The following is a 184,949-nucleotide window of genomic DNA, read 5'->3' on the forward strand; positions in this document are numbered from 1 at the left end:
AGCTCGTGGAGCGTGATGTTGGAGAGCAGTGGCGAGAGCGGGCTTCCCTGCGGCACGCCCTTCCGGCGCTTGACCAGTCTCCCTTTGATAAGAATGGGAGCCCGGAGCCACTTGCGGATCAGGCGCAGGGTCAGCGGGCACTTTACCTTCCGGTAGAGCAGTTGCAGCAAGAGGCAGTGGTCCACCTCGTCAAAGAAGTTGGCAAGGTCGATGTCCACGATGTGCTGATAGCCTTCGTGGATGTAGCCGTGCGCCTGCTGCAGGGCCTGGTGGGCGCTGCGGTTAGGGCGGAAGCCGTAGCTGCGCTCTTTGAACTCCAGTTCAAAGAGCGGAGTGAGCACCTGATTCACGGCTTGTTGCAGTACCCGGTCGGTGACGGTGGGAACGCCCAGCAGGCGAATCTTACCGTTGCCCTTGGGTATTTCCACTCCTAGGATAGGAGAAGGCAGGTACCTGCCGTTGCAAATATCAGTGGCGATGGCGTCCCTGTTTTGTTTCAGGTGCGCAGCCAGCTGCTCCACGGGCATACCGTCCACGCCCGCCGAACCTTTGTTGGCCACAACGTGTGTGTATGCTTTAAGCATGTTGCCCCGGTGGAGTATCTTCTCTATCATCTCTGCTTGTACTACAGTACTTATAATCTCTTCTCCCGCTTAAGGCAGGGCTGGCTAAAACCTCCCTGCCGAATTTGGGAAAACCTAACGTTTGGTCCTTGAGTAGCCTGTGAGGCCTCCGGGTTCTTCCCGGCTCGTTGCCGCTACCTACTACGACCGCTGCTGACTTCTCCCTATGTTCACGACACCGGGAGACCTCCCCAGGTAAGAGCACCTTCCTTCCTCCGATTCCTGCTGCATCTACACAAAGTCGTTTGTTGGTCAGGGGCGTTGCAAAGAGGTGCTTGTTTACCCACGACTTCCTGCCTCTTATGCAGTTTCTGTCCGTCAGTACCGGATTTTGCAGTCCCGCTTTCTTCACTGCCGCCTCACGGCCAGCCAGCTTGCGGCTTGCTAACAGGCTTCACCAACTCGCCTGTAAGGGACTTGCACCCTCTGGAATAATATGATACCTTTAGTATCAGGTGCCCATACTGGGCGCACACCACACCCATAAGCCAGCTCCGCCGCCTTATGGCCAAGTCCGTTACAACAACCATAACCAAACAACTGCATATCCAATTACTCTACTAACATGACAGAATTCTGGGAATCGAGCTTTCGGGACAAACAGACTATGTGGGGATTTGAGCCTGCTGATGCTGCTGCTTCAACACTGGCACTATTTCAGAAGCATGGCTTAAAAGATATCTTAATTCCAGGATTCGGCTACGGTAGAAATGCGAAGCTTTTTACTGACCATGGTTTAAACGTAACCGGTATCGAAATATCAGAAACTGCAATAGCTATAGCCAAAAGCCATTTTGGAGAAAGCATGCAGGTATACCACGGCTCTGTCAGCGATATGCCGTTCGACCAGAAGTTCTATGATGGTATTTTCTGCTATGCTTTAATCCATCTGCTGGATGCAAAAGAAAGGGAGAAGCTGATCCGTGATTGTTATTGCCAGCTCAGACCAAACGGCTACATGGTTTTTGTGGCTATATCCAAAAATACCCCTACTTACGGGGAGGGCAGGAAATTGAGTAGGGACAGGTTTGAAACCAAGCATGGTGTCAACCTTTTCTATTACGATCAGACTTCAGTGGAGCAGGAATTTGGCCCATTTGGATTGATTGATGCCACGGAGGTAGAAGAACCGGCAAAGAATACGGAACACAAGCCTTCCCAGAAATTCTGGCTTATAACCTGCAGAAAACAAGCAGCATAAAAAACCAGAGACTACTTATACAACAAGCAATCAGGATACAAGATATGAAGCCTACACCAGAGCACGATGAGCGCATGGCAAAATTGACATTTGCATCAGTATATCCCCATTACATCACAAAAGTAGAGAAGAAGGGCAGAACGAAAGTGGAACTGCATCAAGTGATAAGCTGGCTAACGGGTTTTGGCGACCAGGAACTTCAAGAACTTATTGATGAGAAAGTAAGCTTTGAAATATTTTTCAATCGCGCTAACTTAAACCCGAATGCGCAGCTTATAACAGGCACCATCTGCGGCTATCGCATCGAAGAAATTGAAAATCCTGTTACCAGACAAGTGCGGTATTTAGACAAGCTGGTAGACGAACTGGCGAAAGGTAAAAAAATGGAGAAAATCCTGCGAACTGTCTGAAAGAGTGAATACCAAATAACCTAACTATAAATAAAACCGTGAAAAAAAACCAACTCCCCCGCATCCTTTACCTACTCCTCCCCTTCCTCACCCTAGCCTGTACTCAAAAGATGAACACCACCGCCAGTAAGCCCCAAACCGGTCAGCAAGTGATTGAAGCCATGTACCGCCACTGGGAAAACAAATGGTACCCGAACTTTGCCTTCGACCAGCGGGCCATTTTCTACAAAGATGACCAGGTGAGTCGTGAGGAAATCTGGCAGGAGATCTACAGTTATCCGGCAAATCTGCACATCCGCTTCGATGGCTTTGAGACTGGCAACGGCGTGGTCTACAACCAGGACACTGTTTATACCTTTAAGGAAGGACAGATGGTGAACAAGCAGTATTCGATTCACCCCCTCGTTTTACTGAGTTTCGATGTATATTTCTATGAGCCTGCCACCACCATCAGCAAGGCACAGGAACTCAACTTCGACCTGAGCCTGTTTACGGAAGCCAACTGGCAGGGACGTGCTGCTTACGTAGTGGGCACTACCGACCCGAATGACCAGAGCCGTAATCAGTTTTGGGTAGATAAAGAGAATCTTTACGTCGTGCGTATTCTAACGAACAGCAAGGGCGTCGCACGCGATGTGGAGATGAACAATTACCAGGAGATCGAGGGAAATATGGTCGCGACGGAGATCGTCTTTAAAAACAATGGTCAGCTGTTTCTGCGTGAAGAATATTTTAATATTTCCTTTCCTGAAAAAGTAGACCCGAGCTGGTTTGATCCGGCGCAATTCACGACGACGAATTGGAAGCAATAACATTCATGCAGCAATTCGAAGATATAGGACGTCCTCGTTCGTGATCAAGTAAATAGGGGCTTTAGGCCCCTATTTTATTTATACTTTAATGTCATTTAGACACTAGGGAGAAATCTGGAGTATGAGCATTAAAGTCCATCCAGATCTATCCTATCGTCGAGATGACAACGTGTGGTTGGCTGTCTTAATGAAGCGCACCGGGAATTAACGACAACTACCAATCAATCGGCTCTTTGCCTTGTGTCTTTAAGTACTCGTTGGCTTTGCTGAAGTGGCGGGTACCGAAGAAACCGCGGTCGGCGGCGAAAGGTGACGGATGGGCTGCTTTGAGTACCAGGTGTTTGCGTTCATCAATGAAAGCACCTTTCTTCTGGGCATAGGCCCCCCAAAGCATAAACACCACCCCTTCTTTCAGATCATTTACTTTGCGTACAACGGCATCGGTGAACTCTTCCCAGCCTTTTTTCTGGTGAGATCCCGCATCGCCGGCACGCACTGTGAGGGTGGCGTTTAGTAATAAAACGCCCTGCTCGGCCCAACGCTCCAGATTACCGGTAGCTGGCAGGTCCTTGCCGAGGTCGCTTCTGATTTCTTTGAAGATGTTGACGAGCGAGGGCGGGATACGAATACCATCTTTCACCGAAAAAGCCAATCCATTCGCCTGATTAGGACCATGATAGGGGTCCTGCCCTAAAATAACTACTTTTACCTGATCGAAGGGACATCGCTCGAAAGCATTGAAAATCTGGTTACCGGGCGGGTAAACTTTTTGAGAGGTGTACTCGTCTTTAACAAAAGACACGAGGTCTTTGAAATAGGGTTTTTCAAATTCTTCTTGCAAGATATTTTGCCAGCTTTCTTCTATCTTTACGTTCATGAGAGTCAGTAGGGGTATCGGGTTTGCTTGGTAACAGGTATCAGGGGCCCGGAAGGCAATACCTGAAACAGATTCTAATTATACAAAAAACTCTGTAACATGGATACAAAAACTACAGAAGGAGTAAAAGTAACGGTTACGACCAACTACCTGCCCGATTACTCCAGTCCGGTACAGCAGCACTTCGTATTTGCTTACAAGATCAGTATAGAAAATAACAGTGAGTTCACAGTCAAGCTTTTACGCCGCCACTGGTACATACATGACGCTACTGGCACTATGCGTGAAGTGGAAGGCGAGGGTGTAGTAGGGCAGCAGCCTGTGCTGGAGCCCGGCGAGTCGCATGAGTACGTGTCAGGCTGCAACCTGAAGACAGGTATGGGCAAAATGCGCGGCACTTACCTAATGGAGCGCATGGTCGACGGCAAACAGTTTCATGTGACCATACCTGAGTTTTCGCTTATCGTACCTTATAAGTTGAATTGATTGCTGATGGTTAAATTGCTGAATTGTTAAATTATTTATACCTATTAATCGTAAATTCGGCTATACCTTTAAATTTGTAGTTTCTGCAGGATACATCAGATTCACTATTAGAACATCTTCCAGAAAACAACAATTTAACCATCAACAATTTAACAATTAAGTTTTGCTTCCCTTCCACCTTGCGGCTAATTACCTGCTTTACCGCCTCAGGGCTTTTAAGCTGCACGGAGTCCACTCCCCTTTCGTATTTGATCTGTACCATCATGTGATCCGGCACGATGGGGACTACTATGCCTATCCGCTGATTGAAGATTTGCGTGCTTCGCTGCTGTTTGAGGATCGGACTATACCTGTCACCGATTTTGGAGCGGGGCCCAAGGCCGGACTGAAGAAAGACCGCAAAATCAGCTACATTGCCCGCACCTCAGCCAAACCAGCCAAATATGCCCAACTGCTTTTCCGGTTGGTAGCACATTTCAGGCCCGGTACCGTTTTCGACCTGGGCACCTCCCTCGGTCTCACTAGCTCATACCTGGCGATGGGGAACAAACAGGCCAGCGTCTATACTTTTGAAGGATGCCCGTCGATAGCGGCAGAGGCAAAAGTAAATTTTGAAAAGCTGGGTTTGCGCCATGTGCAGCAGGTTATTGGCAACCTGGATGACACATTGCCACAGCAACTGCAGGAAGTGAAGCAGCTGGATTTTGTGTTCTTCGACGGGAATCACCGCTACGAACCCACCATGCGTTATTTCGAAGCCTGCCTGAGCAAGCACCACGAACACAGTGTGTTTGTAGTGGATGACCTCTATTGGTCAGCGGAGATGAAGCAAGCCTGGCAGGAGATCAAGAAGCACCCGCAGGTATGCCAAACGGTTGACCTGTTCTACATCGGACTTGTCTTCTTCCGCAGGACCCAGCCGAAAGAGCATTTCACGCTGCTGTATTAATCGTTTTCCTTTACCACATGCGCCTGCCAGCCGCCGTATACGCCATTAAACTCCTCCGCCAGTTGCCAAAGCCCTAAGGTAGTGGTATGGATCTCTTCCTCGGTAACAGGCTGCACTCTCTCTATTACTATGCTATAGGGAACATCAGATTCATTTTGGTTTACCCCCTCCTGCACCAGGGTATAGCCGGCTTCTCCCACGGCACTTTTGAAAGCAGTTCTGTCTTCCTCCGTCGCGAAACTAACGAAGTGTGATACAGAACGGGGAATATGATGCTCGTCACCCTGCTCTTCCATCATGCGCAGAATACGGCTGTTTCGGATGCTTTGCATATCAGCAGGCTCCGGAAACAGGAAGTCCAGGTATAGGCCCCAGTCGCTATCAAGTAGGTTATTCGCTGCAAAGGTATAATTCGGAAACTGCTGCATGACGTTGGTAGCAATCACCTCCGGCAAAGCTTCCTGTCCGCTGTAGAAGTAAAAGCTGCGTTTGCCGTCGTGCAGCAGTTTGCCTACAAAGGCTGCTTGCAGGGAGTTCTGAAACGCCTCCACCAGTGCTTCTTCTATTGCCTCGAGCTGCTCCCACTCAGCTTCGTCAGCCGGAAAACCATCGGCATCGGGCTGCTGCAGCGCCACGACAAGTTCAAAAGCGCGGTGCTGTTCAGGTATAGGAGCCAGGTTTTCAAAAGCCAGATCGACGCTCACGCAAGCAGGGCGATCATTGATATCGCAGAAATAAACTTCCCACTCGGGGGTATAGGCAGGTACGGTCATAGGTATAATCTGAAAGAAATAAGGAGAGCATCAACCACGGTCAATGCTCTCCTTTGATACGTTAAAAGGCTGCTTAGCGAATAGCCTGGCGAATACGCACTAATTTCTGGAGCATGCCTTCGAGCTGGTCAAGTGGCAGCATATTGGCTCCGTCCGATTTCGCTATCGATGGCTGCGGGTGCGTTTCGATGAACAGACCGTCTGCTCCCACCGCAATAGCTGCTTTTGCAATCGTCTCAATCAGGGCTGGTTTGCCACCCGTCACACCGGAGCTTTGGTTCGGCTGCTGCAGCGAATGCGTCACGTCCATCACCACTGGCACACCATTCGTCTGCATTTCAGGCAGGTTGCGGAAGTCCACCACCATATCTGAGTAGCCAAAGCTGTTGCCACGGTCGGTTAGGATCACTTTGTCGTTTCCGAACTCGCGTACCTTATCCACGGCAAATCGCATGGCCTCGCCTGACAGGAACTGCCCTTTTTTGATGTTTACCACCTTGCTTGTTTTAGCGGCTGCCACGAGCAGGTCGGTCTGACGGCACAGGAAAGCCGGGATCTGGAGCACATCCACATACTCAGCAGCCATAGCCGCCTCGTTGCTCTCGTGAATATCCGTTACGGTTGGTATATCAAAAGTCTGGCTCACCTTCTGCAGGATACGCAGCGCCTTCTCGTCGCCTATACCTGTAAATGAGTCCAGGCGGGAACGGTTGGCTTTGCGGTAAGAGCCTTTAAAGATCAAGGGAATCTCCAGCTTGTCGGTAATGGTAACAAGTCGCTCGGCTATCTGTAGGGCCATTTCCTCACCTTCAATAGCGCATGGGCCAGCCATCAAAAAGAAGTTGCCAGAGTCTGTATGTTTTAATTTCGGTATTTCGAACATAGTCAATTGCTTGGTTTATACCTTTCGGTCTGCAAATTTAGTCAGATGCAGGGGAATTAGGAAATGAGTTATGGTTGATTGCTAATTGTTGATTGTTGATTGTCTGAATCTTTATATAGGGCCCCTACCCCAAGGATTTACAGGATTTAAGGATTCACAGGATTCTCACTGTCGATTGTACTTTAAATTAATCCTGAACATTACGAAATCAATTGTTCTACTAGTTCAATCCTGAAAATCCATTAATCCTGATTCAGACAAATTATACCTGGGCACGATTCGGACAGGTCACGACCTGTCCCTACGAAATCAAACAAATCCCCTTCTAACTCTCAAACTCCCAACCTCCTCAATTCCACAAACAGTTCCCTCCCCTGCCTTGGCGGAATGGAGTTATAAGAAGTTTCGAAGTGGAGAAACTCGAAATAGGGCTCGAAATAGGTGCGGTACTCTTCGCGACTGCCACCGAAGGGTGGACCTGAGTGTTCGAAGGTAGTGTCGAAAAGGAGGCCGACCAGTTTCCCGCCAGGCACAAGTAAATTAGCGCATTGGCGGGCATAGTCTGCACGGAGCTTTGGGTCGATGGCGCAGAAAAAGGTTTGCTCTACGATCAGGTCATATTTGCCCCCGAGCTCAAAGAAGTCCTGAAGCAGCAATTGATCCTTGGGGAAGTCCGGCACCCGTTCGGAGAAGTGATGAAGTGGCGCCTCGGCAACATCAACTATATAGGTATGTGTGAAACCTTTACGGAACAAATATTCCGCTTCGTATGCGTTGCCGCATCCCGGAACCAGTATGCGTTGACCTGTGTTAGGCATCTGATTGAAATAATCGCGGAGCGGAGGCGTTATAGCCCCAACATCCCAACCCGTCTGGCCCAGTTGGTAGCGGTTTTGCCAGTAGTCGGCATTAAATTCTTGTTTCATCTTGTATGATAATAGCTCAAAAGTCTTAAATTTGAAACTTGCATACGCACCATTCCAGGCAGCAAAAGCTTAAAATATGAGTACGCTGGAAAAAAAAGACACCCAAAAAGAACATCAGCCCATGAACCCTTCTGAAAAAAGAAGCAACCGCAAACTCCTGATTAGTGGCCTCCTTGTCATCCTGATCAGCATTAACGGTATCCTGCTTTACATGAATTATCAGAAAAAAGAGAAAAACGAGGAGCAGGCCGAGGTGATCCGTGTGAAAGATAAAGAACTGGAGAACCAGATAAAAGTTTACGAAGCCCTGAAGGCTGATTTTGAGCGCCAGAGCCAGGAACTGCAGGCGATGGGTCTCGAGAACGACTCGCTGGAGGCACAGATCGCGTCTATTTCTTCCGACCTGAATGAGCTGCGAGGCTTCCGCAAGAGCAGCTACAGCCTGGCTGACCAGCGCCGCTTCCGCGACCGTGCCCAGGCTTTTGAGCAGCAACTGAAACAGAAAGACCAGGAAATCGCTACGCTGAAGCAGGACAATGAAGTGCTCTTCACAGAAAACACATCGCTCAAAACGACTCAAAACCGACTGAGCGATAGCCTCACCACCATGAAGACCACCAACGAAACGCTGGTAGAGAAGGTAAAAGTGGCCTCGAGACTCGAAGCGCAGCGCATGAATGTTTTTGCGGTAAATAAGCGCGGCAAAGAGCTGGATGACAAGAACAATGAATTCAGAATGAGAAACGTGGAGAAGATCCGCGTGACCTTTAACCTGGGTAAGAACGATGTAGCACCACGTGAGCCAAAGACGATTTACATGCGTCTGATCGAGCCGGATGGCGCCGCCCTGTATAATCTTTCTACTGGTTCAGGTTCGTTTGAGATTGACGGCGAGGACATGTACTACACCGCTAAGCGCGACATTGTGTTTGATAACACGCAGCAGCAGGTGAGCTTTGTTTACAACAAGAACGCAGAGTATAAGAAAGGCCAGCATACCATTGAGCTGTATGCTGACGGCTTCCTGATCGGATCAACTAACTTTGTGCTGAAATAACACTTAAACCCTAAAGTCTGAAAGCCCCTGCCCTTAGGCCGGGGCTTTTTTGTTAGCAATGTCGTCGTTTTGGGAGTTGGTTTGTTTCATGCATGATAACTATCTCCTAGGACTTAACACAGCGAATCTCCAGGAAGTGATGTAGCGCGTATGACGGCTAAGTCATTCCTGTTTCAAAGTACAGCCATCGTGCGGACAGGTCGCGACCCGTCCCTACCATCAAGAATAGGTATAGCTGATATAACAATTCAGCCATCAACAATTTAACAATCAACATGTAAATCCATAAAAAAAACCCTATCCTGAGGAAAGGGTTTTAGTCCATCGTTCACATGAAATTCTCTAACGCAGGCGTTAGAATTTAATCAACAAGAAAATTTTTACTCCACCAGCATACTGCTGCGGTGCTGTATTACTTTAAAGCTCTCCACCATCTTCACCGATTCGTGGACGTCTTCCGTGAAAATCGCTACAAAGGACTCCGGCTCAGCGTTTTCCAGCGCATAGGCGATGGCACGCATCTCTTCCGGAATCACCTTCACTTGCTTATGTGGTGCCACGTCTTCTATACCTTGCATCATTGGCAAAGTGATCTCCTCAGGTGTCTTCCCGCGCAGGTCGTTGTCGAGGCGAATGATGATCTCGTCAAAGATCTCGCCTGCAACTCGCCCTATCTCGTAGAAATCTTCTGTCCTGCGGTCGCCAACGCCAGCGATGACACCAACCTTGCGCGTCACGTCCAGATCTTCCATAAAGCCACCGATGGCCTTCAGACCGCCCACGTTGTGTGCATAGTCCACGAGCACCTCGAAGTTCGGGAACTGGAACAGGTTCATGCGGCCCGGCGTTTTGTCCGGTGAAGGTATAAAGGTGCGCAGGCCACGCTTAATGTCTTCTATGTCAAAGTGCGATACATAGCCAGCCAACGCAGCAGCCAGTATGTTCTCTATATTAAATTTCGCTTTTCCTCCAAAAGTCAGCGGCACGTCAGCCACTCGATCTATCCGGATCTTGTAGCTGTTTTTGAAGATCGAGATATACCCGTTTTCAAAAACCGCCGCCAGTCCCCCTTTGGCAATGTGCTTGAGTATGCGCGGATTGTTTTCGTCCATACTAAAGAAAGCTACCTTACATTTCAGCTCCTCTGCCATCGCATACACCAGGTCATCATCAGCGTTCAGAATGGCGTAACCATCTTTGCTCACGCTCTTCGGGATAACCGATTTCACCTTCGCCAGGTCCTCCAGCGTATGGATGTCACGCAGACCCAGGTGGTCGGAGCTTACGTTCGTCACAATGCCAATATCGCACTGATCGAACCCAAGGCCTGAGCGCAGCAAGCCTCCCCGGGCGCACTCCAGCACTGCAAAGTTCACGGTCGGGTCCTTGAGCACAAACTGTGCACTGTAAGCCCCTGTCGTATCACCCTTCTCAAGCAGCTTGTCCTGTATGTAGATCCCCTCAGTAGTGGTATACCCAACCTGATAACCCTTGCTCTTAACCATGTGCGCAATCAGGCGTGTGGTAGTGGTCTTACCGTTGGTCCCCGTCACAGCCACAATCGGGATGCGGGCGGGCTTGCCATGCGGAAACAGCATATCGATCACCGGCTCGGCCACATTACGCGGCAAACCGTAGGTTGGCGAAATGTGCATCCTGAAGCCAGGGGCTGCATTTACCTCCAGTACAGCACCTCCTGCTTCGTTAAGCGGGATAGCAATGTCGGTTGTCATCACGTCGATGCCGCAGATATCCAGCCCCACTAGACCGGCAATTCGCTCGGCCATCAGGATGTTGTAAGGATCTACTAAGTCAGTAACGTCAGTTGCAGTGCCTCCAGTACTTATGTTCGCCGTACTTTTCAGGTATAGCACCTCCCCTTCGGGCAGAACAGACTGATTAGTAAGGTCTTTAGCCTTTAAAATATTTTTGGTGTGTTGATCAATTTTTATGCGGGTCAGAGCCTTTTCGTGCCCCACTCCCCTACGCGGGTCTTTGTTCTCCAGGTCGACCAGCTGCTTGATCGTGGAGACGCCGTCGCCGGTTATCATAGCCGGAGTGCGCTTGGCGGCTGCCACAAACTTTTTGTTTATGACCAGCAGGCGGAAGTCAAAGCCCTGAATGTAGCGCTCTACCAGCACGGCCTCCGAGTATTTCTGAGCGGCTGCCAATCCTTTGACCGCGTCTTTCCAGTTCGTGATGTTGATGGTAGCGCCTTTGCCGTGGTTGCCGTCCAGCGGCTTAAGCACCAGTGGGTACCCCAGCCTGTCCACGGCTCGCTTCAGCTCCTCCTGATCATACACAGTAGTGCCATTGGGAACAGGTATACCCGCTTCCTCGAGCAGTTCTTTGGTAGCGTTCTTGTCTCCGGCTATCTCCACGGCAAAGCAGGCAGTGCCGCAGGTCATGGTGGCCTGTATGCGCTTCTGGTTCACACCATACCCCAGCTGTATAAGCGAGTGACGGTTGAGGCGGATATGAGGTATACCGCGACTCTGCGCCTCTGATACAATAGAGTAAGTACTCGGTCCGAAATACTCGTCTTCCCGGATCTGGTGCAGCCGGTCGATGTCTTCGTCAAGTTTATACTTCTCACCTTTGATGAGCGCTTCAGTAATGCGCAAGGCAGCATGGGCCGCGTACTCACCGGCGCGCTCTTCCTGGTATGAGAAAATAACGAAATGCGTACCCTGCTCGTGGGCCATGTAACAGCGCCCGTAGCCGCTCTCCATACCGGCCTGAGTTTGTAGCTCCAGCGCGATGTGCTGCACGACGTGAGCGAAGGTAGTGCCTTCCTCCACCGATTTAAAGAAACCGCCTTCCACGCCCGCAGCAGCCCGGTGGGCATACATTTCGGGGAGCAGTCGATTGAGTCGGGTAGCGAAGCCGGGCACTTCGTGGGTAAGGGTATCAGCCAGTTCTTCCAGGTCCAGCTTGAGTACGATAATTTTGGGATGCTCAACAGACCAGAAATTTGGTCCGCGCATGATGCGCAAGTCTGTAATCTTCATGGGAATGGGTAAGCAGCTTGTTTTGCCTGTCAGCTATGTTGTAGGTGTTGAGAGATACAGCAATAGTAGAATTGCCTGCTTGCAATACGTTATACGTTGACAAAGGATATAGCCGCTTTTGAAAATTTAGTACGCTTGAAAGGAAGCTATTCGGAATTAGCTACTTAGGTACAGGAAAGCGTTCAGACAGGTTGGAAAGCTTAGTTGAGTGCTTTGGGAATGATTGTCATCCCCCTACCCCCTTCGAAGGGGGACTCTTGCTATATCTGCCACATTACAGGTATAAGCCTTGTAGCATCTGTCACGTAACACTGGCAGGTATAGCAAGACTAACTCGCACCCTAGCTATGAAACAAGCAGCGGCGCCGTGTGCGCTTTTCGGCGCTCCACTGTTCGAGCGTTCAGCGAGTTTGGAGCGTCTTGATTTTTTTGCTTACTTTTTTCATCAAGGAAAAAAGTAAGGCCCGCCCGGCCAGGGCATAAGGTGCCCGCCTGGCTAAGGCAATCTATGAAACAGGTCAGGTTGCTATACCTTCAGCCACCGCTTTGCAAAAAGCAAACTTCCTCAAGAAGGAGAGGACAAAAAAAATCGCCCGGTCATGTATACAGACCGGGCGATCAAGAAGAGGTAACGAGCGGATTCGAACCGCTGTAGCAGCTTTTGCAGAGCTGAGCCTAGCCACTCGGCCACGTTACCCTGATTGGAGTGCAAATATAAGCAGAGAAGTATGCTTGTCAAACAATCAGGTCATATTTTTTAAACGCCAATAGGTATAGCGTTCATAATAAGCCCCTTATTTTTCAATACAACTGTTGCGATTTCTATTTTGGTAGCGGTGCTCCTACAGGTATAGCGCAATCGTGACCTGGCTGACCGTGCGGCGGGTTGGTACCGGCAGCAACAGAACCAGACACTTGTGGCTGGAAGGCAGGCTGCGGTGCAGTCAATTTAGGCTGTGCCGGCAAATCAAGCGGAGCGCCCACTTCGATGTCGCAGCGGTGACCAGGCTGGCCGTGCGCAGGATTCAGGGCTACAGTACCCGCTGGAGTAGCTGTTGCAGCGTTCGTGTTAGCTGGCGCGGTAGTTGGCTGGGTTGTAGCTGTTTCAGCTTTTTTATTGTCTTCTGAGCAAGCGCTAAAACCGATCAGGGCAGCAGCCAGCAGTACGTTAACGGTGGTTTTCATGCAATGATTTAATAAGGTGTGCGGCCTTCTGCACCTGCCATCCATTTGGCAGACCAGGGCGCTTTTGTTACAACCGACAAGCTACCAAAAAGGTGCCGCAAAACCAAAATCCATCCGACATACGGTCAATTCTGCCTGTCTAAAAACTCCTTCTGCGTACCATAACTTTATCACTCCTTTCCGGGTATATTCAGGAAAACCTCTATGCGCTTCCGCCTTTGTCCGGAACACGCGCTGCCTGACTGCCGTACCCGGACTTGTTAAGGCTGCTCGCATAGCACTTATCCATTACAATAACACATTATAAATCCAGGCCGTATCAGCCAGGCAGCGGTGCAGAAGGAAACAGGTAACGTCCTTAAGACTTCAGAGCCGTATTTGATTATCGTTATGAACAGACTTCTATTCTTAGACGCTTTAAGGGGCATTGCCGCACTCTCAGTGGCCCTTTTCCACTATACTTCCGTTTACCGCAGCCTTTACGGCCACAGCTTCTCCCCTGCTTTCGACTTCGACTACGGTTTGTTTGGGGTGGAGCTCTTCTTTATGATCTCAGGCTTTGTGATCTTCTTCAGTTTCGACAGGATCAAGAGCGGAAGTGAGTTTCTCTTTAACCGCAGCATCCGGCTTTACCCGACTTACTGGTTCAGCATGATCACAACTTTCGTGGTGGTACAAACATTTGGCCTGCCCGGCTTAGAGACCACCTTCACCGACATGCTCGTTAACCTGACCATGTTCCAGAAGCTGGCCCGCGTACCAGATGTGGACGGAGTATACTGGTCGCTGTTTTCGGAGTGGATGTTCTACCTGATGATGCTTGGCCTGTTCATGACCAATAACCTGAAGCGTATTTTGTGGGTGGGTCCGGTATGGGTGCTGCTGAGCCTGGTGCACAAGTATGGCGTTAGCTTTGGTCCGGTCGGTGCCATCCTGAACCTATACCATGGCGTGTTCTTCTATGCGGGCATCCTCTTTTACCTGCTTATGAAGCAGCCCGAAAAACGGAACATTGTACTTGCTCACCTGCTCTTCTGTATCGCCGTGATTGTGGCGATATACCTGCCGGAAGGTCTTCCGCATACGCTCGTGGTTATTTCCTTCTTCGGGGTATTTTACCTGGGGTTGATTGGCAAGATGGACTTCCTGGTGAACAAGGTGCTGCTCTTCCTGGGCAGTATCTCCTATGCACTCTACCTGATCCACCAGTTTGTAGGTTATGTGATCATCAACGAGACGAAACACTTGTTCGGCGATAGCCTGCTGGTGATCGTGCCACCACTTGCCATCACACTTACAGCGGCCTGGCTGATTACAGCCTATGTTGAAAAGCCGGTCGTAAGCAGACTCAAAAGCTGGTACAAACAACGGTCAGGCCATACTTTGCCACAGGAGAAGAAAGTACCCGTCAGTGGATTTGCTAAGCCCGAAACTGCCCCTACTAAATAGGTATAGTCGGTCAGAGCTAAACTCCAGGCTGGCTATAAGCTACCGCTATTTCTGCACCTAACCGGGCATTGTGCCTGATCAGCGCGATATTGGCTTCGAGGCTTTCGCCCTGGCTATGCTCAGCAATATACTTTAATAGAAAAGGAGTAACGGCCTTGCCCTTGATATGCTGCTGTGCGGCGGCGTGCAAGGCCTGGGTGATATACCATTCCATTTCAGGCGCCGGCACTTCAAACTTTTCAGGTATGGGATTCGCTATCAGTGCAGCTCCATCCAGTCCCAACTCCCATTTGATGCGTAACAGGCTCGCAATTTCCCGGGCAGAGTCCAGTCGCAGTGGCGAGGCAAAACCGCTCTGGCGGGAGTAAAAGCTGGGGAAGGCATCCTGGCCGAAAGTAACAACCGGTATCCCTTTCGTCTCAAGATATTCCAGGGTCAGCCCTATATCCAAGATCGACTTCACGCCCGCTGATACCACCGCTACGGAGGTCTGCCCCATTTCGGTCAGGTCTGCCGAGATATCCATGGTGGTCTCTGCTCCCCTATGCACACCCCCGATCCCGCCTGTAACAAACACCCGTATACCTGCCATAGCGGCAATGCGCATAGTGGCAGCGACCGTTGTAGCGCCATCGGTTTTCTGACTGATGACGTAAGGCATATCCACCAGGCTCACCTTCCAGACATCCTTCGCCTGGCCCAGGTGCTCGATCTGCTGCTTCGTAAGGCCTATGCAGCACTTGCCGTCTAGTATAGCAATGGTAGCAGGTATAGCACCCGCTCCCCGAACCACCTCCTCAACCTCCAGGGCCGTCTGCACATTTTGCGGGTAAGGCATACCGTGGGCGATGATCGTAGACTCAAGGGCCACGACAGCTTTGCCTTGAGCCAGGGCCTGCTGCACTTCGGGGAGTATTTGGAGGTAAGGGTTCATGGGGTTGGTGATTCTTTCGCTACGGTTCTTAAAATTGACAGATTAACTCAGATCAGTCTTTTATGCTTATACCTGATCGGGTAATCAAGAAATTGGTAAAAACGGCACGTATAGCAATCTAGCGGTTCGTTGTATTGTCTTTGCCCTCGTAAATCAGCTGTACCACCCCGGATCTAAACCTGTTTACCTCTTTCAGATCAAGGTTTATTCTTTCTTTCAATTCTTGAAAAAGGGGTTTACCCGCCCCTAAAACGGTAGGGTGCACGGAAATCCGGTAAATATCGATTAACCCATGCTGTATAAAAGTTGTTATAAGTTTTGCGCCACCATACAGCCAGATGTCTTTGCCGTCCTGCTTTTTGATCTCGGCAATCTTTTCGGGTATACCTGAGGAAATAAAAGTGACATCTCCGTCCTGTTGCTCTTTGCTGGTGAAAACCACCTTCTTCTTAGAATGAACAGCCGTCCAGATGGCCTTCTCCGTTTCGCTTGCGTTGGGTTCTGGCTCAAAGTTGCCCCACATCTCATAGCTCACCCGGCCATAGAGTATGGTGTCTATACCTGCCAGAAAGCCTTGGAAGTCCATGTCCTCATCCATGACACACCAATCGACTTCGCCATTCGGTCCTTCAATGTATCCGTCGAGGGTTATAGCCAGGTCTAAAATTACTTTTCGCATAGGTTGGAGGTGTTGCACTATGTTGGGTAAGGCTATTTAAAGTGAACGTGCTTAGCTACTTTATAGGTGTTGTTGGCAGCTGTGTCTATTTTCTTTTGTTTCTTGACGAGATTTCAGGTACACTATTTCCAGGTCTTAGTTCTGTAACTATACTTGCTTGAGGGTAATATCTTTTAATCAAATGTCTAACAGGAGTCCCAGTCTCTTTACTTTCATTAAAAAGATTTTCGAGAGTTTCTTCAGACATTGTTTCACCTTCAGGCATTTGTATTAAGGTACTTGTGTGGAAAGGTGCATTATCCCAATCATCGGTTCTCTTCATTAAACTATCAACCTCTTCTAAGAATTCTTCATCTTCCAAAATAGACATTCCTGCTCCATAAGTATTTTTCCACAATACCTTGTCGGAAGCTTCTTCAACTAATCTAAACATAAAAACATCTTGGTCAGACAAAGGAATATGAAAGTCGTTGAATTTTAGAAAAACGTATCCATCAACTGTCATTTGGAGATGGAAATGTGGGAAGTCAGCATTTTTTGAGTTAGAGTGTCCTTGCCTGTCTGTTTTTCCAATATTTATTGACCATTCAATATTTTTATATCTCACAGTATATTCTGTGATTTTGGCGGGGTTCATTTCATCTTTTAAATCATTGATGTTTTTTAGTGGAACTTCAAGATTTGCAATCCACCTGATATAACTGTCAAATTGAAAAAAACCAATTGGTTGAACCAAGTATTTCTCAAAGTGCTTCTTCTTGATTCCTTTAGGTTTTAGAAACCAGTGGAAGCAAGGATTACTTTCCTCAAAAAAATCGAGAGGTTGGGTACAAAGTGAACAGATTCCCTTTTTATAAGCTGCCTTAAATTCTTCGTATACCTTCCGATTTTCTTCAAGCTGCCGCTTATTTCCTTCTTCAATTTGTTCAGGAGTTAAGCTGTCAATGAATTCTCTTATATTCATTTTTTATTACATTACTGCTAGCAGGAGTACCTACTCCTACTATCTGAACTATGTGTGGAATTAGAAAGCCGTTAACAGAAGACCTCCTTCCATCACAGGTATAGCATTAAGCTAATATAACATATATTTACCGAAAGTCTTATCGGCACACGCCATTTTTAAAGTATAGCTAACAGACTAACATAAAACAAAAAAGGCCCCGGATCTCTCCGAGGCCTTTCATTATAGGACAAACTTAGTACTAAGCGTTGTTCTCTTCTTCAGCAGACTCGTCATCAGAACCTTTTGCCTTTTTAGCAGCAGCAGCTTCCAACTTCTTCACGCCAGCTTCTTTCTCGTTCTCCAGCATCTGCTCTTTCAGGGCAGAAAGTGCGTCCAGGTCACCCAAGGTAGACTTGTTCTCAGCTTCTTTCTGAACTTTTGGAGCTTTCTCCTTCTTCTCACCACCGGCAGCAGGTGCAGCTTTCTTAGTGGCCTTCGCGATACGTGCGTTGTCAGCCTCAGAGTAAGTAGCAGTGTGCGACAGGATGATCTTACGGTCGTCCTTAGAGAATTCAGTTACACGGAAGTCAAGGCTCTCACCAGCTTCTACCTGTGAACCGTCTTCTTTCTGCAGACCTTTAGGGAATGAGAAACCTTCGATGCCGTATGGCAGCTCCAGTGTAGCGCCTCTGTCTGACTTCTCAAGTACAGTAGCTTTGTGTACTGAACCTACGTTGAATACAGACTCGAACGTATCCCAAGGGTTCTCCTCCAGCTGCTTGTGACCAAGAGCAAGTCTTCTGTTAGCTACGTCAAGCTCCAGAACAACTACGTCGAGGTTTTCACCAACTTTCACGAACTCAGATGGGTGCTTGATCTTCTTAGTCCAAGACAGGTCAGATACGTGTACCAGGCCATCAACACCTTCTTCCAGCTCCAGGAACAGACCGAAGTTTGTCAGGTTACGAACTACGCCAGTGTGCTTCGTGCCAACTGCATATTTCGTGATAACATCTTCCTTCGTCCATGGATCTTCAGTAAGCTGCTTGATACCAAGTGACATCTTACGCTCTTCGCGGTCAAGTGTCAATACAACTGCCTCAACCTCGTCGCCTTGCTTGATGAAGTCTTGTGGGTTGCGCAGGTGCTGTGACCATGACATTTCAGAAACGTGGATCAGACCTTCAACGCCTGGCATCAGCTCAAGGAATGCGCCGTAGTCAGCTACGTTAACGATCTTACCTTTTACTCTAGAACCAACTTCAATTTCAGCTGGAAGAGCATCCCATGGGTGCGGAGTAAGCTGCTTCATGCCAAGAGAGATACGCTTCTTGTCATCATCGAAGTCAAGCACTACCACGTTCACCTTCTGGTCAAGGTTCAATACTTCTTCTGGGTGATTAATACGTCCCCAAGAGATATCTGTGATGTGAAGCAGACCGTCTACGCCACCAAGGTCGATGAACACACCGAAGTTTGTCATGTTCTTGATAACACCTTCCAGAACCTGACCTTTTTCCAGGTTGTTCAGGATGGCTGCACGCTGCTGCTCCAGGTCTTTCTCGATAAGTACTTTGTGAGATACAACCACGTTGTCGAAAGCGGCGTTGATTTTCACAACTTTCACTTCCATTTTCTTACCAACGAACACGTCGAAGTCACGGATCGGCTTCACGTCGATCTGAGAACCTGGCAAGAAGGCTTCAACACCGTAGAGGTCCATGATCAGACCACCTTTGGTTCTTCTCTTCACTACACCCTCCAGAACGTTGTCGTTCTCAAGTGCGTCATAGATCTTAGCCCAGGCAGATACAATCTTCGCTTTCTTGCGAGAAAGGATCAGCTGACCGTTCGGGTCTTCCTGGTCTTCGATGAATACTTCAACCTCGTCACCAACTTTCAGTTCAGGAAGATCTCTGAATTCTGAAACTGGCACCAGGCCGTCAGATTTGAAACCGATGTTCAGGATCACGTCACGATCAGTGATGCCTACCACGATTCCTTTAACAACCTCCTGCTCCTGTACGGTAGTCAGGGTGTCGTCATACATTTTTTCCATTTCAGCGCGCTCTTCTTTGCTGTAGCCGCCACCGAAACCTTGAGACTCAAACTTGTCCCAATCGAAATTTTCTGGAGAATTACTCATAATGTTTTACTGCTCTGGAGAAGCCACCGACTTAGAGCAATAGGCCGGTTTGGTTTGGTTTTACATTTCCCCGAACGCAGTGCCGGGGCCATTCACTCGAATGAAGGGGCAAAAGTAAGGAATACTTAGAAATAATGCTAGTATATAGAAGAGATTTTGCAAAAGAAACGACAGGTGTAAGTGCTTGATACAGAAGGCACACGTCCCTGTATCTACTTCATCACTCACCTACCACAGCAGCAGGTATAGCTCTACCCTTAGTCAGCCAACAGCCATTCATCTATCCTATCAATTTAACAAAACCAAGACAGACGCTGACCGAGTTACAGGTAGAGATTATCTTAGTGCTTCCTCCTTATAGGTATACAGAATAGTTAAAACAGTCGGAAGCCCCCTTATTCTAGTGGAAAATCCATCCTGATCAAGCAGAAGCAAGCAGCACAATTTAGCATCTTCAACTTATCATACAGACACTAACACAGCACAACCTGATGATTAACATCTTATCAAAAACTAACTAAATATATTAGCAACCATATATTACTACTTCTTGGCTATCTTCAGGTAGATCTGCCAGTCCTCATTAGAGTCGTTCAGGTGCTGTTGCAGGAAGGTATAGAGGGAGGGTCTGGAGGGGTGGCGGTGCAGCTTGAGGCCGGCTTCTTCGGGGGTTCGGTCGCCTTTGCGAGAATTGCACCTGGAGCAGGCCGTGACGATATTCTGCCAACTGGTCTCCCCTCCCCTGGAGCGTGGTAAGAGGTGGTCCAGGGTCAGGTTACGGGAAGTACCGCAGTACTGGCAAAGGAAGTTGTCGCGACGCAGCACATTGTGCCTGCTGAGGGCTATACCGTAGTATGGCACCTTCACGTAGCGTTGCAGCCGGATGACAGAAGGAACAGGATAAGAAGTGCTGACCGTACGCAAAACAGCGCCATTGGCTTTAGAAATAAGCTCTGCCTTTTCGAGATAGACAAGCAAAAAGGCCTTGGTCACCGTGCAGACGGCGATTGCGCTGAAGTCTTGGTTCAATATCAGCACTTTGTCTCTCATGACCATTCTTTGAACTTTTGCTATAGCTTCTACGAGAATTAACCAACTCGTTATAGCCTAAGTTCAAAGAAAAATGCTGAGAATCAGGAAAAAATGCGCTTGATGATACGTAGTTTATGGGAGTAACGCTTGCGCTCGGCATTGTAAATACCATTGTGGTCGAGGGTGTCGATGCGGATCTCGCCATGGGCGTGCATGATCTGCTGCCCTTCCAGCATGATGCCTACGTGGGTAATACGACCTTCTTCGTTGGCGAAATAAGCCAGATCGCCTGGTTGAGTCTGCGTAGCAAAGTGCACTTCATCGCCCACCGCTACCTGCTGGCTCGCGTCACGTGGCAATTGATAGCCGCAAAGGCCGTATACCTGCTGCGTAAAGCCCGAACAGTCGATCCCGAACATAGACTTACCACCCCACAGATAGGGCGCTTTCAGGAAGCCCATGGCCAGTTTGGCAAGCTGAGCCGTTGTAACCAGTACAGCAGGGTTCGTGGCCCGGCCGCTGTACTGATAGCTTTGACCATCAATACGCAGGCTCATGCCGTCAAAAAAGGGCAGGTAAGCCCCTATCCCTACCGGAATACGCATATCGGAACTGCTCACCACCTGCACAATATCCAAAGCCCTAGGGTGCTGCGCCGCCTTCCACTCACTGTAGTAACTCGCGGAGACTGACACATACTGCTTATAGTCTATCCAGCCGATATATCCATCCGAAGCCAGTTTCACCTGCACCCAGTTTTCTTGCTTGCTGAGCACCTCCAGACACTCCCCAAAGAGCACCTGTGTCACCATTTCCGCCTTGTCAGAAGGCTCAGCGCGCATCGGCACCAGACTGAGCATGCATATTCCGTAGTCCATTTTTGATTGAGTGAGTTGGTGAATGCCTGAGTTAGTGATTTTTGAATGAGTAGTTGAGTGATCTGGCAATTATTGACTGAGCGGATGGGTGATTCATGCTGGTGATTGAATAAATTTCTTGATTGTAGACCTTGTAGGAGCTTCTTTTCCAACGAAAAATATCAAACACCCACCTAACCAATTGCAAATTCAAAATTAAAAATCACTCATTTACCAACTCACTCATTCACTCAATTCCCTAATATCCACTTCGGTCAAGTTCGCGTTTTATGTCCTTTGCCTTGATGTCTTCCCGCTTGTCGTGCAGCTTCTTACCGCGTGCCAGTGCAACCTCTACTTTAGCGAATCCGCGTTCGCTGATGAACATCCGCGTTGGTATCATTGTCACGCCTTGCTCCTGCACGCCCTTCTCCAGTTTCTTGAGTTCGCTCTTGTTTACGAGGAGTTTGCGCACGCGCATCGGCTCGTGGTTAAAGTGCGTACCTTCCGTGTAGGTGGAGATATGCACGTTGTGCAGGTATAGCTCGCCGTTGTGCAGCACGCAGTAGCCGTCCTGCAGGTTTACCTGGCCTTCCCGGATCGATTTGATCTCGGTGCCTTTGAGCATGATGCCTGCCGTATACTTGTCCAGAAACTGGTACTCAAAAGAAGCCCTGCGGTTCTGGATGTTGACGTGCTTCTTGATTCTGTCTTTATCTTTTGCTTTCGTCATGCTATTTCGTTGGAGCCAGTATACTGGCCAATTTTTCTTTCATTAAAATCTTCTGCCCGGTCTCACCATCTGCCACCAGCCTGTCCCCTACCCGGGCTTCAAAGCTACAAATCACATTGTTGGCATCCTGCGACTTCAGGTAAGCCGTTATTTCGATCACATCCCCCTCAAAAGCCGGGCTTTTATGATTGATAGTCAGAAATGTACCTACACCCTCTTCATCCTCATCTTTCATCTCCAATACAAACAAGCGCCCTGCCCACTCAGCCGCCTGAGCCAATGAAAAGGTACTGCAAACCGCATGCACCAGTCCATCATCAAAACGAGCAAAGTCCGCCTCTGTTACCGTTTTGCGGTATACCTTGCTGTCGCCGGTTTGGAAGGGGTTCTTCATTTTTGAATTAGTGATTGAGTGAGTTAGTGATTATGGGTATTGTTAAATGGATGATTGTTGATTAACAGGATTTGAAGATCCACAGGATTGAGATAGCTGAACAATCGATATTGAGAATCCTGTTAATCCTTATAATCCTGAAAATCCTTGGGGTAGGGGCCCTATATAAAGATTCAGACAAATTATACCTGTGCACGATTCGGACAGTTTGCGACCTGTCCCTACAGTATACCCTCTCAAACTCCTCAACTCCCAAAATATCAAACCCCCAAACCTCTAAAACTTCATCCTCGGCTCAGGGCTCACATACTGATCAGCAAAGTCACCTTTAAGATACTGGTAATGAGCCGTTATAGCAATCATACCTGCATTATCGGTACAATACTGAAAAGCCGGGATGTAGACGTTCCAATCGTACTTTTTGGCGTAGTCCTGCAGGGCCTCGCGAAGGCCGGAGTTGGCAGACACGCCACCAGCGATAGCCACTTCTTTTATACCCAGGTCCTTTGCCGCCAACACCACTTTCTTCAGCAGGGTCTTGATCAGGGTATACTGCACGCTGGCGCAGATATCAGCCAGGTTCTCCTGTACGAAGTTCGGGTTGTCTTTCGTTTTATCTTTAAGGAAGTAAAGCACGGAGGTTTTGATGCCGCTGAACGAAAAGTCGTAGCCGGGCATATTGCCTACCGGGAACTCGAAGGCCTTTGGGTTACCCTGTGCCGCCGTCTTGTCGAGCATGGGTCCACCCGGATAGGGCAAGCCGAGCATTTTAGCGGTCTTGTCAAAGGCCTCCCCTACAGCATCGTCTGTGGTCTGGCCAATAATCTCCATGTCCAGGTGGTCTTTTACGAGCACAACCTGGGTATGGCCGCCGCTCACAGTCAGGCACAGGAACGGAAAATTGGGTTTTGGATCATCGATGAAGTGCGCCAGGATGTGCGCCTGCATGTGGTTTACATCAATAAGGGGGATGTTGAGGCCCAGCGCAAACGACTTGGCAAATGAGCTGCCTACCAGCAAAGCACCCAGCAAGCCCGGGCCGCGGGTAAAAGCCACTGCATTTAAGTCAGTTTTGTTTACATTTGCTGTACTCAAGGCCTGCTGTACCACCGGAATAATGTTCTGTTGGTGTGCTCGCGACGCAAGCTCCGGCACAACACCGCCGTATTTTTCGTGAACGGCCTGAGTAGCAATAACATTTGACAAAACCTTGCCGCCACGTATAACCGCAGCAGAGGTTTCGTCGCACGAAGATTCAATTGCTAAAATTGTAGGTTCAATCATCTTTTGGAAAAAGAACAGTCCATAAATTACTTCAAAGTTATAGGAAAAGCCATTCTAAAAATAGTTTTGGCCTTAATCCTGTTGCTTTTGGTGGCATTTGCGGTTGTTTTTGTGGCCATTCGCTACCCAGGGGTGCAAACCAAGGTCGCCCAGAAAGCAGCCGAGTACATCTCCCGTACCATTGATCACGAAGTCACGATCGGGCGTGTGGATATCGAGTTTTTCAGCAACGTGATTCTGGAACAGGTGAAGGTGCTCGATTACCGGGGTGAGGAGCTCTTTTACGTAGGTCGGGCCGAGGCAGACATCAGCCTGTTCTCTATCTTCCGGCCAAACACCCTGGGTATAGCCACGCTGGAGCTGCAGGAGCCACGGGCTAACCTGGTGCAGTACGAGGGCACCGATTCCCTCAACCTATCCACCTTCATCACTTCACTCGGCAATCTGATCACTAAAGACACGACCAAGGCTTCCCAACCCTTCGAGTTCTCGATCGATGAACTGATCATCAAAAACGGCGCCTTTACCTACGACGACTTCAACCGTGCCCCCACCGACTACGGCATCGACTACTTTCACCTGGGTATAGACAGCATCTCGGCACGCTTTACGGAGTTTGAGCCCGGCGACACCCTTAAGGTCCGGGTAACAGACCTGACTGCTTTCGAACGTCCGTCCGGTATACGGCTGCACAATCTCGATGTGTTGATGACCTATGCTTCTACCTTCTGGGAATGGGACGAGCTCGACCTGCGAGTGAACGAAAGCAATGTGCAGGAGTACATCCGCTTTGATTATAACCGTTTTGGCAACTTCTCCGACTTTATCGATAGCGTGACGATGACGGCCCGTGTGAAGGACTCGCGGGTGTATTCCCGTGACATTGCCCTCTTTGCCCCACAGATCAAAGACTACAATGAGAATGCCTACATCGCATCGGGGGAATTTGAAGGTCGTGTAGCGGAGTTCGTGGCGACCAACCTGGATGTAAAGTATGGGCAGAACACCCACATTGTAGGCACCATGAACGTGGATGGCCTGCCTAACTGGGGTGAAACCTTTGCCAACATCCGCCTTCAGACCTCTACGCTTAATGCCGATGACATCAAGCAGTTTCTGCCTGCCGATGCCTATACCATCGCCTCCCGCTTAGGAACAGTGAAGATCGACGGGCGCTTCCTGGGTTTCTACAATGACTTTGTGGCCAATGGCAGTTTTGCTACGGCGCTGGGCAATGTGCAGTCCGACATCAACATGAAGATAAACCGGAGCAACAATGCCTCCTCTTACCGTGGTCGACTTAAAACACAGAATTTCAACATCGGTCGCCTGATAGGCAATGCGGACGTTATCAAAACGATCACCATGGATGGTCGTGTTGTGGGATCTAGCTTTACACTGGAAGATGCCCGCATGGAGATCAACGCAGATATTGCACAGCTTCACCTCCTTGATTATAACTACCGCAACATCCGCACGGACGGCACCCTGAGCCGCCAGCGTTACGAGGGTCGCTTTGCCATTGCTGACCCGAACCTCGTCTTTACGGCCAATGGCGAAGTGAACCTGGCAAATAACAACCAGGCTTTCAACCTGAGGGCTGATCTGGACAAAGCCGACCTGAAAGCGCTACGCATTTCGGATAAGTCGGTGATCGTACAGGCCAATGCTGACCTCAATTTCCGCGGCCTCCGACTTGATGACTTTGAGGGCACCGCCTTCTTTGACAGTGCCGCCGTCACTTACGAAGGCCAGCGTGTCGCCCTCGACACGATCCGGGTACAGTCACGTATCGGTGAGGGTATACGCAGTCTTACGCTCCGCTCTACCCCACTGGCCTTGCGCGTGAGCGGTGACTTTGATTACTCCGTCCTGATAGACGATCTGAAGCAACTGGTGCAGGAGTACCAACTGAACTTTGAGAGTAACGATGCCGCCACAGCTGCTTATTATAGCCGCAAGCGGCCCTCTAACCGTCCCGAATATAGCCTCGACTATGATCTATACCTGCGGCGGGTCAATCCGCTTATCCATTTATTTGTGCCAGAGCTTACTGTTTCTGACTTCTCAAAGTTGGAGGGCACTTTCCGGCATGGCAATACAGTTATCCTAACATCCTATGCGCAGATAGACACGATCCTGTATGATGATGTAACACTATACGAGAATGACATAGAGCTTAGTACCTCCAAGCTGCAAAACAGTCCGGATGTGCTGGCCAGTGCCCAGTTTACCTCCGAAAAGCAGGTACTTCCTTCCGTGGGTGAAACAGAGCGCCTCCTGCTGGAAGCGATCTGGAGTGAGCGCACGATCGGGTTTTATACCAACCTGCTGCAACCCGCTTTTAACAACCAAGCCACCGTGGTTGGCGACATTAATTTCCTCCAGGACCGCCTACAGGTGGTATTTGGCAGATCCAATATTACCCTTCGCGAAACTCCATGGGCTTTCCAACCGGGCAGTATGGTGTACATCAGCGAGAACGGAAAGCGCTTTGATTTTGAAGAACTGATTCTTTCCAACCAGGATCAGATCATCCGGGTAGACGGCGCCATCGGTCAGGACCCAGGTAGTACGCTGGTGGCCAGCATCAAGAACTTTGACCTCCGCAACCTCAACCCGCTCATGCCCGAGCAGATCAGAGGTACCCTGAATGCTGAACTGACGGCACAGGATGTTTATAATAATGCCCTTCTGAACGCAGGCATGCGCGTCGACTCGTTCTACCTCGACAATGTATTGATCGGCGACATCCGGGGCAAGGGCGACTGGAACAATGAACAGCAGCAGATGGTGGTCGATGTGGACGTAGAACGGAACAGCAAGAAAGTATTAACACTGACAGGCAACTACTATCCCCGTGCCGAAGAAGAGCAACTGGATATGCTGGCCGTGCTGGACGAGACCCAGCTCAAGATTGTGGAGCCGATCCTGAAACCGATCATGTCGCAGCTGGAGGGAACCATGGAGGGGCGCATCCGGGTGCTCGGCAAGTTGTCGGCACCGATCCTGACTGGCTCTGTCATGGTTACCGGCGGTCAGTTCCGCTTCGATTACCTTGGCACCACCTACCGATTCTCCGACCGGGTCTACTTCGGGGCCAATAGCATTAGCTTCCGCAATGCGCAGCTGCGTGACCTATATGGTAATGTAGGCACTGTGACAGGCGGCATCGCCCACGATGGCTTCCAGAACATGGTGCTCGACCTGAATGCCCGCTTCCGGAACCTCATGATCCTGAACACGACTTACGAACAAAACGAACTCTACTATGGTACCGCCTTTGGCACCGGTACAGCCAGCGTGCTGGGTCCTGTGGACAACCTGAAGATAGACGTGAACGCCCGAAGCGACGCCAACACCCGTATTGTTGTGCCGCTTGACAACCAGACCGACCTGGCCCGCAAAGACTTTATCCGTTTTGTAAACCGCAACATCAGCGACTCAACCGGTGTGGCCGTGGCAGTGGAAGAGCAGCGGGTTGACCTTTCTGGCATTAACATGAATTTTGACCTGGACGTGACTGATGACGCCTATTTCGAGATCATCATCGACCGGCAGACAGGTGACGTGATCCGGGGTTCAGGTAGCGGACAAATCCAAATGACGATTGACACCCGGGGCGAGTTTAATATGTATGGCAACTTTGAGATTGCCAATGGCGCCTATAACCTTAACCTACTGGAGGGGGTGGTATCACGTGAATTCCGGGTGACGCCTGGAGGTACTCTGTCCTGGAACGGCGACCCGCTGGAAGGCATCATGGACCTGCGTGCCACCTATACTCAAAGCGCATCCTTAGCCGATATTATGACCAACCGAGGCGAAAGCGATTTAACATCTGCTCCGCAAGGTCGCTACCCGGTAACGGCGATTGTTGATCTGAAAGGTCCTATACTGACACCCGAAATTCGGCTGGGCCTGGACTTTGAGAGTATGCCGGCCAATGCCCGCCTGCAGCTTGACCCTATCATTGCAGCTATCCGCAACGATGAAAATGAATTGAACAGACAAGTGTTCAGCTTACTTGTACTGCGCAGGCTGGCCCCTATTGGCATGTTTGCCTCTTTTGACAATGCTGGCGTTTCAGCAGTGGGCGGTAGTTTGGGAAGCTTGCTCACAGGGCAACTCAGCGGCCTGCTCAACTCCATAGACAGCAATCTGGAGGTCGATATCGGCCTGGGTGATGTGAGTCAGGATGCGCTCTCCACTTTGCAACTGCGCCTGAGCTATACCTTCTTTCAGGGGCGCCTGCGGGTAAGTAGCCAGACAGGTATAGGCGCAGCCGCACAGTCCGAGCAGGCTGGTGGCAACAACCGAAGCTCTTATCAGGGTAACTGGTCCATCGAGTACTACATCACACAGAGCGGCGAGTTGAGAGCCCGACTGGAGTATAACACCCTGCCTGAAAACTACCGCACCCGGGTTTCGAATACGCAGCGCCTTAGCTTACTGCACACAAAGCGCTTCGACAATCTGCGGGAGCTCTTTGGCCGGGATCGGGATGCACGCCGCGAGCGCCGACGCGAGCAGCGGGAAACACCCATCATCCTCGACTCCGACCCACGCATGAATCTGTAAAGCCCGGAACACTAGCCGGGCTTTTTGCATTAGCTGGCCGGAAGCACCTCATATTTAAATAATATTTCTATTTTTGCACGGAAGCGTATCGTATGGCAACAACTACCCCCAAGACAGTCAAGAAGAAGAAGCTCGGTAATTACCCGCATGCCATGGTGGTGTTCTCCATCTCCCTGGCTTTGTTTGTAATTGGCCTGTTTGGCATGCTGCTGATTCATGCTGGCAAGCTCTCCGACATTGTGAAAGAAAGCATTGAAATGCAGGTATACCTGGATCGTGATCTGACACAGGTACAGCTGGACCGCTTGCAGAAGACACTGGCTGCGAAAGAGTACGTGGCTTATAAGGGAGACACAGCTCAGGTTCGGTTCCTTTCAAAAGAAGAGGGTGCCAAGGCCTTTCTCGAAGAGACCGGTGAAGACTTCATGGCCTTTTTGGGAGATAACCCACTTCGTGACACCTATGTGCTCCGCATCAATGCCGAGAGCTCCAGTTCAGCCCAGCTTAAAGGTATAAAAAACGACATCGAAGGTATAGAGGGGGTGTATGAAGTACAGTATGTGGAGAGCCTGATCGAGTCTATTAACAGCAATATTCAGAAAATCAGCATCCTGCTGATCGCATTTGCAGGTATACTGGTACTGGTGGTGATTATCCTGATCAACAACACCATCAAACTTGCCTTGTACTCCCAGCGATTCCTGATCCGGAGTATGCAATTGGTGGGTGCTACCTCTTTCTTTATTCAGCGACCTTTTCTTAACCGCGCCGCATTTCAAGGCATCATAAGTGGCATTGTTGCATCTGTTTTGCTTTTTGCGTTGATGCAGTATGCTTACCGTGAGATTACAGAACTGAGTCTGCTTAAAGACGAAGAGCAGATGTACATGCTCATGATCGCCCTGATCGTATTGGGTGCCGTAATCGGTTTCCTGAGCTCTTACCGCGCCGTACGCAAGTACCTGCGCCTTTCACTTGACGAATTATATTAATATGGAAAATAAGAACAAGCTTGCCTTTGGCAGAAAGAACTACATCCTGATGCTGGTGGGCATTGCCGTGCTGGCAGTTGGTTTTATCATCATGACGCTCGATGACGAGCAGTATGGCCTCGGCTTTATGGGTATCACATTGGGCCCGATCGTGGTCATGGCCGGCTTTGTGATCGAGCTGTTTGCGATCATGGTGAAAGATAGAACACACGAAAACACAGAAGAGTAGTTAGATGAGTGAATGGCAGGCTATCATTTTAGCCATAGTTGAAGGACTTACCGAATTTTTGCCTGTATCCTCTACAGGTCACATGATCATTGCTTCGGCCCTGATGGGTATAAACGAGCTTCCGATCACCAAGATATTTGCCGTAAACATTCAGTTTGGTGCTATCCTGTCGGTGGTGGTGCTGTATTGGAAGCGCTTTCTCAACAGTTTTGAGTTTTATCAGAAACTGATCTTTGCCTTTATACCTGCGGCAGTCATTGGCTTCCTCCTCAACGACGTAATCGACGCGATGCTGGGCAGTGTGTTTATCACAGCTGTGATGCTGGTGGCTGGCGGTGTGGTACTGCTCTTCGTGGACAAGTGGTTCGCCCATGCCCAGGAAAACAAGATCACCTATAAGAATGCGCTTGTTATCGGTTTCTTTCAGTGCATTGCTATGATTCCGGGCGTTTCGCGCTCTGCAGCTTCTATTATCGGTGGCCTTACCCAAGGCATCAACCGCAAGGCGGCAGCTGAATTCTCCTTCTTTCTGGCGGTACCTACTATGCTGGCAGCAGCGGGTTATAAGCTGGTAAAAGACCTGCTCAAGCTTGAGATCTCAGACATCGTCACCTTCGACCTCGTAAAAATCAGAAACAGCTTCGACGTCATCACAGCCGATGATCTGCGCCTGTTGCTTATCGGCAATGTGGTTGCTTTTATAGTGGCTATGATTGCGATCAGGTTCTTCATCAACTTCCTGACCAAGTATGGCTTCAAGATGTTCGGGTATTACCGTATAGCACTAGGTATAGCCTTGCTGGCACTGCTGGCCATGGGTGTTGACTTAAGAGTATAACATGAACTACAACTTTGAAGCAGGCGAGATACTGCTCCTTGATAAACCGCTTACCTGGACGTCGTTTGACGTGGTGAAAAAAGTGCGCAATACCCTGCGTGTAAAGAAGATCGGCCATGCCGGCACCCTTGATCCTCTGGCATCGGGACTGCTGATCCTGTGCACCGGTAAGTTCACCAAGCGCATCGACGAGATACAGGCGCAGGAAAAAGAGTACACCGGCACCATCACACTGGGCCAGACCACTCCCTCTTACGACCTCGAAACGCCCGTAAGCGAAAGCAAGGACATCAGTCACCTGACACCAGAGGACATACAAGCTGCTGCCAATAGTTTCGTAGGCACCATTGAGCAGATACCTCCTATTTACTCGGCGGTGATGATAGACGGCAAACGTGCCTATGACCTGGCCCGCAAAGGCAAGGAGGCCGAGATGAAGCCGCGCACTGTGACCATCAAGGCGTTTGACATCACAAACATTGAGGGAGCTGTTATTTCTTTTAAAGTGATTTGCAGCAAAGGCACCTACATCCGCAGCCTGGCCCACGATCTGGGACAGAAGTTAGGAGTAGGCGCACACCTGTCTGCCCTGGTGCGCACCCGTATCGGGGAGTACAAGTTAGAGGATGCCCTCACGATCGAAGACATTCAGGAAATCAGAAGAGCCCAACTCGAAGCGAATGGAAGTAATTCGTGATATAGCTGAGTTTCCGAAGCTGAGTTTCCCGGTGGTCACCAGCGGCACCTTCGACGGGGTGCATGTAGGCCACCAGAAGATTCTGCAGCGCGTGAAAGAACGTGCCCGCCAGACTAATGGTCAGAGTGTGGTGATCACCTACTGGCCACACCCGCGCCTGGTGCTCTTTCCGGAGGACAATGACCTCAAGCTGCTCGCCACCATCGAGGAGCGCATTGAACAGCTGCGCAGCTTCGGGATTGACTTCCTGCTGATCATACCGTTTACCAAAGCATTCTCCCGCCTGAGTTCGCGCACCTTTATTGAAGATGTGCTCGTGAAGGCCATCCATACCAAAGTACTCGTCATTGGGTACGATCACCGCTTCGGGAAAAACCGCGAAGGCAGTTTTGAACATCTGAAAGCCCGCTCCGCTCAATACGGCTTCGAAGTAGAAGAAATTCCACGTCAGGATGTGGACGATATCGGTGTGAGCTCCACTAAAATCCGGAAGGCAATTGAGTCGGGTGATATACCTACAGCCAACCGCTACCTGGGCCATACTTACAGCCTTACCTCTACCGTGGTGGAAGGCAACAAATTGGGCCGCACCATTGGCTTCCCGACTGCCAACCTGGCCATGCCCGCCTCGCACAAGCTTATACCTGCCCATGGCGTGTATGCGGTTTGGGTAAAGCACAACGAACAGCGGCTACCCGGTATGATGAACATCGGCATACGCCCGACAGTTGACGGTTCTCACCTCACCCTGGAAGTACACCTGATCAATTTTGAGGGCAATCTCTATGGCCATACCCTGACCGTTGAGTTTGTGGAAATGCTGCGTCAGGAAAAGAAATTTGAAGGATTTGAAGCCCTTAAGGCCCAGTTAGCCAAGGATAAAGATGCCGCTATGCGTATACTTCAGGCGTAGTCAGGTATAGCAAATACCGTTTCGACTAAACAATCCATCCCTTAAAACAGTAATCTAAACGATTTCGGGCTCTACAGACTCAGGTATAGGTCCGGAATTCAGATAGCTTTTTTAGGCAGAATTTGGATGGAGCACATTACCCTTCTTTACGACCCGGCACAGGAACATGTAGTACAGGATCAAATCATACCTGTATTCGGGGACCAGATTTCCCAGGTACAGCCCTTTCAACATAATGAAGTAAGCCGTCTAGCCATTGCGCATGCCTGTTGTGTGGTCACTTACCTCAACGACGAACAGCTTTCCGAAGTAGTGCCAGCTGCCATACGAGAGAAGTGGACGCTAGGCTTTCTGCCCCACCCTGACATGAAAGAGGCGCGACAAGGGTATGGCATATCGGGTGACCTGCTGGAGGCAATCGTGGATATTCGCCAGAGAGACAAAGGTATAAACGCCGACCTCCTGATCTGCAACGACAAGCCCGTTTTCAATACCGTGGTGATCGGCAACAGCCTGAGCCTGATGTCGGCCAATGTGTCGCGCAACCCTATTTTGTCGCGCATGGACAAGGTAAAGAGCATCTTCCGCCACCCGGAACTACTCAAGCCCCGGCCTTTCACCATCACGACCGGTAACAAGCCGCCCATCAAAACAGCTGCTTTGGGTATTATATCTGTGCTGCACGGCAAAAGCTCGCTGGTGTCACGTATTCTGCTGAAAGACTCCTTCATCAATGACGGGCGATTGCATGTGCTTATACTGGCACCGCGCAGCATCATGGAGCTGGTCAGGTTCTCGGTTTCGTCTGCTTTTGGTCAGAACGGCAGCCAGCGGATGCCCTCGTTTATCGGACACATCAAAACGCGGTCTGTGTTGATCAGCAGCGAGATCCCGATGGACTTTTCGCAGGACAACAAGCTAATGAGTTCCAGGGAAATCGAGCTGCATGTGAGCGCTGATAAACTCACCATCATACCCGGGCGCTACCTGGTGGTTGATAATAAAAAAAGTGACGCTGAGGAGAAATTTAAAGTAGGCACGCTGCCCCAGGGGGAGTCTTTCCTAAAAGAGTTTGCGGCAGAATCATTGCCGTGGGTATTCCATGCCTCCACGCACGAGTTCAAGGGCTTGTTCACCGTGCTGCGGGAAAATGCGAGGCCATCCAGCGCCTACCTTACCTTGATGGTACTTTCCACGATGCTGGCCACTTTCGGTTTGTTTGCCAACTCTACCCCTGTTATCATTGGTGCCATGATCCTGGCTCCTCTGATGTCCCCGATCATATCGCTCTCCATGGGTGTGCTGCGTCAAGACCGCAAACTAACACTCCAAAGCATGAAGACAATCGGCTATGGCTTGCTGCTAGGCTATATTGCTGCCATACTGCTGACTTGGCTCAGTCCTCTGCAAGCCATGAACGATGAAATAACCGCCCGCATACGTCCTAACCTCCTGGACCTGGGTGTGGCTATCGTGTCAGGTATAGCAGGCGCTTATGCACACGCCCGTGAAGAAGTAGCCAAGACACTGGCAGGTGTCGCTATTGCGGTCGCGCTTGTCCCTCCGCTGGCTGTGTCTGGTATCGGCATCGGCTGGGCTGACTGGGATGCTTTCATCGGTGCGCTGCTCCTGCTGATGACCAACCTGGCAGGCATTGTGCTGGCTGGTTCCTTCACGTTCATGCTGTTAGGCTTCAGCCCCCTGCATCTGGCCAAGAAGGGACTATTGGTATCGTTGCTGGTGGTAGTGATCGTGAGTATGCCGCTGGGCTACGGCTCCTTTACCATGATCCGGGACCATAAGGTGATCCGTTCTCTCAGCAACTTTACTGTAGACGACATTACCGTCAAGCAGGTATCCGTTGTCCGCGGCAATCCCATGACCCTGAGCGTGACGCTTGTATCAGAGGAGCCGATTGACAACGAGGATCTGGATCGCGTGAAAGCTGCTATCTCCCGGGAAGTAGGAACAGAAGTAATGTTGGAAGCCCTGATCGTGGTGAAAAAATAACTCCTCACCTGAGCTGGGACGGATTTCACCTAAAAACGAAAGGGCTTCAATTGTATATGGCCTTTTTTCTATCTAACTTTCTATCGGATAAAATCTAAGTTCAATGGCTGTCGGTGCTGGCTATACCTGCCGGACTGGCACATAAGCATACCTTCTAACAATGATAAATAAAACTGTAAAGAACGCACAGGAGGCCCTGCAGGGTGTGCAGGACGGCATGACCCTGATGCTGGGCGGCTTTGGCTTGTGCGGTATCCCCGAGAACGCCATTCAGGAGCTCCTGCGCCTAGGCGTGAAAGACCTGACCTGTATTTCGAATAACGCCGGTGTGGACGACTTTGGCATTGGCCTGCTCCTGCAGCAACGCCAGGTAAAGAAGATGATCTCCAGCTATGTGGGCGAGAATGCGGAGTTTGAGCGCCAGTTGCTGAGCGGTGAACTGGAAGTAGAGTTGATTCCGCAAGGTACGCTGGCAGAGCGCATCCGTGCTGGTGGTGCTGGTATACCTGCCTTCTTTACGCCTGCCGGTTATGGCACTGAAGTAGGCGAGGGTAAGGAAAGTCGTGAGTTCAACGGCAAAATGTACCTGATGGAAGAGTGGCTGAAAGCAGACTTCTCATTTGTGAAAGCATGGAAAGGCGACACAGCCGGTAATCTGATCTTTAAAGGCACTGCCCGCAACTTCAACCCGATGATGGCCGCAGCCGGTAAGATCACAGTGGCGGAGGTAGAGGAGCTGGTGCCGGCCGGTGAACTGGACCCGAACATGATCCATACGCCGGGCATTTATGTGCAGCGCATTTTCCAGGGCGAGAAGTACGAGAAGCGTATTGAACAGCGCACAGTTAGAACCGCTTAACCGACAAACAAATGGCTTTAGACAAAAATCAGATAGCGAAACGAATCGCAAAAGAAGTAAAGAACGGCATGTATGTGAACCTGGGCATCGGTATACCTACGCTGGTGGCCAATTACATTCCGGAGGGCGTGGAAGTGGTGCTGCAGTCGGAGAACGGGTTGCTGGGTATGGGCCCCTTCCCTACCGAAGACAAGGTGGACGCCGACCTGATCAATGCCGGCAAGCAGACGATCACAACACTGCCTGGCTCCTCCATTTTCAGTTCTGCCGAGAGCTTTGGTATGATCCGGGGTGAGCATGTGGACCTGACCATTCTGGGTGCCATGGAGGTATCAGAGCAGGGCGACATTGCCAACTGGAAGATTCCAGGCAAAATGGTGAAAGGTATGGGCGGCGCCATGGACCTCGTGGCCTCCGCCAAAAACATCATTGTGGCGATGCAGCACACCGCACGTGACGGATCCTCAAAGCTGCTCAAAGAATGTACCCTGCCGATCACAGGTCTTAAATGCATCAAGAAGATCGTGACCGACCTGGCTGTGCTCGAAGTGACTGATGATGGTTTCAGACTACTGGAGCGCGCGCCTGGCGTGAGTGTGGAAGAGATACAGAAAGCGACGGAAGGACGCCTGATTGTAGAGGGGGATATTCCAGAAGTGCAGCTTTAAGGAGCTATACCTGTTACACCGAAAGCGCAGTGCAAAACTGCGCTTTTTCTTTTTAAATTTGCATGAAGGCGCTTTTTAACGCTTTCGAACAAAATATCATATCAAAACGATACTTGCTTCACGTATACCTGAGGCAAGCAACCACTAATATATATGAGTGAAAAGATAGAAGCGAATTCTGAGCACAGACTGTTACTGCGCCAGCTGGAACTCAAAGACTACAAGGAAGTGAAAGAGATCATGGATCTGGTGTACTCTAACATTGACGGCGCCTGGACCAGAAAAGAATTCTCCAATCTCCTCAAAAAATTCCCGGATGGCCAGATCTGTATAGAAGACAAAGGTCAGGTAGTGGCCGTAGCGCTCAGCCTGATCGTAGACTACGCCGTGTATGGCGACAAACATACCTATGAGCAGATCGTGGACAGAGGCACTTTCAAATCACACGATCCGGAGGGTGACACGCTCTATGGAATTGACGTATTTGTGCACCCGGAGTACCGCAACCTGCGTCTGGGCCGTCGTCTGTATGACGCCCGCAAGGAAATATGCGAGAACCTGAACCTGCGCGGCATCATAGCCGGTGGCCGTATACCTGGCTATAAAGACTATGCAGACAAGCTGACGCCTGCCAAGTACATTGAGATGGTGCGGAACAAGGAGCTGGCAGACCCGGTGCTGTCGTTCCAGCTGAGCAACGACTTCCACGTCCGTAAGATCCTGAAAGGTTACCTCCCCGATGATACAGATTCCCGCGCCTACGCGACCCTGCTCGAGTGGGTAAACGTGTATTACGAAGAGAAGGAAAAGCTGATCGGTGGCAAAAAGACCGTTGTGCGTATCGGCATTGTGCAGTGGCAGATGCGTGCCGTAAAGTCCCTCGAGGACATGATGCAGCAGATCGAGTTCTTTGTGGACACCGTGAGTTCATACAAATCAGACATCGTGGTATTCCCTGAGTTCTTCAATGCTCCCCTCATGGCCCTCTCCAAAGAAGACTCTCCTTCAGAGGCTATCCGAAATATGGCGGAGTACACCGACGAGATAAGAGAGCAAATGATTCACATGGCGCTCTCCTACAATATCAACATCATTGCAGGCAGCATGCCGGAGTACTACGACAACAAGCTCTATAACGTGAGCTACCTCTGCCGCCGCGACGGTACTTATGACAAGCAGTACAAGCTGCACGTGACACCAGACGAATCTCATTACTGGGGTATGCGCGGTGGTCATAAGCTAAAGATCTTCGATACCGACATCGGTAAGATCGGCATCCTGATCTGCTACGACGTGGAGTTCCCGGAACTGGCCCGTATGCTGTCTGACATGGATATGAAGATTCTATTTGTACCGTACTGGACCGATACCAAGAACGCCTACCTGCGCGTGCGCCTCTGCGCCCAGGCCCGAGCCATCGAGAATGAGTGCTATGTGGCCATCACAGGTAGCGTGGGTAACCTCCCGAAAGTAGAGAACATGGACATCCAGTACTCTCAGTCCGCCGTCTTCTCCCCTTCCGACTTCGCCTTTCCACACGATGCTGTGGTAGCCGAAGCTACGCCGAACACAGAAATGACCCTGATCGCTGACCTGGACCTGGACCTGCTCAAGGACCTGAACACAGCTGGCAGCGTGCGTAATCTCAAAGATCGCCGTAAGGATCTGTATAATTTGAGTTGGGTACTGAGGCAGGAGGAGTAGGAATTTAACTAAAACTAAAAGAGGGCTGTCATTAACTGACAGCCCTCTTTTAGTTTTAGTTAAGTTAGAGCAAAAGCTAAGCTAATGCTGCTCTCCTCCTCTTTTTGTTTTCAAGAATAACAGCCACCATTATTCCGAAAAGTAAACCAACCAATCCGCTGATAGCCAAGTATTTTTTTAAACTCGGCCCAGTAGGTCGCAACCTCGGCGTAAATCCAGTCACGATCTCTACGTTTGCAAGTTTCTCCAAGTCTGCTTCCAAATTAACCTGTTCTTTGTACATGGAGATACTTTCACGGTACAAATTGGTAGGATCTATGGGCTGACCGTATACGAACCCATTAACAGGCCCTCTTGGCTCGCTTACATTCGTTTTCATACTATCAATAGAAGATATTTCTCCTCTAAGCTTAGCAATCATATTTTCAACCTGCTTTTGCTTAATTCTCTTTTGACGTGCAAAATATCTATTGTTTTCCAGGTAGTTCATGATAGCCGGTTCCAGATTATCAAAAAGCTGAGGGTCATAAATAGTTAGCTCAATTCGAAAAGGAGAACCCGTAAGCACACTGTCTTCATCGATCCTATTCTGATCAAGATTATAAAAATTCATTTCTTTGATTTCTTTTGCAGTGGCTGCTGTTATATCTAACCTTTCTGCCACCGCTTCGAAGTTGTCATCTTCTATCATCTCCGAAAGTTTATTTAACTGATCCTCAATAAACTCATTTCGGATATTAGCTAAAACTAAAGTCATAGAAGAGGTATAGAAAGGTTTTATGAGTGAGTACAAACCATATCCAATACCTATACTAAGCGAAGTAAAGATAAATAAAAATGCAGCCCTCCTTATAATAAGCTGAATAAGGTTGCTAATCCCCCTCTCAATGTTGATTCCAAATTCTCCCAGTTTTTTAAAAACTATGTTCAAATCAATTTCATCCTGAGTGTATTCTCTTTTAGCTTTATCTTTATCGTCTAAATTATACATTGTTAACCCAATTTTTAGGCAAATATAGTTGATAATGTAAATAGTATATTACTTACTAATTAAAATCATTGAATATCAACCGAGGGATATTCTAGTAATGAAAAATCGCACTGATTCAATATATTTTTGCCTGTTAATATTCCTGAAATTTTGATACACCTTCTTAAAGCGCTAACTTGCCGCCCATTTGAAATAACACGTTTAATTGATAGTAGGTGAGTCTCGCTTCACGTGTCCTCGACAGGATATCTAAAAAACAACTTTATAAGAATTTTCTTGCACTACTTGTATTACAAGGAAGTAACTATATAATCCCGTTAATAACTCTTCCTTATATTATTCGCACATTAGGACCTGACAAGTTTGGTCTGATAGCATTTGCACAAGCATTTATACAATATTTTATTATCATAACGGACTTTGGCTTTGATCTGTCGGCTACAAGACAAATCTCTATTAATAGGCATGACAAGCAAAAGGTTTCTAAGATATTTACATCTGTCCTTATTATAAAAATTTCGCTGTTTGCGCTTGGCCTTCTAATATTTCTACCGCTCATTCATTATATGCCCGATTTTAGTGCAGAAAAAGAACTTTTAATGTGGTTCTATCTATCTGTACTGGCACAGGCGCTTTTCCCTATCTGGTTATTTCAAGGTTTAGAAACCATGAAATACATAACCTACCTAAACATCATTTCAAAAGTAATTTTTAATAGCCTCATTTTGCTCTTCATAAAAAGTGAAGCTGAGTACATACTTTATCCTGTTCTCCAATCCACAACATCACTCGCAGCAAGTGTTTTAGGAATAATAATTGTTATTGGTAGTCTGCAAGTAAGGTTCAGTAAAGTATCAAAAGCAGATCTTATAATTCAGATTAAGGAAGGATGGTATATATTCATTTCTAATGTTACTATAAGTTTATATACAGTATCAAGTGCCTTTGTACTGGGATTATTCTTCAATAATAGGATTGTGGGTTATTACTCTTCTGCGGAGAGGGTTGTAAAAGCTTTCCAAGGTTTATTAAGCCCTGTTACACAAGCTATATACCCACATGTAAGTAATCTGTTTAATACGTCACGTAAAGACGCGATTATTTTCTTGAGAAAGGCTACTTTATTAGTTGGAGTATTTACTTTTACGCTCTCTGCGGGTCTATTTTTCGCTTCAGATCTTATTGTAGATTATCTCTTTAAGGATGCCTATGAAGAATCTAAGTTAGTTTTGCGCATACTGGCGTGGGTACCATTTATTGTTGCAATGAGTAACATTTTTGGTATTCAAACTATGCTTAATTTAAAATACAGGAAACAATTCTTTCGCATTTTGCTAATTTGCAGTGCTATTCACCTGGCCATAGTGGTAGTCCTAGGATACAATTTTATGCATATCGGTGTAGCAACTTCTGTACTTTTCACAGAAGCTCTCATAGCAATTATGATGTATAGATTTCTGGTAACAAAACGGATATATCTTATAAAATTATAAAATGTACGATTATTTAATAGTAGGTGCTGGCATGTACGGGGCTACATTTGCCCGTGAAATGACTGACAAAGGCAAGAAGTGTCTTGTAATTGACAGAAGAAGCCATATTGCTGGAAACTGTTATACAGAAAATAAAGAGGGAATAAACATACATAAATATGGTGCGCATATTTTCCATACAGATGATGAGAATATCTGGAATTATGTGCAGCGTTTTGCTGAATTCAATAATTTCAAAAATAGTCCTCGCGTCAGGTATAAAGACAAAATATATTCTTTCCCGATAAACCTGTTCACATTATACCAAATATATGGGGTACAAACACCTGAAGAAGCAAGGCAGAAGTTGGAAGAGGTAAGAGTTAAGAATGATAATCCACAAAACTTAGAAGAGTGGATACTGTCGCAGGTTGGTGAGGAAATTTATGATATCTTCATAAAAGGCTACACTACAAAGCAGTGGATGAAAGATCCAAAGGAACTACCTTCATTTATCATCAAGCGGTTGCCTATTAGGCTGAACTTTAATGATAACTATTTCTTTGACAGATTTCAAGGTATACCTATCGGAGGCTATACAAAACTATTTGAGAATTTGCTTTCAGGTATAGAGGTGCAACTTGACACGGACTATTTTGCTGATCGCGATTATTTCGATGGTCTGGCCGACAAAGTTGTATTTACTGGCAGGATTGATGAATTCTATAATTACCGTTTTGGCGAGTTGGAATATAGGACACTCCGATTTGAGCATTCCTATCATGCTATAGAAGATTATCAAGGGAATGCTGTGGTAAATTACACAGAACTGGATATACCTTATACCCGGATAATAGAACACAAGCACTTTGAGTTTGGTAAACAACCTTATACTTATGTCACCAAAGAGTACCCGGAAGTGTGGCAAAAAGACAGCATTCCGTATTATCCAATTAATGACGATACGAATACCAAAATATTTAACCAGTATAAAACTCTCAGTAAAGAGGAAACGAAATACATATTTGGTGGTCGTTTAGCAGACTACCGATACTATGACATGCACCAGGTAATCGGTTCGGCACTGGCAAAGGTTCGCAGAATTGAGGAAACCATTTCAGCTTAAAATACATGCGAATTTTATTTTACTGCCTCACATTCTATCCTGAAAACTCTGGTTACTCTAATGCTTTTCAGAATCTTGTCAAAGCTATTACAAACTATTACCCTGAAGTACAGATCGATTTAGTAACACCGAATAACTTAGGAGATAAAGCTGAGTTTTCAGCCCCTAACGTGAATGTGATCAGGTTAAACTATAAGCTTACAAAAAATAAGCTTGGTTTCTTTTTAAACAGCTACCTGTTTGCAAAGCAATTCAATCAGCTGTTCTTAAAACAGAATTATGATCTAGCCTTTGTTGAAACCTTTGAAGATTATGTATTTCTGAGTAACCTACATCGAAATGTTTACAAGAAACTATTGGTAAGGGTTCACTCTACATTCGAGACAGAATACATGGTTTACTTCCCTAATTTTAAATATAAGTTAGGAAAATATATTTTAAAGAATTTTGTATTCAACAAAGTAAAGTACGTTGCATCTACAAATAACTTCCACATAGACTTTATCAAAACTCACTACTTAGATAACAACTTATACCATATAGCCCATAAAGGCTATTTTACACTTCCGAATACGATGCCAATGGTAGCGGGTGATACTCAAGGTGATAGTATCCCAGTTGGAAAGCTGAAGTTTTTTACACTAGGTAGAATGGACGAAGGCGGTTATCTGCAGAAGGGATTTGACGATTTGCTCAATGCATTAATCCTTATAAAGGATAAAGTGAGAGATAAAATAGAAGTAAAAATAGTTGGTAAAGGAGATTACCAGGCGAAACTTAAATCAAAGGCTAAAGAAAACAATCTAAGTTTTATACAATTTATTGACGGTTTTACGCATCATGAAACATTGGAACAGCTGATAGCTTCTGATGTAGTCATACTACCGTCGCGGTATGAAGGCCTGTCGATGTTTGCCTTAGAAGCTATTGCAACATCTAATGCCGTACTGTTTTCTAATACAGGTGGATTGATCGATCTGGTCGAAAACAATGGGTTTCTGTTTGAGCCACAGAACGTAGAAGACATGGCTTGCAAAATTGAAAAATTGGTTTTCTCATCCCCGGTAGCTTTAGCAGAGATGAAAAGAAATTCTGTTAATGTATTCACAGCAAAGTTTTCGGAGAAAGCAACCGCAGACAAATTCTATAATATTCTTAAGATAGTTAAAGCTGATAATTAATGTGTGGAATTACGGGGTTTTGTGATTTTACCTCCAGGTCAGGTATAGAACATTTAAAACTAATGACCAATGCTTTGGAACATCGGGGACCAGATGACTCCGGCATCAAAGTATGGGGTAATGATAACAGCAGTGTTGGATTTGGCCATAGGAGATTGTCTATTCTGGACTTGTCCATGAATGGCCATCAGCCGATGCTCAGCCTAAATAGTCAGTTTGCTATTGTCTACAACGGTGAAGTTTACAATTTCGCGGATATAAGAAAGGAACTTCAGCAACTAGGTTATCAATTTAATTCTAATTCTGATACAGAAGTTATTTTAAATGCATTTATAGCCTGGGGAATAGATTCAGTTCATAAGTTCATAGGCATGTTCGCCTATGCTATTTATGATATCCAGAACCAGCTTATTCACATCGTACGTGATAGAGCTGGTGTCAAGCCGCTTTATTATTATTTTCATGAAGGGCTTTTTCTCTTTTCGTCTGAATTAAAGGCTTTCTATAAACACACAGCTTTCCAGAAACAAATAGATTATGATAGTGTAGGCAATTTCCTTCAATATGGATACATCCCTACCCCTTATACGATTTTCCAAAATACGCATAAGCTAAAGCCAGGTCATTCCCTTACCATTGATTTAAGAACTCAGCAAATTAATGACAAGCCTTATTGGGACCTATCCCAATTCTACGGTGCAAATACTGGAATTTCGATAGAGCAGGCTATTGAAGAAATAGAACCCTTACTTATTTCCGCCTGCAATTACAGAATGGTATCGGATGTCCCGGTAGGTGTTTTCCTGAGCGGTGGATATGACAGCACATTAGTTACGGCACTTATTCAGGCTAACCAGTCTCAAAAGCTGAAGACTTTTTGTATTGGATTCGATGACAAGCAATTTAACGAAGCAAAGTATGCAAGGGAGGTAGCCAATCATTTGGGGACAGACCACACAGAATATAATTGCACTCCAGACGATTTGCTGAACATTGTGCCTGATTTGCCCTACATATATGATGAGCCATTTGGAGATAGCTCAGCGGTGCCAACTATTTTGGTTAGCAGAATTGCTCAGAAACATGTATCTGTCGTGTTATCTGCCGATGCAGGCGACGAGGTTTTTGCTGGATATGGAAAGTACTCAACCTTCCTTTCAATCTACCAGAAGTATAATAATATTCCAAGCTATGCAAAAAAGGCACTATCCAGGATATTAGAAACTAATATCCACAGAGGACTGGACTTTTTGAATATCTATAACCTCGAAACGCGTGTCGCAAAAACGAAAGAACTTTTCTCAAATCAGGATATTAATGCTTACTTCAATGTCCTAAGCCAGTTCTTCTCCACAGAAGAAATCACTTTACTTTTAAAGGGCTCTTACAATTCCGGAAGGAGTACATTCTTCAATTCGGGCAGAAATAGTATAGGAGGTGATGATATGAACTCACTCCTATTGACAGATTTCAGAACCTTTTTGCTAGACGACATTTTAACTAAAGTTGACAGGGCAACTATGTCGGTTAGCATTGAAGGTCGTGAACCATTGTTAGATCATCGCATAGCTGAGTATGTGGCAAAGCTACCTTCTTCCTATAAAATTAAGGATGGAGTTTCAAAATACATGCTTAAAGAAATAGTGCACAAGTATGTGCCATCAACGATAATGAATCGTCCTAAGATGGGATTCAGTATACCATTATCTAAATGGCTGAATGCTGATCTGAAGCCAATGGTGATGGACTACTTTAGCCCGGACTATATCAAATCTCAAGGTATTTTTGACCCTATGAGATTTAACAGCATAAGAGATCAGTATGTTAAAGAGAAAAAATATAACCCACAGAAAATGTGGTTTATATTGATGTTTCAGATGTGGCATGAGAAATGGATGAATTAGAGCTACATGAGAATCAATATTTTTTTCATTATCCCCTCCTTGCATGGTGGTGGATCTGAGCGATTTGTTACGCATCTGGTAAAGAATCTGAATGCAGTTAAATTTAATATAACACTGGTATTAGTTAGAAAAGAAGGTGTATTCTTAAGTGAGATTCCATCTCATGTCCGAATTTTGGATTTGAATCTTAGCAGGACAAGGTATGCTCCATTTAAAGTAATAAAACTGATCTGGCGGCATAAACCGGATATTGTATTCTCTACTCTCGGTCATTTAAATCTAGTCATTGCAGGAATAAGGCATGTTCTCCCAAAATCAACTAAATTTATTGCCAGAGAATCAAGCACAGTAAGTGTACACAACAAAAATGAGGTATATCCAGCCTTATTTGATTTTCTGTTCAGAACAGTCTATAGATCATTTGATAAAATTGTGTGTCAATCCCGATACATGCAGCATGATCTACTAAAGAATTATAATATACCTGTTGAGAAAACGATAGTTATCAATAACCCAATAGATGAGGACTATATCCGTTTCAAGGCAGGCATGGCTAGCACACCGTTTCCGGCGGACAAAATAAATTTTGTGGCGGTTGGAAGGCTGTCCAAAGAAAAGGGGTTTGATAGACTAATAGAATCATTCAAGATTATTCGGGATAAAAGCATACACTTAAACATTATTGGGGACGGTGTGGATAAAGTAAAGCTGCAACAATATGTGGCAGCAGCAGGGCTCGGTGAGAGCATTTCGTTTTTAGGTTTTCAGAGTAATCCATACCCGTATATGGAATCTGCCAAGGCTCTTATTCAAACATCATACTATGAAGGCTTTCCGAATGTAATAATAGAAGCAAATGCTTGCGGCACACCGGTAATTGGATTCAAAAGCCCAGGGGGTATTGCCGAAATTGTTGACAATATCAAAAGCGGATGGCTGATTGAGGACGGCAATTTGGCTGAATTAGCTAATAAGATACAGGAAGTAGCCTATATTAAATTTGATCCGGAATCTGCAAAGAGTTATACATCAGCCAGATTCTCTTTAAAGAAAATAATCGGCGAATACGAACAGTTGTTCATCAGCATTCTTAACAGGAAAGCATAAGGATATATAGATGAGAGTATCGTTAAATAATATACTATTTTATTCATTACTTACGCTCCCTATTTCTTTCAAAATCCAGTTTTATGAAGGGGTGTTTTTATACCCGCAGGAGATAATTATGGCTTTAGTTATTCTACTAATTGTCATTGTTGATTCAAAAAGATATTTGCATTTACCTAAATATATAAGTCCTTTCTTTTATTATTTAATTTCGATTGGCATCATTGTACTATGCACTCTCATTTCATTCGCCAACTATATTGATATTTCTGGTCTGTTTAAATCTATTAAGTATGGGCTTTATATTGTAGCGATATGCCTTATTGCTAAAAATAACTTTTACTCGTTTGTCGATACATTTAATAAAATAGCATTCTTAAGTATTCTGTTCACTATATCCCTTTATGCTATCCAGTGGTACAACTATCCAGGTAGCACTGGCGATTATTTCTCACTTACTACATGGGATGTAAACTACGTACCTTCTGGGTTATCAAATCTGAACTTAAGCCTTTCTGATTTCACTTTTTCCCGGTCGGCTGGTAATCATGGTATTTATGGGTCTTACTTAGTCCTTGTATACATCCTCAATATTCACATTTTAGTTTCTGAAAATATAAAGGAGAATAAGTTTAGTTTGATTTTAGTAATATTAGCGGTTTTCAATTTACTCCTATTAACCTCAAGGGAGTCTATATTGATTTTTGTGCTGGTTAATGCAGCCTTTTTTCTAAAAGATTTGCTTCGTCTCAGGATAAAAAAAATATACTTCTACTTTTTTATAGCGCTTTCGGTATTCCTGATCGTAATCATCTCAAAAGGCGTCAATTTGGGTCTTATTAATAAGATACAGTATACAATTGAATCATTTTCAACCTCTGGAGGGGAGCAGAATCTGAACCTTAGGTTCAATGTATGGGTATTAATTCTGCTTTCTTATCTGTTGTTCCCATTACACCTTTTAATAGGCTATGGTTATAATGAACCTAATTTTATAGATTACCTGGAACAGACAAATGCGGAATTAGCTCACTTTCAGCATTTTGCCACCGTTCCTGAAAGTTTGTTCTTTGTAATGCTAGCATATGGAGGCATTCTTGCGCTAATATCCATTTGCCTTTTTTTCTTAACCATTTTGCTTAAAACCTTTAATCTGCGTAAATTTTCTCCCCTTCATACACTTTTCTTTTATTTTGTGATAGGACTGCTTATAACTAATAATACTGGAGCATCTCTTATGTCGGATTTACTTCTGGCACAGTTTTCTCTTTTTTATATTTTCATCAACAAGACTTATGAGCAAGATAAAGCTGTTGCTTATAACCGTTAGGGCAGATTACGGTGGAGGGCCGCGCCACGTAGATTTACTTATAAATAATATTTCTGCTGACTTTAAAGTACATGTGGCCTGTCCCGATGATAAGCCCTATTACGGCTTATGGCAGCGAAATCAGCATGTTAATGGTATTTTCAATCTACCCCATCGTAAGTTTAAAACGAGCGCGCTTTTAGCTCTATCTAAATTTATAAAAGAAAATAGTATCTCCGTTGTCCACTCACATGGGAAAGGAGCAGGCGTTTACTCTCGATTTCTGAAAATACTAAACCCTGCACTAAAAGTAGTTCATACCTTCCACGGCGTGCATACACAGGAGTATGGCAAAGTAGCCAAGATGCTTTACTACGGCTATGAAAATGCAGCCAAACACCTGACAGACAAGTTCATCAATGTGTCTTATGGAGAAGGGGATATTTGCGTTACAGGTGGGTTTTGCCAAAAGGAGAAGCAGACAACGATTTACAACGGCGTTCCTGATCTTTCTACACTCACAAAAGCGAATGGAAAGAGCTCAGCAGAGACATTTGAAGTAGTCTCTATCTCCAGGTTTGACTTTTCAAAGCATATGCAGCTAGCTTTGAAAATTGCTGCCCTACTTCACGATCATAAGCACATTAAGTTTATCTGGGTTGGCGATGGTCCGGACAAGCTAAGCTTGGAGAAACAGGCGGAATCGGATGGGTTAACTAATATTGTATTTACCGGTTTTACTGATAATCCCGAGAAATATTTACAATCAGCTAAACTATACCTGTCTACCTCTAGATGGGAAGGTCTACCACTCTCTTTGGTGGAAGCAGCATCATTGAGTATTCCGATCGTGGCTACTAATGTGACAGGCAATAATGAAGTGGTTCAACATGGTGTAAACGGTTTTTTGTACCAATCAGATTCTCCTCAGGATGCAGCAGATGCTATTATAAAGCTGATTCAGAATCAAGCGCTACTTGATGAATTTTCGAATAATTCCCGAAGAATATATGAAGATAAGTTCACGGTTGATTTGATGGTGAATAAAACTGAACTGGTGTATAAAACCTAATTAGTTTCAATTTACTGCCGATGTAGTTATATTGCCAAACTTATCAAAATGATTACTATGATAGACAGAGACTTAAATTATGGCAGGCACATCATCAAAAGCTATCTGTCTTCAGAAGGTGTTGGTCCTAAGACTGTATTAGATTTAGGCGCTGGTCAGGGAGCTGATTTGCTGATTGCACGACATGCAAACCCTGAAGCGACATTACACGCTGTCGAGTGCTATGGCCCCTACATAGAAAGTTTAAAATCGAAAAATATAGAGGTTCATTCATTGAACATTGAATGTGATTCACTACCGTTTGAAGACCAGTCTATCGATATAGTGATTGCAAACCAGATATTGGAACATACGAAGGAAATCTTCTGGATATTCCATGAAGTAACAAGAGTCCTAAAACCTGGTGGCAAATTTATAGTGGGGGTTCCTAACTTGGCATCATTTCACAATAGACTTATGCTATTATTTGGCTCCCAACCGACTAGTTTAAAGAACAATAGCGCTCATGTGAGAGGTTATACTTTACCTGATCTAAAAAGATTTGTACATTCTTGTTTCCCGAATGGGTATAAGATTTCTAAATTTGCCGGGAGCAATTTTTATCCTTTTCCTCCAATGCTGGCTCGGCCATTAGCGAGTCTCCTACCTAGTATGGCATGGGCGATTTTTCTAATGCTGGAAAAAAAGAATACTTACACCAATGAGTTTCTGAATTATCCGATAACGGAGAGGCTGGAAACTAACTTCTATTTAGGCAAATAGTGAAAACAGCTATAGTACATGATTGGATTCCATTAATGGGGGGAGCCGAAAAAGTATTGGAAGAAATTCACCGTTCTTATCCGGGGAACATCTATACTTTAATGAAAAACGAGGACGCTATTAAAGGCACTTATTTCAGCAATTGTACTATCAATACCTCTTTCATCCAAAGATTACCTTTCTCCAAGAATAAATATAGAAGCTATTTGCCATTATTTCCAATGGCGGTAGAGCAGTTCAACCTTACTGGGTATGACTTGGTCATATCCTCTTCTTATGCAGTTGCGAAGGGCGCTCTGACGAATTCAAATCAGCTCCACATTTGCTACTGCCACTCCCCTATTCGTTATGCCTGGGATCTTTATCATCAATACCTGGAGGAAGCAAACTTAAAGAAAGGTATCAAGGGGATAATTGCAAAATCTGTTCTCCATTATATAAGGTTATGGGATGCGTCAACTATTAACCGAGTAGACCATTTCATTGCTAACTCGAACTACATTGCAAGGCGGATTAAGAAAGTTTATAATAGGGAGGCTACTGTCATTTACCCTCCAGTTGACGTGGATAATTTCAGTCTTTGTGTAAACAAGGAAGATTTCTATATGACCGCTTCACGTATGGTATCATACAAGAGAATAGATCTGATAGTAGAAGCCTTCTCAAAAATGCCAGACAAGAAGCTGATTGTAATAGGTGAAGGTCCTGATTTTAATAAGATTAAAGCGAAAGCAGGCAATAATATTATAATGTTAGGTTACCAGCCTTACGATGTGCTTAAAGACCACATGCAACGTGCTAAAGCATTTGTCTTTGCAGCCGAAGAGGATTTTGGTATTACACCTGTCGAGGCACAAGCCTGTGGTACTCCGGTGATAGCCTTCGGAAAAGGTGGCACCTTGGAAACAGTTAAACTTGAGACAGGTGTGTTTTTCTATTCCCAAGAATGCGATAGTATCATAAAGGCTGTAGACGAGTTTGAATCCCGAGCTCACATTTTTGATAGTTATGTAATAAGGGCAAATGCGGAGAGGTTCAGCAGGCAAAACTTTGTTGCTAATTTCAAGTCCTTTATCAAGAGCAAGTACGATGAGTTTATACAACAGGATTAGTGGCGTAACACAAGGAGTGCGAGAAGACTACTTAGCACTACTAACTTATATTTACGCTCTCCTGTTACCACTACCAAATAATTTAAAATCTCCTGCTCTTATCTTATTAGCCATCATATGGCTTATACAAGGTATAAAAACGGGATTTAACTTAAAGGATATTTTGAGAAACAGAGTTTTCCAATTATTCCTGCTTTTATACTTCCTCTACTTTATCTCATTTTTACTTAGTCCTAACAAAGAGTCATTGGATCTTCTTATACTCCAAACCTCTATTCCACTACTACCACTCATCTTTTATCAAAAATTAGAGCGAAAGGAGATTCGATATGCAGTACTCTGCTTTGCGGTTAGTACCTTCTTTGTTTCAATTTGGGCATTGTATAAAACTTATACTGTCTACTTCAACTCATTTGATATCACTTATGAGAACCTGAAAACATTAAATTGGGCCTATTTCTCATTCACCTTACCTATTTCCATAAACTTTCATGCCCCCTATTTTGGCCTATATGTTGGTACCGCTTTTGTTGTAACCCTTCATACCGTGTATCAAAGTGAATTAGCACGACTGCGGTGGCCTCTTAAAGTATTAATGATAATTGGAATCATATATTTTCTGATTTTTCTGGCAGTACTTTCATCACGGACAGCATTATTTGCTACAATAGGTGTATCTTCTATAGTACTTACTGTTCACCTCATTCTCAAAAAAAAGATTTACCTAACTGTTGCTCTCGTTGTAATAGCTACACTCTTTTCTTTAACAGCATACAATACAATTCCTTATTTATTTGCCAAAATGAGTAGTTCTGCTGGCCATAGTGAAAGGCAGATTTTATGGACTACAGCACTCTCAGTGATAAAGGAAAACCCTGTATGGGGAGTGACAACAGGCGAAAGAACTAAAATACTGCAGAACAAATACGAAGAAATTAATTTTGAATCAGGTATAGAAAATAACCTGAATGCCCATAATCAGTATCTGGATATCGCAGTTTCATTGGGTATACCTGGCTTGGTCGTTCTTATTTTGTGCTATTCGGCTATCATACAATATGCTTCTTCACATCACAATGGGCTGCTACTGATGTTCATCTTAATCTTTTCGCTTTGCTCAGTTACAGAATCACTTCTTCATAGGCAATTCGGTGTAGTATTATTTTCGTTCTTCTGCGCTATATTTGTCTTTGCTGAAAAACCAAAGCCAAATTAATTTAAATGCCCGGCCTGTACTCCCGATATATCAAACCTATACATGCATTAGGCGATGCAGTAGCTATCTCTATTTCAGCTGCAGGTGCTTACTGGCTGGCGGAGGGGACTTTAGCTGGTTTTTTCACACAACCTTATGCTAATTTTCTGGCTTATGGTCTGATAGCCTGGTTTGTGTGTACGAGTTTACTCGGTATTTATAAGTTTTACCGGGTTACCCGTCTCCTCAAGATAGTGGTGAACGTACTGAAAGTGACGCTGCTCTATTTGATTCTGATAGAGGCAATCCTCAATATACTGGATACTTCAGAATTCTCCCGAAGCTTCTTACTACACCATTATTTAATGCTGGCCAGTCTGGTGATCCTTTGGCGTATTATCGTCATCACATCATTGAGAGTGTACAGAAAGAAGGGGTACAATTACCGAAAAGTAATCATTATCGGGTACACGGCACCAGGGAAAGAACTGCGTCGCTTCTTCAAAAACCACCCGGAGCATGGCTACCGTTTTATGGGCTTCTTTGATGACAAGCAAGTGCAGGAATCCGATGTGGTCGGTAAAATTGATGAAATCGAGGAGTTTGTGACGCAAAACGATGTCGATGAGATCTACTGTAGTCCCTTTGAGCTGCAGAAGCATCAAATCGTGCGACTGCTTAATTTTGTAGATAACAACCTGATCCGCCTGAAATTTCTGCCTGAGCCAGGCGGACTGCCCTACCAGAAGCTACAGGTAGATTTCTATGACATGCTGCCTGTGCTTATTTTCCGCTCGATTCCGCTTGACGATTCGATCAATAAGTTTCTGAAGCGTAGTTTCGATATCGTGTTCTCATCACTTGTCATTTTGTTCATCCTTTCGTGGCTGCTTCCTATTCTGGCTATCCTTATCAGGCTCGACTCTAAAGGTCCTATCTTTTTTAAACAGGAGCGCTCCGGGTTGGACAACCAGAAGTTTAAGTGCTGGAAGCTCCGTACCATGTACGTGAACAACGAGGCCAACTCCAAACAGGCGCAGCGTGGGGATTCCCGCATCACACCGATCGGGGCCTTCCTTCGCAAAACCAGTTTGGATGAATTACCGCAGTTCTTCAATGTACTGATGGGACAGATGTCGATTGTAGGTCCAAGACCGCACATGCTGAGCCATACCATGTACTACTCCACGCTGGTGGATAAGTTCATGGTGCGGCATTTTATCAAACCAGGTATAACGGGCTTGTCACAGGTGCGTGGCTTCCGAGGCGACACGAGTGAGATACACCAGATGCGCGGCCGTGTGAAACTCGATATTTTTTATCTCGAAAACTGGTCTTTCATCCTCGATCTCAAAATTGTCTTCTACACGGTGTACAACATGCTGCGGGGCGAGGACAACGCATTTTAAAAATCAGCCCACGCATTTGCTCCTGTTTTAGTAACTTCGCCTGCAAAGTTGAAAACATGAGCAAGGAAAAACCATCTATACCGAAAGGAACACGTGACTTTGGCCCCGCTGTGGTGGTCAAGCGCAATTATATATTTGGCGTGATCAAGCGCACCTTCGAGAAATTCGGCTACCTGCCGCTCGAAACCCCCGCCATGGAGCAGCTGTCTGTGCTGACTGGCAAGTACGGCGATGAAGGCGACCAGCTGATCTTCAAAATCCTCAATTCGGGTGACTTCCTGAGCAAGACCACAGCTGCTGATATCGAGCAGGGTTCCAAGCACCTGACCCGCAAGATATCCGAGAAAGCACTTCGCTACGACCTGACGGTACCATTCGCCCGCTTTGTAGTGATGAACCGCAACGAAATCAGCTTCCCTTTTAAGCGTTACCAGATTCAGCCGGTATGGCGTGCCGATCGTCCGCAGCGTGGCCGCTATCGCGAGTTTTACCAGTGCGATGCTGATGTGGTGGGTACCAACTCCCTGCTTTGTGAAGCCGAGATCGTGCAGATGATCGACGAGGTGCTGGTTAGCTTGGGTATGACAGACTTCACGATCAAGATCAACCACCGAGGTATACTGGCAGGTATAGCAGAGGCCATCAGAGAGAAAGGTCGTGAGGGCGACATTTGCGTGGCCATTGACAAACTCGACAAGATCGGAGCGGAAGGTGTGCGCAAAGAGTTGTTGGAGCGAGGTATAGCCGAGGGTGCCGTGGATAGACTGGAGCCGCTTTACGACCTGAAAGGGTCTAACCAGGAAATATTAGACCAACTTCAAACACTGCTCGGTAATACAGAAGAAGGGCAGCGTGGCCTGAAAGACCTTCGGGAGGTATGGGAGTACCTGGATAACCTGGGAAGTGATGCTCTTGTAACGCAGAACCCATCCGGTCAGCCGCGTCTGCAGCTGGATGTGACACTGGCCCGTGGCCTCTCCTATTATACCGGCTGTATCTTTGAAGTAAAGGTGAATAACGCCAATATGGGCAGCATCAGCGGCGGTGGCCGTTACGACAACCTGACAGGCATGTTTGGTATGCCAGGCGTTTCGGGTGTCGGCTTCTCATTTGGTGTAGACCGTATTTATGATGTGCTGGAAGAGCTGCAGCTGTTCCCGGCAAGCAGTGAGGTGGGTACTAAGGTGCTCATCGTGCAGTTTGACAAGGAGTCGGAGCGCTACGCCCTGCCCCTGCTGCAGAAACTGCGCAACGCAGGTATAGCTTCGGAGCTATATCCAGAAAGTGCCAAGTTGAAAAAGCAGATGAGCTATGCTGACCAGAAGAAAATACCGTTTGTGCTGCTGGTAGGTTCCGAGGAAATGACATCCGGCAAGCTGAAGCTGCGTGATATGCAGTCCGGCGAGCAGGACGAGCTGTACATCGACGACATCATCGCCCAGTTAAAATCTGAATCACTATAAACAAACAGCATGAGTGAAGTTCACCATATCTCCAGTCAGCACCTGAGCCTGGAGCGCATCGAGGAAATCATCAGCCGCAGGTATAGTCTGGCCCTGTCGCAGGAGGCGGAAGAGCGTATTTTGCACTGCTACGACTACCTGCACCTCAAGATCGCCAGCTCCGACAAGAGCATTTACGGCATCAATACCGGCTTCGGGTCGCTTTATAAAAAGCAGATCTCGCACGACAACTTGGAGCAGCTGCAGCGCAACCTGATGATGTCGCATGCCTGCGGCATGGGCGACGAGGTGCCGGCTGAGGTAGTGAAACTGATGCTTTTGCTGAAGATACAGTCGCTGGCCTATGGTAACAGTGGTGTGCAACTGCAGACCGTAAAGCGCCTGATCGACTTTTATAACCGCGACATCTATCCGATCGTGTACCAGCAGGGTTCACTTGGGGCCAGTGGTGACCTGGCTCCGCTGGCGCACCTCTGCCTGCCGCTGATCGGTTTGGGAGAGGTATACTACCAGGGCTACCGCCTGGAGAGCCGCCACGTGCTGGAGATGTTCAGCTGGGAACCGATTGCCCTGCAGGCAAAAGAAGGACTTGCTTTGCTCAACGGTACCCAGTTTATGAGTGCCTATGGAGTGCATTGTTTGTTGCAGGGCCGCCGGTTGTCTCGCACGGCTGATGTGGTAGGAGCTCTGTCCCTGGATGCTTTCGACGGACGCATTGAGCCGTTTAACCACCTGATTCACCAGGCGCGTCCGCATCCCGGGCAGATTGAGACGGCTGCGAATTTCCGACAGCTGCTACAGGGCAGTGAACTGATCAGCCAGTTCAAGCAACATGTGCAGGACCCCTACTCCTTCCGCTGCATTCCGCAGGTACATGGCGCATCGAAAGACGCCATCCGCTATGCTGAGGGGGTGATCCTGACTGAGATCAATTCCGTAACCGACAATCCGAACATCTTCCCGGATGAAGACGAAATTATTTCGGGTGGTAACTTCCATGGCCAGCCACTTGCCCTGGCGCTGGACTTTCTGGCGATTGCACTGGCTGAGCTGGGCAGTATATCCGAACGGCGTACGTACCAGCTGATCTCAGGCAGCCGCGGTTTGCCAGATTTCCTGGTAGCGGAGCCCGGACTGAACTCCGGCTTTATGATCACGCAGTATACGGCGGCATCCATTGTAAGCCAAACCAAACAGCTTTGCACGCCAGCTTCCATTGACACCATCCCATCCTCCAATGGACAGGAAGACCATGTGAGCATGGGCTCTAATGCGGCCACAAAGCTGTATAAAGTGGTGCAGAATGTGGAGAGGGTACTGGCTATTGAGCTGATGAACGCTGCGCAGGCGCTGGAATTCAGACGTCCGCTACGCAGCTCACCATTGCTGGAGCAGCTGTTTGCTGAATATCGTGAGCAGATTCCTTTTGTGAGTACCGACCGGGTGATGCATCCAGATATGCAACGAAGCGTAGACTTTATCAGGGCTTACAGCTTACCTGTTCTACAGAATTAAGTGACGATACATAAAAAGAGAGATCCGCAGCAGTTCCCGGTACTGTTGCGGATCTCTCTTTTTAATTACCTGCGTTGATTTACATTTCCCGGTTAATAAAGACTTTTCCTATACCTGAATTTTAGGTATAGGCTTTTCTCCTATCCCTTGCTTGACTATATTCGTAGCACACCCTATACCTATCGCTTGAGACTACTGCTATTCATATCGTTTCTTTTCGCTGCTATACCTGTTTTGGGACAGGAAGGCTGTTTTAGGGCTATACAGAATGAAAAGCCAGTAAAGGTGATCTGCGCAGGTATACCGGTATATTTTCAGGATTGCAGTTCCGACCAAAACCCATTGTATACCACATTCTATGATCCGGGACCAGAGGCATTTGATCCACAAAACTTCGATCAGAATGAACTGGTGAACCGCGGGGCCGATGGGCGGTTTCAATATACTTTCACGCAGCCCGGCAAATACATCATCACGCAGATCATCAATCGCGGAGGTGGCAACAGCACCACAATTGAGCCCCAGGAATTTGAAGTAGTCGCGACTCCGGCTCCCAGTTTCACGGTGGAGCCCTGCGCCAGCAGATCGGTTCAGGTCTCCATTGCGGACATCGGATACAACTTGTACGACATTGATTATGGGGACAACACCGTAGTACGAGGCGTGGCAGCCGGCGAACAACCTTTCTATACCTATCAGGGTACAGCTGCTTCTTTTACCATCACGGTGCGTGGCAAGTACACGGGCAGCTCCTGTGAGACAAGCGGCACCAACACTGTCACGCTATTGCCGACTCCTCCCACACCCCTGATCGCAAAGCTGGAAGTGCTGCGGGAGGCGGCAGATGGTGAGATCCTATTCACGTTGGAGAATCTGCAACCGGGCTACCGCTATGTGCTGGAGCGACGCAGCACAGCAGCCGGCAATTTTGAACCAATCTTTACAAGTGCACCAGCTACTCAAAACAGGTGGATTGACTTCAGGATAGGCAATGTGGACACCCGGCAGCCCCTACAGTTTCGGATCCGACCTGCCGATAACTGCGGCAATCAGCTGCCTATCTTTTCAGCTCCCGTTAGCAGCCTGGTACTGGGTGTGCAGACGGGCAATGAACTGGCTAACCTCAGCTGGACAGGTATAGGAGAGAATGTGCAGCGCTACCAGTTATACCGCGAGGGCAATCTGGTTGCAGAGCTGAACAGCAATACGACCACCTATACCGACCTCAACCTGAGTTGCGGACAAAACTATTGTTACCAGGTAATCAGCATCCTGAACAACGGACAAAGCCGCTCGATTTCAGCTTCCCGCTGCGTGCAGGCCACCTCAACAGCCACGCCGCCCGCCGGCTACCTGTACAGCACCTACGACCTGAACAACCAGGTACAAGTGGCACTCACGATTCCAGAAGGCCAGACAGCCCAGCAGATCCGTTTCCAGCGCAGCATCGATGGGGCTCCCTTTGCTGATCTGGCAACGGGCGCACAGACAGCGTACACAGACCCGCTGCAACCGCTGAGTCCGGCTTGCTACCGCGCCAGCTATACCAACCCCTGTGAGCGCAGCTCGGCTCTCAGCAATACCACCTGCCCGGTATACCTGATCGCGCTACCGCAGGAGAACGCCCCGGTTGTCTCGTTGGGCTGGACGGGCTATGTTGGTTTTCCGGATGGCGTGAGCCAGTATACGCTGGAGCTTCTGGATGCTGACGGTCGGGTGGTCAGCAGTATACAGGTTACGGGCAATACCTACACCGACCGCAACCTGAGTGAGGAACTGCAGGAGCTGCGCTACCGTGTCCGGGTGACTTCTGGTAACGGCACTGCCACCTCTTATTCCAACACCGTGGTCATCCAGCAGCCTTTGCAGGTGCATATTCCCAATGCCTTTACGCCAAACGGTGATGGGCTCAATGATGTGCTCGAAGTAAAGGGGCGCTTCATCAGGTCCTTCAACATCAAGGTATACAACGGCATGGGGCAGGTCGTGTTTGCCTCTGACGACCGCAACAACGGCTGGGACGGCACCTACCAGGGCAAACCACAGCCAGCAGGAGCCTATGCCTACGAAATCAACATTGTGAGTAATAACGGGGAAGCAAAACGCCGCATCGGCACTGTCACGCTTCTGCGCTAACCCAGGACCGATACGGCGTAACTCACTATCTATCAACTACTATTTTCACAGTCTGCACCCCGTCAGCACTGGTAATCCGAGCCAGGTACATGCCTTTTTTCAAAGAGGAAACATCCAACTGCACTTCGGTTGTCTCGCCCGCTCTTGTATGGCCCTGTCTTACCTGTTGCATCAGTGCCCCTTTCATATCAAACAGCTGCAGCTCGTAAGCACTTTCCACAGTCGGGGTAAAACGTATCGTCGTGCGTGCATTAGCTGGATTCGGATAGGCCAGCAGTTCGGCTGATGCCAGTCTCTGCATACCTTCCCCATTAGCAGCAAACAGGTCGCGGTTGTCTTTTCTGCCATTGATCACGATGTTCCCCCAACCGATGCGGGGTCCGGTTTCAGATGACAGGTCGTAAATATCACCTCCGGACTCAAAGTTGTCGAACACAACTGCATTGCCACGGTTAAGGTCCCAGATGCGGATACGGAGCTGGTCGTTGGGATCGTTCTTGCCTTTGCCACCCGCGTCGCGCACCGACACGATATACCCGAATCGGCCTACGCCCTGCAGTTGTGCCGTCCCTTTCCAGATGGCTTGGTTGCCGGTGATCACCAGCCAGTCGAGCGCTCCGCTTTGAGAGAACTTCTGCTTGTTCACGGTCAGCTGCACTGTGCCTTGCGGTCTGGTGGCGTGCTTATTCTGATACCGGACAGAGAACGAAAATTCAGCTTCGAGCTTTTGGTTATTACCACCCAATCCGAAATTGGCCAATGCGATACTGCCAAAGCCCTGCACATGGCCGGCTTCCGGATCATAAATGACGTGCCACTGGTTATAGTCTTTGTTGGTCGCTTCCAGGCAGCTTTCTGAAAAGTCAAGCCCCACCTGGTAGATGCCCGCCTGGGTATAGGTATGCTTGCCTGTTATGCGCGGAGTGCCAAAAGCGGTATAGGACATACTCGGCTCAGAGCCATCGCCCCAGGTCCAGCGCAGACCAGTGTCTTCAGTGAGGATATAGGGCGAAAAGTCAGCGGTAGTGCGTGCCTCCCAGCCTGCCCGAATGGCATAAGGCGCCAGGTATAGCTGCACGTTTACAGGTATAGCGCAGGTTGGCTCTTCCGTGGTTTGACTGTATTTTACGGTTAGGAGGTCAAAATTCGTATCAGGCGAGTAGACCGTATTCACCTCAAATACATTTCTGTCTTTGTCCAGAGCCAAAAGTTGTTGCGTATGATTAGCCTGCCCTTCCTTGAACACATCCCATACCCTGGCGCCATCTGAGGTCTGGTATTTCACGATTTGCACACCATCAGTAGCCCTGTACGCTACATAGATACCTCCTGCCTCGTCGAGTTCAACATCTGAAATAGCCCCCTGGAAGGGAGATGTCCATATAACACCGGGCTCCTCTGTGCTCAGCTTGATTAGCCTGTTATTAAAACTCGTTACGTAGACTCCGCCAGCATTGTCAAGGATCAGGTTCGACAAGCTGCCTGAGTTTGTTACCTCATCAATGGTAGGCTGCCGCCATACGAACGCCCCACTAGCTGCCTCAAACTTAAGCAGGTAGGCCACTTGCTCACCTGTGTCCAGAATGTCGAGGGCAGCCAGGTATACGCCTGACGTGGTATCAACGGCTATACCCGTCACCTGGTGTTCAGTCTGTCGGTTGCTGCTGTTGTAAATCTCGTTCCACAGCACACTACCGTCGCCGCCCGCATACTTTGCCAGAGCCAGATTGTTTACTACAGCGGGGGCACGTTCGGTGCCAGTCACATACACATCACCTGTTTCGTCCAGAGCGAAGGCAACCAACTCATTCATGTCACTGCCTGGGTCTTGTCGCCCATAACGCTTCGTCCAGAGCTCCTGACCTGTTTCAGTGTCAACCTTGATCAGGAAATCCTCTTGAGGAAGATCGAACTGTGGACTAACCGTGCCCATGATGTAGAGATTCCCCTGCTGGTCGAGTTGTATTTCCCTGCCTAGGTTGGCATCCGTAGGACCATGCTCTTGTTCCCAGATCGTCTCGCCCGTAGCACCGCTCAGTTTAAGCTGCCTGATTTGCGGACGCCCATCGCTTCCGTACATGCTTAGCATCATATACACAGTGCCCGCTGCGTCTACTGCCAGATGTTTGGTCTGCCTGATATCACTGTTATAGAACTGCCTGTCCCAAAGCAATTCCCCGTCAGGCGAGTACTTGAGCAAAAAAGCATGCTGGTACGGACGTGAAGCATCCGGGTTCCCGCTGGTGCCCGTAACATACACATTACCATCATCATCTGTCACCATGTTAGCTGGCTGATCTATACCTGGTAAAGTGTGGATGAAGGTAGTATTGAAAACAAGCGCACCTGTAGCTGTCTGGAGGCTCGCCGCAAAAAGGTGAGAATCAACACCACCGGAGGTTCCGGTCAGGTGCAAAGTGCCTGCTTCGGATACTTTCACCCCATTCAGTACATAGGTGCCGTCTTCCTGAGATGTATATTCCCATACCTGCTCCCCATTGGCAGCGCTATACCTGCCAACCGCATAGGCAGCATCTGAGAGTGTGACGCCCAGGTAAGCATGACCCGCCTCGTCAGTGTTAAGGTCGGCAAAAGTGCCCTGGTGCTGGCTTGACCAGCGTAAACTGCCACCAGCAGCCCCATAACTTGTCAGTTGAGTGCCTCCCTGCACGGTGCTGACCAGGTAAAGCCCTCCTGCCTCATCAGCCACCATCTGCTCGGGTACACCTGCACTCTGTAGTGGCTCGTGCCACACCTGATTGCCAATGGCAGCGTCATACCTGATCAGGAAACTTCCTTCGGGTTGATCAGGATCCGTTGCATATTGTATCCCCCAGGTATAAACACCCCCTGTTTCGTCCAGGGTAAGTTGCATGGCACGGTTCTGCTGATTGGTATCGTGTTGCACTTGCCAAAGCAGAGAGCCATCGGCCCCGCTGTACTTTGTCGTCAGCATTTGGCTGGCGTTATCTAAAATACCCGTGCTACCCGTCAGGTAAATGTCTCCCTGACTGTCCAGGGCTATACCTGCCACACGCTGGTATACATTAGGGGGCACGGTTCCAGATACAGCTTGTACCCACATCTTTTCCCCATTAGTGGCATCGTACTTAAACAATTGTGTAAAGTCACCAGGCATATTAAAATGGCCAGAGCCAACCATGACCACCCCTCCCCTATTATCTGCCAATAGCTCTATGCCTGTCATCGTACTGGAAGGCGACTCCGTATTTCCCCAAACCACCTGGCCATCCGCTATAGCAAATTTCACTACGTAAACCATTGTTCTGGAGCCCATGTCAACCGTGGAAGCTGCTACGTAAAAACCCGTTTCGTCCAGTGCGACATCGTTCACTTCATGAGGGTATTGGAACAGAGGGAAATGGTGCTGCCAGAGCACTTCGCCCGTGGGACTAAACTTAGCCGCCACAAAGGCATCATAATTAGTAGGAGAACCCAGGGTGTTGCTTCTGCTGTTGCCCACCACATAGGTGTTGCCAACTGCATCAACGGCGCTAATAGCACCTGACTGAAACGTGGGAAAATCGCTGCCATAGCGCTGCTCCCAGGCTTCTGTAACCTGCTGCGCCAAAACAGGCTGCACAAGAAGTGAAAGGAACAAAGATACGACTAACAGGAATCCATAGCCCCGATTAGAAAAGCGTATAAAATCTAACATAGAAATGGAGTAAATTTATTGTACCATATATAGTTATAATCACACAGAGGCAGTGTTACCCTAGTATAAGAAGACACAAAAAGGGTGTAATTTGTGGAACGGGAGCAGGTAGACTACAACTGACAAAAAAGCCAGCCAAGCAAACAATTTATTATATATATAATTACAATACGAAAGTTATGTCTCTCTGGACAAATAAATTTTAAAGCATTAGTGCAAATAAATCGTCTGATATAATTGGATCATTTTATTAAAGAAGTATTACCCACTCATCTCGCCGGCACCATTTCTCCCTTAATTCAAGATATGCTTGTATATTTGTATACCCCTGAGCATTGGGGCACGTTTATACCTGTACAGTACACCATAAAGAAGATAGACTATGTTTGATATGATGGGCATGATGGGCAAGATGAAAGAAGTCCAGGCCAAAATGAAAGAAGCGCAGGACAACCTGCAGCACATTACCGTTACCGCCGAGTCGGGCGCGGGCCTCGTGAAAGCGACCGTGAATGGCCAGCGCAAGCTCCTCAAGATTGAAATTGACGATTCCATCCTGAACACGAACGACCGCGACATGGTGAACGACCTGGTGGTAGCTGCCGTGAACAACGCCATGCTGACTGCGGGCGAACGCGCAGCTGAAGAAATGAAAAAGAGCACTGAAGGCCTTTTACCTAACATCCCCGGTTTAGATCTAGGAAACTTTGGACTCTAATCCCTGCCTCACGGCGATTGTAATACTTAACTGGAATGGACTCCGCTATCTGCAGGAGTTTTTGCCCTCGGTAGTGGCCAACAGCTCTGGCTGCGAAGTTATTGTGGCCGACAATGCCTCTACCGATGGCTCTATTTCTTTCTTACAGGAGCACTTCCCGCAAGTGCGCATCATCCACAACGACGACAACTACGGTTTTTGCGAGGGGTATAACATCGCCCTGCGCCAGATCGATGCCAAGTACTATGTGCTGCTGAACTCTGATGTGGACGTGCCGCCGGGCTGGACAGAACCGATCATCCAATTAATGGAAGCCGACGAGAACATCGCCGTCTGCCAGCCCAAGATCGTTTCGCAGCAACACCCTGATTTTTTTGAGTACGCAGGTGCTGGCGGCGGTATGCTGGATACCCTGGGCTATCCTTTTTGCCGTGGGCGCCTTTTTGAAACGCTGGAAGAAGACCGCGGGCAGTACAATGATGTAGCAGAGGTATTCTGGGCAACAGGTGCCTGTATGTTCGTGCGAGCCAATGTATACCACGGTCTGGGGGGATTAGAGCCTGCTTTTTTTGCGCACATGGAGGAGATAGATTTTTGCTGGCGCGCCAAGAACGTGGGTTATAAGGTCATGTATAACGGCAACAGCCAGGTATACCACGTGGGAGGCGGTACACTGCACAAGTCTAATCCGCGCAAAACTTACCTGAACTTTCGCAATGGCATGGCCTTGCTGTACAAAAACCTGCCTGCCGGGGAGCTGTTTTCAATAGTTGTTATCCGCATCCTGCTGGACTGGGTAGCTGCCCTGCGTATGCTGCTGGCAGGCCAGTCAGCCGACGCCAAAGCAGTGCTCCAGGCACACGCCGACCTGTTGCGCAAAAGCAGTTATTGGCGCCAGCGCAGAAAAGAACAGCAGCTGAAAGGTACTTTTCCGGCTATGACAGGCGTTTACAGAGGAAGTATTGTGTGGCAATACTTTGTGCGCCAGCGACGCACAGTGCGGGATTTATAGATCCCAAACAGTGCTGCGTTCGCGGCGCAGGTGCTTGCTTACGTTCATCCAGAAGGCCATAATGAAATAGAGAATGATTGGCGAGCCCAGTGTGAAAAACGAAATGTAGATAAAGGACAGGCGAATGCTGCTAGAGGCTATGCCAAGCTTCTCACCCAACATGGCGCAGACACCAAAAGCCTGAGATTCGATAAAATATTGTAGCCTTTTCACTTTCGTTTGATTTAATTTTAAAAGTAGGAATTATACAGGTCACTGTCAAAAAAAATCGACAAACCCCATAAATACAACGCTATAACGCAGGTCGCTACCTATATCTTACGTTGTATACCTGATTCGGATATGAAACACAACAAAAAAAACGCTGCTTTGTTCCTGCCCCTGGCTGTTGTTATGCTCACGGCCAACACAGGCTGCACCCTGCAGCGCATGGTAAAACAAGCCCAAAAGCAGGAAATTGAAGTCACCCCGAATCCACTCGTCGCCAACGGCGAAGAAGTGGTGTTTGAGCTAAAGGCTACCCTGCCTGAGAAGATGCTGAAGAACAACCAGGACTACCGCTATAAGATAGATGTGGTATACGAAGCCGCCGGCCAGCAGCGGGAACACCTGGGAGCACTTAACTTTGATATCGGCAACTATCTCTACGAAAACCGTCGCCCTACCATCACACAGGAGTTTGCCTTTCCCTACGCTCCGCACAAAAACAAAGGCCGATTACTGGTGCAAGGTACAGCTATCGACAAGCGCAAGCGTGACCGGGTGGCCTATACCCAGGAAGAGCAGGTAGCAACTGGCCTCAACACCACGGCCCTGCTGATGGTGCGCAGCAATGACTATACCTACGTGCCGGATAATTACAAGACCATGGCCGAGGGTCCTGCCAGCATCATGTTTTACTTCGACGAAAACCAATTCGCCACCAAAAACTACCTGGGTGAAAACCTTCCCCTACTGGACCAGTACGCGATGGACACGGTGAAGCAGCAGACCATCAAGGTGATCGGAAGCCAGGCGCCGAACGAAAAAGGCACTGACCTGGCGCAGAAACGCGCCAAAGCGCTTGCCGATTACTACCGCAGCAAGGTAAGTCTGCTGGACTACTCGGGCAAGAAGGTCGAGATCAGCACAGAAATAGAGCCAACCGACTGGGTAACCTTGTTGGAGCGCGTAAACAAGTCGGCTTTGCCGAAAGCCCAGAAGCAGGAGATAACTACAATACTGCAAGGTACTGGCTCCGACAAGCAGAAAGCAGATGCCCTGCAGCAGAGTGCAGCCTTCGACTACATACGCAAGTATGTCTACCCGACCATGCGCTTTGCACGTGTGGAGGTGGACTACAACCGCGCCCGCAAATCTGACTACGAGCTATACCTGCTGGCCCGCCGCATCGCCGACGGGTCTGCCAGCGCTGATGTACTCACGGCCGACGAGTTGCAGTATGCCGCTACCCTGACTCCCCTGCTGGCTGAGCGCCGCAAGCTGTACGAGGCAGCCGTGAAGACCACCGATAAATGGCCTGCCTATTACAACCTGGGCGTGGTGTATACCGAGATGGCCCGCAAAGAGTACCGTACGAAGGCCAGAGAAGCGCTGCTCGATAAGGCCATCCACAACCTGAACTTTGCCGGATTCCGCAATCCAACGGCCGAAGTAAACTACGCTTTGGCCAGCGCCTATCACCTGCGCGGCGAACGTGAGAAGGCCCTGCAGATCTACGATTACGCCATTAGGCTCGGGGGTGAACAGGAACTCCTGCACCGTATCTTTACCGACAAAGCCGCCCTCGAAATGGAAATGGGCCTTTACGATGAAGCCATCCGCAGCCTGACCTATTCCGGCGATGACTACCAGACCAACATGAACCTGGGGCTGAGTTACCTGCTGAAAGAAAACTACGAGGGAGCACGAGACTATTATGAAAAAGCCCTGGAACTAAAGCAGGATGATCCGCTGGCGCATTACTCACTGGCCATCGTGGGTGCTCGTCAGCAGAACGAGGGCATGGTGCGCATCCATTTGCGCCGGGCTATTCAGAAGGACCGCAGCTACATGGAACGCGCATTCGACGATCCGGAATTCGCCGCCTATCACGGCAAACAGGCATTCCGGGAAGCGATGATACGATAAGTTACGCGCTATACATTGCAAATTGACAGACTTATCTTAATTTTACCAACTGAACCGAGATTTTAACATTAATATGCGAAGTATACAGTTTAGAGAAGCCCTTCGTGAAGCCATGTCAGAGGAAATGCGCCGTGACAAGAGCGTGTTCCTGATGGGTGAGGAAGTAGCCGAATACAATGGTGCTTACAAAGTGAGCCAGGGCATGTTGGACGAATTTGGTCCTGAGCGTGTGATTGACACTCCTATTGCCGAACTTGGCTTTGCCGGTATTGGCGTAGGTGCCTCTATGAACGGCCTGCGCCCTATCGTAGAGTTCATGACATTCAACTTCTCACTGGTAGCCATTGACCAGGTGATCAACTCTGCCGCCAAAATGATGTCTATGTCAGGCGGTCAGTACTCCTGCCCGATGGTGTTCCGCGGCCCGACTGGTAGCGCTGGTATGCTGTCTTCACAGCACTCCCAGAACTTTGAAAACTGGTACGCTAACACCCCTGGCTTGAAAGTAGTGGTTCCTTCTAACCCTTACGATGCGAAGGGATTGTTGAAGTCTTCTATCCGCGACAACGATCCGGTGATCTTCATGGAATCGGAGCAGATGTACGGCGACAAAGGCGAGGTGCCTGAAGAAGAATACCTGATCCCGATCGGTGTAGCTGACATTAAGCGTGAAGGCTCTGACGTGACCATTGTATCGTTTGGCAAGATGATGAAAGTAGTTTTGGCTGCCGCTGAAGAATTAGCGAAAGACGGCATCAATGCTGAAGTGATCGACCTGCGCACGGTGCGTCCGATTGATTACAAAACGCTGATCGAGTCTGTGAAGAAAACCAACCGCATGGTGGTAGTAGAAGAAGCATGGCCACTGGCCTCTATTTCTGCTGAGCTGGCTTACCATATTCAGAGCAACGCATTCGATTACATGGATGCCCCTGTGAAGCGTGTGACATGCCGCGACGTGCCACTTCCTTATGCCCCTACTCTGATCGAAGCTTCCCTTCCAAACGTGGAACGTACGATTGAAGCAGTAAAGCAAGTAATGTATAAGAAAGCTTAACTAGCTTACTGACATAAATAAAAACGCCCCCTGGCTTCTGAGTCAGGGGGCGTTTTTATTTGACAGAAACTTTATTCCGGGGAATAGTTGCTTTCAATGTGAAATCACTAGCATGGGAAGCAAAGTAAGCCCTCTAAAAGTCTTCAGGAATTAGGTTAAAAGTGATTGTCTGCTTCGAATGAGCAGATCGGCCCTCCTTCTAATCTAGTATTCTCACAGCAATCGGATTTAGGTGCTCGCCTTCATTCTCGACTTGAACCTCTACTCTACTGCCTTCCTTCAGTTGGTCGAATGTGACTGTTTCACCGTTTCTGGTCAGTCTAGTAGTTTCTCTGAAATAAAGCTCGAGTGTTTGATTATCGTCAGTTTCCACATAGATCTCCGTCCTTTCAGGTTCTACTTTTTTCACACTGCCTTGATACGTGCCAGATGCTACGGAACTGGATTCGCCATGCTGTGATTCCATTTCATTTGAGCCATCATTGGGTGATTCCATGGTGGTTGTGGTGTTATCTTGCGACTCTGTGGTATCGGAACCGCCATCCTGACAACTGAATAGAAATAGTGAAAGTAGCGCAAAGGCTGCGAATACTGATTTAAGGTTTTTCATAGGTTAGATTTTTGAATTTATGCTATAGTTTCTCTTATTCCGTTTACAACTGCCTGTTTTATACGCTTCAGTCAAAAATTGTTTGTCTCCTGCCAGCTGTGTTCGCTTCAGTTCAACCCCGACTTCCGTTTTACCTCCACCTTACCGGTTTCTTCATCCTCCTCCACTTCCTGCTTCTCCACCTTTACGGCGGTGTCAGAGGGTTTTATCCCCTGGTCATGTTCTTCGGAATATACCTGCGTGAATTCCGCGCCCAAAAGAAAGATGATCGAGGTATAGTATACCCAAACCAGAATCAGTACGAGCGAGCCGGCAGCCCCGTAGGTATCGGCCAGCGGGTCATGTTGAAAGTAAATGTTGAGGACGTACTTGCCCAGTGTAAACAGTATAGCTGTGACCACAGCGCCCACCCATACATTCGGCCAGCGAATTTTGGCGTCGGGCAGTACTTTGAAGATAGCTGCAAAAATAACGGTGGCAATGGCAATGGATACCAGTATGTTACCAATCGTAACCAGGTATACCGCTATACCTGACAGCTCCTGCCGCAGGTAATCGTAGACCAGGCCCAGCACCACATCAATCGAGAGCGAGACGAGCAGCAAAAACCCGAAACTGACTACCAGCGCCAGCGACAGGATGCGCCCGAGTACCAGTTTCATAAGGCCTTTCTCTGTCTTTGCTTTCACCTTCCACATGGCATTGAGCGAGTCCTGCAGCGCTACAAACACGGTTGTCGCACTAAAGGCCATGACCAGCACGCCCACAATAGTCCCAATAGTACTTGACTCCGACTGGCTGGCATTTTCGATAATACTCTGGATCTGGGATGCGCTGTTGCGCCCCATAATACCGCCGACCTGGTTCACGACCTCCCCACGCACTGCATCCTGCCCAAAAGCAGCACCTGCAATCCGGATGGTGATGATCAGGACGGCTGGCAGCGAGAAGATGGTATAAAAGCCAATGATCGCGGCGTAATCCAGCGGATTGTCGTCAAAGAACTTCTTAAAAGTTTGCTTGGTGAGTTCCCAGGTTGTTTTAAGCTTTTTCTGCATACCTGCTTTCTGTTTCCCTTAAGTAATCCCATACGGCAAAGCGTACTCCAGGATTTGGGAAAGGCAGGTAGAGCATGGCTAGGCAGGCTGAAGCACGAGTCGGGCCAGGTAGTTGCCATACTCGCCCTCATAAAGCTGCCCGAAGGTATAGCCATGGTCAGTAGCGTAGTCTTCCAGAATAGCAGGATCGATGAAAAGCCACCTGAACTCTCCGGTCTGATGCTCCTTGTAGCGCATATTATACAGCACCTCCCCATAGTAGCCCGCATTCAGATCAAGCAGCACAGAGCCATCCTCCTCTTCAAACATGTAGAGTATGTCTGACGACTCGAGCAGAATCTGCCCACCCGGATTAAGAAGCGTTTTGGCATGCTCCAGGAAGCGCTCCAGCCCCTCCAGATCACCGGCTATACCTATTCCGTTCATCAGCAGCAGCAGCGTGTCGTAGCGCTCGCCACTAAGTTTAAAAATATCCTGCTGCACTACCTGCCGTACACCTTGCGCCTGCATGGCCTGCACCGCTCCGGCTGACAAATCGAGCGCTGTTACATCAACCCCACGCTCTTGCAGCGCCAGGCTGTGGCAACCGGCCCCCGCGCCTACATCCAGTACACGTCCGTGGCAAGCCTCCAGCGCCAGCAGCTCGAGCCTCGGCATCCCATCGGGTGTGCGAAACAGGTAAGCTGCTCTTATCTCGTCATCTTCGGTCAGGTTACTTTCCACCACAATGCTTGCCTCAAGGTTTCCGGCCATAAAGTCCTGTATAGCAGCCCCCACCGGGTCATTTTTCATCTCCATGCTGTCTGATTATTTTTTGCAAAGAAAAGAAATCTCTTTCTTTCTTTTTTTAAAGTTGAACTTATCCAATTATATATTTTACTCCATATTGAATCACCTGCCTAATTATCAGCCATTTAGAGATAAAAAAATAGCATACACCGTTGCATTAATCAGAAATTTATGTAGATTGGCAATCAATAATCGACCTAGACCTGCGTTTACCTATGAACACGACACTATTTAGCCACATTCAATTGATGAATCCCGTGCTTGAAAGCCGATACTTAAAACTGGAAGAGTCGCGCAACCGACTGATCGGCGAGCTTGAGGGCCTGGATGAAGAGCTCTTGAACCGGCCCGCCGCCACTGGTAAGTGGTCCATCAACCAGATTGTAGCTCACCTGATACAGGTAGAGCAACTGACCAATAGCTACATTCAGCGCAAAGTGCAGGAAGAAGAACTGGAGTCTGCCTCACTGGCGCATACACTCCGCTCTCTCTTGCTTCGTGTTGCACTTCATTCGGGCATGAAATTCAAGGCACCTGCCGCAGTCGCGAAAGTACCGGCACACGCAAGCCTGAACTCACTGCGCATCCAGTGGGATGCTGCCCGCTATCAGCTCGAAGACACCCTGACGGAGCTTCCGCGTCCATTGTTGGATAAATGTGTTTTCCGCCATCCGTATGCAGGTATGCTCACGATTACCCAAACACTGGCTTTTCTGCAGGACCACTTCGATCACCATGCCCGGCAAATTTCCCGCCTGCGGCAGCAGTGGCTAAATTAACCAGACCTAAAAATCTCCTAACTCCATCTGCCTGATCACAAGTCCGTGCCCCCCGGCACGCAAGCCTGTGATGTGTCCCTCTCCGTCAAGCTGCAGCATCACTTCGATCTGACTGGGTGACGGGTGGCGCATGTGATAACCCTGGTGTATCAGGAAATTTGGTTTTTGTATCTGCAGATAATCGTGCAGGTAGCAGGCAAGCGGTCCTGCTGCCATACCGGTGGCAGACTCTTCAGGTATACCATAGCTTGGGGCAAACATACGGGTATTTGCGTCAGCAAGCGATGTAGCCGTAGTGAATGTATAGAAGCCTACCAAACCCGCCTTGTCCGAGACTGAGCGAACAAGCTCCTGATCCGGTTGCAGATGATGCAGGGTGCCCTCGTCAGGTATAGGCACCAGCAAAAAAGGAACTCCTGTGCTTGCAATGACGGGTACTGACGGAAAAGCGAAGCCCACCGGAAGCCCAAGCGCTGCGGCGATCAGCTGGGGATTGATAGCTGCAGTTTCAATGGGCGTATACTGCGGCGGCAGTTGCGCCTGGTATACCTTGCCTCCTTCAAAACTGATCTGACGTGGGCCTTCTATAGATTCTTTCACTGCGCTGCCGTTGAGCAGCAGCCCTTTCTTCCACAACAAACTGAAGGCAGCTACAGTCGCATGACCGCAGTGCGGAATCTGCTTTATTGGTGTATAAAACTCGATTTTCACATCCCCTACATTGGAGGCTGATACAAAAGCTGTTTCTGAAAGCCCCAGCATGGCGGCTATCTTCTGGCGTCTTTCATGTGAAAGCTTGTCAGCAAAAAGTACGACACCAGCCGTGTTGCCTCCATTCGGCTGTTCTGTAAAAGCTTTGACAAGGTATAGCTCTGGTGTTAAGTTCTCTAGGTTGGCCATAGGGTGTTTGGGGTTATTAGCGTGTTACTCGTTGGCTGTTTCGCTTTCTTTCAAAGCGACAAATTCCATCTGAAGGGCTTTGATGCGCACTTCTGTTTCATCGGGCAGTTCGTCGAAAGCCTCTTTGCGCTGGTTCAGCTCATCCAGCACGGAGGCCGCCATGTTCCAGTCCTGCTGGTCCCAGGTTTTGTGTCGGGCCCGCACATTGCTCATAAAGTTTTTATAGGCTTCTTCTACATTATCGGCACTCAGGGAGGTACCATTGGCATACTGTCCCAGCAGGTCGCGCTCCCACTTTGTTAGCTGGGCCTGATCAACTGCCAGCTTGTCGCGCTCTCTTTCACGGGCTTTGAAGTCGGCTTTGATCTGCTGATAGTCGGCCTTTAACTTCTCCGAGAAGCTTTCCTGCTTACGATCAAGCTCTTCCGTGCGGCGCTTAAAGTCTTCTTTTGTTCTTTTCCAGTCTTCTTCCGTTCGCTCTTCCAGTTTATTTGTCTGAGTATTCACCCAAGACCGAAACTCGTTCACATCTCCTTCTATCTCCTGTTCGCGTGTGGCGGTGCAGGCACCGAGCATGGCGACAAAAAGTACAAAAGCACCCCACTTCAGCAGAGGGGTCCTAAATGAAGAAAACTGTAAAAAAGGCAAGCAAATATTTTTCATCATCCATTTGTTAATGATTTGATATCAAGTAGTTCCAATTGCCAGTATTTATCTCGAAAATATACTTACGTATTTAGACTGTTCAAAACTAATACCAAATATGGTTCGTATTTAGCAGTAGAAGATATTTATAATACAATTAAAAAACAATATACTAACATAAACAGATACTTAACAATTAAAATACCGGCTGCTTACTTTTAAGTGAAGCAGCAACAGCTAGAATAGCTTGCACTACGAGTATGCGTTGAAAGGCACAAGTGTAGTGTAAGCTATTGCTTTTATATATACTTATCTGATAGAAATTCGGATAAGCTTCTCACAAACAATTCTGGCCACTTCCCCTCAGAAAAACAGGGATTAAAATACGCAGCTCTTTAACCAGACGCTAGTCCGATTACGTATGTTGCAGCGTGAAGCTAATCATATGACACAAGAACAGAAAAACTTTATGCGGGAAGCGATCAGGCTTTCTTTGGAGAAAATGGAAGCGGGTTTTGGCGGTCCTTTCGGGGCTGTCGTCGTGCGTGATGGGGAGATCATTGCCCGTGGGTACAACAATGTGCTGGCCACCAATGACCCGACTGCCCATGCCGAGGTAGATGCTATACGCAAAGCCTGTCAGGCGCTCGGCACTTTTCAACTGACTAATTGCGAGCTGTACACTAGTTGTGAGCCCTGTCCCATGTGCCTGGGCGCCATTTACTGGGCCCGCCCCCGTAAGGTATACTATGCCAACTCCAAAGCCGATGCGGCTGCAGTGGGCTTTGATGATCAGTTCATTTACGACGAAATAGACAAAGATGCGCCAGACCGTTTTATCCCGATGGAACAGATGCTTCGGGAAGAAGCACAGGAGGCATTCAGGCGCTGGGCCGACAAAGAAAACAAGCAGGTATACTGAAACTTCAGACAGATTGCTCCTAAAATAAAACGGGCTGCGCTATTAATAGCGCAGCCCGTTTGCTGTATTTCCAGAATCGATTAGCGACGACCGCCCATCATCTTAGCAAGGTTGGCCATACCGCCTTTGGTACCGGCCATCTTGTTCATGGAGCGCATCATCTTGCGCATGTCGTTGAACTGCTTCATCAGGTTGTTCACCTGCGTAATATCCGTACCTGAACCCTTCGCGATACGGGCACGGCGGCTGCCGCTGATCATGTCCGGGTTCTCACGCTCCTGCGGCGTCATCGATTTGATGATCGCTTCGATCGGCTTAAAGGCTCCTTCATCGATCTCCACATCTTTCAAGGCTTTGCCAACACCCGGGATCATGCCTACGAGATCCTTGATATCACCCATCTTCTTGATCTGCTCGAGTTGGGTCAGGAAGTCATCGAAGTTGAATTGGTTCTTGCGGATCTTCTTGTTGATGCGCTTCGCCTCGTCCTCGTCAAAGGCCTGCTGCGCACGCTCCACGAGGGAGATTACGTCACCCATGCCGAGGATACGCTGGGCCATACGATCCGGGTAGAACAGGTCCAGAGCTTCCATCTTTTCACCCGTTGAGATGAACTTGATCGGCTTCTCTACTACCGCACGAATCGAAAGGGCAGCACCACCGCGGGAGTCACCGTCGAGCTTGGTGAGCACCACGCCGTCGAAGTTGATGCGCTCGTTGAAGGTCTTGGCAGTGTTCACCGCATCCTGTCCCGTCATGGAGTCTACCACGAACAGGGTTTCAGTTGGCTTCACGGCCGCCTTGATCTCAGCTATTTCTTTCATCATCGCCTCGTCCACGGCCAAACGACCGGCGGTGTCAATGATGACTACTTTCTTGTTTGTCTTCTTGGCGTGGGCAACGGCGTTGAGAGCAATCTGAACCGGATTCTTGTTTTCCAGTTCGGTATAAGCCTCTACTCCTACCTGCTCGGCCAGTACCTGCAGCTGGTTGATCGCAGCCGGACGGTATACGTCGCAGGCGGCCACCATTACGCTACGGCCCTGCTTTTTGAGGTAGTTGGCCAGCTTGCCAGTAAAGGTAGTTTTACCAGAACCCTGCAGACCCGCGATCAGGATGATGGCTGGCTCGCCTTTCAGGTTGATGTCCTGCTTCTGGCCACCCATCAGCTCTGTCAGCTCCTCGTACACGATCTTCACCATCAACTGGCCCGGAGACACAGCGATGAGAACGTCGCGGCCCATGGCCTCGTCTTTGATCTTGTCGGTTACTGTTTTGGCTACTTTATAGTTCACGTCGGCGTCCACCAGGGCACGGCGTACCTCTTTGATGGTGGCAGCTACGTTGATTTCTGTGATGCTTCCCTGGCCTTTGAGGGTTTTAAAGGCGCGGTCTAGTTTGTTACTTAAATTATCAAACATCTCTCTAATTCTGGATTTACCTACAAAACTAAGGAATATCAGGAATAGTTGCTATAGTAATGATGAATGGGTAATGATTAATGAGTAATGGTGAATGAATAATGATGAATGATGAGTAATGGTGAATAGATAGGTAAAAGGAAAAATGGGTGCCGAATGGGGTGACGAGCTTAGGGCCGTTGTTTTTTTGCTTAGGCTGTAATCTGTAAGCGAACCTATTTCGTTGATTAGCCGAATACAGCCATATTGAATCATGCTGCATTAATGTTTACATATGGCCACAACTCATTATTCATTCGTCATTAATCATTAAGCATCATTCGTTATCTTTGGGAAAGAAGTTATTCTACTGATCGCTTTGGAAAAAACAGACCAGATCAATTTACTATACATCTCCTACTACTGGCCCCCTTCAGGCGGGCCGGGCGTGCAGCGTGGACTCAAGTTTTGCAAATATCTGCCACAGGCGGGTGTGCGGCCAAGTGTGTTAACCGTAGATGAGCGGCAAGCCTCTTACCCGGTGCTGGATCACACGTTTGCAAGGGAAGTACCCGAAGGTACAGCCGTATATCGCACTGCTACCTCAGAGCCTTTTGAGTATTACAAAAAACTTTCCGGCAAGAAAGAAATACCTTATAGTGGCTTTGCCAACGAAGAAGCTAAAACTGGCTTCCTGGATAAGGTTTTCAAATTTGTGCGCGGTAACCTGTTTATACCGGATGCCCGTGTGGGTTGGAACAAGCATGCCCTCAAAAAGGCCGGCGAGCTGCTGCAGAACGACCAGTTTCAGGCGATCCTGACAACCAGCCCTCCTCATTCCACCCAGTTGATCGGATTGAAGCTGAAAGAAAAATATGGCCTGCCCTGGGTAGCGGACTTACGCGACCCCTGGACGAACATTCACTACTACGACCAGCTTTACCATACCCCAATCGCCAAGCGCATCGATAAGAAATACGAGTTGCAGGTGCTCGAGAAGGCCGATGCTGTGGTTGTGACCAGTGAGGACACGAAACGGCTTTTTCTGAATAAGCCGGTAAATATAAATCCGGATAAGATCCATGTAATCCCGAACGGGTATGATGAGGATGACTTTATATACCCTTCTACGCCGCCTCAGGACGAGTTTCTAATCACCTATACCGGTACGATCACAGAGAACTATAACATTGATGTGTTTCTGAAGGCGCTTGCGCACCTGAGGTCCGTTAACACCGACATTAACTATAAACTGCGTTTTGTGGGTAAAGCGTCGGAGGGTGTGAAGCAGCGTATCCGGAAGGCCGGACTGGAAGGTATAACGGAGTTTGTGCCGCATGTGCCCCACAACGAAGCCATCAAGTACCTGATGGAAAGCACCATGCTGCTGATGGCTATAGCTGATGTGCCTGCTGTGTATTCCAATGTGCCGGGCAAGTTGTTTGAGTACCTGGCGTCGAACAAACCGATCGTTTGCCTCGGTCCTGTGCACTCCGACACCGACCGCATCATTGACGAATGCGGTGCCGGCCGCCTGTTCCACTACACGGCCTACGAGCTAATGCTTGACCACATGATGCTGATGAGCAAAGCCTGGTCCATCAACCCTAACCTTGACCTGCCCTACATCAACCATTCTCAGTTTTCGAGAAGGGCCCTGACGGAGAAGCTGGCCAAGGTGGTAAAACGGTTGGTAGTAATGGCTGCTAAGGTTTAGTCATCTTACCAGTCTACTGTAACGGGTCTGAATTCATCAACTACATAGGAAATTAATATTTCTCTGTTATCAATAACCTTGATGACGTGGCGGGTTGTTCTTAAATTAAGAAAAACGGAGTCAGCAGCTGTGGGCATACCTAAAGCTGATTGTGAGAGGCTTGCAATCCTTTCTTTCGTTACAGTGAAAGATGTTTCACCAGGTTTTACTAAATAGCCGATTTGTCGAGTCCGATTAATAGAGGGTGATGAAAGGACTTTACCTATGCCTTCTTTAGGGACAATTAACAGACCGACTATAATGCTGTCTTTTACAGAATTTCTTTCGAATTGAAACTTGATATCTTCATCAAATGAAATACGCGAAGGTACTGCATGCCATTTAGCAGCTTTCGGAACATCAGTCATCTCCACCCTGTACCCCTTACTCTTATCATTATTTAAGTACTCCCATTTCAAATTTCTCACCTCATGCTGGTTCCCATATAAGTTCCAGGATGTAGAGGGTTTCGAAGAGTCGCAGGTACTATTAATATAGGTCTCGGTGCACATGGGCTGCCCGTTTATTTTGCTGCTTTGAAGCGGGACATGTGGCCCATTGGTATCCTTCCCGAAATATGAGGCCATGAAGTACCCTTTATCAATCGTAAATTGAGAAGGTGGGCCAGATGTAAAGAAATGATTTTCCACGTATCTGAAAATCCCATCAACTTCATCATATTTACTAGATTTAACAGGCTTATCAGTGGTGTTGGCATCTATTACAACATAATCTACTTCTTCCTGAATAGGTATAGCTATATCGTCTTTGTCGGAATTGCAGCTAAAGAACATGAACGTAAAGCCAGCCAGGATTAGGCAAGATCTGTAAAGTTGCTTCATGATTTAAGTTTTTTAAAGATGGGACGTTAAATACAAGGTATTCATTATATTCTATACCAGCAATTACTGTTCCATTATTCATTGGCAAAGTATAATTATTCATCAAACCTGTTCGTCACATCACAGCTTACTAATCCAGGAAAAGCCTACCGTTATGTTGAAACAATTTATATGCTGTTCTCAGATGGATGTGCCGATTAGTGATACGATAATCCATCATATAGATATTTAACCTACAGGACAGGTATAGATCTTAATGGCTTCCCCCATTACATTATATCCATCGGCCAGGTATAGCCAGCCTTTGCGTTCATAGAAGTTCTCCAGGTCTGTGCTCAGGTATAGCGCCGGGTGACCAAGACGCTTGGCTTCGCTCAGGCCGTGCTGTAGTAGTTGGCTGGCCATACCTTGGCCACGGTGCTCTTCATTTACATAGAGGCAGGCCAGCCAAGGCATCAGGTCCTGACGGCTGATGATGTCGTTGGTGAGTAAGGCGTAGGAGCCGACGATATTCCCTTCGTGCCACAACACGTAAAACATCGGCAGCCGGGACTTGTCCTGAACAGCATGCAGGATGCAGTCTTCATAGAACTTGAAGTTAGACGAACTGCCCCAACATGTCCAGAAATAATGAATAGCAGGCTGCATCAGGTCCGGACGGTCTGCGAGTGATAAGATTTCCATAAAACGATCTTTTTTATTTTAGTAATAGCTAGTGGCTTTTGCTTCCCCTTCATAACCTACCATACCTGCCATCAATATACTATACCTGCTGCTAACGGTTCTGGAAAAAACGATTTTAGGTATGGTCACCTACGCTCATACAGCTATAGCAAATTAGCAACATTTCACGTGCTTTTCTCGGAGACGATCTTTAACTTAAATGTTCAAACATGAATAACGCAACCAACTGTAAATACACAGCAATATTTGAGGAACGACTCCATGAACAGTACCCCTTCCTATAGCCATGGCGTAAGCACTACCCCCCTTCGCGGCGAAACCATTGGACAAAGCCTACGCAACACTGTTGAAAGATTTGGCGACCGCGAAGCGCTTGTGATGGTGACGCAGCATTACCGCGCTACTTACAGGCAGCTGTGGGGACAGGTGGAACAGGTTGCCAAAAGTCTGATGGCCTATGGCATACAGAAAGGGGACCGGGTGGGCATTTGGTCACCAAACCGGGTGGAATGGGTACTGGTGCAGTTTGCCACGGCCCGTGTGGGTGCGGTGCTTGTTAATATCAACCCCGCCTACAAAACCAATGACCTGAAGTATGCCCTGAAGCAAAGCCAGATTAGTTTACTTGTCGCATCGCACTACTTCCGGCAGACCGACTATGTGGAAATGCTTAACCACATCCGTCCCGACTGCGAGTACCCGACCCGCACCGTGATTATGGAGCGCGACTGGGAACGCTTTATCGCAGCAGGCCAAGCAGTGACTGAACAGGAACTGGCTGAGCGGGAAGCAACGCTGCAGTTTGACGACCCGATCAACATTCAGTATACCTCAGGCACTACTGGGTTGCCCAAAGGGGCTACCCTCTCCCATCACAACATCCTCAACAATGGCTTCTTTATCGGGGAGACACTGAAGTATACCGAGTATGACCGGGTGTGCATACCAGTGCCTTTTTACCATTGCTTCGGGATGGTGATCGGAAACCTTGCCTGCATTACGCATGGCTCCTGCATGGTCATTCCGGCCGAAACTTTTGACGCGGAACAGGTAATGCAGACCGTACAGGATGAAAAATGCACCTCACTGTACGGCGTGCCCACCATGTTCATTGCTGAGCTGGAGCACACGAACTTCGCTCTATACGACTTCTCGACGCTGCGCACCGGCGTGATGGCCGGTTCAAATTGCCCCATCGAAACGATGAAGCAGGTGCAGTCGCGGATGAACATGCGGGAAGTAACGGTATGCTACGGTATGACCGAAACCTCACCCGTCTCAACGCAGAGTCAGCTGGACGATCCGCTGGAGAAACGTGTGTCGACTGTTGGCAAGGTACATCCGCACCTGGAGGTGAAGATTGTGGACCCTGAAACAGGTCTGATTGTGCCACGTGGCCAGAAAGGTGAGCTCTGTACCCGTGGCTACTCGGTGATGCTGGGCTACTGGGATATGCCGGAGGTAACAGAGCGGGTGCTGCAAAACGGCTGGATGCATACCGGTGATCTGGCCATAATGGACGAGGAAGGCTATGTGCAGGTGGTCGGCCGCATCAAAGACCTGATCATACGGGGCGGCGAAAACATTGCGCCACGTGAAATAGAAGAGTTTCTGCTCACCCACGAAGCTATATCGGACGTGCACGTGATCGGCGTACCCGACCACAAATACGGTGAAGAAGTCATGGCCTGGGTGAAGCTCCGAAAGGGATTTTACGCTACTTCCGAGGACATAGCGGCCTACTGTAAAGGGCAGATCGCGACCTTTAAGATACCGAAGTACTGGAAGTTTGTAGAGGAATTCCCGATGACGGTAACTGGCAAGGTCCGTAAAGTGGAAATGCGCGAAATCTCGGCCCAGGAACTGGGGCTGGTGGAAGAAGCTTAAATACTAAAGCCAGCAGGCTCCTGGTCACTTAATTTTCCACTCTGCTGCTGATCCCAGAACGCTACTGCCAACATAAACAGGAAAGTGAGTTTATAGAGCCGGCACCACCAGATATTTGTTTCCCAGAAGAAGACTGGTAACACTTCTTGGGTAGCGTAAAAGTAAATGATTAGATATGCTAACATGGCAGCAGCAAATACAAGGTATAGGATTTTCAGGAATCTCCTGTTTTGATAGTTGTAGATTGAGTTAAGGAATTGGAAAAATTAAATTTACTCTTTTCCCACTTTCAGTAACGGGCCTTGCTCGATCAAGTCTAAGGTATAATTTAGAACAGTATCTTCTCCATTCAGTAAATCCGCCGCTGAAGTTTCAACCAGATGAGTGGGCGGTATCGATTTTCCCTCCATTGGAAAGCCGCCAGAGGAAACTCTTGGTTTACGGGTAGGTATACGGAAGGCCAATCCCTTGCTTGTGACAAAGTTTGTAGCCCCATTGCCCGTATCGCCGTGGGTGGGTGTTCCGATAAGTGTTGCGTCTCCTCCTTCCATCAGGTCAATGGCAAAGCTCTCAGCAGAAGAGAAGGTATAGCCGCTGGTTAGCACGTACAGTTTTCCTTTGTAACTATCTTTTATCGGGCTGATCGACTTGGTTGACACACTGGCGGTGTGCTTTTTCTTGATCAGATAGGCCGCCATCTTTTCACCTAGAGCTGAATTTCCGCCGCCGTTATTCCTGAGATCAATGATCAGATAAGGCTTGTCTTTGAATTTGAAGTAATGCTCTAAAAACTGCTCTGCTACATCGTCTTTCATTCCGTTGATCGCAATATACCCAGCCTGATCTGTCAGGCTCTTCCCTGATATCAAGGTATAGCCTGGCACAGGTATATAAGCGCTTTTATCAAAATGCACGGAGATTTCTTTTAAGCTGTCTGATGTTTGGATCAGGTAGCGACGGGTGTCTTTGAAATAGCTTCTAAAAAGGTTATTAGAGACAGTCAATGCTCTTCTGCCGTGTGACGTCGAGGCGTATACATAGGTTGTTTCCCGCTCCAGCCATTCTAGTACTGGCAAACCATCGATTTCTATGATTTCATCTCGTTCTTTTATACCTGCTTTTATGAAATCCTCTTCACGGACACTCGTGAAGAACAGCCGGTTTTCAATGAGTGCCGCATCGCAGTTAATAAAGTCTCGCCTGAAATACACGCTTGAATGTCCATTTTGTAACTCACTGAAATACTCAAGCACCAGCTTGCCATACATCTTGTTATCTCCGGCTCTTGCTATTAATGCCGAGTACTTTTTAAATAGTGAATCCTTGTGAATTCCTTTGCTTGTCAAATAGGGATGTTTACTCTCAACAATAGCATGAATCTCCTTGAAATTAGCGAGGTACTCAGCCGGGTCGTATACCAGATCGCTGATGTAGATATTCTGAAAATTGGGGGATGAGGTAGTACAACCAGAGAAAAGGCTCAGGATGATGAGGATGCAAAGATGTAGTTGTTTCATCAGTAAAGTCTTTTATCTTCTTACCTTTTTATAGTCTTACTTCAAGGAAGTAATGAATACACTCCCTAAGAAACCTATAAGCAAGAGTCCGAAGAGTACAGCAAAGAAACTCAATGATAAAAGCTTTCCTGCATTACTATAGCTTCCGTCATACTTTTCTTCCAACACTATATTGATAAGTTCTTTCTTCCTATATCTCAAGAATAGGTATATTCTTCCAAATCCAGCCTGTATAATATCAAAAAGCAAGAACTCCATTTCTTCTATAATCTTATTTACCCCGAACCACCAGCTAGCAGGAGTGCCAGTTCCCTTTATTAACCCTGCATGTTGACTTAATTTATACCTGAATTACCTCACCAAACTTTAATTTACCCAACTATATCTGGACTCCTATACCTTCCAACCACTCCTTCACCTCCTTTACCAGCACTTTGTAATTTTCCTTTGTATCCCCTGTTGTACCTACCAAGGCACTATACCTGAAGTCGAGGGCTTTGCAGAGCAGGAAGTAATGAGTCTTGATCAGGTTGGCTGGGTGAAACTCCAGCACCTGGCATTGCTCTGAAAAAAGCAGATTGGTCAGGCCGGCTCCGTGGGGGGCGATGACGGCCTCAGCTTCATAGAACAGCTGAACCTGCTGCTGGTAGGTCATTTCCTCTGCCCGCACCACCTCGAAACCATACTTGTCGAGCAGCGGCAAAAGCTCCTGCTCGTTCAGCACGCGGCGGGTTTTGGCTTTGGCGCGACTGATGTAGATGCGCCTTTTACGGCTGCTCTGCTGCACATCATACCCCTGCCATACCTTCTGTCGCAGCCAGTCGGCAATTTCGCGAGGCATATAGCCGCTTTGCGCATTGGTTACGAAAGAGGGTAATACAAATTCATCAATCTGCCATTTTTCATACTTCCCAATGTTGACTACCTGGGCATGGGGATAGTCTCTCAGGACAAAGGCCAGCGTTTCGAGTTGGTATAGAGCCATATCACGTCGCATGATCACCTTGATCGGTTCCTTTGTAGACTCAAGCACCAGGTATAGGCGTGGCAGGCAGTCGAAGAACCAGTGGTAGTTATTGTTGTCAGCCCAGGGGAGATGCAGTACCGAGGTATAGCGACCCCTCTGTTTTTTAGGCAGCAACAGCGATACTTCTTTAAAAGCGTCCGACTTGGCCAGCCGACTTACCTCTCCCACCGACTCCACCACGACCTTTCCGTCCAGCACCACAGCCCCGGAGTTACCCAACACCTCCACATCCTGCAACCGAATCAGGTACTGCTCTTTCTGTCGGTAGCCCAGGCTATAGTCGATGGCGTAGTTGAAGCTGCGGGCTGAATCTTCCAGAAATGCTCTCTCCGCTTCATTAAAATCGAGGACATAGCTGGGAGTAAGAACCTGTTTGCCCGGATGATGCAACACCGAGGTATAGCGCGAATAATAGCCCAGCGTATGCAGCAACCCGAAAAAAGCTTTTTTCAACATGAAACAGTAGAGTTTGGGAATTCAGGAGTTTGAGAGTACAAGAAGACAGAAAGGTTAAGAATTTAGAAGTTAAAAGTTGAAATGTAATGATGTTACCTAGTCATAAGGTGGTGAACAGCCATACCACTATCGCCATATGGGAACAAGTCGCGACCTGCCCAATCGTGGGCCAACAGTAATTTATTAATAGTCATACACGAACAACGATTAACCACTCCCCCTTTCAGCAATTTAACCATCCAACAATAAGCAATTAACAATTTCCCAGTTCAACAACCAACAATTAAGAATCAACTATCAACAATTTAAGCAATCAACAATTAAATATTTAACTTGCAGCTTGGCGTGGGTTACAGTTTCTGAGCCTCGGTATAAAGTAAAAAATAAGCATGGCATTAGACCTAAATAATAAAGCTATACTCGTAACGGGCGGCACGGGCTCGTTTGGAAAGAAGTTCGTGGAGATGGTATACGCCCGTTTTCCGGATGTGAAGCGGGTGGTGATCTATTCCCGCGACGAGCTCAAGCAGTTTGAGATGTCGCAGGTTTTCCCGCACAGCAAGTACAATTCCGTTCGTTACTTTATCGGCGACGTGCGCGACGGCGATCGTTTCAAAAGAGCCTGTGAGGGTATTGATATTATTGTGCACGCCGCTGCCATGAAGCAGGTGCCTGCCGCTGAGTACAACCCGATGGAGTGCATCAAGACGAATGTACTGGGTGCTGAAAATATCATCAATGCCGCCCTTGACACCGGGGTGAAGCACGTAGTGGCACTTTCGACGGACAAAGCCGCTGCTCCGATCAACCTGTACGGCGCTACCAAACTTTGCTCTGATAAGCTCTTCGTAGCCGCCAACAACATGAAGGGCAAGCGCGACATCAAGTTCTCCGTGGTACGTTATGGCAACGTGATTGGCTCCCGCGGCTCTGTGGTGCCTTTCTTTCTGAAAAAGCGTGAAGAAGGCGTACTGCCTATTACCCACCCGGAGATGACCCGTTTCAACATTTCGCTGGAGGAGGGCGTGGAACTGGTATTTCATGCGCTGGAGCATCATTGGGGAGGCGAGATTTTTGTGCCGAAGATTCCTTCTTATGTGATCACCGACCTGGCTGAGGCCATTGGTCCGAACTGCAAACAAGAGGTGGTAGGTATACGTCCGGGCGAAAAGCTACACGAAGAGATGATCACTGAGACCGACTCCCTGAACACGGTGGAGCTGGATAAGTACTACGTGATCGTGCCTTCCACTCCGCTCTGGACGGTAGAGGATTTCATGAAAGCGCACAATGGCAAAATGGTGGAACTGGGCTTTAAGTACAACTCCGGCACCAACACCGACTGGCTTAGCATAGAGCAACTCCGCGAGCAAATCCGCCAGCATGTGGATCCTAACTTTAATGTATAATTAATAATGAGTAATGAATAATGATTTGCTCTTTGATGTAGCCGCCCACATTAATCATTACTCACTATTCATTCGTCATTACTCACTATTCATTATTAATTAAAAATATGAAGCCTATCCCTTACGGCCGCCAGCACATCACCGAGGCCGACATACAGGCGGTGGTGGAGACGCTGCAGTCGGATTTCCTGACGCAGGGGCCGAAAGTGGCGGAGTTTGAGCAGGCCTTCGCCAGGTATGTGGGCGCCAAATACGCTGTAGCCGTAAGCAATGGCACGGCCGCGCTGCACCTCTGCGCGATGGCGCTGAACGTGAACGAGAACTCCCGGGTCATCACCACCCCCATCACCTTTGTGGCCTCGGCCAACTGCGTGCGCTACTGCGGCGGCACGGTCGAGTTTGCCGACATCGACCCGGCTACGGCCCTGATCGACATTGCGCAGGTACGCCAGATGGTGGAGGGTAAGCCCAAAGGCTACTACAGCGGCATCATTCCGGTGGACTTCGCCGGCAACCCGGTGAACCTGGAGGAGCTGCGCGAGTTGGCCGACGAGCATGGGCTGTGGATCATCGAGGACGCGGCCCACTCCCCGGGCGGCTTCTTTGTCGACAGCAAAGGCGAGCGGCAGCTCTGCGGCAACGGTAAATTTGCCGAGCTGGCCATCTTCTCCTTCCACCCCGTTAAGCACATTGCCACAAGCGAGGGCGGCATGGTGACCACCAACGATGAGGAACTCTACAAGAAGCTGCTGCTTTACCGCACCCACGGCATCACCCGCGATCCGGAACTGCTGGAGGAGAATCACGGTGGCTGGTATATGGAGATGCAGGCACTGGGCTACAACTACCGTATCCCGGATATGCTCTGCGCCCTGGGCATCTCGCAGCTGGCCAGAGCCGACGAGGGCATGGCCCGCAGAAGAGAGATTGCACAGGTATACGACGAGGCTTTCGCCGATGCGGCAGGTATAACGGTGCTCAACACCAACCCGGCTGCGCTGACTGAGGTGGGTGAGACAGGCCACGCCTACCACCTATACGTCATCCAGGTGGCTGATCGCAAGGGTCTCTATGACTACCTGCGGAAGTACAACATATTTGCGCAGGTGCACTACATCCCGGCCCACACGATGCCCTACTACCGCAGTCTGGGCTACAGAAAAGGTGACTTCCCGAAGGCCGAGCTTTACTACCAAGCCTGCCTGAGTCTGCCGATGTACCCGAGCCTGACGGACGAGGAGCAGCAATTCGTGATCGAGAAAGTAAAAGAATTTTGCAAGGATTGAGTTTGGATAGCCCATCACTGGCACAGCGGCTGATCCTGGGCACGGCGCAGTTTGGTCTCCCCTACGGCATCAGCAACCAGCGCGGACAGATTCCGGAACCCGAGGTAGCCATCATACTAGCCGAAGCGGTTAAAGCAGGTATAGACACACTGGATACGGCGGCGGCTTATGGCAACAGCGAGCAGTGCTTGGGCAGTGTTCTGAACAACTTGCCGGCACCTTACCGTATCATCAGCAAGTACCCGCCAAACCAGCCAGATAAAAGCATCAGGCAGGCATTCCAGGAATCGCTGGAGCGTCTGCGGGCTGATAAGCTATATGGTTACCTGCTGCACAGCTATGCGAGTTACAGCGATAAACCAAGTGTGTTGGACGAGCTGCAGGAGCTGAAATCATCTGGCCAGGTGGAGAAGGTGGGGCTGTCACTCTATCATCCGGCTGAGGCGGAGGAACTGCTGCGGCGGGAGGCGCCAATTGATCTCGTGCAGTTCCCCTATAGCATTTTCGACAGGCGATTTGAGGAGGTGCTGCCGGAGCTGCGACACCGGGGCATTGAAACGCATATCCGCTCGGTATACCTGCAAGGGCTCTACTTTATGCAGCCGGACCAATTGCCGCCATACCTGCAGGAGGCAGCATCCAAACTGAAGCGTCTTCAGCAACTGGCCAGCGCTTACCAACTCCCGATCGGGGCGGTTTGTCTGGCTTTTGCGCTGGCAAATCCCTATATTTCCAGAGTGGTGATCGGTGTGGAGAGCCTAAAAACCCTGCAGGAGAACATCAGCTTCAGTAACACGACCTTACCTGAGGCGCTGCACACTGAGCTATTAGAATTGAAAGAAGAAAACGAAAATATACTCTTACCCTACATGTGGCCCGCACGATGAGCAGAAGTCTGACCGATCTATTTTCCCTGACTGGCAAGGTGGCCCTCGTCACAGGCGGCTACGGTCACTTGGGCACCGCCATTAGCCTGGCATTGGCCGAGGCTGGCGCTTCCGTTTATGTGTTGGGTCGAAGCGAAGCCAAATTCAAAGAGGCTTTCAGCGCACATACTGACCTTCACCTGTCTTTCGTGTACTGCGACATCTCCGATACCAAAACTATTGCTGAAGCCTTTGAGCAGGTGCAGCAGGCAGAGGGCCGGATCGACGTACTGGTTAACAATGCCTTTTACTCCAAAGGCCAACAGCCCGAGCAGCTCACGGACGAGGAATGGACCTACGGCATCGACGGCAACCTCAACAGCGTTTACCGCTGTATCCGGGAAGTGATTCCCTACCTGAAGCAGAACGGAGGCCGGATCATCAATGTGTCTTCCATGTACGGCATGGTCTCCCCCGATTTCAGCATCTACGACGAGAGTCCGGCATCCCTGAATCCGCCGCACTACGGAGCTGCCAAGGCGGGCGTGCTACAACTCACGCGCTATTTTGCCTGTTACCTGGGTAAGTATAACATTACGGTTAATGCGGTAACGCCGGGTCCTTTCCCAAGCGAGCAGGTGCAGCAGAACGAAAAGTTTGTGGAGCAGCTGAAAAAGAAGAACCCACTGGGCCGCATCGGTAAGCCCGACGACCTGAAAGGGGCCTTCGTATACCTGGCCTCAGACGCCTCGGCCTATATGACGGGACAGAACATGGTGCTGGACGGAGGCTGGACAGCATGGTAAAGGTAGGCGCCATCATACAGGTGCGCCTGGGTTCGGAGCGACTTCCCGGCAAAGCATTGCTGCCGCTCCCCTTCGGCGGCAATACCAGCCTGCTGGAGCATGTGGTGAACAATGCCCAGTCTGCAAGTTCTTTGCAGCAAACGATTGTGGCCACCACGACTCGCCCCGATGACGATGCGATCGATGCATTCTGCAAAGAAAAGGCAATACCTTGTCTGCGTGGTTCTGCCGACAACGTGCTCGACAGGTTCAGGCAGGCCGCACATACCTATGAATTGGATGTGATTGTGCGCCTGACGGGGGATAATCCCTTTGTGCTGCCAACCACGATCGACCAGGCGGTGGAAAAGCTGCTACAGACGGAATCAGACTATATCATCACCATCGGTCTGCCCCTAGGCACTAACGTGGAGGTGTTTACCCGTCAGGCCTTGGAAACGGCAGCCACCGAAGCATCCGAAGCCGCTGACCGTGAGCATGTAACGCCCTACATCAGGAGAAAGGCCAATCTCAATAGACAGACTTTGCCTTATACCTCCCCCATCGAAGCACTGCGCCTTACCGTAGACTACCCTACAGATTATGCACTGGCCTCCATGATCATGGACCGGCTTTGGAAGCAGGGTCAGCCGGTAATGCACGAGCAGATCGGAAATTTGCTGCAGGAGAACCCCTGGCTGCAGGAGGTCAACGCCGCTAATTCGCAGCGGCAGGTCTTTGAGTCAGAGGAAGAGGAAATAGCTGCTGCCAAAAAAATGCTGCAGGCCGGAGGTTTTACAAAAGCATTGCGTAAGCTGAGAGAGCGCTCCTAAAACTAAAATAACATGATTCGGAAAACACGCATCATTTTCAGAGCAGACGGAAACAGCCGCATCGGACTGGGCCACGTTACGCGCTCGCTGGCGCTGGTACACATGCTGCGCAAGGAGTTTGAGTGTGTTTTCGCCATTCAATCGCCTGACCAAGCCTTGCAGGAGCGTATCCGGGAAGTCTGCGACGGCATCATCGTGCTTCCTCCTGCCGATCCGGCTGCGGACCGTTTTATACACGAACTGGATGCATATATCTCAGAAGAAGAGATCGTGGTGCTGGACGGCTATACCTTTGGTACAGCTTACCAGCAGAATATAAAATCACGCGGCGCAGCACTGGTCTGCATCGACGATATCCATACCTATACCTTTGTGGCAGATGCGGTGATCAACCAGGCAGGCGGCGTTTCACCCGCGAACTACCAGGCAGCACCCTATACCCGACTACTGCTCGGTCCGCATTATGCGCTGCTCCGTCCTGCCTTCCTGAGAGCCGCCAAAGCTACCCGTTCTATACCTGAAGGCGAGTGGCGTGTGCTGGTTTGCATGGGAGGTGCCGACCCGGACAACCAAACCTTACAAGCGCTGGAAGCACTTAATGCTATACCTGCCGTCAAGCAAATCGAAGTAGTGGTAGGCAGCGCCTATACCCGTTTACACGAGCTGAAACAATACTTAAAAGAACAGCCTCAAACCAAACTGCACCGCGATCTTTCCGCTGAGAGTCTTCGCCGCCTGATGTCCAAATGCCAGGTCGCCATTACCTCTGCCAGCGGCATCTCTTATGAATACGCCGCCGTGGGTGGAGTATTATTTGTGAAGCAAACCGCCGACAACCAGGCAGGTATGCACCAGTTCCTAACCTCATCAGGTATAGCAAAGGATTACAGCAGTCTTTCAAAAGTACTGAAGCAAGGTATAAGCGAAGAGCAATTTGCAGCCCAACTCACAATTCAACGACAGTTTTTCGATGGGAAGAGTCCGGAGCGGTTGCAGCAGCTTTTCAAAAGCCTCAGCCTGACGACAAGCTTAAAACTAAGAAAAGTTAAAGCAGAGGACTTACAGCTGCTATTCGACTGGGCCAACGACCCGGAGGTACGCCGGCACTCCTTCAATCAGGAGCCCATTCCGCTGGAGGATCATACCCGCTGGTTTAAGGGCAAACTTGACAACCCAAATGCCATGCTCTATCTTGCCGAATCGGACGTAACGCCAGCCGCCCATATTCGTTTCGACATCAACGGCAGCACAGCTATGATCAGCTACCTGATTGCAGCTGACTACCGTGGCAAAGGTTTGGGACACACTGTGTTGCTTAAAGGTATACAGCATCTGCTTCAGGAACGACCTGAGTTACAGTTGGTAGAGGGACTGGTACAGCAGGAGCACAAAGCCTCTGTGCGATCTTTTGAGAAAGCCGGTTTCTCTTACGGTGAAGCTGACCCGGCTCACCCGAAAGCATTCCGTTTTGTTTGGCAGCCAAAGGCCAGCGCATAGTTTAGAAACAGAAATCATGATCAACGATATCAGTATTGCCAGCCGTCTGATCGGCCCTTCCTATAAGCCCTTTATCATTGCGGAGATGTCGGGCAACCACAACCAGTCGCTGGAGCGGGCACTGGCCATCGTAGACGCCGCTGCCGATGCAGGTGCAGATGCCATCAAGCTGCAGACCTACACCGCAGACACCATGACCCTGCCGGGAGCCCTGACCATCGAGGACGAGGGTTCCCTGTGGAAAGGCCGCGAACTGTATGACCTATACAAAGAGGCCTATACCCCCTGGGAGTGGCACCAGCCCATTTTTGAGCGGGCACGGGAGCGCGGCATTATCGCCTTCTCCTCTCCTTTTGATGAATCAGCGGTGGACTTTTTGGAGAGCTTGGACGCTCCCGCCTATAAGATCGCCTCGTTTGAGAACACGGACCACCCGCTGCTGCGCAAAGTAGCCGCCACCGGCAAGCCTGTGATCATGAGCACCGGCGCTGCCACCGTGCAGGAAGTGGCCGAAGCCGTGCAGGTGTTGCGCGAGGAGAGCTGCTTAGAGCTGATCCTGCTTAAGTGCACCTCCACCTACCCGGCCACACCGGAGAACACGAACCTGCGCACCATCCCGCACCTGAGTGCGCTGTACGACGTGCAGGTCGGCCTCTCGGACCATACCATGGGCGTGGGTGCGTCAGTGGCTGCTGTAGCCTTGGGGGCAACAGTTATCGAGAAGCACTTTACCCTCAGCCGCGCAGACGGTGGTGTAGACTCGGCCTTCTCGCTGGAGCCAGCCGAGCTGCATTCGCTCGTGGTAGAATCGGAAAGAGCCTGGCTGGCGCTGGGGCAGGTGCAGTACGGCGTGCAACGGGCTGAGGAGAAAAGTCGCCTGTTTAAGCGCTCCATCTATGCTGCTCATGATATAAAAGCAGGTGAGGCATTTACCAAAGAAAACATCCGGGTGATCCGCCCGGGCCTGGGGCTTCCGCCGAAACACTATGAAAACCTGCTGGGCAAAAGCGCTGCACAGGACATCAAAGCAGGCTCACCGCTTAGCTGGGACATGGTATAACACATGAAAGACTGGTATAACCTGTACAGCAACATCCTATACCTGCACTTTTCAGAAGGTTTTTACAAGCTCCCCGAAAGTGCCAAGAACGCAGCATCACCTGGCAATCCGGCGATGCGACTGCTGCGCATGGCCGGCTATACCCTGGTGCGGCTGTTTGGCAATCTTTTCAAGTCTGTGGAGCAGCCGGAAAAATTGCAGGGCAAGGTATGGCTGTATGTGGTAAGTCAGAATAATTACGACAGTCTGAACTTCTTAGAGGCGACTATACCTAACTCCGTGATGGTAGCAGGCCAGAGCAAAGCCATTGGCAGGTATAACCAAAAGGTGGCACGGCTCTCGCTGCGCAAAAAGCTGCTGTACTACTACAAGCTTCCACCATTGTTTTTTCAGTTTATGCAGCATCGCAAGCACAGCATCCTCCGCTTCGTGGATCTGCTTTACGATGCCATCGGTTTTTATGAAGTATACCTGCAGAAACTGAAACAGTACCGCCCGCAAGCCATCGTTTTTGCCAACGACCACAACGCCGATGCCCGCGCCATGCTGCTGGCGGCAAAGGAACTAGGTATACCCACTGTTTATGTACAGCACTCCAGCGTGAGCAATTTATTTCCGCCGTTGTCATTTGATTTAAATTTACTCGAAGGCCAGGATTCGCTGGACAAGTACAGGCAGTGCGGTCCGGTGCAGGGCCGAGTTGAATTTATTGGCATGCCCAAAGCCGATAAGTTTGTGTCGCTCCGTAACGAGAGTCGGCAAGTGCAAACACTAGGTATAGCCTGCAACCTGATGGACCGGGTGGAGGAAGTGGAGCAGCTGATTCGCCAGATTAGCCGTGATTTCCCGCAGCTCAGGATTCTGCTGCGTCCCCACCCCCGCGACAAACGCAGCTATACCTTTGCAATAGGCATCAGCCCGAACGTCAGCCTGACTCACGCCCGACAACAGTCCGTGTTTGAATACCTGCAAGGTATAGACATGCTGATCAGCGGCAACTCCGGCATCCACCTGGAAGCGGTGCTGCTCAATGTATGGTCGATTTACTACAACTTCAACCCGACAGAGGAGCTGCATGACTATTATGGCTTTGTGAAGCATAGTCTGGTGGAAGAAGCCACTTCCTACGATGCGCTCAAGCCAATGCTCGCACAAGGTATAGCACATAAGCCGCAGGTTTACCAGCGAGCTAGCTATTACCATGCGACAGTAGGAACGGAGTACGACGGCAGGAGCGGCGAACTGGCAGCTGACTTTATAAAAGCAATGTTGGCTACCACCAATCAATTATAAGAATCGGCTACCTTTGTGGCCTGAAAAAGAAACATGAGTAAACATCTCCAGCGAGAGGGTATTTGGAACACCGTGATCTCATATGCCGGCATCGCCATCGGCTATGTGAACACCATCCTGCTTTTCCCTAACTTTTTGGAGGAGGAAGAAGTGGGTCTAACGCGTCTGCTGATCCAGATCTCGGTGATGTTTGCACAGTTCTCCGCCCTCGGTTTCGTGAACATGAGCGTGCGCTACTTCCCCTATTTCAGGGATAAGAGCAAGGAGCACCACGGTTTCCTGTTTCTGATGCTGGCTATACCTGTGCTGGGCTTTGGCGCGATTACCGGATTATTCCTGCTATTCAAGCCGGTCGTGATCGACTACTATATCGAGAACTCCCCTCTCCTGCTCGATTACTATTACTTTGTGATCCCGCTGGCCTTTTTCACGCTGCTTTTCAATCTGCTCACGGCCTACCTGCGCTCCCTGTTCAAGACTATCATTTCGTCATTCGCCCAGGATTTTCTGCTGCGCATCCTCACGACGGCGCTGATTGGGCTCTATGCCTTTGACTGGATCGAATTCAGGCAGTTCGTGCTGCTTTACATTGTCATTAATGCGGTGATCACCCTTTCACTGGTGGTGTATGCGCTCTGGTTAAAACAACTGTTCCTGAAGCCGCGCCTGGCTGCCCTCAGTATCGTACCCTTGCGTGAAATGCTTTATTTCGGCTTTTTTACCTTCCTGGGCAACATCTCGGTGACCATCATCACCACTGTCGATCAGATCATGATCAGCTCTTACAGCCTGGGCGACAACGGTATTTACACCACAGCCTTTTTTATCACTAGCGCCATCATGGTGCCGGCACGATCTATTTTCAAGATCGCTTTTCCGCAGGTGGCCGAGTATTGGAAGGACCGTGACATGGCAGGTATGGAGCAACTTTACAAGCAAATCACCTTGATCAACCTGATCGTTGGTTTGCTGCTCTTCATAGGCATCTGGGCCAACATTGACAACCTCTTTTCTTTTATGCCGGAAACCTACCGGGCTGGTAAGTATGTAGTATTGTTCCTGTCCATGGCACGCATCATCGACCTGGCCACAGGTATAAACGGCATCATTCTGGCTACTTCTGAGAAGTACCGCTGGGACCTTCTCTTCAACGTGGTGCTGGCGGGACTTACGATTTGGACTAATTATGTGTTCATTCCGCTCTACGGAATAAACGGAGCTGCCCTTGCTTCTATGATTTCGTATGTCACCATCAACCTGCTGCGCCTCTTTTTTGTGCAGTACCTCTATAAAATGCAGCCCTTTGCATGGAATTCACTGGGTGTGACAGCCATTGCCGCCATTGCGCTGGGAGTTTCCTACCTGCTGCCTTTCCTGGAAAATAAGTACTTGGACATCTTGGGAAGATCACTTTTAATCACTGCTATCTACATGGGTCTTATGCTGGGCTTGCGGGTATACCCGGATATGAACCAATGGCTGGCTAACTCACTGAATAGGTTTAAAAACAATAAGTAAGGATATACCTGCCTGTTTCCGGCAGAGAGTGTGCCCCTGTAACTAACAGGTAGGCAAGTCGTTGTAAATATTAGTAGTCCAAAAATTAGCAACAGACATGCAACGAACCATCTTATCTTTATTGTTAACGATCTTTCTATCTGGTGTCTCATGCGCAGATAAAGAGCAAAACCAATCTGATACAGGCAAGGAAAGCGCTTACCGGGAATACAGAGAGTTTGTGTTAGCTACTGAGCAGCAAGCTAATTCGAATGACCAGTCAAGCCTGCAGGAATGGGATGGAGAGGTCAGAGAGCTTAAAGAATCATACCTCACCCATGAAAGTAGAATAATGCAGTATTCCGATGCGTACGAACCAGAACGTAGGGAGGAAATTGAGGAACTGCGAAGAAGGTATGATGCAGCAATACAAAAATTACAGGAGCGGCACGAGGATGTTAGCAGACGTTACCAGCTCCGGCAGGAGATGCTGGGTATTGATGTGGAGTCGGATGATCTGAGTGAAATCACAACAGCTAACCTAGCAGCAACTTATCAGCATTTTGTCAACACCTTGGATCAAAATAAAGCGCAGTACTCAGGCCGTGACTGGGAAATGATAGAAGGCTGGTGGAATGCCCTACAGAACAGAACAAAAGAACTGGCACAGAATCTAAGCCCTGATGACAAATCCGCCATTTCAGAGTCAGAGAAGCGCTACCTGCAGATCAGGCAATCAGTTTAGCCTGAGTTAACACTTATACCTTAATAACCTGTTGTCAGGTTGAATGACTCTACCTTGGAGTCGAGTACTTTACCGTTTTCACACTTCAATACACGGTGTGGGTAGCGGTTGATGATCTCGTAGTTGTGCGTGGCCATCAGGATGGCTGTACCGCTGTTATTGATCTCGTTGAAGAGCTGCATGATACCATCCGCCACGATCGGGTCAAGGTTACCGGTTGGTTCGTCAGCCAGCAAAATAACCGGCTCGTTGAGGAGGGCTCTGGCAACAACGATGCGCTGCTGCTCACCCCCAGACAGCTGGTGCGGCAGTTTGTTAGCGGCGGCATCCAGACCAACACGCATGAGTACTTCCGTAATGCGCTGCTTGCGCTTTGACTTGTCTTTCCAGCCGGTGGCTTTCAGCACAAAAGCCAGGTTTTCGGCTACCGTACGATCAAAGAGTAACTGAAAGTCCTGAAACACGATACCAATCTTGCGGCGCAAAAAAGGTACTTGCTTACGCGGGAGCTTCGTGAGTTTAAAATCAGCGATAGTGCCAACTCCGGTTTGAAGCGGCAAATCACCGTAAAGGGTTTTGAGCAAAGAGCTTTTTCCGCTACCAGTGCGTCCCACCAGGTATACAAACTCCCCTTTGTCAATGTCGAAGTTGACACTGCTCAACACGGTGTTTACGTCCTGATAAATAGCCACGTCGCGTAGCGATACCACGGGTGTAGATGAAGAAAAGCTCATAAAAAATTAAATGTCTAGTTGCTGCAGTTTACCAAACTCGAGGGACTCAATCAGCGCAGCCAAAGCCTCCTCTTTTCCTTCCAGGCCATAGCGGTCCAGGTTCTTGAGCGGACGGTCTGCCCTAAAGTAAGCGATCAGCACGAAATTATCGTCGCGCAGCTGAATATAATCCGGAATTTTGGCCTTGCCCTTTACTTTGATGATATACATCTTCTTTTAATGAATAATGAGTAGTGACTAATGAAGAATTGCCAGGTATAAAATGGATAATGATTAATGAAGTAAAATGTTTAAGATTAGCACCTTAGTCACTCTACCCCATTAATCATTACTCATTATTCATTAGTTATTAGTTATTACTTATTTCCTTTGGCGTGGTCAGCCAGGAATTTCTGCAGACCGATGTCAGTCAGTGGGTGGTTCAGAAGGCCCGTGATCACTGAAAGCGGACAAGTTACTACATCGGCACCCAACTCAGCGCACTGCACCAGGTGCATTACGTGACGTACCGAAGCAGCCAGTACCTGTGTCTGGTAACCGTAGTTGCCATAAATATGCACGATCTGCTCGATCAGCTGCAAACCATCCGTTGATACGTCGTCCAGACGGCCTACGAAAGGAGACACATAGGTAGCACCTGCCTTGGCAGCCAGAATCGCCTGACCAGCAGAGAATACCAGTGTACAGTTCGTTTTGATGCCGCGCTCGCTGAAGTGACGGATTGCCTTCACGCCTTCACGTGTCATCGGCACTTTCACCACAATGTTCGGGTGCAGTTCGGCCAGCAGTTCGCCTTCGCGTACCATGCCGTCGAAGTCCGTTGCGATCACTTCGGCGCTGATGTCACCATCCACGATTTCGCAAATCTGCTTGTAGTGCGCCATCACATTGTCGTGTCCGAAGATACCTTCTTTGGCCATCAGCGATGGGTTGGTGGTAACACCGTCGAGCACACCGAGGTCGTGCGCTTCCTGAATTTCCTGCAGGTTTGCAGTATCAACAAAGAATTTCATAATGCTAGGGATGTAGAATTTCCTACAAATCTAACGCAATATGCCCTAAGTCAAAAGACATTGTATAAAAGATGCGGGACAATTGAGGTATAAGCCCTCAAAGGCAGGTTAACCTGCTGTATGGCAGGGTATAGGGAGCAGCAGCAGAAGCAACTGAGCTTAAAACAAGAAGACCGGCAACGGGCCGGTCAGAAAAGTATGGACAAAAAAAAGTGGCAAACCAACATCGCGCCGCTTCAACCATCTACCCTTGCTGCCTTCCGGCCCTGGGGGAGTTCGACGGGAGCTGGCCGTGCCGATTTGCCGTTACAAAAGTACGAAGATTATCCTGAAGTGCAAATTTATTCAGCAGAATAATGCAGGAATAGCGGCAATAAGGAGTTAGCACATTAAGTTTCAGGGTGATTACAAGAAAAATTATTTCGAGAAGCTGCAGAGCAAAGTTGATTGACTTCCTATTTTGTCTGAATCTTAATGTAGGGTCCCTATCCCAAGGATTTAAAGGATTAAAAGAGGTCCCCTACTCACTACTGTTCGAGACCTGTAAAACGGGCTCTACAAGGCATCTAAGCTAGATTCTGCCAATTAAAACTATCCCTTGAGGTCAAACGAGAACGCGAGTTCGAAGATTGCGACCGTATATAAAAAAGGGGTGTTCTATAGGCCGGAGACCATTCAGGGCAGAAACCAAATAGCAAAACAGCAGCCTTTTACACCCCTGTGGTCCCCTCAAGGGGACAGTTTCGCCTCCAGTATTCAGCCTGAATAGCCAGAAAACAATTCTTTCACAGGTTTCGAACAGTATTAGCCCCACCCCAAAACAGGTGGGGCAGTGTGCACGATTAACCTGCCCCTCCCGTGAAGTAGGGCCGTTAAGTTCTAGCAAATTCTCTCCTTGAGGATAAATGAGACGCGAGTCGAAACTTACGAGCGAAGCTCTCAGAGAGGTGTTGAGGCTGAGGATGCATCGTAAATAAGTCCACTAATGGCAATTTAGCACCGAATTTACACCCCTATAATCCCCTCAAGGGGATAGTTTTCGACAGTACTTAACAGCCCTCTCCCAAGAGGGGAATCTCTGCTACTGCCTTTTCACAGGTATAAGCATCGTAGTTTATGTTATACACCACTGGCAGGTATAGCAAGACTCACTCGCACGCTGGCTATGAAACAAGCAGCAGTGCCATGTGCCCTTAAATGACTACCCACTGTTTGAGCGTTCAGCGAGTTTGGGGAGTCTTGACTTTTTTGCTTACTTTTTGTGTCAAGACAAAAAGTAAGGCCCGCCCGGCCAGGGCAAAAGGTGCCCGCCGCACAGGCGAAGCTATGGAGCAAATCAAATTGATATGCATAATACAGCAGCAGCTATACCTGGGCCAGAGGCCCCACCATAGTAAACACGAGCGAGGACGCTCGCGCCATAGCAGTCCCCGCTGGGGAATCAAAAAAACCTACTTCCTAGCACTCCTCAAAACATATCTCCCCTATTTTTGGCAAAAAAGCCTAATACACCTTACCTTTGCGCATGCCAGAAAAAATACTGATTCTCGACTTCGGCTCCCAGTACACCCAATTGATTGCAAGACGGGTGCGCGAGCTAAATGTGTATTGTGAGATTTACCCTTACAATAATGTTCCGGAACTAACGGAAGATGTCAAAGGCGTTATTCTATCGGGCAGCCCCTGCTCGGTGCGCGACCACGAACACCCTACTATTGATCTAAGCCAGTTTATGGGCAAGCTCCCCTTGCTGGGCGTGTGCTACGGCGCACAGCTGATCGCTTACGAGCACCAGGGCGAAGTAACCCCATCCACCATTCGCGAATACGGTCGTGCCAGACTTACGGAGCTGCACACCGCTAACCGCCTGATGAAAGAACTCACCCCGGGTTCGGTGGTATGGATGTCACATGGTGATACGATCAAGGAAATTCCAGACAATTTTGAAGTAATAGCCAGTACTGAAACGGTGCGTGTAGCTGCTTACAAGCTGCGTGACCAGGAGACCTACGGCATTCAGTTTCACCCGGAAGTAACGCACTCTGACGAAGGCAAGACCCTGCTCCGCAATTTTGTGGTGCATATCTGCGATTGCCAGCAGGACTGGACATCGGAGCAGTTTGTAGATGCCACAGTTGCTGAACTGAAAGAGCAGCTGGGTAATGATAAGGTTGTGCTTGGCCTGTCTGGCGGGGTTGACTCCAGTGTGGCGGCCATGCTGATCCACCAGGCAATCGGCAAAAATCTGTACTGTATCTTCGTAGACAATGGCCTGCTGCGCAAAGACGAGTTCGAGACTGTGCTTGATTCATACAAGCACATGGGTCTGAACGTGAAAGGTGTTGACGCCAAAGACCGCTTCTATGCAGCACTGGCCGGCATCTCTGACCCCGAAGGCAAGCGCAAGGCGATCGGCCGTGTGTTTATCGAGGTGTTCGACGACGAAGCGCATCAGATTGAAGACGTGAAATGGCTGGCACAAGGCACTATCTACCCGGACGTGATTGAGTCGCTGAGCGTGAAAGGTCCTTCAGCTACGATCAAATCGCACCACAACGTGGGCGGTCTGCCTGACTTTATGAAACTGAAAGTGGTAGAGCCACTCAAAACACTTTTCAAAGACGAGGTGCGTTTGGTAGGTAAGACACTTAAGATAGATGATGCTATCCTGGGTCGCCATCCTTTCCCTGGCCCTGGTTTGGCAATCCGTATATTGGGTGACATCACACCGGAGAAGGTACATGTGCTGCAGCAGGTAGACCATATCTTCATCAACAACCTGAAAAAATCAGGACTGTATGACGAAGTATGGCAGGCAGGCGCTATCCTGACACCTTTGCAATCAGTTGGTGTAATGGGCGACGAGCGTACTTACGAAAACGTAGTGGCCCTTCGTGCTGTGACATCCATCGACGGCATGACAGCAGACTGGAGCCGTTTGCCGTATGAGTTCCTGGCCGATGTATCAAACGAGATCATCAACAAAGTAAAAGGCGTAAACCGCGTCGTATACGATATCAGCTCGAAGCCACCGGCAACCATCGAGTGGGAATAGTATTAGTGAGTGAGTTTTGAATGAGTGATTGCGTGAATAGTAATGAATCGAGTTGTGCGCTAAACAGTAAATGAGTCATTCAAATACTGTTTTTATCAATTCACTCATTCGCTAAATCACTCATTCACTCATTTAAAACCTCGCTCAATCAAAAATAAACAAGATGAAGAGAAGCTTATTGAAGCATGCAGCGGGTGTGCTGCTAATGGCTGTGCTTGCGCTACCGGCACAGGCCCAGCAGGATTATAGCACGACCTATAGCAATGGCAAGGTACTGATAGAGCAGGAGCGCTACGATAAGGCCATGGCTGAGCTGCTACCTATCACGCAGGCTGGCCCCAAAAATCAATATGCTCCAGAAGCCTCTTACCTGTATGCTATAGCGGCCCTCAAGGCAAACAAAATGCCGGAAGCCCGCCGTATGCTGCAGCAGCTACAGGGCCAGCACCCCAATTGGCCTAATCAACCTGAAGCAAGTTACCTACTGGCTAATGTGTTGTTTGAGCAAGGTGAATATGAGCAGGCTTTGGCTGAACTAAGCAGCCTGCGCTCCGCTAAACTGCAGGCCGATGCCGAAAACCTGAAGCGTCACTACCTGATGCGCATTACCGACCGCGAAACTTTTGAGCAGTTACTGCAGCGCTATCCGGATGATAAAGCTGTCGCACAAACCTATGCTGACAAGTTACTGGCTGGTTGGTATCGTCCTGAGGATAGAACTACGCTGGAAAGCATTGTTTCGAAGCACCGCCTGGATCGCAACCGCTACCTGAGTGCCAATGCCATGCGCAAACAGGCTTATAATGTAGCAGCACTGATGCCGTTTCAGCTGGACCAAGACCTGGGACAGGCAGCACGTAAGAATCAGTTTGCCACCGACCTCTTTGCGGGCATGAAGATGGCGCAGGACTCCCTGAAGCGCCAGGGTATCAACATTAACCTGTATGCTTACGATGCAGGCACCGACACAACTGCTGTCAAGCGAATCCTGGAAACTTCGGAGCTCAAAAGCATGGATCTGGTTATCGGCCCAGTTTACAGGTCATCAGCCAAGATTGCGGCTCGTTTTGCTTCACAGAATAATGTAAATGTAGTCAACCCGCTTACCCAGGACCTGGAAGTAGCTGCCGATAACGCCAACATTTTTCTGTTTGAGTCTTCGGTAGCGACGCAGGCACGACAGGCTGCTACCTACGCTTACCATACTTTTGAGCCTAAAACGGCTGTCATTCTGTATGAAGACAACAAAGATGACATCGCTTTTAGCCAGCATTACCGCGAGCAGTTCCTGAAGCTGGGGGGTAAAATTGCAGCTTTTAAAAAAATAAACTCTACACAGAGCTCTGCCACCGCCACTGTTTTCAAAGACCTGAAACTGGAGAATGTTGGTCACCTGGCTGTTTTCTCAGATCAGATGACGGCTGCGGCAAACACGGTTAGTACCTTGCAGTCCAGAGCGGCCACGCTGCCACTCGTTACATTCGAAAAGTGGCTGGGTATAGGGCAGCTGACCCTGCGCCAGTTAGACGATCTGGAGATCTACTTTGTAAATCCGAAATTCATCGACCAGATGAGTTCGGCAGCGCGTCACTTCCGTAAGCGGTATGCGGCCAGGTATAACATGCCACCCTCGCAGTATGCTTACGCCGGCTTTGAAATGATGTATTATTTCGGAACACTGCTCCAAAATTACGGTCCGCGTTTCAACCTGGCGCTTGGCTCAGAGGGACTCCGTCCAGGTGTTTTTTACAAAGGTATAGGCTATACCGATCGTGCAGCTCTTAATGAAGTGCGCCGCGACAACCAGTATATCCCGATTACCAAACTGGAAAACCTGCAACTAACTGTCGTAAATCCGATCTTTTAATGCTTTTGGCATTACCCATCAGGGTATAGCACCCTGCCCATATCATTGCTTTTAAATTCAAAGAAACCAGAATTATGAAAATAGCACCAATCAGCGAAGAACTTTTTCAGCGTGCGCAGCACTCCATACCGGGCGGGGTAAACTCTCCTGTACGAGCCTTCAGAGCTGTGGGCGGCAATCCACGTTTTATGGTATCGGCCAAAGGTCCTTATATGTTCGACGAGGACGGCAACCGCTACATCGAGCTCATCAACTCCTGGGGACCTATGATTTTGGGTCATGCTGCTGAAATTGTGCAGGAAGCTGTGCAGCAGGCTATACCTAATTCGCTTTCTTTCGGGGCGCCAACCCGCAAAGAAATTGAAATCGCAGAGCTGATCGTGGACATGGTACCTTCAATCGAGAAAGTACGCATGGTAAACTCCGGCACCGAGGCTACCATGTCGGCAGTGCGTGTGGCCAGAGGCTATACCGGCCGCAACAAAATGATCAAATTCGAAGGTTGCTATCATGGCCACGGCGACTCTTTCCTGATCGCTGCTGGTAGTGGCGCCATCACCCTTGGCGTACCGGATAGCCCAGGTGTAACGAAGGGAGTGGCGGCTGATACGCTCACGGCACCTTTCAATGACCTGGAGGCTGTGAAGACACTGGTAGAGGCTAACAAAGATCAGGTAGCAGCTATCATATTAGAGCCAGTAGCTGGTAACATGGGCTTAGTACTACCTGATGCAGGTTTCCTGCAGGGCCTGCGTGACCTTTGTACCAAAGAGGGTATCGTGCTAATATTCGACGAAGTGATGACCGGTTTCCGTCTGGCACCGGGTGGAGCGCAGCAGTTGTTCGGCGTTACGCCAGATATGACTACGTTGGGTAAGATCATCGGCGGCGGCATGCCAGTAGGCGCTTATGGTGGCAAGAAAGAGATCATGAACTTTGTAGCGCCAGCCGGCCCGGTTTACCAGGCGGGTACGCTCTCCGGTAACCCAATTGCGATGTCGGCAGGTATGGCCATGCTGCAGTACCTGCAAGGCCATCCGGAGGTATACACGAACCTGGAGCAGACAACTACCAAAATGGTAAACGGCATGAAGCAGAACATGCAGGAACTGGGGATGAACTTCACCATCAACCATGTAGGCTCTATGTTCAGCATCTTCTTTACGGAGCAGCCTGTTACCGATTTTGAAAGTGCTAAGTCATCCGATACAGCCATGTTTGGTCGCTATTTCAACAGTATGCTGCAGCGCGGCGTATACCTTGCTCCTTCCCAATATGAATCGTTGTTCGTATCTACTGCCATCACCGATGAGTTGGTGCAAGAGTACCTACAGGCAAACCGGGAAGCGCTTCAGGAAGCGGTACAACAGTAACTTATACCTTAGAATAAAGAAAGAAACGGCAGCCCATACCAGGGCTGCCGTTATTTTTGAAGGTATAGCCAGACCACTTTATGCAGGCAGGCATGGCTCCTAACGTCAGCACTTCTATCCCCCTCCCGTTAGCCTTTAAATTAATCAGCCATTTAACTATTCAGCTAATTCACAATCAACAATTCGCCCATTTTGCTTACTTTTACGGTCATAACATTGCACCCCCATGATTCTTACAGATAAGCAGATTTTAGAAGAGGTTGAGAAAGGCACTATTTTAATTGAGCCGTTCAGACGCTCCAGCCTTGGTACCAACTCTTATGACGTACACCTGGGCCGCTACCTGGCCACTTACCGCGACGAAGTACTCGACGCCCGTCAGCACAACCAGATTGATGTCTTTGAAATCCCGGAGGAGGGATTTGTCCTGCAGCCTAATACGCTATACCTGGGCGTCACCCTGGAGTATACCGAAACACATGCACACGTTCCTTTTCTGGAAGGCAAGTCAAGCGTAGGTCGCCTTGGCATCGACATCCATGCGACGGCAGGTAAAGGCGATGTAGGCTTCTGCAATACATGGACTCTGGAAATTTCGGTGACGCAGCAGGTGCGTGTGTATCACGGCATGCCAATCGGCCAGCTGATTTATTTTGAAGTAAAAGGCGGCATTGAAAACTATTATAATAGTAAAGACAATGCCAAGTATAACAACCGCACTACCAAGCCTGTCGAATCGATGATGTGGCGCAACGAATGGTAATTTGCCTCTAAAAAAATATTAAAAAAAGGTCAAATATTAGCTTATTTGGCCTTTTTTGGCATAATTCCTGCACTATATTACACGTATTCGACACTGAAAGGCAAGCAGGAAAATTTTTAAATGCCGGAATCATTTCACGGTAGCCTGCGTTTTAAAACTACAATGCCTCAGGAGAGAATGAAAAGCATTGAAAACACCAAAAACACTAAGATTATGAAAAAGCTACTGGTAATAACATTGATGGTATTCGGAACCGTATACGGCGCATTTGCTACAGGTAATAATGTAACAGTGATTGCTGAGAAGCGTGCCAACCACCTCACTGACCAGATGATTCGTGAGCTTCGTTTAAATAACTACCAGGCCAATAAGATTAGAGAGATTAACCTGGACGTAGCTGCCCAGATCACTGAGATTGAGCAGAAGCACGAAGGTAACGAGCAACTGATCACAGAGAAGTGCAAAGCAGTACTGGCCTCCCGTGACCTGGAGTTTGAAGACATCCTGAGCACTGTGCAGTACAACGATTACTTCGGTGACCGTAAAGTATACTCTAAAGTAGACCGTGAGTTTATGGCAAGCCTGAATGAGGAAGGTTCTCAGAACCTGGCCACGAATGAAAAAGCTACTGAAAACTCGACTGCCTCAAACGTAAACTAATTTGACTTATTAAATAAAAGCATAAAAGCCACCTCTAAGGGTGGCTTTCATTGTTTATAGGACTCTGGGACTAGTCTAGTTACTTTTCTTCTTGCGTTCCTCTTCTACATGCTTCATCAAGTCCTCGCAAAGTGCACGCATTTTGTCGGCCATTACCTTATCACTAGTAGCCGTAGCGATGCTCTGGGCCATAGCACCAATAGTATCGATGTAGAAATACTTCATTTCATCAATAGGCATGTCCTTTGTCCACAAGTCAATTTTCATGGTGCCAGCTTCATCACGGTCCCACAGGGAAATGTTGATAGCCTTCGCAAAATGGATTTTCTCACCTGCGTCGGTGGCTCTCCAGCTGATGGCTTCTGGTACACGCTGCTCGTCCAGCGCGATGCTAAAGTATATCTCTGACTTCTTCATTTTCGTTTCTGTTAAACTTTGTGCTATATATATCTCGTACTATGCTTGAATACTCAAACCAAGTACAAAGTTACGCGATGCGCTACGGAATAAAAACCTTCTTCTTTCTTTTTAGCCTGACCATCCTTTCAGGATGTGCCAGCTTAACCTCTTCAACTAAAAAAACGAAACTATATACTGTCGCTTTTTATAACACCGAGAAACTTTACGATATTAAGAATGACCCCAAAACTGATGATGACGGCTTCACGCCTGACGGCATCATGCAATGGGACGAGGACAGGTATAAGACCAAAATTCGCAACATTGCGAAAGTCATTGAGTCCATTGGGGGCAAAAACGGTGCTGACCTGCTAGGTGTCAGCGAAGTAGAAAACCGTCAGGTGTTAGAGGACCTGGTCGGCTCCTCTCCTCTTCGCAAACGCCGCTACAATATCATTCATCACGATTCCCCCGACCCCGAGGGACTGGATGTGGCCCTGCTGTACAATCCCAGAGTTTTCAAGCCAACGGCGCACACAAACCTACCAATTCAGTTCTCCGAAAAGGGCTTTAGCTCACGGGGTATACTGCAGGTAAAAGGTACGCTGGCAGGCGAGCCTGTAACGGTTTATGTAACACACTGGCCGGAAGATCGTGGCAGCGCGACGCTCGGCACCGCCCGCAGAAGAGACGCAGCAGCAGAGCTCAGACGGCAGCTGGATGCACAGCAGAAAACGGACAGGGATGCCAAAATAATCGTGCTGGGTGATTTTACGGATGAGCCGAAGTCCGCCAACATGGAAAAGGTGCTAAAGGCCACAGGACGCCCTGATCCGTCCTACAACGAAGAGCTGTTCAACACCTTTTATTTGTGGTACGTACAGGGCCGCGGCAGTTTCCACACCCGCAACGACAACAAAATGCGTGATCAGATCCTGGTTTCCAAGTCGCTTCTGAATACCAGAGGTGGTCTGCACTACGCTCACGGCTCTGCCTTCATCCATGATCCGGAGTTTGCTAAGTTCACATTCGGCAGGTATAAGGATACGCCGCGCCAGACTTGGTCAGGCACATTATACATCGGCGGGTATAGCGACCACTTCCCGGTATACATCAAGCTGCAAAAGTAGGCTATACACTTAAATAGGCGATGCTCTAAAAACAAGAAAGGCGAACCATAACGGTCCGCCTTTCTGCATTAGGAGAAATTATCTTCTTATACGTAATTGTTCAGCATTACAGGCATCACCAGCATCAGAACATTTTCATTATCTTCATTTGCAAGCGGCATCAACAGACCGGCACGGTTCGGTGTAGACAGCTCAAACGAGATTTCGTCGGCGTCGATGTTGTTGAGCATTTCGATCAAAAACTTCGCGTTGAAGCCGATTTCCATGTCCTCGCCGTCATACTGGCAAGTCAGACGCTCGTTTGCTTCGTTTGAGAAATCCAGGTCTTCGGCAGATACCTGCAGCTCAGAACCTGACAGTTTCAGACGAATCTGGTGCGTGGTTTTATTTGAATAGATAGAGATACGACGCACAGAGCTCAACAGAGCAGAACGGTCAATCACCAATTTGTTCGGGTTCTGTACAGGTATAACGTTCTCGTAATCCGGATAACGCTCGTCAATCAGACGGCAGATCATGCGGATATTGTCAAAGCTGAAGAAAGCGTTGGACTGGTTGAACTCCATACGCACGGCAGTCGCCTCAGATGGCAACGTAGACTTCAGCAGCGTGAAAGCCTTGCGTGGGATGATCAGAGAAGCTTCCTGGCTGGTAGCGATGTCCGTACGACGGAAACGCAGCAGGCGGTGACCGTCTGTTGCTACGAACGTTACATTATCAGGACGCAACTGTACGTAGATGCCCGTCATGGCTGGACGAAGCTCGTCGTTGCTAACCGCAAAGATGGTCTTGTTAATGGCACGGGCCAGCACGTTCGAAGGAATCTCGATGGCGCTGCCACCTTTCACCACCGGTACACGCGGGAAGTCGGTTGCGTTCTCACCTGACAACTTGTAGCGTCCGTTTGCAGAGCTGATCTCAATGGTATAGGTCTCTTCGTCGATCGTGAAAGTCACCGGCTGGTCTGGCAGGTTCTTCAGCGTCTCAATCAGGATCTTGGCAGGGGCAGCAATGCGGCCACTCTCCTTCGCCTCTACCTGCAGTTCGGTGATCATGGAAGTTTCCAGGTCACTGGCTGTGATGGTGAGGGTGCTGTCGTTGATCTCGAACAGGAAGTTCTCGAGGATAGGAACCACCGGGTTGTTGGTTACCACACCGTTTATGCTGGCTAACTGCTTCAAAAGAGCAGAGGAAGAGACGATAAATTTCATTATGTATAGCTATAATGTTATTTGGACAAAGTTAAAAATTTTTCGCATTTATGCTACCTGCCATGGCCCCGCTTTTTCACATTTTCTTTACATACAGGACAAAAAAATCAGAAGCGCTCGTAGCGACGCTTGCGCAGGTAGTAGCGCAGCACCCCAAACAGGGCCAGCAGCACGATCGGTGCTACGATGTTGAGTAGTTGCCAGTAGGTACGCTCTTCCTTCACGCGCACCCTATCCAGCGGCCTTAACTGTATTTCCTTACTTCGTACGTTGATCAGCCCTTCAGAGTCGAGCAGGTAGTGAATTGTATTCATGGCCAACTCACGGTTCGCGAATGTCACATTGTTATACCTGTCAAAACCCAGCTCGTAAGCCTGCCCCGTACGTGGATTCACATCGTTGCGCACCAGGTCACCATCCGAGAAAACTGCTATTTTGGTCGGTACGCCCGCCTCTTTCACCTGTTGATCAGCAGCCCCCTCAGGCGCTCTCCTGTTACGGAAGAGCGATGTAAAGGCACCTTCCAGCAAATACCCTACTGGCTGAGGTCCCGCCTGGTACTGCTCCGGTTTTACATCCATACGGGCTTCTTCAAGTGTAAGTGGCACCGGCGCCTGCATCACACGGGAATAAACAGAGGTAAAGGCTAGTGGTGTTTTGTGTATACCATCAGCCCGTACCGTGTCCATCGTGCCGATGAACTTGGAATAAACCGCGTCGATGTTGCGGGTAATTGGGTGCTTGGCAAAGGTGTTGAGCAACGGATAGAAACGCCAGTTGATCATCTCCGTCTGTGGTCGCTCTCCGGTATAGCCTGTCACGATAGGTATAAAGCCAGAATTCAGATCCATGATCATGGTCGGGTTCAGGCGCACACCGTAGCGGAAAAACAGGTCATCGAGGTTGAGGTTATAAGGCATGGCGAACATACCGCCTGCCCCTACGCTATCCATGTTGGCATTGAGGGCATCTACGAAGAACACCGCCTTCCCTCCGTTCATGATGAACTGGTCGATCTTATACTTATCGGCTTCGCTGAAAGGCTCGGTTGGTTTGGCGATGATGATCAGGTCCAGGCCCTGCAGTGTAGGTATGTCGCGCAATTCGCCGCGGGCTACGCGGTAGAACTCCTGCAGAGAGCCCAGCAAATCGGTTACGTTCTGTGTCTCCAACTGCCCCTGTCCGCTGATATAGCCGATGGTTTTGCCGCCCTGGAAGGCCATTTTACGAATCGCCGTAGCCAGTTCGTACTCCACCCCCTCCACTGATTGGTTCAGACGTTCGTCTGGTGAAGCGGCCAGGTTGCCCTTGAGAAGCATTACGCCGGTCTCTTTGCCTTTGTACATTACACGCGCTCCCGGAAATACCAGTCGCTCTACCTGTTTGCCGCCTTCGTTGGCACGAAGATTAGTTGGCTGTATACCTGCCTGAGCCAGTTTCTGAAAGAACTCCCCCCGCTGCTTCTCGTCAGAAATATCATTCGGGTCAATGAACTCATACCGCACGTTGCCGCCTGAGTAGATGCGGAACTCGTCCAGCGTCTCTCGCACAGACTGCTGTAGCCGCTTGAATCCGGCCGGAAACTCGCCTTCCAGGTATACCTCTACAAATACCGGCTCCGGTAACTCTGCCAGCATCTGCTTTGTAACCGGCGAAATGGTATAGCGTTTGTCCTCAGTCAGGTCGAGCCTGAAAAAGAAGTTGGCCGCTAATATGTTGAGCAGCACAATGGCCGCTAACGCGATCAGAAAGCGGGTCAGGTCGCGGCTGCGCTTGCTCTTATGTGTCGTTGCCTGCTCTGTTACCATTTTCTGCTGCTCAATACAAGTTTGGTGGAAAGAATCATGATGGCAATCACACTCAGAAAGTACAGCACGTCACGCGAGTCGATCAGCCCTTTGCTGATGGCCGTGTAGTGATATTCTATACCCAACTGGCTGATAAAGTAGCCGTACCCGCCCCAGACAGGTATAGAGGCGATCAGTTCAAAGCCGGCATAAATGATGTAGCACAGGAAAATTGCGATCACGAAAGAAATGATCTGGTTGTCCGAAACAGAAGAAGCAAATACGCCGATCGCCGCAAAAACACCCGCCAGAAACACTAGCCCCAGGTATGACCCCACCACCGCAGCGGAATCTACGTTACCCTGCGGGTTGCCGAGTTCATACACGGTGTAGTAGTAGATCAAAGTAGGGATAAGTGCAAACAGCGCCAGCAGCAGCGCCGCAAAGTATTTGCCCAGGATCAATTTTAGGTCTGAGATCGGTTTTGTGAGCAGCAGTTCAATCGTGCCTTCCCGCTTTTCCTCGGCAAAAGTACGCATGGTGATAGCCGGGATCAGGAACAAAAACAACCAGGGTGCCATGTTGAACAGCGTCTGCATATCGGCAAAGCCATAGTCGAGCACGTTGCTCTCGGGGAACACCCACATGAACATGCCGATGGCCACCAGGAAAACTGTGATCACGATATAAGCGATCAGGGTGTTCAGGAAGCCGTTAAATTCTTTTTTAAGTATAGCGAGCATCAGGTATACCTACTTCGTCAGTTGTTGGAAAATCTTTTCAAGGGAGTTCTCCTCATGGCGCAGCCCTACCAGCGGCCAGTTGCGCTCGGCAGCCACTCGGAAAAGGGTAGCGCGGATATCGGTCTCCTTGCGTGAAACGACCCGATAGGTGGCGCCCTCTATTAGTGTAGCCGTCAGTACACCCGGTACTTGCTCTAGGGCCTCCACAGGTATAGGCTGCTCAAACTCCACCAAGGTTGTTTTTTCATTGCGGGAGCCGGCTTGCAGACTAGCCACGTCACTGTCCGCTACCAGTTTACCCCTGTTGATGATCACAACACGGTCGCAAATAGCGGTTACTTCCTGCATGATGTGAGTCGAGAAGATTACGGTTTTGTCCTGCCCGATGCGCTTGATAAGTGACCGTATCTCCACGATCTGGTTCGGATCAAGGCCGGTAGTGGGTTCGTCCAGAATAAGTACCTGCGGATCGTGCACAAGCGCCTGCGCCAAACCAACCCGCTGCCGGTAGCCCTTAGAGAGGGCTCCGATCTTCTTGCCCTGCTCTAGGGTGAGTCCACATAGCTCCACCATCTCCTGCACCCGCTCCTTCGACCTGCGGCCCTTCAGACCATAAACCGACGCCACAAATTGCAGGTACTCGTGCACATACATGTCCAGGTATAGGGGGTTGTGCTCCGGCAGATAACCCACATGGCGGCGCACTGCAATGGGGTCCTGCAACACGTCATAGCCGGCCACCAGCACGGTACCCGCACTTGGTGGCAGGTAGCAGGTCGCAATCTTCATGGTAGTGGACTTACCAGCACCGTTAGGCCCCAGAAAGCCCAGTATCTGTCCCTGTGAGACCGAAAATGAAATATCATCGACAGCCCGCTGCGACCCGAATAGCTTGGTAAGATTTTTTACTTCAACTGACATGTTTGTAATGATTAATGAATAATGAATAATGACGCATCAGCATTGCCTTTCATTATTCATTCACCATTATTAATTATCCATTAATTAGGGTTTGCAAAGCTACAAAAGCTGTTCCACATTATGGCTATACCTGTTTCCGGCCTTTCGGCATCAGCGGACGCACCTCAATATCTACGTGGTGGTAGTTGGCGTGCGACTCCAGGCAATGTATGATGGTAGAGGCGATATCCTCCGGGCGCATCATGTTATCATTCACAGTTACGCTATCGATGTTGTCAAAGAAATTGGTTTGCACCGAACCAGGGTAGATGCAGGTAACCTTTACGCCATAGTCGCGCACCTCTTTGTAAAGCGAGTGCGAAATACCACGCACCGCATGCTTGGTGGCGCAGTAAGCTGACATCTGCTCTATACCTGTCGTGCCAGCAATGGATGAGATATTGATGATGTGCCCCTCTCCCATTTCTTTCATACCCGGCACCACCAGACGGGAGCAATAGAAAAGTCCGTGCACATTTGTGTCGAACATCAGGTGCCATTCGTCCAGGTCCTGGTCTTCCAGCGTAGACGAGCGACCTAGGCCGGCGTTGTTCACCAGCACACTGATCTGGCCTCCAAAATGCTCTACGGTATGCTTATAGGCCATTTGCACCGAGTCGGCGCGGCGTACATCGCATTCTACAAACTCAAAGCGCTCGTGCTGTACCTCCGGGTTTGTTCTGCCCCAGCCTGCAACCTTCGCACCCTGCTCCAGCAGCGCATGCACGGCTGCCAGTCCTATACCTCTGCTCACGCCGGTTACCACGGCTATCTTATTTTCCAGTTTCATAGTGATATTTATTTCGATGTAGTATCAATTACTTGTTTTATCCCTGTCTGACTCCTGCTAGAGCCGATACAGTAGTCCTAAACGGAACGTACGGGTATATAGCTTCATGTTGGCGCCATCCATATTAGCCTTGTAATTTTTGATGCCATGTGCATAGCTCAAAGAGAGGCCAAAGTGCCCATGATAACCAGTTACACCCAGTCGCGGTCTGAAGTCCGTGATCGACTCGCTACGGTCTCTTCTTATTTTGAATTCGGTCCCGTCCTCCAATGTCGCTTCCGATCGCTCTTTCATTTGCTGATTAAATGCGATGTCAGTACCCAGGGTCAGGTCCAGATCAACCGGGCTTTGCTTCACCCGCCAGCCTATGTAAGGCTGCAGATTGATATAATCTGCTATGATGACAGCATTTCCGTCTGCCGGATGGTTCAGAGAAGAGCTGTGTGACCAGTAGCCGTGGGCTCTATCGATTTTAGCCCGTGTGCGCAATTGCTCGTAACCTGCCTGTGTGCCAAATAAAAAGCCATTCGAAGTGACGTATTGTGCCTGCAGGCTGGCTCCAAGGGCCAAATTATACCTGCTGCCATACGGGTTGATCACCATTGGAGAACTGCCCCAGGTATCATTTATAACCATTGAAGTTGTGCTGCCAGCTGACTCGCCTCCGAACTTGGAGAGTCCGGAGTTAAGCTGCACACTGTACTCCATTTTCTGCCCGAAAGACAGGGTGGCGCTACCTAGCGCAAGCAAAAGCAGGTATACTTTTTTCATATAGGTATAAGCTTGTTTCTGATTCAAATCAACCCTGCATACCCACTTCACTCTCCTGTGCTAAATATCCCCTAACTGTGGTCTGATCAGGATCTCCTCCACTACACTGTTAGGTGACATGGCATAGGCACCGTAAATGGCCATGGCCACGTCTTCGGCCCGCATAAAACGCTCAGGCGGCAGGTCCACACCTTCCCAACTTGCCGTCAGGGTTGCACCTGGCAGAATGGCCGTTACACGAACACCGTGCTCTTTCATCTCCTCACGCAATACTTTTGACATCCCGAGCAAGGCGTATTTGGAAATACAGTAAGAGCCACCATTGGTGTAGGGTGTGATGCTAGCCGTGGAGCACATATTGAAGACATGCCCGCTCCTGCGCTTTTTCATATCCAGCACAAAGGCCTTGGTGATGTAGTAGGCGCTGTAAAGGTTCGTGTTGATCATCATCGGAAGCGCCGCATCGTCCTCCTCATGCACTTTGCCAGGTATAAACAGCCCACTGTTGTTGACAATCACCTCGATCTTGACCTCAAGGCCTTTCACATAGGAGATAAAGTTTTTGAGTGAGCCCATGTCGCTCAGATCAGCCTCCTGGTAGAACACTTTGGAAAAGGTATAGCGCTCCTCAATTTCCAGTTTCAGCTTTTTCAGGTCTTTCTCGTTTCTTGAACAAGTAATAATATGAAATCCTTCTTTTGCAAATTGTTCAATTACGGCCCTGCCAATGCCTTTTGTGCCACCTGTCACCAAAATATACTGCTGCATGTGCTCTATATAGATATTAGATAATACGTTTTCAAAATTTAACCGTAATATAGGCATTTAAACAGTATTTTTGTTTAGAAACACGTTTAATACCTTGTTTAACACGTAACGCCTGTATGCTACAATCCTTTGGGAAATACCTGCTGTTCATGCAAAGCCTCTTCACCCGTAAAGAATCCGCCAAGATTCTGTTCGGCCGCACCGTCGACGAGGCTATTTTGATCGGCATCAACTCTATATTCATCGTTGCCATAGTTTCCACCTTTATCGGGGCGGTTACCTGCGTGCAGGTTGCCTACAACCTCAACAATGCGTTCATCCCACGTTCCACCATCGGTTTCATGGTGCGCGAAATGACAATCTTGGAACTGGCTCCTACTATTACCTCTATTGTACTGGCTGGTAAAGTCGGCTCCAGCATCGCTGGCGGTCTGGGCACCATGCAGATCACCGAGCAGGTAGATGCCCTGGAAGTAATGGGTATCAACTCGGCCTCTTATCTTGTTCTGCCGAAGGTAGTAGCTGCTATCCTGGTTTTCCCCATGCTGGTGATTCTGGCCATGTTCCTTTCCATACTGGGCGGTTATTTAGCTGGAACGCTTTCAGGTGAGCTAACGCCTCAGGAGTACATTACAGGTATACGCGACCAGTTTATCCCTTATAACATCACATTTGCGCTGATCAAGTCAGTGGTGTTTGCTTTTCTGATTTCGTCCATCTCCTCTTTTCGCGGTTACTATACCTCAGGCGGAGCCCTGGAAGTTGGGGCAGCCAGTACGGCTGCCGTAACGAACAGTGTGATTGCCATCCTGATTGGAGACTTTGTGCTGGCATACATCTTACTGTAGGGTTGCTGGCCATTAAAAAATTTACAGGAGTTCTTCGCGTCTTTGCTTTTAGCTCCCGAATACAAGAATCATCATGATTGAAATACACAACATACACAAAGCTTTTGACGGCAAGAAAGTGCTGGACGGTGTGAGCGGCGTCTTTGAGACGGGCAAAACCAATCTGCTGCTTGGCGCCAGCGGTACCGGCAAAAGCGTGCTGCTTAAGTGCATCGTGGGCCTGATCAAGCCGGACCTTGGGAGCGTGACCTTCGACGGGACCTACTTTACCAACAACAAACTTGACATCCGCCAGGAGATCCGCCGCAAGATCGGTATGCTCTTCCAGGGGTCTGCCCTGTTCGACTCCATGACGGTAGAGCAGAATGTGGAGTTTCCACTTAAGATGCTGACCGACATGAACAAGGAGGAGCGTATGGACCGGGTAAACTTCTGTCTGAAACGTGTGGGATTGGAGGGTGCTAACAAGAAAATGCCCTCGGAGATAAGCGGTGGTATGAAAAAGCGTGTAGGTATAGCCCGCGCCATTGCACCGCACTGTACCTACCTGTTCTGCGACGAGCCTAACTCTGGGCTCGATCCGCAAACTGCCATGAAGATCGATGAACTGATCAAGGAAATCACCGAGGAGTATAATATCACCACCATTATCGTAACACACGACATGAACTCTGTAATAGAGATCGGTGATAAGATCATGTTCCTCTACGAAGGCAAAAAGCTCTGGGAAGGCACCCGCGACGAGATCATGGACACAGACATTCATGAGCTCAACGAGTTCATCTTTGCTAACCGACTGATGCGCGATGCCAAGAAGGTAGAAGACGAAGAGCGCGAAGAGGAGGAAGAACGCCGGCACAATGGTCAGGTAGCTTCACAGGGCAAAGAGAAGGCTCCTTCTGAAGAAACAGTGGAAACACGGGACGAGCCGCAGCCTGAAAACCCCGATGGTCCTGCCGCTACTACCCAATCCGGAAACGACAAGGTATAAACTCAGATACCGGTATATGCAAGGTATAGCTATACCTGCACAACCATAAAAAAGGCTCCCGCTTAGGTATAGCGGGAGCCTTTTTTGTAGATATAGTTTCTATTTTAGAAGTCTAGTCCAAACAGCATACCTGCCACAGTAGCGGTCATCATACAGGCCAGGGAGGCACCCAGCAAGGCGATGAAGCCAAGTTTGGAAAGCTGCCCCTGCTGATTGGGAGCCATGCTGCCAATACCACCGATCTGGATGGCGATGGAACTGAAGTTAGAGAAGCCAGCCAGGGCATAAGTTGCCATCACCAGGGCTTTCGGGCCCAATGTGCCCGCTTCTTTCATATTGGCCAAATCGAGGTAGGCCACAAACTCATTGATGGCGGTTTTCTGCCCGAGCAAGCTGCCCACCTGTAGGGTGTCGGCCCATGGCACACCCATGATGAAAGCGAACACCCGGAAGATCTGGCCCAGAATATATTGCAGGGAGAAACCATTGAACTGACCGTTTGTGCTGGCAACTACCATTTCATTCAGTCCGGTCCAAACACCTATCATGTCTGTCAGGATGTAGTTCACCAAAGCGATAACGGCAATGAAAGCAAGCAACATACCACCCACGTTAGCGGCTAGTCTCAGACCGTCCCCAGCTCCTCTTGAGAGGGCGTCGATCAGGTTCACACCCAGCTGCTCTTCGTTTACTTCGAGCTTGTTCGTGATTTCTTCGTGTTCTGTTTCAGGCACTAGGATCTTAGCCAGTACGATGCCTGCCGGGGCGTTCATGATAGAGGCCGTGAGGAGGTGTGCCGCAAAAATAGCTTTCTGCGCCGGATCAGTTCCGCCGAGGAAAGAAACATAAGCCGCCAATACACCACCAGCCAGCGTCGCCATACCGCCTGTCATCAGGCACATCAGTTCGGAGCGCGTCATGCGGGCGATAAACGGACGTACAAGCAATGGTGCCTCTGTCTGTCCTAAAAAGATGTTGCCAGCGGCAGAAAGGCTCTCAGGACCTGACAGGCGCATCACCTTCGACATCACCCAGGCGATGCCGTACACGATCTTCTGGAGCACACCGAGGTAGTATAGGCCAGCTGATACCGTAGAAAAGAAAATGATGGTGGGGAGAACCGAGAAGGCGAAAATAAAGCCCAGTCCGCTATTCTTGGATGGGTCTGCCAGATTACCGAAAAGAAACTGCGCGCCCGCTTGCGAGAAATCCAGAAAGGTTACGAAGCCTTCACTCACGTAGGCAAAGCCTTTTGCCACGACGGGTACCTGGGTAACCAATACGCCAAACAGAATCTGAAGGCAAACGCCGTAGCCGACGAGTCTCCAATCTATATTTTTACGGCTTTTAGAGAACGCAAAGGCAATGGCAATAATGGCTAGGAGGCCAAGAAGCCCTCTGAAAATATCGAACATGCTGTGGGACAAAATTTGGCCAAAAGTAAGCCGAATATCTGTTAAAACAAAAAGTCCTGCACCATATAGGCACAGGACTTTTAAAGTATAGCGTATGTTATGCTAGTTTCGCTTGTTCAACTCGTCACGGATCTTAGCGGCACGCTCGTAGTCCTCTTTTTCGAGGGCCTCATTGAGCATCTTGTTCAAGTCATCAACCGACGTCTGGTTGAGCGGCTCCTTGGCACTCGGAGTCGATGAAGAACTGCTCTTTACAGTCATTTCTTCGTTTTCGTCCTCCTCCTCTTCCAGATCGCTCAAAATAATGCCAGCTTCTGACAGCACACTTTCCACCGTGTAGATAGGCACCCCGAACCGCAAACCGATCGCAATGGCGTCGGACGGACGCGCATCCAGTTCAAACTCCTTCTCGCCATCAGTGCACATGATCTTGGAATAGAACACGCCCTCCTTCAGGTCTGAGATCAGGATCTCGGTGATGTTCACGCTCATCTGCTCAGCAAAGGTCTTGAACAGATCGTGCGTGAGCGGACGGTTTGGGTTGATTTTTTCTATCTGTATAGCGATGGACTGCGCCTCAAACATACCGATGATGATCGGCAGCCTTCGGTTTCCATCACGCTCTCCCAGCACCAGTGCAAACGATCCCGTCTGTGACTGGCTGGAGGAGAGCCCGAGTATCTCTAGCTGTATTTTTTTCACAATTAAGCTCTTCTTGTTCTATTTGTCTAAAGCTTTTGCAGCTTCTATTAATTTAGGAAGTACCTCGAGCGCATCGCCAACTATGCCATAATCAGCGGCTTTGAAGAACGGCGCTTCCGGATCCTTATTAATAACGACAATCACTTTAGAAGAGTTAACCCCCGCCAGGTGCTGAATGGCACCAGAGATGCCCGCAGCGATGTACAGGTTAGGGCTCACTGTGATGCCCGTCTGGCCAACGTGCTCATGGTGAGGGCGCCAGCCAATGTCAGAAACAGGCTTGGAGCAAGCGGTTGCCGCACCCAGTTCTTTAGCGAGTTCTTCGATCAGGTGCCAGTTCTCTGGTCCTTTCATACCACGACCACCAGACACGACGATCTCAGCTTCCGGCAGCAACACGCCACCACCTGTGTCCTGCATCACCGTCTCTTTTGGAGCAGCAGCGAAATCAGACTCCGCCAGGTCAGCTGAAAGCTTCTCTACTGTAGCAGTTGAGCCTCCGTTGCTGATAATGTCGGTGCTGTTTTTCTTTACAGCGATGATCTTCACATCAGATGTCAGGTTTACGTCCGCAAACGCCTTGCCTGAGAACACACCGCGTGTCACCGTGAAGTTGCCACCGTCAATCTTCGGAAGTTCAGTTACGTTGGTAGCCAGTGAGCCGTTCAGTCGAACAGCCAGCTTAGAGCCTACCGCGGCACCGATGTTAGAGTTGGAGAACACCAGTACTTTGGCACTTTCCTGCTGGGCCGCTGTCGCGATCACTTTTACGTAAGCGTCAGCTACAAACTGCTTCAGGCGGTCATCGGCGTCGTACAACACCTTGCTGATGCCCTGCTCGCCCAGTTTGGCCAGCGCTTCTTCGTGCACCTCGCCGATGGCTACCGCTGTAGCGGTTGTGCCCATGGCCTGTGCTACCTGGCTGCCGTAGGATGCTGCCTCCAGTGAGGACTTCTTGATCTCTCCGTTCAGACCTTCTACAAATACTAATACAGACATATTACAGTACTTTAGCTTCGTTTCTCAATAGTTTAATCAATTCGCCGGCATTCTCCGGTTCAATCAGCTTCACGCCGCTCTTTTTCTCGGGCTTGCTGTAGTTCACGTACTCCGACTTGGCTTCGCCACCCGTAGCTTCCACTACTTTAAGTGGCTTGGTGCGGGCCGTCATGATACCGCGCATGTTCGGGATGCGAGGCTCGCACATCGGCTGCTGGGCGCTGGCTACGAAAGGCAGTTTTACCTCCACCACTTCTTTGCCACCCTCGATCTCACGCTCCAGACGGGCCGTGCTATCGTCTACCATATCCAGTTTAAAGGCTGGCGTTACAGATGGGATGCCCATCATCTCGCCTACCATGTTGTGCACCTGGAAGCCGTTGTAGTCGATGGACTCCTTGCCCATCAGGATCATATCATAACCTCCCTCTTTGGCCACGGCAGTAATCTGCTGCGCCACGAAGAAAGCGTCTTTCGGGTGTGCGTTCACGCGGATGGCATCGTCGGCGCCAATGGCCAGTGCCTTGCGAATATTCGGCTCAGCGTCGGCTTCGCCCACGTTCAGCACGGTTACGCTGCCGCCTTTGGCCTCTTTCAGCTCAATGGCGCGGGTCAGGGCGTACTCATCCCAAGGGTTGATCACGTACTGCACCCCGTTCTTGTCGAACTCTTTGTTATCTCCAGTAAAGTTGATCTTGGATGTGGTATCCGGAACGTTACTGATGCAAACTAATATTTTCATGATTAGAAATGTTAGCTTATTTAAAATTAGATTTGTGCGAAGTTAGTTAAAATATAGCCAAATAGAAATGTCTCAAAATAGATTAGAACAGCTCTTCAAATTCTACGAAGAAGACCCGAACGATCCATTCACGATCTATGCAATAGCGACAGAGTTACGTGGATCCGAACCGCAAAAAGCGATGGAGTTTTACGAGAAACTGCTGTCTGAGCACGAGCGCTACGTAGGCACTTACTACCATGCGGCCAGCTTATACGCTGAGCTTGGACAACCTGAAAAAGCCGAGCAAACCTACAAAAAAGGAATGCTGATCAGCCGTCAGGAAGGTAACATGCACGCATTTGCCGAGTTGCAACAGGCGTATAACAAGTTTGCGGGCCTTGACTACGAAGACGAGTAGCACCTTTTGCGCTACAGATCAAAAATAGTATGCATGCAGCATATCTGCAAGTATAAAACAGGCTTTTATGCCGAAATGTTTTCTAATGGCTTCTGTAGCGTACTAGATATAGCGCCTGAAGGTTTACGATAGCAAAAAGAAAAGCCACCGCCTTTGCAGGTTTGGTGGCTTTTCCTGTTTATACATTGGATGGCTACGATAAACTAACCACCAGATCGTCGGTGTTCACCAAAGAGCCTTCCGGCAAATGCAGGTCGGCAATCCTGGTGGCTTCTGAAGCTGTGATGGTCGTTTCCATCTTCATAGCCTCGATCACAAACAGCGGTGTGTTTTTCTTCACCTCCTGGTCTTTCTCCACCAGAATCTTTGAAAGCAGCCCCTGCAGCGGTGCCCCGATGTGCTTCGGATTGCCTTTGTCGACTTTCTGGTGCTGTACCCGCTCCACTTTCACGGACTTGTCACGCACTTCGATGTTTCGCGTCTGGCCGTTGAGCTTGAAGAACACCGTGCGCATACCGTCCTCGTCCACATGGCCCAGCGACTGGTATTTGATCACGATGGACTTGCCGCGGGCAATGTCGATGATGGCCTCCTCGCCTTGTTGCATGCCGTAGAAGAACAGGCGCGTCGGGATCTTGGATACGTTGCCGTACTGTTCGAAGTGTTTGTGATAGGCCTCGTATACCTTTGGGTAGAGCTGATAAGAAAGGAAGTCGGTATACTTGGTGTGCTCTCCAAACTTCTCCTGAAACTCCCTGAACTCCTGATCCAGATTGATCGGCGCAAGGTGCTCGTTCGGACGCCCGTCGTATGGCTGCTCGTCTTTCAGGACAATAGACTGCAATTTTTTCGGGAAGCCGCCCACCGGCTGGCCCAGATCACCGCGAAACAGCGATTGCACTGATTCCGGGAAGGAAATCTGCTCGCCACGCTCCAGTACATCCACTGTCGTCAGGCCGTTTGACACCAGGTATAGCGCCATGTCTCCTACTACTTTGGAACTTGGCGTTACCTTCACCAGATCCCCAAACAACTGGTTCACTTCCGCATAGGTCTCTTTGATAAGTTCCCACTTATCACCCAAGCCCAGCGCATTGGCTTGCGGACGCAGGTTAGAATACTGTCCGCCCGGAATTTCGTGGTGGTATACCTCGGCCGTTCCTGCTTTCAAGCCAGACTCAAAAGGATAATAGTACTCCCGCACCGTTTCCCAGTAGTTGGAGTGGCGGTTGAGGCTCTTCTGATCGAACTCGCGGTGCCGCTCCTGAAAACGCATGGCCTCCACCATTGAGTTAAAGTTAGGCTGTGACGTAAGGCCAGACATAGAACCCAAAGCCACGTCCACCACATCCACACCTGCCTCTATGGCTTTGAGGTAAGTAGCTGACTGTATACCTGACGTGTCGTGCGTATGCAAGTGGATTGGCAGTTTCACGGTGTCACGCAGCGCCTCTACCAGCACCTGGGCGGCGTATGGCTTGAGCAAACCAGCCATGTCTTTGATGGCCAGAATGTGTGCCCCCGCTTCTTCGAGTTGTCTGCCCAGTTGCAGGTAGTACTCTAAATTATACTTGGTTTTCTTCGGATTGAGAATATCGCCGGTATAGCAAAGCGTACCCTCCGCCAGACCGCCCGTGCGCTTTCGCACGAAGTCGATGCAGGGCTCCATGCTCTTCATCCAGTTGAGCGAGTCGAAAATGCGGAAAATATCCACGCCCGTCTCCCACGACTTCTCCACGAACGACTCGATCAGGTTATCCGGATAGGCCTTGTACCCTACCCCGTTCGAACCGCGGATGAGCATCTGCAGCAGGATGTTCGGTACAGCCTCCCGGATCTCAGCGAGTCTGCGCCAAGGGTCTTCGTGCAGGAAGCGCAGACACACGTCGAAAGTCGCTCCGCCCCATACCTCCATCGAGAAGGTTTGCGGGTGGTCCTTGGCGTAGGCCTCGGCTATTTTAAGCATGTCGAAGGAGCGCATGCGGGTCGCCAGCAAGGACTGGTGCGCATCGCGGAACGTGGTATCGGTATAGTGGATCTGCTTGTCGTTGCGCAGCCACTTAGAAAACTCCTCCGGGCCCAGTTCTGTCAGCAGGTCTTTTGTACCGCGCTCGTAAGGTTTGTTCAGGTTGAAGCCCGTGAAATCCGGTTTGGAAAGCACTTTGTCCGGATCTGGCTTTTTCACGTCCGGGTGACCGTTCACAATCACATCAGCCAGGAAACTGAGGAGTTTGGTGGCGCGGTCCTTGCTCTTGCGGAACACAAAGAGCTCTGAGTGATTCTTCACAAAATCCACGGTCGCATCACCGGAGATGAAGGTTGGGTGATTGATGATGTTCTGCAGGAATTGGATGTTCTGCTTCACGCCACGGATACGGAACTCGTCCAGCGTGCGCGACATCTTCATAGCGGCGTGGCGCAAAGTCGGTGCCTGTGCAGATACTTTCACCAGAAGCGAGTCAAAGAACGGACTGATCTTGGCACCCTGGTAAACGCTGCCCTGGTCCAGACGAATGCCGAAACCACCCGCACTGCGGTAAGCGATGATGGTGCCATAGTCTGGTTTGAAGTCGTTCTCTGGGTCTTCGGTTGTTATGCGGCATTGTATAGCCACGCCGTTTGCGCGCACGGTGTGCTGCGGACCGAGCAATACTTCCTCGTGATCCAGGGTATAGCCGTCGGCAATGAAGATCTGCGTTTTGATCAGGTCGATGCCTGTGATCATTTCTGTCACGGTGTGCTCCACCTGTATGCGGGGATTCACTTCGATGAAGTAGATATTATTGTTGTGCGGCTCTACGAGAAACTCCACCGTGCCCACGTTGTTGTAGTTCACGGCTTTGCAGATGCGGATGGCGTAGTCGTAGAGTTGGTGGCGGGTTTCTTCGCTCAGGCTGATGGCTGGGGCTACTTCTACCACTTTCTGGAAGCGGCGCTGCACCGAGCAGTCGCGCTCGAACAGATGGGTGATGTTGCCAAAGTTATCAGCCACGATCTGTACCTCTATGTGCTTCGGATTCTCCACGTACTTCTCCAGGAAGAGCGTATCGTCGCCAAAGGCTTTCAGGGCTTCGTTCTTCGCTTCAAAAAAGCCTTTTTCCAGCTGCTCGTCGTCCCGGATCACACGCATACCGCGACCGCCGCCGCCGGCAGCAGCCTTGAGCATGAGCGGATAACCGATGCGATGCGCCTCTTCCAAAGCGGTGTCATAAGTGTTCAGATCCAGGTCGTTGCTCTGGATGATGGGCACCTCACAGCTTACTGCTACTTTTTTGGCCGACACCTTGTCGCCCAGTGCCCCCATTACCTCCGGCCTTGGACCAATGAAGATGATGCCGTTTTCGGCGCACTTGCGTGAGAAATGCTGGTTTTCGGAAAGGAATCCGTAGCCCGGGTGAATGGCGTCTACTCCGTTCTCTTTGGCGATGGCGATGATGCCGTCGATGTCGAGGTAAGGCTGCAGCGGCTGGTTGTCTTTGCCGATCTGGTAAGCCTCGTCAGCTTTGTAGCGGTGCAGGGAGTAGCGGTCTTCATAGGTATAAATGGCCACCGTCTGGATATTAAGCTCCGTACAGGCTCTGAGCACACGGATGGCAATTTCGCCGCGGTTAGCGACAAGTACTTTTTTGATTTTCATATAAGGTGAGATGTAAGGTATAGCTGCACTATATTTTTATGGATAAAGGGCGAAAAGGGAAACACCGATGCGCCACAGGTATAAGCAACACTATAATAATCAGGTATAGACGAATGGCAGACGGGAAATGAAGCGACCTGCCGTTTTGAAAACATCCCTTAATACAGGCTTTTTCAGGATAAGGTTATATTGCAAATTCGAAGGATAAACAGCGTTATTTATACCTTCTTGACTACAGCCTCTGCAACATATTACAAAACACTAATATACCTACAGTTAGGCAGATAGCAAAAAATAGCGCCACCGTTAAACAGTGACGCTACCAAATAAACAACAACCTAAACTTTAATCTGATTAGAAAACCTTTGGCTATACCTGTCTGGCCTTAGTACTTTTTGTGGCCCGGCTCGTAGATCAGTCGGAGAAAGGTGCTCATGCGCTCCCGCTCTTTTGTAACAGGTATACCTGTCACAATACCAATCATCAGGCCCTCGTTGATTACCAATCGCATCTGCGGACGCAGCACCATGTCCATGTGTCCGCCCTGCATTTCCTTATTTACCTCAAGGCCTACAAAGTTGCGGCTGTTCGGTATCATGTAGTGTGCACTGGTGTTGATCTCGTAACTGGTTTCAAGCCCGCTGTGGCCGAAGTGGTTGAACACCCGCGGACCGGTATAGATCAGCGAGTGAAAATTGCTGCCCCACTTTTTGGCCGCCACTACAAAGGGATTAAATAGAAATCCCTGAAACATGTCATCCCGGCGGATGCGATCGAGTTCCGTCAGTTCGAACTCAGTGATGGTACCCAAGGCCATGGACGTATTAGACCGCTCGTTCACCAGGAAGGTATACTGCGCCGCCAGCTTCAGCGACTCGATGCGGTCAGAGGGACGGTTCACCTCCGGGCGACGGTCTTTGCTGTTGGTTGTGTAAACCGACACCGGTACTTCAATCTCCAGTCCCAGCCTGTCGATTGGCGCCCATTCGTACTCTACCAGAAAGTTGTAGCGGTCGTAGCCCAGGTTGTCGGTCATGCCGGCACCGATGTTCCACTCCTTCTCCCCCTTGTGCGCACCCAAGTCGCGGATCAGGTCGATGTACAGGGGTTCTGCATGGTGCAGTTTCAGTGGTTTCTGGGGTTGATAATGGGTAGTGTCTGCTGTCGTGACCTCCTGTGCAGATGCTGTAAAAGAGAGCGTGGCAATAAGAGTTGAAAGAAGTAAAGTCCGTTTCATAAAAGGTTTAAACCAAAATAAGGACGAAAGTATGGTGGCTCTATTAAAGGCATGTTAAAAATATATTAGAAACAGATTAAAGCAGCTAATCTGAGGTAAAGGGACAGGCTGATTTTGACAGGTATGTGTATCTTTGCCACGCAATGTCGCGAAAACTGCTCCTTCTCTGGCTTTCATGTATGCTTCTGCTCCAACCCATGCAGGGCATGGCCGCTATACCTGACAGCACCAACGCAGCGCCAGACAAAGGACGTCTGCTGCTACTCGGCAGTGGCTTTACGGTTGGTTACACGGCCATGCTGGTTTCACTGAACAAGGCCTGGTATAGCGATCAGGAACGCACAAGTTTCCACTTCTTCAACGATAACCGCCAATGGAAGCAGATGGACAAAGCCGGTCATTTCTGGGGTGCCTTTCACCAGAGCCGTGCAGGTATAGACCTGCTGCGCTGGGCGGGCGTTCCTGACAAAAAAGCAATCTGGTACGGTGGCCTGACAGGTATAATTCTACAAACGCCTATCGAGATATTCGACGGCTTTCAGTCTGACTATGGCGCCTCAGTGGGCGATGCGATTGCCAACACGGTGGGTTCGGCTGCGGTGGTAGCTCAGGAGCTAGCTTGGCGGGAGGTGCGCATCATGCCAAAGTTTTCTTTCCAGACCACCCGGTACGCCGAAGAGCGACCAAATGTACTGGGCAGCACCCTGCCGGAGCAAGTGCTCAAAGACTACAACGGGCAGACCTACTGGCTTTCCGTCAATGTAGGCAGCTTTCTGAAAGAAGAAAGCAGGTACCCCAAGTGGCTGAGCATAGCGGTTGGCTATGGTGCACAAGGTATGGTATACAATGATCCGGAGCTGAACAAGGTACGCGGTTTCAATGCCCGCCGCCAGTTCTACCTCAGCCCTGACCTCAACCTGATGCATTTCAAAGGCCGCAGCAAAGTGCTCAACACTACGCTATACATGCTCAGCATCATCAAAATTCCGGCTCCCGCCTTGGAGTACAACCGCACAGACGGGCTGCGCTTCCATCCGGTATACTTCTAAATCGGCACGATTATTCCACCGCACAAATCGTATCTTTGTGTAAAGTCAATTTGTACTTGTATAATAAGGTATAGCAAACAACGCTATACCTCGGCACAGGCTTTATGCTTGTAACTTATGAACAACCACTAACGATAACGAGCAACGAAAATATGAACGTAGGAGATCGCGTGCGCCTGATGTCAGGACGAGAAGAAGGCATCATCACCCGCATACTGGATAATAACATTGTAGAGGTCGCCATCGACAACGACTTCACTATACCTGTGTCACGTCGTGAGATTGTGTTGATTGCGCCGGAAGAAGCCAAGGCTTTCCGCAATACCGAGCCTGAGCCCTACGCAAAGCCAGCTGTCCGCAAGGAACCGCCGGCCCCCGTGTTGGCCGAAAAAGGCATTTACCTGGCCATGGTGCACCAGTCAGATGAGCTGTTGGCTGCCACAGTGGTAAACAACACAGACTACGATGTGCTCTTTACAAGTGGCGAAGAGCGCAATAATCAATACCGCGGTTTGCAGAACGACAAGTTGGCCCCGAAGGCCAGCCGCGTAGTGAGCCACTACCACATGAAGGACTTCGAAAAGTGGCCGACACTGATCGTGCAGTTTTTGCAGCATCGCAATGGCAGTCCGAGCTTGTTTGAGCCAGTTACGAAGAAGGTGCAGTTCCGTGCCAACTCTTTCTACAAGAGCAAAAAGACCGCTCCGGTACTCAATAAAGAGGCCTATCTCTTCCAGCTTGACAGCAAACCTGTTGCCGTAGACACCGACAAGATAATAGAGCAACTCTCAGAGAAGCCAGCTGCACAGGAAAACGTGAAGGTGCAGGCACCCGAGCACGAAGTAGATCTGCACATTGACAAGCTGGTGGAAGACCACAACGGCATGAGCAACAGCGCCATGCTGAGGCTACAACTGGATCGTTTTCAGGATGCACTGGACCGCGCCATGGCCGCCAACATGCACGAGATTGTGTTTATTCACGGCTCAGGCAACGGCGTGCTCCGCAAGGAAATTCAAAAGATCCTGAGTCGCACCCCGGGCATCCGCTTCTTCGAAGACGCCAAAAAAGAAAAGTTCGGGTATGGCGCAACGTTAGTAAGACTTAGGTGATTGCTAAATTGTTGACGGTTAAATTGTTGGTATTTTTCAACACGCATTTTGCTTCCCTCGATTTAAGTTCAGAAAGATTGCTCTGCCACAAAATGAATCATCGTGATTGGAACCATAAGCCCATTTCAACAATTTAACAATTTACCATCAACAATTAATCATACCTTTGCAGGTATAGAAAGCTTAACAGCAAGCCGTCTTATCGCTGCTCCCGCAAGGGAGGAGAGGAAAGTCCGGGCAACATAGAGCATCCTACTTCCTAACGGGAAGGGGCCTTCCGAGAGACGGGAAGGCTACAGCCAGTGCCACAGAAAATTACCGCCTCGGCTTCGGCCGCGGTAAGGGTGAAAAGGTGCGGTAAGAGCGCACCAGCGGCTGGGTGACCAGTCCGGCTGGGTAAACCTTAGGAGTTGAAAGACCAAATAGGCTGACAGCGTCTCGCTTCGGCGGGGCTAAGGGCTGCTCGTCCGATGTCAGTGGGTAGGTCGATGGAGCCTGTGCGCGAGTGCAGGCCTAGATAAATGATAAGACGTTGGGCTTCGGCCTGATGACAGAACCCGGCTTATAGGCTTGCTGTTAAACTTTTCTTTCCTTTCTTAGATCATTTCTTCTTTTTTCTAGCGTAGAGTAGGTTGCAGGTATAGCAAGTTTGATGTTTCATAGCTTGCCTTAGCCAGGCGGGCAGCTTTTGCCCTGGCCGGGCGGGCCTTACTTTTTGTCTTGACACAAAAAGTAAGCAAAAAAATCAAGACTCCCCAAACTCGCTGAACGCTCGAACAGTGGGTAGTCATTTGGGGGCACTTGGCACCTGAGTCTGTTTCATAGTTTCAGTGCGAGTTAGTCTTGCTATACCTGCCAGTGTTACGTCACAGATGCTACAAGGCTTATACCTGTGATAAGGCAGTAGCAGAGATTCCCCTCTTGGGAGATAGGGCTGCTCTGTCCGTAATTATCCCCTTGAGGGGATTATAGGGGTGTAAATTCGGTGCTAAATTGCCAGTAGCGGACTTATTCACGAACCATCCGCAGCCTCAACACCCCTCTGAGAGCTTCGCTCGAAAGTTACGACACGCGTCTCACTTGTCCTCAAGGGGAGAACTTGCTGGAACTTAATGGCCTTACCCCTTTGAAGGGTGCAGCCGGACGACAATCGTGCACGAAAATCCTGTAAATCCATAAATCCTGTAAATCCTGATTCAGACAAGCTCTTCTTCGTATCTTTGCACCCTCAAATGACGCGATTATGACTGAGTTGAAATTATACGACCCGTTCCCGAACATGCAGTTCAGCGAGAAGCACTGCTTTTTGTGCGGGGCACATACCGAACCTGAAAACCGAACCCCAGTATTTGCTACCTGGCTGCAGGACAGGTATAACCTGCGCGATAAAGAGCTACTCATGCTCGACAAGAGCGTCAGCACCTACGGTGAACTCACCATCCCCTGCTGCGACCACTGCCATACCCATCATGTTATTCCGCTTGAGGAAGAAATAGCCAAAGCCACAGAAACAGGTTTGGACGGACTGCAGGCGCTGGAGCCGAAAAAGCTGTTCCAGTGGATTGGTAAGATGTATTATGGTACGCTGATCACGGAGCTGATCAAGGAGGCGGATCCGCTGATCATGCCGCAAAACCCGGTGAGTGAGAACCCAAAAATGCTGGGCAAATTCCGCGAATTCTTCAAGGTGCTGCAATCTATGCGGGTGCCGATGGAGTTTTCCGATTTTCTACCCTGCTCCCTGTTTATACTGGAGGTGAGCCCTACGGAAGATGAGCTGCCTTTTGAATACCAAGACGAGCTGACGACCATGGCCTTTAGCATCAAGCTGGGACCTGTCGTGCTTGTGTGCACGCTCCTCGACAATGGCATCATTGGCAGAGCCCTTGGCAAACTTTACCGCCTGACCCAGGGCCAACAGCTGCATCCGGTACAGGTAGCTGAGTTTAAAGCGCGTGTATTCTATGCGGCCTATATCTTTAATGTAGTGCCCGAGTACTTTGAGCGACCACTTAAGCCGGAGGATACGCATATTATCCTTGACACCATAATAGATGATGTGACGAACGAGATTTTCAACCCCTGGGAGTTGACTGCTTATGCCCATATGTTAGAGGAAATGCTCAAACCCTGGGACATCCGCGAAAGTGAGATACTCGCTGAACCTGGCAAACCACTAAGTTTTCTGTTGGATGAGCAGCAAAACCTCAAACCAATGGAGCATTTTCAGAAATAAGCTGAATCCGTTTCGTTTTATACCTGCTCCAAACAAAAAAGAGCTCCCCGGCCTGTGCTGGGGAGCTCTTTTTTGTTTGTGACCTATTAAAGTCTACTGCTCTATCACAAAACTCACGTTAACATTAGAAGTCACCGTCACTTCCCCTCCTGCTATGGACGGACCGCCACTTTGTGCCATTTCCATATCCATCGACATTTTCGCATAGCCTATCCGCGGAGAGCCGTTAGAAGAATGTTCGTTGATGGAATATACCTTACCCACTTTTGCACCTAGTTCAGCTGTCAGGGCATTGGCTTTTTGTTTGGCGTCGGCCACCGCTTTCTTGCGGGCTTCAGCACGGTGCTTCTCAATGTCTGAAACTCTGAAATAGATGTTATCGATGCGATTCACCCCATTGTCGTACAAACCTGAAAGCAGTTCGTCAAACCTGTTGATTTTTCTGATAACAATGGTCATGGTTTTCTGCGCCATGTAAAATTCAGGCTGTGCTTTCCCAAATTCGTTACCTGAATAGATAGGCTGCAGGTTCACAAAAGAAGTCTGGATATCTTTGGCATCCACGCCCTGCTTGCGCAGGTAGGCAATAATAGCGGCGGCTTGCTTATCAGTTTGCTTCCGGGCCTGATCCAGGGTCTTCTCACGTGTTTCCACTCCTAGGCTTATCACGACTTCATTTGGTTCAAGTTTCACCTCCCCTATTCCGTTCACACTGATAAGCGGAGGCATGATCTGTTGCTGGGCCATTGCCGGAAACATAGCTGCCAGCAAAAACACAAGGGCGATAAAAGATACTTTTTTCATAGTATTGAATAAAAAAGGTTAGAAACACTCTGGTAAATATAGCTACTTGCTATATAGAACCAATTACAAAGGCCGTACCAGAAATGAATTTGCACAAAAAAACCCTTCACGATTTAAGCGAAGGGTTTCTATTAGCATGAGTTGCTTACTAAGCCTCTAAATCAAAATCCTGGTCAGCTACATATTTGGCTACCAGCACAGCGCCCAGTGTCACAGCACCAGCCGTCAGGATAAGCTGTGTGGTGCTCATGCGGCGGGCACCCTGCAGCACCAGTTTTCCAACATCGTGCAATAGCTCAGGCAGTTTATCGTGTTTGCCCTGGAACACATGCATAGCTGACTCCACTGTTTTGGACATATCATGTGGCTGTAGAAGTTTGAGAGCACTTTGTTCCTTCTTGCCCTGGCTTTGTCCGCCATTGCCGGCATTCTGGTTGCTCTTGTTATCGTTTTCCATAGTTATACTCGGTTTCGTTTAGGTATTAAGTTCAAGTGATTTTCTTATACGGCATTATGCGCGACAGGATATGACCTACCCCTCTGCACGACCACCGTACTTGGTGATCATCTCGCTCATGCGCTGCATCAGACTGTCGGCGCTGATCATCATACTGGCCGGAAATCCTACTGACAGGTCACTGATCTCAAGCGACTTTGCCTCAGGATTATAGTTGAAATTGGCATTGACACCCTTCTCTTTTATGCGTCCGCTGTTGCCCTGTAAGTTCATGCCATAGGTCTGAAGTTTGCTTTTCAGTTCATTGTAAGCCTCAGGCGTTACGCCGGTATATAGTGCTCTTTTTGACATAGTGTTTATCTCTTTTATGGATGAAAGTATAACGGCACAAGATAAGACGAAGTTTACAAAAGTTACCGCTCGTTATCTGCAGGAATCACCTGCCAGGGCATCAAAAGTGGGAACGATGTAGAACTTCCACTTTTTCGAAAAATAATTTTGCATACTAAAAATCAGCTTGTATATTTGCACCCGCAATACAGTAGAACGGTCCGTTCGTCTAGGGGTTAGGACTCCAGATTTTCATTCTGGCAACAGGGGTTCGATTCCCCTACGGACTACTGAAAAGCCGGTTCAGGTATATCTGAACCGGCTTTTTTTATGCTCTTTGCTTACTCTTCAGAATTTGTCATTGCATAAAAAGTAACGCACCACTGCGACAGGTTGCAATGGTGCGTTACAGAAAGCTTAAATCTGCTCTACGAAATCTAAAAATACCTTTTTATGCAGTTCAAGGTCCATGTCAGGAGATAATGCTACGCGGGCAATATAGTCCTTGTCGTCTTCTTTCGTTGTCCCTTGAGTAGATGTTGCAGGTATTGTCCAATAACATCCTTTCAGTTGCCCGTAGCTCACGCAGTATTTACTTTCCTGGGGAATTTCTTCGATCATTAAATTGATCAGTTTCAAATTCAACTCCCTTTTATAGGCCTCCCTTTCTGCATCGGTATCCCCTTTCGTAGGAAGATCCAGTGAAAACACGGATGGCGTAAATCCTTCCTGCGCCAGTTCTTCTGAAACGAAATTGATTTTAGCCGCTGGCAAAACCTCTTTGATAAAGTTCACATAGTCACGTGTGTTCTTATAAGCATCTGCAATTCGCTGATTCATGGAAGGCAGCTGCTCTGCCAGTATCTCCATCTGAAGATCAGTAGCTTCGTTATCGCAGAGTATCAGGTGTTTTTCTATTTTTTCGAGCAAAGCTTCGGCCTTTTTGTTTGCTACACAGTAGCCGGCAGTAACTTTCCCGCCACTCGGAAATTTCGATCCGCTCACATAGGATATTGTCCTGACCGTGGAGAGTATACCGTCTTCACTTGCGAACTGCACATTCGGGCAAAATGTCTGATCTAGGATAAAGACCGGATCGATCGCAACCTCACCGGATGCAGTCCTGCGCTTTTTACTTAAGACATCTCTTAATTTTTGAAGATCCGGGACCTCAACCCTCGGGTTTGTTGGAATCTCAGCGATGATGTAAGGGACAGCATCCTGGCTGGCAATCCTGTCCAGTACGGTATCAATGCTTTGAACCATGTCGTGCTCCCCATCAACGAGTAAGTCCACCACTTCAACATTATCCAAACAAGCAGCTACTCGTCTTGCCTGGTCGTTTGTTCCACCATAGCAATTGGGGGGAACAACAAATCGGATACCCTTGCCTTTATGTCTTTCCAGGGCCTCGTGCACCAGCCCCATCATAATGGCATACTGCATAGACAGGCCGGATGAAGCAACAAGTGCTTTTGTATTAGTACCGGTGATCTTTCTGATTGACTCTACTACACGGGCTTTGTTCGTGGCAACATCACGCTGCTTATGATCAGAAGAAGGTTTTCCTGTCAGCTGCTGCAGGGCAGCAAAACTATTGGCCGGCGTCATGGCGATGGTTTCTCTTCTTCGCACATGCTGAATTTCAGAGATATAGGGCTCGTTTCGTTCCCCATTCACCAATAAGATACTTCCAAACTGAGAGTGAACCTGGACAAAGAAGTCTATAGTCGGGTTGAGGTCCACTTTCCCAATCTCATCTTCTTGCGATATGAAAATGGTACTACCATCAAACTTAGAAACCTCTTCTATTTTCTCAACCTGCTTTAAGTCAAATTTATAACCATAAACTTGCTTCAGCACTTCAGCATCGAAGGCATCCGGCAACTCGCCGGTATAAAGGACCTGTGTGTTCTTACGATCCAGTAAGTTTTTTCTGAGAACTGCTAAAACAGGAACCGTTCTGGAAGAAAAGCTGATAACATTCTCCGGTTTCAGATTATTCAACTTGGCAATACTCCATTCCAGTACAGAAGATAAGGGGTGCCCTAACCGAATATAATCGAATGCAGTGGGCAATTCACTGAGCGCTGTTGTTTCAGAATTGCTTTCCTTGTACAGTTTTTCAAACTGCTCTAAGAATTGGGTTTTGGCTAACTGTTCATTGTAAATATCCAGTCGGTGGGTAGTGAGCTTCAACCAATCGGCTGGCATATTTTCTAATACACCTTGTATATAATGAAGCACTTTATTTCCTTCCATAATTTTTATCTTGAGATAAGCTATAAAATACAAAGTAGTAGAAAATATAACTTCCTGCCTAGCTTTAAACTGATTGAGAAGATGCCAAACTACTACTGTTGTTTATTAGAGGTCTTCAACACCAAAGGAGGCTACCGCATAACCTTCTGTAAAAGAAAAGGACAAGCTTAGTCTTCGGATGCAGGTAGCCGATCAATTTCATCGTCATTTTTAGATGCACTGCGTTTAGCTTTTTTTGCCGCAGCTTTAAGAGACTCCTGATGTTTTTTCCTTTCCAGAAACTCTTTTTGGCGCTGCTTCTTCTGTTGGTCTCTTGCTCTGGTACTCATAACCTGATTTATTTTTTACAGTATCTGATTTTCGAATCTTACTAAGCCCCAATTTCTATAATAATCTTATTGCATAGCTGAGCTTCCTTCAAATATTTACGCAAAGCCGCTAAATCCATATGGATAGAGTCCGACAATTCATCCCTAATGATTATCGCAGCAGCACCCAGGTATATCTGAAACGATTATTATCAACCCATTTATTACAAGGGTATTTTCGGATAATTCTGCACTTCTGTTTCCTTGCCGCTTTTGAAGATTTTCAGCCGGCTAGGCCTATTCTGCTGCGCTACCTCATGTGCCTTCTCCAAGGCCTGCTCTTCGCCTTCAAATGCCTGTACAAGCTCTCTGTTATGATTCAGCACGCACCACTGCTTTTTTTCCTGATTCCATTCCACCCGGTATGTTTTAAACTGCGCCTTGTTCCGAATCAGGTCAAGTATCACCTTACCGTCGCTCTCGTTGCCATCCGGGTAAGGCATGGGTAGCAGGGCAAAGAATACATAATAAAGCGAAAAATACGTAAATTGGTAAGTGAGTATACCTGGCTCCAGCGTCTTGTTTTCGATGAGGTAAACTACCACGAGCGCTGCAAGTGTATTAAATAATGCTCCCCCCGAAAATATGAGGATGTTGGCAAACCGTTCGTTTCGCTTCAGGTTTTCAAAAGTGCAGAGACCATACCAAAAATAGTACTTTCGAACTTCCACTATACCTACCCTAAAAAGCACTTTACCAGCGCCTATAGAAACTTTTATGTTCTTCCCTCCCATTAGCCAGGCGAAGAATACATGCCCAGCCTCGTGCACAAGAGAAATTATTGGTAACACAAGAAAGAAAGCCAGAAAAAACTTAGGGAGGTCATTAATTTCAAACATAGCTTCAGGTATACGTTTTACAGAAAGCTGGATGCTGCCAGAAAAGCAAATATGATCGCCATTACATGACTTCAGGTGTAACCAGGTTTCTTATACCTGACACAATCATGTCGATACCGATGGCACCCAGGAAGAAGCCGTTGATACGCAGCAACAACTCCATGTTCTTGTCAAAAGCGACCTGCACTTTTTTGGAGTGCATACTCCGGCGTATATACTTCAGACCCATGATAATGCCAAAGTTGATCAGCATGATACTGACCAGCGAAAGCACTCCCTGCCACAGCACTAGTTGCTCTGACATCAGTACGGTAAGCGATATGGTACCTGCGCCCACCATGAAGGGCAGAGCTATTTCTGAGGCCAGGTCGTGAAGATCCCCTTTTATCTGGATGAAGGCTTTCTTACCCTGCACGATAAACATATAGGCAAAGGAGAACAGCACAACGCCGCCGAATATCCGGAATGACTCAAAATTGATGCGGAACACTTTCTGAAACACCAGGTCACCCAACAGCAAAAAGACCAGGTAAATGCCAAAGGAAATACTGCTGGCTTTGATAAAGACAGATCGGAAATCTTCATCAGACAGGTCTTTCATGATGGGCTTCAGATATAGGAAAAGCGCAAAAGGGTTAAGCATTACCAAAAAACTAACAATTGCTGTAATCATAAATATCAGGACTGGTTGAGGGTGCCTTTAACTACGCAGCACAGCACAGGTAGATATAAAAAAAGCATGTGAAGCTTTAACATAGCTTCACATGCTTTCCTCGGGATCAGGTGAGTCATCAACCCGCTTATAGTTGACAGCCAACGTCTAAGGCCTGGTTGTTTGTTTAGAAAATATTATTCGGGAGAGAAACCAGTATTTGTTAAATCGACTGATTTTCAAAAATGAATTCCATGGTATAGTTGTGGTATTCGGGCTGCGTGATACCGGCCACATACGGCAGGTTGTGCTCTTGTGTGTACTTCGCTCTGTAGGCTTGGTCTACCTGCAGGTTCAGGTCAGTGTCTCTCACCTGCTCTCCTCTTACGTTCAGCACTTGTTGGCCGTACTGAATCTGACCCACGCCTTCTTCCAAAAAAGCAGTGAACCAGCTTCTGTTACTTTTGGTCCAGCTTCGGGCAAAGACCCTTCCTGCTACTTCGACCATCCAGATGTTCAGAAAAGTCTCTCGCTCTACGCCGCCTTTAACGCCTACGAGTGTAGAGGAGCCCAGGTAGGCTATAAAATCAGTCGGGAAGGATTGTTGCTTCATGTTGTGTAGCTGACGAGATTTAGCGTGCACTGGCTACCCGCGCCTGTTTCCTTGTATTTTTGGGTTGGGCCGGGTACATAAAATTGCGCACATCCTTCATGTAGTTCAGGCTGCCATTGGTTAGATTGCTGAGCACAATGATGGAACTGTGGTCTTTTGGGTTGCGCAGGAAATAAGTATTGAAACCATGCCACAAGCCGCCATGGTAGATTACAGTATCGCCACTCTCCACCTGCTTCAGACGAAAGCCGAAGCCGTAGGACTCAGCGCGCTTGTTGACCTTTCCGGTTGGCATAAAGGCCTCCTCCAGCGTTTCGCGCTTCACCAGTTTTTGGGTATAGAGCGCCTGGTCCCATTTGTAAAGATCCTCCACGGTTGAGTACATACCTTTATCACCCAATACGGTGTCCTGGTAGTCAGGCAGGCGCTTGCGACGACCACCGATGTGCCCTGTTGCCACACGACCGGTTTGGGTGACCAGTTCGTGGTTGAAGGTATAGGTATCATGCATTTTGAGCGGCTCAAAAATATGCTCCCGCATAAACTCGGCAAAAGGCTGTCCGGAAGCCTTTTCTACCACGGAAGCCAGCAACGCATAGCCTGTGTTACTGTAGCTGAAGGTTCGGTCAGGCTGGTAATAAATGTTGGGTTTGTGCACAGCCATCATACTCAGCACGTCGTCGTTGCTCAGATCCACTTTACGGTCTGGCCAGAATTCTTCGCTGAAATAGGTATAGTTAGGCAAGCCGGAACGGTGCGTGAGCAGCTGACGCACTGTTATGCCTTTGTAAGGAAAATCAGGGATGTATACCTGCAGGCTGTCATCGTAGTTAAGCTTACCCTGCTCTTTCAGCATCATGATGGCCATGGCCGTAAACTGCTTTGAAACGGAAGCTAGTTGAAAAACCGTCTGAGTGCTAAGGGTGTCTTTCGTCTTGAAATCAGCGTACCCGAAAGCGCCGCGGTAAATGATCTGGTCATACTTGGTCACGAGCACTGTCCCGTTAAAGCCCTTGCGCTTGTGCAAATGCGTGAAAAGGGAATCGACCTCTTTACCAAGTTTGGTCGCAATGGTGGGAGTAAAGGTTTCAGGTACCTCTACGTGTAATTCACAGTCTTCCTCGACGATCAGCTCTTCGTTCTGAAAGCCGGAGCAGGCACTAAAAGATAGAAATAAAGCGCACGCCACTACGCTCCGAATTAAAAGCGACTGAATGTTACTAAAAGCCATACCTGAAATATACCAACAAGGGAAATGAGCTTTAAATATAAAGGAAGTTTCTGATTAATCGGAAAGGAAATTCCATAAAACTTAAAAATCAGGCTATTAAAACCTCACTATTTAACGTACACAATTTGCTCTACTCCGCTAGTATTGAAAATGAATCCCATATGGCCTCACAGTTCTGTGAGTTGGCCTGTTCCCGCATAAGTTAAATGCTATTGCTTTTCATAATTGCACCGAAATTAAGCTTACTCCAGAGTTTTACCCCTATTCTACTACTTCATATCGATAGCTATCAGCCATTTACCTATCTGTATTCAACCTACAAACAGTGCAATACCCCCAATAGACTAACCCAAATAAATCACACTTACACTAAGTAATATGGTACTTATACTCATTTTTTACTAAAAATTAAGAAATCTTAAAATTCATGTAAATAAAATTAATGCAATACCGTACAGGTAGTTATAAAATCCAAAAGACAGATATAATAGCATGGTTCTCAAGGTTTTTTATACCCTGTAGCAGAATCAATATATAGGTTAAATAATATTTTTAGATTTTCACACCTCAATCCCACTATGAAAAGAAACTTACTTCTCCAGTCAATCAGTTTCCAACTGCATTACCCGAATCCAATTTAGGCAGCTGATTTCTAATTAGGCAAACCAAAACAAGGCACATATTTCCGCCATTTGAGCAGGACTTACCAAAGCCCAGCCTGGCACCGCCTTGCCTATACTTTATTATAAAAAAAGATTAACAATTACTTACACATTACTACTATGAAAAAAAATTACGCTTACTCAATTCTTACGAACCAAGTCTGCTACGGCTCCTCTCGGCTGTGGCGGCTCTTTGCTTTTAGCCTCTTGTGCTTGTTTCTGTATCCTCTTACTGGCCTTCAGGCGAATTCAAAAAATAATGTTACCAAATCAGAAGATAATTTAACTGTACATATCGGCCTTGGAAGTGTGTTACAAATTGATTGCTATGGCACTCCTATTCAAGCATACACGCATGTTTACCTGAATGGCGATGAGCTCACAGAGGGCGTCACTTATACATGGTCTGGCCCTAATGATTATTCTTCAGAAGAACGTGCGGCAACCGTTTCAGAGCCTGGTGATTATACAGTTGAGGTAACACACCTGGCTACTGGTTTAACGGCAACTGCGACTCATAGAATTTCACAAAGACCCAGACCTGAGGGAAGTGCTGGACCTGATAAAGTGCTGACGCGTGACAACCCAACTGTTACGTTAGAGGGGTCGGTTGTAAATAACTCGGGGCAACCCATATGGCTAGCCAGCGACGGGGGCAATTTTGTTTCAGGTTACAGAACACTTAACCCGATTGTGGATGCCCCGGGCACCTATACCTTAAAGCTTCAGGATGGAAGAGGATGCTCCACAGAATACACGGTGAAAGTTACCCGTGAAGAAGAAAATACATTAGCTGCACGTATCGATTATGGCTCTGCAAAACAACTCGATTGTGATCGCAATGCTATTACATTAAATGCCTACGTTACACTGAATGGAGAGGAAATAACAGAAGGTATTACGTATAGTTGGACTGGCCCTAATAGCTACTATCCACAACTACAGGCAGTATCCGTTAATGAACCTGGGGAACATACGGTTGTGGCTACACACATTGCCACTGGAGCAACAGCAACCGCGACACTGACCGTTTCTCGAATGCCTTCTCCTGAAGGAAGTGCAGGCCCCAACAAAGTGCTAACGGCCGAAAACCCTACTGTTACACTCGAAGGATCCTTAGTAGAAGGGTCAGTGATAAGTGGTTTGTATGAAGTAAGATGGGATGCCATTGATGGAGGCGAAATTGTTTCGGGTCACTGGACATTCAACCCGGTCGTCGCTACTCCTGGTACTTATCGAATGTCAATTATGGACCGTATAAGCAAGTGCACATTCAGAGAAGATGTAATAGTTACCCGCGAGGGGGAAATTCCGCTTGTGGCTTTTATTACATCTTCAAATGGTTCTATGCTTGATTGTTCTCGTTCATACGCCATCAATATGACTGGCCACGTTCGATTAAATGACCAACCTGCATCAGGAAACTTATCGTACCAATGGGCCGGCCCTGATGGGTTTAGCTCAAACGGTAAGGAGATTGCTGTTAAAGTGCCTGGTAATTATACTCTTACGGTAACAGACACCATCCGTAACCTTTCTACTACATCCGAGCCATTTAGAGTTGGCACCTATGATAATCCAAAGGGTAGTGCTGGTCCCGACAAAGTACTGACCAGCCAGAACAGCACTGTCACTCTGGAAGGTTCAGTTAGTGGTGGCTTCTCCCTGCAATGGGTCGCAAGCGATGGTGGTAACATTGTCTCAGGCGAACGAACACTCAGACCAGTGGTGAATGCACCGGGAACTTACACAATAATAATCACTGATACTGGAGGCGAATGCAAATATGAAGATTCTGTAGTAGTTACCCGTGAGGAGGAAAATATATTAACTGCCGAAATTGGCTTTACAAATGTTCCGGAGCTTGATTGTGCTGGCTCTAATTCTGTGACAATGATTGGTTTCGCTTATCTCAATGAAGAACCCATACAAGAGAGAATTACCTACCAGTGGAGCGGACCAAATGGATACACTGCTGATAGCAAAACTGTTACAGTAACCGAACCAGGTGATTATATTTTAGTAGTAACTGAGATAATCGGAAATCTAACCGCAACAAGCAGTTATACAATTAACCCGCCTGTATACCCCACGGGCAGCGCCGGGCCTGACAAAAAACTGACTTGCCAAAATAGCACTGTTACACTCGAGGGGTCTGGTGATGGTGCTGTGATATGGTTAGCAAGCCACGGAGGCAACATTGTATCAGGCGAGCGTACGTTTAACCCGGTCGTGAACACCCCAGGCATTTACACCATGGTAGTCACCAATGTAAAAAGCGGCTGCAAAATTGAAAGTGAGGTAAAAGTTATCCGCGAAGAGGCACTTACAGTAAGCGCTATCGGCGGCCAGTTGGATTGCACGACTGGAACCATTCAACTGACGGGCTCATCCTCCGCTGAAAACGCAACCTATACCTGGACCGGCCCGAATGGTTTTATATCCATAGAGCAAAACCCGGTGGTGAAAGTAGCGGGCACCTATACCCTAACCGTTTCCGACAAGGATAGTGACTGCTCCGGCTCTACCAGCGTTGTGGTGACCCCTGCCTCAACTGGCGTGGAAATCACGCAGCATACCATCGACTTTGATAGCCAGCCAAGGGGCCTGATTTCAAGCATTAACACGGAGGCCGGACCAGTGGCGATAACGGGCAGAAAACGCATGCCGGACGGCACTTTCGCTCCCGAGAATTACGCAGCAATTTTTGACTCCCAAGACCCGACCGGCGATGACACCAACCTCTACACAACAGATTGGGGACAGGTGCTGATCATCAACCAATATCAAAATAACTACCCGGATGCAACACAGTGGGGCGGCGAAATCATACTTGACTTCTCAGCCGTGGGGCCTGTAACTATGGAATCCTTTAGAGTAGTGGGCGTGGATAATTTTGAGGATATGACATGGGTATACCTCTATGACGCGGATGGCAAGGAACTGAACAAGGTATACCTGAAACCGCTTGGTATGAACAGCAAGCAACTTGTCAACCTGGGCAACACCAGAGGTGTTATGAAAATGAAAGTGGTGCTGGATGGCAGAGACGGGTCTGGCGATTTTGCTGGATCGGCAGCTATCGACAACATCAAGTTCCACAGGGAGACAGCTACCAACACTCCTTGTAATACAGAAGTCACGAACATTACACATGCCAAGGCCTACCCTACTTCTTTCAGTGAGCGGTCAAAAATTGAGTTCATCATGCGTGAAACTGATAACTACACCATCAGCCTTTATGACACGCAGGGCATGCTGATTAAGCAGCTACAAACAGGTACCGCCAGAGCAGGCGAATTAACCACAGTAGAAGTGCATGGCCAGGAACTGAAAGAAGGTATGTACTTCGCCAGACTTGTGAGTGAGAAAGGCTCACATACATTTAAGCTGGTATTGAAGCGATAAGACCTAGCGCTGTCACATTTCTTAAGAAAAGCCCCGTCTCCGCTGGAGTCGGGGCTTTTTAATAAAATAGCCTGAGTCAACTTCTTCTTATATCAGAAGTATATAAAAGAAGAGGTTTGATGTGACGGTTAGAGGTGTGATGGGATCTCCGATTAATATTATCATTTTCATAATACTGCTGTTAGCTCCCGTACAGGAAGACGCTTACAAAGTGCAGCGAGAGCGAATGGTCGAGCAGCAGATCAAACGACGCGGAATAAGTGACAAAGCCGTGCTGAATGCCATGCGCTCTGTGCAACGGCACCTCTTTGTACCTCCTTCCATCGCTGCAGAAGCCTACTCTGACGGCGCATTGCCCATAGGGCTCAAGCAAACTATTTCACAGCCTTACATGGTGGCTTATATGACGCAGGTGATCAGACCTAAACCAGATATGAAAGTGCTGGAAATCGGCACCGGCTCTGGCTATCAGGCTGCTGTGCTGGCTGAAATCGTCAAGCAGGTATACACCATTGAAATTGTACCGGAGCATGGGCGGGCGGCGGCGGCACGACTAAAACAACTGGGTTATGATAACGTGGAGGTCAAAATAGGCGACGGCTATGCTGGCTGGACGGAGCATGCGCCTTTCGACGCCATTGTCGTGACGGCCGGTGCCGAGTCTGTTCCCCCTCCCCTGTTTGAACAACTCAAAGAAGGCGGCCGCATGGTTATACCTGTCGGTCCTGTTTATAGTACCCAAACCCTCAAGCTGATCGAAAAGAAAAAGGGCAAAGCTGTGACCCGCAACCTGATGCCTGTCGTATTTGTGCCTTTTACAAGAGAAGGACAGCGGTAATCACCTTTCATCCCGAATTAATGAGGAAGAGATGAGGCAGCGGCATCTGAAAAAATATACCCATACCTGCAGAATTGCGTAAGCGCTATATAGCAACAAGCAAGCATAGCTATAATTTCATACTTGCCTTGCTAATCATAACCCTTTTGACATATAAAGCTTACACATGCAGAAAATTCTATTCTCCTTCCTGATCATCCTTTTAACGGTAACTACAGCTTCGGCACAGGTAGAACCCGACACCACCTGGCGCAGAACTTTTTCGGCGGGCATCAACCTGAACCAGGCCGCCTTCAGCGACAACTGGAAAGCAGGCGGCATCAGCTCAATTGCTTTCAATTCGCACCTGGATGCACGCGCCGATTATAAGCTGGGTAAAACCTCCTGGGACAACGCCGTGCAAATGCAGTACGGTTTGCTTAAAAACAAGGGTGAGGAGCAGCGCAAGAGTATCGACCGCATCTTCCTGGACTCCAAGTATGGCTATGCTATTTCTTCGGACTGGAACACTTTTGTGTCGGCTAACTTCCTGTCGCAGTTCACCAGAGGCTATGAATATGACGTGGACGCCGACGGCAACGACCGGCTTATTTCAAACTTCCTGTCGCCGGGCTTCCTGACGTTTGCACTGGGGGCTGAATATAAACCGAACCCTTACTTTTCACTTCGCCTGAGCCCTTTCGCACCCCGCTTTACTTTTCTGGCAGATGACGCGGTAGCAGCTAATGAGCGATACGGCGTGCCGGAAGGCAAAAGTGTACGCACGGAGTGGTTAGCGGCCATGGTGCAGGCCACTTATAACCGCGATATCTTCACTAATGTCAACCTCCGGCTGAATTACATGTCCTACATCAATTATAAGGAGCTGTCCGGTAAGCGCATTGACCACATGCTCAACTCCACACTCACGGCTAAGGTAAACCGCTACATCAACGTCAACCTGATGGCCAACTTCATCTACGACTACGACCAAGACAGCGACGTGCAGTATAACCAGTCACTTGGTTTGGGTATACTCTATACCATGCAGGGTTTTACTGTGCGTTAGTATATTTAGCGTTACTAACGATGCAGCTTGTTGGGGATTTCACTACAGGGGCCTTCGTAGCGTACAAAAATGTGAATGTAGAGTGAGCGAGACCATCTGAAGATCACCGGCAACAAGCCAACCACCACGGCAGCCACCACCCCAATCATCATGGCCATCGTGATCTCCTCTACGAATTGGGAAAGGATGAAGAGACACACAATGAAGATGGCCACATTGAATGCGAAACTCACGTACATGGCGCCATAATAAAAGCCGGGCTCCGGCTCAAACTCCTGCCCACAGCAGGGGCAGTTGGTGTGCATATCAGAAAACCTGGTGGTATAGAGTCCACTCTTGAACATTTTGCCTTCACGGCAACGCGGGCATCTGTTGAAAATGATACTGTATAATACGGAGTTTCGGTTGCTCATGCTGTGTCTTTCTCTGATGTTAGGACATACTTCTCAAAGGTACGTCTTTTAAGAAATAAGGCACAGCAGCGGCCTAAATTTACAGTTCTAAAATTCTACAATAAACCCTAACGTAGGCACCAGATTGCCATCATTGTTTTTGAGAATGACAGGTATGGCATTACTTCCATCGTTGCGCAGCGGATTGCCATCGGTGGTCGCGAAACCGGTGTTGTCCTCGTTGCGCTGGAAGGTATAGCGGTCGAAGCCGGGTGTGTTGCTGGCCAGCACATTGGCAATGTCCAGAAACAGGTCAAGTGTGATGCGGCTGAAGTTCCACTTTTTGTCGATGCGCACATCCAACTGGCTGAGTGGCCGCAGACGCTCTGAGTTGAGGCGGGTGTAGTCGAGTATACCTACACCCAGCGAGGCATAGTTGCGCTGCGAGGACTCCAGATCGAAAGGCGTAGCAGGTGCACCGCCTGCGAAACGGTACTTGGCTCCAAACTCCCAGTTGTGTGGCAGCTTCTTTCCCAGCAAGCCGGAGGCGAGGTGGCGGTAGTCCCATGCACTAGCCACATAGCGACCGTCGGTACCGGCAAACTCGCTGATCACATAGGTATAGGACAGCACACCGAACACCGACCCCGTCAGCTTTTTCTGTACATAAAACTCCGCTCCGTAAGCCCTCCCCTTCCCGGTGGTACTCACGGCTTCATTACCAATCGAACCGAAATCACCTCCCTGGTTGGCCAGCGAAATACCATCGCGCAGCGACACAGGGTAGTTGTCATAGTCTTTATAGAAGCCCTCAACTGTGAAGCGCAGATCCTCGCGTGGCAGAAACTCCGTGCCCAGCACATAGTGGATGGACCGGATGTAATCAGCTGAGCGGTTCAGGAAGCGGTTATTCTCCTGATAACCTAGTACAGTATAGGTTGGTAGTTTATAATAAGTGCCCCAAGAGCCGTTGATCGTCCATTTATCTGTAAGCAGGTATGAGGCTGACAGGCGCGGCGAGAGCGTTTTCAGCGGATTGCGGCCTTCGTCTGTGAAGGTGTTCATGTCGGTGCGCAGGCCAAAAGACAGCCCGAGCCGGTTGTTTAGCACCGTACGTGACACCTGACCGAAAGCCCCATACCTGAAGAAGTCGAGGTTTGTGTCGTAGTCCACCGTTACGGCAGGCTGCACCAGGTTTCCGTTTTCATCTCGCACCTCGTTGCGGATCAGGCTGAAGATGTCGTTGGTGAACTGTACATACTGCCCCGACACTCCATAAGCATACTTGAAACCGTTCTGGTACTTATTCACGTCCAGGCGCAGCTTATTCTCGGTTTCACGTGAAGTTGATTTGAGGGTGAGCTGGGAATTACTTCCCTCCTGCGCCGCCTCCGTCTTTTCCAGATCAATGTTAAAGGCGTTTCGGCTTAAAGCCAGGTTCACGTAGCCATCTTTTACGAGCCTTTTCATGGCCACGCCAGTCGTGTAGTTCCATTGGTTGTTGGAAGGTATAGAGCGCAGAATGTACTCACTTTCAGGCGTACTGTTGCGCGGCACCCCAAAGGCAAACTCATCAATGGCCCCCACCCCGATGAACGAAAGCGATGTTTTGCTGTCGATCTTGTGGTCAACCTTATACTGGAAGTCCCAGTAATTAGGCCGGATAGGCAGATCGAGCAACTTGAACAGGAACTGCAAATAGCTGCGCCGCGCCGATACGAGGTAGGTTGTTTTCGAAGAAAGCGGTCCCTCTAGTGTTGTCGCAAACTCCGAGCCGCTCAGGCGCACGTTGCCCGAGAAACGCTCCGGGTTGCCATAGCGCTGCCGGAACTCAAAAACCGAAGCCAGGGCATTGTCGTACCGGGCGTCGAAGGCGGAAGAGCTCACCTTCAGGTCCTCGATAAAGGATACGTTCAGGATACCGGTTGCCCCGCCTGCACTGCCCTGCGTGGTAAAGTGATTGATCAACGGAATCTCGATGCCATCGAGGTAATACACGTTCTCGCTCGGCGCGCCGCCACGGATGATGAGGTCGTTGCGGCTACCCCCGCCGGAGCCGCTGGTGGCCACACCCGGTAGTACTTGCACTACTTTCGAGATGTCGAAGTTACCGCCCGGGTTGCTGCGGATCTCCTCTGTGCTCAGGCTTTGCACCGACAGCGGCGTCACGATATCGGCGATGGCCGCGCTCTGTCGGCGCCGTGCCACCACTTCTACCTCACCCAACTGACTTGAAGCCGGCACCAGCTCAAAGTTGATGATCTGGGCATTACCTGAGGTTACGTTCACGTTGAATTTACTTAGTGGCTGGTAGCCAATGTATGAGCTCTGTAAGGTATAGCTGCCCAGTGGAATGTTGTCGATCCGGTAGGAGCCGCTTTCGTTGGTAACCGTACCCAGCTGTGTGCCTACCACCTGCACCGATACTCCGATCAGGGCCTCTCTGGTGTTGGCGTCGCGCACAGTACCCGTTATCACACCAGACTGTGCAAAGCTAAGTGTTGGCAAAAGCAGTAAGAAAAAGAAGAATAAGCGCATGGTTGAAAGGCTAAATCATATCGCAGGTATTACACACTTCCAGCCGAAATGTTTTGAAAACACTATATATTTTTAGTGACTACATTTCCAGAGAGTTACCATCAAATTTAATCCTTTGATGTTTAAACACTTAGAGTCATCCCTTTCTGATATTAATTATAGCTCGCTCACTAACTCCCGCAGCCTGTCGGCATTGAGCACGGCATTGCCTACGATGGTGTTATTAAAGAATACCCATACCTCTTTGCCATCTTCCAGCCAATCTTTCACCATGTAGGCATAACGCTCCAGCTTTTCGTCGGAGTAGGACGAGGAGTACATTTTCTCGTCGCCGTGGAGCCGCAGGTAGGCTATATCAGTGGTCGTAACTTCAGTGCCCGGGAACCGCTTGCCGGCATTGGCGATAACGGTGGTAATGTTGTGTTCGCGCATCAAGTCAAAGGACTCCTCCGTGAACCACGTGACGTGCCGGGCCTCCAGCGCAAAAGCCTGCTCTGGGTATAGCTCCCGCAAGGTATGGTAAAAATCACCAGCTATACCTTTGTCGAATCGGAAACTGCCGGCGATCTGCACCAGCACCGGTCCCAGCCGCTCTCCCATTAGCTGGTAGCGTGACATGAATTTCTGCAGCGGTTCTTCGATATCCTGAAACTTGCGCTTGTGCGTGATCTCCTGGTGCAGCTTGGGTGCAAACTTAAAATGCGCCGGTGTCTGAGTCAGCCACTTCTCAATGGTTTTGGCCATGGTGAAGTGGTAGAAGCTGCTGTTGATCTCCGTGCAGTTAAAGCGGTTGGCATAGTGGCTCAGGAAGTCTGCCGACTTAAGCTCAGGCGGATACAGCACTTCCCGCCAGCGGTAGCTCCAGCCGGAAGTGCCGATGTATAGCCTATTTGAATCTGTGTCCGTCATAAGCCCTTACGCACCCAGCGGGAAGTTGAACACAAAGGCCGTACCGTCTGGCGTAATGCCGTCCAGCCGCACCATACCGCTGCGCGATGCTGCCAGTGATTTACTGATGTCAGCAAGGCTATTCACAGGGCGGCCGTTCACGCGGGCGATCACGGTTCCCTCCGGTATACCTGCTGAGTCGAAGAACCCCCCTGGCTGAATCTTAGTGACGTACACGCCCTCGCTCAGACCGTAGCGCTGCTTCATACGATCGTTGATTGGCGCAAAAGTAGCACCTAATCTTGCTTCTAAGCCTTTGGCAGCGCCCTCGGTAACTGTTTCCTCTTCTTCGCCCTGCAATGTGACCGTGGCTTTTCGCTGTTTGCCATCCCGCAATATCGCCAACTCTACCCTGTCGCCGGGGTAGTAGCGGGCAATGCGTTCTGAAAGCTCTGCTGATGTGTTCACTTCAATGCCGTCTATACCTTGTATAATGTCGCCTTCTTTCAAGCCTGCTTTTTCGGCGCCGCTACCCGGCTGAACACCCATGATGTACACGCCACTCACTTCTCCCGGATCGATGCCCCGTGCCCGCAGCATCTGGTCCTCTACAGCGGGAACCGGGAAGTTCACACCCAAAAAGCCCCGACGTACCTGCCCGTACTTCCGTATATCGCCCACAACTTTCTGCATCAGGTTGACAGGTATAGCAAAGCCATAACCAGCATAGCTACCCGTTTGCGAGGCAATGGCTGTATTGATGCCGATCAGCTGCCCGGAAGTGTTAACCAGAGCACCACCGCTGTTGCCGGGGTTAATGGCCGCGTCAGTTTGAATAAAAGACTCGATGGCGGTATTGGCTACCTGTGCTGGGTCCACGTATCCGCCCTGCCCTGGCCGGTTCAGGATGCCGATGCTACGGCCTTTGGCGCTCACAATACCAGCTGTTACAGTCGAGTTAAGCGAAAGCGGGTAACCTACGGCCAGCACCCATTCTCCTACCTGCACTTTATCTGAATCACCTAGCGGCACCACCGGCAAATCACTTGCCTCCACTTTAAGCAAAGCCAGGTCCGTGCTTGGGTCCGTTCCGATCAGCTTGGCCTCGAAGGTACGGCGGTCAGGCAGCACCACTTCTATACCTGAGGCCCGGTCGATCACGTGGTTATTGGTCACGATATAGCCATCGCCTGATATGAGTACACCTGAGCCTGAGCCACGTGCCGGGGTGGATTGCTGTGGCACACCGAACAACTCGTAGATTGGGTTGCGACTGGTTTGGTTGACGTTGTAAAGCGTTTTGATGTGCACGACGGCAGGCGTCACATTGGCTGCGGCCGGCACAAAATCCGGGTTGCCAACCGACGAGACCACCGGTGTGGCAGCAGTGTTATCGTTGTTGAAGTTGCCGTTTTGCTGTGAACTGCCTTCGAAGAGTTTGTACCCCACAATGGCTAGCACGGCAGAAAGGATGGCAATCAAAAAAGTGCCGACAGCTTTTCCCATAAATATTGATGTTTTACCACTTGCTTTACCGATTATCACACGACCGGGTTGGCTGATAGGCAGATTAGAGTTCATAACAGCTGTTTTTGAGAATGAAGTGAACATTTTCCTCAAAGGCTATACCTGATTTGTCCCAACCAGTAAACCTTCCTATATACTACTTACTCTTTAAAAAAGCGCATGGTTTACAACTTAGATCCTGTTACCCTCCGTAAACAGTGGGTCAGAGACGATGAAGCCTACACCTAGCAATAAAACTATGCCTAACCTGAACGAAGACTATCCTGCGGCAGACGCGACGCTCGCTTCAACCCAAACAGAAGTTTCAGCCGAAGAAAAACCCAAAGCAGAGCCCAGACCCGCCCTGAGCATGTTCGATGCCATCGCTGTTATTGTGGGCGTGGTGGTGGGTGCCGGCATATTTCGAACACCCTCGCTGGTGGCTGCCAATGTGGAGAGCGGTACCATGTTTCTCACCACCTGGGTATTGGGTGGGCTGGTTTCGTTGATCGGGGCACTCTGCTACGCTGAACTGACTACCACTTTCCCACATGCCGGGGGTGACTATCACTTCCTGACAAGGGCCTTCGGCAAACGGCTGGCTTTTCTCTTTGCATGGGCGCGTATGAGCGTCATCCAAACTGGTTCTATTGCGTTGCTTTCTTTTATCATCGGCGATTATATGGCCCAGATCTACAGCATCGGAGAGCTCTCCTCGGTCATCTATGCGGGATTGGTCGTGGTCTTGCTCACTACGATCAACATTGTGGGGGTTAGCTTTGGCACAGGCGTGCAGCGTTTTCTGATCATACTCGAAGTACTGGGCATCCTGATCGTCCTGGGAGCGGCCTTCCTGTTCACTCCTGACGAAGCAGTAGCGGCAGGGAATGCAGGTACAGGCAACGGCACTTCCATGGGCCTGGCCATGGTGTTTGTGCTGCTCACCTTCGGCGGCTGGAATGAAGCAGCCTATATTTCTGCGGAGCTCAAGAGCGGACGCCGGGGTATGGCAACCGCCCTGATCGCCAGTATTGCCGTTATCACCCTGATCTACCTGCTCATCAACCTGGCCTACCTGCATGTGCTGGGGCTGGAGGGGATGGCCGCCTCTGACGCCATAGCAGCTGACCTTGTACGGGTAACGCTAGGTGACACGGGCATGGTGCTCATCGGCATCATTGTGACGCTGGCCGCCCTCACCTCCGCCAATGCCACTATACTGACTGGTGCCCGTACAAATTATGCATTGGGCCGCGACTTCCCGGTATTCAGTTACTTAGGAAAATGGAATACCAAAGCATCCTCTCCGGTAAATGCCTATGTAGTACAGGGCGTGGTGTCGCTGGCGCTGGTTGGACTGGCACTCTTCACCCGCAACGGATTCGAGACGATGGTAGAGTACACGGCGCCGGTTTTCTGGTTCTTTCTGCTACTGGTAGGTATCGCCTTGTTTGTGCTTCGCCGCAAAGAGCCAGAGCGTCCAAGACCCTTCAAGGTACCGCTATACCCTGTGCTGCCCCTTATTTTCTGCCTGACGAGTGGCTACCTGTTCTATTCCAGCCTAATGTACACGGGGCTGGGAGCCCTGGTAGGTATAGGCGTGCTGGTAGTAGGGGTACTGGTGTTGCTGGCTATCCCTCGCATCCAGAAACAGAAAGAACAGGCAGCGTGACAGCGTAGTCGCTTAAAGAAGTCCTACTAAAATATCCATAAAATGCCACAATTAAGAACTACTAGTCCCGGCTGCACGTAAATACACCCTGTGCGCGTTTCTCTTCTCCGGATAAGATACGCCATCACAAAACCGCTCACCTTATACCTGATATTTTCTTAAATGGATTACTAACTTAATGAAAACAAGATGAGAGCAATCAGAAATTCGCTGTGCACACTCGTGCTGACACTATTCGCTTCTGCGGCATTTGCCCAAACCACTGCAACACCTAAGCTTGACGTCCCCTATGTTCCAACTCCTCAGAAAGTAGTGGATGCCATGCTGAAACTGGCAAATGTGTCAGACGGTGATGTCGTGTATGACCTGGGTTGCGGCGATGGCCGTATCGTGATCACGGCGGCAAAGGAGCACGGTGCCACAGGTACTGGCTTTGACATCAACCCCGAGCGTATCAAAGAAGCCAACCAGAATGCTCGTGAGGCCGGCGTGACCAATAAGGTGAAATTTGTGGAGCAGGATCTATTCAAAGTGGACTACCGACCAGCCTCTGTAGTGACGCTATACCTGTTGCCTAACGTGAACATGAAGCTTCGTCCGGTGTTGCTCGAGCAGCTGAAGCCTGGTACCCGCATTGTGTCACACGCCTTCGACATGGGTGACTGGGAGCCGGAAGAGACCCAGGTGATAGACGGATCTACCATCTATTTGTGGACTGTTCCTGAGAACAAGAAAATTGGCAAAAGTCGCTAATAACCACCGAAACTACTAAAAAGCCCCGTGCACTTCGTGTGTGCGGGGCTTTCTTATGTATGCTGTCTGCACATCTAAAATAGGGCTTCCGCATCTGAATTGATAATTTAATCCCTATATTTACAGCTGACACTAACCACAATCTCTGAAATGTATACAGGATTACAACATCTACACTCCTTCATGGCCTATCTGGTAATTCTAGGCCTTCTTGTAAGCATCATATTTGCCTTCATGGGCATGTCTGGCAATAAGCCTTTTACAGACAAAGACAGAAAAATGGGCTTGTTGGGCCTTATACCTGCACACTTGCAGTGGGTGATCGGTGTGATTCTCTACTTTATATCCCCACTTGGAATTGAACTTGCAAACGAAGGCTTCATGAAGGATTCCACTTCAAGACTTTACGTGCTGGAGCACCCGCTGACCATGATCATCGCTGTTGTATTGATCACCGTAGGTTATGCCCGTGCCAAGCGTCTGCAGGACAACAAGAAGCGTTTCAGCAGCATTGCTATTTTTTACACCATCGCTTTGATCCTGGTATTGGCTCGCATTCCGTGGGGTGCATGGCCTGGCAACTAAGCCACCAACAGGTATAGCGCCCCAACAGGGCAGTGCCTCCCCTTTCAGGTATAGCCCTGAAGCGGGAGGCATTTTTTATAGAGAGCATCTTAAAACGTTACGATGAATACGACATCTTCAAACAGCAACATACCAGCTGCTATTCAGGAATTGGGCCAGCAACTTTACCATAGCCACCATAAGTACAAAGAGTCTGCACTGCGGCACCGGCGCTTCCGACACCGCGATATTGTGCCCCTGATTGAGCAACTGCAGGAGCAGTCAGCCTTCGAGGTGCAGGTGGCAGGTCACTCGGTGCAGGGGCGTTCGATCTATTTGATCAAGGCGGGTACCGGCAAAACTAAAGTTATGCTTTGGTCGCAGATGCACGGCGACGAGCCCACCGCCACCATGGCTTTGTTTGACCTGCTGCATTTCCTCAATCAGACGGACGAACTGGATGCCATACGCAAACATATCCTGGAGCACCTGACGCTTTATATTGTGCCGATGCTCAACCCGGATGGGGCCGAAATGTACACCCGACGCAATGCCTTAGGTATAGACATGAACCGCGATGCGTTGCGATTGCAGAGCCCGGAATCAGAATTGCTCAAACAATTGCGTGATCAGTTCGAGCCGGCCTTTGGCTTTAACCTGCACGACCAAAGTCGCTACTATACGGCCGGCTATACGGCGCGTCCGGCCACTATTTCGTTTCTGGCTCCGGCTTATGACCATGCCCGCAACATCAATACAGTGCGTGAAAGGGCCATGCGCACCATCGCGGGTATGGACCATGTACTGCAGCAGTTTATACCTGGGCAGGTAGCCAAATTCAACGACGAGCACGAGCCCCGGGCTTTTGGCGATAACATCCAGAAATGGGGCACCAGCGTAATACTGGTGGAGTCGGGTGGACAGCACGGTGATCCGGAAAAGCAGCACATCCGCCAACTGAACTTCACGGCCATTCTATCAGGCCTATACCTGATTGCAGAGGATGCCTACAAAGCCTTTGAACTGGAAGGCTATGACCGTATACCTGAAAACCAGCGTCACCTTTACGACCTGGTACTGCGCCACGTCCGCTATATCGAAAACGGCCGCGACACGATGCTGGATATTGGCATTAACCGGCTGGAGGTAGACGCTCCGAACCACCTCGGGTTTTACCATAGCAGTGCGGTAGAAGAAATTGGCGATATGAGTGTGTTCCATGGCTACGAGGAGCTCGATGCATCCGGCCTCACCCTGGTACCCGGCAAGGTATACGAGCAGCCCATCGACAGTCTCGATGACCTGACCTCGGAACTTGGAGCCGAACTGCTCAGCCAGGGCTTTACCACCATCCGGGTAAAGCACCTGCCCGGCGTACTGCCCGACCCGACCTCGCTCCCACTCAACGTGACAGGTATAGCCAGCATCGTCAATCACCAACTTGCACTTGACGAGCCGGCCAATTTTATCCTGAAAGATGCGCAAGACCAAGCCAGATATGCTGTACTGAACGGATTTGTATATGACTTGCAGGGCGACCGGCCGGAGCTCTTTCATGGAATACTACATTAGGCAGTAATAGAATTTTGTCGCCTAAAATCCTTCCCTTTTGGAATCAGTTTGTATCTTACAGTCTGATTCCAGACCAACCTTTGCTTCATGGTATTAAACTATCTGTGGGCGGCCTTCTTTCTGATCGCCTTTGCTATTGCTTTGTTCCAGCTCATCGTGTTTCGCGATGTAGAGATCTTCCAGAAACTCGTTACCAGCACCTTCGACAATGCCAAACTCGGCTTTGAAATTTCGCTCGGCCTGACCGGCGTGATGACGCTGTGGCTGGGCCTGATGAAAGTCGGTGAACGAGGTGGTATCATCGCCATTTTCTCCCGACTGGTGGCACCCTTTTTCAACCGACTCTTCCCGGAGATCCCGAAGAACCACCCCGTGTTCGGATCTATCCTGATGAACTTCTCAGCCAACATGCTGGGGCTCGACAATGCCGCTACACCACTTGGGCTGAAAGCGATGAAAGAGATGCAGGAGCTCAATCCGATCAAGGATCGCGCATCGAATGCTCAGATCATGTTCCTGGTGCTTAACACCTCCGGTCTCACTATTATTCCGATCAGTATCATGGTATTCCGGGCGCAGCTGGGCGCAGCTGATCCTTCTGATATTTTTATCCCTATTCTGCTGGCTACCTTCTTCTCTACCATGGTGGGCTTGATTGCCGTGGCCCTGTATCAGCGCATCAACCTGTTCAATCCCGTGATCATGGCCTATATAGGCACTTTGCTGCTACTGATTGGCGGATTGATTTACTACTTCAGCACCATTTCGCAGGAACAGGTCAGCGTCATTTCACAGGTGGCCAGCAATGTAATCCTCTTCTCGATCATCATTTCGTTTGTTGGACTGGCGCTCATTCGTAAAGTGAATGTGTACGAAGCCTTTATTGAAGGCGCTAAGGAGGGTTTCACAGTGGCCATCACCATTATACCCTACCTGGTAGCGATACTGGTAGCCATAGGCGTGTTCCGTACTTCTGGTGCTTTGGATATGATCGTGGATAGTATAGGCTATCTGATCGCTCTTACCGGTGTAAACACAGACTTTGTTCCTGCCCTGCCAGTAGCCTTTATGAAGCCACTGAGCGGCAGCGGTGCCCGTGGTCTGATGGTGGAAGCCATGACCACGTACGGTGTCGACTCGTTCGTAGGTCGTATGGCCTCCGCTTTCCAGGGTTCGACTGAAACAACCTTCTATATACTGGCGGTGTACTTTGGCTCGGTAGGCATTAAGCGCTCCCGCTACGCCCTGACCTGCGGTTTGCTGGCCGACTTTGCAGGTGCTATTGCCGCCATCTTTATCGCTTACCTGTTCTTCCACTAAACATCAGGTATACCCATAAAAAAAGCGACTGCCCATAGAGCAGCCGCTTTTTTTATTATCAATTTTTAACCTTCTAATTTCGGGCAACAACCGGGTGTCCTTCCAGCTGCGCGTAGCTTAGTTTCCAGTTACCATCGCTGGCCTTCTTCCAAAGCAGCATAAAGTTACCTTCTCCAAGTCCACGGGGTTCGCCCGGGCTTACCGGCAGCACATCTACTGAGAACGTACCGGCCTCGTAGGCGATCTGCGTATCAGTGCCGGAGCTAACGGGGTAGGTTTTCAGGTCAGCAATGGTGCCCATTGTCTCGCGCACCCACTTGTCTGACACTTCAGACTTGCCTCTATAGATCACCTCGCCTTGCAGGAACTGCACATCCTCGGCCATCATCGAGATCACTTTGTCAGAGTCCCGTGCATTCCAGGCACTAATAAACTCCTGGTTCAGTTCACGAACATCCACTGACTCTCCTCCATCAGACTTCGCGCACGAAGCCAGGAAGAAAAGGGCAAACAGGGTATAAAGTATATTTTTCATGATTTCTAAATTTTGGTGAGTAAACCACGACGCCATACGTGAAAACGGCATCGTTGGATTTATACCCATTCCCGGCTAAGCACCGGGAATGGGATAAGGGTAAACATGTTACCAGCTCTTACGTCGAACCTCAGAAGTATAGTAAGGCTTGCTGCGGTCACCATAATCCAGGTTAGGCAGGAAGTTAGCATACACTACTTGTGGCGTTGGTCCATCTTCAGATGCATACATCATCGCCAGTGAATTGGCTGCTGCTGTTTCAGCTGGGGTGGCCATTGCCAGACTTGTCTGAGGAGTGGCTGCTTTTTTAGCTGGAGCTGGAGCCGGCGTGTTTTTCGCAACTGTCGCTCTGTTGGCTGCCGCCGAACGTTCTGCAGCTGCGGCACGCTGGGCTGCGGCTGCTCTTTCGGCTGCCGCTACACGGGCTGCTTCCGCCTCACGCTCCTTCTGCTTGTTGTCGATGACCTTGCCTACACCGTAACCTACGGCGCCCCCGGCTACACCACCTACAACACCACCTACTACGCGGTTACGCTTATGTATAATAGCACCTGCTGCAGCACCTGTACCGGCACCGATCACAGCACCTTTTGCCTGAGGGCTCCAGCCTGTTCTTTTTTCCTGCGCCTCAGCCGATCCGCCAAAAGCTACTGATGCCATCAGTGCCAGGCTCATGATATAGCTTACCTTTTTCATAACAATTTCAGTTTAGTTAAAACAATTAAACTCTGTTGTATGGGTAATTACAAGTTGCGTGCCAGTGCAATTAAAATAGCCTAAAATAAGTCGTTGCCATACCTGTAAATTCTTTGAACACCAGATTCAAAATCACTACCACAGCATTGATTTACAATAAGTTGAACACATACTTAGCACTTGAAAAAAAATATATAGTATGAAGAAAAAAATATTTTATGATCTGGTATTTTTCTTCAGGAAGGTGCAAACGGAGCAGGTATAATATTGCTTTTCATCGCTAATAAATTATCTTTAAGCATGGAAAAACTGTATCGCCGCGCCGCCCTGTTTGTCAAGTTAGTCGTTGCATCACTCGTATTCGCATCCTGTCAGCAGGTCGCTACTGATCAAAACCGGTATGAACTACTGATCCGCAATGCCATGGTGGTAGACGGTACGGGGAGTGCTGCCTACGCGGCCCAGGTCCTGATAAACGGTGACTCTATTGCGCTGATCGATACGGATACCTCTAAAACTTACACAGCTGATCGCACCATCAATGCCGCTGGCCTATACCTAACGCCGGGCTTTATTGACACGCACGCACACGGCGATCCGCTTGAGACACCTGACTTTTCCAATTTCCTTTCGATGGGGATCACGACGATCTGCCTGGGCCAGGACGGCTTCAGTCCGCAGCGCGAAAACCTGAAAGAATGGATGCGTGAAGTAGATGGGAAAGAACTTGGCGTAAACGTGGCTATGTTTGCCGGTCATAATACCCTGCGTATGCTGTCAGGTATAGAGTATGATTCCATCCCATCAGAGCCAGGTATGGCCAAACTGGAACAGCTCCTCACAGACGCCCTCGATGCAGGCTGCTTCGGTATGACCACCGGCTTGGAGTACAATCCTGGCTACTATGCCCGCCCAACTGAATTGAACAGACTTGCTGAAATTGTGGGTAACAAAGGAGGCATCATCATGAGCCACATGCGCAATGAGGATGATGCCTTTGTAGAAGCGTCGATCAGAGAACTAATGGAACAGGGCAAGTACTGCCCGGTGCATGTGTCGCATATCAAGGTAGTATATGGCAAAGGCGAAGAACGCGCTAACCGCGTGCTGCAAGTGCTGGACTCTGCCCGTCAGCAAGGTATACAGGTAACAGCCGACTTTTACCCTTACACCGCCAGCTATACCGGCATCGCCATCCTCTTCCCGGACTGGGCCAAAAAACCGCATGATTACCAGGAAGTGCTGAAGACCCGCCGTCAGGAGCTTGCCACTTTTCTGCGCAACAAGATCATACAGCGCAACGGTCCGGAAGCGACCCTGATCGGCTCCGGACCCTATAAAAGTAAAACGCTGCAACAGGTGGCTGAGGAACTGAACAAACCTTTTGAGTTGGCACTGATGGAAGATATCGGACCCTACGGTGCCGACGGTGCCTACTTCATCATGGACGAAACCCTGCAGGAGACCTTTCTGAAGGACCCGCACGTGATGGTCTGCACGGATGGCAGCCCCACCATGCGCCACCCCCGCAGTTTCGGAGCCTTCGCCCGTATACTGGAGACTTATGTGGTGCAGAAAAAACTACTATCATTGGAGGAAGCTGTGCACAAAATGACGGGATTGTCCGCTAAGACCATTGGACTGCCTAATCGTGGCTTAGTTAAGCAGGGATATAAAGCTGACTTACTCCTTTTTAATCCTGAAGAGATCCGGGAAAACGCTACTTACGAAAATCCGCACCAAGAGGCTAGTGGGTTTAGGTATATACTGGTGAATGGGAAGGTTGTGAGAGAAGAAGATCAGCAAATTATAGTTAGAACAGGACGTGTTTTGAAAAAACATTCTAACTAAGTTGAACTACACCAAGCCATCTGAAGCAACTAACTTTCTTTTAAAGCTGACACTAGGTTAAAAGACACCAATTTGTATTAACCTAGTGCCAGCTTTAAAAAAGAAAGTTAATACAGCCTCTTCGCGTTTATACTTCTTCAGTTAACCCGCCTGAAATCAAATAATATAGCCATTTCCTATTAAATAAATAGCATTAAAACACCCCTTTATTCAACTGCAGGTTTATATATCATTGAAAAATTATTCACCATTTAATTTTATATAAAAACTTACTTCAGTCCATAACGTATTGTATAAAAAACTATAAAACTTTGACTTTTAAGCCCAAGTTTTATAGTTTTTATATGTTCTATCAAGATTCCGAACCTGTCCAAAACCCTTATGTATATGAATCTACGTCGACTGATTTGCTTACTTTCATACGCTACACTACTAATCCCTTTGCTCTCCGCCTGTGTGAGTACTAAAGACGCTGTATATTTCAATAACATTGGTAATAGCGAGATAAAGGGTAGTACTGAAAGTTTAGAACCCGTCATACAACCTAATGACCTCTTAAGCATTACAATCAGTAGCTTGAACCCTGCGGCTTCTGAGGTTTTTAATGTATCATCTAATTCGAGTATGAGGATGAACAATGCAACTGCTCAAAGCACAGTAGCCCCTGTTATTGGCTATTTGGTTGATCAGGAAGGCAATGTGCAACTACCATTACTCGGGAAGACAAAAGCTGCGGGTATAACAAAAAAAGATTTTCAAGAAGGTATAAGAAATCAGTTAATTCAGAAAAAGCTTTTAGTTGAACCTGTAGTCGATATACGATACCTCAATTATAAAATTTCTGTGTTAGGTGAAGTAGCACGCCCCTCTGTACTAACTGTGCCTAATGAAAAGATAACACTATTGGAAGCGCTTGGCTTAGCTGGGGACCTTACTATATATGCTAGCCGGAATAATGTGCTTTTGATTCGTGAGGAAAATGGCGTTAAAAAACTTACTCGGTTAGATCTTACTTCGAAAGAACTCTTTGCCTCCCCATACTACTACCTGAAGTCAAACGACATCATCTATGTCGAGCCAAACAAAACCAAGATTCAGAGTGCAAGTAACGTGCGTCAATGGCTTCCAGTAGTATTCAGTGGATTAACCATTGTGATAATTGCCCTAGACAGATTAACAAGATAATTTAAACAGTAAACTTATGTCGAATAATAATCCTAATGCAGAAGATAACTTCTTCGTTTCATTAGCTTATAAGTATCTCCCTTATTGGCCTCTCTTCATAATATTGCTCGTTTTATCTATAACAGGTGGTTGGGTTTATCAAAACTTTTTGGCTATACCTTCATATGAGGTTACTGCCTCCATGATTATCAAAGATGAAAACAAGGGCGTAAGTGAGTCACGCATAACAGAGTCGATGGATAACTTTACAACCAACAAAGTTGTAGAGAACGAAATCAACATTATACATTCTCGCTCGCTTTTGAGCAAAGTTGTAAATGATCTGCACCTCTATGCCCCCATCCAGGAGGAAATGCAGTTTAAGTCTGTTTCTGCCTACACCTCTTCTCCCATAATCATTGAACTAAAAAATCCTGCTGAAGCCACAGAAGTTCTTAAAACTTATTTTACTGTGGATAATGGAACAGTTACGATCGATAATAAAAGCTACCCTATTAACAAATGGGTCAGGTCACCCTATGGTATTGTCAGGTTTGCCAAAAACCCCAATATGACAACAGCTGCTACAGGGCCTCTTTATTTTACAATTACGAATCCTGCTAATGTGACAGATGAATTGATGGCAAAAATAAGGATACAAGCCTTGAGTAAAGTGTCAGCGGTGATTAACCTCTATCTGAAAGATTCAGTTCCTCAACGTGGTGAAGACATTCTGAACATGCTGATCGCTTCTTACAAAGAACTTGCAGTAAGAGAACGTAGTAAGTTGGCTGCCAATACGCTAGCCTTTATAGAGGAACGCATTAAAATGGCAACTGAAGAGTTAGAGGCTTTAGAAAATAAGGTCGTTCAGTTTAAGTCTACACAGGGCGGTGTAAATCTCAGCGAGCAGGGCAAACTATACCTGGAAAATGTACGTGATAATGACCGTAAAATTTCCGAGATCAACACGCAGTTGGCTGTGCTGAGTAAAGTAGAGCGTTATGTCCAGTCTGAAAATACATCGGGCAGTTTTGTTCCTTCCACACTCGGTGTAAACGACCCCTCACTCAATCAACTTCTTCAAAAACTATACGATTCAGAAATACAGTATCAGAAATTGCGAAACACGACAGCTGAGAATAACCCAATCTTAGTTTCGATCACAAATGAGATAGAGAACATACGTCCGCGAATTATTGAGAATATCCGTAACCAGCGGGTGAACCTACAGGCGAGCCGTAACAATCTGTCTTCTACAAACAGTGGTTACAACAACTCCTTACAATCTATACCGCACAAAGAGCGAGAACTAATGGAGTTGACTCGTCAGCAAATGGTAAAGAATAACGCCTATAATTTCTTGCTTCAAAAGCGGGAAGAAACAGTTCTTTCCTATGCTCCTACTGCTGAAGACAGCAAAGTAATCGATATGGCAGGCACATCCCCTATTCCTGTAAGTCCAAAACCGCTTTACACATACCTGGTCTCAGTGATCATAGCCTGTGTTTTGGGCCTGGTGTTAATTGCAGGCAAGGAACTCCTAAATTCAAAGATCCTTTTCCGCTCTGAAATAGCCTTATATACATCTGCGCCTATCGTAGCAGAGCTTTCTTTCAATAAGAACCATAAGAAAGGTGTATTTAAAGCCCCAAGTGAAGTAGCAGTGGTCGAACAGTTCAGGCAGCTTAGAGTTACGCTTGGGCTCTATGGCAGGACCTTCACGAAAAAGAAGATCATGGTAACATCCAGCATACCTGGTGAGGGCAAAAGCTATGTGAGCACCAATCTGGCACTCAGCTTAGCCTCCTCCGGCAAAAAAGTTGCCCTGCTCGATCTGGACTTACGTAACCCGAATACTTCGATGCAATTCAACCTCTACAAAACTAGGGGGATTATTGAATACCTATCAGAAGGTAACATCACTCCACCCGAGATCATAAACGAAACAGAGTTCACTAACTTGTCTGTACTACCTGCAGGAACCAATGTAGGTGATCATACCGAATTACTGCTCAACCCCAAACTGGAAGATCTGATCTCTTACCTGGAACTAACCTACGATTATTTGATCATTGACACGCCACCGGTCGATTTGGTTTCTGATGCCTATCTGCTATCAGAGTACTGCGATATATCACTGCTAGTGATGCGCCATGCTTATACTCCAAAACCACTTGTACAACGCCTGGCACACGACAATAAGATTAAATCTTTGAACAATGTTGCTATTGTCTTCAATGGCGTGAAACCACGAGGTTTTGTGAAAGGGCAATACGGCTATGGGTACGGATATGGCTTTGAACACAAGTATACTGATAAGACTTACAGAGGTCGTGGCGCTGCAGCAAACGCTTAATCAATTATAATTCGCATAAAATATTTCAGTCTCATAATGTAAAATCGACCCTAGCCATGAAAATTTTAGTTACTGGAACAGCAGGATTTGTAGGTTTCCACCTGGCGGAAAAACTACTTCAAAGAGGAAATCAAGTGGTCGGTGTTGATAATATTAACGACTACTATGACACTAAACTAAAATTTGCCCGATTGGCTGAAAGCGGTATATGTGAAGAACTCGTAGATTGGGATACAGAAGTGAAAAGCTTTAAGTACCCTAACTACAGCTTTTACAGAATGAACCTCGAGAATAAGGAGGCGCTGATGGCTTTATGCGAGAGGGAAAAATTTGATGTGATCATGCATTTGGCTGCACAGGCCGGCGTACGTTATTCTATTACAAACCCAGATGTATATGCGCAGTCAAATCTAATCAGTTTTCTGAATATACTGGAAGCAAGTCGTCATTTCAAAGTTCAACACCTGGTATACGCTAGTTCATCGAGCGTGTACGGGCTGAATGGTGTGATGCCTTTTTCAGTGAAACACAACGTAGACCACCCTGTGTCGCTGTATGCAGCCAGTAAAAAGGCCAATGAGTTGATGGCTCATACCTACAGCCACCTGTACAATATCCCAACTTCCGGGCTGCGCTTCTTTACCGTTTATGGGCCATGGGGCCGTCCGGATATGGCTTACTTCTTGTTTGCTGACGCTATTCTCAACAACAAGCCGATACAAGTTTTTAATAATGGCGAGATGAAGCGAGACTTTACATACATCGACGATGTAGTAGCGGGCATTGTAAATGTGATGGATAAACCGGCTGAGCCTTACAAAGAATGGGATAGCGAAAATCCGGATCCTTCCCGCTCAACGGCCCCCTATCGTATCTATAATATTGGAAACAATAAGCCAGTGCAGCTTATGGCATTTATAAGTGAGATTGAAAGATGCATGGGCAAAAAGGCGATCCTTGAGATGCGGGGCAACCAACCGGGTGATGTCACTGCCACATGGGCCAATGTAGATGACTTGATAGAGAACTTCAATTATAAACCTGATACAACAATAGCTTATGGATTGAAGAAATTCACTGATTGGTATACTAAGTTTTATTCTATTAAAAAGCAGCAAGAAATACAGCCGGAAGCACTGAATATAACCTGATTTGTAAACTCTTAAACCAGCCAATCCTTCTCAAATCCTATTCAGGGATACAGTATGCACTATCTCAATAGTTGCTTTATATTCTATCTATACTAAGTGCCTTGCTCTAACTGATTTTACATTCTAAAACACCCTTCTCTTGAAGACTAAGTTGACAGCGCCACTTGCTCCAAAGCCTAAAGAAAATTTAAGACAGCGTGCTTACCTCAATTCTATTACTAGTATAATTGACTATGCCGGTGTTCAAATTGTGGGCTTTATTGTGAGTCCGTATATAGTAGCTGGCCTTGGAGGATCGATGTATGGTATCTGGCAAATGCTTCTCCAGATGACTGGATTCGCCAATGTTGCTGATACCCGCGCTACACAGGTCCTGAAGTGGTCTATAGCTCAGAAAAGAGACCTCGCTTCGGATCAAGAGCTAAGAAGTGATCTTACTACTGCACTTATTGTCACTGTTTTTATCCTGCCGATCATCTTAGTGATTGGTGCTATAATTGTCTGGTACGCTCCAGTTATTACACATGCCGGGCCTGAGTATCACACCATCATTCGTATTACCTGTTCGCTGCTTATTTTGACATTGGTCACCAACAAACTGTTCGATCTGTTTGAGTCGGTACTGCGCGGTATGAACATGGGGTATAAGCGCATGGGCTTTAGGGCAGTCATCATAGTTTTTGGCGGGGCACTCAAAATATTTGTTATAACGCAGGGCTATGGTCTTATTGGTTTATCGGCAGTAGGAGTTGCCGTTGCCCTAGCGACAGGTATTACGTTTTACTTTATAGTAAAAAAGCATGTCCCCTGGTTTGGCTTCGCCAAAACTACTAAAGCCAAGGTGCTTTCCTACAGCAAATTGAGCGGCTGGTTTATGGGCTTTACCGTCTCCAAAATGTTCTTGTTTAGCAGTGACAAAATTATTCTGGGTTACCTGGCAGGGCCTATTTATGTGACACAGTATGCCATAACTCTTTTCACATCTTTTGCTTTAGAGGGATTTATCAATGCAGTTGTAAATGGCGTGATACCAGGTATAGGTAGCTTATATGGCAAGAAAGAGTATGACAAGGTGCAGCAGGCCCGCAGCTTAGTTATCACACTAAATTGGATGTTAGTGGCTTCACTGGGCGCTGTCATTCTGCTCTATAACAAGTCCTTCATTTACCTATGGGTGGGGGCCGAACATTATGCAGGCAATACAGAAAATCTTCTGATCCTTTTGATATCGGTGCAGGCCATATTCTTCCAGATCGACAGCAACATTATTAACGTCAGCCTGAACCTGAAGATGAAAGTATACCTGGCAATTATAGCTTCTGCCCTTACCATTGCCTTGTCCTTTTTCCTGATCGAAAATTTCCACATTATCGGGCTTTGCCTTAGTATACTGATAGGTCGCCTGGTACTCTCGGTTGGCTACCCCCTACTCCTCAGTAAGCTTATGCACATGCAGTTCAACTATATGGGTTTGAAACAGATTCGGCCTATCCTCATAACGTCTGCATTGTTCGCCCTGGCAATTTTTATAGGTCAGACTATTACGATCACAGACTGGGTATCACTTACCTTGATCGGGGCGCTTACCATACCTGTTATTGGCATTGTATTCTGGTTCATCGGTTTAGGCCGTGCGGAAAAGGAAGCTGTATTGGAGCTTGCTTCAAGGATTAAACTATTTAAACGTGATGATAACTAATACTACTACGACTACATATGTTGTGACCCAGGAATCGGAAAGGCTTCTTCAAAAGCTCTTAGCGCATGAAATTCGCTTTGCACATTGGAAGAGCAACGGGCACCTCCTAAAATCCCTGGCGGGCAAAACTGATCTCGATTTGCTTGTGCAACCTGATGATTGTGCCAAGTATGAGGCTTGTCTGACTCAACTGGGCTATAAGAAAATAATTAGCCAGGCATGGAGCTCCTATCCACTGGTTGAAGATTGGCTAGGCTTTGATGAAGCAACGGGTAACCTCCTGCACTTGCATACCCACTATGCATTGGTTACAGGTATACAACACGTAAAACACTTATACCTGCCTTGGTTAGAGCAATTTTTCGAACACGTAATTTATGATGCGGCCACAGGCTGGCCTATACCTACGCCCGCACTAGAGGCAATCATTCTGTTCATCAGAATATGGGCCAAAATGCCTCCATCCGAGCGTTTAAAAAGCAACCCGACTATACCTGTTTATTTAAAAGAAGAACTGGCATACCTGCTATCCAAAACAAATTCTGAAGAGCTCAGCCAGCTGTGCAAGGAATTGCAACTCCGGGTGCCCCCTGATTTTGGTGCCACTGTCCACAGTATTATGGCCAATCAAAAGTCGGCAAGTATACTGGGTGTGTCGATCTATTTTTATGAACAGCTAAAGTCATATTACCGAACGCCCTGGTCGGTTTCGGTTTTGAAATCTCACCTGCATAAACTCCGCATCAGGTCTTCAAGGGCATCATCCAAGTTGTCCGGCCCATTTAAGTTCGGAAAAACCTTGGTTAAGGGTGGCAAGGTGATCGCTTTTGTGGGAAGCGACGGATCCGGCAAAAGCACCCTCACCCGGGATGTCTTAAACTGGCTGACGTACAAGATCGATGCCCACTATTTTTATTTCGGAAAGAACCCTTTCATATTCAGTTACAACAAGCAGATTATCTCCAAGACCGATCTGTTGTTTAAGCGGGATAGATTTTCTCAGATACTCAGAAAACTGATCGGCAACACCTACTACCCTCTTTTAATTAACCGAAAGATAGAAATGCTGGAGCATGCAAAAAAGATGAGCCGTACTGGTAGTGTGGTGATTTGCGACCGCTTCCCTCAACTAGATGTAAAGGGCATGAACGACGGCCCACACTTGCTGCCAAAGGACTGGTGCGCGGACCTGGAAATGAAGAAATTTAGACAAGTGCGCGACTATGACGCCGACCTTGTCTTTAGATTATTGGTGAGCCCAGAGGTAGCATGCGCCCGTAAGCCCGAACACAATACAGACATGATTAAATTGAAATGTGAAAACATCTCTAAAATATCCTTTGGTAGCTCTCAAGTGATTGATATAGATGCTGACCAGCCTTACGAGCAGGTGCTGCTGCGTGTGAAACAGGTAATCTGGGAAAATTTGTAATATAATCAACCCAATGAATTCGAAAGTAATAGAAGTTATAGGTCCCCCTGGCATAGGCAAATCGGCCATTTACCAAGACTTATGCGCGTCTTGGACACCTGCCGCAAGTTGGATACATGAGTATGAACTACAGGCATTGCCTAAGCCCTCTATTAGCCAAGTATTTGACTGGGTCGAGTATAACTTAAGAAGAGTATTGAAAAAACCGAAGGAAAATAGCATACCCTTGAACTTCGGACTCCGGTTTTCGGACGGTAACAGTGATTTGGTTAACTTCTGCTGGAATCTTCTGGCTTGCTCTGACACGCCCTCGAACCAAGAGGTTGGCAACCGCTTTAGGTCATCCTTCCTTTTGTTCTACGACTTTTGCCGGTACCAAGTCATACACGAAAAATCTAACGGAGCTCCCTGCTTAATGGAAGAGGGGTTTCTGCAAAAATCCTTTCTGCTTCATGATGACTACCAGACTGTTAAAAAGACACTAGATACTTACTTGGCGCTAATACCTAAACCCTATGCTGTACTGTTTATTGATACACCGGATATAAGCCTCATCACGCAGCGGCTGGCCCAACGTACCAAAGTGATAGCATCCCACCTTAACGCAGATCAGGATACATTGGAAAATGAAACAAAAAAATGGCGCCAGTTGCTAAACATTGCCGTGGCGGCGCTGGAGCAAAATGGCGTAAAAGTTTGTCGATTAGAGGCCAGCAGACCCATACAGGAAAATGTGGCCTTTGCCCGTCAATTTTTAGACAACCTAAAGTAACAAAGGTATGATAGAGCTTTTCTTCCTAGCCACTGAGATTTTCATTATCGTATTTACGCTATACTTGTTTGTGTATAAGAAAGAGTTGGCTATCATTTACATACCTACTCTCATCTTTGCCCAAACTGTCATTACGCCGGTGCTACCCGCAATGACATACTACATCATCTTCACACTTTTCATTTTATACTTTATTTACAACAACATTTCCTTTTTGCGCGAAAACCCATTCACACTGGCTCTGTTGCTCTATTATGCCGTATTGCTGACGCAGTCACCTGACATCGAGAGTATTCGGGCTCCATTGTTTTCAGTGGCTTGGCTTTTATTCGCTATCCCTTTAATTATCTCCATTTATCGAAAATTTGAGCGTGAGATACTTTTAAAAGAATTATCGCAGGCGGCATTTATCATCCTACTGATTTTTGTAGTGAATGTGGCGATCTCTACCTTTGTAGGCTATGCGCCTAACGCCATGTATGGTATTACTACAGGCATTTTATATGGCAACTTATTCGCTACTGATTTTAATGTGCTCTCTCTCGCCATTTTTGTAGTCTTGATTAGAGCGGTGAATCAAAAAAGCATTATCTATTTTTTGCTGTTCGTTATTTCATTTTCTTTTGTAACACTATCTCTACGAAGGTCGGTTATGGGACTTGCTGCGATAGGTATAGCCGTTGCAGTGCTGCTGCTGTTAACGCAGCGAAGTCTCCTTAAAGTTGTAGCTTTTAGCGGTATAGTGGCTATACTGGGTTTTGCAATCATAGCAAATACTAGTTTCATGACCGTTCTCATCGAACGTTACGAGCATCGCAACCTGGCAGAGCGTGAATTGGAAGAAGAAAAACGCTTCCTAGAGTATGAGGTGCTCTATGAAGATATGTTTATTTATGAGGATTATAGTCCCTGGTTTGGGTATGGCCTGTTCGATAGCGCTGGCAACTATGGAAAAGGGATTTTTGAAGAGCGTACATTGCACTCAGACCTAACAAATATGGCACATTCCACAGGTATACTTGGGGTTGTGCTGTACCTGCTCATGATTTTCACTATCTTTTGGAAAAGTTATAAGGGATCCACAACCCGGACAGATAGACTTATCTTTTTTTATTGTGTAGTTGTATTTATGGTATACACCACTACAGGGCGTTATACAACAATCGAGAACATCTGGTTTATAGTGCTTTTACTCATGCTACCTGTTGCCAAGCAGAGAGAAACTGAGAATCACACCTTTTCACTAAAAAAAGATAAACCTGCACTAAAAAAAGACGTAAACCTACATAAATTACCTGCTTAAATTTAGCATCTATTGCTCAACTATTCCTTCTTGGGTTGCCTAATTTACATTTCAGGCAGCTCAAATTATACTATTACGTTTTATCGCATTCTATCAACACTTACACTATGCTATCTAATGGCTAAGTTTTTATTTTACGATGACCAGATTATTAATATTCTTCTTAAAGAGGAAAAGCCATCTGGTGGTGCGGCAGTGCAGGCATATGGCTGGATACAGGGCCTGCTTGCGCTTGGTCATGAGGTATACATCATAACCGACATGAGTCGCACAGGAACACTTAAAGAAGAATGCAAAGCTATTAAGTTTATTCCTGGTTATGACTCGACTAAAGGTATTCGCTGGTTTAGATGGATTTACTATCGTATACCTTACCTGTATCGCGAACTCAAGAAAGCAAAACCGGACTACCTCTACAAAGGCATTCCAAGCTGGCACTCTTTCGTGATAGGTCTAGTTTGCCAGCGGTTAAACATAAAATTTATACAACGCATCTCAAATGACTTTTTGGTTGATAAACGGTTTTTGAAAAACCACTCCAAAGCCAATTGGGCTTTTCAGAATATGGGTATGCGGTTGTCTAATTACATTCTGTGCCAGAACGAGTATCAGTTTGACAAAATCCAAAAACAGTTTCCCCTAAAGCCTGTCAAAAAAATATCTAACCCTATATACCTTTCGAATAACCTGGTAGAAAACAGAAGTGATTACCGCAACTATATTGCTTGGCTGGGACTTTTCCAATACCAGAAAAATTTGAAGCTGCTTTACGAAATTGCCAGTAAGCTACCTCAACAGAAGTTCCTGATAGCAGGTAAGGAGTCGATCAATATTGATGCTGATACATTGTATTATCTCGATAAGTTGAAGGAGCTACCGAATGTAAGTTTCTATGGATTCATAAAACGAGATCAGGTACTCCCCTTTTTGGCAAAAGCGAAATTTCTGCTAAATACATCGCACTATGAAGGCTTCAGCAACACCTTCTTAGAAGCTATGGTAATTGGAACTCCTATTCTCACAAGTGTCAATGTAAACCCTGACAGTATTATATCTGATTTCAACTTAGGTATAGTTTACGAAAATGCTAATGATTTACTGGCTAAGCTCTCAGTTGTATCTCCGGAAGGTTATAAGCAAATGTCTGACAATGTATTGGAATACGTTGCTGCAAAACATGATTACCGGCCCCTGACAAAAGAGCTGGTAGGTTTTCTTAATGACAATTAGATTAATCTTTTAAGCTAACTGAATGCTACAATACTTTATGAATTCATATTATGAAAGTCACCCAAAGTAAGATCCGTATCGTTTTTTTTATCGGTAGCTTAAGAACCGGGGGAAAAGAGAGACGTTTATTAGAGCTTTTGACCTACCTGAAAAGTAAAGGCTGTTACGAGATGCTAGTACTGCTTACTTCTGATTTAATTCATTATCCTAAATTTCAAACCCTGGATATTCCGTACCAAATCTTACCCAAGGTATGGCGGCGGAAAGATCCTACAGTGGTCTATCAGTTTTATAAGTACTGCAAAAAGTTTAACCCCGATTTGATTCATTCCTGGGGACAGATGCAATCTTTTTATACCTTACCAACTGTGGCACTGGAGTCAATCCCGCTCATCAACAGCCAGATTACTTCAGCGCCTCCGACTACGAGCAAGTTTTCTCTTTCCTATGCTTTAGATCGCCTCATTTTCAGCATGTCTGCTGTTATTCTTTCTAACTCGAAGGCTGGTTTAACAACGTTTCAACCTCCAAAACATAAGAGCAGGGTGATTTATAATGGATTGAATCTAGAACGCTTTGAGAATCTGCAGAATGCTTGGGATATAAAAAAGATTTATGGCATTAATACACGGTATGCTGTAGTCATGGTTGCATCCGTCTCTCCGAATAAAGATTATAACATGTTTGTTGAAGTTGGTCGCATTGTCACTGCTTTGCGCGACGATATTACTTTTATTGGCGTGGGAGGATATCTTGAACATGACCCTACTTACCAACATGTGCTAGAAGCGACTAATAAAAACCCTAGAATGCTTTTTAAAGGCGCCATAAACGAAGTGGAGAGTCTTGTTAATGCATGCGATATCGGCATGCTTCTTTCTCCCAACGGAGAAGGCATATCAAATGCCATATTGGAGTATATGACATTGGGCAAACCAGTAATCGCTAGTAATAAAGGGGGAACTCCAGAAATTATTAGGCATGATGTAAACGGCTATCTTTTAGAAGATCATGATACAGCAGAAGATATTGCAGCCTATGTTATGGAGTTGGTTAATGATGAACAAAAGCGGACGGCATTTGGCGAAGTAAGTCGTAAAACGATTTACGAAAATTTCACTGTTGAGAAAATGGGTAGATCATTTGAACAGGTATACCAGTTAGCGATCCTCAAAAAACCTGCTGTGTTACGCACTATACCTGTCAGCAAAATAGACAATAAGGTCTTAGAGCTGTGAAAACATAAGCTTTGAGCAGTCCTTATACGAATAAGATCTTTCCTTTAAGAATAGATGCCTACTCCGCAGCGTTGCAATCACTAGCTAACAATGAATCTTGAAAGAATAGTCAAATCAATAGAAGTTTGACAAAGGTATCATCGCTGGAAGCTATTTCATATTTATCACTGCTTTTTTGTTAGCCTATGAGAGTCCTAATCGATATAAACCATCCCGCACACGTTCATTATTTTAGAAACTTCTCTAAAATAATGATCAGCAGAGGACATGAAATACTATTTGTGTCCAGGGATAAAGAGATGGCACATCGTCTGCTTAATCTCTATGGTATACCTTACATCGACAGAGGTAAAGGGAAGGATGGGAAAATTGGCAAGTTCATCTACCTACTGTATGCTGACTTGAAACTACTCCGCCTGTCTCAAGAGCTTGAGCCAGATCTATACCTTAATTTTCTGCATCCATATCCCTCGCATGTGGCCAAGCTGCTTGGCAAGCCCTCGCTAGTATTCAGTGATACTGAGCATGCCACCTTACACCACAAGCTCACTGTTCCTTTTGCTACCAGGGTTTTTACGCCAGCCTGCTATCGTCTTGATCTGGGCAGCAAGCACGTGCGGTTCAATAGCTTTATGGAACTGGCTTACTTACATCCTAATTACTTTAAACCTGACCCCGATATACTTGATATATTAGGTGTGAATGAAAACGAAAAGTATGTCATCGTTAGGTTCGTATCTTGGGCGGCCGCGCACGATTTTGGGCATACAGGTATGTCGCTTGTCAACAAGATTAAAGCTGTGCAGCAGCTCGCAAAGCATGCCAAAGTATATATTACGTCAGAGGGTGAACTGCCACAGGAACTGGAACAATACAGAATTAAAATTCCTTTCGACAAGATGCACGACGCTATTTATTACAGCTCATTGCTTTTTGGCGAAAGCGCTACAATGGCATCAGAAGCTGCAGTACTCGGTACACCAGCTATTTTTCTAGACAACGATGGCAGAGGTTATACCGATGAGGAAGAGCGTAAGTATGGCATTGTGTTCAATTTCACTGAAAGCTTGGAAGACCAGGAACGGGCTATAGCAAAAGCAGAAGAACTTATAATGGATGATCAAAGCTTCGAAAAGTTTAGGAAGATTCGGGAGAAGCTTTTATCCGAATGTATCGATACTACTCAATTTATGGTGCATGAAGTATTGAAATACGACATGACTAATACAACACCTACCTTTATTCGGCCCTTGCAGCAACTTACTATACCTCCCTTTTCTACTGCCATATAATTAAGGCAGGCCTTCTTTAATAATGCAATCTTTTATAAACTGAAAAACCTGTGATCAGACGTGCTTATCACAGGTTTACTTTTTGTAATTCGGAACCATAAAAACTGTTAGAAAGCGCTTAGATGAGTCTTTTTGTCAAAAACAGTCATATACACTATTTTAAAATCAAGCGATAGCGTCCAGTTTTCGACATACCACAAATCGTGTTGTGTGCGCTGGCTTTTCTGTTCTTTGGTTTCAGTAGGGCCTCTCCAACCATTAACCTGAGCCCATCCGGTTATGCCCGGTTTGCAATAATGACGGATCATGTACTTTTCTTCACTGGATTGGAACTGTTGGTTCAGGTAGCTCCTATGTGGCCTAGGTCCCACGACACTCATATCTCCGAGAAGTACATTTAGGAATTGTGGCAATTCATCCAAACTATATTTTCTCAGGATACGGCCCAGCTTTGTGATACGCTCGTCTCCTGCTTTTGTTGATAAACTTCCTCCTACTGCCTTATCGCATACCTTCATGCTTCTAAACTTGAAGAGTCTAAATGGCTTGCCTCCTTTTCCTATCCGGACTGGGCAATAAAAGATAGGTCCATCTGAATCTAGTTTAATAAGAATTGCGATAATAGCAAAGACAGGCATCAGGAAAAGAAGTGCAAAGAAAGAGAATAGTACATCAAATACATATTTGGAGATGGATGCACTTTTTTTATCGAGTGGTACCTGTCTTACATTAATAACATCCATGTTTCCATAACGGCATAGCTTATATGACTTACCCAAAACACCTTGAAAATCGGGAATATACTTAACCCTAATGCCATGATAATCGGCAGCATCAATTACACGCTTTACTTTTTTGGAAACTTTAATAGGTAATGCGATAACAATCTCATCAACCTTATTTGACATAAGATATTGGTTCATGGCATCTAAGTCACCAACTATCCTATCTTGCTCAACCTGGCACTCTTCCTCTTTACATTTAATAAAACCTTTAATATTGTGAGTGGCTAATTGGCTGCTTTGAAGTTGCTTGTAAGCATGGTTAGCAGAATCACCTATACCTGCTATTAGCGTATGTTTCGTCTGGTTAACTGCTATCTTTTCTACAAAGCGATTAAGAAGATAGTTTAAAGGTATGCCAATTAATGGGATGCCTAATGAAAACGCAATAAGTACGTTACGATTAGGTGCTAGTAATCCAAATACCTCAAAAAAGACAAATGCGAAGCCAACTAGCATTATGTAAGTCTGAGCATACTTATAAACCTTCGAACCTTTCCTCACAGAGTTGTCACTATACAGGTTTTTCCAGTAACCTAACAAAAACCAGGAGAAAAACATACTTAAAAATAATGCCCATTCAGCCCCCATATACTCTCTGTCACTAAAAAGATATAATGAAAACAGGAATGAAATAAATAACACGAATATGTCTCTACCAAAATACACAGAATTTACTATCTGCTTTGATTTAATCATAACCTTCTCCATATTATTTACAATATTATCATGAACAGAGTGGCCTTATCTTTACACCTTTATTACCTTGATTTTGTTTGTATTAGGATAGGGTAAAGTCTAGAGCATATAATCTAAATTAAAAGTAAAATTCAATTTATAACACAAGACAATTATTCGATTAAATCACATTAAATTTTATTATTCAGGTTTAATAATTAAACTTAACATAAATTAACTATAACTATATTGTGTATTATAGTAACGTATTTATTATAAATTGGATTTGAAAAATTGATTTTTTAAATAATTATTTTAACATCAAAAAGGTTTAATATTTAAAAACATAAAACGCTTGCTTTTTCAACGTGTTCCTCAAAGCTACATGTTCGGTTATGGGTCATATAGGTAATCTGAAGCAAATCTCTTCTATATAGAATTATAAACTGACTTGAAATTGGGTATAAGCAGAATGAAATCAGTCTAGATTTAGCTCATTCTAAAGGTCTAATTCTTATGAAATTATATTTTTTATGGGGAAATGTATCTTTTTACTAAAATATCGTATAGTGTTTATACTTATATCATGTTAAATATCACAGTACAGATCCTTTAATTATATCTTATATTGATAAAATATTAGCGTAAAGAGTTTGAATTATTAATAGCCAGCAGGAACAATAAGTGACATATAGAGCTAAGCATAGTTTTAACTAACCTGCTGATAAGCCTCGATACTTTGTCTTCATTATCAAAAACCCCGAAAGGAAGGCAGAACACTGTAAATGATTAACAATATTGAAATCGACATGGTTAAACCTCTATCTTGATTCATATGATGCAAGAGCAAATCAATGCCTCACCCGTTATACCTGCAATGACGACACCCTTAACTGATAAATTGAAAATTGTAGTAGGGGAAGCGGCACTTGGACTGATACATGAACAAGCCTTTATAGATGAATGGGATACATTGTATAATGCCTGTCCTTGGGCAACTATATTTCAAGAAAAAAAGTTTGCGGCAGCATGGTACCAGCTCTATAATAGTGAGTTCACACCAATCATTGTCAGTAACTGGCAAAATGGCAACCTCACTGGCTTACTATTATTAGCACAAAATAGGAAAGATAAGAAAATCCAAGGTGCTGGTGGTGATTACGCTTACTATAAAACTTGGCTTTCTACTGAATCAGACAATGACTTTATCAAAGCATCACTTCGAAAATTAATAAAATATTTTCCTGGGCATATCATTTCTTTATCCCAGCTTCCTCCGAACACCCCTATAAGCTGGATAGAGGAGGACCCCTATTTTAGAAAGAGGAGTATATTAAGAACAATATCTCGTCCTCTAGTGAATCTAAAGAACCCGGAGGCTGAAAAGCTGGTTAACAAAAAAGAATTCAAATCTAATTGTAATCGTCTAAAACGCTCGGGAGAATTAAGCTACGAACGAGTAATTGATTTTGACGAATTTTATAGTGTTCTAGACGAGCTCATTTATCAGTATGACTTTAGGCAGGGGGCTATAAGAAATCTGACACCATTCCGCAATTCTCCCGCTAGAAAACAGTTGTTAATAGAAATGTTCAATCAAGATATGCTACATGTAACATTGCTTAAGCTAAACAATGACATAGTAGCATCATTAGTTACCACAAAAGAAAGGAACAACTGGATGCATGGTGTAGGTATTAACAGCTACTCCCCTATTTATGCCAACTACTCTCCTGGATTTATATGTTTTGTAAAATTTGTGCAGCTGCTTATTCATGAAGGATATGACACCTTAAACATGGCCACAGGTAATCAGCACTACAAAGGAAGATTGGCAAATAGTTATGATCAAGTATATGAACTTACTGTAACAAATAAATCTACCTATGTTGCTAAGGAATACTTAAAAGCGAGCATACGCAAGCATGTCAAACCAAATTTTATAAGACTGCTAAAACAGTACAGTGCTTATCTATTTCATACTAAACAAAAATTTGGGGTTATCAAAAACCAAGGCTTAGTTTCATATTATTCGCATTATCAAAAGAATAAGAAATTAGTATTATGTGATTTTAGAACAGATCAAGAGCCTAACAATTTGGTGGATGCTATACAAATAAAGCGAAACAGTCTTCAGGACCTTCTATGCTTCGATGAGACTAAGGCCTTTGTGGGTCGGCAAGAGTTTCTAAGTGATGCCATGAAGAGGTTTGAGCTAGGAGAGCAGTCATTCACATGGGTAGAAGATGGGAAACTAATCGCTTGCGCTTGGCTTCTTGGTCCAGAAAGATCGAGAAAAGACAATCGCGCAATTGTTTTACCTGAAGGCTGTGCCATCATACACGGTATTTCTCATCATACCATAGTTGGAGATCAACTGGGTAGATTCCTCCATATTGTAAAAGTGGAAGCGACTAGGCTCCTTGATGCAGTAAGAATTCTTGCTATTGTATCTGAAGCAGATGCTAAGCGAAGCAAAATACTTGCCAGGTCAGCCCTAGTTTAACACTCCAGTTGAAGCTTTAGTCTAAGACTTTTAATCTCAGGTCTTATCAATTTCGATTATCCACTTAGTTAGCCTCATTCAAAAAGCTAAAGTTTGTAAACCCTCAAAGCTTAGAAACTGATTAAATCACAAATAATTTAAAAAGGGTGTCATTTCGACCATCTACTTAATAAATACTTCCCAGCTACTTAAACAGGTATAACTTTTCGATAATATGATTGATATTAACCAAAACATACTGGAAAGAAGAGTTGAGACTTTAGATTTGTTAATTGGTGATGATGCATTATCACTTATTTATGATGACTGGTTCATAGCTGAATGGGACAGTTTGTATGAGCGCTGTCCATGGGCCACTGTTTTTCAAAAAAGGGAGTTTGTAACCTCATGGTATACTGTCTATTTAGAAAAGCATATTCCCATTATTGTTTTAGCAAAAGATAATGGGAAGCTCACAGGCCTACTAACTTTAACAAAGACCAATGAAAAGTATATAACTGGTGCAGGTGGGAACCAGGCCGAATACCAGGTCTGGTTAGCTGAAGAGGTTAATAGCTCGGTCTTTATTAAAAAGACGCTAGAACTGCTCCGAAAGCATTTTCCTAAAGCTACTATTCAATTGAATTACATCCCTTATGCGACTCCTATTAGCTGGATAAAGACTGATGCATATTGGAGTAGACAATGCAAGATACAGTCTTTTAAACAGCCACTACTTATCGTAGATGAGGACAGTATTACTAAAGAATTAAGGAAGAAGAATAAAAGAGAGAAAATAAATCGTTTGAAAAGACTTGGTGAGTTGAAGTTCGAGCGAATAACAGAAGTTGGAGAGTTTACTTCTATCATCGATGAACTTGCAATTCAGTTTGATTTCAGAAAAGGAGCTACAGTAAATATTAGCCCGTTCAAAGATGACAAGCTGAAGAAAAAATTCATACTAGCCTTATTTGATCAAAATGTAATACATGCTACTATTCTTAAGTTAAATGATGAAATTATTGCTTCTAATATAGGAGCTACAGGAAAGAACTGGATTCATTTACAAGGGCTCAATACCCATTCTCCCTTCTACGCAAAACATTCTCCAGGTATATTACATTTCCTGATGTTAGGAAAGCAGATGGTAGATGAGAACTTAGAAGTTTTTGATTTAACGCCTGGTGAAAATTCTTATAAAGATGGTCTTGCAAACCATTATATACAGGCATTCAGTCTTACCTTTAGTAGCCCTCGTCATATTTTAATCCAAAAGATACAGTACATACTGACTAATTATATAAAGGCGCTTATGCTGAAAGCAGGAGCAAAAAAAACTGCTTTCAAAGACTTTAAAAAAACTGCTTGGATAGTATCTAAAAAAGTCAGACAAAATCTAAACCCAACAATTATTGATCGTGTTAATTTTATAAAGCTAACCAATAAGGATATTATTTACAGTGCTGACTTATATTCAATTAAGGCACTAAACACAGCAATACAAGTTAATAGCATGAGCCTGGAAGATCTACTAAATTATAACGATCAAGGTGAATGGCTTACTCGCTGGGAGTTTCTAGAGGATGCTATGAAGCGTTTTGAAGGTGGGCAGCGCTGCTATACTTGGGCAAAGGACGGTCTTCTGCTAGCATGCGCCTGGTTAGGGCCTTGGACAATAAATGTCGTCACACCAAAAGAGGCTGACTTGATATTACAGGGGCTGTACGGTCACCGGGAAAGTATTGGACATTTAGCAAGTTTCTTAGCTTCTGTTGCAGTTAAGTCCTCAGATGATCGGGTAGTGTATGCTATGACAAAGGAACGACACATAAGCAGGGCTTTAGAAGAGGCAGGCTTTAAGTCTACTTTATTTTAAATTTTGCATAAAGGAAGTCATTCTTATTACAGATTATTTTGTAATGCTATGAAGTCAATACTAAATAGCACTACAACTAATTCCTCTCATTAAACTTAATGCTTTACAGACGTCATCCTTAATTAAAGTATTATGTTTAGGCAATTCAAATTGCAGCTACATTTAATAGTAGACAAAGTTGGAGTTCGCGTGTACAACTTAAATTACACCGTCAGCTTTTCAGTTATAGCACATCAATTCACTGCTTAATAATTCATATTTTTTATTAAAATAAAAACAACACTATATATAAAGCGTATAAGTATTGCATGGTTTATTATAAACCAATTTAAAAAAACTTAGACTTAACCAATCCAGTGTATTATAGGAACGTTTAATATAATAGAATATGCTATTCAATTCTTTCTCGTTCCTGCTATTTTTCCCTAGCATTTGCTTGCTGTATTTCGCCCTACCAGCCAGGTATAGGTGGGTGCTGCTGCTGGCAGGAAGCTATTACTTTTACATGAACTGGATTCCGGTTTATGCTTTGCTTCTATTCCTCTCCACCATTATAACCTACTTCTGTGCACTTCTGATCCATAAGACACATCACGCTAGTAAAAAGAAAGCAGTACTACTCTTCAGTTTAGTTTCCAACTTCAGCATTCTGTTCTTCTTCAAGTATTTCAATTTTATAAACGAGTCTGTTTTCGAGTTGCTGTCTCAGTTCAATATGCGTTGGGAAGTTCCTAATCTACATATTCTGCTTCCAGTTGGCATATCTTTCTATACCTTTCAAGCAGTAGGTTATTCTATTGACGTATACCGGGGCAACTTAAAGCCTGAAAAGCACCTGGGTATTTACGCCCTGTTTGTTTCCTTTTTTCCGCAGTTAGTCGCAGGTCCTATTGAACGTGCAGCCAATCTGCTGCCGCAGTTTCACCAAAAGTTTGACTTTAACTACCACCGCGCCGTGCAAGGCCTCAAACTTATGCTCTGGGGCTTTTTCATGAAACTGGTTGTGGCCGACAGGTTGTCGATTTATGTTGATGCCGTGTACAACAACGCCGACAAGCACGACGGCACCACATTGCTTCTTGCCACGCTTTTCTTTACTGTCCAAATTTACGGGGACTTCGCAGGTTACTCCTACATCGCCATTGGGAGCGCCCGTGTGATGGGTTTTAACCTGATGATGAACTTCAACCAACCATATTTTGCAAAGTCAATCGCGGAGTTTTGGAGTCGCTGGCACATCTCACTCTCTACCTGGTTCAGAGACTATGTATACATTTCTATGGGTGGCAACAGGGTTCCATTCCACCGTTGGCAGTTTAACCTCCTTGTCACGTTTTTGGTAAGCGGCATATGGCACGGAGCTAACTGGACTTTTGTGCTCTGGGGCACAATGCACGGTGTGTTTCTGATTATGAGCAATATCAGCAAAAAATATATTTTCAGGCAAAGCATTTGGAACAGGCTGGCAACAAACAGCAGCGTTTATCAAAGCCTTCAGATTATCACAACCATCATGCTGGTTGCCTTCACCTGGATATTATTTAGGGCCAATACCTTATCAGATGCTTTTCTGATTATCAGCAAGATTTTTACAACGGCTAACGTGCCTTTTATTGGAGATAGCAGGTCATATATGGTATACTCTATTATGGCAATTGCGCTACTCTTTATTGTAGAATATGTGCGGGAGTACTATCCTAACATTGAGCTCTTCGAAAACAGAAAAGTGCAGGTACGCTACTTCTCCTATACCGCTATGGCTGTGATCATTCTTTTGTTCGGTGTATTCGATGGTGGTCAGTTCATTTATTTTCAATTCTAAAGGTATAGGGCGATATGAAACATCAACTGAACAAATTCCTTAAGAAACTCGCACTAATGCTATCGCTTGTTTTTGCTACTGACTTTGGTATTGGAAATTTGCTAGAACACTTCTACTTCCGGATGGGCCCATCTGCGCCGGAATACAACACTACCTATGCGCTTAACAAGGCAGAGGAAGACATTCTTGTATTTGGATCTTCGCGAGCACAGCACCACTACGACCCGACCCCATTTGAGGAAAACTTAAATAAAACCTTTTACAACACCGGCCAGGATGGACAGGGCATTCTGTACTCGTATGTGGTGCTGAAGAGTATACTGCAGCGTTCCCAAAAGCCCCGGATTATTCTACTAGACTTGAACCCGAATGAATTTCATGCCCACCAGGATGATTACGACCGATTGTCAGAACTGCTCCCCTACTACCACTCCAATAAAGCGGTGAAAGAGGTGGTAGACCTTAAAAGCAACTTTGAGTATCTTAAGGCACAGTCTTATTTATACCGCTACAACTCGCTTCCCCTTACTATCATTATGCATAACTTGTCTTTAGAAGAGGACAATACAGAGAAGGGCTTTGAGCCTATACCTGATCAGGTATGGACAGAAGAACTGCAAACGTATACGGAAGAAGAGCAGATAGACAGTACAGAAGTCAGGCTTTTTAAAAACTTTCTGGAAGCTGCCCAAAAAGCCAATTGCGAGGTATATGTCATTATATCGCCCTCTTACCGCAAGTATAGCCAGGAAACCCTGAGCATCCAGCTCGCAGAAGAGATTTGCGAAGATTTGGGTGTAAACATGCTCGACTATAATCAGGATGCTCATTTTCTGAAAAACAGATCGCTTTTCGTAGACCCAACACACCTTAATGAAGATGGCGCCGAGATATACTCTAAAATAATTGCCTCCAAACTAACAGCAGCCAACATAAAACTAATAACTGGCTTACACTAATTGCCGATCCAAAATCTATAGTTATACCCCTTATATATTTAAACCGATGTGTGGAATAGCAGGAATAATTCAGTTTGAAAACAAAACACCCCAAGAAACAGCTTTGCGAAACATGATGCAGCGAATGAAGCATCGTGGTCCGGATGATAACGGGGTCTTTATAGAAGATAAGGTAGGTTTAGGTTTTGTAAGGTTAAGCATTATTGATTTGTCACCGGACGGGCACCAACCTATGGTGTCGGATGACGGCAGGTATGTGCTTGTCTTTAATGGGGAGATTTTTAACTATGTCGAGCTCAGAGAAGAGCTCTCTCAAAAAGGGGTAAAATTCAAGACCAAGACAGACACAGAGGTCCTTCTCAATTCCTACATCTATTGGGGAGAGCAATGCATGCATCACTTTAATGGCATGTGGGCCTTCGCTATTTATGACCGGGTAAATAAGTCTGTGTTCGCGTCGAGAGACCGTTTCGGTATCAAACCCTTTTATTACCTGCAAACTGACTCCTCTTTTGCTTTCTGCTCTGAAATCCCGCCATTACTCACCTTGCTGGAAAACAGACCGACACCGAACCAGCAAAGCATATTCGACTACCTGGCTTTCAGCAGAACAGACCAAAATGAAAACACATTTTTCAACGAAGTTAAAAAGCTGCAGCATGGCTGTAAACTCTCTGTAACAGATGGGCATGTAACAATAGACAAGTGGTATCACTTAAAAGAAAGAGTGGCTGACACAGAAGCATTTAATGACCCCGAAGAATACCGGGAATTACTCGCTTCGTCCATCAAACTCAGGCTTAGGAGCGATGTGCCCGTTGGTGTTTGCCTGAGCGGAGGGCTGGACTCATCCAGCATTGTTTCTGTATTGCTGAAGGACTTTAATAAAACAGATCTGAACACCTTTTCAGCAGTATATGAAGATGGGCAGTTTGGCGATGAAAAGCGATTTATACACGAGTATAAGGCCACTCTGCAAAATATGCACTATACCTCACCCAGTGCTTATACTTTACAAAACGACCTGCACGACTTTGTAAGAGCACACGCAGAGCCGCTCCCATCCACTTCCCCCTACGCCCAGTACAAGGTAATGGAACTGGCTAAAGGCAATGTTGTAGTAACATTAGACGGGCAGGGCGCTGATGAGAAGCTGGCTGGCTACCACTACTTCTTTGGTTTCTACTTTAAAGATTTGCTTCGATCGGCCAGGCTTGGCAGGTTGAGCGGTGAGGTATACCATTATATGGCCAGACACAGGAGTTTGTATGGCTTAAAGGCTTTCATCTACTTCATGCTCCCAGAAAACTCCAGAACCTCGCTGCGGGTAGATGAAAAAGGATACATGGAAACTGCTTTTGTGGACAGGTATAGCAAATCAAACGCTATTGCAGGGCAGTTGTACGGCTCCAACACTTTAAAAGACTCGCTGCTCGATCACTTCGAAAACAAACTGGAGCATTTGCTTAAATGGGAAGACATCAACTCCATGCATTATTCACTGGAGGCCCGAGTGCCGTTCCTTGATTACCGGTTAGTAGAGAAAACGCTGGCAAGTTCCGATAACTGGTCTATACGCAACGGCATCACCAAGTATATTCTAAGGGAAGCTATGAGAGGCACGCTTCCGGAAAAAATACGCCTGCGCCAGGATAAAATGGGCTTTGGTACACCGCAGGATGAGTGGTTCAGAGAGCCTGCTTGGCAAAAAACAATCACAGATTTACTACAGAGCGATTCCTTTAAAGCACGAGGCATTATTAACCCAAGTATAGCACTGAGGAAGTATAATGAGCATTTGGACGGCAAAACCAATATTGCAAAAGAGATTTGGAAATGGATACACCTTGAGCTGTGGTTCCGTGAGTTCATTGATTAGACAGATATAGTCAATGCATTGTTATAATCAGATTTATTCATTAAAAATAATACAGGAGACCTCGCTTTGGAAAAGAAGATGAAAGTACTGTTTGTGTCGTCAGGCAACTCTAAAGCCTTTGATATTGCACCCTTCATAAAAGTTCAGGGAGAATCATTGAGGGAAAAGCAAATTGATATAGAATACTTTAAAATTACTGGAAAAGGGTTCTCTGGCTACCTTTCGAATGTTAAATTACTGAAGGAACAATTGAAATCGAACGAGTTCGACGTGATACATGCCCATTTTACACTTTCGGCTTGGGTAGTGGTGCTAGCTATGCCCCGAGTTCCGGTGGTGCTGTCTCTTATGGGAGATGACGCCCGCGGAAGAGTAAGGAAGCTTGTTAAAAACAGGGTGTATATTAATTTTTTTACTTTTTCGACGCTATTGATTCAACCATTTGTAAAGAAAATCATCTCAAAATCTCCCAATCTCGAAAAATTCGTTTGGCAGAAAAAAAAGTCGTACTTATTGCCAAATGGCGTTGATGTGCAAAAGTTTTGCCCAACAGAGCAGGATTTTCGAGAAGAATTAGGCTTGATCAAAGATAAAAAATATGTTTTATTTCTTGGGAATACCCAAGACCCGACAAAAAACTTTCAGTTATTAAACGCGACGAGAGAAAAACTGGCGCTGCATGGTATTGAGATTGTCTCGCCCTATCCAATTCCCCATCAGCAGGTTTTCAAGTATTTAAATTCTGTTGATGTACTTGTGATGTGCTCTCTCGACGAAGGCTCTCCTAATGTAGTTAAAGAAGGTATGGCCTGCAATTGCAAAGGTGTTTTTACTGATGTTGGGGATGTACGTTATCTGGTTAACAACACACCAGGCTATGCTATTACGGATTTTGATGCTGACGATCTTACACAAAAGATACTGGAGGTGATGGAAATGGACACTTGCAAAGGCAGACAGAGGCTTTTGGATCTTAAGTTAGACTTACCTACAGTAGCCGATAAACTGAAAAGAATATATCAGGAAGCGCAAGCTTGATCATCCAGTGCTTATCTACATCTATCACTAACATTCCATTGAACACATGGCCAATTAAAGCTTTTAGCTAATTGATTTTATCTGGTAAAGGCGTTTAGGAAGAGATCATATCAGTCAGTTTAGTGCCTGCCCTTCCCACCTGTATGTTATCGAAGTATAGTACGCGTTTATCGGTAGTGGTCTTTTCCTTAGCCCAATCTGACTTATATATACCCAGTTTCAACTTTGGCATTCCCCCTTCGTTGTACATGTTCCCTCCCTTTCGCGAGAGTAACTTTTTGCCATCTATCCAAACCTCAGTGAGGCCGTCAGAGTCATAAGAATGCACCATATGTACCACAATACTGATCCACTTGTTCTTTTTTATTGGGCCTAGGTCCACCTTATCCTTCTCCTCCTGTTCATTGCGGACTGTTATCCTAAGGCGACCGTTTTTTGTACGGATGGAGGCCGACGGGCTGCCCATTCCGCTCTGATGCCATTGCGTGATACACTCGTCATCCTTCTCGTCCACAAAGCCGTCCGAAGGAAAGTAAACTTCATAAGCGTACCACATTTCTCTTTCTAAATTACCTTTGACCACCGTCACCTCTGCACGGCGACTACCCTTTACGTCAGGATCGCTCTGGCGGAGCTCAAAACGTGCTGCTTTGCCATTACCCTTTGGCCTTTTTACTATATTTAGAGAGTGGGGGGCGCCCAGTTCAAGGCTGTAGAAAGAAGAGAGCGGGTTACTACCCTCGAAGCTTTGGCTGAAGACAAGGGAAGCCGTGGTCAGGCTCGTAGATTCAACTCCATTCGATGTCTCAAGCTTTTCAAAATACTGTTGTACGTTTAACAGTAACAGGAGACATATCACACAAAATACGAGAATTTTATTAAAGTTTGGCATCATAATAGTCTGGATTAGCAGTCGTATAAATGTTCCAGAAATGGCAATTCTTCTACTATGACATTTTAACATGCACATTACTAGCCGTAGGGTACACTGGTTCTCTTATGCTATCCTTACTACTTTTAAAAATTTTCTTTAAGCTGCGTACCGTTGGGTGCCACACACCAACCATTCGACAGATATTCTCGGCTAATGAAGCGCCTTCTAGCAAACCAATTCGTGGAATCTCGTATTTGTGAGTCAGTTGAGATTTGGTTAAATAGGTAGGCACATTCGAAAAGGCCAATCTATATCCCTGCTCTTTTAGTGCCCTAACCTCACGCTGACCATAATCTCCATTAGGATATGCGAAATAAGAAACTTCCTTGTTAATCCATTTCTCAAGTTTCTTCTTAGAGAAACTAATTTCATGGTATAACTCTGCATCCTCGCAATTTACAAGAATGGGATGCGAGTGGGTATGGCCACCAATTGTAACTACTGACGATCTGGAGATTCGTTTTATTTGCTCAACCGTCATTGCCTCTCTTGGAATATTAGCGTATTTTTTAAGTTTTTCTACAATTGCAAGTCGTTCTACATTAGGCAGTTGTTTTAATGTTGCTACCCTGTTCTTAGAATTATTTTTAATACTCTTGTTTACATAGGACCACCAATAAGCTCCTTCTTCCACTGCCTGAGTCGATACAAATATGGTTACAGGGACTTCATACTTAGCTGCTATTTCTACAATATTCTGTTCATTTGGCTGCCAACCATCATCCACAGTCAACAGCACACTGCTCTTTGGAAATTGCATTTCGTTATTAACAATCCTTTCTAGATCGTTAATAGTTAAAAAATTAAACTTCTGTTTAATCAGCCATTTTATACAAGCTTCAAACTCTCGCTTTGTGGGGTTATGAGAATAAATCGAAAGTATATAATCACCATTCAAAGCTCTCATTTTCGCCTTCTTTACAAAGCCAAAATTGATAAGTGCTTTTGCCAGAAACCAGGCACAGAGATTTCTGAAATTAAAGTCCATAGGTAGTATTATAAGTAAACGTTTGCTGAAAAAAGTATTTAAAAAATAAATCTGTTGTACTAACTTTCTTCCATCTCGTTGCTGTCCGGTAATCTTGTTTATCACCAGAGCTCTACACGATAATATCTACAAGAGAATTACAGTACTTCAGTATGGAGTTATAGTTATGCACCTTAATTGGCTCCTTTCTGCCCCTTCTTTGGACTGAATCCAGTGGCAGCAAACCAATCTTAAACTTTGCACCTTCAAAATAGACTAGAACCTTTGAACTTTACCTCAAAAAAAATAGTGTATAAGTTTCTCATCCATAATGCATCTTAAATATTTAAACTAAACTCTTCGTGATTCACTCCTAATGTCACATCCTGGTTGAATCTTAAAACCTAAAGAGCAATTAGCAGGGCTAATATAGATTCTACTTGAAAACTCAGAGAATTTGATAAATTTTGCCTTTAATGTTTAGACTTGATAATTTATTTCTACAGAAGCCATTTGATCTTTTATACCCCCTAAATATCATTACTAAATTTATAAAATTTTGTTTTATTTTATTATTCTATTTGTATTACTTTTAGTGTCTCTGCTAGCTTTCATGGTATTACTCGTCAATAATATGTACGTATCATAATTATTTCTAATAGCATACATGTGGATTACACATTTATGTTATTATATGTATGAACATTTATTAAACTCTTCTAAATAAAAAAAGCAGCTATATATAGCTGCTTTTTTTATTTAGATCAAGATTACCAACCAGTCAAGGTCTAATCCGATTTTAAGACAATAAGATTCTATAATTGTCGAATTTATAAATGCTTATTTCGTGATTGTGAAGGTATACGTTACCGGCGTTCCAGCTGATCCTGACCCTTTTGCCTGTGTGTAAGGAGTAGCTGTTAGGGTGTAGGTACCGGCTGGCAAGGTAGTATTGCCGTAGTAGTAATTACCTTTTCCATCATCACCGAACAGTGCATGGGGAGCTGCATTATCAATATAAGTATGCGACTTAGCACCTCTTAGTTCGAATTTAACGCTACCTACAGACGAGCCTAGGTTGGCACGGAAGTTTACTTTCTGGCTTCCCATCTGATGGAAGCTGATCTTGCTACCATTTGTCAGGGTAGCAACGTCTCTCTCTGTCTGGGCATTTACAACAGTCAGGCTAGTTATTTGATTGCCCGTACCAGGCTGCACTGGTGCTGGTGTAGGAGCCGGTGCTGGCGTAGGAGCCGGTGCTGGCGTAGGAGCCGGTGCTGGCGTAGGAGCCGGCGCTGGCGTAGGAGTCGGTGCTGGCGTAGGAGTCGGTACAGGAGCCGTAGATGACGAAGAAGAAGTCATGTCAGACAATTTGGTACCTGCTTTACCTACTTTGATGTTATCGAAGTATAGCACGCGCTTATCAGTAGTGGTTTTCTGATCAGCCCAAGTAGACTTGTACACACCCAGTTTCAACTTAGGAAGTCCACCTTTGCTATAAAGGTTACCACCCTTGCGGGAAAGTACTTGTTTGCCATCGATCCAAACCTCACTCAGGCCATCTGATCCGTGAGAGTGTACCATGTGCACAACAATGTTAAGCCACTTATTTTTAGTTATCGGACCTAAGTCCACTTTTTCTTTTTTACTCTGCTCATTACGTACCGTCATTATAATACGGCCGTTCGCTGTGCGGATGGAGGCAGATGGGCTGCCCATGTCGCTCTGGTGAAACTGCGTGATACACTCGTCGTCTTTTTCGTCTACGAAACCGTCAGCAGGGAAATAAACGTCATAAGCGTACCACATCTCCTTCTGTATTTCGTTCGATTCAACTACTGTTACCTCGGCGCGGCGGCTGCCTTTTACCTCAGGGTCATTCTGGCGCAGCTCGAAGCGGGCTGCCTTGCCACCACCACCAATACGGTCAACTACATTAAGAGAGTGGGATGAACCCAGCTCAAGGCCATGAAAGGTGTTTAGCGGCTTGCTGCCTTCAAAGTTCTCACTGAAGAGCATACTAGCAGTCGCATGGGCCACTGACTCAACTCCCATCGATGGGCTAATTTCTTCTAATTCTTTCTGCTCACAAGACACTGTTATTGCAGCTAAAAGTACTGGTGTTAGTAAATAACGAAACTTGAAATTCATTTTGGTTTGGCTAAAGTTGTTAATAATTTAATTGTACTATTATTATAAAATATCTTTTTCAACAAAGTTAAAATCGATTATGGAATTCATTCTGTAGATTGTTAGCAACTAAGACTTTTATAAAAGTTCACTCTTTAAAAGTTTAATCATAGGCTTACATAGACAGCTAAAATTCAACATATAAACATCCATCATTAGAGAACTGAAAAGCAATTAACAATTGTACATTTCATCCATATGACTGTCACAAATGTAAAGGATCAATAAGTTAATTTCAAAATGCATAATGCCTAAAAGGGCTTAAATTATTGTTATTTCATATTTTATATTAAAAAAGTTAATTTAAAATCAGATTTATGCCGAAACTTTTATGAAACGGATTCGTTAGACAATTTTTAGTGTTTGTATTATTTTTATCTATTTTATAAGATGAATTTAAGATTACTTAACCCATAAATGTCTTATGATCAAAAGTATACAATCGCAATTAACTATAAAAATTTTCAATTATATATATTAATAAATATACAAGCCATAAATAGAATCAAAATAAACTTTTAGCCAATTGGACAAATATCAGCCAAAGTCATTTTACATACATGATGGCTTCCATCAAACTATAAATCTGTTATTGTATATAAATTTTGTTATATATAAAACTCGATTTAGAGGCTAGGAACTATTTATAAAAAAATTTATAACAATATTAAGAAATAGCTATATAGTTAAGGCGCATCATACGTCTTGTTTTTTAGCTTCATTTTTCCCCTTGATGGGATAAAGGGTAAGAAACTGGCTGGATCCAACACAATTGATAACGATTCTCCTGTGTTTATTCCAATAAGGAGTTACCAGTTTGGTTAAGATCTATCTAAATTTTGTTAATCTCAATTTCTAGTTAAGCTTCATCCCTTCACATTTCTTTTAACAGTATCCTTGATTTCTCAACTAGAACGATTTGCAAGTATGATTGAAATTAAAGGTATAATCTAGGTCAGGATAATTCAGAAAACATGCAACGAAGCAGGTTTTCTAAAAAAATTCTATAATTATTGTAACTTTTTTTTAAAATAATAATATAAGGGTTATAACCAAAATTATGGAATCGGCTGATAAGTAAGCACATACAAAAGGCCCTATATCCTAAGCTGCTAAAGGCAAAAAACTTGATCTTATTATCACTCTTTTATAATAGTTCTTTACAACTATATCGCAACTCCAAAAAATACTTATGCAAGAAATTTAACTCTAAGAATATGTCCAGACTTTTTTTACTCCTGCTCGTTTATTTATTTTCTTCTATCACGGCATCGGCTCAGTTTTCGTCTCTCCAGCAAATAGAGCCGTTACCGATAACATCCAACACTCAGGATAAAACACAATCAAAATTATTTGCGCACGACGGTAAGCACTGGGCAGTGCTACCAAATGCAACAGGCACACATTTGTGGAGGTTAGACGGAGATTCATGGACTCACATACTCAGATTGAGTACTAAGACCGGGTCGAGAGCCGATTGCAAGGTAGTAGGCAATCTAGTCCATATATTCATGTATCAAGGTACAAACTCTCAATTAGTGTCACTTGAATACATACCAGGTTCATCCACATACAAACTGTGGACAGCGCAAAATTCATTGGTTAGCATTTCAATAAATTCTGGAGTTGAAACGGCTATGATTGAGGTAGACGACACAGGTAGAATGTGGCTAGCCTACGACGGATCAAGCACCGTTAATGTTAGATGGAGTGATGCTCCCTATACTCAGTGGAGTTCGCCTATTACGTTAGCTTCAGGCATTGCTTCGAATGATAAGTGTGCCATCATTGCTATGCCTGGCAAAATTGGAGTGTTCTGGTCTAACCAAAATACTAAAAGATGGGGTTTCAAGACGCATACTGATGGAGATTCCCCTACAAACTGGTCTGCTGATGAAGTACCTGCTTCACAGTCTGCATTAAACGTAGGGTACGGGATGGCTGATGACCACATGAACCTGAAAGTAGCTAGTGATGGCACCCTATATTGCGCCATCAAGACAGGATATAATGATGAATCATATCCCCTGATAGGGCTTTTAGTACGCAGAGCAAACGGTACTTGGGATAGCTTATATGATGTTTCTCGCTTAGGAACAACCCCTATTGTCGTTCTAAATGAAGATGCTGGAAAATTAAGAATAGTTTACTCTTCAAGAACATACGGAGGGGATATTCTCTATAACGAATCCCCAATATCCAACATCTCCATTGGACCACAAATGACCTTAAAGGAAGGAGCAAGATTTCGTGATCCTACTAGCAGCAAACAGAATTTCAACCCAGACGGGCTCATACTTATAACAAACGTAGATGCAGGTGTTGCAGTTGGAGTATTAGCAAGTGATGACGGCTCTTCACCTGATCCTACAGATAAGTTTCATTTAACCATTAACACTATAGGCGACGGCACTGTTGCCAAGACCCCCAGCCAGGAAACCTACGACGCCGGCAGCGCCGTGAGCCTGACGGCAACG

150 protein-coding genes, 2 tRNA genes, 2 other RNA genes and 2 pseudogenes (1 of these 156 only partly in view) are annotated in these 184,949 nt (G+C 47.3%); 89 read left to right on the plus strand and 67 right to left on the minus strand.

Annotation, left to right across the window (positions count from 1 at the left end; translation table 11 throughout):
• A protein-coding gene (gene ltrA / locus I0P70_RS14940; RefSeq protein ID WP_040574094.1) for a group II intron reverse transcriptase/maturase crosses the window boundary here: on the minus strand, positions 1–614 show its 5' end (the start). Its footprint begins 703 nt before the window's first position; 614 of the gene's 1,317 nt are visible here — the first part of the coding sequence; its start codon is at positions 612–614; the stop codon falls past the left edge of the window.
• 574 nt (positions 615–1,188) lie between these two features.
• Here ltrA and I0P70_RS14945 point away from each other — a divergent pair.
• Genes I0P70_RS14945 through I0P70_RS14955 form a run of 3 tightly spaced genes read left to right on the plus strand, consistent with a single transcriptional unit; the run spans position 1,189 to position 3,046 of the window.
• Complete coding sequence (locus tag I0P70_RS14945) at positions 1,189–1,824, plus strand: bifunctional 2-polyprenyl-6-hydroxyphenol methylase/3-demethylubiquinol 3-O-methyltransferase UbiG (protein WP_196119497.1); 636 nt, start codon at positions 1,189–1,191, stop codon at positions 1,822–1,824.
• A gap of 44 nt (positions 1,825–1,868) precedes the next feature.
• On the plus strand, positions 1,869–2,234 hold the full coding sequence (locus I0P70_RS14950; RefSeq protein WP_196119499.1) for a DUF2200 domain-containing protein: 366 nt from the start codon (positions 1,869–1,871) through the stop codon (positions 2,232–2,234).
• Positions 2,235–2,272: 38 nt separating this feature from the next.
• Positions 2,273–3,046 (plus strand): outer membrane lipoprotein-sorting protein, encoded by a 774-nt coding sequence (locus I0P70_RS14955; RefSeq protein ID WP_196119501.1) that lies wholly within the window; start codon positions 2,273–2,275, stop codon positions 3,044–3,046.
• A 214-nt stretch (positions 3,047–3,260) separates the two neighbouring features.
• Here I0P70_RS14955 and ung read toward each other — a convergent pair whose 3' ends face one another.
• Positions 3,261–3,923, minus strand: a complete 663-nt coding sequence (gene ung, locus I0P70_RS14960; protein ID WP_196119503.1) for a uracil-DNA glycosylase — start codon at positions 3,921–3,923, stop codon at positions 3,261–3,263.
• Between the two features lie 99 nt (positions 3,924–4,022).
• On the opposite strand from ung, the gene apaG reads away from it, so the two are divergent.
• Together apaG and I0P70_RS14970 are read left to right on the plus strand one after the other, a co-directional pair.
• Positions 4,023–4,409, plus strand: a complete 387-nt coding sequence (apaG, locus tag I0P70_RS14965) for a Co2+/Mg2+ efflux protein ApaG (RefSeq protein ID WP_007654728.1) — start codon at positions 4,023–4,025, stop codon at positions 4,407–4,409.
• A gap of 163 nt (positions 4,410–4,572) precedes the next feature.
• Entirely contained in the window at positions 4,573–5,358 is a 786-nt protein-coding gene (locus tag I0P70_RS14970; protein WP_196119505.1) for an O-methyltransferase, read from the plus strand.
• Here the strand turns inward: I0P70_RS14970 and I0P70_RS14975 are convergent.
• The 3 genes from I0P70_RS14975 to I0P70_RS14985 form a co-directional block, all read right to left on the minus strand.
• A complete protein-coding gene (locus I0P70_RS14975; protein ID WP_196119507.1) occupies positions 5,355–6,131 on the minus strand; it encodes a DUF695 domain-containing protein in 777 nt (258 codons plus the stop codon). The genes I0P70_RS14970 and I0P70_RS14975 overlap by 4 nt on opposite strands.
• A gap of 73 nt (positions 6,132–6,204) precedes the next feature.
• Entirely contained in the window at positions 6,205–7,014 is an 810-nt protein-coding gene (gene kdsA, locus I0P70_RS14980; RefSeq protein ID WP_196119509.1) for a 3-deoxy-8-phosphooctulonate synthase, read from the minus strand.
• A 332-nt stretch (positions 7,015–7,346) separates the two neighbouring features.
• On the minus strand, positions 7,347–7,940 hold the full coding sequence (locus I0P70_RS14985; RefSeq protein WP_196119511.1) for a methyltransferase domain-containing protein: 594 nt from the start codon (positions 7,938–7,940) through the stop codon (positions 7,347–7,349).
• Positions 7,941–8,016: 76 nt separating this feature from the next.
• On the opposite strand from I0P70_RS14985, the gene I0P70_RS14990 reads away from it, so the two are divergent.
• Entirely contained in the window at positions 8,017–8,997 is a 981-nt protein-coding gene (locus I0P70_RS14990) for a hypothetical protein (RefSeq protein ID WP_196119513.1), read from the plus strand.
• A 380-nt stretch (positions 8,998–9,377) separates the two neighbouring features.
• Here I0P70_RS14990 and cphA read toward each other — a convergent pair whose 3' ends face one another.
• The 3 genes from cphA to I0P70_RS15005 all read right to left on the minus strand — a co-directional run bounded on the left by cphA (position 9,378) and on the right by I0P70_RS15005 (position 13,193).
• The gene (gene cphA / locus I0P70_RS14995; RefSeq protein ID WP_196119515.1) at positions 9,378–12,008 is read right to left on the minus strand and encodes a cyanophycin synthetase; all 2,631 of its coding nucleotides are present in this window, start codon (positions 12,006–12,008) and stop codon (positions 9,378–9,380) included.
• Between the two features lie 626 nt (positions 12,009–12,634).
• Positions 12,635–12,705, minus strand: a tRNA-Cys gene (locus tag I0P70_RS15000).
• A gap of 125 nt (positions 12,706–12,830) precedes the next feature.
• Positions 12,831–13,193, minus strand: a complete 363-nt coding sequence (locus I0P70_RS15005) for a hypothetical protein (RefSeq protein ID WP_196119517.1) — start codon at positions 13,191–13,193, stop codon at positions 12,831–12,833.
• A gap of 390 nt (positions 13,194–13,583) precedes the next feature.
• Here I0P70_RS15005 and I0P70_RS15010 point away from each other — a divergent pair, with 390 nt between their 5' ends.
• A complete protein-coding gene (locus tag I0P70_RS15010) occupies positions 13,584–14,642 on the plus strand; it encodes an acyltransferase (protein WP_196119519.1) in 1,059 nt (352 codons plus the stop codon).
• 16 nt (positions 14,643–14,658) lie between these two features.
• On the opposite strand, the gene I0P70_RS15015 is transcribed toward I0P70_RS15010, so the two are convergent.
• From I0P70_RS15015 to tsaD, 9 genes are all read right to left on the minus strand, one after another.
• A complete protein-coding gene (locus I0P70_RS15015; protein WP_196119521.1) occupies positions 14,659–15,576 on the minus strand; it encodes a pseudouridine-5'-phosphate glycosidase in 918 nt (305 codons plus the stop codon).
• Between the two features lie 118 nt (positions 15,577–15,694).
• Positions 15,695–16,255, minus strand: coding sequence for a dihydrofolate reductase family protein (locus I0P70_RS15020; protein WP_196119523.1), 561 nt, complete (start codon positions 16,253–16,255; stop codon positions 15,695–15,697).
• 85 nt (positions 16,256–16,340) lie between these two features.
• Positions 16,341–17,219: a hypothetical protein gene (locus tag I0P70_RS15025; RefSeq protein ID WP_196119525.1), complete on the minus strand. Its 879-nt coding sequence runs from the start codon at positions 17,217–17,219 to the stop codon at positions 16,341–16,343.
• Positions 17,220–17,460: 241 nt separating this feature from the next.
• Positions 17,461–19,347 (minus strand): 30S ribosomal protein S1, encoded by a 1,887-nt coding sequence (gene rpsA / locus I0P70_RS15030; RefSeq protein ID WP_076423055.1) that lies wholly within the window; start codon positions 19,345–19,347, stop codon positions 17,461–17,463.
• A 543-nt stretch (positions 19,348–19,890) separates the two neighbouring features.
• Positions 19,891–20,397 (minus strand): HNH endonuclease, encoded by a 507-nt coding sequence (locus I0P70_RS15035; RefSeq protein WP_196119527.1) that lies wholly within the window; start codon positions 20,395–20,397, stop codon positions 19,891–19,893.
• Positions 20,398–20,480: 83 nt separating this feature from the next.
• Positions 20,481–21,257, minus strand: a complete 777-nt coding sequence (locus tag I0P70_RS15040; protein WP_230392222.1) for a C40 family peptidase — start codon at positions 21,255–21,257, stop codon at positions 20,481–20,483.
• 238 nt (positions 21,258–21,495) lie between these two features.
• On the minus strand, positions 21,496–21,969 hold the full coding sequence (gene smpB / locus I0P70_RS15045; RefSeq protein WP_196119539.1) for an SsrA-binding protein SmpB: 474 nt from the start codon (positions 21,967–21,969) through the stop codon (positions 21,496–21,498).
• Between the two features lies 1 nt (position 21,970).
• On the minus strand, positions 21,971–22,363 hold the full coding sequence (locus I0P70_RS15050) for a thioesterase family protein (protein WP_196119541.1): 393 nt from the start codon (positions 22,361–22,363) through the stop codon (positions 21,971–21,973).
• A gap of 276 nt (positions 22,364–22,639) precedes the next feature.
• Positions 22,640–23,647 (minus strand): tRNA (adenosine(37)-N6)-threonylcarbamoyltransferase complex transferase subunit TsaD, encoded by a 1,008-nt coding sequence (gene tsaD, locus I0P70_RS15055; protein WP_196119551.1) that lies wholly within the window; start codon positions 23,645–23,647, stop codon positions 22,640–22,642.
• A gap of 3 nt (positions 23,648–23,650) precedes the next feature.
• Between tsaD and I0P70_RS15060 the strand changes: the two genes are divergently transcribed.
• The 10 genes from I0P70_RS15060 to I0P70_RS15105 all read left to right on the plus strand — a co-directional run bounded on the left by I0P70_RS15060 (position 23,651) and on the right by I0P70_RS15105 (position 37,138).
• Positions 23,651–28,228, plus strand: coding sequence for a translocation/assembly module TamB domain-containing protein (locus I0P70_RS15060; RefSeq protein WP_255531039.1), 4,578 nt, complete (start codon positions 23,651–23,653; stop codon positions 28,226–28,228).
• Positions 28,229–28,320: 92 nt separating this feature from the next.
• The gene (locus I0P70_RS15065; RefSeq protein WP_196119565.1) at positions 28,321–29,220 is read left to right on the plus strand and encodes an ABC transporter permease; all 900 of its coding nucleotides are present in this window, start codon (positions 28,321–28,323) and stop codon (positions 29,218–29,220) included.
• Position 29,221: 1 nt separating this feature from the next.
• Complete coding sequence (locus I0P70_RS15070) at positions 29,222–29,449, plus strand: DUF3098 domain-containing protein (protein WP_196119567.1); 228 nt, start codon at positions 29,222–29,224, stop codon at positions 29,447–29,449.
• Between the two features lie 4 nt (positions 29,450–29,453).
• Positions 29,454–30,287, plus strand: a complete 834-nt coding sequence (locus I0P70_RS15075; protein ID WP_076423059.1) for an undecaprenyl-diphosphate phosphatase — start codon at positions 29,454–29,456, stop codon at positions 30,285–30,287.
• 1 nt (position 30,288) lies between these two features.
• Complete coding sequence (gene truB, locus I0P70_RS15080; RefSeq protein WP_196119569.1) at positions 30,289–30,984, plus strand: tRNA pseudouridine(55) synthase TruB; 696 nt, start codon at positions 30,289–30,291, stop codon at positions 30,982–30,984.
• Positions 30,968–31,897, plus strand: a complete 930-nt coding sequence (locus I0P70_RS15085; protein ID WP_196119571.1) for a bifunctional riboflavin kinase/FAD synthetase — start codon at positions 30,968–30,970, stop codon at positions 31,895–31,897. The genes truB and I0P70_RS15085 overlap by 17 nt, the downstream gene beginning before the upstream one ends.
• Positions 31,898–32,023: 126 nt before the next feature.
• Positions 32,024–33,907: a DUF389 domain-containing protein gene (locus I0P70_RS15090; RefSeq protein ID WP_196119573.1), complete on the plus strand. Its 1,884-nt coding sequence runs from the start codon at positions 32,024–32,026 to the stop codon at positions 33,905–33,907.
• A 160-nt stretch (positions 33,908–34,067) separates the two neighbouring features.
• Positions 34,068–34,766: a CoA transferase subunit A gene (locus I0P70_RS15095; RefSeq protein ID WP_196119575.1), complete on the plus strand. Its 699-nt coding sequence runs from the start codon at positions 34,068–34,070 to the stop codon at positions 34,764–34,766.
• Between the two features lie 11 nt (positions 34,767–34,777).
• Positions 34,778–35,434, plus strand: coding sequence for a CoA transferase subunit B (locus I0P70_RS15100; RefSeq protein ID WP_196119577.1), 657 nt, complete (start codon positions 34,778–34,780; stop codon positions 35,432–35,434).
• 153 nt (positions 35,435–35,587) lie between these two features.
• Positions 35,588–37,138, plus strand: a complete 1,551-nt coding sequence (locus I0P70_RS15105) for a carbon-nitrogen hydrolase family protein (RefSeq protein WP_196119579.1) — start codon at positions 35,588–35,590, stop codon at positions 37,136–37,138.
• 76 nt (positions 37,139–37,214) lie between these two features.
• Here I0P70_RS15105 and I0P70_RS15110 read toward each other — a convergent pair whose 3' ends face one another.
• Positions 37,215–38,129 carry a chain length determinant protein gene (locus I0P70_RS15110; RefSeq protein WP_196119581.1) on the minus strand — a complete coding sequence of 305 codons (915 nt, stop codon included), beginning with the start codon at positions 38,127–38,129 and terminating at the stop codon, positions 37,215–37,217.
• 215 nt (positions 38,130–38,344) lie between these two features.
• On the opposite strand from I0P70_RS15110, the gene I0P70_RS15115 reads away from it, so the two are divergent.
• The 14 genes from I0P70_RS15115 (at position 38,345) to I0P70_RS15180 (ending at position 56,892) form a co-directional block, all read left to right on the plus strand.
• Positions 38,345–39,622, plus strand: coding sequence for a flippase (locus I0P70_RS15115; RefSeq protein ID WP_299990671.1), 1,278 nt, complete (start codon positions 38,345–38,347; stop codon positions 39,620–39,622).
• A gap of 1 nt (position 39,623) precedes the next feature.
• Positions 39,624–40,727 carry a UDP-galactopyranose mutase gene (glf, locus tag I0P70_RS15120; RefSeq protein ID WP_196119583.1) on the plus strand — a complete coding sequence of 368 codons (1,104 nt, stop codon included), beginning with the start codon at positions 39,624–39,626 and terminating at the stop codon, positions 40,725–40,727.
• A gap of 5 nt (positions 40,728–40,732) precedes the next feature.
• Entirely contained in the window at positions 40,733–41,908 is a 1,176-nt protein-coding gene (locus I0P70_RS15125; protein WP_196119585.1) for a glycosyltransferase family 4 protein, read from the plus strand.
• Entirely contained in the window at positions 41,908–43,812 is a 1,905-nt protein-coding gene (asnB, locus tag I0P70_RS15130) for an asparagine synthase (glutamine-hydrolyzing) (RefSeq protein ID WP_196119587.1), read from the plus strand. The genes I0P70_RS15125 and asnB (I0P70_RS15130) overlap by 1 nt, the downstream gene beginning before the upstream one ends.
• A gap of 6 nt (positions 43,813–43,818) precedes the next feature.
• On the plus strand, positions 43,819–44,919 hold the full coding sequence (locus I0P70_RS15135) for a glycosyltransferase (protein ID WP_196119589.1): 1,101 nt from the start codon (positions 43,819–43,821) through the stop codon (positions 44,917–44,919).
• 118 nt (positions 44,920–45,037) lie between these two features.
• Complete coding sequence (locus I0P70_RS15140) at positions 45,038–46,249, plus strand: O-antigen ligase (protein WP_196119591.1); 1,212 nt, start codon at positions 45,038–45,040, stop codon at positions 46,247–46,249.
• Positions 46,215–47,300, plus strand: coding sequence for a glycosyltransferase (locus I0P70_RS15145; protein WP_196119593.1), 1,086 nt, complete (start codon positions 46,215–46,217; stop codon positions 47,298–47,300). The genes I0P70_RS15140 and I0P70_RS15145 overlap by 35 nt, the downstream gene beginning before the upstream one ends.
• A 57-nt stretch (positions 47,301–47,357) precedes the next feature.
• Positions 47,358–48,062 carry a class I SAM-dependent methyltransferase gene (locus tag I0P70_RS15150; RefSeq protein ID WP_196119594.1) on the plus strand — a complete coding sequence of 235 codons (705 nt, stop codon included), beginning with the start codon at positions 47,358–47,360 and terminating at the stop codon, positions 48,060–48,062.
• Positions 48,062–49,174, plus strand: a complete 1,113-nt coding sequence (locus I0P70_RS15155) for a glycosyltransferase family 4 protein (protein WP_196119596.1) — start codon at positions 48,062–48,064, stop codon at positions 49,172–49,174. The genes I0P70_RS15150 and I0P70_RS15155 overlap by 1 nt, the downstream gene beginning before the upstream one ends.
• A complete protein-coding gene (locus tag I0P70_RS15160) occupies positions 49,152–50,390 on the plus strand; it encodes an O-antigen ligase (RefSeq protein ID WP_196119598.1) in 1,239 nt (412 codons plus the stop codon). Before I0P70_RS15155 ends, I0P70_RS15160 begins: the two co-directional genes overlap by 23 nt.
• 5 nt (positions 50,391–50,395) lie before the next feature.
• The gene (locus tag I0P70_RS15165; protein WP_196119608.1) at positions 50,396–51,778 is read left to right on the plus strand and encodes an undecaprenyl-phosphate glucose phosphotransferase; all 1,383 of its coding nucleotides are present in this window, start codon (positions 50,396–50,398) and stop codon (positions 51,776–51,778) included.
• A gap of 56 nt (positions 51,779–51,834) precedes the next feature.
• Positions 51,835–53,241 carry a histidine--tRNA ligase gene (gene hisS, locus I0P70_RS15170; RefSeq protein WP_196119610.1) on the plus strand — a complete coding sequence of 469 codons (1,407 nt, stop codon included), beginning with the start codon at positions 51,835–51,837 and terminating at the stop codon, positions 53,239–53,241.
• 9 nt (positions 53,242–53,250) lie between these two features.
• Positions 53,251–54,756, plus strand: a complete 1,506-nt coding sequence (gene hutH, locus I0P70_RS15175; RefSeq protein ID WP_196119612.1) for a histidine ammonia-lyase — start codon at positions 53,251–53,253, stop codon at positions 54,754–54,756.
• Between the two features lie 186 nt (positions 54,757–54,942).
• Positions 54,943–56,892, plus strand: coding sequence for a gliding motility-associated C-terminal domain-containing protein (locus tag I0P70_RS15180; protein WP_196119613.1), 1,950 nt, complete (start codon positions 54,943–54,945; stop codon positions 56,890–56,892).
• Between the two features lie 25 nt (positions 56,893–56,917).
• On the opposite strand, the gene I0P70_RS15185 is transcribed toward I0P70_RS15180, so the two are convergent.
• Entirely contained in the window at positions 56,918–60,571 is a 3,654-nt protein-coding gene (locus I0P70_RS15185) for a PQQ-binding-like beta-propeller repeat protein (protein WP_196119616.1), read from the minus strand.
• Positions 60,572–60,953: 382 nt separating this feature from the next.
• Here I0P70_RS15185 and I0P70_RS15190 point away from each other — a divergent pair, with 382 nt between their 5' ends.
• Together I0P70_RS15190 and I0P70_RS15195 are read left to right on the plus strand one after the other, a co-directional pair.
• Positions 60,954–61,289, plus strand: a complete 336-nt coding sequence (locus tag I0P70_RS15190; RefSeq protein ID WP_007654970.1) for a YbaB/EbfC family nucleoid-associated protein — start codon at positions 60,954–60,956, stop codon at positions 61,287–61,289.
• Positions 61,279–62,301 carry a glycosyltransferase family 2 protein gene (locus I0P70_RS15195; protein WP_196119617.1) on the plus strand — a complete coding sequence of 341 codons (1,023 nt, stop codon included), beginning with the start codon at positions 61,279–61,281 and terminating at the stop codon, positions 62,299–62,301. The genes I0P70_RS15190 and I0P70_RS15195 overlap by 11 nt, the downstream gene beginning before the upstream one ends.
• Here the strand turns inward: I0P70_RS15195 and I0P70_RS15200 are convergent.
• Positions 62,296–62,514 carry a PspC domain-containing protein gene (locus I0P70_RS15200; protein WP_007654962.1) on the minus strand — a complete coding sequence of 73 codons (219 nt, stop codon included), beginning with the start codon at positions 62,512–62,514 and terminating at the stop codon, positions 62,296–62,298. The two genes, I0P70_RS15195 and I0P70_RS15200, sit on opposite strands and share 6 nt — an antisense overlap.
• A 129-nt stretch (positions 62,515–62,643) precedes the next feature.
• Between I0P70_RS15200 and I0P70_RS15205 the strand changes: the two genes are divergently transcribed.
• Complete coding sequence (locus I0P70_RS15205; protein WP_196119619.1) at positions 62,644–64,431, plus strand: tetratricopeptide repeat protein; 1,788 nt, start codon at positions 62,644–62,646, stop codon at positions 64,429–64,431.
• 73 nt (positions 64,432–64,504) lie between these two features.
• The gene (locus tag I0P70_RS15210) at positions 64,505–65,488 is read left to right on the plus strand and encodes a pyruvate dehydrogenase complex E1 component subunit beta (protein WP_196119621.1); all 984 of its coding nucleotides are present in this window, start codon (positions 64,505–64,507) and stop codon (positions 65,486–65,488) included.
• Between the two features lie 199 nt (positions 65,489–65,687).
• Here I0P70_RS15210 and I0P70_RS15215 read toward each other — a convergent pair whose 3' ends face one another.
• From I0P70_RS15215 to I0P70_RS15225, 3 genes are all read right to left on the minus strand, one after another.
• Positions 65,688–66,098, minus strand: a complete 411-nt coding sequence (locus I0P70_RS15215; protein WP_230392223.1) for a hypothetical protein — start codon at positions 66,096–66,098, stop codon at positions 65,688–65,690.
• A 107-nt stretch (positions 66,099–66,205) separates the two neighbouring features.
• Positions 66,206–67,156 (minus strand): YihY/virulence factor BrkB family protein, encoded by a 951-nt coding sequence (locus I0P70_RS15220; RefSeq protein WP_196119623.1) that lies wholly within the window; start codon positions 67,154–67,156, stop codon positions 66,206–66,208.
• Positions 67,157–67,234: 78 nt separating this feature from the next.
• Positions 67,235–67,954 (minus strand): bifunctional 2-polyprenyl-6-hydroxyphenol methylase/3-demethylubiquinol 3-O-methyltransferase UbiG, encoded by a 720-nt coding sequence (locus I0P70_RS15225; RefSeq protein WP_230392224.1) that lies wholly within the window; start codon positions 67,952–67,954, stop codon positions 67,235–67,237.
• A gap of 206 nt (positions 67,955–68,160) precedes the next feature.
• Between I0P70_RS15225 and I0P70_RS15230 the strand changes: the two genes are divergently transcribed.
• Entirely contained in the window at positions 68,161–68,724 is a 564-nt protein-coding gene (locus I0P70_RS15230; RefSeq protein ID WP_230392225.1) for a DinB family protein, read from the plus strand.
• A gap of 6 nt (positions 68,725–68,730) precedes the next feature.
• On the opposite strand, the gene I0P70_RS15235 is transcribed toward I0P70_RS15230, so the two are convergent.
• Positions 68,731–69,624, minus strand: coding sequence for a PhzF family phenazine biosynthesis protein (locus tag I0P70_RS15235; protein WP_196119625.1), 894 nt, complete (start codon positions 69,622–69,624; stop codon positions 68,731–68,733).
• Between the two features lie 24 nt (positions 69,625–69,648).
• Positions 69,649–70,272, minus strand: coding sequence for a hypothetical protein (locus tag I0P70_RS15240; protein WP_230392226.1), 624 nt, complete (start codon positions 70,270–70,272; stop codon positions 69,649–69,651).
• 442 nt (positions 70,273–70,714) lie between these two features.
• On the opposite strand from I0P70_RS15240, the gene I0P70_RS15245 reads away from it, so the two are divergent.
• Positions 70,715–71,191, plus strand: a complete 477-nt coding sequence (locus I0P70_RS15245; RefSeq protein ID WP_196119627.1) for a nucleoside deaminase — start codon at positions 70,715–70,717, stop codon at positions 71,189–71,191.
• An 80-nt stretch (positions 71,192–71,271) separates the two neighbouring features.
• Here I0P70_RS15245 and ffh read toward each other — a convergent pair whose 3' ends face one another.
• On the minus strand, positions 71,272–72,612 hold the full coding sequence (gene ffh, locus I0P70_RS15250) for a signal recognition particle protein (protein ID WP_196119629.1): 1,341 nt from the start codon (positions 72,610–72,612) through the stop codon (positions 71,272–71,274).
• Between the two features lie 358 nt (positions 72,613–72,970).
• Between ffh and I0P70_RS15255 the strand changes: the two genes are divergently transcribed.
• Positions 72,971–74,308: a glycosyltransferase family 4 protein gene (locus I0P70_RS15255; protein WP_196119631.1), complete on the plus strand. Its 1,338-nt coding sequence runs from the start codon at positions 72,971–72,973 to the stop codon at positions 74,306–74,308.
• A gap of 5 nt (positions 74,309–74,313) precedes the next feature.
• On the opposite strand, the gene I0P70_RS15260 is transcribed toward I0P70_RS15255, so the two are convergent.
• Both I0P70_RS15260 and I0P70_RS15265 read right to left on the minus strand, forming a co-directional pair.
• Positions 74,314–75,189 (minus strand): hypothetical protein, encoded by an 876-nt coding sequence (locus I0P70_RS15260; RefSeq protein WP_196119633.1) that lies wholly within the window; start codon positions 75,187–75,189, stop codon positions 74,314–74,316.
• A gap of 228 nt (positions 75,190–75,417) precedes the next feature.
• Entirely contained in the window at positions 75,418–75,873 is a 456-nt protein-coding gene (locus tag I0P70_RS15265) for a GNAT family N-acetyltransferase (RefSeq protein WP_196119635.1), read from the minus strand.
• A 261-nt stretch (positions 75,874–76,134) separates the two neighbouring features.
• Here I0P70_RS15265 and I0P70_RS15270 point away from each other — a divergent pair, with 261 nt between their 5' ends.
• Positions 76,135–77,760 carry an AMP-binding protein gene (locus I0P70_RS15270; RefSeq protein ID WP_196119637.1) on the plus strand — a complete coding sequence of 542 codons (1,626 nt, stop codon included), beginning with the start codon at positions 76,135–76,137 and terminating at the stop codon, positions 77,758–77,760.
• A 272-nt stretch (positions 77,761–78,032) separates the two neighbouring features.
• On the opposite strand, the gene I0P70_RS15275 is transcribed toward I0P70_RS15270, so the two are convergent.
• Both I0P70_RS15275 and I0P70_RS15280 read right to left on the minus strand, forming a co-directional pair.
• A complete protein-coding gene (locus I0P70_RS15275) occupies positions 78,033–79,277 on the minus strand; it encodes a S41 family peptidase (RefSeq protein ID WP_196119639.1) in 1,245 nt (414 codons plus the stop codon).
• A 379-nt stretch (positions 79,278–79,656) separates the two neighbouring features.
• Positions 79,657–80,760, minus strand: coding sequence for a DUF563 domain-containing protein (locus I0P70_RS15280; RefSeq protein WP_196119641.1), 1,104 nt, complete (start codon positions 80,758–80,760; stop codon positions 79,657–79,659).
• Positions 80,761–81,149: 389 nt separating this feature from the next.
• Here I0P70_RS15280 and pseB point away from each other — a divergent pair, with 389 nt between their 5' ends.
• The 10 genes from pseB to I0P70_RS15330 all read left to right on the plus strand — a co-directional run bounded on the left by pseB (position 81,150) and on the right by I0P70_RS15330 (position 92,031).
• Positions 81,150–82,169, plus strand: coding sequence for a UDP-N-acetylglucosamine 4,6-dehydratase (inverting) (gene pseB / locus I0P70_RS15285; RefSeq protein ID WP_196119652.1), 1,020 nt, complete (start codon positions 81,150–81,152; stop codon positions 82,167–82,169).
• 107 nt (positions 82,170–82,276) lie between these two features.
• Complete coding sequence (pseC, locus tag I0P70_RS15290; protein ID WP_196119660.1) at positions 82,277–83,455, plus strand: UDP-4-amino-4,6-dideoxy-N-acetyl-beta-L-altrosamine transaminase; 1,179 nt, start codon at positions 82,277–82,279, stop codon at positions 83,453–83,455.
• Between the two features lie 2 nt (positions 83,456–83,457).
• On the plus strand, positions 83,458–84,342 hold the full coding sequence (locus I0P70_RS15295; protein ID WP_196119662.1) for an aldo/keto reductase: 885 nt from the start codon (positions 83,458–83,460) through the stop codon (positions 84,340–84,342).
• Complete coding sequence (locus tag I0P70_RS15300; protein WP_230392227.1) at positions 84,339–85,127, plus strand: SDR family NAD(P)-dependent oxidoreductase; 789 nt, start codon at positions 84,339–84,341, stop codon at positions 85,125–85,127. The genes I0P70_RS15295 and I0P70_RS15300 overlap by 4 nt, the downstream gene beginning before the upstream one ends.
• Positions 85,121–85,939 (plus strand): cytidylyltransferase domain-containing protein, encoded by an 819-nt coding sequence (locus I0P70_RS15305; RefSeq protein ID WP_196119664.1) that lies wholly within the window; start codon positions 85,121–85,123, stop codon positions 85,937–85,939. Before I0P70_RS15300 ends, I0P70_RS15305 begins: the two co-directional genes overlap by 7 nt.
• A gap of 12 nt (positions 85,940–85,951) precedes the next feature.
• Positions 85,952–87,436: a UDP-2,4-diacetamido-2,4,6-trideoxy-beta-L-altropyranose hydrolase gene (gene pseG / locus I0P70_RS15310; protein ID WP_196119666.1), complete on the plus strand. Its 1,485-nt coding sequence runs from the start codon at positions 85,952–85,954 to the stop codon at positions 87,434–87,436.
• 16 nt (positions 87,437–87,452) lie between these two features.
• The gene (gene pseI / locus I0P70_RS15315) at positions 87,453–88,496 is read left to right on the plus strand and encodes a pseudaminic acid synthase (protein ID WP_196119668.1); all 1,044 of its coding nucleotides are present in this window, start codon (positions 87,453–87,455) and stop codon (positions 88,494–88,496) included.
• A 3-nt stretch (positions 88,497–88,499) separates the two neighbouring features.
• Positions 88,500–89,789, plus strand: a complete 1,290-nt coding sequence (locus I0P70_RS15320; RefSeq protein ID WP_196119671.1) for a hypothetical protein — start codon at positions 88,500–88,502, stop codon at positions 89,787–89,789.
• Between the two features lie 33 nt (positions 89,790–89,822).
• Positions 89,823–91,307 (plus strand): lipopolysaccharide biosynthesis protein, encoded by a 1,485-nt coding sequence (locus I0P70_RS15325; protein ID WP_196119681.1) that lies wholly within the window; start codon positions 89,823–89,825, stop codon positions 91,305–91,307.
• A gap of 97 nt (positions 91,308–91,404) precedes the next feature.
• A complete protein-coding gene (locus I0P70_RS15330) occupies positions 91,405–92,031 on the plus strand; it encodes a hypothetical protein (protein WP_196119683.1) in 627 nt (208 codons plus the stop codon).
• 20 nt (positions 92,032–92,051) lie between these two features.
• On the opposite strand, the gene I0P70_RS15335 is transcribed toward I0P70_RS15330, so the two are convergent.
• The 4 genes from I0P70_RS15335 to ffs all read right to left on the minus strand — a co-directional run bounded on the left by I0P70_RS15335 (position 92,052) and on the right by ffs (position 94,085).
• Positions 92,052–92,765 (minus strand): cell division ATP-binding protein FtsE, encoded by a 714-nt coding sequence (locus I0P70_RS15335; protein ID WP_007654511.1) that lies wholly within the window; start codon positions 92,763–92,765, stop codon positions 92,052–92,054.
• 6 nt (positions 92,766–92,771) lie between these two features.
• Positions 92,772–92,975 (minus strand): hypothetical protein, encoded by a 204-nt coding sequence (locus I0P70_RS15340; protein ID WP_007654512.1) that lies wholly within the window; start codon positions 92,973–92,975, stop codon positions 92,772–92,774.
• Positions 92,976–93,121: 146 nt separating this feature from the next.
• Complete coding sequence (gene fsa / locus I0P70_RS15345; RefSeq protein ID WP_007654513.1) at positions 93,122–93,778, minus strand: fructose-6-phosphate aldolase; 657 nt, start codon at positions 93,776–93,778, stop codon at positions 93,122–93,124.
• Between the two features lie 209 nt (positions 93,779–93,987).
• An RNA gene (ffs, locus tag I0P70_RS15350) (signal recognition particle sRNA small type) lies at positions 93,988–94,085 on the minus strand.
• A gap of 1,218 nt (positions 94,086–95,303) precedes the next feature.
• Between ffs and guaA the strand changes: the two genes are divergently transcribed.
• From guaA to I0P70_RS15375, 5 genes are all read left to right on the plus strand, one after another.
• Entirely contained in the window at positions 95,304–96,833 is a 1,530-nt protein-coding gene (gene guaA, locus I0P70_RS15355; protein WP_196119693.1) for a glutamine-hydrolyzing GMP synthase, read from the plus strand.
• A gap of 163 nt (positions 96,834–96,996) precedes the next feature.
• Positions 96,997–98,700 carry an ABC transporter substrate-binding protein gene (locus I0P70_RS15360; protein WP_230392228.1) on the plus strand — a complete coding sequence of 568 codons (1,704 nt, stop codon included), beginning with the start codon at positions 96,997–96,999 and terminating at the stop codon, positions 98,698–98,700.
• A 74-nt stretch (positions 98,701–98,774) separates the two neighbouring features.
• A complete protein-coding gene (hemL, locus tag I0P70_RS15365) occupies positions 98,775–100,073 on the plus strand; it encodes a glutamate-1-semialdehyde 2,1-aminomutase (RefSeq protein ID WP_196119695.1) in 1,299 nt (432 codons plus the stop codon).
• Between the two features lie 226 nt (positions 100,074–100,299).
• Positions 100,300–100,836, plus strand: a complete 537-nt coding sequence (dcd, locus tag I0P70_RS15370; protein ID WP_007654526.1) for a dCTP deaminase — start codon at positions 100,300–100,302, stop codon at positions 100,834–100,836.
• A 213-nt stretch (positions 100,837–101,049) separates the two neighbouring features.
• Positions 101,050–101,496, plus strand: a complete 447-nt coding sequence (locus I0P70_RS15375; protein ID WP_230392229.1) for a hypothetical protein — start codon at positions 101,050–101,052, stop codon at positions 101,494–101,496.
• 75 nt (positions 101,497–101,571) lie between these two features.
• On the opposite strand, the gene gldC is transcribed toward I0P70_RS15375, so the two are convergent.
• Positions 101,572–101,913, minus strand: a complete 342-nt coding sequence (gldC, locus tag I0P70_RS15380) for a gliding motility protein GldC (RefSeq protein ID WP_196119699.1) — start codon at positions 101,911–101,913, stop codon at positions 101,572–101,574.
• 77 nt (positions 101,914–101,990) lie between these two features.
• Here gldC and I0P70_RS15385 point away from each other — a divergent pair, with 77 nt between their 5' ends.
• Positions 101,991–103,025, plus strand: coding sequence for an endonuclease/exonuclease/phosphatase family protein (locus I0P70_RS15385; RefSeq protein ID WP_196119701.1), 1,035 nt, complete (start codon positions 101,991–101,993; stop codon positions 103,023–103,025).
• Positions 103,026–103,111: 86 nt separating this feature from the next.
• Here I0P70_RS15385 and dnaN read toward each other — a convergent pair whose 3' ends face one another.
• From dnaN to I0P70_RS15420, 7 genes are all read right to left on the minus strand, one after another.
• Positions 103,112–104,236 carry a DNA polymerase III subunit beta gene (dnaN, locus tag I0P70_RS15390; RefSeq protein ID WP_007654541.1) on the minus strand — a complete coding sequence of 375 codons (1,125 nt, stop codon included), beginning with the start codon at positions 104,234–104,236 and terminating at the stop codon, positions 103,112–103,114.
• 107 nt (positions 104,237–104,343) lie between these two features.
• Positions 104,344–106,044, minus strand: coding sequence for a gliding motility-associated ABC transporter substrate-binding protein GldG (gene gldG, locus I0P70_RS15395; RefSeq protein ID WP_196119703.1), 1,701 nt, complete (start codon positions 106,042–106,044; stop codon positions 104,344–104,346).
• Positions 106,038–106,766: a gliding motility-associated ABC transporter permease subunit GldF gene (gene gldF / locus I0P70_RS15400; protein ID WP_196119705.1), complete on the minus strand. Its 729-nt coding sequence runs from the start codon at positions 106,764–106,766 to the stop codon at positions 106,038–106,040. The genes gldG and gldF overlap by 7 nt, the downstream gene beginning before the upstream one ends.
• Before the next feature lie 9 nt (positions 106,767–106,775).
• Positions 106,776–107,687 carry a gliding motility-associated ABC transporter ATP-binding subunit GldA gene (gldA, locus tag I0P70_RS15405; protein WP_196119707.1) on the minus strand — a complete coding sequence of 304 codons (912 nt, stop codon included), beginning with the start codon at positions 107,685–107,687 and terminating at the stop codon, positions 106,776–106,778.
• Positions 107,688–107,811: 124 nt separating this feature from the next.
• Positions 107,812–108,516, minus strand: coding sequence for an SDR family oxidoreductase (locus tag I0P70_RS15410; protein WP_196119709.1), 705 nt, complete (start codon positions 108,514–108,516; stop codon positions 107,812–107,814).
• Positions 108,517–108,573: 57 nt separating this feature from the next.
• A complete protein-coding gene (locus I0P70_RS15415) occupies positions 108,574–109,287 on the minus strand; it encodes a hypothetical protein (protein WP_196119711.1) in 714 nt (237 codons plus the stop codon).
• Positions 109,288–109,347: 60 nt separating this feature from the next.
• Positions 109,348–110,055 (minus strand): SDR family oxidoreductase, encoded by a 708-nt coding sequence (locus I0P70_RS15420; protein WP_196119713.1) that lies wholly within the window; start codon positions 110,053–110,055, stop codon positions 109,348–109,350.
• Between the two features lie 116 nt (positions 110,056–110,171).
• Here I0P70_RS15420 and I0P70_RS15425 point away from each other — a divergent pair, with 116 nt between their 5' ends.
• Positions 110,172–110,903, plus strand: a complete 732-nt coding sequence (locus I0P70_RS15425) for an ABC transporter permease (RefSeq protein ID WP_196119715.1) — start codon at positions 110,172–110,174, stop codon at positions 110,901–110,903.
• 73 nt (positions 110,904–110,976) lie between these two features.
• A pseudogene (locus I0P70_RS15430) lies at positions 110,977–111,720 on the plus strand (ABC transporter ATP-binding protein); the annotation flags it as partial.
• Positions 111,721–111,998: 278 nt separating this feature from the next.
• On the opposite strand, the gene I0P70_RS15435 reads toward I0P70_RS15430, so the two are convergent.
• The 4 genes from I0P70_RS15435 to I0P70_RS15450 form a co-directional block, all read right to left on the minus strand.
• Complete coding sequence (locus I0P70_RS15435) at positions 111,999–113,309, minus strand: NupC/NupG family nucleoside CNT transporter (RefSeq protein WP_196119717.1); 1,311 nt, start codon at positions 113,307–113,309, stop codon at positions 111,999–112,001.
• 102 nt (positions 113,310–113,411) lie between these two features.
• Positions 113,412–114,011, minus strand: coding sequence for a bifunctional nuclease family protein (locus I0P70_RS15440; protein ID WP_196119719.1), 600 nt, complete (start codon positions 114,009–114,011; stop codon positions 113,412–113,414).
• A gap of 18 nt (positions 114,012–114,029) precedes the next feature.
• Complete coding sequence (locus I0P70_RS15445; protein ID WP_196119721.1) at positions 114,030–115,010, minus strand: electron transfer flavoprotein subunit alpha/FixB family protein; 981 nt, start codon at positions 115,008–115,010, stop codon at positions 114,030–114,032.
• A gap of 1 nt (position 115,011) precedes the next feature.
• A complete protein-coding gene (locus tag I0P70_RS15450; RefSeq protein ID WP_196119723.1) occupies positions 115,012–115,752 on the minus strand; it encodes an electron transfer flavoprotein subunit beta/FixA family protein in 741 nt (246 codons plus the stop codon).
• Between the two features lie 67 nt (positions 115,753–115,819).
• Between I0P70_RS15450 and I0P70_RS15455 the strand changes: the two genes are divergently transcribed.
• Entirely contained in the window at positions 115,820–116,152 is a 333-nt protein-coding gene (locus tag I0P70_RS15455; protein WP_196119725.1) for a tetratricopeptide repeat protein, read from the plus strand.
• Positions 116,153–116,345: 193 nt separating this feature from the next.
• Here I0P70_RS15455 and I0P70_RS15460 read toward each other — a convergent pair whose 3' ends face one another.
• On the minus strand, positions 116,346–119,789 hold the full coding sequence (locus I0P70_RS15460) for a pyruvate carboxylase (RefSeq protein WP_196119727.1): 3,444 nt from the start codon (positions 119,787–119,789) through the stop codon (positions 116,346–116,348).
• A 385-nt stretch (positions 119,790–120,174) separates the two neighbouring features.
• Positions 120,175–121,026: an HAEPLYID family protein gene (locus tag I0P70_RS15465; protein WP_196119729.1), complete on the minus strand. Its 852-nt coding sequence runs from the start codon at positions 121,024–121,026 to the stop codon at positions 120,175–120,177.
• A 179-nt stretch (positions 121,027–121,205) separates the two neighbouring features.
• Here I0P70_RS15465 and I0P70_RS15470 point away from each other — a divergent pair, with 179 nt between their 5' ends.
• From I0P70_RS15470 to I0P70_RS15485, 4 genes are all read left to right on the plus strand, one after another.
• Positions 121,206–122,075, plus strand: a complete 870-nt coding sequence (locus I0P70_RS15470) for a DUF2279 domain-containing protein (RefSeq protein WP_230392230.1) — start codon at positions 121,206–121,208, stop codon at positions 122,073–122,075.
• A gap of 152 nt (positions 122,076–122,227) precedes the next feature.
• Positions 122,228–123,187: a DUF2027 domain-containing protein gene (locus I0P70_RS15475; protein WP_196119731.1), complete on the plus strand. Its 960-nt coding sequence runs from the start codon at positions 122,228–122,230 to the stop codon at positions 123,185–123,187.
• Between the two features lie 186 nt (positions 123,188–123,373).
• An RNA gene (gene rnpB, locus I0P70_RS15480) (RNase P RNA component class A) lies at positions 123,374–123,768 on the plus strand.
• Positions 123,769–124,430: 662 nt separating this feature from the next.
• A complete protein-coding gene (locus I0P70_RS15485; RefSeq protein WP_230392231.1) occupies positions 124,431–125,423 on the plus strand; it encodes a hypothetical protein in 993 nt (330 codons plus the stop codon).
• A 93-nt stretch (positions 125,424–125,516) separates the two neighbouring features.
• Here I0P70_RS15485 and I0P70_RS15490 read toward each other — a convergent pair whose 3' ends face one another.
• The 3 genes from I0P70_RS15490 to I0P70_RS15500 form a co-directional block, all read right to left on the minus strand.
• Positions 125,517–126,227 (minus strand): SIMPL domain-containing protein, encoded by a 711-nt coding sequence (locus I0P70_RS15490; RefSeq protein ID WP_196119733.1) that lies wholly within the window; start codon positions 126,225–126,227, stop codon positions 125,517–125,519.
• A gap of 148 nt (positions 126,228–126,375) precedes the next feature.
• Positions 126,376–126,684 carry a hypothetical protein gene (locus I0P70_RS15495; protein WP_007654587.1) on the minus strand — a complete coding sequence of 103 codons (309 nt, stop codon included), beginning with the start codon at positions 126,682–126,684 and terminating at the stop codon, positions 126,376–126,378.
• A 75-nt stretch (positions 126,685–126,759) separates the two neighbouring features.
• Positions 126,760–127,035, minus strand: coding sequence for a hypothetical protein (locus I0P70_RS15500; RefSeq protein ID WP_196119736.1), 276 nt, complete (start codon positions 127,033–127,035; stop codon positions 126,760–126,762).
• A 197-nt stretch (positions 127,036–127,232) separates the two neighbouring features.
• Between I0P70_RS15500 and I0P70_RS15505 the strand changes: the two genes are divergently transcribed.
• Positions 127,233–127,304, plus strand: a tRNA-Glu gene (locus tag I0P70_RS15505).
• Between the two features lie 127 nt (positions 127,305–127,431).
• On the opposite strand, the gene I0P70_RS15510 is transcribed toward I0P70_RS15505, so the two are convergent.
• The 6 genes from I0P70_RS15510 to I0P70_RS15535 all read right to left on the minus strand — a co-directional run bounded on the left by I0P70_RS15510 (position 127,432) and on the right by I0P70_RS15535 (position 132,979).
• On the minus strand, positions 127,432–129,276 hold the full coding sequence (locus tag I0P70_RS15510) for a PLP-dependent transferase (RefSeq protein ID WP_196119746.1): 1,845 nt from the start codon (positions 129,274–129,276) through the stop codon (positions 127,432–127,434).
• Positions 129,277–129,443: 167 nt separating this feature from the next.
• On the minus strand, positions 129,444–129,605 hold the full coding sequence (locus tag I0P70_RS15515; protein WP_196119749.1) for a hypothetical protein: 162 nt from the start codon (positions 129,603–129,605) through the stop codon (positions 129,444–129,446).
• Positions 129,606–129,808: 203 nt separating this feature from the next.
• Complete coding sequence (locus tag I0P70_RS15520) at positions 129,809–130,483, minus strand: site-2 protease family protein (RefSeq protein WP_196119751.1); 675 nt, start codon at positions 130,481–130,483, stop codon at positions 129,809–129,811.
• Between the two features lie 61 nt (positions 130,484–130,544).
• On the minus strand, positions 130,545–131,156 hold the full coding sequence (locus I0P70_RS15525; protein WP_196119753.1) for a MarC family protein: 612 nt from the start codon (positions 131,154–131,156) through the stop codon (positions 130,545–130,547).
• A 202-nt stretch (positions 131,157–131,358) separates the two neighbouring features.
• Positions 131,359–131,748 (minus strand): DUF2255 family protein, encoded by a 390-nt coding sequence (locus I0P70_RS15530; RefSeq protein WP_230392232.1) that lies wholly within the window; start codon positions 131,746–131,748, stop codon positions 131,359–131,361.
• 19 nt (positions 131,749–131,767) lie between these two features.
• Complete coding sequence (locus I0P70_RS15535; protein ID WP_230392233.1) at positions 131,768–132,979, minus strand: serine hydrolase; 1,212 nt, start codon at positions 132,977–132,979, stop codon at positions 131,768–131,770.
• Positions 132,980–134,208: 1,229 nt separating this feature from the next.
• Here I0P70_RS15535 and I0P70_RS15540 point away from each other — a divergent pair.
• From I0P70_RS15540 to I0P70_RS15550, 3 genes are all read left to right on the plus strand, one after another.
• A complete protein-coding gene (locus I0P70_RS15540; protein WP_196119757.1) occupies positions 134,209–137,049 on the plus strand; it encodes a T9SS type A sorting domain-containing protein in 2,841 nt (946 codons plus the stop codon).
• A gap of 121 nt (positions 137,050–137,170) precedes the next feature.
• On the plus strand, positions 137,171–137,887 hold the full coding sequence (locus I0P70_RS15545; RefSeq protein ID WP_370583235.1) for a protein-L-isoaspartate(D-aspartate) O-methyltransferase: 717 nt from the start codon (positions 137,171–137,173) through the stop codon (positions 137,885–137,887).
• Between the two features lie 166 nt (positions 137,888–138,053).
• Positions 138,054–138,935 carry a DUF3078 domain-containing protein gene (locus tag I0P70_RS15550; RefSeq protein WP_196119759.1) on the plus strand — a complete coding sequence of 294 codons (882 nt, stop codon included), beginning with the start codon at positions 138,054–138,056 and terminating at the stop codon, positions 138,933–138,935.
• Positions 138,936–138,949: 14 nt separating this feature from the next.
• On the opposite strand, the gene I0P70_RS15555 is transcribed toward I0P70_RS15550, so the two are convergent.
• The 4 genes from I0P70_RS15555 to I0P70_RS15570 form a co-directional block, all read right to left on the minus strand.
• The gene (locus I0P70_RS15555) at positions 138,950–139,348 is read right to left on the minus strand and encodes a DUF983 domain-containing protein (RefSeq protein ID WP_196119761.1); all 399 of its coding nucleotides are present in this window, start codon (positions 139,346–139,348) and stop codon (positions 138,950–138,952) included.
• An 87-nt stretch (positions 139,349–139,435) separates the two neighbouring features.
• Positions 139,436–141,865 (minus strand): TonB-dependent receptor, encoded by a 2,430-nt coding sequence (locus I0P70_RS15560; RefSeq protein WP_196119763.1) that lies wholly within the window; start codon positions 141,863–141,865, stop codon positions 139,436–139,438.
• 156 nt (positions 141,866–142,021) lie between these two features.
• Positions 142,022–142,774 carry a DUF72 domain-containing protein gene (locus tag I0P70_RS15565; protein WP_196119765.1) on the minus strand — a complete coding sequence of 251 codons (753 nt, stop codon included), beginning with the start codon at positions 142,772–142,774 and terminating at the stop codon, positions 142,022–142,024.
• 6 nt (positions 142,775–142,780) lie between these two features.
• The gene (locus I0P70_RS15570; protein WP_196119767.1) at positions 142,781–144,259 is read right to left on the minus strand and encodes a Do family serine endopeptidase; all 1,479 of its coding nucleotides are present in this window, start codon (positions 144,257–144,259) and stop codon (positions 142,781–142,783) included.
• Between the two features lie 259 nt (positions 144,260–144,518).
• Here I0P70_RS15570 and I0P70_RS15575 point away from each other — a divergent pair, with 259 nt between their 5' ends.
• From I0P70_RS15575 to I0P70_RS15595, 5 genes are all read left to right on the plus strand, one after another.
• Positions 144,519–145,931, plus strand: coding sequence for an APC family permease (locus I0P70_RS15575; protein WP_196119769.1), 1,413 nt, complete (start codon positions 144,519–144,521; stop codon positions 145,929–145,931).
• A gap of 189 nt (positions 145,932–146,120) precedes the next feature.
• Positions 146,121–146,684 carry a cyclopropane-fatty-acyl-phospholipid synthase family protein gene (locus I0P70_RS15580; RefSeq protein WP_196119771.1) on the plus strand — a complete coding sequence of 188 codons (564 nt, stop codon included), beginning with the start codon at positions 146,121–146,123 and terminating at the stop codon, positions 146,682–146,684.
• Positions 146,685–146,867: 183 nt separating this feature from the next.
• On the plus strand, positions 146,868–147,269 hold the full coding sequence (locus tag I0P70_RS15585; RefSeq protein WP_196119773.1) for a hypothetical protein: 402 nt from the start codon (positions 146,868–146,870) through the stop codon (positions 147,267–147,269).
• Positions 147,270–147,371: 102 nt separating this feature from the next.
• Entirely contained in the window at positions 147,372–148,820 is a 1,449-nt protein-coding gene (locus tag I0P70_RS15590; RefSeq protein WP_196119775.1) for a M14 metallopeptidase family protein, read from the plus strand.
• Between the two features lie 87 nt (positions 148,821–148,907).
• Positions 148,908–150,140 (plus strand): nucleoside recognition domain-containing protein, encoded by a 1,233-nt coding sequence (locus I0P70_RS15595; RefSeq protein ID WP_196119777.1) that lies wholly within the window; start codon positions 148,908–148,910, stop codon positions 150,138–150,140.
• Positions 150,141–150,213: 73 nt separating this feature from the next.
• Here I0P70_RS15595 and I0P70_RS15600 read toward each other — a convergent pair whose 3' ends face one another.
• Both I0P70_RS15600 and I0P70_RS15605 read right to left on the minus strand, forming a co-directional pair.
• Positions 150,214–150,675, minus strand: a complete 462-nt coding sequence (locus I0P70_RS15600; RefSeq protein ID WP_196119779.1) for a DUF4440 domain-containing protein — start codon at positions 150,673–150,675, stop codon at positions 150,214–150,216.
• Positions 150,676–150,783: 108 nt separating this feature from the next.
• Positions 150,784–151,371 carry a hypothetical protein gene (locus I0P70_RS15605; protein ID WP_196119781.1) on the minus strand — a complete coding sequence of 196 codons (588 nt, stop codon included), beginning with the start codon at positions 151,369–151,371 and terminating at the stop codon, positions 150,784–150,786.
• A 300-nt stretch (positions 151,372–151,671) separates the two neighbouring features.
• Between I0P70_RS15605 and I0P70_RS15610 the strand changes: the two genes are divergently transcribed.
• The 11 genes from I0P70_RS15610 to I0P70_RS15660 all read left to right on the plus strand — a co-directional run bounded on the left by I0P70_RS15610 (position 151,672) and on the right by I0P70_RS15660 (position 166,862).
• Positions 151,672–153,222: an amidohydrolase family protein gene (locus tag I0P70_RS15610; protein ID WP_196119783.1), complete on the plus strand. Its 1,551-nt coding sequence runs from the start codon at positions 151,672–151,674 to the stop codon at positions 153,220–153,222.
• Positions 153,223–153,609: 387 nt separating this feature from the next.
• The gene (locus tag I0P70_RS15615; RefSeq protein WP_230392234.1) at positions 153,610–154,407 is read left to right on the plus strand and encodes a polysaccharide biosynthesis/export family protein; all 798 of its coding nucleotides are present in this window, start codon (positions 153,610–153,612) and stop codon (positions 154,405–154,407) included.
• A gap of 16 nt (positions 154,408–154,423) precedes the next feature.
• Positions 154,424–156,745: a polysaccharide biosynthesis tyrosine autokinase gene (locus I0P70_RS15620; protein ID WP_196119788.1), complete on the plus strand. Its 2,322-nt coding sequence runs from the start codon at positions 154,424–154,426 to the stop codon at positions 156,743–156,745.
• Positions 156,746–156,801: 56 nt separating this feature from the next.
• Positions 156,802–157,896 (plus strand): NAD-dependent epimerase, encoded by a 1,095-nt coding sequence (locus tag I0P70_RS15625; protein ID WP_196119790.1) that lies wholly within the window; start codon positions 156,802–156,804, stop codon positions 157,894–157,896.
• 151 nt (positions 157,897–158,047) lie between these two features.
• Positions 158,048–159,595 (plus strand): oligosaccharide flippase family protein, encoded by a 1,548-nt coding sequence (locus I0P70_RS15630; RefSeq protein ID WP_230392242.1) that lies wholly within the window; start codon positions 158,048–158,050, stop codon positions 159,593–159,595.
• A gap of 145 nt (positions 159,596–159,740) precedes the next feature.
• Entirely contained in the window at positions 159,741–161,027 is a 1,287-nt protein-coding gene (locus tag I0P70_RS15635; RefSeq protein ID WP_370583237.1) for a hypothetical protein, read from the plus strand.
• A 415-nt stretch (positions 161,028–161,442) separates the two neighbouring features.
• The gene (locus tag I0P70_RS15640; RefSeq protein ID WP_196119796.1) at positions 161,443–161,799 is read left to right on the plus strand and encodes a hypothetical protein; all 357 of its coding nucleotides are present in this window, start codon (positions 161,443–161,445) and stop codon (positions 161,797–161,799) included.
• Between the two features lie 7 nt (positions 161,800–161,806).
• The gene (locus I0P70_RS15645; RefSeq protein WP_196119798.1) at positions 161,807–163,102 is read left to right on the plus strand and encodes an O-antigen ligase; all 1,296 of its coding nucleotides are present in this window, start codon (positions 161,807–161,809) and stop codon (positions 163,100–163,102) included.
• Positions 163,103–163,219: 117 nt separating this feature from the next.
• Entirely contained in the window at positions 163,220–164,332 is a 1,113-nt protein-coding gene (locus I0P70_RS15650) for a glycosyltransferase family 4 protein (RefSeq protein ID WP_196119799.1), read from the plus strand.
• A 50-nt stretch (positions 164,333–164,382) separates the two neighbouring features.
• A complete protein-coding gene (locus I0P70_RS15655) occupies positions 164,383–165,570 on the plus strand; it encodes a glycosyltransferase (RefSeq protein WP_196119801.1) in 1,188 nt (395 codons plus the stop codon).
• 185 nt (positions 165,571–165,755) lie between these two features.
• The gene (locus tag I0P70_RS15660; RefSeq protein WP_196119803.1) at positions 165,756–166,862 is read left to right on the plus strand and encodes a DUF354 domain-containing protein; all 1,107 of its coding nucleotides are present in this window, start codon (positions 165,756–165,758) and stop codon (positions 166,860–166,862) included.
• Between the two features lie 107 nt (positions 166,863–166,969).
• Here the strand turns inward: I0P70_RS15660 and I0P70_RS15665 are convergent, their stop codons facing one another.
• Complete coding sequence (locus tag I0P70_RS15665; RefSeq protein WP_196119813.1) at positions 166,970–168,355, minus strand: exopolysaccharide biosynthesis polyprenyl glycosylphosphotransferase; 1,386 nt, start codon at positions 168,353–168,355, stop codon at positions 166,970–166,972.
• Positions 168,356–169,157: 802 nt separating this feature from the next.
• On the opposite strand from I0P70_RS15665, the gene I0P70_RS15670 reads away from it, so the two are divergent.
• The 6 genes from I0P70_RS15670 to I0P70_RS15695 all read left to right on the plus strand — a co-directional run bounded on the left by I0P70_RS15670 (position 169,158) and on the right by I0P70_RS15695 (position 178,381).
• Positions 169,158–170,828: a GNAT family N-acetyltransferase gene (locus I0P70_RS15670; protein ID WP_230392243.1), complete on the plus strand. Its 1,671-nt coding sequence runs from the start codon at positions 169,158–169,160 to the stop codon at positions 170,826–170,828.
• 214 nt (positions 170,829–171,042) lie between these two features.
• Positions 171,043–172,683, plus strand: coding sequence for a GNAT family N-acetyltransferase (locus I0P70_RS15675; RefSeq protein ID WP_196119818.1), 1,641 nt, complete (start codon positions 171,043–171,045; stop codon positions 172,681–172,683).
• A 388-nt stretch (positions 172,684–173,071) separates the two neighbouring features.
• Positions 173,072–174,505, plus strand: a complete 1,434-nt coding sequence (locus I0P70_RS15680) for an MBOAT family protein (protein ID WP_196119820.1) — start codon at positions 173,072–173,074, stop codon at positions 174,503–174,505.
• Between the two features lie 14 nt (positions 174,506–174,519).
• Positions 174,520–175,464, plus strand: coding sequence for a hypothetical protein (locus I0P70_RS15685; RefSeq protein WP_196119822.1), 945 nt, complete (start codon positions 174,520–174,522; stop codon positions 175,462–175,464).
• A gap of 46 nt (positions 175,465–175,510) precedes the next feature.
• Complete coding sequence (asnB, locus tag I0P70_RS15690; RefSeq protein WP_196119824.1) at positions 175,511–177,343, plus strand: asparagine synthase (glutamine-hydrolyzing); 1,833 nt, start codon at positions 175,511–175,513, stop codon at positions 177,341–177,343.
• A 78-nt stretch (positions 177,344–177,421) separates the two neighbouring features.
• A complete protein-coding gene (locus I0P70_RS15695; RefSeq protein ID WP_196119826.1) occupies positions 177,422–178,381 on the plus strand; it encodes a glycosyltransferase in 960 nt (319 codons plus the stop codon).
• 94 nt (positions 178,382–178,475) lie between these two features.
• Here I0P70_RS15695 and I0P70_RS15700 read toward each other — a convergent pair whose 3' ends face one another.
• The 3 genes from I0P70_RS15700 to I0P70_RS15710 form a co-directional block, all read right to left on the minus strand.
• Positions 178,476–179,240 carry a polysaccharide lyase gene (locus tag I0P70_RS15700; RefSeq protein WP_196119828.1) on the minus strand — a complete coding sequence of 255 codons (765 nt, stop codon included), beginning with the start codon at positions 179,238–179,240 and terminating at the stop codon, positions 178,476–178,478.
• Positions 179,241–179,328: 88 nt separating this feature from the next.
• A complete protein-coding gene (locus tag I0P70_RS15705; protein ID WP_299990498.1) occupies positions 179,329–180,408 on the minus strand; it encodes a polysaccharide deacetylase family protein in 1,080 nt (359 codons plus the stop codon).
• 714 nt (positions 180,409–181,122) lie between these two features.
• Positions 181,123–182,337 carry a polysaccharide lyase gene (locus I0P70_RS15710; protein ID WP_196119830.1) on the minus strand — a complete coding sequence of 405 codons (1,215 nt, stop codon included), beginning with the start codon at positions 182,335–182,337 and terminating at the stop codon, positions 181,123–181,125.
• A gap of 1,772 nt (positions 182,338–184,109) precedes the next feature.
• Here I0P70_RS15710 and I0P70_RS15715 point away from each other — a divergent pair.
• Positions 184,110–184,949: pseudogene (locus I0P70_RS15715) on the plus strand (hypothetical protein); the annotation flags it as partial.

Source organism: Pontibacter sp. FD36 (genome assembly GCF_015686655.1).
Taxonomy (GTDB): domain Bacteria; phylum Bacteroidota; class Bacteroidia; order Cytophagales; family Hymenobacteraceae; genus Pontibacter.

Excerpts from the sequence above, each read along its gene's own strand:
- I0P70_RS15470 (WP_230392230.1), top strand. The coding sequence starts at position 121,206 with ATGCTTCTGCTCCAACCCATGCAGGGCATGGCCGCTATACCTGACAGC.
- I0P70_RS15085 (WP_196119571.1), top strand. The coding sequence starts at position 30,968 with ATGGAAGTAATTCGTGATATAGCTGAGTTTCCGAAGCTGAGTTTCCCG.
- smpB (WP_196119539.1), bottom strand. The coding sequence starts at position 21,969 with ATGACGAAAGCAAAAGATAAAGACAGAATCAAGAAGCACGTCAACATC.
- I0P70_RS15675 (WP_196119818.1), top strand. The coding sequence starts at position 171,043 with ATGATTGATATTAACCAAAACATACTGGAAAGAAGAGTTGAGACTTTA.
- I0P70_RS15645 (WP_196119798.1), top strand. The coding sequence starts at position 161,807 with ATGATAGAGCTTTTCTTCCTAGCCACTGAGATTTTCATTATCGTATTT.
- I0P70_RS15610 (WP_196119783.1), top strand. The coding sequence starts at position 151,672 with ATGGAAAAACTGTATCGCCGCGCCGCCCTGTTTGTCAAGTTAGTCGTT.
- I0P70_RS14950 (WP_196119499.1), top strand. The coding sequence starts at position 1,869 with ATGAAGCCTACACCAGAGCACGATGAGCGCATGGCAAAATTGACATTT.
- I0P70_RS15360 (WP_230392228.1), top strand. The coding sequence starts at position 96,997 with ATGAAGAGAAGCTTATTGAAGCATGCAGCGGGTGTGCTGCTAATGGCT.
- I0P70_RS15450 (WP_196119723.1), bottom strand. The coding sequence starts at position 115,752 with ATGAAAATATTAGTTTGCATCAGTAACGTTCCGGATACCACATCCAAG.
- I0P70_RS15165 (WP_196119608.1), top strand. The coding sequence starts at position 50,396 with ATGCCCGGCCTGTACTCCCGATATATCAAACCTATACATGCATTAGGC.
- asnB (WP_196119824.1), top strand. The coding sequence starts at position 175,511 with ATGTGTGGAATAGCAGGAATAATTCAGTTTGAAAACAAAACACCCCAA.
- gldA (WP_196119707.1), bottom strand. The coding sequence starts at position 107,687 with ATGTCAGTTGAAGTAAAAAATCTTACCAAGCTATTCGGGTCGCAGCGG.
- I0P70_RS15010 (WP_196119519.1), top strand. The coding sequence starts at position 13,584 with ATGAACAGACTTCTATTCTTAGACGCTTTAAGGGGCATTGCCGCACTC.
- I0P70_RS15135 (WP_196119589.1), top strand. The coding sequence starts at position 43,819 with ATGAGAATCAATATTTTTTTCATTATCCCCTCCTTGCATGGTGGTGGA.
- I0P70_RS15625 (WP_196119790.1), top strand. The coding sequence starts at position 156,802 with ATGAAAATTTTAGTTACTGGAACAGCAGGATTTGTAGGTTTCCACCTG.
- I0P70_RS15035 (WP_196119527.1), bottom strand. The coding sequence starts at position 20,397 with ATGAGAGACAAAGTGCTGATATTGAACCAAGACTTCAGCGCAATCGCC.
- I0P70_RS15530 (WP_230392232.1), bottom strand. The coding sequence starts at position 131,748 with ATGAAGCAACAATCCTTCCCGACTGATTTTATAGCCTACCTGGGCTCC.
- I0P70_RS15190 (WP_007654970.1), top strand. The coding sequence starts at position 60,954 with ATGTTTGATATGATGGGCATGATGGGCAAGATGAAAGAAGTCCAGGCC.
- pseC (WP_196119660.1), top strand. The coding sequence starts at position 82,277 with ATGAAGCCTATCCCTTACGGCCGCCAGCACATCACCGAGGCCGACATA.
- I0P70_RS15640 (WP_196119796.1), top strand. The coding sequence starts at position 161,443 with ATGGAAGAGGGGTTTCTGCAAAAATCCTTTCTGCTTCATGATGACTAC.
- I0P70_RS15465 (WP_196119729.1), bottom strand. The coding sequence starts at position 121,026 with ATGAAACGGACTTTACTTCTTTCAACTCTTATTGCCACGCTCTCTTTT.
- I0P70_RS15485 (WP_230392231.1), top strand. The coding sequence starts at position 124,431 with ATGACTGAGTTGAAATTATACGACCCGTTCCCGAACATGCAGTTCAGC.
- I0P70_RS15265 (WP_196119635.1), bottom strand. The coding sequence starts at position 75,873 with ATGGAAATCTTATCACTCGCAGACCGTCCGGACCTGATGCAGCCTGCT.
- I0P70_RS15710 (WP_196119830.1), bottom strand. The coding sequence starts at position 182,337 with ATGGGAGTTGAGTCAGTGGCCCATGCGACTGCTAGTATGCTCTTCAGT.
- fsa (WP_007654513.1), bottom strand. The coding sequence starts at position 93,778 with ATGAAATTCTTTGTTGATACTGCAAACCTGCAGGAAATTCAGGAAGCG.
- I0P70_RS15160 (WP_196119598.1), top strand. The coding sequence starts at position 49,152 with ATGAGTTTATACAACAGGATTAGTGGCGTAACACAAGGAGTGCGAGAA.
- I0P70_RS15420 (WP_196119713.1), bottom strand. The coding sequence starts at position 110,055 with ATGCAGCAGTATATTTTGGTGACAGGTGGCACAAAAGGCATTGGCAGG.
- I0P70_RS15425 (WP_196119715.1), top strand. The coding sequence starts at position 110,172 with ATGCTACAATCCTTTGGGAAATACCTGCTGTTCATGCAAAGCCTCTTC.
- glf (WP_196119583.1), top strand. The coding sequence starts at position 39,624 with ATGTACGATTATTTAATAGTAGGTGCTGGCATGTACGGGGCTACATTT.
- I0P70_RS15665 (WP_196119813.1), bottom strand. The coding sequence starts at position 168,355 with ATGGAGAAGGTTATGATTAAATCAAAGCAGATAGTAAATTCTGTGTAT.
- cphA (WP_196119515.1), bottom strand. The coding sequence starts at position 12,008 with ATGAAGATTACAGACTTGCGCATCATGCGCGGACCAAATTTCTGGTCT.
- I0P70_RS15125 (WP_196119585.1), top strand. The coding sequence starts at position 40,733 with ATGCGAATTTTATTTTACTGCCTCACATTCTATCCTGAAAACTCTGGT.
- I0P70_RS15695 (WP_196119826.1), top strand. The coding sequence starts at position 177,422 with ATGAAAGTACTGTTTGTGTCGTCAGGCAACTCTAAAGCCTTTGATATT.
- I0P70_RS14985 (WP_196119511.1), bottom strand. The coding sequence starts at position 7,940 with ATGAAACAAGAATTTAATGCCGACTACTGGCAAAACCGCTACCAACTG.
- I0P70_RS15095 (WP_196119575.1), top strand. The coding sequence starts at position 34,068 with ATGATAAATAAAACTGTAAAGAACGCACAGGAGGCCCTGCAGGGTGTG.
- I0P70_RS15560 (WP_196119763.1), bottom strand. The coding sequence starts at position 141,865 with ATGCGCTTATTCTTCTTTTTCTTACTGCTTTTGCCAACACTTAGCTTT.
- I0P70_RS15595 (WP_196119777.1), top strand. The coding sequence starts at position 148,908 with ATGGTATTAAACTATCTGTGGGCGGCCTTCTTTCTGATCGCCTTTGCT.
- I0P70_RS15605 (WP_196119781.1), bottom strand. The coding sequence starts at position 151,371 with ATGAAAAAGGTAAGCTATATCATGAGCCTGGCACTGATGGCATCAGTA.
- I0P70_RS15520 (WP_196119751.1), bottom strand. The coding sequence starts at position 130,483 with ATGTTTGAAATTAATGACCTCCCTAAGTTTTTTCTGGCTTTCTTTCTT.
- I0P70_RS15150 (WP_196119594.1), top strand. The coding sequence starts at position 47,358 with ATGATAGACAGAGACTTAAATTATGGCAGGCACATCATCAAAAGCTAT.
- I0P70_RS15300 (WP_230392227.1), top strand. The coding sequence starts at position 84,339 with ATGAGCAGAAGTCTGACCGATCTATTTTCCCTGACTGGCAAGGTGGCC.
- I0P70_RS15455 (WP_196119725.1), top strand. The coding sequence starts at position 115,820 with ATGTCTCAAAATAGATTAGAACAGCTCTTCAAATTCTACGAAGAAGAC.
- apaG (WP_007654728.1), top strand. The coding sequence starts at position 4,023 with ATGGATACAAAAACTACAGAAGGAGTAAAAGTAACGGTTACGACCAAC.
- I0P70_RS15415 (WP_196119711.1), bottom strand. The coding sequence starts at position 109,287 with ATGAAAAAAGTATACCTGCTTTTGCTTGCGCTAGGTAGCGCCACCCTG.
- I0P70_RS15145 (WP_196119593.1), top strand. The coding sequence starts at position 46,215 with ATGAGCAAGATAAAGCTGTTGCTTATAACCGTTAGGGCAGATTACGGT.
- I0P70_RS15225 (WP_230392224.1), bottom strand. The coding sequence starts at position 67,954 with ATGGAGATGAAAAATGACCCGGTGGGGGCTGCTATACAGGACTTTATG.
- ffh (WP_196119629.1), bottom strand. The coding sequence starts at position 72,612 with ATGTTTGATAATTTAAGTAACAAACTAGACCGCGCCTTTAAAACCCTC.
- I0P70_RS15515 (WP_196119749.1), bottom strand. The coding sequence starts at position 129,605 with ATGAGTACCAGAGCAAGAGACCAACAGAAGAAGCAGCGCCAAAAAGAG.
- I0P70_RS15105 (WP_196119579.1), top strand. The coding sequence starts at position 35,588 with ATGAGTGAAAAGATAGAAGCGAATTCTGAGCACAGACTGTTACTGCGC.
- I0P70_RS15460 (WP_196119727.1), bottom strand. The coding sequence starts at position 119,789 with ATGAAAATCAAAAAAGTACTTGTCGCTAACCGCGGCGAAATTGCCATC.
- I0P70_RS15660 (WP_196119803.1), top strand. The coding sequence starts at position 165,756 with ATGAGAGTCCTAATCGATATAAACCATCCCGCACACGTTCATTATTTT.
- I0P70_RS15585 (WP_196119773.1), top strand. The coding sequence starts at position 146,868 with ATGGCCTATCTGGTAATTCTAGGCCTTCTTGTAAGCATCATATTTGCC.
- I0P70_RS15320 (WP_196119671.1), top strand. The coding sequence starts at position 88,500 with ATGAAAGACTGGTATAACCTGTACAGCAACATCCTATACCTGCACTTT.
- I0P70_RS15445 (WP_196119721.1), bottom strand. The coding sequence starts at position 115,010 with ATGTCTGTATTAGTATTTGTAGAAGGTCTGAACGGAGAGATCAAGAAG.
- gldC (WP_196119699.1), bottom strand. The coding sequence starts at position 101,913 with ATGAAGAAGTCAGAGATATACTTTAGCATCGCGCTGGACGAGCAGCGT.
- kdsA (WP_196119509.1), bottom strand. The coding sequence starts at position 7,014 with ATGTTCGAAATACCGAAATTAAAACATACAGACTCTGGCAACTTCTTT.
- gldG (WP_196119703.1), bottom strand. The coding sequence starts at position 106,044 with ATGGTAACAGAGCAGGCAACGACACATAAGAGCAAGCGCAGCCGCGAC.
- I0P70_RS15235 (WP_196119625.1), bottom strand. The coding sequence starts at position 69,624 with ATGGCCAACCTAGAGAACTTAACACCAGAGCTATACCTTGTCAAAGCT.
- I0P70_RS15375 (WP_230392229.1), top strand. The coding sequence starts at position 101,050 with ATGAAAAAGCTACTGGTAATAACATTGATGGTATTCGGAACCGTATAC.
- I0P70_RS15205 (WP_196119619.1), top strand. The coding sequence starts at position 62,644 with ATGAAACACAACAAAAAAAACGCTGCTTTGTTCCTGCCCCTGGCTGTT.
- I0P70_RS15340 (WP_007654512.1), bottom strand. The coding sequence starts at position 92,975 with ATGTATATCATCAAAGTAAAGGGCAAGGCCAAAATTCCGGATTATATT.
- I0P70_RS15685 (WP_196119822.1), top strand. The coding sequence starts at position 174,520 with ATGAAACATCAACTGAACAAATTCCTTAAGAAACTCGCACTAATGCTA.
- I0P70_RS15500 (WP_196119736.1), bottom strand. The coding sequence starts at position 127,035 with ATGTCAAAAAGAGCACTATATACCGGCGTAACGCCTGAGGCTTACAAT.
- ung (WP_196119503.1), bottom strand. The coding sequence starts at position 3,923 with ATGAACGTAAAGATAGAAGAAAGCTGGCAAAATATCTTGCAAGAAGAA.
- I0P70_RS15475 (WP_196119731.1), top strand. The coding sequence starts at position 122,228 with ATGAACGTAGGAGATCGCGTGCGCCTGATGTCAGGACGAGAAGAAGGC.
- hisS (WP_196119610.1), top strand. The coding sequence starts at position 51,835 with ATGAGCAAGGAAAAACCATCTATACCGAAAGGAACACGTGACTTTGGC.
- dcd (WP_007654526.1), top strand. The coding sequence starts at position 100,300 with ATGATTCTTACAGATAAGCAGATTTTAGAAGAGGTTGAGAAAGGCACT.
- guaA (WP_196119693.1), top strand. The coding sequence starts at position 95,304 with ATGCCAGAAAAAATACTGATTCTCGACTTCGGCTCCCAGTACACCCAA.
- I0P70_RS15305 (WP_196119664.1), top strand. The coding sequence starts at position 85,121 with ATGGTAAAGGTAGGCGCCATCATACAGGTGCGCCTGGGTTCGGAGCGA.
- truB (WP_196119569.1), top strand. The coding sequence starts at position 30,289 with ATGAACTACAACTTTGAAGCAGGCGAGATACTGCTCCTTGATAAACCG.
- I0P70_RS15620 (WP_196119788.1), top strand. The coding sequence starts at position 154,424 with ATGTCGAATAATAATCCTAATGCAGAAGATAACTTCTTCGTTTCATTA.
- I0P70_RS15245 (WP_196119627.1), top strand. The coding sequence starts at position 70,715 with ATGACACAAGAACAGAAAAACTTTATGCGGGAAGCGATCAGGCTTTCT.
- I0P70_RS15070 (WP_196119567.1), top strand. The coding sequence starts at position 29,222 with ATGGAAAATAAGAACAAGCTTGCCTTTGGCAGAAAGAACTACATCCTG.
- I0P70_RS15490 (WP_196119733.1), bottom strand. The coding sequence starts at position 126,227 with ATGAAAAAAGTATCTTTTATCGCCCTTGTGTTTTTGCTGGCAGCTATG.
- tsaD (WP_196119551.1), bottom strand. The coding sequence starts at position 23,647 with ATGATTGAACCTACAATTTTAGCAATTGAATCTTCGTGCGACGAAACC.
- I0P70_RS15025 (WP_196119525.1), bottom strand. The coding sequence starts at position 17,219 with ATGAATATAAGAGAATTCATTGACAGCTTAACTCCTGAACAAATTGAA.
- I0P70_RS15335 (WP_007654511.1), bottom strand. The coding sequence starts at position 92,765 with ATGAGCTTTTCTTCATCTACACCCGTGGTATCGCTACGCGACGTGGCT.
- I0P70_RS15040 (WP_230392222.1), bottom strand. The coding sequence starts at position 21,257 with ATGGACTACGGAATATGCATGCTCAGTCTGGTGCCGATGCGCGCTGAG.
- I0P70_RS15580 (WP_196119771.1), top strand. The coding sequence starts at position 146,121 with ATGAGAGCAATCAGAAATTCGCTGTGCACACTCGTGCTGACACTATTC.
- I0P70_RS15185 (WP_196119616.1), bottom strand. The coding sequence starts at position 60,571 with ATGTTAGATTTTATACGCTTTTCTAATCGGGGCTATGGATTCCTGTTA.
- I0P70_RS15210 (WP_196119621.1), top strand. The coding sequence starts at position 64,505 with ATGCGAAGTATACAGTTTAGAGAAGCCCTTCGTGAAGCCATGTCAGAG.
- I0P70_RS15275 (WP_196119639.1), bottom strand. The coding sequence starts at position 79,277 with ATGAAACAACTACATCTTTGCATCCTCATCATCCTGAGCCTTTTCTCT.
- I0P70_RS15215 (WP_230392223.1), bottom strand. The coding sequence starts at position 66,098 with ATGAAAAACCTTAAATCAGTATTCGCAGCCTTTGCGCTACTTTCACTA.
- I0P70_RS15020 (WP_196119523.1), bottom strand. The coding sequence starts at position 16,255 with ATGCGAAAAGTAATTTTAGACCTGGCTATAACCCTCGACGGATACATT.
- I0P70_RS15670 (WP_230392243.1), top strand. The coding sequence starts at position 169,158 with ATGATGCAAGAGCAAATCAATGCCTCACCCGTTATACCTGCAATGACG.
- I0P70_RS15495 (WP_007654587.1), bottom strand. The coding sequence starts at position 126,684 with ATGGAAAACGATAACAAGAGCAACCAGAATGCCGGCAATGGCGGACAA.
- I0P70_RS15140 (WP_196119591.1), top strand. The coding sequence starts at position 45,038 with ATGGCTTTAGTTATTCTACTAATTGTCATTGTTGATTCAAAAAGATAT.
- pseB (WP_196119652.1), top strand. The coding sequence starts at position 81,150 with ATGGCATTAGACCTAAATAATAAAGCTATACTCGTAACGGGCGGCACG.
- dnaN (WP_007654541.1), bottom strand. The coding sequence starts at position 104,236 with ATGAAATTTATCGTCTCTTCCTCTGCTCTTTTGAAGCAGTTAGCCAGC.
- I0P70_RS15565 (WP_196119765.1), bottom strand. The coding sequence starts at position 142,774 with ATGACGGACACAGATTCAAATAGGCTATACATCGGCACTTCCGGCTGG.
- pseG (WP_196119666.1), top strand. The coding sequence starts at position 85,952 with ATGATTCGGAAAACACGCATCATTTTCAGAGCAGACGGAAACAGCCGC.
- I0P70_RS15260 (WP_196119633.1), bottom strand. The coding sequence starts at position 75,189 with ATGAAGCAACTTTACAGATCTTGCCTAATCCTGGCTGGCTTTACGTTC.
- I0P70_RS15410 (WP_196119709.1), bottom strand. The coding sequence starts at position 108,516 with ATGAAACTGGAAAATAAGATAGCCGTGGTAACCGGCGTGAGCAGAGGT.
- rpsA (WP_076423055.1), bottom strand. The coding sequence starts at position 19,347 with ATGAGTAATTCTCCAGAAAATTTCGATTGGGACAAGTTTGAGTCTCAA.
- I0P70_RS15100 (WP_196119577.1), top strand. The coding sequence starts at position 34,778 with ATGGCTTTAGACAAAAATCAGATAGCGAAACGAATCGCAAAAGAAGTA.
- I0P70_RS15590 (WP_196119775.1), top strand. The coding sequence starts at position 147,372 with ATGAATACGACATCTTCAAACAGCAACATACCAGCTGCTATTCAGGAA.
- I0P70_RS15090 (WP_196119573.1), top strand. The coding sequence starts at position 32,024 with ATGGAGCACATTACCCTTCTTTACGACCCGGCACAGGAACATGTAGTA.
- I0P70_RS15680 (WP_196119820.1), top strand. The coding sequence starts at position 173,072 with ATGCTATTCAATTCTTTCTCGTTCCTGCTATTTTTCCCTAGCATTTGC.
- I0P70_RS15230 (WP_230392225.1), top strand. The coding sequence starts at position 68,161 with ATGAACACGACACTATTTAGCCACATTCAATTGATGAATCCCGTGCTT.
- I0P70_RS15600 (WP_196119779.1), bottom strand. The coding sequence starts at position 150,675 with ATGAAAAATATACTTTATACCCTGTTTGCCCTTTTCTTCCTGGCTTCG.
- I0P70_RS15075 (WP_076423059.1), top strand. The coding sequence starts at position 29,454 with ATGAGTGAATGGCAGGCTATCATTTTAGCCATAGTTGAAGGACTTACC.
- I0P70_RS15650 (WP_196119799.1), top strand. The coding sequence starts at position 163,220 with ATGGCTAAGTTTTTATTTTACGATGACCAGATTATTAATATTCTTCTT.
- I0P70_RS15015 (WP_196119521.1), bottom strand. The coding sequence starts at position 15,576 with ATGAACCCTTACCTCCAAATACTCCCCGAAGTGCAGCAGGCCCTGGCT.
- I0P70_RS15385 (WP_196119701.1), top strand. The coding sequence starts at position 101,991 with ATGCGCTACGGAATAAAAACCTTCTTCTTTCTTTTTAGCCTGACCATC.
- I0P70_RS15570 (WP_196119767.1), bottom strand. The coding sequence starts at position 144,259 with ATGGGAAAAGCTGTCGGCACTTTTTTGATTGCCATCCTTTCTGCCGTG.
- I0P70_RS15575 (WP_196119769.1), top strand. The coding sequence starts at position 144,519 with ATGCCTAACCTGAACGAAGACTATCCTGCGGCAGACGCGACGCTCGCT.
- hutH (WP_196119612.1), top strand. The coding sequence starts at position 53,251 with ATGAGTGAAGTTCACCATATCTCCAGTCAGCACCTGAGCCTGGAGCGC.
- pseI (WP_196119668.1), top strand. The coding sequence starts at position 87,453 with ATGATCAACGATATCAGTATTGCCAGCCGTCTGATCGGCCCTTCCTAT.
- hemL (WP_196119695.1), top strand. The coding sequence starts at position 98,775 with ATGAAAATAGCACCAATCAGCGAAGAACTTTTTCAGCGTGCGCAGCAC.
- I0P70_RS15065 (WP_196119565.1), top strand. The coding sequence starts at position 28,321 with ATGGCAACAACTACCCCCAAGACAGTCAAGAAGAAGAAGCTCGGTAAT.
- I0P70_RS15555 (WP_196119761.1), bottom strand. The coding sequence starts at position 139,348 with ATGAGCAACCGAAACTCCGTATTATACAGTATCATTTTCAACAGATGC.
- I0P70_RS15280 (WP_196119641.1), bottom strand. The coding sequence starts at position 80,760 with ATGTTGAAAAAAGCTTTTTTCGGGTTGCTGCATACGCTGGGCTATTAT.
- I0P70_RS15525 (WP_196119753.1), bottom strand. The coding sequence starts at position 131,156 with ATGATTACAGCAATTGTTAGTTTTTTGGTAATGCTTAACCCTTTTGCG.
- I0P70_RS14975 (WP_196119507.1), bottom strand. The coding sequence starts at position 6,131 with ATGACCGTACCTGCCTATACCCCCGAGTGGGAAGTTTATTTCTGCGAT.
- I0P70_RS15110 (WP_196119581.1), bottom strand. The coding sequence starts at position 38,129 with ATGTATAATTTAGACGATAAAGATAAAGCTAAAAGAGAATACACTCAG.
- I0P70_RS15330 (WP_196119683.1), top strand. The coding sequence starts at position 91,405 with ATGCAACGAACCATCTTATCTTTATTGTTAACGATCTTTCTATCTGGT.
- I0P70_RS14945 (WP_196119497.1), top strand. The coding sequence starts at position 1,189 with ATGACAGAATTCTGGGAATCGAGCTTTCGGGACAAACAGACTATGTGG.
- I0P70_RS15510 (WP_196119746.1), bottom strand. The coding sequence starts at position 129,276 with ATGGAAGGAAATAAAGTGCTTCATTATATACAAGGTGTATTAGAAAAT.
- I0P70_RS15050 (WP_196119541.1), bottom strand. The coding sequence starts at position 22,363 with ATGAAGAACCCCTTCCAAACCGGCGACAGCAAGGTATACCGCAAAACG.
- I0P70_RS15005 (WP_196119517.1), bottom strand. The coding sequence starts at position 13,193 with ATGAAAACCACCGTTAACGTACTGCTGGCTGCTGCCCTGATCGGTTTT.
- I0P70_RS15655 (WP_196119801.1), top strand. The coding sequence starts at position 164,383 with ATGAAAGTCACCCAAAGTAAGATCCGTATCGTTTTTTTTATCGGTAGC.
- I0P70_RS14990 (WP_196119513.1), top strand. The coding sequence starts at position 8,017 with ATGAGTACGCTGGAAAAAAAAGACACCCAAAAAGAACATCAGCCCATG.
- I0P70_RS15325 (WP_196119681.1), top strand. The coding sequence starts at position 89,823 with ATGAGTAAACATCTCCAGCGAGAGGGTATTTGGAACACCGTGATCTCA.
- I0P70_RS15270 (WP_196119637.1), top strand. The coding sequence starts at position 76,135 with ATGAACAGTACCCCTTCCTATAGCCATGGCGTAAGCACTACCCCCCTT.
- I0P70_RS15550 (WP_196119759.1), top strand. The coding sequence starts at position 138,054 with ATGCAGAAAATTCTATTCTCCTTCCTGATCATCCTTTTAACGGTAACT.
- asnB (WP_196119587.1), top strand. The coding sequence starts at position 41,908 with ATGTGTGGAATTACGGGGTTTTGTGATTTTACCTCCAGGTCAGGTATA.
- I0P70_RS15615 (WP_230392234.1), top strand. The coding sequence starts at position 153,610 with ATGAATCTACGTCGACTGATTTGCTTACTTTCATACGCTACACTACTA.
- I0P70_RS15435 (WP_196119717.1), bottom strand. The coding sequence starts at position 113,309 with ATGTTCGATATTTTCAGAGGGCTTCTTGGCCTCCTAGCCATTATTGCC.
- I0P70_RS15220 (WP_196119623.1), bottom strand. The coding sequence starts at position 67,156 with ATGCAGAAAAAGCTTAAAACAACCTGGGAACTCACCAAGCAAACTTTT.
- I0P70_RS15535 (WP_230392233.1), bottom strand. The coding sequence starts at position 132,979 with ATGGCTTTTAGTAACATTCAGTCGCTTTTAATTCGGAGCGTAGTGGCG.
- gldF (WP_196119705.1), bottom strand. The coding sequence starts at position 106,766 with ATGCTCGCTATACTTAAAAAAGAATTTAACGGCTTCCTGAACACCCTG.